At 70.4% G+C, this 202,593-nt stretch carries 195 protein-coding genes, 3 tRNA genes and 1 pseudogene; 79 read left to right on the top strand and 120 right to left on the bottom strand.

Annotation, left to right across the window (positions count from 1 at the left end; genetic code table 11):
• Positions 1–91: 91 nt before the first annotated feature.
• Together ACIA5C_RS36965 and ACIA5C_RS36960 are read right to left on the bottom strand one after the other, a co-directional pair.
• Positions 92–883: an alpha/beta hydrolase gene (locus ACIA5C_RS36965; protein ID WP_396063496.1), complete on the bottom strand. Its 792-nt coding sequence runs from the start codon at positions 881–883 to the stop codon at positions 92–94.
• Between the two features lie 10 nt (positions 884–893).
• Positions 894–1,175, bottom strand: a complete 282-nt coding sequence (locus tag ACIA5C_RS36960) for a hypothetical protein (RefSeq protein ID WP_396063522.1) — start codon at positions 1,173–1,175, stop codon at positions 894–896.
• Positions 1,176–1,281: 106 nt separating this feature from the next.
• On the opposite strand from ACIA5C_RS36960, the gene ACIA5C_RS36955 reads away from it, so the two are divergent.
• From ACIA5C_RS36955 to ACIA5C_RS36945, 3 genes are read left to right on the top strand one after another with little or no spacing between them, the layout of a single operon-like run.
• A complete protein-coding gene (locus ACIA5C_RS36955; RefSeq protein WP_396063494.1) occupies positions 1,282–2,775 on the top strand; it encodes an aldehyde dehydrogenase family protein in 1,494 nt (497 codons plus the stop codon).
• Between the two features lie 19 nt (positions 2,776–2,794).
• A complete protein-coding gene (locus tag ACIA5C_RS36950) occupies positions 2,795–3,436 on the top strand; it encodes an ATP-binding cassette domain-containing protein (protein ID WP_396063492.1) in 642 nt (213 codons plus the stop codon).
• Positions 3,433–4,941: a DUF6297 family protein gene (locus tag ACIA5C_RS36945; RefSeq protein WP_396063490.1), complete on the top strand. Its 1,509-nt coding sequence runs from the start codon at positions 3,433–3,435 to the stop codon at positions 4,939–4,941. Before ACIA5C_RS36950 ends, ACIA5C_RS36945 begins: the two co-directional genes overlap by 4 nt.
• Here the strand turns inward: ACIA5C_RS36945 and nucS are convergent.
• A complete protein-coding gene (gene nucS, locus ACIA5C_RS36940; RefSeq protein ID WP_396063488.1) occupies positions 4,938–5,597 on the bottom strand; it encodes an endonuclease NucS in 660 nt (219 codons plus the stop codon). The genes ACIA5C_RS36945 and nucS overlap by 4 nt on opposite strands.
• Before the next feature lie 52 nt (positions 5,598–5,649).
• On the opposite strand from nucS, the gene ACIA5C_RS36935 reads away from it, so the two are divergent.
• The 4 genes from ACIA5C_RS36935 to ACIA5C_RS36920 are packed head-to-tail and all read left to right on the top strand — an operon-like array spanning position 5,650 to position 11,145.
• Positions 5,650–6,276, top strand: coding sequence for a DUF4126 domain-containing protein (locus ACIA5C_RS36935; protein WP_396063486.1), 627 nt, complete (start codon positions 5,650–5,652; stop codon positions 6,274–6,276).
• Between the two features lie 8 nt (positions 6,277–6,284).
• Positions 6,285–7,727 carry a hypothetical protein gene (locus ACIA5C_RS36930; protein ID WP_396063484.1) on the top strand — a complete coding sequence of 481 codons (1,443 nt, stop codon included), beginning with the start codon at positions 6,285–6,287 and terminating at the stop codon, positions 7,725–7,727.
• A 57-nt stretch (positions 7,728–7,784) separates the two neighbouring features.
• A complete protein-coding gene (locus tag ACIA5C_RS36925) occupies positions 7,785–10,400 on the top strand; it encodes an FtsK/SpoIIIE domain-containing protein (RefSeq protein ID WP_396063482.1) in 2,616 nt (871 codons plus the stop codon).
• Entirely contained in the window at positions 10,393–11,145 is a 753-nt protein-coding gene (locus tag ACIA5C_RS36920; protein WP_396063480.1) for a hypothetical protein, read from the top strand. Before ACIA5C_RS36925 ends, ACIA5C_RS36920 begins: the two co-directional genes overlap by 8 nt.
• Positions 11,146–11,564: 419 nt before the next feature.
• On the opposite strand, the gene ACIA5C_RS36915 is transcribed toward ACIA5C_RS36920, so the two are convergent.
• Together ACIA5C_RS36915 and ACIA5C_RS36910 are read right to left on the bottom strand one after the other, a co-directional pair.
• Positions 11,565–11,891 carry a hypothetical protein gene (locus tag ACIA5C_RS36915; RefSeq protein WP_396063478.1) on the bottom strand — a complete coding sequence of 109 codons (327 nt, stop codon included), beginning with the start codon at positions 11,889–11,891 and terminating at the stop codon, positions 11,565–11,567.
• A 54-nt stretch (positions 11,892–11,945) separates the two neighbouring features.
• Positions 11,946–12,794, bottom strand: coding sequence for a 3-hydroxyacyl-CoA dehydrogenase family protein (locus ACIA5C_RS36910; RefSeq protein WP_396063476.1), 849 nt, complete (start codon positions 12,792–12,794; stop codon positions 11,946–11,948).
• A 125-nt stretch (positions 12,795–12,919) separates the two neighbouring features.
• Here ACIA5C_RS36910 and ACIA5C_RS36905 point away from each other — a divergent pair, with 125 nt between their 5' ends.
• A complete protein-coding gene (locus ACIA5C_RS36905) occupies positions 12,920–13,231 on the top strand; it encodes a hypothetical protein (RefSeq protein WP_396063474.1) in 312 nt (103 codons plus the stop codon).
• On the opposite strand, the gene murA is transcribed toward ACIA5C_RS36905, so the two are convergent.
• Entirely contained in the window at positions 13,228–14,514 is a 1,287-nt protein-coding gene (gene murA, locus ACIA5C_RS36900; protein WP_396063472.1) for a UDP-N-acetylglucosamine 1-carboxyvinyltransferase, read from the bottom strand. The two genes, ACIA5C_RS36905 and murA, sit on opposite strands and share 4 nt — an antisense overlap.
• A gap of 42 nt (positions 14,515–14,556) precedes the next feature.
• On the opposite strand from murA, the gene ACIA5C_RS36895 reads away from it, so the two are divergent.
• On the top strand, positions 14,557–15,129 hold the full coding sequence (locus tag ACIA5C_RS36895; protein ID WP_396063470.1) for a cob(I)yrinic acid a,c-diamide adenosyltransferase: 573 nt from the start codon (positions 14,557–14,559) through the stop codon (positions 15,127–15,129).
• An 85-nt stretch (positions 15,130–15,214) separates the two neighbouring features.
• Positions 15,215–15,604, top strand: a complete 390-nt coding sequence (locus ACIA5C_RS36890; protein ID WP_396063468.1) for a VOC family protein — start codon at positions 15,215–15,217, stop codon at positions 15,602–15,604.
• Here ACIA5C_RS36890 and ACIA5C_RS36885 read toward each other — a convergent pair.
• The 15 genes from ACIA5C_RS36885 to glyA form a co-directional block, all read right to left on the bottom strand.
• Positions 15,568–16,392, bottom strand: coding sequence for a PhzF family phenazine biosynthesis protein (locus tag ACIA5C_RS36885; protein WP_396063466.1), 825 nt, complete (start codon positions 16,390–16,392; stop codon positions 15,568–15,570). The two genes, ACIA5C_RS36890 and ACIA5C_RS36885, sit on opposite strands and share 37 nt — an antisense overlap.
• Before the next feature lie 10 nt (positions 16,393–16,402).
• Entirely contained in the window at positions 16,403–18,946 is a 2,544-nt protein-coding gene (locus ACIA5C_RS36880; RefSeq protein ID WP_396063464.1) for a tetratricopeptide repeat protein, read from the bottom strand.
• Positions 18,947–18,987: 41 nt separating this feature from the next.
• Positions 18,988–19,455 carry a DUF2550 domain-containing protein gene (locus tag ACIA5C_RS36875; RefSeq protein ID WP_396063462.1) on the bottom strand — a complete coding sequence of 156 codons (468 nt, stop codon included), beginning with the start codon at positions 19,453–19,455 and terminating at the stop codon, positions 18,988–18,990.
• Positions 19,456–19,464: 9 nt separating this feature from the next.
• On the bottom strand, positions 19,465–19,746 hold the full coding sequence (locus ACIA5C_RS36870; RefSeq protein WP_396063460.1) for a F0F1 ATP synthase subunit epsilon: 282 nt from the start codon (positions 19,744–19,746) through the stop codon (positions 19,465–19,467).
• A gap of 108 nt (positions 19,747–19,854) precedes the next feature.
• On the bottom strand, positions 19,855–20,901 hold the full coding sequence (locus tag ACIA5C_RS36865) for an LCP family protein (protein WP_396063520.1): 1,047 nt from the start codon (positions 20,899–20,901) through the stop codon (positions 19,855–19,857).
• A 244-nt stretch (positions 20,902–21,145) separates the two neighbouring features.
• Positions 21,146–22,588 (bottom strand): F0F1 ATP synthase subunit beta, encoded by a 1,443-nt coding sequence (gene atpD / locus ACIA5C_RS36860; RefSeq protein WP_396063458.1) that lies wholly within the window; start codon positions 22,586–22,588, stop codon positions 21,146–21,148.
• Positions 22,588–23,517 (bottom strand): F0F1 ATP synthase subunit gamma, encoded by a 930-nt coding sequence (locus ACIA5C_RS36855; RefSeq protein ID WP_396063456.1) that lies wholly within the window; start codon positions 23,515–23,517, stop codon positions 22,588–22,590. The genes atpD and ACIA5C_RS36855 overlap by 1 nt, the downstream gene beginning before the upstream one ends.
• A 2-nt stretch (positions 23,518–23,519) precedes the next feature.
• Positions 23,520–25,169 carry a F0F1 ATP synthase subunit alpha gene (gene atpA / locus ACIA5C_RS36850; RefSeq protein ID WP_396063454.1) on the bottom strand — a complete coding sequence of 550 codons (1,650 nt, stop codon included), beginning with the start codon at positions 25,167–25,169 and terminating at the stop codon, positions 23,520–23,522.
• A 92-nt stretch (positions 25,170–25,261) separates the two neighbouring features.
• Positions 25,262–26,080: a F0F1 ATP synthase subunit delta gene (locus ACIA5C_RS36845; protein ID WP_396063452.1), complete on the bottom strand. Its 819-nt coding sequence runs from the start codon at positions 26,078–26,080 to the stop codon at positions 25,262–25,264.
• Positions 26,080–26,634 carry a F0F1 ATP synthase subunit B gene (locus tag ACIA5C_RS36840; protein ID WP_396063450.1) on the bottom strand — a complete coding sequence of 185 codons (555 nt, stop codon included), beginning with the start codon at positions 26,632–26,634 and terminating at the stop codon, positions 26,080–26,082. The genes ACIA5C_RS36845 and ACIA5C_RS36840 overlap by 1 nt, the downstream gene beginning before the upstream one ends.
• 25 nt (positions 26,635–26,659) lie before the next feature.
• Entirely contained in the window at positions 26,660–26,890 is a 231-nt protein-coding gene (locus ACIA5C_RS36835) for a F0F1 ATP synthase subunit C (RefSeq protein WP_396063448.1), read from the bottom strand.
• Between the two features lie 74 nt (positions 26,891–26,964).
• Positions 26,965–27,765, bottom strand: coding sequence for a F0F1 ATP synthase subunit A (gene atpB, locus ACIA5C_RS36830; protein WP_396063446.1), 801 nt, complete (start codon positions 27,763–27,765; stop codon positions 26,965–26,967).
• A gap of 15 nt (positions 27,766–27,780) precedes the next feature.
• Positions 27,781–28,185 carry a hypothetical protein gene (locus tag ACIA5C_RS36825; RefSeq protein WP_396063444.1) on the bottom strand — a complete coding sequence of 135 codons (405 nt, stop codon included), beginning with the start codon at positions 28,183–28,185 and terminating at the stop codon, positions 27,781–27,783.
• Positions 28,186–28,227: 42 nt separating this feature from the next.
• A complete protein-coding gene (locus ACIA5C_RS36820; RefSeq protein ID WP_396063431.1) occupies positions 28,228–28,794 on the bottom strand; it encodes a hypothetical protein in 567 nt (188 codons plus the stop codon).
• On the bottom strand, positions 28,791–30,083 hold the full coding sequence (gene glyA, locus ACIA5C_RS36815; protein WP_396063429.1) for a serine hydroxymethyltransferase: 1,293 nt from the start codon (positions 30,081–30,083) through the stop codon (positions 28,791–28,793). Before glyA ends, ACIA5C_RS36820 begins: the two co-directional genes overlap by 4 nt.
• Before the next feature lie 83 nt (positions 30,084–30,166).
• Here glyA and ACIA5C_RS36810 point away from each other — a divergent pair, with 83 nt between their 5' ends.
• Positions 30,167–31,639 carry an SDR family oxidoreductase gene (locus ACIA5C_RS36810; protein ID WP_396063427.1) on the top strand — a complete coding sequence of 491 codons (1,473 nt, stop codon included), beginning with the start codon at positions 30,167–30,169 and terminating at the stop codon, positions 31,637–31,639.
• On the opposite strand, the gene ACIA5C_RS36805 is transcribed toward ACIA5C_RS36810, so the two are convergent.
• The 4 genes from ACIA5C_RS36805 to prmC are packed head-to-tail and all read right to left on the bottom strand — an operon-like array spanning position 31,617 to position 34,714.
• The gene (locus ACIA5C_RS36805) at positions 31,617–32,561 is read right to left on the bottom strand and encodes an L-threonylcarbamoyladenylate synthase (protein ID WP_396063425.1); all 945 of its coding nucleotides are present in this window, start codon (positions 32,559–32,561) and stop codon (positions 31,617–31,619) included. The genes ACIA5C_RS36810 and ACIA5C_RS36805 overlap by 23 nt on opposite strands.
• Positions 32,558–33,154 carry a phosphotyrosine protein phosphatase gene (locus tag ACIA5C_RS36800; protein ID WP_396063423.1) on the bottom strand — a complete coding sequence of 199 codons (597 nt, stop codon included), beginning with the start codon at positions 33,152–33,154 and terminating at the stop codon, positions 32,558–32,560. Before ACIA5C_RS36800 ends, ACIA5C_RS36805 begins: the two co-directional genes overlap by 4 nt.
• Positions 33,155–33,156: 2 nt before the next feature.
• Positions 33,157–33,801 (bottom strand): L-threonylcarbamoyladenylate synthase, encoded by a 645-nt coding sequence (locus tag ACIA5C_RS36795; RefSeq protein WP_396063518.1) that lies wholly within the window; start codon positions 33,799–33,801, stop codon positions 33,157–33,159.
• Between the two features lie 37 nt (positions 33,802–33,838).
• Positions 33,839–34,714, bottom strand: coding sequence for a peptide chain release factor N(5)-glutamine methyltransferase (prmC, locus tag ACIA5C_RS36790; RefSeq protein WP_396063421.1), 876 nt, complete (start codon positions 34,712–34,714; stop codon positions 33,839–33,841).
• A 59-nt stretch (positions 34,715–34,773) separates the two neighbouring features.
• On the opposite strand from prmC, the gene ACIA5C_RS36785 reads away from it, so the two are divergent.
• Complete coding sequence (locus tag ACIA5C_RS36785) at positions 34,774–36,279, top strand: diguanylate cyclase domain-containing protein (RefSeq protein WP_396063419.1); 1,506 nt, start codon at positions 34,774–34,776, stop codon at positions 36,277–36,279.
• Positions 36,276–37,607 (top strand): PQQ-binding-like beta-propeller repeat protein, encoded by a 1,332-nt coding sequence (locus ACIA5C_RS36780; protein ID WP_396063417.1) that lies wholly within the window; start codon positions 36,276–36,278, stop codon positions 37,605–37,607. Before ACIA5C_RS36785 ends, ACIA5C_RS36780 begins: the two co-directional genes overlap by 4 nt.
• Here ACIA5C_RS36780 and prfA read toward each other — a convergent pair.
• Both prfA and rpmE read right to left on the bottom strand, forming a co-directional pair.
• Complete coding sequence (prfA, locus tag ACIA5C_RS36775; protein WP_396063415.1) at positions 37,591–38,682, bottom strand: peptide chain release factor 1; 1,092 nt, start codon at positions 38,680–38,682, stop codon at positions 37,591–37,593. The two genes, ACIA5C_RS36780 and prfA, sit on opposite strands and share 17 nt — an antisense overlap.
• Positions 38,683–38,746: 64 nt before the next feature.
• The gene (rpmE, locus tag ACIA5C_RS36770) at positions 38,747–38,971 is read right to left on the bottom strand and encodes a 50S ribosomal protein L31 (protein ID WP_364096799.1); all 225 of its coding nucleotides are present in this window, start codon (positions 38,969–38,971) and stop codon (positions 38,747–38,749) included.
• 213 nt (positions 38,972–39,184) lie between these two features.
• Here rpmE and ACIA5C_RS36765 point away from each other — a divergent pair, with 213 nt between their 5' ends.
• Genes ACIA5C_RS36765 through ACIA5C_RS36755 form a run of 3 tightly spaced genes read left to right on the top strand, consistent with a single transcriptional unit; the run spans position 39,185 to position 41,424 of the window.
• Positions 39,185–40,075: an AAA family ATPase gene (locus tag ACIA5C_RS36765; RefSeq protein ID WP_396063413.1), complete on the top strand. Its 891-nt coding sequence runs from the start codon at positions 39,185–39,187 to the stop codon at positions 40,073–40,075.
• Positions 40,076–40,693, top strand: coding sequence for an RNA ligase family protein (locus ACIA5C_RS36760; protein WP_396063411.1), 618 nt, complete (start codon positions 40,076–40,078; stop codon positions 40,691–40,693).
• 11 nt (positions 40,694–40,704) lie between these two features.
• A complete protein-coding gene (locus ACIA5C_RS36755; RefSeq protein WP_396063409.1) occupies positions 40,705–41,424 on the top strand; it encodes a class I SAM-dependent methyltransferase in 720 nt (239 codons plus the stop codon).
• Here the strand turns inward: ACIA5C_RS36755 and ACIA5C_RS36750 are convergent.
• The 5 genes from ACIA5C_RS36750 to ACIA5C_RS36730 all read right to left on the bottom strand — a co-directional run bounded on the left by ACIA5C_RS36750 (position 41,413) and on the right by ACIA5C_RS36730 (position 51,315).
• Entirely contained in the window at positions 41,413–42,558 is a 1,146-nt protein-coding gene (locus tag ACIA5C_RS36750) for a nitric oxide synthase oxygenase (protein WP_396063407.1), read from the bottom strand. The genes ACIA5C_RS36755 and ACIA5C_RS36750 overlap by 12 nt on opposite strands.
• Before the next feature lie 127 nt (positions 42,559–42,685).
• Positions 42,686–44,821 carry a transcription termination factor Rho gene (rho, locus tag ACIA5C_RS36745; RefSeq protein WP_396063405.1) on the bottom strand — a complete coding sequence of 712 codons (2,136 nt, stop codon included), beginning with the start codon at positions 44,819–44,821 and terminating at the stop codon, positions 42,686–42,688.
• Positions 44,822–45,178: 357 nt separating this feature from the next.
• Entirely contained in the window at positions 45,179–46,090 is a 912-nt protein-coding gene (thrB, locus tag ACIA5C_RS36740) for a homoserine kinase (RefSeq protein ID WP_396063403.1), read from the bottom strand.
• Between the two features lie 515 nt (positions 46,091–46,605).
• Positions 46,606–47,979 (bottom strand): MFS transporter, encoded by a 1,374-nt coding sequence (locus ACIA5C_RS36735; RefSeq protein WP_396063401.1) that lies wholly within the window; start codon positions 47,977–47,979, stop codon positions 46,606–46,608.
• 57 nt (positions 47,980–48,036) lie between these two features.
• Complete coding sequence (locus ACIA5C_RS36730) at positions 48,037–51,315, bottom strand: efflux RND transporter permease subunit (RefSeq protein WP_396063399.1); 3,279 nt, start codon at positions 51,313–51,315, stop codon at positions 48,037–48,039.
• Positions 51,316–51,432: 117 nt separating this feature from the next.
• Between ACIA5C_RS36730 and ACIA5C_RS36725 the strand changes: the two genes are divergently transcribed.
• Positions 51,433–52,008 carry a MarR family transcriptional regulator gene (locus ACIA5C_RS36725; RefSeq protein WP_396063397.1) on the top strand — a complete coding sequence of 192 codons (576 nt, stop codon included), beginning with the start codon at positions 51,433–51,435 and terminating at the stop codon, positions 52,006–52,008.
• On the opposite strand, the gene thrC is transcribed toward ACIA5C_RS36725, so the two are convergent.
• The 5 genes from thrC to argS all read right to left on the bottom strand — a co-directional run bounded on the left by thrC (position 51,994) and on the right by argS (position 57,868).
• Positions 51,994–53,043, bottom strand: coding sequence for a threonine synthase (gene thrC, locus ACIA5C_RS36720; protein WP_396063395.1), 1,050 nt, complete (start codon positions 53,041–53,043; stop codon positions 51,994–51,996). The two genes, ACIA5C_RS36725 and thrC, sit on opposite strands and share 15 nt — an antisense overlap.
• Before the next feature lie 76 nt (positions 53,044–53,119).
• Entirely contained in the window at positions 53,120–53,488 is a 369-nt protein-coding gene (locus ACIA5C_RS36715) for a VOC family protein (protein ID WP_396063393.1), read from the bottom strand.
• Between the two features lie 2 nt (positions 53,489–53,490).
• Positions 53,491–54,813 (bottom strand): homoserine dehydrogenase, encoded by a 1,323-nt coding sequence (locus tag ACIA5C_RS36710; RefSeq protein ID WP_396063391.1) that lies wholly within the window; start codon positions 54,811–54,813, stop codon positions 53,491–53,493.
• A complete protein-coding gene (gene lysA / locus ACIA5C_RS36705) occupies positions 54,810–56,195 on the bottom strand; it encodes a diaminopimelate decarboxylase (protein WP_396063389.1) in 1,386 nt (461 codons plus the stop codon). Before lysA ends, ACIA5C_RS36710 begins: the two co-directional genes overlap by 4 nt.
• 2 nt (positions 56,196–56,197) lie before the next feature.
• Entirely contained in the window at positions 56,198–57,868 is a 1,671-nt protein-coding gene (gene argS / locus ACIA5C_RS36700; RefSeq protein ID WP_396063387.1) for an arginine--tRNA ligase, read from the bottom strand.
• Positions 57,869–57,954: 86 nt separating this feature from the next.
• Here argS and ACIA5C_RS36695 point away from each other — a divergent pair, with 86 nt between their 5' ends.
• From ACIA5C_RS36695 to ACIA5C_RS36685, 3 genes are all read left to right on the top strand, one after another.
• Positions 57,955–58,785 carry a DUF3105 domain-containing protein gene (locus ACIA5C_RS36695; RefSeq protein ID WP_396063385.1) on the top strand — a complete coding sequence of 277 codons (831 nt, stop codon included), beginning with the start codon at positions 57,955–57,957 and terminating at the stop codon, positions 58,783–58,785.
• On the top strand, positions 58,785–59,450 hold the full coding sequence (locus ACIA5C_RS36690; protein WP_396063383.1) for a DUF305 domain-containing protein: 666 nt from the start codon (positions 58,785–58,787) through the stop codon (positions 59,448–59,450). Before ACIA5C_RS36695 ends, ACIA5C_RS36690 begins: the two co-directional genes overlap by 1 nt.
• 73 nt (positions 59,451–59,523) lie before the next feature.
• Positions 59,524–59,598, top strand: a tRNA-Arg gene (locus tag ACIA5C_RS36685).
• A gap of 838 nt (positions 59,599–60,436) precedes the next feature.
• Here the strand turns inward: ACIA5C_RS36685 and ACIA5C_RS36680 are convergent.
• From ACIA5C_RS36680 to ACIA5C_RS36665, 4 genes are all read right to left on the bottom strand, one after another.
• Positions 60,437–61,081, bottom strand: coding sequence for a hypothetical protein (locus tag ACIA5C_RS36680; RefSeq protein WP_396063381.1), 645 nt, complete (start codon positions 61,079–61,081; stop codon positions 60,437–60,439).
• Between the two features lie 24 nt (positions 61,082–61,105).
• On the bottom strand, positions 61,106–61,405 hold the full coding sequence (locus tag ACIA5C_RS36675; protein WP_396063379.1) for a hypothetical protein: 300 nt from the start codon (positions 61,403–61,405) through the stop codon (positions 61,106–61,108).
• A gap of 3 nt (positions 61,406–61,408) precedes the next feature.
• The gene (locus ACIA5C_RS36670; RefSeq protein ID WP_396063377.1) at positions 61,409–63,793 is read right to left on the bottom strand and encodes a glycoside hydrolase domain-containing protein; all 2,385 of its coding nucleotides are present in this window, start codon (positions 63,791–63,793) and stop codon (positions 61,409–61,411) included.
• A gap of 110 nt (positions 63,794–63,903) precedes the next feature.
• Positions 63,904–64,353: a MarR family winged helix-turn-helix transcriptional regulator gene (locus ACIA5C_RS36665; RefSeq protein ID WP_396063375.1), complete on the bottom strand. Its 450-nt coding sequence runs from the start codon at positions 64,351–64,353 to the stop codon at positions 63,904–63,906.
• A 254-nt stretch (positions 64,354–64,607) separates the two neighbouring features.
• Between ACIA5C_RS36665 and ACIA5C_RS36660 the strand changes: the two genes are divergently transcribed.
• Positions 64,608–65,423, top strand: a complete 816-nt coding sequence (locus tag ACIA5C_RS36660) for a rhamnogalacturonan acetylesterase (RefSeq protein ID WP_396063373.1) — start codon at positions 64,608–64,610, stop codon at positions 65,421–65,423.
• A gap of 101 nt (positions 65,424–65,524) precedes the next feature.
• Positions 65,525–65,836, top strand: coding sequence for a hypothetical protein (locus tag ACIA5C_RS36655; protein ID WP_396063371.1), 312 nt, complete (start codon positions 65,525–65,527; stop codon positions 65,834–65,836).
• Positions 65,837–65,875: 39 nt separating this feature from the next.
• Here ACIA5C_RS36655 and ACIA5C_RS36650 read toward each other — a convergent pair whose 3' ends face one another.
• Positions 65,876–66,649, bottom strand: coding sequence for an isocitrate lyase/phosphoenolpyruvate mutase family protein (locus tag ACIA5C_RS36650; RefSeq protein WP_396063369.1), 774 nt, complete (start codon positions 66,647–66,649; stop codon positions 65,876–65,878).
• 73 nt (positions 66,650–66,722) lie between these two features.
• Here ACIA5C_RS36650 and ACIA5C_RS36645 point away from each other — a divergent pair, with 73 nt between their 5' ends.
• The gene (locus ACIA5C_RS36645; RefSeq protein ID WP_396063367.1) at positions 66,723–67,733 is read left to right on the top strand and encodes a DUF5937 family protein; all 1,011 of its coding nucleotides are present in this window, start codon (positions 66,723–66,725) and stop codon (positions 67,731–67,733) included.
• Here ACIA5C_RS36645 and ACIA5C_RS36640 read toward each other — a convergent pair.
• Entirely contained in the window at positions 67,673–70,174 is a 2,502-nt protein-coding gene (locus ACIA5C_RS36640) for a serine/threonine-protein kinase (RefSeq protein WP_396063365.1), read from the bottom strand. The genes ACIA5C_RS36645 and ACIA5C_RS36640 overlap by 61 nt on opposite strands.
• A 123-nt stretch (positions 70,175–70,297) precedes the next feature.
• Between ACIA5C_RS36640 and ACIA5C_RS36635 the strand changes: the two genes are divergently transcribed.
• Positions 70,298–72,001 carry a CocE/NonD family hydrolase gene (locus ACIA5C_RS36635; RefSeq protein ID WP_396063363.1) on the top strand — a complete coding sequence of 568 codons (1,704 nt, stop codon included), beginning with the start codon at positions 70,298–70,300 and terminating at the stop codon, positions 71,999–72,001.
• Between the two features lie 14 nt (positions 72,002–72,015).
• Here the strand turns inward: ACIA5C_RS36635 and ACIA5C_RS36630 are convergent, their stop codons facing one another.
• Positions 72,016–72,381, bottom strand: coding sequence for a YybH family protein (locus tag ACIA5C_RS36630; RefSeq protein WP_396063361.1), 366 nt, complete (start codon positions 72,379–72,381; stop codon positions 72,016–72,018).
• 43 nt (positions 72,382–72,424) lie between these two features.
• The gene (locus tag ACIA5C_RS36625) at positions 72,425–73,597 is read right to left on the bottom strand and encodes a serine hydrolase domain-containing protein (protein ID WP_396063359.1); all 1,173 of its coding nucleotides are present in this window, start codon (positions 73,595–73,597) and stop codon (positions 72,425–72,427) included.
• A gap of 103 nt (positions 73,598–73,700) precedes the next feature.
• Between ACIA5C_RS36625 and ACIA5C_RS36620 the strand changes: the two genes are divergently transcribed.
• The 4 genes and pseudogenes from ACIA5C_RS36620 to ACIA5C_RS36605 all read left to right on the top strand — a co-directional run bounded on the left by ACIA5C_RS36620 (position 73,701) and on the right by ACIA5C_RS36605 (position 75,643).
• Complete coding sequence (locus tag ACIA5C_RS36620; RefSeq protein ID WP_396063357.1) at positions 73,701–74,171, top strand: hypothetical protein; 471 nt, start codon at positions 73,701–73,703, stop codon at positions 74,169–74,171.
• Between the two features lie 227 nt (positions 74,172–74,398).
• Positions 74,399–74,686 (top strand): annotated as a pseudogene (locus ACIA5C_RS36615) (hypothetical protein); the annotation flags it as partial.
• Positions 74,687–74,798: 112 nt separating this feature from the next.
• On the top strand, positions 74,799–75,335 hold the full coding sequence (locus ACIA5C_RS36610; protein ID WP_396063526.1) for a hypothetical protein: 537 nt from the start codon (positions 74,799–74,801) through the stop codon (positions 75,333–75,335).
• The gene (locus ACIA5C_RS36605; RefSeq protein WP_396063524.1) at positions 75,260–75,643 is read left to right on the top strand and encodes a hypothetical protein; all 384 of its coding nucleotides are present in this window, start codon (positions 75,260–75,262) and stop codon (positions 75,641–75,643) included. The genes ACIA5C_RS36610 and ACIA5C_RS36605 overlap by 76 nt, the downstream gene beginning before the upstream one ends.
• Before the next feature lie 109 nt (positions 75,644–75,752).
• Here the strand turns inward: ACIA5C_RS36605 and ACIA5C_RS36600 are convergent, their stop codons facing one another.
• Positions 75,753–76,109 carry an STAS domain-containing protein gene (locus tag ACIA5C_RS36600; protein WP_396063355.1) on the bottom strand — a complete coding sequence of 119 codons (357 nt, stop codon included), beginning with the start codon at positions 76,107–76,109 and terminating at the stop codon, positions 75,753–75,755.
• Positions 76,110–76,416: 307 nt separating this feature from the next.
• Between ACIA5C_RS36600 and ACIA5C_RS36595 the strand changes: the two genes are divergently transcribed.
• Positions 76,417–77,421, top strand: coding sequence for an AraC family transcriptional regulator (locus ACIA5C_RS36595; RefSeq protein ID WP_396063353.1), 1,005 nt, complete (start codon positions 76,417–76,419; stop codon positions 77,419–77,421).
• 2 nt (positions 77,422–77,423) lie between these two features.
• Here the strand turns inward: ACIA5C_RS36595 and ACIA5C_RS36590 are convergent, their stop codons facing one another.
• Positions 77,424–77,789 (bottom strand): hypothetical protein, encoded by a 366-nt coding sequence (locus ACIA5C_RS36590; protein ID WP_396063351.1) that lies wholly within the window; start codon positions 77,787–77,789, stop codon positions 77,424–77,426.
• Between the two features lie 234 nt (positions 77,790–78,023).
• On the opposite strand from ACIA5C_RS36590, the gene ACIA5C_RS36585 reads away from it, so the two are divergent.
• Positions 78,024–78,311, top strand: coding sequence for a hypothetical protein (locus ACIA5C_RS36585; protein WP_396063349.1), 288 nt, complete (start codon positions 78,024–78,026; stop codon positions 78,309–78,311).
• Positions 78,312–78,336: 25 nt separating this feature from the next.
• On the opposite strand, the gene ACIA5C_RS36580 is transcribed toward ACIA5C_RS36585, so the two are convergent.
• The gene (locus ACIA5C_RS36580; RefSeq protein ID WP_396063347.1) at positions 78,337–79,230 is read right to left on the bottom strand and encodes a Gfo/Idh/MocA family protein; all 894 of its coding nucleotides are present in this window, start codon (positions 79,228–79,230) and stop codon (positions 78,337–78,339) included.
• A 69-nt stretch (positions 79,231–79,299) separates the two neighbouring features.
• Here ACIA5C_RS36580 and ACIA5C_RS36575 point away from each other — a divergent pair, with 69 nt between their 5' ends.
• Together ACIA5C_RS36575 and ACIA5C_RS36570 are read left to right on the top strand one after the other, a co-directional pair.
• Positions 79,300–79,668: a hypothetical protein gene (locus ACIA5C_RS36575; protein ID WP_396063345.1), complete on the top strand. Its 369-nt coding sequence runs from the start codon at positions 79,300–79,302 to the stop codon at positions 79,666–79,668.
• On the top strand, positions 79,658–80,089 hold the full coding sequence (locus ACIA5C_RS36570) for a hypothetical protein (protein ID WP_396063343.1): 432 nt from the start codon (positions 79,658–79,660) through the stop codon (positions 80,087–80,089). The genes ACIA5C_RS36575 and ACIA5C_RS36570 overlap by 11 nt, the downstream gene beginning before the upstream one ends.
• A gap of 126 nt (positions 80,090–80,215) precedes the next feature.
• Here ACIA5C_RS36570 and ACIA5C_RS36565 read toward each other — a convergent pair whose 3' ends face one another.
• The gene (locus ACIA5C_RS36565; protein ID WP_396063341.1) at positions 80,216–80,554 is read right to left on the bottom strand and encodes a TraR/DksA family transcriptional regulator; all 339 of its coding nucleotides are present in this window, start codon (positions 80,552–80,554) and stop codon (positions 80,216–80,218) included.
• Positions 80,554–80,991 carry a winged helix-turn-helix transcriptional regulator gene (locus ACIA5C_RS36560; protein ID WP_396063339.1) on the bottom strand — a complete coding sequence of 146 codons (438 nt, stop codon included), beginning with the start codon at positions 80,989–80,991 and terminating at the stop codon, positions 80,554–80,556. The genes ACIA5C_RS36565 and ACIA5C_RS36560 overlap by 1 nt, the downstream gene beginning before the upstream one ends.
• Positions 80,992–81,100: 109 nt before the next feature.
• On the opposite strand from ACIA5C_RS36560, the gene ACIA5C_RS36555 reads away from it, so the two are divergent.
• Positions 81,101–81,466 (top strand): DoxX family protein, encoded by a 366-nt coding sequence (locus tag ACIA5C_RS36555; RefSeq protein WP_396063337.1) that lies wholly within the window; start codon positions 81,101–81,103, stop codon positions 81,464–81,466.
• Here ACIA5C_RS36555 and ACIA5C_RS36550 read toward each other — a convergent pair.
• The 11 genes from ACIA5C_RS36550 to ACIA5C_RS36500 all read right to left on the bottom strand — a co-directional run bounded on the left by ACIA5C_RS36550 (position 81,461) and on the right by ACIA5C_RS36500 (position 92,545).
• Positions 81,461–82,915 (bottom strand): glutathionylspermidine synthase family protein, encoded by a 1,455-nt coding sequence (locus tag ACIA5C_RS36550; protein ID WP_396063335.1) that lies wholly within the window; start codon positions 82,913–82,915, stop codon positions 81,461–81,463. The genes ACIA5C_RS36555 and ACIA5C_RS36550 overlap by 6 nt on opposite strands.
• A 4-nt stretch (positions 82,916–82,919) precedes the next feature.
• Complete coding sequence (locus ACIA5C_RS36545; protein ID WP_396063333.1) at positions 82,920–83,327, bottom strand: hypothetical protein; 408 nt, start codon at positions 83,325–83,327, stop codon at positions 82,920–82,922.
• Between the two features lie 30 nt (positions 83,328–83,357).
• Positions 83,358–84,122, bottom strand: coding sequence for a 3-oxoacyl-ACP reductase FabG (fabG, locus tag ACIA5C_RS36540; RefSeq protein WP_396063331.1), 765 nt, complete (start codon positions 84,120–84,122; stop codon positions 83,358–83,360).
• A 47-nt stretch (positions 84,123–84,169) separates the two neighbouring features.
• Positions 84,170–85,816, bottom strand: a complete 1,647-nt coding sequence (locus tag ACIA5C_RS36535) for an alpha-amylase family protein (RefSeq protein ID WP_396063329.1) — start codon at positions 85,814–85,816, stop codon at positions 84,170–84,172.
• A gap of 44 nt (positions 85,817–85,860) precedes the next feature.
• Positions 85,861–86,991: a hypothetical protein gene (locus ACIA5C_RS36530; protein ID WP_396063327.1), complete on the bottom strand. Its 1,131-nt coding sequence runs from the start codon at positions 86,989–86,991 to the stop codon at positions 85,861–85,863.
• On the bottom strand, positions 86,988–87,335 hold the full coding sequence (locus ACIA5C_RS36525) for a PadR family transcriptional regulator (protein WP_396063325.1): 348 nt from the start codon (positions 87,333–87,335) through the stop codon (positions 86,988–86,990). Before ACIA5C_RS36525 ends, ACIA5C_RS36530 begins: the two co-directional genes overlap by 4 nt.
• Before the next feature lie 168 nt (positions 87,336–87,503).
• The gene (locus ACIA5C_RS36520; RefSeq protein WP_396063323.1) at positions 87,504–88,691 is read right to left on the bottom strand and encodes a chitinase; all 1,188 of its coding nucleotides are present in this window, start codon (positions 88,689–88,691) and stop codon (positions 87,504–87,506) included.
• A gap of 21 nt (positions 88,692–88,712) precedes the next feature.
• Positions 88,713–89,984, bottom strand: a complete 1,272-nt coding sequence (locus ACIA5C_RS36515; protein WP_396063321.1) for a chitinase — start codon at positions 89,982–89,984, stop codon at positions 88,713–88,715.
• A 150-nt stretch (positions 89,985–90,134) separates the two neighbouring features.
• Positions 90,135–91,508 carry a carbohydrate-binding protein gene (locus tag ACIA5C_RS36510; RefSeq protein WP_396063319.1) on the bottom strand — a complete coding sequence of 458 codons (1,374 nt, stop codon included), beginning with the start codon at positions 91,506–91,508 and terminating at the stop codon, positions 90,135–90,137.
• Positions 91,509–91,603: 95 nt separating this feature from the next.
• Positions 91,604–92,239 (bottom strand): YidC/Oxa1 family membrane protein insertase, encoded by a 636-nt coding sequence (locus ACIA5C_RS36505; RefSeq protein ID WP_396063317.1) that lies wholly within the window; start codon positions 92,237–92,239, stop codon positions 91,604–91,606.
• 51 nt (positions 92,240–92,290) lie between these two features.
• Positions 92,291–92,545 (bottom strand): DUF6412 domain-containing protein, encoded by a 255-nt coding sequence (locus ACIA5C_RS36500; protein WP_396063315.1) that lies wholly within the window; start codon positions 92,543–92,545, stop codon positions 92,291–92,293.
• A gap of 69 nt (positions 92,546–92,614) precedes the next feature.
• On the opposite strand from ACIA5C_RS36500, the gene ACIA5C_RS36495 reads away from it, so the two are divergent.
• The 3 genes from ACIA5C_RS36495 (at position 92,615) to ACIA5C_RS36485 (ending at position 96,742) form a co-directional block, all read left to right on the top strand.
• A complete protein-coding gene (locus ACIA5C_RS36495; protein WP_396063313.1) occupies positions 92,615–93,775 on the top strand; it encodes a glutamate--cysteine ligase in 1,161 nt (386 codons plus the stop codon).
• A gap of 10 nt (positions 93,776–93,785) precedes the next feature.
• On the top strand, positions 93,786–95,156 hold the full coding sequence (locus tag ACIA5C_RS36490) for an FAD-dependent oxidoreductase (RefSeq protein ID WP_396063311.1): 1,371 nt from the start codon (positions 93,786–93,788) through the stop codon (positions 95,154–95,156).
• 128 nt (positions 95,157–95,284) lie between these two features.
• Complete coding sequence (locus tag ACIA5C_RS36485; RefSeq protein ID WP_396063309.1) at positions 95,285–96,742, top strand: polysaccharide deacetylase family protein; 1,458 nt, start codon at positions 95,285–95,287, stop codon at positions 96,740–96,742.
• Positions 96,743–96,827: 85 nt separating this feature from the next.
• Here the strand turns inward: ACIA5C_RS36485 and ACIA5C_RS36480 are convergent, their stop codons facing one another.
• Complete coding sequence (locus tag ACIA5C_RS36480) at positions 96,828–97,634, bottom strand: Fpg/Nei family DNA glycosylase (RefSeq protein ID WP_396063307.1); 807 nt, start codon at positions 97,632–97,634, stop codon at positions 96,828–96,830.
• 158 nt (positions 97,635–97,792) lie between these two features.
• Here ACIA5C_RS36480 and ACIA5C_RS36475 point away from each other — a divergent pair, with 158 nt between their 5' ends.
• The 4 genes from ACIA5C_RS36475 to rocD all read left to right on the top strand — a co-directional run bounded on the left by ACIA5C_RS36475 (position 97,793) and on the right by rocD (position 101,463).
• Positions 97,793–98,401, top strand: a complete 609-nt coding sequence (locus tag ACIA5C_RS36475) for an ATP-dependent Clp protease proteolytic subunit (protein ID WP_396063305.1) — start codon at positions 97,793–97,795, stop codon at positions 98,399–98,401.
• A 120-nt stretch (positions 98,402–98,521) separates the two neighbouring features.
• Entirely contained in the window at positions 98,522–99,202 is a 681-nt protein-coding gene (locus tag ACIA5C_RS36470) for a hypothetical protein (RefSeq protein ID WP_396063303.1), read from the top strand.
• 243 nt (positions 99,203–99,445) lie between these two features.
• Positions 99,446–100,252, top strand: coding sequence for a dimethylargininase (ddaH, locus tag ACIA5C_RS36465; protein ID WP_396063301.1), 807 nt, complete (start codon positions 99,446–99,448; stop codon positions 100,250–100,252).
• Complete coding sequence (gene rocD, locus ACIA5C_RS36460) at positions 100,249–101,463, top strand: ornithine--oxo-acid transaminase (RefSeq protein WP_396063299.1); 1,215 nt, start codon at positions 100,249–100,251, stop codon at positions 101,461–101,463. Before ddaH ends, rocD begins: the two co-directional genes overlap by 4 nt.
• Here rocD and ACIA5C_RS36455 read toward each other — a convergent pair.
• Together ACIA5C_RS36455 and ACIA5C_RS36450 are read right to left on the bottom strand one after the other, a co-directional pair.
• Positions 101,453–102,607 (bottom strand): FHA domain-containing protein, encoded by a 1,155-nt coding sequence (locus tag ACIA5C_RS36455; RefSeq protein ID WP_396063297.1) that lies wholly within the window; start codon positions 102,605–102,607, stop codon positions 101,453–101,455. The two genes, rocD and ACIA5C_RS36455, sit on opposite strands and share 11 nt — an antisense overlap.
• A gap of 35 nt (positions 102,608–102,642) precedes the next feature.
• Entirely contained in the window at positions 102,643–102,939 is a 297-nt protein-coding gene (locus tag ACIA5C_RS36450) for a 4a-hydroxytetrahydrobiopterin dehydratase (protein ID WP_396063295.1), read from the bottom strand.
• A 107-nt stretch (positions 102,940–103,046) separates the two neighbouring features.
• Between ACIA5C_RS36450 and ACIA5C_RS36445 the strand changes: the two genes are divergently transcribed.
• Positions 103,047–103,853, top strand: coding sequence for a hypothetical protein (locus ACIA5C_RS36445; RefSeq protein ID WP_396063293.1), 807 nt, complete (start codon positions 103,047–103,049; stop codon positions 103,851–103,853).
• Here ACIA5C_RS36445 and ACIA5C_RS36440 read toward each other — a convergent pair.
• Positions 103,850–104,905: a 1-acyl-sn-glycerol-3-phosphate acyltransferase gene (locus ACIA5C_RS36440; RefSeq protein ID WP_396063291.1), complete on the bottom strand. Its 1,056-nt coding sequence runs from the start codon at positions 104,903–104,905 to the stop codon at positions 103,850–103,852. The two genes, ACIA5C_RS36445 and ACIA5C_RS36440, sit on opposite strands and share 4 nt — an antisense overlap.
• The gene (locus ACIA5C_RS36435) at positions 104,905–105,747 is read right to left on the bottom strand and encodes a patatin-like phospholipase family protein (RefSeq protein ID WP_396063289.1); all 843 of its coding nucleotides are present in this window, start codon (positions 105,745–105,747) and stop codon (positions 104,905–104,907) included. The genes ACIA5C_RS36440 and ACIA5C_RS36435 overlap by 1 nt, the downstream gene beginning before the upstream one ends.
• Positions 105,748–105,971: 224 nt before the next feature.
• Between ACIA5C_RS36435 and ACIA5C_RS36430 the strand changes: the two genes are divergently transcribed.
• Positions 105,972–106,346, top strand: coding sequence for a VOC family protein (locus ACIA5C_RS36430; protein ID WP_396063287.1), 375 nt, complete (start codon positions 105,972–105,974; stop codon positions 106,344–106,346).
• 87 nt (positions 106,347–106,433) lie between these two features.
• Here ACIA5C_RS36430 and ACIA5C_RS36425 read toward each other — a convergent pair whose 3' ends face one another.
• The 8 genes from ACIA5C_RS36425 to ACIA5C_RS36390 form a co-directional block, all read right to left on the bottom strand.
• Positions 106,434–107,837, bottom strand: coding sequence for a chitinase (locus ACIA5C_RS36425; protein ID WP_396063285.1), 1,404 nt, complete (start codon positions 107,835–107,837; stop codon positions 106,434–106,436).
• Between the two features lie 49 nt (positions 107,838–107,886).
• Positions 107,887–108,102, bottom strand: coding sequence for a hypothetical protein (locus ACIA5C_RS36420; RefSeq protein ID WP_396063283.1), 216 nt, complete (start codon positions 108,100–108,102; stop codon positions 107,887–107,889).
• 6 nt (positions 108,103–108,108) lie between these two features.
• On the bottom strand, positions 108,109–111,222 hold the full coding sequence (locus tag ACIA5C_RS36415) for a cyclic nucleotide-binding protein (protein ID WP_396063281.1): 3,114 nt from the start codon (positions 111,220–111,222) through the stop codon (positions 108,109–108,111).
• Between the two features lie 219 nt (positions 111,223–111,441).
• A complete protein-coding gene (locus tag ACIA5C_RS36410) occupies positions 111,442–113,013 on the bottom strand; it encodes a S1C family serine protease (protein WP_396063279.1) in 1,572 nt (523 codons plus the stop codon).
• 39 nt (positions 113,014–113,052) lie between these two features.
• Entirely contained in the window at positions 113,053–114,639 is a 1,587-nt protein-coding gene (locus ACIA5C_RS36405) for a sensor histidine kinase (RefSeq protein ID WP_396063277.1), read from the bottom strand.
• Positions 114,640–114,650: 11 nt separating this feature from the next.
• Positions 114,651–115,364 carry a response regulator transcription factor gene (locus tag ACIA5C_RS36400; protein ID WP_396063275.1) on the bottom strand — a complete coding sequence of 238 codons (714 nt, stop codon included), beginning with the start codon at positions 115,362–115,364 and terminating at the stop codon, positions 114,651–114,653.
• A gap of 67 nt (positions 115,365–115,431) precedes the next feature.
• A complete protein-coding gene (locus ACIA5C_RS36395; RefSeq protein ID WP_396063273.1) occupies positions 115,432–116,139 on the bottom strand; it encodes a lysophospholipid acyltransferase family protein in 708 nt (235 codons plus the stop codon).
• Between the two features lie 50 nt (positions 116,140–116,189).
• The gene (locus ACIA5C_RS36390; protein ID WP_396063271.1) at positions 116,190–116,951 is read right to left on the bottom strand and encodes a GNAT family N-acetyltransferase; all 762 of its coding nucleotides are present in this window, start codon (positions 116,949–116,951) and stop codon (positions 116,190–116,192) included.
• A 129-nt stretch (positions 116,952–117,080) separates the two neighbouring features.
• Here ACIA5C_RS36390 and ACIA5C_RS36385 point away from each other — a divergent pair, with 129 nt between their 5' ends.
• From ACIA5C_RS36385 to ACIA5C_RS36365, 5 genes are all read left to right on the top strand, one after another.
• The gene (locus tag ACIA5C_RS36385; protein ID WP_396063269.1) at positions 117,081–117,998 is read left to right on the top strand and encodes an ABC transporter ATP-binding protein; all 918 of its coding nucleotides are present in this window, start codon (positions 117,081–117,083) and stop codon (positions 117,996–117,998) included.
• Positions 117,995–118,801: an ABC transporter permease gene (locus ACIA5C_RS36380; protein WP_396063267.1), complete on the top strand. Its 807-nt coding sequence runs from the start codon at positions 117,995–117,997 to the stop codon at positions 118,799–118,801. Before ACIA5C_RS36385 ends, ACIA5C_RS36380 begins: the two co-directional genes overlap by 4 nt.
• 84 nt (positions 118,802–118,885) lie before the next feature.
• The gene (locus ACIA5C_RS36375) at positions 118,886–122,659 is read left to right on the top strand and encodes a multifunctional oxoglutarate decarboxylase/oxoglutarate dehydrogenase thiamine pyrophosphate-binding subunit/dihydrolipoyllysine-residue succinyltransferase subunit (RefSeq protein ID WP_396063265.1); all 3,774 of its coding nucleotides are present in this window, start codon (positions 118,886–118,888) and stop codon (positions 122,657–122,659) included.
• A 50-nt stretch (positions 122,660–122,709) separates the two neighbouring features.
• Positions 122,710–122,889 carry a DUF6104 family protein gene (locus ACIA5C_RS36370; RefSeq protein ID WP_396063263.1) on the top strand — a complete coding sequence of 60 codons (180 nt, stop codon included), beginning with the start codon at positions 122,710–122,712 and terminating at the stop codon, positions 122,887–122,889.
• Positions 122,879–123,607, top strand: coding sequence for an AAA family ATPase (locus ACIA5C_RS36365; RefSeq protein ID WP_396063261.1), 729 nt, complete (start codon positions 122,879–122,881; stop codon positions 123,605–123,607). Before ACIA5C_RS36370 ends, ACIA5C_RS36365 begins: the two co-directional genes overlap by 11 nt.
• A 36-nt stretch (positions 123,608–123,643) precedes the next feature.
• On the opposite strand, the gene ACIA5C_RS36360 is transcribed toward ACIA5C_RS36365, so the two are convergent.
• Positions 123,644–124,180, bottom strand: coding sequence for a hypothetical protein (locus ACIA5C_RS36360; RefSeq protein WP_396063259.1), 537 nt, complete (start codon positions 124,178–124,180; stop codon positions 123,644–123,646).
• Positions 124,181–124,347: 167 nt separating this feature from the next.
• Here ACIA5C_RS36360 and pta point away from each other — a divergent pair, with 167 nt between their 5' ends.
• Complete coding sequence (pta, locus tag ACIA5C_RS36355; protein WP_396063257.1) at positions 124,348–126,405, top strand: phosphate acetyltransferase; 2,058 nt, start codon at positions 124,348–124,350, stop codon at positions 126,403–126,405.
• Positions 126,402–127,511 carry an acetate/propionate family kinase gene (locus ACIA5C_RS36350; protein ID WP_396063255.1) on the top strand — a complete coding sequence of 370 codons (1,110 nt, stop codon included), beginning with the start codon at positions 126,402–126,404 and terminating at the stop codon, positions 127,509–127,511. Before pta ends, ACIA5C_RS36350 begins: the two co-directional genes overlap by 4 nt.
• Before the next feature lies 1 nt (position 127,512).
• On the opposite strand, the gene ACIA5C_RS36345 is transcribed toward ACIA5C_RS36350, so the two are convergent.
• Positions 127,513–127,677 carry a hypothetical protein gene (locus ACIA5C_RS36345; protein ID WP_396063253.1) on the bottom strand — a complete coding sequence of 55 codons (165 nt, stop codon included), beginning with the start codon at positions 127,675–127,677 and terminating at the stop codon, positions 127,513–127,515.
• 122 nt (positions 127,678–127,799) lie between these two features.
• Between ACIA5C_RS36345 and ACIA5C_RS36340 the strand changes: the two genes are divergently transcribed.
• Positions 127,800–128,693: an alpha/beta hydrolase family protein gene (locus ACIA5C_RS36340; RefSeq protein WP_396063251.1), complete on the top strand. Its 894-nt coding sequence runs from the start codon at positions 127,800–127,802 to the stop codon at positions 128,691–128,693.
• A gap of 769 nt (positions 128,694–129,462) precedes the next feature.
• On the opposite strand, the gene ACIA5C_RS36335 is transcribed toward ACIA5C_RS36340, so the two are convergent.
• From ACIA5C_RS36335 to ACIA5C_RS36325, 3 genes are all read right to left on the bottom strand, one after another.
• Entirely contained in the window at positions 129,463–130,413 is a 951-nt protein-coding gene (locus ACIA5C_RS36335; protein ID WP_396063249.1) for a zinc-binding dehydrogenase, read from the bottom strand.
• 111 nt (positions 130,414–130,524) lie between these two features.
• Positions 130,525–131,760, bottom strand: a complete 1,236-nt coding sequence (locus ACIA5C_RS36330) for an NADP-dependent malic enzyme (RefSeq protein WP_396063247.1) — start codon at positions 131,758–131,760, stop codon at positions 130,525–130,527.
• A 121-nt stretch (positions 131,761–131,881) separates the two neighbouring features.
• On the bottom strand, positions 131,882–132,178 hold the full coding sequence (locus tag ACIA5C_RS36325) for a S26 family signal peptidase (RefSeq protein WP_396063245.1): 297 nt from the start codon (positions 132,176–132,178) through the stop codon (positions 131,882–131,884).
• Between the two features lie 86 nt (positions 132,179–132,264).
• Between ACIA5C_RS36325 and sodN the strand changes: the two genes are divergently transcribed.
• Together sodN and ACIA5C_RS36315 are read left to right on the top strand one after the other, a co-directional pair.
• Positions 132,265–132,669 (top strand): superoxide dismutase, Ni, encoded by a 405-nt coding sequence (gene sodN / locus ACIA5C_RS36320; RefSeq protein WP_396063243.1) that lies wholly within the window; start codon positions 132,265–132,267, stop codon positions 132,667–132,669.
• Positions 132,670–132,742: 73 nt separating this feature from the next.
• Complete coding sequence (locus ACIA5C_RS36315) at positions 132,743–133,135, top strand: anti-sigma regulatory factor (RefSeq protein WP_396063241.1); 393 nt, start codon at positions 132,743–132,745, stop codon at positions 133,133–133,135.
• Here the strand turns inward: ACIA5C_RS36315 and ACIA5C_RS36310 are convergent.
• Together ACIA5C_RS36310 and ACIA5C_RS36305 are read right to left on the bottom strand one after the other, a co-directional pair.
• Entirely contained in the window at positions 133,132–133,827 is a 696-nt protein-coding gene (locus tag ACIA5C_RS36310) for a FadR/GntR family transcriptional regulator (protein WP_396063239.1), read from the bottom strand. The two genes, ACIA5C_RS36315 and ACIA5C_RS36310, sit on opposite strands and share 4 nt — an antisense overlap.
• 16 nt (positions 133,828–133,843) lie before the next feature.
• Complete coding sequence (locus ACIA5C_RS36305; RefSeq protein WP_396063237.1) at positions 133,844–134,239, bottom strand: hypothetical protein; 396 nt, start codon at positions 134,237–134,239, stop codon at positions 133,844–133,846.
• A 52-nt stretch (positions 134,240–134,291) separates the two neighbouring features.
• Here ACIA5C_RS36305 and ACIA5C_RS36300 point away from each other — a divergent pair, with 52 nt between their 5' ends.
• Positions 134,292–135,239: a diacylglycerol/lipid kinase family protein gene (locus tag ACIA5C_RS36300; RefSeq protein ID WP_396063235.1), complete on the top strand. Its 948-nt coding sequence runs from the start codon at positions 134,292–134,294 to the stop codon at positions 135,237–135,239.
• Between the two features lie 414 nt (positions 135,240–135,653).
• Positions 135,654–135,908 carry a WhiB family transcriptional regulator gene (locus tag ACIA5C_RS36295; protein WP_364104384.1) on the top strand — a complete coding sequence of 85 codons (255 nt, stop codon included), beginning with the start codon at positions 135,654–135,656 and terminating at the stop codon, positions 135,906–135,908.
• A 422-nt stretch (positions 135,909–136,330) separates the two neighbouring features.
• Here the strand turns inward: ACIA5C_RS36295 and ACIA5C_RS36290 are convergent, their stop codons facing one another.
• The 6 genes from ACIA5C_RS36290 to ACIA5C_RS36265 all read right to left on the bottom strand — a co-directional run bounded on the left by ACIA5C_RS36290 (position 136,331) and on the right by ACIA5C_RS36265 (position 142,536).
• A complete protein-coding gene (locus ACIA5C_RS36290) occupies positions 136,331–137,068 on the bottom strand; it encodes a sirohydrochlorin chelatase (protein ID WP_396063233.1) in 738 nt (245 codons plus the stop codon).
• Complete coding sequence (locus ACIA5C_RS36285; protein WP_396063231.1) at positions 137,050–137,787, bottom strand: phosphoadenylyl-sulfate reductase; 738 nt, start codon at positions 137,785–137,787, stop codon at positions 137,050–137,052. The genes ACIA5C_RS36290 and ACIA5C_RS36285 overlap by 19 nt, the downstream gene beginning before the upstream one ends.
• Positions 137,784–137,942 carry a hypothetical protein gene (locus ACIA5C_RS36280; RefSeq protein ID WP_396063229.1) on the bottom strand — a complete coding sequence of 53 codons (159 nt, stop codon included), beginning with the start codon at positions 137,940–137,942 and terminating at the stop codon, positions 137,784–137,786. The genes ACIA5C_RS36285 and ACIA5C_RS36280 overlap by 4 nt, the downstream gene beginning before the upstream one ends.
• Positions 137,939–139,633 carry a nitrite/sulfite reductase gene (locus ACIA5C_RS36275; protein ID WP_396063227.1) on the bottom strand — a complete coding sequence of 565 codons (1,695 nt, stop codon included), beginning with the start codon at positions 139,631–139,633 and terminating at the stop codon, positions 137,939–137,941. Before ACIA5C_RS36275 ends, ACIA5C_RS36280 begins: the two co-directional genes overlap by 4 nt.
• 302 nt (positions 139,634–139,935) lie before the next feature.
• Complete coding sequence (locus ACIA5C_RS36270) at positions 139,936–141,489, bottom strand: sensor histidine kinase (RefSeq protein WP_396063225.1); 1,554 nt, start codon at positions 141,487–141,489, stop codon at positions 139,936–139,938.
• A gap of 9 nt (positions 141,490–141,498) precedes the next feature.
• A complete protein-coding gene (locus ACIA5C_RS36265; RefSeq protein WP_396063223.1) occupies positions 141,499–142,536 on the bottom strand; it encodes an SIS domain-containing protein in 1,038 nt (345 codons plus the stop codon).
• Between the two features lie 164 nt (positions 142,537–142,700).
• Here ACIA5C_RS36265 and ACIA5C_RS36260 point away from each other — a divergent pair, with 164 nt between their 5' ends.
• Positions 142,701–144,242, top strand: a complete 1,542-nt coding sequence (locus tag ACIA5C_RS36260) for a tetratricopeptide repeat protein (protein ID WP_396063221.1) — start codon at positions 142,701–142,703, stop codon at positions 144,240–144,242.
• Positions 144,243–144,245: 3 nt separating this feature from the next.
• Here the strand turns inward: ACIA5C_RS36260 and ACIA5C_RS36255 are convergent, their stop codons facing one another.
• Positions 144,246–144,464 (bottom strand): biotin/lipoyl-binding carrier protein, encoded by a 219-nt coding sequence (locus ACIA5C_RS36255; RefSeq protein ID WP_396063219.1) that lies wholly within the window; start codon positions 144,462–144,464, stop codon positions 144,246–144,248.
• A 108-nt stretch (positions 144,465–144,572) separates the two neighbouring features.
• Between ACIA5C_RS36255 and ACIA5C_RS36250 the strand changes: the two genes are divergently transcribed.
• Positions 144,573–144,671 carry a 50S ribosomal protein bL37 gene (locus ACIA5C_RS36250; RefSeq protein ID WP_396063217.1) on the top strand — a complete coding sequence of 33 codons (99 nt, stop codon included), beginning with the start codon at positions 144,573–144,575 and terminating at the stop codon, positions 144,669–144,671.
• A 129-nt stretch (positions 144,672–144,800) separates the two neighbouring features.
• Here the strand turns inward: ACIA5C_RS36250 and rsrA are convergent, their stop codons facing one another.
• From rsrA to ACIA5C_RS36225, 5 genes are all read right to left on the bottom strand, one after another.
• Entirely contained in the window at positions 144,801–145,097 is a 297-nt protein-coding gene (gene rsrA, locus ACIA5C_RS36245; RefSeq protein WP_396063215.1) for a mycothiol system anti-sigma-R factor, read from the bottom strand.
• Positions 145,098–145,101: 4 nt separating this feature from the next.
• Positions 145,102–145,902: a sigma-70 family RNA polymerase sigma factor gene (locus ACIA5C_RS36240; protein ID WP_396063213.1), complete on the bottom strand. Its 801-nt coding sequence runs from the start codon at positions 145,900–145,902 to the stop codon at positions 145,102–145,104.
• 71 nt (positions 145,903–145,973) lie between these two features.
• Entirely contained in the window at positions 145,974–146,582 is a 609-nt protein-coding gene (locus tag ACIA5C_RS36235; RefSeq protein ID WP_396063211.1) for an alpha/beta family hydrolase, read from the bottom strand.
• Between the two features lie 13 nt (positions 146,583–146,595).
• The gene (locus ACIA5C_RS36230; protein ID WP_396063209.1) at positions 146,596–146,991 is read right to left on the bottom strand and encodes a WhiB family transcriptional regulator; all 396 of its coding nucleotides are present in this window, start codon (positions 146,989–146,991) and stop codon (positions 146,596–146,598) included.
• A 176-nt stretch (positions 146,992–147,167) separates the two neighbouring features.
• Positions 147,168–147,857, bottom strand: a complete 690-nt coding sequence (locus ACIA5C_RS36225; RefSeq protein WP_396063516.1) for an SOS response-associated peptidase — start codon at positions 147,855–147,857, stop codon at positions 147,168–147,170.
• A 50-nt stretch (positions 147,858–147,907) separates the two neighbouring features.
• Here ACIA5C_RS36225 and rsgA point away from each other — a divergent pair, with 50 nt between their 5' ends.
• From rsgA to ACIA5C_RS36200, 5 genes are all read left to right on the top strand, one after another.
• Positions 147,908–149,035 carry a ribosome small subunit-dependent GTPase A gene (gene rsgA / locus ACIA5C_RS36220; RefSeq protein ID WP_396063207.1) on the top strand — a complete coding sequence of 376 codons (1,128 nt, stop codon included), beginning with the start codon at positions 147,908–147,910 and terminating at the stop codon, positions 149,033–149,035.
• Positions 149,036–149,061: 26 nt separating this feature from the next.
• Positions 149,062–149,856 (top strand): histidinol-phosphatase, encoded by a 795-nt coding sequence (gene hisN / locus ACIA5C_RS36215; protein ID WP_396063205.1) that lies wholly within the window; start codon positions 149,062–149,064, stop codon positions 149,854–149,856.
• A 19-nt stretch (positions 149,857–149,875) separates the two neighbouring features.
• On the top strand, positions 149,876–150,772 hold the full coding sequence (locus ACIA5C_RS36210; protein WP_396063203.1) for a hypothetical protein: 897 nt from the start codon (positions 149,876–149,878) through the stop codon (positions 150,770–150,772).
• 261 nt (positions 150,773–151,033) lie between these two features.
• Positions 151,034–151,789, top strand: coding sequence for an STAS domain-containing protein (locus ACIA5C_RS36205; protein ID WP_396063201.1), 756 nt, complete (start codon positions 151,034–151,036; stop codon positions 151,787–151,789).
• A 9-nt stretch (positions 151,790–151,798) separates the two neighbouring features.
• A complete protein-coding gene (locus tag ACIA5C_RS36200; RefSeq protein ID WP_396063199.1) occupies positions 151,799–151,960 on the top strand; it encodes a hypothetical protein in 162 nt (53 codons plus the stop codon).
• A gap of 42 nt (positions 151,961–152,002) precedes the next feature.
• Here ACIA5C_RS36200 and ACIA5C_RS36195 read toward each other — a convergent pair whose 3' ends face one another.
• Positions 152,003–152,635, bottom strand: a complete 633-nt coding sequence (locus ACIA5C_RS36195; protein WP_396063514.1) for a response regulator — start codon at positions 152,633–152,635, stop codon at positions 152,003–152,005.
• Positions 152,636–152,660: 25 nt separating this feature from the next.
• Entirely contained in the window at positions 152,661–153,881 is a 1,221-nt protein-coding gene (gene macS, locus ACIA5C_RS36190) for a MacS family sensor histidine kinase (RefSeq protein ID WP_396063197.1), read from the bottom strand.
• Between macS and ACIA5C_RS36185 the strand changes: the two genes are divergently transcribed.
• Together ACIA5C_RS36185 and ACIA5C_RS36180 are read left to right on the top strand one after the other, a co-directional pair.
• Positions 153,807–154,244: an ATP-binding protein gene (locus tag ACIA5C_RS36185; RefSeq protein WP_396063512.1), complete on the top strand. Its 438-nt coding sequence runs from the start codon at positions 153,807–153,809 to the stop codon at positions 154,242–154,244. The genes macS and ACIA5C_RS36185 overlap by 75 nt on opposite strands.
• A 76-nt stretch (positions 154,245–154,320) precedes the next feature.
• Positions 154,321–155,250, top strand: a complete 930-nt coding sequence (locus ACIA5C_RS36180) for a carbohydrate-binding protein (RefSeq protein ID WP_396063195.1) — start codon at positions 154,321–154,323, stop codon at positions 155,248–155,250.
• Here the strand turns inward: ACIA5C_RS36180 and ACIA5C_RS36175 are convergent.
• On the bottom strand, positions 155,247–156,491 hold the full coding sequence (locus ACIA5C_RS36175) for a chitosanase (protein ID WP_396063193.1): 1,245 nt from the start codon (positions 156,489–156,491) through the stop codon (positions 155,247–155,249). The genes ACIA5C_RS36180 and ACIA5C_RS36175 overlap by 4 nt on opposite strands.
• Before the next feature lie 56 nt (positions 156,492–156,547).
• Positions 156,548–156,802, bottom strand: a complete 255-nt coding sequence (locus tag ACIA5C_RS36170) for a hypothetical protein (protein ID WP_396063191.1) — start codon at positions 156,800–156,802, stop codon at positions 156,548–156,550.
• A gap of 94 nt (positions 156,803–156,896) precedes the next feature.
• Between ACIA5C_RS36170 and malQ the strand changes: the two genes are divergently transcribed.
• Positions 156,897–158,819: a 4-alpha-glucanotransferase gene (gene malQ / locus ACIA5C_RS36165; protein WP_396063189.1), complete on the top strand. Its 1,923-nt coding sequence runs from the start codon at positions 156,897–156,899 to the stop codon at positions 158,817–158,819.
• Positions 158,816–158,992: an antitoxin gene (locus tag ACIA5C_RS36160; protein WP_396063187.1), complete on the top strand. Its 177-nt coding sequence runs from the start codon at positions 158,816–158,818 to the stop codon at positions 158,990–158,992. Before malQ ends, ACIA5C_RS36160 begins: the two co-directional genes overlap by 4 nt.
• Here the strand turns inward: ACIA5C_RS36160 and ACIA5C_RS36155 are convergent.
• Positions 158,989–159,363 (bottom strand): hypothetical protein, encoded by a 375-nt coding sequence (locus tag ACIA5C_RS36155; RefSeq protein WP_396063185.1) that lies wholly within the window; start codon positions 159,361–159,363, stop codon positions 158,989–158,991. The genes ACIA5C_RS36160 and ACIA5C_RS36155 overlap by 4 nt on opposite strands.
• A gap of 106 nt (positions 159,364–159,469) precedes the next feature.
• On the opposite strand from ACIA5C_RS36155, the gene ACIA5C_RS36150 reads away from it, so the two are divergent.
• Together ACIA5C_RS36150 and ACIA5C_RS36145 are read left to right on the top strand one after the other, a co-directional pair.
• Entirely contained in the window at positions 159,470–160,321 is an 852-nt protein-coding gene (locus ACIA5C_RS36150; RefSeq protein ID WP_396063184.1) for a spermidine synthase, read from the top strand.
• A gap of 164 nt (positions 160,322–160,485) precedes the next feature.
• Positions 160,486–162,132, top strand: a complete 1,647-nt coding sequence (locus ACIA5C_RS36145) for a hypothetical protein (RefSeq protein WP_396063182.1) — start codon at positions 160,486–160,488, stop codon at positions 162,130–162,132.
• Positions 162,133–162,137: 5 nt separating this feature from the next.
• On the opposite strand, the gene ACIA5C_RS36140 is transcribed toward ACIA5C_RS36145, so the two are convergent.
• Together ACIA5C_RS36140 and ACIA5C_RS36135 are read right to left on the bottom strand one after the other, a co-directional pair.
• The gene (locus tag ACIA5C_RS36140) at positions 162,138–163,439 is read right to left on the bottom strand and encodes a TerC family protein (protein WP_396063180.1); all 1,302 of its coding nucleotides are present in this window, start codon (positions 163,437–163,439) and stop codon (positions 162,138–162,140) included.
• Between the two features lie 41 nt (positions 163,440–163,480).
• Positions 163,481–164,218, bottom strand: coding sequence for a pentapeptide repeat-containing protein (locus tag ACIA5C_RS36135; RefSeq protein ID WP_396063178.1), 738 nt, complete (start codon positions 164,216–164,218; stop codon positions 163,481–163,483).
• A gap of 286 nt (positions 164,219–164,504) precedes the next feature.
• Here ACIA5C_RS36135 and ACIA5C_RS36130 point away from each other — a divergent pair, with 286 nt between their 5' ends.
• The 5 genes from ACIA5C_RS36130 (at position 164,505) to ACIA5C_RS36110 (ending at position 169,403) form a co-directional block, all read left to right on the top strand.
• Positions 164,505–164,945 (top strand): hypothetical protein, encoded by a 441-nt coding sequence (locus tag ACIA5C_RS36130; protein ID WP_396063176.1) that lies wholly within the window; start codon positions 164,505–164,507, stop codon positions 164,943–164,945.
• A 111-nt stretch (positions 164,946–165,056) separates the two neighbouring features.
• Entirely contained in the window at positions 165,057–166,604 is a 1,548-nt protein-coding gene (locus tag ACIA5C_RS36125) for a signal peptidase I (RefSeq protein WP_396063174.1), read from the top strand.
• A gap of 63 nt (positions 166,605–166,667) precedes the next feature.
• Positions 166,668–167,684 carry a lamin tail domain-containing protein gene (locus ACIA5C_RS36120; protein ID WP_396063172.1) on the top strand — a complete coding sequence of 339 codons (1,017 nt, stop codon included), beginning with the start codon at positions 166,668–166,670 and terminating at the stop codon, positions 167,682–167,684.
• A gap of 32 nt (positions 167,685–167,716) precedes the next feature.
• On the top strand, positions 167,717–168,211 hold the full coding sequence (locus ACIA5C_RS36115) for a DUF4231 domain-containing protein (protein WP_396063170.1): 495 nt from the start codon (positions 167,717–167,719) through the stop codon (positions 168,209–168,211).
• Between the two features lies 1 nt (position 168,212).
• On the top strand, positions 168,213–169,403 hold the full coding sequence (locus ACIA5C_RS36110; RefSeq protein WP_396063168.1) for an ROK family protein: 1,191 nt from the start codon (positions 168,213–168,215) through the stop codon (positions 169,401–169,403).
• 13 nt (positions 169,404–169,416) lie between these two features.
• On the opposite strand, the gene ACIA5C_RS36105 is transcribed toward ACIA5C_RS36110, so the two are convergent.
• Genes ACIA5C_RS36105 through ACIA5C_RS36080 form a run of 6 tightly spaced genes read right to left on the bottom strand, consistent with a single transcriptional unit; the run spans position 169,417 to position 175,277 of the window.
• Positions 169,417–170,385: a phosphotransferase gene (locus ACIA5C_RS36105; protein WP_396063166.1), complete on the bottom strand. Its 969-nt coding sequence runs from the start codon at positions 170,383–170,385 to the stop codon at positions 169,417–169,419.
• The gene (locus ACIA5C_RS36100) at positions 170,348–171,403 is read right to left on the bottom strand and encodes an ABC transporter substrate-binding protein (protein WP_396063164.1); all 1,056 of its coding nucleotides are present in this window, start codon (positions 171,401–171,403) and stop codon (positions 170,348–170,350) included. Before ACIA5C_RS36100 ends, ACIA5C_RS36105 begins: the two co-directional genes overlap by 38 nt.
• Positions 171,400–172,470, bottom strand: a complete 1,071-nt coding sequence (locus tag ACIA5C_RS36095; RefSeq protein ID WP_396063162.1) for an ABC transporter permease — start codon at positions 172,468–172,470, stop codon at positions 171,400–171,402. The genes ACIA5C_RS36100 and ACIA5C_RS36095 overlap by 4 nt, the downstream gene beginning before the upstream one ends.
• On the bottom strand, positions 172,467–173,234 hold the full coding sequence (locus ACIA5C_RS36090; RefSeq protein WP_396063160.1) for an ATP-binding cassette domain-containing protein: 768 nt from the start codon (positions 173,232–173,234) through the stop codon (positions 172,467–172,469). Before ACIA5C_RS36090 ends, ACIA5C_RS36095 begins: the two co-directional genes overlap by 4 nt.
• A gap of 13 nt (positions 173,235–173,247) precedes the next feature.
• Positions 173,248–174,276: a class I mannose-6-phosphate isomerase gene (locus tag ACIA5C_RS36085; protein ID WP_396063158.1), complete on the bottom strand. Its 1,029-nt coding sequence runs from the start codon at positions 174,274–174,276 to the stop codon at positions 173,248–173,250.
• A complete protein-coding gene (locus ACIA5C_RS36080; protein ID WP_396063156.1) occupies positions 174,261–175,277 on the bottom strand; it encodes a LacI family DNA-binding transcriptional regulator in 1,017 nt (338 codons plus the stop codon). Before ACIA5C_RS36080 ends, ACIA5C_RS36085 begins: the two co-directional genes overlap by 16 nt.
• A gap of 581 nt (positions 175,278–175,858) precedes the next feature.
• Between ACIA5C_RS36080 and ACIA5C_RS36075 the strand changes: the two genes are divergently transcribed.
• A tRNA-Met gene (locus ACIA5C_RS36075) sits at positions 175,859–175,935 on the top strand.
• Between the two features lie 804 nt (positions 175,936–176,739).
• The gene (locus ACIA5C_RS36070) at positions 176,740–176,976 is read left to right on the top strand and encodes a hypothetical protein (protein ID WP_396063510.1); all 237 of its coding nucleotides are present in this window, start codon (positions 176,740–176,742) and stop codon (positions 176,974–176,976) included.
• Between the two features lie 294 nt (positions 176,977–177,270).
• Here the strand turns inward: ACIA5C_RS36070 and ACIA5C_RS36065 are convergent, their stop codons facing one another.
• The 4 genes from ACIA5C_RS36065 to ACIA5C_RS36050 are packed head-to-tail and all read right to left on the bottom strand — an operon-like array spanning position 177,271 to position 187,153.
• Complete coding sequence (locus tag ACIA5C_RS36065) at positions 177,271–178,056, bottom strand: methyltransferase domain-containing protein (RefSeq protein ID WP_396063154.1); 786 nt, start codon at positions 178,054–178,056, stop codon at positions 177,271–177,273.
• On the bottom strand, positions 178,056–178,850 hold the full coding sequence (locus ACIA5C_RS36060) for an SAM-dependent methyltransferase (protein ID WP_396063152.1): 795 nt from the start codon (positions 178,848–178,850) through the stop codon (positions 178,056–178,058). The genes ACIA5C_RS36065 and ACIA5C_RS36060 overlap by 1 nt, the downstream gene beginning before the upstream one ends.
• Before the next feature lie 59 nt (positions 178,851–178,909).
• Positions 178,910–179,326, bottom strand: coding sequence for a hypothetical protein (locus ACIA5C_RS36055; protein WP_396063150.1), 417 nt, complete (start codon positions 179,324–179,326; stop codon positions 178,910–178,912).
• Positions 179,327–179,335: 9 nt separating this feature from the next.
• Positions 179,336–187,153: a polymorphic toxin-type HINT domain-containing protein gene (locus ACIA5C_RS36050; RefSeq protein WP_396063148.1), complete on the bottom strand. Its 7,818-nt coding sequence runs from the start codon at positions 187,151–187,153 to the stop codon at positions 179,336–179,338.
• 152 nt (positions 187,154–187,305) lie between these two features.
• On the opposite strand from ACIA5C_RS36050, the gene ACIA5C_RS36045 reads away from it, so the two are divergent.
• A complete protein-coding gene (locus ACIA5C_RS36045; protein ID WP_396063146.1) occupies positions 187,306–187,749 on the top strand; it encodes a helix-turn-helix domain-containing protein in 444 nt (147 codons plus the stop codon).
• Here ACIA5C_RS36045 and ACIA5C_RS36040 read toward each other — a convergent pair.
• The 4 genes from ACIA5C_RS36040 to ACIA5C_RS36025 all read right to left on the bottom strand — a co-directional run bounded on the left by ACIA5C_RS36040 (position 187,736) and on the right by ACIA5C_RS36025 (position 190,550).
• Positions 187,736–188,812, bottom strand: a complete 1,077-nt coding sequence (locus ACIA5C_RS36040) for a Dyp-type peroxidase (protein ID WP_396063144.1) — start codon at positions 188,810–188,812, stop codon at positions 187,736–187,738. The two genes, ACIA5C_RS36045 and ACIA5C_RS36040, sit on opposite strands and share 14 nt — an antisense overlap.
• Before the next feature lie 38 nt (positions 188,813–188,850).
• A complete protein-coding gene (locus ACIA5C_RS36035; protein WP_396063142.1) occupies positions 188,851–189,264 on the bottom strand; it encodes an RlpA-like double-psi beta-barrel domain-containing protein in 414 nt (137 codons plus the stop codon).
• A complete protein-coding gene (locus ACIA5C_RS36030) occupies positions 189,261–189,908 on the bottom strand; it encodes a vancomycin high temperature exclusion protein (protein WP_396063140.1) in 648 nt (215 codons plus the stop codon). Before ACIA5C_RS36030 ends, ACIA5C_RS36035 begins: the two co-directional genes overlap by 4 nt.
• 99 nt (positions 189,909–190,007) lie before the next feature.
• Positions 190,008–190,550, bottom strand: coding sequence for a GNAT family N-acetyltransferase (locus ACIA5C_RS36025; protein WP_396063138.1), 543 nt, complete (start codon positions 190,548–190,550; stop codon positions 190,008–190,010).
• A gap of 347 nt (positions 190,551–190,897) precedes the next feature.
• Here ACIA5C_RS36025 and ACIA5C_RS36020 point away from each other — a divergent pair, with 347 nt between their 5' ends.
• Complete coding sequence (locus tag ACIA5C_RS36020) at positions 190,898–192,319, top strand: diguanylate cyclase domain-containing protein (RefSeq protein ID WP_396063136.1); 1,422 nt, start codon at positions 190,898–190,900, stop codon at positions 192,317–192,319.
• On the opposite strand, the gene ACIA5C_RS36015 is transcribed toward ACIA5C_RS36020, so the two are convergent.
• The 4 genes from ACIA5C_RS36015 to ACIA5C_RS36000 all read right to left on the bottom strand — a co-directional run bounded on the left by ACIA5C_RS36015 (position 192,316) and on the right by ACIA5C_RS36000 (position 197,755).
• Entirely contained in the window at positions 192,316–193,146 is an 831-nt protein-coding gene (locus ACIA5C_RS36015) for an SAM-dependent methyltransferase (protein ID WP_396063134.1), read from the bottom strand. The two genes, ACIA5C_RS36020 and ACIA5C_RS36015, sit on opposite strands and share 4 nt — an antisense overlap.
• 275 nt (positions 193,147–193,421) lie before the next feature.
• Positions 193,422–193,495, bottom strand: a tRNA-Met gene (locus tag ACIA5C_RS36010).
• Positions 193,496–193,592: 97 nt separating this feature from the next.
• Positions 193,593–196,643 carry a UPF0182 family protein gene (locus ACIA5C_RS36005; RefSeq protein WP_396063132.1) on the bottom strand — a complete coding sequence of 1,017 codons (3,051 nt, stop codon included), beginning with the start codon at positions 196,641–196,643 and terminating at the stop codon, positions 193,593–193,595.
• Positions 196,644–196,723: 80 nt separating this feature from the next.
• Positions 196,724–197,755, bottom strand: a complete 1,032-nt coding sequence (locus ACIA5C_RS36000) for a PDZ domain-containing protein (RefSeq protein ID WP_396063130.1) — start codon at positions 197,753–197,755, stop codon at positions 196,724–196,726.
• Between the two features lie 90 nt (positions 197,756–197,845).
• On the opposite strand from ACIA5C_RS36000, the gene ACIA5C_RS35995 reads away from it, so the two are divergent.
• A complete protein-coding gene (locus ACIA5C_RS35995) occupies positions 197,846–199,108 on the top strand; it encodes a zinc-dependent metalloprotease (protein WP_396063128.1) in 1,263 nt (420 codons plus the stop codon).
• A 109-nt stretch (positions 199,109–199,217) separates the two neighbouring features.
• On the opposite strand, the gene ACIA5C_RS35990 is transcribed toward ACIA5C_RS35995, so the two are convergent.
• On the bottom strand, positions 199,218–199,814 hold the full coding sequence (locus ACIA5C_RS35990; RefSeq protein ID WP_396063126.1) for a hypothetical protein: 597 nt from the start codon (positions 199,812–199,814) through the stop codon (positions 199,218–199,220).
• 9 nt (positions 199,815–199,823) lie between these two features.
• Positions 199,824–200,357: a M48 family metallopeptidase gene (locus ACIA5C_RS35985; protein WP_396063124.1), complete on the bottom strand. Its 534-nt coding sequence runs from the start codon at positions 200,355–200,357 to the stop codon at positions 199,824–199,826.
• 461 nt (positions 200,358–200,818) lie between these two features.
• Between ACIA5C_RS35985 and ACIA5C_RS35980 the strand changes: the two genes are divergently transcribed.
• Positions 200,819–200,980: a DUF5679 domain-containing protein gene (locus ACIA5C_RS35980; protein WP_015625326.1), complete on the top strand. Its 162-nt coding sequence runs from the start codon at positions 200,819–200,821 to the stop codon at positions 200,978–200,980.
• Positions 200,981–201,173: 193 nt separating this feature from the next.
• Positions 201,174–202,385 carry a hypothetical protein gene (locus ACIA5C_RS35975; protein WP_396063122.1) on the top strand — a complete coding sequence of 404 codons (1,212 nt, stop codon included), beginning with the start codon at positions 201,174–201,176 and terminating at the stop codon, positions 202,383–202,385.
• Positions 202,386–202,593: the final 208 nt, after the last annotated feature.

The following is a 202,593-nucleotide window of genomic DNA, read 5'->3' as shown; positions in this document are numbered from 1 at the left end:
GCAGCCCACGCCCATTCATCTGGACCAAGACTGCCGAAGAGATCCTCGAATCACTCGCACGGTTTTGCCAACGAATTTACGGCGCACCACACTAGTCGAGCGCTTTCGGGACGGGCACGTCGGCGAACGCGGCGACGCTCCGGTCGGCGTACGCGTTCATGTCGCCGGTCTCCATCGGGCCGTCCCAGGTCCGCGGCAGCGGAACTTCGACGTCCGGCGCGACCCGCCGCACGACCTCGTCGAGCACCTTCTCGGCGTCGCCGACCCACAGATGCTTGGCCCCGGCCACCGGCACGACCTCGGCCTGCGGAATGGCGGCGAAACGTGCCAGCGCCTCGGGCGGCCGCAGGTAGTCGTCGAACTCCGGAATCAGCGCGGTCAGCCGTTTGCCGTCGGCCGCCCACGCGGCCAGGTGTGAGGCCTCGCTGAACCGCAGCGGCGGCGAGAGCAGGATTGCCCCCCGCACGGCCGGGTCGAGCCCGTGCATGAGCGTGAGGTCGGTGCCGAACGACCAGCCGAGCAACCAGATGTTCGGCAGGTCCGCGAACTCGGCGTACTCGATCGCGGCGGCCACGTCGTAGCGCTCGTCGACGCCGGACGAGAACGTGCCCTCGCTGGTGCCGCGGACGCTGCTCGTGCCCCGGGTGTTGAACCGCAGCACGGCCACCCCGGCCAGCGCGGGCAGGCGCCAGGCGGCCTTGCGGAAGACGTGGCTGTCCATCATGCCGCCGTGGGTCGGCAGCGGGTGCAGGCAGACCAGCGTGGCGACCGGGTCGCGGTCGAGCGGCGTGGCCAGCTCACCGACCAGCGTGAGCCCGTCGGCGGTCTGCAACTCGATGTCCTCCCGGTTCGCGGGGAGGATCGAGTTCGCGCGAATATTCATAAGGAGATCCTTACCCATAGCGCGGCGCGTTGCGCGACCGCTCCACGTTCGGGCCGCGCCGGTCACGCGCCTTCCAGCAGCCGGTGTGCCAGTGCCGCCGGTCGCTCTCGTCGCCCCGCCCGTCGATCGGCCAGGCCACCACGTGCGCCACGCCGGGCCGGATCTCCTGCATGCAGCCGGGGCACCGGTAGGTCTTGGCCGCCGCCCCGCCGAAGATCGAACGGACCATCCACTCGCCGTCCTGCCACTGCTGAACGCCCTCGATGCCCTTGCGGACACGCTCGTCGGTCAGCGCGGACGGCGGCGTCGCCGACGCGTCACGGCGGCGAGGATGGTTACGGCGGGGGCTCACGTTTCAAGGGTACGGGTGAGGCCGTACGCGATTTAGACTCACGTTCATGACCGCTACCCGTGTGCCAGGCGTGCCGGAGATCGAAGACGGCGTGCTCATCTCCACCAACCCGGCCACCGGCGAGGAGGCCGGCCGGGTGCCGGCCGCCGACGCCGACGCGGTCGCCGCCACGGTGGCCCGCGCCCGGCAGGCCGCCGCCTGGTGGCAGGGCCTCGGTTTCACCGGCCGCAAGGCGCGGCTGCTGCGCTGGCGCACCCTGCTCACCCAGCGGATCGAGGAACTGGCCCGGATCACCGGGCAGGAGACCGGCAAGCCGGAGGCCGACGCGATCGTCGAGGCGGTCGGCGCCATCGAGCACATCGACTGGGCCGCCCACCACGCCAAGGCGGTGCTCGGCCCACGCCGCACCCGCACCCGCCTGCTGACCGCCGAGCATGTCGGACACATCGAATACCTGCCGTACGGTGTGGTCGGCGTGATCGGCCCCTGGAACTATCCGATCCTCACGCCGATCGGCCCGATCAGCAGCGCACTGGCCGCCGGCAATGTGGTCGTCTTCAAGCCCAGCGAATACACCCCGATCGTCGGCCAATGGCTGGCCGACACGTTCGCCGAGGTGGTGGGAGAGCAGCCGGTGCTACAGGTCGTGCACGGCATGGGCGACGTGGGTGGCGCGCTGTGCCGCTCCGGGGTGGGCAAGGTCTCGTTCACCGGGTCGACCGCGACCGCCAAGAAGGTGATGGCCGCGTGCGCGGAAAACCTGGTCCCGGTCGTGATCGAGGCGGGCGGCAAGGACGCGCTGATCGTCGACGCCGACGCCGACATCCCGGCCGCCGCCGAGGCCGCGGTCTGGGGTTCGATGACCAACGCCGGCCAGACCTGCATCGGCATCGAGCGGGCGTACGTGGTGGCCCCGGTCTACGACCAGTTCGTGGCGGCCGTGGTCGAGAAGGCCGGCAAGCTGCGCACCGGCCACGAGATCGGCCCGATCACGATGCCCCGGCAGATCGACATCATCCGCGACCACATCGACGACGCCTTGGCCAAGGGCGGCCGGGCGGTGCTCGGCGGGGCCGGCGCGGTGCAGCCGCCCTACGTCGCGCCGACGGTGCTCGTCGACGTGCCCGCCGACTCGGCCGAGATCCGTGACGAGACGTTCGGCCCGACCCTGACGATCACCAAGGTCGCGGACACCGACGAGGCGGTCCGGCAGGCCAACGACACGCCGTACGGCTTGGGCGGCGCGGTCTTCGGCAAGGCCGACGCGGTGCGGATCGCCCGCCGGTTGCGGGCCGGCATGGTCGCGGTCAACTCGTCACTGACCTTCGTCGGCATGGGCAACCTGCCGTTCGGCGGGGTCGGCGACTCCGGCTTCGGCCGCATCCACGGCGAGGACGGGCTGCGCGAGTTCGCCCGGGCGAAGTCGATCACCGTACGCCGCGGCCCGTCGATGCTGCCCGCGATGACCTTCGAGCGCACCCCGGCCCAGGTCGCCCGGATCGTCAAAGCGGTGAAGCTCCTGTACGGGCGCAAACGGTAGGGCTGCTACCGTCCGTCACGTGGTAGATCAACCCGCCGTCGAGGTGGACGGGCTCTACGTCGCCTACGGCTCGACACCGGTGCTGGTCGACGTGTCGCTGCGCGTCCCGGCCGGCACCGGGGTCTGCGTGACCGGTGAGAACGGCATCGGCAAATCGACGCTGCTGCGCTGCGTGAGCAGCCTGCAGCGACCCGACCAGGGCAAGATCAAGATCTTCGGGAAGCCGGCCGGCTCGACTCCGGAGTTCTGGCGCCAGGTGGTGACCACCGTGGAGGCACCGACCTGGTACGCCGGTCTCACCGCGCGCGAGCACGCCGAACTGGTCTGCCGCGCCCACGGCGCCGATCCGGAGGAGGCCGGCGTCGACGAGGCGCTGGAGCGGCTGGGCCTGGCCGGGCACACCGACGCGATCCCGCCGTCGCTCTCGTCGGGGCAGAAGCAGCGGCTGACGCTCGCGCTCACCCTGCTGCGGCCCAGTTCGCTGCTCATCCTGGACGAACCGGAGCAGCGCCTCGACCCGGAGGGCCGGGCCACGGTCGCCGAAATGCTGGCCGAGTACGTGGCGAGCGGCGGCTCCCTGCTGATGGCCAGCCACGACGACGCCTTCGCCACGGCGAGCGGCGCCGCGATCACCGACATGGAGACGCTGGCCGCCTCATGACGCTCCAGCCGACCGATCTCCCCGCGCTGCGCAAGTGGATCCGGCAGCGCCAGACCGCCCACCGCGAGCGCGGCGCGACGGCCGGCAACATCTACTTCGTCGTCCTGTTCATCGCGATCGTCGGCGGCATGCTGCACAAGCAACTCGCCGTGATCTTCTGGCCCGCTCACCCGAACGCGTCCGAGCTGGCCGGCTTGGCCCTGCTCCTGACCGGGGTGGGCGCCATCTTCCTGGCCCTGCGCCGGCTCGGCCCGCTCGGTCTCAGCCGGCCGGCCGCGTCGTTCCTGCTCACCGCCCCGGTCAGCCGGCGGCGGCTGCTCGCACCCTCACTGCGCCTGGCCACCCTCGCGGCGGCGCTGGTCGGAGCACTCTTCGGGCTCGCGATCACCGGGCACGTCGCGTACCGGCCGATGCCCGGCGGCCTGGCCGCCGCCCTGCTCATCGGCAGTGCCCTGGCCGGCATCGTCCTCATGCTGCTCGCGCTGGCCACCCAGGCCGCTCGCACCTGGGCGCCGTGGGCCGACCGGCTGGCCGGCGTGGTGCTGGCGGCCGGCCTGGCCGGGTTCGTCGTCGACTCGGCCGTGCACGCACCGCGGGCCGGCACCGACTGGCCGATCAGGACCGCCGGGCTCGCGGCCGGTGCGCTGGCCGTGCTCGTGGTCGCGCTGATGACGGTCTCGGTGATCCGGCTCGGCCGCACCCCCAACGAGCGGATCCTCGAGTCCGCCCAGACCGCCGGCACGCTGCTGGACAGCGCGTTCGGGGTCGAGCCGTCGTTCGTGGCCGAGATGATCGAGCGGCGCTACTGGGCGAAGCGGGAGCTGCACTCGGTCCGGCTCTGGACGCGGGTGCCGGCGCTGGTCGCCCAGGACATCCTGCTCGCCCTGCGCCGCCCGCGCCGGCTGCTGTGGACGGTCGGGTCGGCCGCGCTGCCCGCCCTGCTCGCGCACTCCCAGGCCTGGGTGCTGGGGGCGGCGGTGCTGCTCGGCGGCATGTTCGCGGCCGGGGCCTCGACCGCCAACGTCCGCACCGACGCCGCCAACCCGGTGCTCCTGCGACTGCTCGGGCTCGACTCGCGGCAGGCGGTGTCGCAGCGGATCTGGGTGCCCGCCGTGCTGGCCACGATCTGGTCGACGCTCGCACTCGGCGTCCTGCAGGCGCTCGGCGACCTGCCGTCCGGCCAGTGGTGGGTGGTCGGGCTGGTGCTCGGCCCGGTCGGCGCGACGGCCGCGATCCGCAAGGCACGGGTCGGTTTCGTCCGCAACGACACGATGTCGTTCGACACCCAGATGGGCGTCTCGATCTCGCCCGGCCCGCTGTTCAAGGCCATCTTCGGGCCGGACGCGCTGCTGCTCGGCCTGCCGACGCTGCTGCAGATCGCCCAGGGCCACCCGATGACCTGGACTTTCGTGGTGGTGCAGGCGGTCGTCGGCGGGTTCGGCGCGCGGGCCTACATCGCCGGGACGACCGCGCACGACCGGGTCGAGCTGACCAACAACTATTAGAAGAGGGTCAGCTCGTTGCGCTCGGTGCCCCGCAGCTTGTCGTAGTTGACGACCACGCAGCGGATGCCCCGGTCGGTGGCCAGCACCCGGGCCTGCGGCTTGATCTCCTGGGCGGCGAAGATGCCGCTCACCGGGGTGAGCAGCGGGTCCCGGTTCATCAGCTCGAGGTAGCGGGTGAGCTGCTCGACCCCGTCGATCTCGCCCCGCCGTTTGACCTCGATCGCCACGGCCGCACCGGAAGCGTCCCGGCAGAGCAGGTCGACCGGGCCGATCGCGGTCATGAACTCGCGGCGTACGAGCGTGAAGCCCTCGCCGAAGGTCTCCGGGTGAGCCGCCAGCAGCTCTTGCAGGTGCGCCTCGACGCCGTCCTTCTGCAGGCCCGGGTCGATGCCCAGCTCGTACGAGGTGTCCTGGAAGATCTCCTCCAGGGTGATCCGCAGCTCCTCGCCCGCCTTGTTGACGACCTTCCACACCCCCGGCGCCTCCTGCAGCTTGCAGGGCGGACTCATCCAGTTGAGAGGCTTGTAGGCGCGGTCGTCGGCGTGGATCGACACCGACCCGTCCGCCTTCACCATGACCAGGCGCACTGCCGAGGGCAGGTGGGCCGAAAGTCGTCCGACGTAGTCCACGGAGCATTTCGCGATGACCAGACGCACCCGACGACAGTAGCGGAAGGCGTTCGTGGACTACGGATGCCATCCTGGTGTCGTGCTCGAAGCATTGACCGGAACCGGTCTGGCCGCATCCGCGGGCCTCAATGCCTATATCCCCCTGCTCGTGATGGGCCTGCTCGGCCGCTTCACCGACACGATCCAACTGCCGAACGGCTGGGCCTGGCTGTCCAACGGCTGGGTGCTGCTGATCCTGGCCGTCCTGCTGTCGATCGAGATGGTCGCCGACAAGGTTCCGGTGGTCGATCACGTCAACGACCTGGTGCAGACCGTGGTCCGGCCGACCGCGGGCGGTCTCGCCTTCGGGGCCGGCTCGGGCGCCAAGACGGTGACCGTCTCCGACCCGGGGTCGTTCTTCACCTCCCACCAGTGGGTTCCCGTCGTCGCCGGCGTGCTGATCGCGTTCTGCGTGCACGGCGTCAAGGCGGCCGCCCGCCCGGTGGTGAACGTCTCCACGGCCGGATTCGGCGCCCCGATCGTCAGCACCCTCGAGGATTTCGGCAGCGTCGCGATGTCGCTGCTGGCGGTGTTGCTGCCGGTCCTGGTGCTGGTCGGGCTGCTGCTGATGGTCTGGTTCGCGGTCTGGGTGGTGCGCCGGCGGCGGCGGAAGCGGGCCGGGAAGCAGCAGTTGTCGACTGTCGATACCCACCAGATCTTTGGTTGACTCTTCGCGTGCCCGCGATCGCCGTACCCGCCTTCGCCCTCACCTGGTGGCTCGCCTGCTATCTGGTCGGGCGTGACCCGGCCCGCGCGGCCGGGCGACGAGCCGCCGGGGCCCTGATCGCGTACGCGGCCGGCGTCATCGCCTGGACGCTCGCCCCGGGCAGCACCACCGCCGAGGTCCTCCTGGCCGTCCCGGCCCTGTTCTGGGCCGGTTCCGCGGTCGCCCTGCTGCCGTCGTTCGTGCCCGAGCGGCGCCAGATCGAGCGCGGCTGGCTGGTCGTGTCGGCGGCGTTCGTGGTGATCGCGGTGGTGCTGCCGCCGGCCGGGCGGCTGGTCGTGCTGGCTCCGCTGCTCGGCGGCCTGTCACTGCTCTGGCGGTTCCGCGACCAGGTCGAGCCGCGCCTGCTCCCGCTCGCGCTGAGCCTGGTCGCGGTGCTCTACGGCACCGCGCTCGCACTTCTGGTCGGCCCGGCCGACCTCGGCGCGCCCTGGCTGGCGATCGCCGCGATCGGGGTCGATGTGCTGATCCTGGGCTACCTGGTGGCGGTGGCCGAGGCGGTCGACGCGGGCGAGCGGCTGCGGCCCGACCTGAGCCGCTCGCTGGTCGCCGCGGTCGGCGGGCTGCTGCTGGTCGGCGGCCCGGTCATCCTGACCATGTTCGTGACCTCGTCACGGATGGTCGCGGTCTTCCAGTTCGCGGTGGTCGGCGTGGTGATGACGGCGATCGGGCTGGGCGGCCCGGTGCACCGCCTGCTCGACCGGGTCGCGTTCTGGTCCGACGAGCGGGTGCGAGCCGACCGGCACGCCTTGTTCCTGCTCGGCGAGGCACTGCCCCGGCGCCGCGAGCGCAGCCGGATGCTTGCGACCACCGAGGCCGACTTCCTGCAGTTCGTGCTCCAGGCTCTCGACAGCTACGGCGACCCGGGCCGGCTGCTGCGCAGCCCGCTGATCGACCTGCCCGCGGTCGATCGGCGCCTTCTCAAGATCCCGGTCGAGCAGCCGCTGGCCCGGGCCCACGGGTTGCGCCACGTGTTGGAGGAGGCGGTGGCCGGGCTGCGGCCGGCCGGAAAGTTCTCCACCGACGAGGAGTGGCGCCACTACAACGCGGTTTACTTCTGCTCCCTGCTCGGGCTTCAGCCATACTCCCGCCGCAAGAGCGAGAGCCTCTCGCGGCGCAAGAGCGAGAGCCTCTCGCGGCGCAAGAGCGAGAGCCTCTCGCGGCGCCAGAACGAGGGCCTCTCGCGGCGGCCGAGCGACGACCTCGACCTGGAGGCCCGTCGCACGATGGAGTGGATCCGGCAGTACGTTCCGCGCCATCTGCTGCGCCGCTGGCAGTCCGAGGGTGCGGCGCGGGTGGCCCGCGACCTGTGGGACGACATGGTCAGCACCGACCCCCGATGGCTGACCCGGCTGGCGGCCGGGAAGCGCCCGACCACGACACGCAGCACATAAGCCCACAGGAAGGGGCAAAATCCGTAAAATCCCCCTACGTGATTTCCGGGGGGTCGTGTGGGTAACCACCGCAACGCGCTCGTCGCCACCGTCCGCCAGGAACTGGCCGAGGCGCGCGGGGCCGCCCGGGCGGTACTGGCGGCCGCGGAGTCGGCCCGTGGCGAGGCACAGAATCGACGTCGGCTGGTGCGGGACGCGTACGCGACCTGCCTCAACCAGCTGGCCGACGCCCGCGATTCGGCCCGCCGCGACATCGAGCACCGCTACCAGCTGGAAACCGCCCGGCTCGCCGGGAACGTACGCCACCTGGCCGCGCTGAGCGCCTCCGGCGCGGCCGGCCTGCCCTGGCGGATGTGGTCGCCGACCGAACCCGAACCCGGCACCCGCCCCGGCCTGCTGCGCATCGGCACCTTCGGGCTCGACGACGCGGTCGCGCTGCCCGGCCTGGTCCCGCTGCTCGACGCCGCCCACCTCGAGCTGAGCGGCCCCCAGGCCACCGTCGACGGGATGATCACCGGCCTGCTGCTGCGCGCGCTCGGCAGCACCCGGCCGGGCGAGGTCCGGCTCACCGTCTACGACCCCGAGCACCTGGGTGGCACGCTCGCGTCGTTCGCGCCGCTCGGCATCTCGTTCGTCGGGCCGGGCGGGCTCGGCGGCATGCTCGACGGGCTGGTCGAGCACATCTGCCGGGTCAACGAGACGGTGCTGGCCGGCGAATACGTCTCGCTGGCCGATCTGAGCGCGGCCACGACCACCCGCACCGGGCCGCGAGCGGAACCCTGGCAGGTCGTGGTCCTGCTCGCCGACCGCGCCACCGCCGGCGAGCTGACCGCCGCACAGCGGGCGCAACTCGACCGCATCGTGCGCACGGGCGTGGCTTGCGGCGTACACCTGATCGTCCGGGGTTTAGAGCTCGCCGAGCACCCGACCGTGCGCCGCCTCGCCGTGCGTGACCAGACGGCGACCTGCGATCTGACCGGTGACCTGGAGATCCGCCTGGACCCGCCGCCCCCCGCCGATCAGGTGGCGGCGTTCTGCCGGGCGACCGCCGAACGCCTGCGCGCCGGGCCGCCACCGGCCCGGATGTCCGATCTGGAGCCGCCGAAGTTCTGGTCCGAGTCGTCGGCCCACGGCCTGATCGCGCCGATCGGCGACGGCACCGACGGCGGCGGCGGGCTCGTCGAGGTGCCGCTCGGCGACGATCCGCCGCATGCGCTCATCGGCGGCCCCTCCGGGTCCGGCAAGACCAACCTCCTGTACGCGTGGGTGGCCGCGCTCGCCACCCGCTACAGCCCGGAGGAACTGGCCCTCTACCTCCTCGACTTCAAGGAGGGTGTGTCGTTCGCCCGGTTCATGCCGGGGCCGCGCGACTCGAGCTGGCTTCCCCAGGTACGCCTGGCCGGGCTCAACGTCAACGGCGACCGCGAGTTCGGCCTGGCCATGCTGCGGCACCTGAGCGAGGAACTGCGCACCCGGGCCCAGGCGGCCAAGCGGCACGACGCGGCGAAGCTGTCCGAGCTGCGGGCCGAGGACCCGGCAGGTCATTGGCCGCGGATCGTCGCCGTGATCGACGAGTTCCAGGTGCTGCTGGCCGGCCGGGACGCGGTCGCCGACGAGGCGGTCACCCTGCTCGAGGATCTGGCCCGGCGCGGCCGCTCGCAGGGCATCCACCTGATCCTGGCCTCGCAGGACGTCTCCGGCATCGAGGCACTGTGGGGCCGCTCCGGCCTGATCGGACAGTTCACGCTGCGGATCGCTCTGCCCAAGGCCCGCCGCATCCTGGCCGACGAGAACCTGGCCGCCGCGGTGATCCCGCGCCACCACGCGGTCGTGAACGCCGAGTCGGGCGCCCCCGGCGCCAACCTGATCGTGCGGCTGCCGGACGCCGGCGACCGCACCGCCTGGCGCGGCCTGCAACGACGGCTCTGGCGAGCCCGCCCGGCCGGTTGCGAGCAGCCCCGGATCTTCGACGGCGACGCGGTGCCGCGGCTCCCTTCGTCGTGCCGGCCGTCCGGACCGGTGCCGCCCCTGGACGCGCCGGTGGGCTCCTCGCCCGGCGCGGTGCTCGGCGAGCGGATCGACGTGGCCGCCCGGCCGGCCCGGCTACGGCTGGGCCGGATGCCCGGGCGCAACCTGGCCGTCCTCGGCACCCGGGTCGAGGAGGCGTGCGACGTGCTCGCCGCGGCCGCGCTGTCGCTGGCCGCCCAGGGCCCGGCCCACTTCAGCGTGGTCTGCCTCGACCCGGACGCGGGCCGGGCGGCGGCCCGCCTGGTCGCCGAACTGCCGTCCGCCGACTGGTTCTCGGACCCGGCCGAGGTGCCGATCCTCGACCGCCCCCACTACGTGCTCGGCTACGCGCTCGACAACTGCAAGGACCCGGCCGCCCTGCGCCGGCTGCTGACCGAAGGCCCCGAGGAACGCACCCACGTGCTGGGCTGGTGGCGTTCGGTGGCCCGGCTGCGCGACAGCCTGGGCGGCCCGGGCGCGCGGCTCGACGCGATCGGGGCCTGGGTGGCACTCGACGTGCAGGGTGCCGACCTGGCCCCGCTGCACCCGCAGCCGGGCGGCCCGGTCTGGTACCCGCGCCACCGCCGGGGCCTGTTCTTCGACCGGTCGGTGCACCGCACCCCGGAAGTGATCATCCCGTACGAGGTGAACAGTGACCATGCGTGATCGCCGCCCGCCCGGCCACGACTACCAGCTGATGGTCAACGCGCTGGCCGAGGCCACCCGTAAACGCGACGACGAACTGACCGGCGCCGAACAGGCCTACCAGGCCAGTGCGGCCCAGGCCGCAGGCGAGCTGGCCCGCGCCGAGGGCGACGCCACGTCGGCCGACCGGTGGGCGGGCGCGGCCGCGGCCCAGGTGCTCGACATCGACCGCGAGGCGTCCCGGCTCTGGGATCAGCTGCGGCGGGCCCGCGGCTTGCGGGTGCGGGCGCTGGGCGAGGTCCCGGAGCCGGCGCCGGTCGAGTCACTGCCTCGGGTCGCGCTGCCGCGCAACCCTTCGGACCCGCTGACGTCGGTCGCGACCAACGGTCGCGAGTCTCCGCGTACGCTGCTGGCCCGCGCCGCCTCCCGCATCGACGACACGATCCGGCCGCTCGGCCGGCGCCCGCTGCCGCGCTGGGCCCTGGCCCTGCTGCCGCTGGCCGGCGCGGTGCTGGCGGCGATGGCGTCGCTGGTCGCGGCCGGACTGGTGACTTTCGGCAGCATCGGCATCTGGGGCGGCCCGGTCCTGCGTGGGCTCGGCTGGGCCACCTTCCTGGCCGCGCCGTCGGTCGGCGTGCCGATCGCGGCCCTGTTCGCCCGCCGCCGCCTGCGCGCCCGCCTCGACGTCGGCGGCGTCGGCCTGACCCTGCTCGGCGGCATGGTCGCCGCCACCCTGATCTCCCTGGCGTTCGCCGGCTCCCGCTAGCCGGGTGGCGGCGGCATGGTCGCCGTGACCCTGATCTCCCTGGCGTTCACCGGCTCCCGCTAGACGGGTGGCGGCGGCATGGTCGCCGCCACCCTGATCTCCCTGGCGTTCACCGGCTCCCGCTGACAGGCCCACCTCGGCCCGCGGGTCCCGGCGACCCAAAAAACACAAACCTCGTTCGCCCGGGTTGCTTTACGGACCCGCATCGAAACTCAACTCGCCGGACGAACTTTAGGACTGACACGTCTCTCGACGGCCGCCGGCGTACTCAGCGGCGAGTAGACGCCGGCCGCAACGTCCCCGACAACCTGGGCCCCGCCTCCCGGGCTGACCCTTGACTTCCCGGAGGCGGCCCCGGACCTCGGGCGCGGCCGAAGCCGGTCCCCCACCGTCCGCCCGGGGCGCAAACTATCGCCTGACTAGGCGGGCGGCTCGTCGCCGAACGCGACCTTCAGCACCGCGTGGGCGACCAGGATTGCCTGGTCCTTGGAGTCGTACGGCCCGAACCGCAGCTCGACCGCGTGGTTGCCGAACAGCGCCCGCACCGTCCAGCTGTCCGGGTGCCGGTCATCCTCGCGGCTGTGGTTGACGATGACCTGGGTGGCCGACCGCAGGTTCACGGCCGACCACTTCTCGCCGCCCTTGGGCCACGCCCGGAACCAGCCGGGCGCGACCGCCAGCGCCTCCTTGCGCGCCTCGGCCAGCGCCCACTGGGTGTCCTCCACCGCCGGTGCCTGCACCACCATGTCAGCCGCTCCCCCCGAGCCGAAATGTCGGAAAAAGGGTACAGCCGGTACTGCTCAGTAGGTGTAGAAACCCTTTCCGGTCTTGCGGCCCAGGTCACCGGCCGTCACCATGCGCTGCAGCAGCTCGGGCGGGAAGAACTTCTCGTCCTGGGTGTCGCGGTAGATGTTGCCGGCCGCGTTGAGCATCACGTCGAGGCCGGTGAGGTCGACGGTGGCGAGCGGGCCCATGGCGTGGCCGAAGCCGAGCTTCATCACCGTGTCGAGGTCGGCCGCGCTGACCACGCCCGACTCGACCAACTTGATCGCCTCGACCAGGATCGCCGAGAAGAGCCGGTTGGAGACGAAGCCGGCGACGTCCCGCTTGACCTCGACGCACGTCTTGCCGACCTCCTCGGCGAAGTTGCGTGCCGAGGCCAGCGTGTCGTCCGAGGTCTGGTAGCCGCGCACCAGCTCGACCAGCTTCATCATCGGCACCGGCGAGAAGAAGTGGATGCCGACCACCGACTCGGGGCGCTCGGTGACCGCGGCGATCTGGGTGATCGGAATGGCCGAGGTGTTGGTGCCGAGCACCGCGCCCGACTTGCAGATCTTGTCGAGAGCGCGGAAGACCTCGTGCTTGGCCTCGACCTTCTCGAAGATCGCCTCGACCACCACGTCGGCGTCGGCGGCCGAGTCCATGTCGGTGGTGGGGGTGATGCGCCCGAGCGTCGCCTCGACGTCCTGTTCGGCGATCTTTCCCTTGGCGGCGAACCGGTTCAACGAGTCGCGGATCGCCGTCATGCCGCGCTTGAGCGACGCGTCGTCAACGTCCCGCATGGTGACCTGCCAGCCGGCCTGCGCCGAGACCTGGGCGATGCCGGAACCCATCAGCCCGGAGCCGATGACCGCGAGTCGACCCGCCATGTGAACCCCTTCCAGAGCGATACCAGAACAGGACTCACCCTACTGAACGGAAACTCAGGAAGGGCACCTGCTCCGATCGGGGCAAATCCGGGGAAAAGGCGAACCCTCGGTGCCAGACTGTGCCCATGCCCACAGGCAACGGCTGGTACCTCGTCGGGCCGCTGATCGCCGTCGGTCTGGTCGTCGTTCTCGGCGCCGTTTTCCGGCGAATGGGGCTGGGCCTGCATTGGACAATCACCCGCGACCCGGAGGACGACTACGGCCTGCTCGGGCCGGCCGCGTTCGCCGAGACCCCGGAGATCGCCGAGGAGATCCGGCAGATGCTCGGCGACGCCGGCATCCGGGCCACCCGGGCGGTCGGCCCGGACGGGCGCACCGCCGTGCTGGTCTTCACCGAGCAGCTGGAAGAGGCCCGCCGCGTGGTGGGAGCCTATTAGAAGTCGAACGTCGGCTCGGGCACGTCGGCCCGCTCCACGTCGACCCCCAGCTTGGCCAGATCGGTGACGAAGTCGGGGTAGCCCCGGTCGATGTGGTGGACGTCACCGACCTCGGTTACCCCCTCGGCGCACAGGCCGGCGATGACCAGCCCGGCCCCGGCCCGGATGTCGGTCGCCCGCACCGGGGCGCCGGAGAGGCGTTCCCGCCCGTTGACCACCGCGTGGTGTCCGTCGGTGCGGATGTCGGCGCCGAGCCGGACCATCTCGTTCACGAACATGAACCGGCCGTCGAAGATGTTCTCGGTGATCAGCGAGGCGCCCTCGGCCACCGAGGCCAGGCCGATCGCCATCGGCAGCAGGTCGGTCGCGAAGCCCGGATAGGGCAGCGTCACGATGTCGACCGCGCGGGGACGCTCGTCCATGCGCACCCGGAACAGGTTGTCACCCGGCTCGATCATCGCGCCGGCGTTGACCAGCTTGTCGAGCGCGATGTCGAGGTATTCCGGCCGTACACCCCGGACGGTCACGTCGCCGCGGGTCATCGCGGTCGCGAAGGCCCAGGTGCCGCCCACGATGCGGTCGCCGACCGTGGTGTGCACGACCGGGCGCAGCTCGCTGACCCCCTCGATGGTCAGGGTCGACGTGCCGGCACCGTCGATGCGGGCGCCCATCGCGGTCAGCATCTCGCAGATGTCGACGATCTCGGGCTCGCGTGCCACGTTGTCGATCTCGGTGACGCCGCGTGCCAGCACGGCCGCCATCAAAATGTTCTCCGTCGCGCCGACGCTCGGGAAGTCGAGCCAGATCTTGCCGCCGCGCAGGCCCTTGGGCGCCGACGCGATCACGAATCCGTGCTCGCCGGAGATCTCGGCACCCAGCCTGGTCAGGCCGGAGATGTGCATGTCGAGGCCGCGCGAACCGATCATGTCGCCGCCGGGCAGCGCCACCCGCACGTAGCCGCGGCGGGCCAGCAGCGGCCCGAGCACGCAGATCGATGCGCGCAGCCGGCGCACCAGGTCGTAGTCGGCCTCGCTGCCCGGCTCGCCGGGCACGTCGATGGTGGCGCGGTTGCCCTCGAGGCCCACCTGGCAGCCCAGCCGCCGCAGCACCTCGGCCATGATCGCGATGTCGGTGATCCGGGGAACGTTCTCGACCACGCTGCGCCCCTCGGCCAGCAGCGTGACCGCCATCAGCTTGAGCGCCGAGTTCTTCGCGCCGCCGACCATCACGTCCCCGGCCAGGCGTGCGCCGCCCTTCACCCTGATCACATCCACGCGGGCCATGGTAGGAGGCTGCCCGCGGGCGAACGTCCGTAGGGTGGGGGCATGGCCGTGCATCTCACTCGCATCTACACCAGGACCGGCGACGGCGGACAGACCCGCCTGGGCAACAACGAGCAGGTCGCGAAGACCGATCCGCGAATCTCCGCCTACGCCGACGCGGACGAGTGCAACGCGGCCTTGGGGGTGGCGCTTGCGCTCGGTGCGCTTCCCGAGGACGTACGCGGTGTGCTGAGCACCGTGCAGAACGACCTCTTCGACGTCGGCGCCGATCTGTGCAATCCGATCGCCGACGACCCGCCCTATCCCCCGTTGCGGATCAGCGAGGACTACATCACCCGGCTCGAGGGCTGGTGCGACGAATACAACGAGAATCTTCCGGCGCTCAACAGCTTCGTCCTGCCGGGCGGCACACCGGGTGCGGCTCTGCTGCACGTGGCGCGTACGGTCGCACGCCGAGCGGAACGCTCGGCGTGGACGTTGATCGCAGCCGAGCCCGAGCGAACCTCCGAACTGCCGGCGAAATACCTCAACCGGCTCAGCGACCTGCTCTTCATCCTGTCCCGGGCGGCCAACCCGGGCGGCGACGTCACCTGGGTGCCCGGCGGCGGCGCCTGATGCCGCGCCGTCGAACTGTCGGCGACCAGCGGCGGCACCTGATGCCGCATCACGCCGAACTGTGGCCGACCGGCGGCAGCGCCTGATGCTGCACCATGTGGAGCTGTGGGTGCCCGACCTGCCGGGCGCGGTGGGTCCGTGGGGCTGGCTGCTGGGCGAGCTGGGCTGGGAGCACTTCCAGGACTGGCCGGCCGGGCGCTCGTGGCGGCACGGGGACGTCTATCTGGTGCTGGAGCAGTCGCCGGCGCTGACCGGCGATGTCCACGACCGCAAGGCGCCCGGCCTCAACCACCTGGCCTTCACGGCGGCCGGCCGGGACGAGGTCGACCGGCTCACCGCCGACGCACCCGGGCACGGCTGGTCGCTCCTCTTCGCCGACCGCCACCCGCACGCCGGCGGCCCCGACACCTATGCGGCCTATCTGGAGGACAACTGGGGTTACGAGGTCGAGATCCAGTCGGAGCCGCCCGGCTGAGCCCTGAGTTCCCCGTCGATCACGGTGACGGCGTGGCCGGTGAGCATGGTGCGGTCGCTCTTCAGCGCCACCCGCACCACGCCGCCCCGGGGGGAGGCCTGGTAGCCGACCATCTCGCTCCGGCCCGTCCGCGATGCCCAGAACGGGGTCAGGGCGGTGTGGGCGCTGCCGGTCACCGGGTCTTCGGGCACGCCGACGCCGACGCCGAAGAAGCGGGAGACGAAGTCGTAGTCGGCATCGGCCGCCGCCGTCACCACGATGCCGCGGTGCGAGAACCCACCCAGGCCGGCCAGGTCGGGTGTCAGCTCGCGGACCGCCTGCTCCGACTTGAGCTCGACCAGGTAGTCATCGGTGATCGGGCCGGTGTAGTGAAGCGAGACGATCTCGGCACCGAGGAGGTCGGCGAGCCGGGGGTCGGGTGGCAGCGGGCTGAGTGGAGCGGCCGGGAAGTCGAGCGTGTAGGCGCCGTCGCCGGCCGCGGTGGCGCTCAGCACCCCGCTCTGGCGGGTCGCGAAGCGGACGGTGCCCGGTCGGGCCAGCACGTGCGCGGTGGCCAGCGTGGCGTGCCCGCAGAGCGCGACCTCGACCGCGGGCGTGAACCAGCGCAGCGCGAAGCCGGCGTCTCCGCCCGGTGGCAGCGGGTGCACGAACGCGGTCTCGGAGAGGTTGACCTCGGCCGCCACCGACTGCATCCACGCGTCGTCCGGGTAGGAGTCGAGAACCACCACCCCGGCCGGGTTTCCGGCGAAGGGGCGATCGGTGAACGCGTCGACGATCCGAATTCGCATGCCTCGGACGCTAGCGGTCGAGGGCCGCCAGCGCCTCGGCGATTTCGGCCGCCCGTGGAGAACCGAGCTCTGTCCACAGGCCTTGCGCCACGAGGTAGTGCTCCCTCGCCTCGACGACCTTCCCGAGCTCCCGGGCGGCCTCGGCCAGCCCGGTGTGCGCGCGGGCCTGCTCGCTCCGGTCGTCGACCGCCGGGTCGTCGACGATCTCGAGCGCCCGCAGATGTTCGTCCCGGGCCTCCTCGAAGCGTCCACGGGCCCGGGCCGCCTCGCCGAGCCCGTTGTGCGAGCACGCCTCGCTGCCCCGGTCGCCGAGATCGTGATAGATCGCCAGCGACTGCCGGTGGTAGCCGACCGCCCGCTCGCCGTCGCCGCGCCGGGTGCTGAGCCGGCCCAGGTCGTCGAGTGCGTTCGCCTCGAGGTTCCGCCGCCGCAGCTCCCGGCTGAGCTCGCGCACCCGGCTCAGGTAGCCCTCGGTCGCGTCGTACCGCTGCCGCTTCAACTCGGCACCGCCCAGGTTGCCGAGCGCTACCGCCTCCCCGTTCCGGTCGCCGGTCTCCTGATAGGCCCGCAGCGCCTCGCGATAGTGCTCGACCGCGGCGTCCGGCTGCTCGCGGCGCGCGGCCAGGTTGCCCAGGTTGATCAGCGCCCGGGCCTGCCCGGTGCGGTCGCCGAGCGACTGGTAGAGGTCGAGGGACTGCTGCGAGAGGTCGATGGCCTCCTGGTAGCGGCCGAGCCGGGCCTGGGCGATGCCGAGGCTGTTGAGCACGCGGGCCGTGTCTGCCGGCCGGTCGTGGCGCCGGAAGATACGCAGCGCGTTCTCCAGGCTGCGGGCCGCCGCGTCGTGCCGTCCGAGGAAGATCTCGGCGTTGGCCGCACCGGCCAGCGCTCCGGCATAGCCGATCTCGTCGCCGACCTGCCGCGCCACCCGGGCCGCCGACTCGTGCACCAGCAGCGCCGCGGTGTTGTAGCGGCCCTGCAGATAGCGCGAGAGCACGACCGCCATCCGGGTGGCATGCTCGGTCCGGCCCTCGGCCGCCGCGAAGGTGACCGACGCGATGAGGTTGTGCCGCTCGGCTTCGAGCCAGGTCAGCGGCTCCTCTAGATCTTCAGGCGGCAGTTCCGGCGCTCCGATCGCGGGCCGGAGCGTCTTGCCGGCCGGGTCGAGCCGGTCCATCGCTGTCGCCGTGGTCGCCAGGTAGTGATCGAGCAGCCGGGTCATCGCGGCGTGCCGGTCGGAGCGGCGGTCCTCGTCCGCCGATCGGGCCGCCGCGTAGGCCCGCACCAGGTCGTGCAGTTGATAGCGGCCCGGCGACGCCGACGACAGCACGTTGTCGGACGCCAGTTCGCCCAGCCGTGCGTCGGCGGTCGCCAGATCGATGCCGCCCAGCGCGGCCGCCGCCCGCGCGTCGAAATCCGGACCCGGGTGGTGGGCGATCAGGCGGAGGAGCTTCCGCTCCCCGGGGGTCAGGTTCCGGTACGACACCTCGAGCGCGAGTTCGACCTCGGAGTCGAGCCGGCGGCTCGCATGGCGTTCGTCGAGCCAGTCCGCATGATCGGTCAGGGTCCAGCCCGGCTTGGTCCGCATGTGGCCGGCGACCAGCGCCAGCGCGAGGGGCAGCCGGCCGCACCGGCGGGCGATCCGGGCCGGCGCGCCGGGGTCGGGGCCGACCGGGATCTGCGGCACCTCGGCGGCCAGGAACTCGATCGCCTCGGCCTCGCTGAAGACGTCGAGCGCGAAGCGGGACACCGGGTCGAGCGCCGGCAGGTTGCGACGGCTGGTGACCAGCGTGACGCAGCCCGGCACGCCCGGCAGCAGCGGCTCGATCTGCTCCTCGTCGGAGGCGTTGTCGAGCACGACCAGGCTGCGCCGCCCGGACAGCTTTCGCCGGAACAGCTCCGTCCGGGCCTCGACCGGGTGCGGCACCTGATGCCCGGTCACGCCGAGTTGACGCAGGAACCCGTCGAGCACCGCGCCCGGATCGGCCGGCGGCTGCGTCGGATCGGGGTGGAACCCGCGCAGGTTGACGAAGAGGATCTGCTCGAACGGCTCCTGTTCGTGCAGGGCGTGCCCGACGTGGACGGCCAGCTGGGTCTTGCCGACTCCGGCCATGCCGGCCAGGGCCGAGATGACGAGGGCGTCGCCGGCGGACCGGCCGCGCCGCGCGAGATCGCAGAGCCGTTCCAGCTCGGCCTGGCGGCCGGTGAAGGTCTTCAGATCGCCGGGCAGGGCGTCGAGCACACGCACCTGGGAGGCCGCCTCGGTCTCGCCGCGGATCGCCCGGAGCGCCTGCCGCCATTGGGCGACGTAGTCCGGGTCGGGGTGCAGCGCCTCGACGACCGTGGCCACCAGGTCGGCGTCGATGCGGCGGCGACCGGGCCGGAAGCAGTCGACCACGGTGGTCTTGCCGACCCGCTCGCCCTTGGACCGCCGCCGGTTGACCCGGCCGGTGATCGTCTCGAACGACGGGTTACCGGCCCACGCCTTGAGGCCACGCAGGGTCTCGGCGAAGTCGTCCAGGGTGGACGCCCGCCCGGGGTCGGGAAGGTTGCTCATCGACAAGCAACCTACCCGCCGCGGTCATCGGCAGCGAGCGCTCAGTATTCGATGGGGCGCGGGTGGATTGCGGGACGCGGGGCCACCGAGCCCGGCGGCCCGGGTGGCCCCGCCTCGAGCCAGGACAGGAAACCGGTGACCGTGGACTCGGCCATCGCAATGTCGAACTGGTCGCCCCGGGTCGACAGCCGCAGCACGATCCAGTGGCCGGGCATGGTGAGCCGCTCCGGGCCCTCGGGCAGCCGCCGCTCGTCGATGACCAGGTCACCGCGGTCGAGGATGCGCTTGGGGCGGAAGGCGAGGCTGAACATGCGGTAGAACCGCAGCTCGTCGCCGTGGAACCGGCCGATGCCGGTGGACCAGCCGCGGCCCGGGACCAGCGTGCTGACCCGGACCTGCAGGCGGATGGTGCCGCCGCCCAGCATGAACAGCCGGGCGCGGAAGAAGATCGCAAAGAGGAGCGCGAGCAGCGCGACGACGCAGATTCCGAAGACTTCCAGAACCCGCATCGCGGGCCGTCAGTGGGTCTCGGGCTGAGCGGGCGTCGCACTCTCGGCGAGAACCGTGACCCCGTCGGCGTCGATCGAGAGGAATCCGCCGGCCACGTCGTAGGTCAGCTGCTCACCGCCGGCGAGCTTGACCCGAACCTGCGACGGCTCCTTGAGCAGACCCAGCAGCGGGGCGTGACCGGGGAGCACGCCGATCTCGCCCTCGGTCGTGCGGGCGACGAGCATCTCGGCATCGCCGGACCACACACGCTCCTCGACGGCTACGACGTTCACGTGCAGCTGGTTGGCCACGCTTTCTCCCTGGTTAGATCTCACGAAGGTGAGAGGGAACCGATGGGGTGAAGTCTAAACGGCGCCGCCGGGCGCCGTGGCGCCGGGTGGCGACCGCCACACCCCGGATCAGCTCGCCTTGTTGACGTATTCCGGATGGTCGAAGAGGAAATTGCCGATGTCGTCCCGGCCGACCGCACCGAAGAAGTCGGTCGCGCTCGGTTTCAAGCCCTCGCCCAGATAGGCGCCGCCGTCGAACAACGACTCGCCCGGCATCTTGATCAGCGTCATGTCCGGCGAGCGGATGCTCCTCAGCGCGAAGCCCCAGTCGACCACGCTGTGGCCCTTGCCGTCGAAGATCAGCGCGCTGCCGGCCGCCTTGAGCACCTTGTCGAGCTTGCCCGGGTCGGTGACGACGTCCTTGCTCAGCGCCTGCTGGGCCATCGCCTTGATGAACTGCTGCTGGTGCCGCTGGCGGTCGTAGTCGCTGTTGGGCAGGCCGTAGCGCTGCCGCACGTAGTCGAGGGCCTGCCAGCCCTGCAGGTGATAGGTGCCGGGCCGGTAGGTCGCCTGCGGGCCGTAATAGGGGTGCGCGCAGGTGTTGTCGGCGCACCGCTCATAGCGCGGCCGGGGACGACCGTCGGGCTGAAGGTGCTCGGACTTCACGTTCTGGTCGATCGTCATCGTCACGCCGCCCATCGCGTCGACGATCTTCTTGAAGCCGCCGAAGTTGACGATCGCGCCGGCGTCGAACGCGGGGATGCCGGTGAGCCGGGAGACCGTCTTGGCGAGCAGGTCGAAGCCCTGGGCGACGTCGTGCTTGCCGTTGGCGACCGAGCTGCCGTACGACATGGCGGCATTGATCTTGGCGCGCCCGCCGCGGAAGCCGGTCTTGTCGAAGGCCGGGATGTCGACCAGCAGGTCGCGCGGGATCGAGAAGAGGTACGCCTTCGCCATACCGGCCGGCACGTGCACCACGATGATCGAATCGGACAGCGGCGCGGTGTTCGCGTCGCGCGGGTCGATGCCGACCAGCAGAATGTTGAGCGGGCCCTGGATGTCGGACGGCCGGGCGGCGGCCGCGGTGTCGCCGAAGAGGTCCTGGTTGTGCACCGCATTCTCGTAGCGGGCGACCAGGAGCTTGCTCGCCACGATCGCGACGCCGCTGACCATCATGAGCACGCAGCCGAAAACCGCGCACAGGCGTGCCCACAGCGGCGTGCGATGTCTCGATGGCTCAGGCACTTGATCTCCGTGGGTAGACCGCTTGATCACTTAGCGTGCAGGAGGCCAGCCTAGCCAACGGCATATACTCCAAAAGGCGCACGTATTGGGTACAAACGGACGAAAACCACCAGGGAAACGGCAACGGGCCGCACCGATCCTGCGATCGGTGCGGCCCGTCAGTACGCCGTAAAGGTCAGCCCTTCATCAGCTCGTGCGCGTTCTTCTCGAGGTCCTCGAGGCCGCCGCACATGAAGAAGGCCTGCTCGGGGAAGTTGTCGTACTCCCCCTCGCTGATCTTCTTGAACGCCTCGATGGTCTCCTTCAGCGGGACCGTCGAGCCGGGGACGCCGGTGAACTGCTCGGCCGCGTACGTGTTCTGCGAGAGGAAGCGCTCGATGCGGCGAGCCCGCTGCACCGTGACCTTGTCCTCCTCGGAGAGCTCGTCCATACCGAGGATCGCGATGATGTCCTGCAGGTCCTTGTACTTCTGCAGGATCCGCTGCACCTCACGGGCGACCGCGTAGTGCTCGGCACCCACGTATTCCGGCGCCAGGATCCGCGAGCTGGAGGCCAGCGGGTCCACGGCCGGGTAGATGCCCTTGTCGGAGATCGACCGCTCGAGGTTGGTCGTCGCGTCCAGGTGGGCGAACGTGGTGGCGGGAGCCGGGTCGGTGTAGTCGTCGGCGGGCACGTAGATCGCCTGCATCGAGGTGATGGCCTTGCCCCGGACCGACGTGATCCGCTCCTGCAACTGGCCCATCTCGTCGGCCAGCGTGGGCTGGTAACCCACGGCCGACGGCATGCGGCCGAGCAGGGTGGAGACCTCGGAGCCGGCCTGGGTGAACCGGAAGATGTTGTCGATGAAGAGCAGCACCTCCTGGTTCTGGACGTCCCGGAAGTACTCCGCCATGGTCAGCGCGGTCAGGGCGACCCGCAGGCGGGTGCCCGGCGGCTCGTCCATCTGGCCGAAGACGAGGGCGGTCTTGTCGAGAACGCCACCCTCCTCCATCTCCAGGATGAGGTCGTTGCCCTCACGGGTGCGCTCGCCCACGCCGGCGAACACCGACGTACCGCCGAAGTTGCGGGCAACGCGGATGATCATCTCCTGGATGAGCACCGTCTTGCCCACGCCCGCGCCACCGAACAGGCCGATCTTGCCGCCGCGCACGTACGGCGCGAGCAGGTCGAGCACCTTGATGCCGGTCTCCAGCATCTCGGTCTTCGGCTCAAGGTCGGCGAACGGCGGCGGCGCGCGGTGGATCGCCCAGCGCTCCTGGATGTCCAGCGTCGACGGGTCGACGTTGAGCACCTCGCCGAGAGCGTTGAACACGTGGCCCTTGGTCACGTCGCCGACCGGCACCGAGATGCCGGCGCCGGTGTCGGTGACCTCGGCGCCGCGGACCATACCGTCGGTCGGCTGCATCGAGATCGCACGGACCAGGTTGTCGCCCAGGTGCTGTGCGACCTCCAGGGTCAGCGTCTTGGTGCCCTCGGAGAGGGTCACGTCGACGTGCAACGCGTTGTAGATGTTGGGCATGGCGTCGCGCGGGAATTCGGCGTCGACGACCGGGCCGATGACCCGGACGACGCGGCCGACGCCGGTCTCCGTCTTGGTGGGCTCAGCTACAGCAGTCATCACTCATCACTTCCCGACGCGGCCAGCGCGTTGGCGCCGCCGACGATCTCACTGATTTCCTGGGTGATCGCAGCCTGCCGCGCGGAGTTCATCTCGCGCGTGTACCGCTTGAGCAGGTCGTCCGCGTTGTCCGACGCGCTCTTCATCGCCCGCCGGCGCGATGCCGACTCGCTGGCCGCCGAGTCCAGCAACGCCGCGTAGATCCGCGTGTTCAGGTACTTCGGCAGCAACGCTTCGAGCAACTCGTCGGCGTCCGGCTCGAACTCGTACGCCGGGCGGAGACCCGGTTCGGCCTCCCGGTCCTCGACCTCCATCGGCGCCAGGAAGTGCGCCTCCGCCGACTGCGTCATCAGCGACTTGAACTGCGTGCTGACGATGTGCAGCTCGTCGACGCCCTGAATGCCGTCGGGGCCGTAGTGCGCGTCCGCATCGTCCGCTCCCGCGATGAACGCCTCGAGCAGCGCGTCCCCGATCCGCTTGGCGTCGGAGAAGGACGGACGCTCCGAGAACCCGGTCCAGCTGGTCTCGATCGGCCGGTTACGGAACCGGTAGTAGCCGACGCCCTTGCGGCCGACGACGTACAGCACCGGCTCCTTGCCGTCGCTGCGCAGCCGGGAGATCAGCTGCTCGGCGGTGCGGATGGCGTTGGCGTTGTAGGCGCCGGCCAGGCCGCGGTCGCTGGTGATCAGCAGGACGCCCGCCCGCCGGACCCGCTCACGGGCGACCAGCAGGGGGTTGTCGATCGAGGCGTTGGACGCCAGGGCGGTCAGGACCTGGGTGATCGCCTCCGCGTACGGCTTGGAGGCGGTGACCCGTTCCTGCGCCTTGGCGATGCGGCTGGTCGCGACCAGCTCCTGCGCCTTCGCGATCTTCTTGGTCGACCGGACGGTGCGGATGCGCCGCCGGAGGGCCTGTACCTGACCGGCCACGACTAGCTCTTGTCCGCGGGACGGGGAACCTCGCGGGTCACCGTCTCGCGAGTCTCGCGGCCGTCGGCCAGGGCGGCCGCCTCGGTCTCGTTGACCTTGATGCCGGTGTCGCCCGAGCGGAAGAGCTCCTTGAACTCGTCGATGCCGGACTTCAGGCCCTCGAGGTTGTCGTCGTTGAGCAGCCCCGACGACTCGATCGCGGTGTAGGTGTCGCTGCGGTGCCGCTTGATCCAGGGAAGGAACTCGGTCTCGAAGCGGCGCACGTCGCCGACCGGGACGTCGTCGAGCTGACCCGTGGTGCCGGCCCAGATCACGATGACCTCGTCGACCACCGAGTACGGCGAGTACTGAGGCTGCTTGAGCAGCTCGACCAGGCGTACGCCCTTGTCGAGCTGGGCCCGCGACGCCTTGTCCAAATCGGACGCGAAGGCCGAGAAGGCCTCCAGCTCACGGAACTGGGCCAGGTCGAGGCGGAGCCGGCCGGAGACCGAACGCATGGCCTTGACCTGCGCCGAACCGCCCACCCGGGACACCGAGGTGCCGACGTTGATCGCCGGGCGGACACCCGAGGCGAACAGGTCGGTCTCCAGGAAGATCTGGCCGTCGGTGATCGAGATGACGTTCGTCGGGATGTACGCCGAGATGTCGCTCGCCTTGGTCTCGATGATCGGCAGACCGGTCATCGAGCCGCCGCCCAGCTCGTCGGAGAGCTTGGCGCAGCGCTCCAGCAGCCGGGAGTGCAGGTAGAAGACGTCACCCGGGTAGGCCTCGCGGCCCGGCGGGCGGCGCAGCAGCAGCGACACCGCGCGGTAGGCCTCGGCCTGCTTGGTCAGGTCGTCGAAGACGATCAGGACGTGCTTGCCGTTGTACATCCAGTGCTGGCCGATGGACGAGCCGGTGTAAGGAGCGATGTACTTGAAGCCGGCCGGGTCGGACGCCGGAGCCGCGACGATGGTCGTGTATTCCATCGCCCCCTGCTCCTCGAGGGTGCCCCGGATCGACGCGATCGTGGTCGCCTTCTGGCCGATCGCGACGTAGATGCAGCGGACCTGCTTCTCCGGGTCGCCGGACTCCCAGTTGGCGCGCTGGTTGATGATCGTGTCGATCGCGACCGTGGTCTTACCGGTCTTGCGGTCGCCGATGATCAGCTGGCGCTGGCCGCGGCCGATCGGCGTCATGGCGTCGATCGCCTTGATGCCGGTCTGCAGCGGCTGCTTCACCGGCTGCCGGGCCATGACGTTCGGCGCCTGCAGCTCGAGCTCGCGGAAGCCCTCGTTGGCGATCTCGCCGCGGTCGTCGATCGGGTTGCCCAGCGGGTCGACGACCCGGCCGAGGAACCCGTCGCCGACCGGCACCGAGAGGACGCGGCCGGTCCGCTTGACCTGCTGGCCCTCGTCAATGCCGGTGAACTCACCGAGCACCACGACGCCGATGTCACGGACGTCGAGGTTCAGGGCGACACCCAGCGTGCCGTCTTCGAATTCGAGCAGTTCGTTGGCCATGGTCGAGGGCAGGCCCTCGACGTGCGCGATGCCGTCGCCCGCATCGGAGACGATGCCGACCTCCTCGCGGGAGACCTCGGGCGTGTAGGACGAGACGTAGCGCTCTAGCGCCCCCCGGATCTCGTCCGAGGAGATGGTCAGCTCGGCCATCCTCTGCCTTCTCTGTCTAGCTCGGGACGTCGCCGCCGCCGAGGGGCCTGGTCACCGGGGCGGTCAACGCCCCTGGTGTGAGGAATATCTATTTAGCGAAAGGCCTGCTTCGCCTCGTTGAGGCGCCGCAGGACCGTGCCGTCGTAGAGGTCGGAACCCACCTTGACGCTGACGCCCCCGATGATCTCGGGATCGACGTCGATCTTCAGCGACACCGGCCGGTTGTACAGATCGGACAGCTTGCTCGCCAACGCCTGCTCCTCACTGTCAGTGAGGGGCTTGGCCACCACGACGTACGCCACCTGGCGGTCGCGCTTCTCCGCGGTCATCTCGACCAGCCGGGTCAGTGAACCGTCGAAACCACGGCCCCCGAACCCTTCCAGCGCGACCTCGACCAGACGGAGCGTGGTCGGCTTGGCCTTGCCCTTGAGCAAGTCCTCCACCAGCTTAACCCGCCGCTCGGGAGCCGCACCGGGATCACTGAGCGTGACAGCCAGCTCTCCGCTGCCCAAGACGATCTGCCCGAAGCGGAACAGCTCGTCCTCGATGTCGGCGAGCTCGCCGGCCCGGTCACCCGAGTCGAGCAGCGCCTCGGCACCGAGGCGTTCGGTCGCGTCGAGCAGTTCCGACGGCGCACCGAACCGGCCGGCCACCAGGGTGGCCAGCGTGTCCACGGTGATCTGCGACAGCTTGCCGGACAGCAGCGAACGGAGCAGCTCGGCCCGGTTGTCGCCGGAGCGGGCCGGGTCGGTCAGCGCCCGCCGCAGGCGTGGCTGGGCCCGCAGCAGGCCGGCCACCGACAGGATCTCGTCGGCGACCGTGGCCAGCTGCGCGGCCGTGACCTTCGCGGTGTCCGCGGTGAGCTTCTCGGACGCCTTGGCGAGGGCATCCCGGCTGGCGCTCGACGCCATCAGCGCCGCCCGCCCGCCGAGCCGGTCGCACCGAGCTCGTTGATGAAGCGCTCGACCGTGCCCCGGCTACGAGCCTCGTCGGCGAGGGATTCTCCGACGATCTTGCCGGCCAGGTCGACCGCGAGCGACCCCACTTCGGACCGCAGCTCCCGGAGGATGCTCTCCCGCTGCTGACCGAGCTGGTCGTTGCCGGCCTGGATGATCCGCTCGGACTCCTCCCGCGCCTTGGCGAGAACGTCCTGGCGGATGCCCTCGGCGTCGGCCCGGGCCTCGTCGCGGATGCGAGCGGCCTCGGTGCGAGCCTCGGCCAGCTGGGCCTTGTACTGCTCGAGAGTCTTGTTGGCCTCAGCCTGGGCCTCTTCGGCCCGCTTGATGCCGCCCTCGATCGCGTCCACACGCGCCCGGAAGGTTTCCTCCATGCGCGGAAAAACAAACTTGATCAGCACCCACGCCACGATCGCGAACGCGACGGCGCCGAGCACCAGCTCCTGCCAGAGCGGAACGATCGGGTTGATCGCTTCTTCCGCGGCGGCCTGATAGGCGATGTGGATCATGTGCGCCTCCCTCGAGGGCAGGGGATCAGAGCTGGCCCTGCCAGATGAAGCCGAACGCGATACCGAGCAGGGCGAGAACCTCGACCACGGCGAAGCCGATCCACATGAACGGCTGAGTGATGCGAGCGGCCTCGGGCTGGCGAGCGGTGGACTGGATGTAAGCGGCGAAGATCAGGCCAACACCCACACCCGGGCCGATGGCGGCGAGACCGTAACCGATGGCGGCGGTGCTACCCACAACGTCGGCGGTGATCATTAGGAGTTCCTCCTGAAATCTCGCGTGACTATCACGCGGGACGACTACGGGGACTTACAAGAAACCTTGAGGGTTCAGTGGCCTTCGGCCAGCGATCCCTGGATGTAGCTGGCGGTCAGCACGGTGAAGACGTAAGCCTGCAACGCGATCACGGCGAAGTCGAGGAACGTCAAAGCAATCGTCATCACCCAGGACAGGACCGAGACCGGCGACAGCAGCGCGTTCGCGTTGATCATCGCGAAGCCGCCGAGCGTGAACACCAGCAGCAGCATGTGACCCGCGAACATGTTCGCGAACAACCGGACGGCCAGTGAGAACGGCCGCACGATGAACGTCGAGAAGAACTCGATCGGGATCAGGATCGGCTGGATGAACCACGGCGCGGGCAGGATCAGCGCGTGCTTCAGGTACGTGCCGCCGTGCCGCTTGAAGCCCTGATAGATGAAGATCACATAGCTCAGGATCGCGAGGACGACCGGGAACGCGATGTGCGAGTTCGGCGAGATCTGGAAGAAGGGGATGATGCCCCAGAGGTTCATCACGAAGATGAAGATGAAGACTGTTGCCAGGTAGGGCGCGAAACGCACGCCGTCCTTGGTGCCGAGCATGTCGACCGAGATGTTGTTCCGCACAAAGCCGTAGATCGACTCGGCGATCCACTGCTTCTTGGTCGGAACGAGCTTCGGCTTCCGGTACGACAGCAGGAAGTAAAGAATGATGACCGCGACCGAGAGCCACAGCATCACCGTGATCTTGGTGAACCACGGATTGTGGTAGCCGTCAGCGCCCCAGGGCGCGATCGCAGGCGCATAGAAGTCGTGAACCGACGGCGGCCAAGGCACGCCCCCCGCGAGTACAGTCGTCTGACCGGTCACGATAGCCCTTCCAGGTCAGGCGCCGAAGCGGCGCGCAACAAGGTAGACACCAGCCGCCGCCCCAACGACCGCCCCGATGCCGAACGCGATGCCGTGGGTGTGGAAGTGGTGATCCACCAGCCAGCCGATCCCACCCCATACGATCATGCCCCCGATGAGGTAACTGACCGCCGCCATGCCCGCCCCGGAATCGATGGGGGGTGGCGGAGTGTCGTCCTTGGGGGGTTCACCAGATGGGGGTAACTGACCGGCCATGACTGGGAGAAAGATATCAGCCGGAAACAGAAGGCTATGCAGCACCCCCCGGGCAACGCGATGTTGTCCGGGCGACGGGTGGCCGCGCCAATTGGCGAAACAGTACTCCCCTGCTGCAAGTTGAATCCACGCACGGCACGCAGCAGTCACCGGATCGGGCATCATCCCTCAAGTCGATCTTGCGCCTGTTCGCGCTGACCAGGACCGCTATTCGGGATCTTGGCCGGTGGGCGGCACGGTGGCCGCCCGCCGGTTGGCGAGCCGGGTGAGCCACCAGGCCTGGACGCCGGTCAGCAACACGGCGCCGATCGCCAGCCCCCACAACATGGGACGCGCGCCACTCCAGTCGCTGCCGACAACGGCGAACATCAGGAAGACGATCGCCGCGTATTTCACAAAGTAGACACTCATCCCGACCGGCAGGACCAGTTCCGGCCGAATGACGTCCGCCCAGGCGATCGCCAGGGTGGTCAGGCTTACGCCGATGGTCACGATCAGGATGCCGCCGGACACGCCCAGCGCAGCCGGCATGCCGCCGATCAGCAGGCCGGCCGAGAAGCCGAAGAGGACCAGCGCGAAGCCGATCGCCGTGATCAGCGGCAGGTGCTCGATGCGCCAGCGCGGGTCGGCCGGCAGGGGCGGCAGGTCGGGCAGCGGGCGGTCGTCGTCCTCGTCATCGCGGCCCAGGATCGTGCGCACGATGCCGGCGTGCGCCTGGGCTGGCACCTTGGTCACTGGCACCTCGGGGTCGTGCGTGACGTCGGGCTCGGTCATGCGAAGACATCCTGCCTGTCATATGCGGGGAAGCGATCGACCAGGGCACGCGACTCCTCCGCGAGCTCGCGGAGGACGCGAGCACCACCCTCGGTCTGCGGATCGGCGCGGACGGCCGCGCCTATCAACCCCGCGATCGTACGCATCTCGCCCTCGCCCATGCCCTGCGTGGTAACGGCCGGCGCACCCAGGCGCACACCGGAGGTCACCGCGGCCCGCTCCGGGTCGTACGGCAAAGCGTGCTTGTTGAGCGTGATCCCGGCCTGCTCGCAGCGCAGTTCCGCGTCGCATCCGGTCACCCCGAGCTCCCGCAGGTCGGCCAGGACCAGGTGGGTGTCGGTGCCACCGGTCACCGGCCGCATCCCCTCGGCGGCCAGACCGGTGGCGAGGGTCCGTGCGTTGTCGACGACCTGCCGCGCGTACCACTGGAAGCGTGACCTCCCCGCCTCGCGCAAGGCGACCGCCTTGGCCGCGATGGCATGCATCATCGGGCCGCCCTGGCTGAACGGGAAGACCGCCTTGTCGATCCGGCGGGCCAGTTCGGCGCGGCAGAGGATCATGCCGCCGCGCGGTCCCCGGAGCACCTTGTGGGTGGTGCACGTGACCACGTCCGCGTGCTCGACCGGCGACGGGATCGCCCCGCCGGCGACCAGGCCGATCACGTGCGCGGCGTCGACCAGCAGGTAGGCGCCGACCTCGTCGGCGATCTCGCGGAACAGCGCGTAGTCGATCAGCCGGGGGTACGCGGTGGCCCCGCAGATGATCAGCTTGGGCCGGTGAGCCAGCGCGAGGTCGCGCACCTCGTCGTAGTCGATCAGCTCGGTGCCGGGCGCGGTGCGGTAGCCCACCGGGTGGAACCACTTGCCGGAGAAGTTGACCCGGCTGCCATGCGTGAGGTGCCCGCCGTGCGGCAACTCCATGGCGAGCACGGTGTCGCCCGGCTCGGCGAGGGCGGCGAACGCGGCGAGGTTGGCCGAGGTGCCGGAGTGCGGCTGCACGTTGACGTGGTCGGCGCCGAACAGCAGTGTGGCCCGGTCGATCGCGAGCTGCTCGGCCCGGTCGACCTGGGCGCAGCCGCCGTAGTAGCGACGCCCCGGATAACCCTCGGCGTACTTGTTGGCCAGCGTCGAGCCGAGCGCGGCCAGCACCGCGGGCGAGGTGAAGTTCTCACTGGCGATCAGTTGCAGGCCGCCGCGCTGCCGGGCCAGTTCGTCGAGGAGCACCCGGGCGATCTCCGGATCGTCGCGCTCGAGTTCCGCGAAGTCGGGACCCCAGAAGGTCGTGTCCACGCGCCCTCCCCCAGCTGTGGCAACGCTGCCCTGCAGCTGAGCATATGGCTTAGAACCGCAGCTGACGGGCACAGTCTCCAGTTATGCGTTGCTTGGTCACCGGCGCGACCGGCTATATCGGCGGCCGTCTGGCACCCCGCCTCATCGAGGCGGGGTATGCCGTACGCTGCCTGTCCCGCAGTGCCGGCCGCCTGCGGGACATGCCGTGGGCCCACCGGGTCGAGATCGTCGAGGGCGATCTGGGCGACGCGGTGTCGCTGGTCCCGGCGTTCGAGGGCGTCGACGTCGCATACTTCCTGATGCACTCGCTCGGTCGCGCCGACTTCGAGTCGGCTGACCGGGTCGCGGCCCGCAACTTCGCCGCGGCGGCCCGGGCGGCCGGCGTCCGGCGCATCGTCTACCTCGGCGGACCCGAGCCGCCGCCCGGCGACCGGCCGTCACCGCACCTGCGCTCGCGGGCCGAGGTGGCCCGGATCCTGCTCGAGAGCGGGGTGCCGACGGCGGTGCTGCGCGCCCCGGTGATCATCGGATCCGGGTCGGCCTCGTTCGAGATGCTGCGCTACCTCACCGAGCGGCTGCCGGTCATGGTGACGCCGCGCTGGGTGAGCAACCGGATTCAGCCGATCGCGGTCCGGGACGTACTGCGCTACCTGGTCACCGCGGCCACGCTGCCGCCCGAGGTCAGCCGCGGCTTCGACATCGGCGGGCCGGACGTGCTCAGCTACGCCGACATGATGCGCCGGTACGCCCGGGTGGCCGACCTGCGGCCGCGCGGCATCGTGCCGTTGCGGCCGTTCAGCCCGTGGCTGTCCGCGCACTGGGTCGGACTGATCACGCCGGTGCCCAACGCGATCGCCCGGCCGCTGGTCGCGAGCCTGGTGCACGAGGCGATCGCGAAGGAACACGACCTCGACGCGTACGTCCATGACCGGACCCCGCTTCTCGGCTTCGACGAAGCGGTCCGGCTCGCGCTCGGCCGGGTCCGGGACGCCAACGTGGAGACCCGCTGGTCGACCGCCGCGGCCTGGGACGCCGCCGCCGAGCCGCTGCCCAGCGACCCGGACTGGTCCGGCGGCAGCATGTACGTCGACGAGCGCTGCCGCGAGGTGTCCGCCCCGGCGGCCGACCTGTGGCGGGTGATCGAGGGTGTGGGCGGCGACAACGGCTGGTACTCGTTCCCGCTCGCCTGGGCCGTACGCGGGTGGCTGGACCGACTGGTCGGTGGGGTCGGGCTGCGCCGCGGCCGGCGCGACCGGCAGCGTCTGCGGATCGGCGAGGCGCTCGACTGGTGGCGGGTCGAGGAACTGGTGCCCGGGAAGCTGCTCCGGCTGCGGGCCGAGATGCGGGTGCCCGGCCGGGCCTGGCTGGAGATGTCGGCCGAGCCGGACGGCGACCGGGCCAGCGTCTATCGCCAGCGGGCGGTGTTCCTGCCGCGCGGGCTGGCCGGGCACGCCTATTGGGCGTCGGTGGTGCCGTTCCACGGGATCGTGTTCAGCGGGATGGCCCGCAACATCGCCCGTGGAGCCGAGTCGCCTACCGAGCGGCGGCGCGCGTGAGCCGGTCGCGAACGGCCAGCCAGTCCTCGGTGTCGGGCGGTTCCTGCACCAGGATGGTCGCCACCCCGGCGTCGTCGAGCCGGTGGAGCGCGGCGTAGAGGTCGGCGGCGTACTCGCGCGGGTCGGCCGGGAGCAGCTCCCGGTTTTTCCCTTCCGGGCCCTCATACGCGAGCACTCCGGTTTCTTCGCCGGTCTCGCCGACCTCCGGCGCCAAGATCAACCGAGCTCGCGGTGCGTAATGCCGTCGGCTCATTCCCGGCGACGGGCGGGCGGTCCCGTCGGCCGGTCCGTTGCCGGGCAACGCGATCGCGCCCGTCACCGACCGGATCGCCCGCAGCCCGAGCGCACCCGGCCGCAGCAGCGTCGGCGTCGGCGTGGTCAGGTCGAGCACGGTCGACTCGATGCCCCACGAGCTCGGCCCGCCGTCCAGCACCAGCGGCACGTCGGGCAGGCTGCGCACGACGTGCTCGGCGGTCGTCGGCGAGATGCTCTCGGACCGGTTCGCGCTCGGCGCGGCCAGCGGCAGCCGGCACGCCTCGAGCAGGCGCAGCGCGACCGGATGGGCGGGCACCCGGATGGCGATCGTGTCGTTGTCGGCCCCGACCCCGGCCAGGTGCGGCGCCCGCCGGAACACCAGCGTCAGCGGTCCCGGCCAGAATCGGGCGGCCAGGTCGTCGGCCGCCGCCGGCCACTCCTCGACGAGGGAGCCCGCCGCCGCGACGTCCGCGACGTGCACGATCAGCGGGTTCCACGAGGGACGGTTCTTCAGACGGTAGATCTCGGCGACCGCCTTGACCGAGAAGGCGTCCGCGCCCAGGCCGTACACCGTCTCGGTGGGGAACGCGACCACCGACCCGGCCCGCAACAGCTCGACGGCCGCCCGGATGCCCGCGGCATCGGGGGCGACGACACGGCCGGTCATGGCAGCAGAAGCGCGGCGAACGGGACCGTCGTGTCCTCGATCTCGTCGCCGATGCGCTGGAAGGTCTGGTCGCCGCGGCCCCACGGGTCGTCGAGGTCGTCGCCCGGCCGCGGGCCGTCGCCGTCGCGCAGCCGGGCCGCCGCGGCGATGATCGCCTCGCCCCGGGCCTGTACGGCGTCGGCGTCGGTTCCGGCGGGCGGCAGCTCGGACGGGTCGATCGAGGCGATCAGCCGGCCGAACTCGCCGAGCACGAACGTGCGGGTGGCCGCCTCGGGCCGCAACGCGACCACGTAGTCGTATTGATCCGCGGTCGCGGTCAGGATCAGGTCGGCCTCGTCGAGGAAGTCGCCGCGCAGCTTGCGGGCCTCGAAGCCGTCGATCGAGCCGCCCCGGGCGCGCACCTGCCGGGCCGCGGGCGGGTTCATCTCCTCGCCCTCGTGCCAGCCGCCGGTGCCCGCGCTCACGCTACGCACCAGGTCGGCGCCGGACGAGCCACCGAGACGGTCACGGACCGCCCGGTCGAGCAGACGCTCAGCCATCGGCGAGCGGCAGATGTTGCCCATGCAGACGTGCAGGACGGTGAACGGCGCCACGCTCATTCCTCCGGGGCGAGGAGGTCGGGCACCACGTCGCGAAGCTTTTCCAGCGGGATGGCACCGGCCCGCAGCACCCGCGGAGCGTCGCCGGTGACGTCGATGACCGTGCTCGGCGCCGGGTCGGCGGCCGGCCCGGCCTCGAGGTAGATGCGCACCGCGTACTCGAGCTGGTCGCGGGCCTCTTCGGCGGTTTTGGGCGCGGGTTGCCCGACCTTGTTGGCGGTGGTGACCGCCATCGGGCCGACCTCGCGCAGCACCTCGAGCGCCACCGGGTGCAGCGGCATGCGCACCGCGACCTGGCCGCCGGTCTCGCCGAGGTCCCACTGCAGGCTCGGCGAGTGCTCGACCAGCAGCGTCAGCGCGCCCGGCCAGAACGCGTCGGCCAGCTCGCGCGCCGCCTTGGGCAGTGAGTAGACCAGTCCGTCCAGCGTGTGGCGGGAGCCGACGAGCACCGGCGGCGGCACCTGCCGGGTCGCGTTGCGCGCGGTGTGCAGCGCGGTGATCGCGTGCGGGGTGAACGCGTCGGCGCCGATGCCGTACACGGTGTCGGTGGGAAACACCGCAAGCTCGCCGCTCTTGACCGCCTCGACGGCGGCGGCGATGCCGCGATCGCGGTCCGCGGTGGTACGGCAGTCGTAGAGCATCACGAGATGCAGTCTGCCATGTGTCGCGCGGCACGCATCAGGTGCGGCGGGCGGTCGCGAACCGCGGCCGACCGGTGAGGTCCTGGTGGGCCGTCACCTCACCGAACCGTCCGTCGGCCCGCAAAAGCGAAGGAACCGCGTCGCCGTGCACGTCATCATGCTCGATACCGACGAATCCGCCCGACTTCAGCAGGGCCGCGGCCAGCGCGATCACCGGCCGGATCACCTCGAGCCCGTCGGCGCCGCCGAACACCGCCTCGGCCGGGTCGTGGTCGGCCACCTCGGGCGGCACCTCGGTGCCGTCCGGCACGTACGGCGGGTTGCACAGCAGCACGTCGACCACGCCGTGCTCGGCGGTCAGCAGCGCCGGGTCGGTGACGTCGCCCTCGACCACTTCGACCGACGGGAACGGGATCGCGTTGCGCCGCAGGTAGTCGAGGGCCACCGGGGAGCGCTCGACGGCGATCACCCGGGCGGCCTTGCTCTCGTCGGCCACCGACAGCGCGATCGCCCCCGTACCGCTGCAGAGGTCGACCACGACGCCGCCCGGCGGCGTTCGCTCGATGCCCCACCCGGCCAGCAGCTCGGTCTCGGGGCGCGGCACGAAGACGCCGTCGCCGACCGCCAGTTCGAGATGGCGGAAGGCGGCGGTGCCGAGCAGGTGCTGCAGCGGGATCCGGCGGGCCCGCTCGCCGACCAGCGCGGTGAACCGGCGCAGCTGGTCGGGACGCAGCGACTCGATCAGGGCGAGGCGGCCGCGCGACACCTCGAGAACATGTGCGGCGATCAATTCGGCATCGACCCGCGGTGAGGCGACGCCGGCTTCGGCCAGTTCGTCGGCGGCCGCCGCGACGATCGGGCTGAGCCGGATGCGTACCAAAGGTCGGGAGGTGTGTTCGCTGTCCGAGTCCACGGCATAATCATCAATCGTCGGTTGCGCCGACGACCGGCCGGGTCTTGGGAGGCGAGGCGTTGAGTTGGTTGGACCAGCTCGCGGAGCACGTCGAGGAGCTGCGGCAGGCCGGGCACCTGCAGCAAGACGGGCGTTCGGCCGAAGCCCTGCCGATCCTCGACGGGGTGCTCGCGGACGTCATCGACCCCACCACCCGGGCGTACGCGTTGGTCCAGCGCTTCGGGGCTCTGATCAACCTGGGCCGGGTCGCCGAGCTCTCCACCGCGATGTCGATCGCGTCCAATGCCGTCCGTGAGCTCCCCGATCCCTATCTGCGCGGCCAGATGCACGCGTTCGCCGCGCTCGGCGCCTATCTGCAGCGCAACCTCGACCGTGGTGTCACCCACCTCGTGCAGGCGTCCCGGGCGCTGGCCGCGGTGCCGGAGAGCGACTCGGAGACCGCCTGGGGCTGGCACGACCTCGCGATGGCCTACTCCTACCTGGGCTTTCACGGCCAGGCGCTGACCGCGATCGAGCAGGCCCGGCAGGTCGGGGCGGCGGTCGGTCTGTCGTCGGAGCTGTTCGCGGCCCCCGGCATCCGGCTGCGCAGCGCGGTCTGGCTCGACCACCAGGGCGACACCGACGGCTGCCTGCGGGTGCTGCGCGACATCGAGGCCGAGCTGATTCGCTACGTGGCCATCGGGGCCGACCGCATGCGGCCGAGCAGCCGCACGGCGTACGGCTATGCCCTGGCCCGCCGCGAGGCGCTGGGTGAGGAGACCGAGGCCGACGCGGCCGTCTGGCTGACCGGCGGGGGCGACAGCGTCCGCGCCCGCGACCTGCAGCACCTGGGCAACGTGTGCCGGGCGATCGCGGCCGGCAAGCCCGGCCGGGCGCTGTCGATGCTCGAGTCGGTGCCGGTCTCCCCGGAGGTGCTGGGTGCCGCCGAGCCGGCCCGATTACGCAGCATCTGTCACGCCGCGTCGGGCGATCACGCCGCCGCGCACGCCGCCGACCGCTACGCGTTCCGGTTGACCGCCCAGCGCATCGACCAGCTCCGGGACGGCTACCTCGACGGCGTGGCCGCCCGCCTGGACGCCCAGGAGACCCAGCGCGACGCCGACCGGTACGGCGACGAGACCCTCACCGACCCGCTCACCGGCCTGCCCAACCGCCGCCAGCTCGAGCGGTACGTCGGCGACATGCTCGACCGCGGCGAGCGGGCCGCGATCGGCGTCTGCGACCTGATCGGGTTCACCGCGGTCAACGCCCGGCACGGACGGCACTGCGGCGACCTGGTGCTGCAGCGCATCGCGGGCGTACTCAACCGGGTCATGCGCCGGGGCGACTTCGTGGCCCGGTTCGCCGGCGACGAGTTCGTGGTCCTGCTGCCCGGCGCCGGACCGGCCCAGGCCGCCGAGGTGTCGCGCCGCATCACCGCCGCCACGAACGCGGAAAACTGGCAGATCCTGGTTCCCGGCACGCCGATCGGGCTGGCCGCCGGCTGGTCCGAGATCGGCGTCAACGGCCGCACCCTGAGCGCCGCCCTGGCCGCCGCCGCAGCCAATCGCAGCCCCACGAGATGACCGTGATCGAGCTGGGTGAGCTCGCCCGGGACGGGGACACCCCGCCGCCGGCGACGCCCGTCCGGCTCGACCGGCGGATGATCCGCCAAGTCACGCTCGTCGTCGTCGCGGCACTCACGGTGCTCGGGGCGACCGGGTCGACGCCGTCGTTCCGGCACACCGTGCGGCCGCTGTGGAGCACCCACTACGGCGAGGGCGACTCGATGGCGATCGACGCCACCACCCTCTTCGCGGGCCAGCTGGAGGACGGGAGCGCCACGCTCTCGGCGTTCGACCTGGCGACCGGCCGGAAGCGGTGGACGGTGCCGGCCGGCGTCGACAGCGTCCCGCTGCGGCCGGTGGTCGACGGGGTGCTGGTCATGCCCGACACGGTCACCGACGCCCGCATCCCGCAGGACGACGGCACGTTCATGGTCCAGACGTTCACGAGCAGCACGATCGCGCGGGACACCCGCACCGGCCGGGCGCTGTGGACGCTTCCCGGCGACGCGATCGAGACCTATCCGGGTTCGGTGCTGCTCGGCGAGAGCAACCACAACGGCAGCCTGACCCGTCTGCGGATGATCGGCCTGCACGACGGCGTAACCCGCTGGAGCATGCCGGTGCGCGGCGTCGACGTCTGGGCCGTCGACGACCACGGCGGCAGGCCGGCCCACATCGTGCTCGGTGACGGGTCCGGGCTGCTGACCGTCCTCGACTACGCCGACGGTTCGGTCGTGCACACCGGCCGGGTGAGCGGACAGTGGCCGCGGATCGGGGGGGCCGGGGTCTACTCCAGCCTGCAGGTGATCGACAACCGGCTGGTGGTCTCCCGTGCCGACAACGAGAGCAACGAGTCCACGGTTTACCGGCTCGACAATTTCCAGGAGCTCTGGCACTCCGACGGCTTCGTGATCGACTGCGGTGCGGTGCTCTGCGCGATGGAGACGAGCGGCCTGATCGGGCGCGACCCGGTCACCGGGCGACCCCTCTGGAGCCGAGCCGACCTCAGCGGCATGTGGCCGCTGGCCAACGGCCGGTTCCTGGGCAACGGGTCGTCGTCGATCGGGCCCTATCAGCTGGTCGACTCGGCCACCGGCCGGGGCATCGGCGACGCGGTCCGGGGCGAGCCGACCTGGACCGGCGCTTCTCCGGTCGGCTCGGTGCTGCTGATCGGCATCGTGGCGAGCGACTACCGGCTGAGCTCGGTCATCCAGCTCGACCTCGACACCGGCCGGAGCTACCTGCTCGGCACGGTCAAAGAGGTCGAGCACTTCGGCTGCCAGAGCGCACCCGGCTATCTGATCTGTGCGCGCCGCGACGGCCTCGACGTCACTGCCGTCGGCTGAGCTCGGTCTCGCCGGACAGGCGGGCCTGCCGGTCGGCCTCGGCCAGCGCGTCGAGCACCGCGTCGAGTTCGCCGCCGAGCACGAGGTCGAGGTTGTACGCCGTGTAGCCGATGCGGTGGTCGGTGATCCGGTTCTGCGGGAAGTTGTAGGTGCGGATGCGCTCCGAGCGGTCGACCGTACGCACCTGGGCCTTGCGCGAGTCGGACGCCGCCGCGTCGGCCTCCTCCTGGGCGATGACCAGCAGCCGGGAGCGCAGGATGCGCAGCGCCGACTCCTTGTTCTGGAGCTGGCTCTTCTCGTTCTGGCAGCTGACGACCGTGCCGGTGGGCAGGTGCGTGATGCGCACCGCGGAGTCGGTGGTGTTGACCGACTGGCCGCCGGGCCCGCTCGACCGGAAGACGTCGACCCGCAGGTCGTTGGGGTCGATCTGCACGTCGACGTCCTCGGCCTCGGGCAGCACCAGCACGCCCGCCGCCGAGGTGTGGATGCGACCCTGGGACTCGGTCACCGGCACCCGCTGCACGCGGTGCACGCCGCCCTCCCACTTCATGCGGGACCAGACGCCGTGACCGCCCTGGGGCACGCCCTTGGTCTTGACCGCGATCGAGATGTCCTTGACCCCGCCCAGGTCCGACTCCTGCGAGTCGATCACCTCGACGACCCAGCCGTGCCGCTCGGCGTAGCGGGTGTACATGCGCAGCAGGTCGCCCGCGAACAGCGCCGACTCCTGGCCGCCCTCGCCCGCCTTGATCTCGACGATCACGTCTTTGGCGTCGCTCGGGTCGCGCGGGATCAGCATCTCGCCGAGCTTCTGCTCGAGCGGCGGCAGCGTGGCCGCGACCTCGTCGACCTCGGAGGCGAACCCGGGGTCCTCGGCGGCCAGTTCGCGGGCGGCGGCGAGGTCGGCCCGGGCCGCCTCGAGCTCGGCGTGGGCAGCATAGATCGGCGCCAGCTCGGCGAAGCGGCGCCCGACCCGGCGCACGAGGGCCTGGTCGGAGTGGATGGAGGGGTCCTCCATCCGCTTCTCCAGCTCCGAGTACTCCGCCAGAAGAGTGGTAAGCCGATCGTTACTCAAGGTGATCTCCCGATACGCGAACGGCGCCCGCCCCCAGTTTGCGGGGCGGGCGCCGTCGAGGCAGTTACTTCTTCTTGGCCGCGTTCACCTTCGCGTACTTGGCCTGGAACTTCGCGACCCGGCCGGCGGTGTCCAGAACCCGCTGCTTGCCGGTGTAGAACGGGTGGCAGGCGCTGCAGGTCTCGACGCGGATCTCGTCGCCCTTGGCGGTGCTCCGGGTGGTGAAGGTGCTGCCGCAGGAGCAGATGACCTCGGTCGAGGTGTACTCCGGGTGAATGCCGCTCTTCATGGTTTCTCGGTCCCTCTCAGTGATGTGGTCGCCGGGTCGCCGTCGACGCCGCGCCGCCCCGCCAGGGCGGTGGGCTCAGGCGTGAACCGGAACCTGGTGTCTGGCCGATGTACCAGTCTGCCATGTGACCGGCACCGACCGAAAATCGGTGGTGCATGGTCGTTAACGTGAGCTGCGCTCGCCGCATTCCCCACCTGCGTAAATCGGACTTCCATGACCAGACTGCTCATCACCCGCGGACTGCCCGCGTCGGGCAAGACCACCTTCGCCCGCAAGCTCCAGCCGCGGGTGCTCCGGGTCAACCGCGACGACCTGCGGCTGATGCTGCACGGGAGACGGCTGTTCACCGAGACGGCCGAGAACCAGGTCACCCACATCCAGCGCATGTCGGTGGAGGCGCTGCTGGCGCGGCGCGCCGACGTCATCGTCGACGACACCAACCTGCGGGGCTCGACCGTCCGGGAATGGGCGGTGCTCGCCGCGCGCTTTCGCGCAAGCTTCGAGGTGCACGACTTCACCGAGGTGCCGCTGGAGGAATGCCTGCGCCGCGATGCGGCACGGCCTTCTGACGTACGCGTCGGGGAGCGCAACATCCGTCGCATGCACGACCGGTACATCGCCGGGCGCAACCTGCCCCTGCCGGTGCCGTACGTCGACGCCGACTCGGTGCGGTACGAACCCGATCCCGAGTTGCCGCCGGCGGTGCTGGTCGACATCGACGGCACGGTCGCGCTGATGGGCGACCGCAGCCCGTACGCCTGGGACCAGGTCGGCTCCGACTCCCCCAACCCGGCCGTGATCGACGCGGTCCGGGCGATGCACGCGGCCGGCAACGCGATCGTCTTCTGCACCGGCCGCGACGACGAGGCGCGCGCCGAGACCGAGGCCTGGCTGGACCTTTTCGTGGGCGTGCCGTACGAAGGACTCTTCATGCGGCCACCCGGCGACAACCGCAAGGACGCGATCGTCAAACGGGAGCTCTTCGAGACCGGGATCCGCGAGCGCTGGCGGGTCGTCGGCGTTTTCGACGACCGCCGTCAGGTGGTACGCATGTGGCGTGAGCTCGGTCTGACCGTCTTCCAGGTCGCGGAGGGGGACTTCTAGGTGAAGTATCCGCGGACTTACCATCTGCCCGGCTCGCCGGGTGCGACGAAGGACGACCGCATCCAGGACGACCTGTCGTGGTTGGACGGTGAGCTGGTGGTGACCGAGAAACTCGACGGCGGCAACCTCACCTTCACCCGCGACGAGATGTACGCCCGCTCCCTCGACTCCGGCACCCACCCGTGGGACCGGCCGGCCAAGGCGCTCTGGGCGATGACCGCGCACCGGATCCCCGACGACTGGCGGGTGTGCGGCGAGTCGATGTGGGCGCGGCGCTCCATCGCCTACCACGACCTCCCCGGCGTCTTCATCGTCTTCGGCATCTGGGACGAGACCGACACGCTGCTCGGCTGGGACGACACGGTCGACTGGGCGCAGCGGCTGGAGTTGCCGGTGGTCCCGGTGCTCTATCGCGGTGGCAGCATCTCCGAGGCGCGCGCCGCCTGGTCCGGCCAGCGCGATCCCGAGGTGTCGGAGGGCTACGTCCTGCGGTCGACCGGTCGCATCCCGGCCGCCGAGTTCTCCCACAGGGTGCTCAAATGGGTGCGCGCGGGGCACGTACGCACCGAGGCGTCCTGGCGCCACCGCGACGATTTCGCCGTCAACGAGTTCGCGTGAAGGATGTCGTCATGGTCCGTCCCCGATATGGCTTCGACGCTCCGCCGTTCCTCATTGGACTGACCGTCGCCTCGCTCCTGATGCTGGCCGGCGGCATCATCGGCTTCGCGCTGGGCGGCTGGGTGGTCGGCCTGTGGCCGCTGTTCTTCGCCGCCTACTTCGCGGCCGCCGCCGCGCTCTACCTGCACGCCACCCGGTGGGGAAAGTTCGCGGTGTGGGCCGAGATCCTCGACGGGCTGGCCCTGCGCGGCGACGAGCGCGTCCTCGACCTGGGCTGCGGCCGCGGCGCGGTGCTGATCGCGGTCGCGCAGCGCCTCACCACCGGCACCGCGAGCGGCGCCGATCTGTGGCGCTCGGCCGACCAGTCGGGCAACGCCGAGAAGGTCACCCGGGCCAACGCGGAGGCCGCCGGCGTCTCCGACCGGGTCTCCCTCGACACCGCCGACATGACCGCGCTCCCGTACCCCGACGAGTCCTTCGATCTGGTCGTCAGCAGCCTCGCCATTCACAACATCCAGCCGGCGGCCGGCCGCCTGCGCGCCCTCGACGAGGCGCTGCGCGTGCTGCGGCCGGGCGGCCGGCTGGTCATCGCCGACATCAACGCGGCGCCGGCCTACCGCACCCATCTGGCCGAGCGCGGCCTGTCGCCGACGCTGCGGCCGCTGGGCTGGCGCATGTGGTACGGCGGCCCCTGGGTCGCGGCGACGCTGGTGACGGCCTCAAAGCCCTGACGCCGCCGCAGCCGCCTCGTCGTCGAGGTAGAACGCCGGCCGCAGGTCCATCTCCTCGTAGTAGCGGTGAAACAGCGGGCTGAGCCCACCCGAGATCGGCGGGACGATCCACGTCCAGTCGGCCGGCACCGGCCGCTCGGCCCTGGCCTCGCTGCGCATGTGGGCCAGGAACCGCTGCGACTCGGTGTGGTGGTCGCTGATCCTCACCCCGGCCTGCTCGTACGAGTGGAGCACCGCCCGGTTGAGTTCGACCAGCGCCCGGTCGCGCCACAGCGTCGACTCCCGGCTGGTGTCCAGTCCCATGCGGGCGGCGATCGTCGGCAGCATGTCGTACCGGTCGGCGTCGGCCAGGTTGCGGGCGCCGATCTCGGAACCCATGTACCAGCCGTTGAACGGCGCGAGCGGGTAGTGCACGCCGCCGATGGTCAGCCGCATGTTGCTGATCGCCGGTACGGCGTGCCACCGCAGCCCCAACTCGGTGAACCAGCCGTACTCGGGGTGCGTGATCGGCACCTCGCGGATCGCCCGCTCCGGCAGTTCGTAGAGCCGCAGGCCCTCCTCCGGCGTCTCGATGACCAGCGGGAGCACGTCGAACTGCTCACCCTTGCCGTGCCACCCGAGGCCCTGCACGGTCTCGGTGAAGCCGGCCTGCCGCGGATCGCCGACCGGGCAGCCGTTCTCGCCGCGATAACCGGCGTACCGGATGAGTTGCTCGTTCCGGACCCGGGCGAACGGCTGCCCGGGATGCGCCGGCGCGAAGATGCTGATCACCGGCCGGATCGGCCCGTCGCCGGCCGTCCGCAGGTGATGCACCAGCAGCGAGAAGATCTCGTCGGCGGTGCGGGCCCGGCGCCGGTCGAGCACGAGCAGGCTCTTCCAGTAGAGCCGCCCGATGCACCGGCTCGCGTTGCGCCAGGCCATCTTCGCGCCGTGGGCCAGTTCGTCGGTCGTGTGCACGTAGGTGCCGGTGGCCGCGATCTGCGCGCGCACGATGGCCAGTCGCGGCTCGACCGGCCCGAGCCGCGGATTTTCGGCGTAGCTGCGGCGGAGGAACTCCTCGGCCTCGGCCGGATCGGCCGGCGCGGCCCGATCCCACGGTTCGGATGGATGGTCACGGTAGCCCGGCACGTTCATCGAGAGCCCTCCCCAAGCGCGATGCTGACGAGGTTGGCACGAAGAAGTGCGACTTATCACACATTGAGTGCGACAAAAAGACGCGGCCTCAACCTTTCGGTGAGGCCGCGTCTGCCGTACGCGATGACTACTCGCCGGGCGTCGACTTCGCGATCTGCATCAGGAACTCGACGTTGGTGCGGGACTGCTTGAGCCGGTCGAGCAGCAGGTCGAGAGCGGCCTGCGAGTCGAGCGAGTGCAGCACCTTCCGCAGCTTGTGGACGATCGCCAGCTCCTCCTTGCCGAGCAGGATCTCCTCCTTACGCGTGCTGGAGGCGGGCACGTCCACGGCCGGGAACGTCCGCTTGTCGGCAATCTTGCGGTCGAGCTTGAGCTCGGCGTTACCCGTGCCCTTGAACTCCTCGAAGATCACCGTGTCCATCATCGAACCGGTCTCGACCAGCGCGGTCGCGAGAATGGTGAGCGAGCCACCGTTCTCGATGTTGCGCGCCGCGCCCAGGAACCGCTTGGGCGGGTAGAGCGCGGTCGAATCGATACCACCCGACATGATGCGGCCGGAGGCCGGCGCCGCCAGGTTGTAGGACCGGCCGAGCCGGGTCACCGAGTCGAGCAGCACGACCACGTCGTGGCCCAGCTCGACCAGCCGCTTGGCCCGCTCGATGGCGAGCTCGGCGACCGTGGTGTGGTCCTGCGGCGGCCGGTCGAACGTGGCCGCGACGACCTCGCCCTTGACCGTGCGCTGCATGTCGGTGACCTCTTCGGGCCGCTCGTCGACCAGCACGACCATCAGGTGGCACTCGGGATTGTTGTGGGTGATCGCGTTGGCGATCGCCTGCAACACCATCGTCTTACCGGCCTTGGGCGGCGACACGATCAGCGCGCGCTGCCCCTTGCCGATCGGCATGACGAGGTCGATGACCCGGGTGGTCAGGATGTGCGGCTCGGTCTCCAGCCGCAGGCGCTCCTGCGGATAGAGCGGCGTGAGCTTGTAGAACTCGGGACGCCGGCGGGCCTCCTCGGGCTCCATCCCGTTGATCGTGTCGAGCCGGACCAGCGGGTTGTACTTGTCGCGGCGCTGGTCGCCGCCGCTCTCGCGGGGAGTGGCCCGCACGGCGCCGGTGACCGCGTCGCCGCGGCGCAGCCCGTGCTTCTTGACCTGCGACATCGACACATAGACGTCGTTCGGCCCGGACAGGTAGCCGGTGGTGCGGACGAACGCGTAGTTGTCGAGCACGTCGAGGATGCCGGCCACCGGCACCAGGACGTCGTCCTCGCTGACGTGCGGCTCGCGACCGCCGTCGCGGCTGTCACGCTGTCCGCCGTCGTTGCCGTCGCGCTCGCCCCGGCCGCGGCGCCGGTCGCGGAACCGGCTGCGCCGGCTGCGGCGGCTGCCGTCGCCGTCGTTGTCGTCATCGTCGTGACCTTGGTCACTGTTACGCGGACCACGGTCGTCGCGCGGGGGCCGGTCGTCACGCGGGGGCCGGTCGTCGCGCGGGGGCCGATCGTCACGCGGGGGCCGGTCGTCACGCGGGCGGTCGTCACGCGGCCGATCCTCGCGCGGACGGTCGTCACGCTGGTTGTTCTGCCCGTCACGGCGACGGCTGTCGCGGTCACCGCGGTCGCGGTTGCGGTCGCCCCGCTCGCGCTCGGGCCGCTCGGTGCGCTGCTCGGTGCCCTCGGCCGGAGCGGTCGTGGTCTGGGCCGTCACACTCGGAGCCGTCCCGTTCTGGGCCGTCCCGTTCTGGGCCGTCCCGGTCTGGGCCGTCCCGTTCTGGGCGGGCGCAGCAGTCTGGGCCGCATCCACCACGGGGGCCGACTCGCGCGGGGCGTTGTTGCGCTCCCGGTTACGCCGGCTGCCGCCCTCGGCGACCGGAGCCGCCTCCGGCTGCACGGCAGCGGACTGCGGCGCCTCGACAGGGGCGGTGACCGGGGACGTTACGACCGGGGCCGACACGACCGGAGCGGCCGCCACCACGGGCTCGGCCGACCGGGCGGTGTCCCGGACCCGGGGACGGGGCGCGGACTCGGCGGCGGAAGAACCCTGGCCGCCGCTCTGGCGCTCCGTGATGGCGGTGATCAACTCGCCCTTACGCATCCGGGCGGTGCCGGAGATGCCGAGCGAAGCGGCAAGGCTCTGCAGCTCCGGCAGCAGCATCGCGGACAGCCCGGTGCCGCCTCGGCGGCGCTTCGTGGCAGTCGCGGTGGTGCCGGCGCCGTCAGCGACGTCAGAAACACCCGACGTCACGTCGGTGGTGTCGCTCAATGGATTCCTTCCGTCGGAAAAAGCCCGGGAGCCCCCGGTTTCTGCAGCCTGGTGGCCCGGGTGCCCTCGGAACCCGCCTCCGCCCAGCGGCGGCGGGAGTTTATGCAGCACGGCAGCTCGACGGTTGTCCTGTCCGTCAGACATTGACGGGTAGGTCTCGGCGAGTGCAGCAATCTTGAGAGTCCTGCTGCGCGGCGTGTGCCTTGATGAGATTGAGACGGCTCAAAGGAGCCTGTGAAGTCTCAGGGGGTGCGCGCCGAACCGCAGGGATCGCTCGCTTCGCGGCTGTGCTAGGTCTTGAGCGTAGTCAACTAATGCGACTAGTCAACTCATACGACCTGCGGCAACAGGATCCCGCTAGGCGAGTTCCACCATACTCCCTTTGACAAGAGCTCCGGTGGCATCCACGCCCAACGTCTCGGCGCGCCACTCTGTTCCCGGATGGAAATCGGCCGGCACCTCGGACAACGCCAGCACCGACGGCCCGGCACCGCTCACCACGGCCGCCACACCGACCGAGCGCAGGCCTGCTACCAGCGAGGCCGTCCCGGGCATCGCCTCGGCCCGATAGCCCTGGTGCAGACGGTCCTCGGTCGCCGCGAAGAGCAACCCCGGATCTTCGGTCAGGGCGTGCGTGAGCAGGGCCGCGCGACCGGCGTTGAAGGCGGCGTCGGCGTGCGGAACGTTCGACGGCAGAGCAGCCCGCGCCGAGGCGGTATATCCGAGTTCGGTCGGCACGAAGACCGTCGGGCGTACGCCGTCCGCCACCCTCAAACGCACGGCCCGCGCCCCCGGACCCTCGGCCCAGGCGATCGTGAACCCGCCGAGCAGACAGGGAGCGACGTTGTCGGGGTGGCCCTCGAGGCGGGCCGCCAGGCGCAGCGCGTCGTCGTCGTCGAGCCGGCCCAGGCCGCCCGCGACCAGGCCCCGGGCCAGCTGGATGCCGCCGACGATCGCCGCCGACGAGGAGCCCAGGCCACGCGCCTGCGGGATGCGGTTGTGGCACTCGACGACGACGCCGGGCGGCCGCTCGCCGAGCGCGTCGAACGCGGCCAGCATCGCGCGGACGACCAGATGATCCTCGTTTTCGGAAAGCTCACCGGCGCCCTCGCCGCGCACGCTCACCCGGAACGAGTCACCGGTGACGGTCGCGGTGAGGTCGTCGTGCAGGGTGAGCGCGAGGCCCAGGGCGTCGAAGCCGGGACCGAGGTTGGCGCTGGTGGCCGGCGTGCTCACGGACACCGGTTCGGTGACGAAGGTCAGGCCCATCGCCACATGTTAGGTCTAGATCATCTCAACGTGACGCCCTCCGGGTGGACACCGAAATGTCGTACCGCCCGGCTACGGTCGGCCGCGTGGGTCCCCTGATTACGCTGTTCAGCAACCTGGTGCTGTCGTTGCCGACGCTCGCGGTGCTGGTCGTCGGGCTGGTCCTGGTCTCGGGCCGGGGCCGGTTGCCGGCCCGCAGCGCCGTGCTCGCCCGCAGCGGCCTGCTGCTGATGGTGCTCCGTGAGGTGCTGTCACTGACCTGGTCGGTGCTGTTCCCGCACCTCCTGCTCCGGCGTGGCTACGGCGACGGCACGCTGAACATCCGCACGATCGGCTATCTCAACGCGGGCATCAGCTTCGCCCTCGGCGCCGTCTTCGCGGTCGGCCTCGCGCTGCTCATCGCCGGCCTGGTCACCGGCCGGCGTACGCCCGACCGGCCGGCCCACGACCACCCGGCGCCCAACGCTGCGCCCTACCCGGCGCCCGACGCTGCGCCCTACGGCGCGCCCGACCCCTCAGGAGTTTTCCCGGCCGTCCCGGTCCAGTCCGCCGACGTCCGCCCCTCGGGTGTCTTCCCGGCCGTCGCCGTCCAGCCCGCCGGCCTCCACCCCGGTGGCGTCGCCGCCGGGGAGACCGGCCGGATCATCCCCGACGCTCAAGACCCGTGGAGCGGCGACCACCGGGCTCAGTGAGAGCTTGCGGGTGGCCAGCCGCCAGACGACGGCGTAGGTGAGGGTGATCAGGCCGCACCCGCCCAGGATCGCGCGCTGGTCCACGTGGTCGACGACCGCCGTCGCCCCCAGCTGGCTCACGGCGATGGCGAGCGTCGCCAGCATCATGTCGACCGCGAAGACCCGGCCCCGCAGCCGGTCGGGCACCTCGCCCTGCAGGGCATAGTTGGAGAGCGTCCAGTTGGCGCCGCCCGCGAAGTGCGCCACGAAGACCAGCACGAGCACGACGGCGAACCAGGGGCTGAGCGCGACCCCGAGATAACCCACGCCGTAGAGCGCCATCGACAGGGCCAGGCTCAACATCAGCCAGGAGCGGTGGCGGAGCACCGGACGCAGGACGAACGGGCCGACCAGCGCGCCCGCCCCGCGTACGGCGAACAGCAGGCCGGCGCCGAGCACACCGGCCCCGTGGGCCGCCGCGATCAGCGGGAAGACCGTGAGCACACCGTTGCCGAGCCCGGCCGCCGACTTGACCGTGACCAGCGCACCGACCCGGGGCCGGGCGATGATGTAGCGCACCGCCTCGGCCAGCGCGTGCAGGGTCGCCGGTGCGGCCGCACCGGGCGCGCGCGGCGCCTGCAGCGGCCTGCGGATCAGGGCGGTCAGCAGGGCACCGGTGAGCAGGCACACCGCGGTGACGCCGAAACACGCGTACGGTCCGAAGGCGCTGCCCAGCACGCCGCCCAGCGACGCCCCGACGATCGTCATCGTGCCCCACGACGACCCGGCGACCGCGTTCGCCGCGGCCAGGTCCTCGGGCTCGACGACGTTGGGCAGGGCGGCCGACGCGGCCGGGCTGTAGAACGCCTTCGCAACCGCCATCGCGGCGACCGCGACCAGGGCGAGCGGCGCTGTCGCGGCCGAGCGGACGAGAAACAGCAGGAGCACCCCGGCGAACTCGGCCAGGTTGGCGACGATCAGGATGCGGCGCCGGTCGATCCGATCGGCGATGGTGCCGGTGAACGGGAGCAGCAAGGCGTTGGTGCCGGTGTCGACGGCCAGCACCAGCCCGCCCCAGACGCCGCTGCCGGTGAGCTGGGGCAGGAGGCTGAGCAGCGGCACCATGACGAACCAGTCAGCGCCGAAAACCACCAGTTCGGCCCCGAAGAGACGGCGGAAGTCACGGTTGCCGGTAACGACCGTAAGCGCTGATGCCACGTACCGAACAATACTGGCCGGACCGGCATCGCCGGTCCGGCCAGATCGATGGTGAGGTCAGGCGTTCGGCTTCCGATTCACTTTGAGCACCTCGAACTGATCGGTGTAGCCGCGTAGCGCGCCACTGGGCTGCGTGCTCTCCTGCGCCTCGTGGGCGCCACCGCTCGACGCGGGCACCGGCTCGCCCACCGCGGGCCCGTCGTTCTCCGCGGGCTCGTCTCCCTGGGGTCCGGCCGCGTGCTTCGGCAGTTCGGCCTCGCCGCCGCCCTTACGCGCCCGCTTGGCGGCCCGCTTGGCCCGCGACTTCTCCTTGCGGTTCTCGACCATCGTGTAGAGCGTCGGCACCAGCACCAGGGTCAGCAGTGTCGAACTGACCAGACCACCGATGACCACAATGGCCAGTGGCTGGGAGATGAAGCCGCCCTCGCCGGTGAGCCCGAGCGCCATCGGCAGCAGCGCGAAGACGGTCGCGATCGCGGTCATCAGGATCGGCCGCAGACGATGCCGGCCACCCTCGATCACCGCCTCCTGCACGCCCATGCCCTGCAGCCGGTAATGGTTGATCAGGTCCATCAGCACGATGGCGTTCGTGACCACGATGCCGACCAGCATCAGCACGCCGATCAGGGACGGGACGCCGAGCGGCGTGCCGGTGATCAGCAGCAGCGCGATCGCGCCGGTCGCCGCGAACGGGATCGAGACCAGCAGGATCACCGGCTGGATCAGGCTGCGGAACGTCGCCACCATGATGATGAAGACGATCGCGATCGCCGCCAGGACGGCGAGACCCAGCTGCTTGAACGCGTCGGCCTGGTCGGCACTCACGCCGCCGAGCGAGTACGACGCGCCGGCCGGCAGGGTCAGCGCGGTCAGCTTCTTCTTCAGGTCGGCGGTCGGCTTGCCGAGGTCCGAGCCGGTGACCGTGCCGTTGACCGTCGCGGTGCGGTTGCCGTCGACCCGGGTGACCTGTTCCGGGCCGTCGACCTGCTTGATGTCGGCGACCGCGTCGAGCCGCACCACGCCGCGCGGGGTGGTGATCGGCAGGGCCTTGAGCGCGTTCGGGTCGGCCGGGGCCGTGCCGAACGAGATGACCACGTCCTGAGTGGCACCGCCGACCGTGATCTGGCCGGCCGGCGCGGACCGGAAGGCGCCCGCCACACTCTGCCCGATCGACGCCTCGGTCAGCCCGTAGCCGGCGGCGACATCGCGCTTGACCTGCACGTCGAGCCGGGGAACGCTGGCCGCCAGGGTGGTGTCGACGTCGCTGACACCGGTGACCCCGGTCATCGCCTGGCGCACCTGATCGGTGGCCGTGGCGAGCACGGCCGGGTCGGCCGCCTGCACGTCGACCGAAAGCTTGCTGCCGCCGAGCCCGGAGTTGTCGTCGCCGAGCTTGACCTCGCCGACCCCGGTCATCGAGTCGAACTTGGTGCGCAGCTCGTCGCCGACCTTGGCCGCGTCGGCGCCCTCGTCGAGGGCGACCGAGAAGCTGGCCGTGCTCGCGCCGCTCGACCCGGCGAACGGGTTGAAGTCGCCGTTGCCGACCGTGACCTGGTAGGTCTTCACGTCGGACCGGCCCGCCAGCACCGCCTCGACCTGCTTGGCCGCGTCGTTGGTGGTGGCCAGGCTGGTGCCGACCGGAAGCGTCTGCGTGATCGACAGCGTGTCCTGGCCCGACTGGTCGAGGAAGTTGGTCTTCAGCTTGCTGGCCAGGCCCAGGGTGCCGACGAGCACGAAGACACCGATCAGCAGCGTGGACACGCGGCGACGGGTGGCGAACCGGATGACCGGAAGGTAGGCCCGCTGAAGCGGGCTGCGCCGCTCCTTCGCGTCCGCGGCCTGGCGGACCGCCTCGGTGTCGGCCCCGGCGGGCGGTGGCTTGAGGAACCAGTAGGCCAGCACCGGCACCACGGTCAGGGCCACGAACAGCGAGGCCAGCAGGGCGACCGTGACGGTGATGGCGAAGGACGCGAAGATCTGCCCGACCAGACCGCCGACCAGGGCGATCGGGGCGAAGACGGCGACCGTGGTCAGCGTCGAGGCGGTCACCGCACCGGCCACTTCGCGTACGGCCGTGGTGATCGCGTGGACCTTCGGCTCGCCGTACTCCAAATGTCGTTTGATGTTTTCCAGAACGACGATCGAGTCGTCGACCACGCGGCCGACCGCGATGGTCAGGGCCCCGAGGGTGAGGAGGTTGAGCGTGTAGTCGCCGGTCCACAGGGCGATCAGCGCGATGAGCACCGACAGCGGGATGGACACGGCCGTGACCAGGGTCGACCGGATCGACAGCAGGAAGATCAGGATCACGACCACGGCCATCACGAGACCGAGCAGGCCCTCGGTGGTCAGGCTCTTGATCGAGCGCTGCACGAACGGCGCCTGGTCGACGATGACGGTCAGCTTGGCGCCCGAGTCCTTCTGGAGCTTGTCGAGCTGGTCCCGCACCGCCACCGAGATCTGCACCGGGTTGCCGTCCGGCTTGGCGGTGACCGCGATGCCGAGGCTGTCGACGCCGTCGGTACGCGTGAACGACGTCGCGGTGGGCAGTTTGCTCTCCACCGCGGCGACGTCGCCGAGCTTGACCGGGCCGTGCGAGCCGGTCAGATAGACGCCCTTGAGCTGGTCGACCGAGGTGATCGGGGTGCCGATCTGCACGTTGAGCGACTGCTGGCCGTCGGTGACCGCACCGGCCGGGATGGAGACGCCGTTGGCCTGAAGGACCGTGGTCAGCGACTTGGGGTCGACCCCGTCGGCACCCATCCTGGCCAGGTCGGGAGTGATCATCACCTGCGCCTTACGCGCGCCGGTGACCTGCGTGTCCCGCACGCCGGCGATCCCGTTGAGCTCCGGGACGACGGTCTGGTTGACGCGGTTGAGCAGGTCGGTCTCGTCGCTGCCGCCCGAGGCGGCGAGGACGATGGCCGGGATGTCGTCGGTGCTGCCGGCGAAGATCGTCGGCGTGACCTTGTCGGGCAGCGTGGACTGGATCCGGTTGATCGACGTGGTCAGCTGGTTGACGGCCTGATCGATGTCGGTGCCGTAGGTGAAGGCGACGGTGACGGTGGCCGAGCCCTCCTTGGTGGTGGAGGTGACCGTGTCGATGCCGTCGGTCCCCTTGACCGCGTCCTCGATCGGTTTGGTGATCTGGTCTTCGATGATCTCCGGGCTGGCGCCCGGCAGCGACGCGCCGATGAACGCCGCCGGCAGCTCGATCGACGGGAACAGCTGCTGCTTGAGTGACGGGATCGCGACTGCGCCGAAGCCCACGATCACGACGGCGATCAGGGCAACGAGACCTCGGTTGGCGAGACTGAGCCGGGTCAGAAAGGACATGGGCGCTCCCCCGGTAAAGGTTCGTCCTGTGCTAATAGTTTGCCTGACACGAACAAATGGTTTTCCGCGGGGTCGCTGGTACGGTCCGATCAGCGCGGGGCAGAAGAGAGGCTTGCGGTGGCCGAGAACGAGCAGCTCATCGCCGACATTATGGTGGTGCAGCAGCAGCTCCGGAGCCTGTTTGCGGCCGACCGGTCCGATCCGCTGTTCAGCTCACACCTCACCCTTTCGCAGCTCAAAATTCTCATGCTGCTCTCCCGCCACGGCACCCTGTCCGGCGGCGAGCTCGCCCGCATGCTGGGAGTCGGGCTGGCCACCTCGAGCGGCATGATCGACCGGCTCGTGGTGCAGGATCTGGTGACGCGCAGCGAGGACCTGCAGGACCGGCGGGTGCGCCGGATCGGCCTCACCAGGGCGGGCTCCAGACTCATCGCGAGCATCGTCGACGCCGGGCAGGAAAAGATGCGTGCGCTACTCAGCCGGCTCTCAGCCGAGGAACTCGAGATCGTCTCGCAGGCGACGGCCCTTTTGGTAAGGGCCGCCCAGCAGGAATCCAGCGCGGGCCCGGCCAATCCCGGCCCGGCCAATCCCGGCCCGGCTGAGCCCCGCCCGGCTGAGCCCCGCCCGGCTGAGGCCAGTTCGCGCGAGCTGGGGCCGGCTCCGCGCAGGCCGGTCGGGTCAGGCGAGGCCTAGCTCGCGGGCCGCGATCAGCACGTCGTTCCTGATCGTGGTCGGCGAGGGCGCGGTCGAGATCGCCCACTCCGGGTCCTTGAGCCCGTGCCCGGTGACCGTGCAGACCACCGTCGAACCGGCCGGCACCCGGCCCGCCGCCGCCTGCTGGAGCAGACCGGCCACGCTGGCCGCGCTGGCCAGTTCGACGAAGACGCCGACCTCGCGGGCGAGCAGCCGATAGGCGGTGAGGATCTCGCGGTCGGTGACCGCCTCGATCAGGCCGCCCGACGAGTCCCGGGCGTCGAGCGCCTTGGTCCAGCTGGCCGGGTTGCCGATGCGGATCGCGGTGGCGATCGTGGACGGCTCCTCGACCACCTTGCCGTTCACGATCGGGGCGGCGCCGGAGGCCTGGAAGCCGTACATCTTCGGGAGGCGGGTGCTGTTGCCGGCCTCGTTGTCCTCCTGGTAGCCCATCCAGTAGGCGGAGATGTTGCCGGCGTTGCCGACCGGCAGGCAGTGGATGTCGGGGGCGTCACCGAGCGCCTCGACGATCTCGAACGAGGCCGTCTTCTGCCCGTGCAGCCGGAAGATGTTGACCGAGTTGACCAGCGACACCGGGAAGTCCTGGGAAAGCTTCGAGGCGAGCGCCAGGCAGTCGTCGAAGTTGCCGCTGACCTGCAGCAGCTTGGCCCCGTGGACGAGCGCCTGCGCCAGCTTGCCCAGCGCGATCTTGCCCTGCGGCACGAGCACGGCGCAGGTCAGGCCGGCCCGGGCGGCGTACGCCGCGGCCGACGCGCTGGTGTTGCCGGTGGAGGCGCAGATGATCGCCTTGGAGCCGTCCTCGACCGCTTTGGAGACCGCCATGGTCATGCCGCGGTCCTTGAACGAGCCGGTCGGGTTGGCCCCCTCGACCTTGAGGTAGACGTCGGCGCCGACGCGCTGCGACAACACCGGCGCCGGCACGAGCGGCGTATTGCCCTCGTGCAGGGTGACCACCGGGGTGGCCTCGGTGACCGGCAGACGATCCCGGTACGCCTCGATCAGTCCCCGCCACATGGCCGTCTCCTTCTTCAAGCTGGGCGAACTCGTCCCAGGGTGCCGCACGCCTGCCGAATCTTGGGACGAGTGTCCATTACTCGGGACGGTGGCACACCGCTTCGAGGTTGTTTCCATCCGGATCCCGTACGAATGCACCGTAGTAATGCTCGTGGTACTCGTCGTGGACCCGCGGCTCGTGCAGCACCTCGGCCCCGTGGGCGACCGCCGCGGCGAAGAACGCGTCCACACTGGCCCGGTCGGCCGCCGCGAAGGCGATGTGCGACTCGCGGAAGCCGTCACCTTCGGTCAGCGCGCTGATCCAGAAATCGGCGCGCTCGCTGCCGTACCCGATCGCGACCTGCAAATCCATCTGCCGGGTCACCCCGAGCGGGGCCAGCGCGGCGTCGTAGAACGCGGCGCTGGCGGCCAGGTCACCACACTGGAAACCCACGTGGTCGAGCACGGTCAGCTCCCTCCCTCGACGCGCAGCACGCTGGCGATCGACCGCACGATGTCGAGCCCGGACAGCTCCTCGACGGTGGCGGCCAGATGCGCGTCGGGCGCGCCGTGGGTCACGATCACCAGCTTGGCGTCCTCTTCCCGGCCCGACTGGCGGACCGTCGCGATCGACACCTCGTGCTGGGCGAAGACACCGGCCACCGTGGCCAGCACGCCCTGCCGGTCGGCCACGTCGAGGCTGATGTGATAGCGGGTGACCGCCTCGCCGATCGAACGGACGGGCAAGTGGGCGTAGTTGCTCTCGCTCGGCGCCCGGGTGCCGGACAGCCGGTTGCGGGCCGCCGCCACGATGTCGCCGAGCACCGCGCTCGCGGTCGGGGTGCCGCCCGCGCCGCGGCCGTAGAACATCAGCTGGCCGGCCGCCTCGGCCTCGACGAAGACCGCGTTGAACGCGTCCCCGACCCCGGCCAGCGGGTGGCTGCGCGGGATCATCGCCGGGTGCACCCGCACGCTGACCGACTCGTGCCCGGCCGAGTCGGGCCCGCGCTCGGCGATGCAGAGCAGCTTGATCGTGCAGCCCATCTCCTGGGCGCTGGCCATGTCGCCCGCGGTCACCCCGGTCATGCCCTCGCGGAACACGTCGGCGGCGGTCACCCGGGAATGGAAAGCCAGGGAGGCGAGGATCGCGGCCTTGGCGGCGGCGTCGAAACCTTCCACGTCGGCGGTCGGGTCGGCCTCCGCGTAGCCCAGCTCGGTGGCCTCGTCGAGGGCTTCGCTGAAGCCGGCGCCGGTGGCGTCCATCGAGGAGAGGATGTAGTTGGTGGTGCCGTTCACGATGCCGGTGACCCGGGTGACCCGGTCGCCGTGCAGCGACTCGCGCAGCGGGCGGAGCAGCGGGATCGCGCCCGCGACCGAGGCCTCGTAGTAGAGGTCGGCGCCACCCTCGGACGCCGCGTCGTGCAGGGCCGCGCCGTCCTCGGCCAGCAGCGCCTTGTTGGCGGTGACCACGCTCTTGCCGGCCCGCAGCGCCTCGACCAGCCAGCTCCGGGCAGGCTCGATGCCACCGACGACCTCGATCACCACGTCGACGTCGTCGCGCTTGATCAGGCTGAGCGCGTCGGTAGTGAACAGGGCCGGGTCGACGTCACCCCGGGACTTGTTCATCCTTCGCACGGCGATGCCGGCCAGCTCGAGTGGTGCCCCGATCCGGGCGGTCAGGTCGCCGGCCTGATCGTGGAGCAGGCGGACAACTTCGGAACCGACGGTCCCACACCCCAGTAGTGCCAGGCGGATCGCCGCTTTCGAGGCTGGCTCAGTTGCGTCGCTCATCCAACATCCAATGCGAGCAGGTCGGCCTCGGTCTCGCGGCGCACGATCACGCGCGAGGCGCCGTCACGCACCGCCACGACCGGTGGCCGAGGCACGTGGTTGTAGTTGCTCGCCATGCTCCGGCAATAGGCACCGGTGCCCGGCACGGCAAGAAGATCTCCGGGCTGCACGTCGGCGGGCAGGAATTCATCCTTCACGACGATGTCCCCGGACTCACAATGCTTTCCCACCACGCGGGCGAGCATCGGCTCGGCCTTCGACACCCGGCCGGCCAGCGTGGCGCTGTACGACGCGTCGTACAGCGCGGTGCGGATGTTGTCGCTCATGCCGCCGTCCACGCTCACGTACGTCCGGATGCCGTCGACGTCTTTGACCGTGCCGACCTCGTAGAGCGTGAACACCGACGGCCCGACGATCGCCCGGCCCGGCTCGATCGACAGCCGCGGCTTGCGCAGCGAAGCCACCTCGCACTCCGACTCGACGATCTTGTTGATGCGCTTGGACAGGTCGCCCGGCGTCGACGGGTCGTCCTGGGTGGTGTACGCGATGCCGAAGCCGCCGCCCAGATCGAGCTCGTCCAGCTCGACACCCCGCGCGTCCCGGATCTGCGCCTGCAGCTCCAGCACCCGGCGGGCCGCCACCTCGAAGCCGCTCGTGTCGAAGATCTGCGAGCCGATGTGCGAGTGCAGGCCCTTCAGCTCGAGCACGCCCTGGTCCAGGATGGTCACCGCGGCCTGGAACGCCGCCCCACCGGCCAGCGAGAAACCGAACTTCTGGTCCTCGTGCGCGGTGGCGATGAACTCGTGAGTGTGCGCCTCGACCCCGACCGTGACCCGGACCAGGACATTCGGCCGTTTGCCGGCCAGCCGGGCCAGGTAGGTCAGCCGGTCGATCTCGTCGAACGAGTCGACGACGATGCGTCCGACACCCGCCTCGAGCGCCCGCGACAGCTCGGACGCCGACTTGTTGTTGCCGTGGAAGCCGATGCGCCCGGCCGGGAAGCCCGCCGCCAGCGCCACCGCCAGCTCACCGCCCGAGCAGACGTCGAGAAACAGGCCCTCCTCCTCGACGACCCGGACGACCGCCTTGCACAGGAACGACTTGCCCGCGTAATAGACGTCGGCGTCGCCGAACGCGGCCGCGAACTCGCGGCACCGGGCCCGCAGGTCGTCCTCGTCGAGGAAATAGGCGGGAGTGCCGTGCTCGGCCGCCAGGTCGGCGACGCTGACGCCGCCGACCTGCAAAAATCCGGCCTCGGCGCGGGTCACGGTGCGTGGCCACAGTTGCGGCACGAGGGCGTTCACGTCCTCGGGCGTACGCAACCAGGCCGGCCCCCGGTTGCCCAGGTCGCCGTGCAGCGCCCCGGCCTCATGCGCTCGCATGCCTACATCCTTTCCGGAGCGGAGACGCCGAGCAGGCCCAAACCGTTGGCAATCACCGTACGGGTGGCGTCGTTGAGCCAGAGGCGGGCGCGGTTGCCGTCGCCGATCGGCTCGTCACCCTTGGGCAGCACCCGGCAGGCCGGCTCGTCGTAGAAGCGGTGATAGGCGCCGGCGATCTTCTCGAGCAGCCGGGCGACGTGGTGCGGCTCGCGCAGCTCAGCCGACCGGGCCACCGTCTCGGGGTATTCGCCGAGTGCCTTGAGCAGGTCGTTTTCCTTCTCGTTGACCAGCAGCTCGGCCTTGAAGGCGTCCGCCTCGCCACGGGTCAGACCGACCGCCTCGGCCTGCCGGGCCACGCTCGCGGTGCGGGCCGCGACGTACTGCACGTAGTAGACCGGGTTTTCCCGGCTGGCACTGGTCCACAGCTCGACGTCGAGGTCGATCGGCGAGTCGGAGGAGTAACGGGCCAACGCGTACCGGGTGGCGTCGACGCCGAGGGCGTCGACGAAGTCCTCCAGGGTGACCACCGTTCCGGCCCGCTTGCTCATCCGCACCGGCTCGCCGTCGCGGACCAGGTTGACCAACTGGCCGATGAGGATCTCGAGGTTGCGCGCCGGGTCGTCGCCGAAACACGCCGACATCGCCTTCATCCGGCCGATGTAGCCGTGGTGGTCGGCGCCCAGCATGATCACGACCCGGTCGAAGCCGCGCTTGCGCTTGTCGAGGTAGTAGGCGCAGTCGGCGGCGAAATAGGTCCAGTCGCCGTCCGACTTGCGCAGCACCCGGTCCTTGTCGTCGCCGAACTCGGTGGTGCGCAGCCACGTCGCGCCGTCGGCCTCGTAGATGTGGCCCTGCTCGCGCAGCCGGTCGAGCGCCTCCTGCAACTCGCCCCGGTCGTGCAGGTCCTTCTCGTTGAAATAGGTGTCGAACCGGACCCCGAACTCGGCCAGCGACTCCTTGATCTCGGCGAACATCAGCTGCACGCCGACCCGGCGGAACGTGTCGACCGCCGCGGTCTCGTCGAGCCGGAGCACGTCGGGCGCCTCGGCCTGCACCGCGGTCGCGATCTCGGCGATGTACGCCCCGCCGTAGCCGTCCTCCGGAGCCGGTTCACCCTTCGCACTCGCGTACAGGGAACGGGCGAAACGATCGATCTGCGACCCGGCGTCGTTGAAGTAGTACTCCGTGGCGACCTCCGCGCCGGCGGCGCGGAGGAGCCGAGCCAGAGCGTCACCGACCGCGGCCCAGCGCACGCCGCCGATGTGCACCGGACCGGTCGGGTTGGCCGAGACGAACTCCAGGTTGATGTGATCGCCCTGCAACGTGCCGGAATGGCCGTAGTCGGCGCCGGCGAGCACGATCTCGCGGGCCAGCACGCCCGCCGCGGCGGCGTCCAGCCGGATATTGAGGAAGCCCGGTCCGGCGATGTCGACCGACTTGATGCCGGGCTGCCGGCCCAGCTCCTCGGCCAGCGCCCCGGCCAGCTCACGGGGCGCCACACCGACCTTCTTGCCCAGCTGCAACGCCAGCGTCGAGGCGTAGTCACCGTGCTCGGGGTTGCGGGGCCGCTCGACCGTCGTGGCGTCCGGGAGGGCGGCGACATCGAGACCGCGGGTCTCGAACACGGCACGAGCAGCTGAGAGAACGGTGGAGGCAAGGTTGGCGGGAGTCACTCAGCCATGCTATCGGGGGTAGACTTCGGCACTCGGCGGCCACCCGAGCCCCGCCTTTCCGCTTGCACACGAATTGACGAGGCACGATGAGTATGAGCACGCCGGGTCCCGAGCGGATCCCGTCCAAGGTCAAGGTCGACAAGACCTCCGGCCAGGGCAAGCCGCCCGCCGGTGGCGCCAAGCCCGCCGGCGGCGCCAAGAAGGCCGCCGCCGGCCGACCCGGCGCTGCGCGCCCAGGCGGCAAGGGCCGCAAGCCGATCGCCCCGGTCAAGGTCTCCAACAGTACGAACTGGGGCCCCATCGCCATCGGCGGCGTCGTCGGCGTGGTCGTGCTGGCGATCATCGGCTACGCGGTGTTCGCGGTCGTCCGAGGCTCCCGCAGCTGGGAAGACAAGGTCGCCGACATCAAGGGCGTCGTCAACTACCGGGCCCAGAAGAACGCGGCGCTAGACGCCCGCAACCACAAAGACGGCACGCTGAGCTACCTGACGACCCCACCCGTCGGCGGCGACCACAACCCGCTCTGGCAGAACTGCATGGGTGACGTCTACAGCGCCGCGATCGCCAACGAGCACGCCGTGCACAGCCTCGAACACGGCGCCGTCTGGGTGACCTACAAGCCCGGCATCCCGCAGGCCCAGATCGACGAGCTGAAGAGCAAGGTCCAGGGCAAGGACTACATGCTCATGTCGCCCTACCCGGGCCTCGACCACAACATCTCGCTGCAGGTCTGGGGCTACCAGCTCAAACTCGACGACGCGTCCGACTCACGCATCGACGCGTTCATCAAGGACGCCCGGCTCAACGCCTCGATGGAGCCCGGCGCGGCCTGCTCCAGCGGCAACACGACCACCGGCCCGGTGACCGCCGCAACCGGCGCCCAGCCCGGCATGAGCCAGCCCTCCGCAGGCAACTAATGACCGTCTCCACCGACTCGGACGCGGCGGCCGAAGCCGCCGCGCCGGTCGACACCCCCGCACCCCGCTCCCGCCGCGGCCTGATCGTCACGGCCGCGGCCCTGGTGGTCGGACTGCTCCTGGGAACGGTCATAGGCCTGCTCTACCGCCCCCTCACCGAGCCGAAAGACAACTCGGTCGAGGCCGGCTTCCTCCGCGACATGTCGACCCACCACGCCCAGGCAGTCGAAATGTCGATGATCGCCCACGCCAACTCCACCAACCAGGCCGTAGTAACCCTGGCCGGCGACATCGCCCTGACCCAGCAAGGCCAGATCAACTACATGCAGGCCTGGCTCCGCAACTGGCACCTCAGCCCCACCAGCACCAAAACCCCGATGCAGTGGATGCCCGGCGGCACCGGCGAGGTCGTCAACGGCCTGATGCCCGGCATGGCCACCCCGCCGGAACTCGACAGCCTGCGCAAGGCCACCGGCAAACAGCTGGACATCCAGTTCCTGCAGCTGATGCGCCAGCACCACCTGGGCGGCATCCACATGGCCCAGGAAGCGATAGACCTCTCGAAGAACAAGGACGTCGACTGGCTGGCCGGCACGATGGTAGCCAGCCAGCAGGGCGAGATCACCGTAATCAACGACATGCTGAAGCAGCTCGGCGCCAGCTGACCAGCACCTTCACGGCTCGCCGGAACCGGTTGGCGTGGGCTCCGGCGGGCCTGCTAGGCTTTCGAATCACTGGGCCCCCGTAGCTCAGGGGATAGAGCGTCGCCCTCCGGAGGCGAAAGCGCAGGTTCGAATCCTGCCGGGGGCACCATTCAGGCTCAGGCTGCTCGCGCTACGCGCTTCGCCTGGTCATGGTGCATTCTTCCCTGGGGCCCGAGCCCCAGACCCCACGAAAAACCGAGCGTCGCGTCCGCCGTCCAGGTGGGTTTGCGCCATGGCCCGAACCAGGCACCACACGTGCGGCTGTTCCGTCGTTTGTGGCTCTGGTTGGGGCCAAATCGTCAAGTGACAGCTGAGTCAACGGCTGGCCTTGCCCTCGAGTCCGAGGCTTCTCGCTGGCGATGCACTGAAGACGCGTAGGCGTTAGGGGTTCGAAGAACGCGTGCGGTAGCTGGGTTGTCCGTCCGGTGTTCCTGTTGATGCGGAGCGCATGGCCCGTCCTCGCGAGTTGTCGGGCGGTCTTGCTCATGCCGGTGCACGCAGGTGGTGGTGGAGTTGGAGCAGGTCGTTGAGCTGAACCGACGACCCCGCCTTGCGCTCGCGCCTGGACGCCTGCTTCGACGCTGCGCGCGACTTGCGTCGTGATCGCGTCGGTGGCGCGGTGGGTGGAGGTCCACTGGTTGGCGGTGGCCGGCGGGAAGGCCGAGATCGCATGGGAGGTCGGGCATGGTGGGCCGTGTGTGGCATGCCCGATCCCGGTTCGCCGGCGTAGCCCGGTGGGCGAAATCAACGCTGGCTCTGCTCTGGGGAGCGTGCACAACGGCCTCGGCGATACGCAGCAGGCCCTCAGCTGATACCAGCACGCCCTGCCCATCGGAGTGAAGCCGGCGACCGGGTCGGCGACGCCACCTCCGGTACGACCTCGCCGCGATCTACCGCGGGCGCGGCGAATTTGATGGCGTCAGCGGCCCGGTGGCTGGAGACAAGACCTATCCGCGATGCTGGCGAGTTTCCAGCGTTCGCGCGCGGTTTCGGCGGGTCGTAGTCCAGACGTCGGGTGGGGTGCCCGGGGCGGCCAGCTGGGCCGCCGCCGAGGTCAGGCGGTGGTCGCCGGGTGGGACGTCGATCTGGAAGTGGCCTTCCTTCGGTTTCACCGGGTCGTCGCCGCCCCAGCGGACCACGCCGCCGCAGTCGGCCAGGATGTCGCGGATGATTAGTACCTGGCTGGCGAAGAAGTTGCCGGTTGAGCCGGCCGGGTATGCCGCCGGCTGGACGGCGAACGCCGTACCGGAAAGGTAGTTGGACTCCAAGGGTGCCGTGACCGCGCGGCTGGAGGTGTGGCCGGACACGCCGCCGGCCGCCAACGTTTCCACCTCGTAGTGGAAGCGCCGCAGGACGTGGACGAGCAGCGTGGTCACCGCGCCGGGGATCAGCGACAACCGGGCGTCGCTGCCCTCGACCGTGGCCGTCCTTACGGCGGCGCCGCTTACCACCGGCCAGCCGTTTTGTGTCTCGGAGCCGCGCCAGCTGGGCGGGGCGGCCAGTGCGGGCGAACCCACGGCCACCGCGGCGAGCGACGCGCCGGCGACGGCGCCGGTCAGGACAAGGACTTCGCGGCGGGAGAGACCGGTCATCGGGCAGTGCCTCCTGAAGGAAGATTACGGGCGGTTGGCGGCGCGCATCGCCAGCAGGATCAGCACGAGCGTGGCGGCCAGGCTGACGAAGAAGAGCGGGTTGACCCACGCCGGCACCAGTTCGCGGCTGGTGCCGTCGGTGAACGAACATTGATGGGTCAGCGGGATGAAGTGCCAGGAGAGGGCCTTTACGTGCTCGCCGCAGTACTCGTCGGCGGGCCGGAACGACAGCAGCTTCCCGCTCACCAGGCCGGCGACCCAGGCCACCACGGCCAGCAGGAACGTGCCGACGGCGCCGAGCAGGAGCTTGCGTACGGTAGGCATGGCTCAGATCTTGCCTGCCGCCCGCAGGGCGGCTGCCCGTTGCACCTCGACCGCCATTTTGGCCTGCAGCATGTCGGCGAAGCCCTGGCAGAAGTCGTCCATGCTGTCGTCGGGCAGCAGTTCGGGCGGCAGCACCGTGCCGGAGTAGCTCTCGAGCAGACCGGTCCGGTACGCCACGACGTTGGCCAGCGCGTCGGAGGTCAGCATGTCCTTCGCGGCCGCCTTCGCGTGCGGGATGGTGCCGAACCGCCCGTCGACGAACGTGCGGAACCGGGTGAGGTAGCCGCCGCCGAGGTAGTAGGAGCGCGCGGCGGCGCCGATGTTCGCGCCGCCCCGGACCAGCTTGTTGATGTTGTACGCGTCGACGTCCTCAATGAGGTCGCGCAGCTTGAACGTGCCGGCGCCGTCGACCTTCGCGAGGCGCGCCGCGCAGTATGCGCTGCCGGAGGCGTAGCTCTCGCTGGCGTTGCGCCAGTCGCCGTAGAAGGTGATCCAGTCGCCGCCCCAGCCGCCGATGTCGCTGCCGTTCGTGGTCGTCTCCGACGGCTCGGACAGCGCGTAGTAGCCGTTGCAGGCGGCACCGAAATGGGCCACGTGCAGGTCGATGCCGTAGAACGGGTCGGCGAGGTCGTTGATGCGGTCCACGCCGGCGTTGTCCACGAAGTCGACGAAGCCGTGGTCGATCGACCCCATGAGAGCGCTGAACGCGGCGGTGTCGTACGCGTTGGCCCGCAGGTATTCCATGACGAGCTGGTTCGCGAGATGGTACGGGTCGCTGTTGTTGTACTGCACCGCGAGGGCGTAGAGCCGCTCGATGTACGCGACGTACTTGTCGAGCGGCGAGCTGGCCTGGTTGACCGAGCCGACCGCCTTGTCGCCGCTCGACCGGTGGATGTCCTTGTCGACCTGGATCGCCCCGGAGCCGCTGCCCACGGTCAGCGTCTGCACCTGGTTGAACGCCCAGTTGTCGGGCAGCGGGAAGCCCATGTTGCCGGAGAAGCCGTACGACATGCCGGAGACGAACGACCAGCGCGCGGACGTCTGCCGGGTCACCTCGGCGCAGACGTTGCGGGACGCGTACACGCCGTGGATGTACTTCTTGCCCTTGTCGGCCAGGCCGGAGACCACACCACGGAAGTACGGGATGATGTTGGAGTCGATCTGGTCCTGGGTGGCGTCGTAGTCGACGGCGAAGTAGACGACCGTCCCGGTGGCGAATCCGTAGCCGACCGCCGCGTCGTGGGCGTCCTGCGCGTCCTTGAAGCCCTGGTCCCACGTGAAGTAGCCGACCTCGCCGCCGTAGTACTGCGACAGCGGGAAGACCCGCAGGCCGTTGCCGAAGATGGTGTCGAGTTCGCCGGGCTGGATCCGCTTGTTCAGCGGCTTGCTCGACGGCCGCTCGTCGAGATAACGGCCCACATAGCGGTAGCCGGCCGCGTAGAGCGCCTTGGCTCGCGCGTCGGTGACCGTGGTGATGCCGTCGCACCCGCTCGCCGGCCGGTCGGGGTCGCCGGTCGAGACCAGCGCCTGACACCAGGTGGCGAAGTCGGCGTTGCCGTTCACCGGGAGCTCGGAGAACTCCTGGAACTTGCGGACCGCGGCGGCCAGGTCGGCGTTGTAGCTGTCGGTGAAGCCGGAGTACACCGAGGTGTCGTCGGCGGCGTCCATGCGTACGCGGTTGAAGGTGATCGCGGCACTGAAGATCTTCACCCAGACGCCGGTGCTGCCGGGCGACAGCGGATGCGCTTTCAGCCCGGCCTGCGTGGCCGGCCCGAAGTTGCCGGTCGCCTGGTCGTCGGTCATGCCCAGCTCGAACTGGATGGCCAGGTACAACGCCCGCTGCACGTCGCGGGAGAAGATCCCGTCGCAAGGAATGTAGTAGAAGTCGCGCCGGCCGCCGTACCCGGCGTTCATGGTTCGCTGGATCAGGTTGATGTCCGCGGTGCCGCCGGACACCACCACGTACGCGTCCATCGACAGCAGCGCCTTGAACAGCTTCGGCGTGACCATCGGGTCGTAGATCGGGGTGATGCCGATGTTGCTCTGCATGTCGTAGAGCGCGTCGTTGAGCTGCTGGGTGACCCGGCCGTCGAGGTCACCGCCCGCGTAGCCCTTGCACCAGCACGCGGCCTTGACGATGTTGACCAGGTTCTGGTTGGTGGTCTGCTGGCTCACTCCGCCGCCGGGCAGGGCGCCGACCCGGGCCAGTGTGGTCGGGCCGAAGGTGTCGGACAGCGAGGTGATGCCGAGCTCGTGCTGCAGGGCCCGGGTCAGCGCGTACATGGTCTTCCAGCCGGTGACACCGTTCTCGGGGGCGGCGACGTAGCCGCTCACTCCGGCGTAGGTGGCGTTGACCCATTGCTGGGATTTGAGGACCCAGGCATCCATTGGCGTTGCTCCCCGTGATCGACCCGGCGACATGAGGCGGCCGGACGCAGGGAGAAAACTATCTGAGGATCATCAATGGAGATATCCCTCAATGGGTGACAGCCGTCACTTCAGGCGACCGTTGCCGTACGGATGGCGCGCAAGGTAGCCACCGTGGCCTGCAACTGATCGAAGCTGGCCTGATCGACCACGAACCGCTGGATCAGGTCGAGGTAGTCGGGCAGGGCCGCCCGCAGACGGTCCAGGCCCGCGCCCGTGGCGACGGTGTACCAGCTGCGGCGATCGTCGCCGCACGCCTCCCGCTGCACCAGGCCGCGCTGCTGCAGGCGATCGACGACGCGGGTCATGCCGCTCTGCGAGAAGCGGGTCAGCGCGGCCAGGTCGCTCATGCGCAACCGGTGGTCCGCCTCCCCGGCCAGGTGGCGCAGCACGTCGAACTCGATCGCGGTCAGCTCGTGGCGGTCGAAGAGTTCGGTGACGAGGCAGCTGAGGCCGTGGTAGGCCTCGCTCAACAGGTTCATGGTGGTCAGGCGGTCGTCGGTCAGGCCGAGCTTCGTCATGCGCGCCACTCCCTTTGCTCTATGTCAGATCAGACGGCCCACGGGCCGGAAAGTTCGCGCCGAATTTGATATACGGGCTGCGTCGAAGTTCGCTGACCGTCTTGAGTGAAGCCCCCATGAGCACCAGATCACTCCGTGTCGCCGTCGTCGGCGCCGGCATCGGGGGCCTGACCGCCGCGATCGCGTTACAGGCTCCGGCTGATCAGCAGGAAAGCGCTTGCCCGACATCGATGTCCGTTGATTGAATGGTGAGCATGACTGTGGATCGCAGAACGCTCCTCCGGGGTGCCGCCGCCGGCGCCCTCGGTCTGGCCGGGCCTTTCCCGGCCCGCAGGCGTCGGCGGACGATCTTCGTGGCCGGCGACTCGACCGCCGCGACCTATGCGACCGCCGACGTCCCGCAGGCGGGCTGGGGTCAGGCACTGCCGGTCTTCCTCCGGCCGGACGTCGCGGTGGTCAACGGCGCGTGGTCCGGTGCGAGTTCGAAGAGCTTCGCCGACCTCGGCCACCTCGACACGATCCTGGCCGCCATCGCACCCGGCGACACGCTGCTGGTCTCGTTCGGGCACAACGACGAGAAGTCCGAGGACCCGGCCCGCTACACCGAGCCGTGGACGACCTTCCAGGACTATCTGCGGCTCTACCTCGACGGCGCCCGGAACGCCCACGCGCAGCCGATCCTGGTCACGCCGGTCGAGCGGCGGCGATTCACGGCCGACGGCACGCCGTACCTGTCGCACGGCGACTACCCGGCGTCGATGCGAGCCCTGGCCGCTGCGACCCGCACCCCGCTGATCGACCTGACCGCGCTGAGCTTCGCGCTCTGGAGCGAACTCGGGCCGGAGAAGACGAAGGACTACTTCCTCTGGCTCGATCCGGGCGAATGGCCCAACTTCCCGGACGGCGACCAGGACAACACACACTTCCAGCCGCACGGCGCGATCGAACTGGCCCGCATCGTGGTCCGCGCCGGGCCGACGATTCCCGGCCGCGACGAGTGCGCCCTGCGCGATTCGTCGATCCCCGATGACGTGCTGACATGGCCGCCGACCCGCCCCGCCGGTTCTTGATCGCCGGAAACGGTGGTAGACCTGTCCTCGCGCCTGCCTTTCGCTCGTGGTTGCGAGCGGCCGAGGCGGGTAAGGGACCGTCTCACCGAGAGGAAGACGACATGGCGAGCGAAGACTTCACGACCGAGGCGGCCGAGGGGCAGCGGGACCGCCGGTTCCACGGTGGCACGCCGGCCCACCTCGACGACGACGAACTGGCCCGCCGCACGGAGGCGGAGCGCGCCGAGGCCGGAGTGAGCGACTACGACCCGGCCGACGTGCCGCCGGCCACCGACGACCCGGTGCCGTTCGACCCCGACTTCGACTCCGACGAGCAGGACATCGAGAGCGTCACCGCGCGCCAGGAGGCGGAGGGCGAGACGACGCCGCTCAGCGCGGACAACCCGTTCCCGCCGACCCGCTACGCCGAATAGTTCACCGGAAAGGCGGCCCCCGCCGGGCCGCCTTTCTTTTCACAGCAACGAATTCAGCTCACCGTAGGGAATTTCTTCGGTCAGCGACGCGTACGTCCCGGCCGAAAGCGTTTCGCGCGTCGCCTTCCGCACCACCGCATAGGCCGCGGAGGCCACCCCGGAACCCAGGCTGACCCGGGCCACGCCGAGGCGGGCAAGCTGCGGCACCGTCGGTGCCCCAGGTCCGACGAGTACGTTCAGCGGCGCCGGAATCTTGGCAACGAGTTCCTCGATCGTCGCCGGATCGACGACGCCCGGCACGAAGACGCCGTCGGCGCCCGCCTCCACGAACGCATTCGCCCGCGCGACGACCGCCCCGAGGTCGTGGCCGCCGCGCAGATATTCGTCGATCCGGGCGTTGATGAACAGCGCCTCGCCCGCGGCGCCCCGTGCCGCCGCGAGCCGGGCCGACTGCTCCTCGACCGAGCGGATGCCGTCCTCGATGTTGACGCCGACCGCCCCGGCCGCGACCACCCGGCGAATCGTCTCGGCGACCGCACCCGGATCGGCGCCGAACCCCGACTCGATGTCGGCCGTCACCGGCACCTGCACCGCGGCGACCACCCGCCGGATCGCGGCCACCGCCTCGTCGGCGTCGAGGACGTCGCCGTCCCGGGCGCCCAGGCTCCAGGCCACTCCGGCGCTGGTGGTGGCGACCGCCCGCGACCCGGCCTCCTCGGCTATCCGGGCGCTCGCCGCATCCCAGGCGTTGACCAGCACCAGCGGCGATCCGGGAACATGCAGGGAACGAAAGTACGCAGCTTGATCAGTCACCCGCTCAGTCTTCGCTCCGGGCGCGATCGGCCGTAAAGTTTCAGCTCCAGCTAAATGGTCGGAGGTGGCCGCGGTGGTGGCGATCGGCCTGTCGGCGCCCGCGGTGGCCCGCGTCCGCATCGGGGTGTCGTGCCTGTGGGAGGTGCTGGCCGGCGTGCGGATCCTGCGCGATCCGGGCGTCCCCGAGGTGCACCGCCGATGGGCGGCGCGGGTCCGGCTGGCGCCCGGCCTGCTCCGGCACCTGGTCGCGCCGACCGGCGGCTACACGCCGGATTTCCTCACCCCGCCGCCGACCGGCCTGACCGCCGACCTCGACCGCGACCTGGCCGGCCTGCGGGCGACACCGCCCGAGGTCGTGCGGGCGCACCTCGACCTGATGCCCGGCGGGCGGCCCGCACCCCTCCGCGACCTCTATGCCGACCCGCGGGCCGGGCTGGTTCGGCTGGCCGAGGAGGTCGCCGCCTTCTGGCGGTCGGCGATCGCACCGGACTGGCCCCGCATGCGGGCGTTGCTCGAGGCGGAGGTGCATCGCCGGGCCCGGCGGCTGGCCGAGGACGGCAGCGCGGCCGTCCTCAACGAACTCCACCCGGCCGTGACCTGGTCGGACGGCCGGCTGGTCGTCGATCAGCGGCATTGCACGGCGCCCGACGTGCCGGATGCGGCGGGCCTGGTGCTGGTGCCGTCGGTCTTCGTGTGGCCGTCGGTCATGACGGTCTGGGCGGGCGAGGTGCCTCAGCTCGCCTACCCGGCGCGGGGCGTCGCGACGCTCTGGGAACGTTCGTCGCAGCCGCCGCCCGACGCACTGGGCGCGGTGCTCGGCCGCGGCCGGGCGAGCCTGCTGGCCGAGCTGACCGCACCCCTGTCCACCACCGAACTGTCCCACCGCACCGGCATCTCGCCCGGCGGCGTCTCGCAACACCTGAGCGCCCTCCGGGCGGCCGGCCTGGTGGTCACCCACCGTCAGGGCCGGGCCGTGCTCAACTCCCGCACCGCGGTCGCCGAGGCGCTGCTCACCGCCGCCGGTCAGAGCGGCAGCACCAGCGGCGCCGGCGTGCCGGCCACGCAGGTGACGGTCATCCGGTAGCGGTTCGTGGCCCCCTTGAAGACGATCTCCGGGGCCAGCGCCGGCCCTTGGTTGACCTTCTGCACGGTGAAGCCGGGGTTGGGCTCCCAGCTGGTCAGCTGCCCTTTGCCCTGGGAGCAGACCGCGTAGACGACCCCGCCTTCGGAGCTCAGCCGAGTGCCGACGGGCCCGGCCGGCGCGAGCGCCGACGGCTCACCGCTCGGCTGCGCCGACCCGTCGGTCGACGTCGTGCTCGGCACCGCGCTGGTCCCGAGCGACACGGTCGACCCGGTAACACCGGCCACCGGACGGCCCGGCCCGGCCGTCCCGTTAGCCCACGTCGAAGACCCCCCGGTCACGCTGGGCGTCGGCCGCACCACATCGGACGGCGCCGACGACGGCAAAACCCCGGCCGCTCCGGAGGCAGCCCGCTCGGCCGGCTCCGGCCGATCCCCCAAAAGCCAAAAAACCAGCACGGCGACCAGCAGGGCCGCAACGCCGCCGCCGGCCAGGAGAACATTCCGCCGCCTTTTCCGTACGGCGTCCCCCGCCCCAACCGCACCAGCAAGTCCCGCATCCACCCATGACCCGGCCCGCCCCGCAGCCGCCCCGCCGGACCCTTTCCGCGCCGCTCCGAGCACAGTGGTGCCCGCCTCCGGCCCAGCCCCGCCGGTCCCACTACGCTCACCGGCCGCAACAACCCCGGCGTCGAACACGGCATCATCCCGCCCAAAACCCCGCCGCCGACCACCCGCGCCTCGACCCGGAAAGTCGCCGGACACCCCGTCCCGCAACTCCCCACCATCCGACCGCCGACCACCCGGATCCGGCCGCGCTGACTCACCCAGACCATCCGGCTCAGCGCGCCGCCGCCGGCCGCCCGCCCGAACGCCGGAGTCGTCGAGTCCAGCCGCCGCCCCAGCCGATCCGCCACCCGGCTGCGCCTGACTGCCCGACGTCTCCCAGTCCGCGCCCGGCAGCGGCGACCGCACGGCTCCTATCTCAGCTCCCGGCAGGAATGCGCCAGCCCCGGCACCCGGCCCCTCGCTGACGCCGCCCGAGGCACCACCGGCATCCACCCCCGAAGAATCGAATCCCCCCAGCCCGAACCTCTGACCGGAAGCAAAGTCGGCCTCGACCGGTTCGTCCTCCGCCCGGCCCGAGTAGCGCCCGGGCCCACCAAAGTCAGGCCCAACGCCACCCTCGCCGGCGGCCCGGCGACCGGCCGGGCCCACGGCACCGAAGCCGCCCGCAGCGTCTGCGGCACCGAAGCCCCCCGCCGGGACCGCCCCATCCGCCTCGCCGAAGTCGGCCGCCGAGGGTGCCGCATCCGCCGCGCCGAAGTCCGCCGCAGAGGCTGCCGCATCGAAGCGGCCCGCCGACTCCGCCGCGCCCCGTGCGCCACGGCCCACCCCCGCAGCGGCCGCGGCGCCCGTAGGCCCGCGGCCCGGGACCGATCGGCGCTGGCGGTCCGGGCGGCGCTGGCGGTCCGGGCGGCGCTGGCGGTCCGGGCGGTCCGGGCGGTCGGATGACGGTGGCTCGCGGTGGGCCGAGGCCGGAGTGAGCTCGTCGTACTCCTCGCCCTCCACGGCCCGCGGCGACGGGACGGTGGGCGGGTGGGTGGGCTCAGCGCGTACGGAAAGGGCTGCGGCCTCGGCCGCGTCGCCCAGCGTGGCTGACACCTCGGCCGCGGTCGGGCGTTCGGCTGGGTTTTTGCGGAGGCAGCGGTCGATCAGGTCGGCGACCTCGGGCGGTACCCCGGGCAGCTCCGGCAGCGGCGACGGCTCGACGTAGATGTGCGCGTTGAGCATCTGGGTGGTCGTCTCGACGGTCCACGGGGGCTCGTGCGCGAGCAGCCGGTATAGCAGGACGCCCAGCGCGTAGACGTCGGACGCTGCCTGCACCGCGTCGCCGGTCAGGCGTTCGGGTGCCAGGTAGGCCGGGGTGCCGACGAGCATCTCTTCCGGCGATGCCGGGCCGACGGCGGCCGCGATGCCGAAGTCGACGACTTTGGCCCCGGTCGCGGTGACCATGATGTTGGCCATCTTGATGTCGCGGTGGACCAGGCCGTCGGCGTGGGCCGCGGCCAGTGCGGCCGCGACCTCGCCGCAGATGCGGAAGACCGTGCGTGGGGGCAGCGGCGCGTTCGCCACCCGCTGCTGGAGGGTGGGGCCGTTGACCAGTTCCATCACGACGTACGGCCGGGGTGCGTCGCCGTCGGCCGACTCCCCGTAGTCGTAGACCTGGGCGATGTTCGGGTGGGACAGGGTGGCCGCGGCGCGTGCCTCGTCGCGGATGCGGGCGCGCGACTGCGGATCGCCGGCGAATCGGCCGGCGAGCACCTTGACCGCGACCGGGCGGCCGAGCACCTCGTCACGGGCCCGCCACACGACGGCCATCCCGCCGGTGCCGAGCTCGTCGAGCAATTTGTAACGCCCTCCGAGCGTCTCCTGAACCTCCACCCGTGGAAGTGTGCCGGTTCGGTCGCGAATTCGCACATCCGCCCACACTCGAATGGCATTCATATTCATTTTTGCGCGAGATCCACTTATTGTTCGACTTACTCGATCAAGGTGGTGGTCCCAGTGGCGATTTCCCGGCGGCAACGGGTCGCGGACGCGCTTGTCGGCCGCGTGCTGCGGCAGGCCCCGGCGCGTACCGAATATGTGGTGGAGCCGGAACGATGCCGGATGCGGGACGGCGTCGAACTCGCGGCGGACCACTACGGCCCGCGCGGCGGCCGGGCCCGGGGGACGGTGCTCATCCGCACGCCGTACGGCCGGGGTTTTCCCACGTCGGCGCTGAACGGGCGACTTCTCGCGGCCCGCGGCTACCACGTGCTGATCCAGAGCGTGCGCGGCACCTTCGGCTCCGGCGGGCAGATCGAGCCGATGGCGCAGGAGACCGAGGACGGCCTGGACACCGTTGCCTGGCTGCGTGACCAGGAGTGGTTCGACGGGCGGCTGGCCACCCTGGGCGGCTCTTATCTGGGCTGGACCCAGTGGACGATCCTGCAGGACCCGCCGCCCGAACTGCGCACCTCGGTGATCTACGTCGGGCCGCACGACTTCCGCGCCTCGACCTACGGAACCGGCGCTTTCACCCTCGGCGACTTCCTCGGATGGAGTTATCAGATCACCCGTCAGGAGGACAACGGCGGGTTGCGGCGACTGCTCGACACGGTCGCCGCCGGGCGGCGGCTGCGTCCGGTGTACGCCGGTCTGCCGCTCCCGGAAGCAGCCGAGACCGTCCTCTCGGGCCGGGCCCCGTGGTATCGCGAGTGGGCCACCCGCACCGACGCCGTCGACCCGTGGTGGGAAGCCCGTCGGGCCACCGCCGCCCTGGAGCGGGTCACCACGCCGATCCTGCTGGTCAGCGGCTGGCAGGACCTGTTCCTGGAGCAGACGCTGGAGCAGTATGCCGTGCTCACCGGCCGGGGCCTCGACGTCGGCCTGACCGTCGGCCCGTGGACCCACCTCGAGGTCGGCAGCCGCGCCGAGGGCCGGGTGAGCCGCGAGACGCTGGCCTGGCTCGACGAGTACATGGCCGGCGGCCCGCCCGCGCGGCGGCAACCGGTCAGCGTCTTCCGCACCGGTGAGCGCCGCTGGCACGATCTGCCGTCCTGGCCGCCGCCCTCCGCGCCCGCCGTATTTCGTCTCCACGCGACCGGAACATTGACTTTGATGCACCCGACGGCCGACGAATCGGAGAATCAGGAATCGGCCGAAGTCATCCATTCGCATGACACGATCAATGAGGCCGGAAATGACAGCGTCACTTTTCGCTATGACCCGGCCGATCCCACGCCGACCGTGGGTGGCCGCACGCTGAGCGGCTCGATGGGCGTGAAGGACAACCGGTCGCTCGAGGCCCGCCCCGACGTGCGGGCGTTCACCACCGATCCCCTGCCCACCGCGGTCGACGTGATCGGCGCCCCCGTGCTCGACCTGGTGATCTCGGCCGACAGCCGGTACGCCGACGTCTTCGTGCGCCTCTGCGACGTCGACGAGCGCGGCCACTCGCGGAACTTCAGCGACCTCATGCACCGGCTCGACCCGGCCGTGGCGCCGGGCGACGTGCACCATCTGCACCTGTCCCTCGACGCGTGCTTCCACCGGCTGCGGGCCGGCCACCGGCTGCGCCTGCTGGTGACCGGTGGCGCGTTTCCCCGCTATGCCCGGGCCGTCGACGAATCGGGCACGCTGACGCCGTCGCACCGCACCGTCCACTGTGATCCCTCCCGCCTGACCCTGCCGGTGGCGCCGCCACCGGAACCCGTCCTGCCCTGATCGACCGGTGCGGTTCAGCCGGTGGTGGCCGGATGCTGCATCCACCACTCGGTGAACTGCTGCGCCTGGCCCACCTGGTCGAGCCGTAGCACCCACAGATTGCTGTAGGTCTTGTCGGGATAGGTCGTGGTCGCCTGCACGACCGCCACCTCGTCGGTGATGATCACCGGGTGCCACTGGAAGGTCGTGGTGCCCGGCTCGTCGCGGATCGCGAGCCACCGGGCCACGATCTCGGTCCGCCCGAGCCACGGCGTGGCCCACGGCTCGGTGAAATAGGCCGCGTCGTCGGCGAACAGGCCGCCGATGTCCGCCGGATCGTTGGACTCCCACGCCCGCCGGTAGCTCTGCACCCACGCCGTGACCGCGTCAAGACTGCTCATCCGTTCCTCCCCAGGCCGGGCGCGACTGCTCGCGCTAGGTCACCTACGTCGGGCTTCCGTACGCCAAGCGATCGAACTCGGTCAGCGCCCCGCTCCACAGCAGATCGCTGACCTGGCCGAGCACGATTGAGATCAGCCCCTCGTGCGGATCGTTGAACCACGACGTGCCGTAGCCACCGGACCACCCGTACCGCCCGGGGCCGGACACCTCGTCGGCCGTGACCGTCACCGCCATGCCGTAGCCCCAGCCCTGCTGGAGCAGGAGCATGCCGCCGGTCTCGATCTGTTCGGGGCTCAGGTGGTTGGTCGTCATCGAGGCGACCGACTGCTCGGAGAGCAGCCGGGTGCCGCCGTGCACGCCACCGTTGAGCAGCAGCCGCGCGAACGCGAGGAAGTCGTCGGCGGTCGAGATCAGACCGGCCGAACCGGACGGGAAGGCCGGCGGCGCGCTCCACAGCTCGGGCGGGCTGGTGTCGTGCTCGGCCATCTTGCCGGTCGAGAAGTCGGTCATGTAATAACCCGGCAGCTCGGCCGCGCGCTCGGCGGGCAGCCAGAACCCGGTGTCGCGCATGCCGAGCGGCTCGAACAGCCGCTCCCGCAGCAGATCGCCCAGCGGCCGCCCGGCCGCCCGGGCCAGCAGCACGCCGAGGATCAGGGTGCCCCCGTTATACATCCATTTCTCGCCCGGCTGGTGGATCAGCGGGAGGGTGCCGAACCGCCGGATCCACTCGTCGGGGTCGTGCGGCGTGCGCGGATCGGGCTCGGCCATCACCAGCTGCTGCTCGCGCCACGCCCGCACGATCGGGTAGTCGGGGTTGAGCTGCTGCCCGGCGGCGATGATGCCGAAGCCGTTGGTGAAGGTCAGAAGGTCTTCCACCGTCACCGGCCGGACCGGCGCCACCGTCTCGTCGAGCGGCCCGTCCGGCCGGGCGAGCACCCGCTGGCCGGCCAGCTCGGGCAGCACCGTGGACACCGGTTCCTCGAGGTCGAGGACGTCGTCTTCGGCGAGCATCATCGCCAGCGTCGCGACCACCGGCTTGGTCATCGAGGCGATGCGGAACGGCGTTTCGCGTCTCATCGGCGTGTCACCGCCGACGTGGGTGAAGCCCAGCGCGTCGACGGCCACCTCGTCGCCTCGGGCGACGAGCGAGACCAGGCCGGGAAACTCGCCGCGCTCGACTCGGGCGGCCATCGCGTCATGCAGTTCGGCAGGCATGGGACACACCCTGCCAGGCGCCTACGACATTTTCGGATGGATCATTACCTGGCTTTCCGTCAACGGCGCGGTTCTGTCGGAGCGTCGGTCTAGGGTCCCCGGCATGGATCAGACCTGGCGTCATCTCCCCGCCCCGGCCCGTCCCGTCGCCGCGGCCGCCACGGCGGCGGTCGACGCGGCTCGCCGCCGCGAGCGCGAGGCGCTCGACGACGCAGTCGCCGACCTGGCCGGGCTCGATCCGGCGACGTCCGGCCTGATTTTGGGTACGACGGTGCGCCTGCTGCTGGAGGAGACCCATCCCGACGGGCTGGACGGCGAAGCCGTGCGCACGGTCCTCGAGCGCAGCGTGCGAGGCGCGATCGACTGGCAGCCCGACCTCGATCCGCACGTGGTGCTCCTGCTCCTGGCCGGCGCTCTGGGCGTCGCCGACGAGGACGGCACCCCACCGCCCCGGCCGGAGGTGCTCGCCCGGCACGCCGCACTGCTGATGGCCGACCTGGCCGGTCCACGCCCGATCGAGCCCGTCCTGACCGCCGCGCTCGGTGAGATCGCGCGCGTCCAGTTGAACGACTGACTGTTGCACAAAATAGAAGTTTGCAGAGCCTGCAAGTTCTGGCCGTAGGGTTCCGCCCGTGAGCGTTGACGTGCCCGGCCGGCGCGACCAAAAGAAGCAGCAGACGCGGGCGGCCCTGACCACGGCCCGCTACGCCTGGTGGACGAGCGCGGCCTCGACCGGGTGACCACCGGATCAACCCGAACCCGTCTCCGCGGCCACCGCTGTCGAGGCGACCATCGCGGAGGATGCGGTGGCCCTCGCGGAAGAGCCGGTCGCGGCCGAAGCCGTGGACGCCGTCGCGGAAGCAAACACCAGCACGACCGCAACCGAAGCCGTGGTCCGGTCTGATGCTCGGCATGTTCGTGGCCATCCTGGCGTCCACGATCGTCTCCAACGCGCTGCCCCGCATCATCGCCGACCTGGGCGGCAGCCAGTCGGTCTACACCTGGATCGTCACCACCGAGCTGCTGTCGATGACCGCGACGGTGCCGCTCTGGGGCAAGCCGGCCGACCTCTACAGCAAGAAGCTGCTGATCCAGGTCTCGCTGTCGCTGTTCGTGATCGGTTCGCTGATCGCCGGGTTCACCCCCAACGTGCGGCATTCTGATCCTGAGCCGGATCGCCCAGGGCGTCGGCGCGGGCAGCATGAGCGCGCTCGCGATGATCGTCATGGCGGCGATGATTCCGCCGTGCGAGCTGGGCCGTTACTCCGGCATGTTCGGGGCCGTCTTCGGCGTCGCGAGCACCGTCACGCTGGCGATCGTGGCCAGCGTCCTGGTCGGCGTCGCGATGTTCGGCGGCACGATTTTCCTGTCGCAGTACTTCCAGATCGCGCTCCGCAAGTCGCCGACCGTGGCCGGCCTGATGAGCCTTCCGATGATTTTCGGCCTGCTGGTCTCGTCGACGGTCGCCGGCCAGCTCATCACCAGGTACGGCCGGTGGAAGGCCTACCTGGTCTCCGGCGCGGTCGTCATGACCGCCGGTCTGCTGTTGCTCAGCCGCATCGACGCGCATACGAGCGTGCCGGTGGTGTCGGTCTACATGGCAGTTCTCGGCGTCGGCGTCGGCATGCTCATGCAAATCTGGTGCTGGCGGCGCAGAACGACGTGGCAGCCACCGAACTCGGCGCGGCCACCTCGTCGATCACGTTCTTCCGCAGCATGGGCGGCGCGATCGGGGTGAGCGCGCTCGGCGCGGTGCTGGCCGACCGGGTGACCTCGCTGTTCACCGACAAGTTCGGCGCGGCGGCGACCGCGGGCGGCGGCACCGCCAAGGTGCCCGACCTCAAGAGCCTGCCGCCCGAGGTCCTGCTGGTCGTCAAGGACATCTACGCGACCGCGACGTCCGATCTGTTCCTGGTCACGGCCCCGATCGCGTTCCTGGCCGTCATCGCGGTGGCGTTCATCAAGGAGAAGCCGCTCTCCACGCTCTCGGGCGACGAGCGGCGCGCGAACGAAGAGGCGGCCGCCACCGGCGTCCCGATGCACTGAGCGCGGCTCAGACCGCCCGGCTGTCAACGACGGCCGGGCAGCTGCTCAGCACGGTGCGAAATCGGTCGGCGGCGTCGCCCAGGTGGGTGACCAGACGGGGTCAGGACGCTCAGGACGGGCGCAGGCCGACCGAGGTGCGTGCGGTCGCCGGCTCGGCGCAGCCCAGCAGGCCGACCAGCCCGGACACCCAGAGCTGACGGTAGACCGTCGGGCTCGGGTGGCTGACCACCAGCTTGATCCCGCTCGCCGCGGCGGTGTGGAAGCAGGCGACGAGGATGCCGATGCCGATGCTGTCGATCAGCATTACCCGCTGAAGGTCGAGGCAGATCTTGCCCGGCGTGGAACTGGTCAGAACATCGTTGACCGCATCCCGCATCACATGGGCATTGTCAAGATCGATTTCTCCACTCGGGGCGATCTCAACGGTGCCGTCGGCCAATTGGCGCGTGGTGATCGGCAGATACACGGCTGCCCTCTTCCTGGCGTCGAGCCGAGCCGACGCCGACCTTTCCGTCGCGAAACGGCTGCCGGTCACACGATGCCCGAACGGGCATCCGACCTGGGCTGGGCCTGGCGTCGCGGCCACGACGCTCACCCTCCGACCGCGTTCCCTACAACAATCCGCTGGTCTGCAAGTTACGCCACGTAGGCGCGGAACGCCAGAGTAGTTCACATGGCCTGAATGTGCTGGAACGGTCAGCGGGCCACTGGGACGTTGACGTTCCGCACCGTCGGGCCGAATACTCACGGTATGCGATGGAGCGCGCTACGGCATGGTTGACGTTTCCCTCCGAACCGCGCCCATGCTCCCTGAAGGTCCCGACATCATCCACTTCAGCAGCGCGGACATCGATCAGGCCCGCATCCTGCTAAATCGTTTCTATTACCCGGTAGCGGTCGGAACCCCGGAAGGACCGGCGGGTTTCACGCTGGGCGCCGAAGTGATCCAACTCGGACCGCTGACCGTCGGCCAGTTCAGCTTTGCCACCTCGGTCACGTTCGATGTGGCCGAGTTGGACGCCTATCACGTCTGCATGCCCACGTCCGGGCGCATGCGCACGCGACATGCCGGTCATGAGGTGCTGGCGACCCCGGCAACGGCCGCGGTCTTCGGTCCCGGCAGCCCGGTCTTCACGCTGCACGATGCCGGGTCGGCCGAGCTCGCGATCAAGATCGAGCGGACCGCGCTGGAAGAGGAGCTCGCCGGCCTGCTGGGTCACCCGGTCGAGGGACCGATCGACCTGCCACCGGCCATCGCGCTCACCGCCGGGCCGAGCCAGAGCTGGAGCCGCCTGGTGCGCCTGCTGCGCGACGAACTCGACTACGAACAGAGCCTGCTCTATCAACCGCTGATCGCCGAGCAGCTGCGCAGTTGCGTGCTCAGCGGGCTGCTGCTCAGCGTGCCGCACAAATATCACGACGAGCTGATCGGCCCGGCCGCCGCCGGTCCGCCCCGGGCCATCCGCCGTGCGGTCGAGGCCATCCACGACGAGCCGGAGCGTTCGTTCAGCGTGACCGACCTGGCCCGGATCGCCAACATGAGCGTGCGCTCGCTGCAGGAGGGCTTCCGCCGGCACGTCGGCAGCGCGCCGATGACCTATCTCCAGTCGGTGCGTCTCGACCGGGCCCACGAGAGCCTGCGCCGGGCCGACCCGACCCGGCTCACGGTGTCGGCGGTCGCCCACCGCTGGGGCTTCGCTCACCTGGGCCGTTTCGCGTCGGCCTACCGCCTCCGCTTCGGCGAGTCACCGTCGGAGACGTTGCGCAAGAACGCCTGAGATCATTCGCCGGGGTCGCTGCGGCGCGGCTGCGGCACCTCGTCGGTGCGGCGGGCGCTCGCGGTCGCCCCGAAGAGCTGTCCGCGCGGCGGCATCCACTCGCGCCACTGGCCGAGCCGGGGCGGCACCGCCACCGCCTCGCCGTCGCCGGATCCGCGGAGCTCGCGCAAATAGGCCAGCACCCGGCCCGCCGCGACCCCGCCGTCCTCGGCGATACTCAGCAGCGTGCGGTGAGCCTCGGCCACCGCCGGGTCGTGCGGGTCGAGGCCGGGCAGGTCGCCGATCGGCCGGCGCAGCAGGGCGGCCAGCCCCGCCAGCGCCTGAACCACGTCACATGCATCCCGTTCGGCGTCGGACAGCCCGGTCACGTTTCCCCCTCACCACGCGCGCCTGGTCGGTTCGCCGCCGCCACAGCGGTACATCTCAAGCGCGCCAAGTCGGAAATGTATTCGTCCCACTACTAAGCGTCCATCCGTAACGCGCGGGTACTGTCCAGTTAGCGCTCAGTTTGACCGTCGACTGCTTCAACGTCCCTTTCGGCCCCATGGTCATCCGGCGTACGAGGGGGTAAGACGGGTAACGCAAAGGCCGGAGGAGGAGATATGACCGACGAGATTCATCCCTTGGAGGAGAGCGACGAGGTCGCCGACGCGGTGGAGGACGACGTCGCGGTCGACGCGTTCATCACGGGCGGCGGCACCGACCGCGACACCCCCGACTTCCTGCAGCCGGGCGAGGAGCCTCACCTGCGTACGGGCGCCGACCAGAAGTGGGATCCGGAGGATCTGGCCGTGGCCGAGGGCCGCGACCCGACGCCGGCGAACGTCGAGCGCGCCCGCAAGGAACTGGAAGAGGACGGCCCGGCCGCGATCGAGCGGACCGTCCCTTAAGACTGACGTCAGACCGGGCCTGACGTCAGACCGTGGTGGTGCGCCCGGTCCGGATCGCTTCCTGCGCCGCGGCCAGGATCGCCGTGATCCGGGCGCCGAACCGCACGTCGAGCTCGGGCTTCGGGCCACCGGCCGCGGCGGCCAGCAGCTGGTCGATGGCCCGGCCGAGCGCCTGCACCGGGTCCCACTCGGCGGAGGGCGCGGTAAGAACGGCGGCCTCACCGGCGATCGCGGCCTCTTCGCGGCCGGCGGCCGGCGGCGCGTCGACCGACATGGTGAGCGCGCTGATCGCCCCGTCGGCGTGCCGCGCGAGCACGTGCGTCATGTCGTGCGCGCCGGCCATCGCGGTCACTTCGGTGACCGGCCCGAGGATCGGCAGCAGCAGGGCGAGCGCGTGCGGGCCGACGTCCCACAGGCCGCCGCTCTCCTTGCGCCAGGCCGAGGCGCCGAACGGGTTGCCGTCGGTGAAGATCGAGCCGACGTGGTCGACCCGGCCCTCGAGCCAGCCGCCGGCCTGCCGCGCCGACGCCACGAACTCCTCGATCTCCGGCATCAGCCGCCGGGTGAAGAAGACCACGGACGCCAGGTCGCGCTCCTCGACCGCCGAAACGATCTCGTCGGCCTCGGCCCGGGTGAACGCGACCGGCTTGTCGAGCAGCAGATGCCTGCCGGCCCGGGCCGCCTGCAACGCGATCGGCGCCTGCACGTCGGGCGGCAGCGCGATCGCGACGGCGTCGACGTCGGCGATCAGGTCGGCGATCTCGGCGTACGGCCGGGCGTTGTGCAGCGCGGCCAGCTCGGCGGCTTTGTCGGGATTGCGCCCCCAGACCCCCACCAACTCGACCGAATCGTGGGCGGTCAGCGCCGGTGCGTGCGCCATGTGCGCCCACGGTCCCGTGCCGAATAGTCCGAAGCGCATGCACCCTCCCGGTGTTTCACGTCCCGGCCGCAAGTTACCAGCAATTCGGCGATCAGTACGCTGTGCCGGGTGAACGGTCCCCTGTCGCTGGTGACGATCATCGCCGCCCTCGTGCTGGCGGTGTGGTTCCTGCTGCGCGCGGCCCTCGACCGGGCCCCCAGCCGCTTCGATCTGATGGTCACGCTGGGCCTCGCGGTGCTGGTCGCGGTGCTCGTGGTCGTCGCGGTCGTCAACCTCTTCGACGGCACCCGCCCCGCCGAGACGGCCACGTTCCTCGGTTACCTGATCACCACGATCGCGTTCGCGCCGGTGGCCTTCTACCTGGCCCGGCTGGAACCGACCCGCTGGGGCAACCTCATTCTCGGCGTCGCCTGCCTGGTGCTGCCGGTTCTGGTGCTGCGGTTGCAGCAGATTGCGTCGGTGACCGGTGCCGCCTGAACCCACCGCCCAGCAGACCCGCCCGGCCGACGCCGCCCTCAACACCGGCCTCGGCCGCGTGCTGCTCTTCGTCTACGGCGTCTTCGCCCTCTCGGCCAGCGCCCGCGCGATCGTCCAGATCATCACGCACTTCTCCGAGGCCCCGCTGGCCTACCTGTTGTCCGGCCTGGCCGGCCTCGTCTACATCGCCGCGACCGTCGGCCTGGCGATCGGCGGCGAGCGCGGCCGCCGGCTGGCGCTGACCAGCTGCAGCATCGAGCTGCTGGGTGTGCTGATCGTCGGGACGCTGAGCGTCGCCGACAAGGTCGCCTTCCCCGACGACACGGTCTGGAGCCGCTACGGCAGCGGCTACGGTTACGTCCCGCTGGTGCTGCCGTTCATCGGCCTCTGGTGGATCTGGCGCCACCGCCCCAAAAACTGAGAGATGTCGCAGCGGGGTGGTGGGTGACGGACCGCAGCTCCCGCCGAGGGCCCGCCCGGGCCGAGCAGGGCGCTGGCGCGCCCAGAACGCTCACCCCGACCGGGCGACCTGCGTAAGCGGTTGCGCTCAAACCCTTCCGGCGCAGCTGACGCACGTGCGTGCGTCCGGGCGGATCTCGAGTCGCTCGGCCGGGATCGGGTTACCGCAGCGCTCGCAGATGCCGTAGGCGCCCTCGTCGTGCCGGGCCAGTGCGGCCCGCAACTCGGCCGCTCGCTGCCGGGTGGCGGCCAGGGTCGCCGTCAGCTGGGCGCGTTCGAAGGCGATCGTGGCACCCTCCGGGTCGTGCTCGTCATCGGCGTTGGAGGAGCGCGACGCCTCGAACACCGCCGCCAGGTCGGCCTCCAGCGCGTCGGCCTCTCCCTCGGCTCCGGCCAGCAGCCGCTCCAGCGCCTCTCGGGTCGTCATCAATCCACGCTAGCGGCTCCGGGCGAGGCAACCGTGCGGCGGTTCGCCGCGGTCGGCGCGGCGGTCCTGACCGCTTCGTAGGCGGCTCGGCTGGCTTCGATCGCGGGCACGTGCTCGATCGCCCAGCCGGCCAGCGCGAGCGCGGGCGGGATCAGGCTCTTTCCGGCCGCGGTCAGGGCGTATTCCACGCGGGGCGGCACCTCGGCGTGGACCGTACGGGAAACCAGGCCGTCGCGTTCGAGCTGGCGCAAGGTCAGCGTCAGCATCCGCTGGGAGATGCCGGGTACCTGCTGGTGCAGGTCGGTGAAGCGGAGCGTGGCCTGGTCGAGAGTCGCCACCACGAGCAACGTCCACTTGTTGCAGATGCGGTCGAGGATGGCCCGCAGCGTCCGCCCGCCGTCGCCGCGGATCAGGCAGGTGTGCTCGTACTCCGACATGACCACCCCTTGTGCCTCAGGCACACGCTTGTGCCTTTTGTAAGCCCCTCAATAGTGCCGCATCATGAGGCTGCTTCCCTTCAGTAACCGTCCTGGTAAGGGGTATTCCGTGCGCATCGCCTACTGGATCGTCGCCGGCCTGCTGGCGTTGTTCTACCTCTACGCCGGCGGCCGCAAGGTCGCCGAGTCGCGCGAGCGGCTGCTGCCGATGATGGGCTGGGTCGACCGGATGCCGATGCCGCTGGTCCGCACGATCGGCGCGCTGGAGATCCTCGGCGCGGTCGGCCTGATCGTGCCCCCGCTGACCGGCATCGCCGCCGCGCTCGCCTTCGCCGCGGCGATCGGGCTGGTCCTGGTCCAGGTCGGCGGCATCGTCACCCACCTGTCCCGTGGCGAGGCCAACCTGATCGGCCTCAACATCGGCCTGCTGATCGCCGCCGCGGCGGCCGCCTGGCTGGGGACGACCTGGCTATGAGGCCTCGATGGTGTGGGGCAGGAAATTGCACTGGTCCTTGGTGACCAGGCCGTCGACGCCGAGGCCCTCCCGGATGCCCAGGCCCGCCGGTTCGCCGTCGACGAGCCAGCACCCGAGCACCGGATGGACCGTCCCCTCGAGCCCGTCGAACGACGGCAACTCGCACAGTTCCTGGACGACGTAGAGCCCGTCCGCGCCGTACTCGGAAGGGTTTTCGGTGATCGTGACGCCGTCCCGCACCAGGGTGACCGAGCCGCCCTCCCGTCCCCAGACGGGTTTCTTGGCATAGCTGGTCAGCGAGGCCGCGGCCGACGACGAGGCGAAGTAGGCGGGTAGCAGGTATTTTCCCCGCTCCCGATCATCGCCGAAGAGTTTCCAGAGCACCGGCAGGATCGCCTTGTTGCCGAGCAGTGCGGCCTTGTAGGGCGGTTCGATCCAGACCGTGCCGTGCTTGGTCGGGTCGGCCATGTTGCGGAAGAAGGCTTTGCCGCCCTCCTCGTTCCAGAACCACTCCCACGGGTAGAGCATGAAGACGACGTCGATCGGCTCGGCCTTGCCGGAGCCGCCGGGTACGAACATGACCCGGTCGCCGGACACGTCCCAGCCGATCTGGCTCATCGCGATCAACTCGACCGGGAAGCCCGCCTCCTCGGCCGTCGACATCAGGTAGGCCACGTTCATGCGGTCCTCGCCCGAGGTCTCGGACGTCTCGTAGGCGAAGAAGATCTTGGGCTTCTCGGGCAGCCACGTGCGGGCCTCGCGCAGCTTGGCGATGTTGCGCCGCCACGCACCCGGGTCGGCCGGTTCGCCGTCGCCCGCCTCCCACCCGACCAGCCGGTCGTGGATCGAGTTCCACTGCCGCCACGGGTGCCGGGTGAGGTTGGTCTGGTCGGCCCAATGCCATTGGATCACCGCCGACTCGACCAGCGAGGTCGGCGTCTGCGCGTTGTATTCCAACAGTTTCGGCGTGCTGCCGGCGCCGTTGTACCAGAGGTCGAACCGGCCGTAGATGCTCGGCGAGAAGTCCGGCGTCTCCATCGGTAGCCGCATGTCGGGGTCTTTGTCGTAGTGCGTCCAGGTGTCGGCGTCACCGTCGAACCACGTGCGGATGATCTGCTCGTGCGCGAACTCGGGAATGCCGATCTTGGCGAGGAAGCAGCTCGACGGGTTGCACACCGAGGAGAAGTAGCCCGCGCGGCGGCCCTCGACGGTGTGCCGCGGGCACTGCCCGACCATCCAGTCGCCGGCCTCGATGCACATCGCCTGCAGGGTCGAGGTCGCCGTCTCCAGTTCCTCGATCTCTCCGGCGGTGAAGTCGTAGTACGGACCCTCCTGCCAGTACGAGATCATCGTCCCGTCGGGCAGTTCGGTGTCGTTGTAGGTCAGCCCGAGGCTGTAGTTGGTGAGCTTCCAGCCGTCACGAACCGGCCCGTACGGAATGCGGCGCACCGTGTCAGCCGCCCGACGTGTGCGACGTGTGGGAGCTGCTCTTGCTGGTGCCCTTGCCGCCCTTGCCGACCACGTTCGTCTTGATCGTCCCGTTGCCGATCTTCCCGGTGGCGGGCAGGCCGAACGACTTGCGCGAAGCCTGATCGTTGTAGGCGAAGCGGCTGCCGCCGGACGGCAGCCGCGCCCCGATCGGGTAGCCCGAGCGATAGCCCGACGAGTGCCAGATGTAGTAAGGCACGACGCCGCCGCCGTAATAGTGATTGGCGTCGCAATAACTCTCGTCCACGATCACGCCGTTGCCATCGGCGCAGTAGAAGCCCTCGTTGTGGTAGCGGCTGTTGTCGCAGGCCGCCGCCCCGCCCGCCGCCAGCAAGAGGAAGGTGCTGGTCAGCGAGACGCTACGAGAGCTCATTCGCCGATTCATGATTCCTTTGTACCAGCTTTAGTCGCGGGGCCCACCGGCCACATAAATCACCTGACCGGACACGAAACCGGCGCCCTCGCTGGCGAGGAACGACACCGTGTTGGCCACGTCCTCCGGGCGACCGGCCCGGCCGACCGGGATCTGGCTGACCGCCGCCTTCTCGAAGTCGGCGAAGTCGACGCCCACCCGGGCCGCCGTCGCCGCCGTCATGTCGGTGACGATGAAGCCGGGCGCGACCGCGTTGGCCGTGATGCCGAATCGGCCCAGCTCGATCGCCATGGTCTTGGTGAAGCCCTGGAGGCCGGCCTTGGCCGCCGCGTAGTTGGCCTGGCCGCGGTTGCCGAGCGCCGAGGTGCTGGAAAGACTGACGATGCGGCCCCATTTCGCGTCGACCATGTACTTCTGCACCGCGCGGGTGCACAGGAAGCTGCCGCGCAGGTGCACCCCCATCACGGTCTCCCAGTCGTCCTCGCTCATCTTGAAGATGAGGTTGTCGCGCAACACGCCGGCGTTGTTGACCAGCACGGTCGGCACGCCCAGTTCGGCGACGACCTTCTCGACCGCGGCCGTCACCTGCGCCGAGTCGGAGACGTCCGCCCCGACCGCGAGAGCGGTGCCGCCGGCGTCGTGGATCGCCGTCACCGTGTTGGCGCAGGCGCCCTCGTCAAGGTCGACGACCGCGACGGCGAGACCATCGGAGGCCAGTTTTCGGGCGGTCGCCTCGCCGATGCCGCGGGCGGCACCCGTGACGATCGCGACGCGGGGCGGAACGGATTGCGACATTGCGGCCTCCGGCTGTGATCTCGACGACGCGCCGACTCTAACTCGACTCACGAGTAACGGCGCAGGCGGATCCACCGATATCCGTAGCCTGCGACCTCGATCTCACGGAACTTCCCGAGGTCCGCGTATTCGCGGTCGGCGAGCACGTCGTTGGGCGACTCAGCCTCCGGATAAAGGGAGCTCAGGTCGACCGTGCCGTCGTCCGGACCGAGGTTGTGCACGAACAGCATCGTGCCGGTGGAGTCGTCGGCTCGGTGCACGAGCACGCCGGGCGGCACGGGCACATCAACGTGGGTACAGCTGCCGGCACCGACCTCCGGTGCCTCACGCAGCGTGCGGATCATGCGCTCGAACCACGACAGCAAGGACTTTCGGTCCAGGCGCTGCTGGGTGACGTTGACCTTCTCGTACGCGAAGTCGCCGTGATCAACCACAGGTCGGACGAGCTCGGCCTTGGATGCGGTCGAGAACCCGGCGTTGGGCAGAATCGACCACTGCATCGGGGTGCGGATCGCGTCTCGCCCCTCCAACGCGAGGTCGTCGCCCATCCCGATCTCCTCGCCGTACCGCAGGACCGGGGTGCCCCGCAGGCTGAACTGCAACGCGTAGGCCAGCTCCAGCCGCTTCCGGTCGTTGCCGAGCATCGGGGCCAGCCGCCGCCGGATGCCGCGCCCGTAGAGCTGCATCTCCGGCTCGGGCCCGAACTTGGCGAACACGTCGGCCCGCTGTTCGGCGGTGAGCCGCGAGAGGTCGACCTCGTCGTGGTTGCGCAGGAAGGTGGCCCACTGCCCGCCCCGGGGCAGCTTCGGCGTCTCGCGCAGCGCCTCGATGATCGCTTCCGGGTTTTCCCGGGCCAGCGCCAGCATCAGCCGCCCGTTGAGCATGAAGTCGAACAGCATGTGGATGCGGTTGCCCGAGCCGCCGCCGTCACCGAAGAACCCGACCAGCTGTTCGGGTTCCACATTGGCCTCGGCCAGCAGGACCGAGTCGCCCTTGCGCCACTGCACGTGTTCGCGCAGCTCGGTCAGGAACTCCATGTTCTTGGGCGGGTTGGGATGCCCCGGCTCGGTCTCCTCGATGATGAACGGCACCGCGTCCATCCGGAAGCCGGCCACCCCGAGCTGGAGCCAGAACGCGCAGATCTTCTTGATCTCCTCGCGGACCGCCGGGTTCTTGATGTTGAGGTCGGGCTGAAACTTGTAGAACCGGTGGTAGTACCACAGCTTGGCCGTGCGGTCGAAGCTCCACGTCTCGCCCTGCTCGCCCGGGAAGACCATGCCCTGGTGCCGGTCGGGCGGCGCACTCTCGGCCCAGACGTACCACTCGCGGAACGGCGATTCGGGATCCGACCGCGCCGACTGGAACCACGGGTGCTGGTCGGAGGTGTGGTTCACCACCAGGTCGATGATGACTTTGATGCCGAGGTTGTCGGCCTGGTGCAGCAGTTCGGCGAAGTCGCCGAGCGTGCCGAACCGCGGGTCCACGTTGTAGAAGTCGGCCACGTCGTAGCCGTCGTCCCGGTCGGGTGACGGGTGGATCGGGTTGAGCCACAGACAGGTGACGCCAAGCCGGGCCAGGTAGTCGAGCCGGCCGATCAGGCCGCGGATGTCGCCGATTCCGTCGCCGTTCGAGTCGGCGTACGTGTCGATGTCGAGGCAGTAGACAACGGCCTTCTGATACCACCGGTCGCTCATGCCCGTCCTCAGTTTCCGACACCCGGCTCCGCGAAACCGCCGTCCTACGTTTCCGGCCTCGAGTCACCCGGCACCGTCGCCCCGCTGCCGCCAATCGACCCGCCATTCTCGGCCGGCCCACCACTCGCGGCCAGCCCGCCGCTTCCGGCCGGCCCGCCGCTCCCGACCAGCCCACCGCTCCCGACCAGCCCGCCACTTCCGGCCGGCCCGCCGACCACGGTCATGGCCCGGCTCCGCTCGAGCCGCTGGTTGAGGCCGGCCGCGGTCCAGAAGGCGGCTGCCGGGACGACGATCAGAGCGGCCCACTGCACCGGGCCGAGCAACTGGATGTCGTCGGGGTGCCGCGAGTTGAACTCGAGGAACCCGCCGAACCCGTAGCTGACGAGCGGGAAGACGGCCGCCACCGGCACTGTGCAGGCAATCACCCGCCGCCGCACCGCGGGGTCGAGCCGGAACACACCGACCAGGGCGAGTCCCCCGGTGGTGAGCAGCAGGAACAGGGTGAACGCGAACCGAGACTGGTTGCCGTCCAGCGAAAGGGTGCCGAGGTAGTCGGGATAGGCGATTCGCGTGCTGAAACCGTTGGTGGCCAGGACGACGCCCGCCGCCACCACGAACAGCGAGCCGCGCGGCCGCGGACCGTGCACCGAGACGGTCGAGGCGATCAGCACCACGATCGCGCCCATGACGATCCAGAAGACGTTGAGCAGCATCACCGGGGAATCGGCGTAGAACCGGGACGGCGCCGCGATCTCGGCGATCACGCCGGCCAGTGCAGCAGTCACGCTCAGCCCGCGCCATCCGGCCAGCGTGGCCACCACGACCATGGCCCAGGGAACCGCTCGTGCCACGTCGAAGGGAGCGAACGGCGGCCGGTTGTAAGCCGGCTCGAAGAGGGCGACCGCGCCGACCATCGCGAAACGGCGCAGGGCGACCGCGCAGAGCAGGATCGCGCCGAACAACTGCACGGTGAAGGCCGCCCGCCGCCACTCCGGGCCCTCGAGGGTCGAGCGGAGCCGGGCCGTTACGGCGCCCGCCAGCAGGCTCGCCGCGTGCTTGCGGACCGGGCTCGGGTCGGCCATCAGTACGCCGATCATCTCGTCGGTGTATTCGCGCCGGAAGTCGGCCGGGTAGAGCTCCAGGAGGAGCCGGTAGCGGTTCTCTTTCGAGCTCATGCGGTGGCTCCTCCGAAGGTGATGCCCCGGGAGCGCAGGCGCTCCTCGGCGATGGCGGCCTGGGCACGCAGGCGGGCGGTCTCGGCGGCGAGGCTCTGCTCGCCGGCGGCGGTCAGCCGGTAGTAGCGCCGGAGCCGGGACTGCACGACCTCTTCGCGCTCGACCTCGATCAGTCCGTCGGACCGCAGCCGGTCGAGCGCCGCGTAGAGGGTGCCGGCTCGCAGGCGCACGCGGCCGCCGGTCATCGCGGCCACGTCCTCGATCACGGCGTAACCGTGGCGGGGTTCGCCGGCCAGCGCGGTGAGGACCAGGAAGGTCGGCTCACGCATGGGTCCGTCGCTCATGGCTCAGGAATATACCGATGATCGGCATATACGGCCACCCTCGTACCGCAAAAAGATCACCCCGAGGGCCGGAGCCCTCGGGGTGATGAGCGACGCGCGGCCGCGGGACGGGACGACCGCGCGTCTGTCAGGCGTCCTGAGAGCCCTCGATCACGGCCGGTTCGGAGATCAGAAACCAGCCGAGATCTTGGTGAAGGCCCAGTCCGCCTGAGCGATACCGGAGCAGTCGGAGACCACTCCGCCGCCGGCACAGCCCCGGTCCCGGTTCACTGCCCAGAAGGTGAACCGCGCGAAACCCTTGCTGGACGCATAGTCGCGGATCCGCGTCCACGTGTCGGTCGAGGTCGTCTCCTGCTGATCGCTGAGACCGTTCATGCCGGAGATGCCCATGTGCGAGTAGGCCTGCGCGTCGGTGTACCCGAACGTGCTCTTGAGCTGGTTCTTCAGACCCTCGGACGCGCCCACCGTCGCGGTGTACATGTCCGAGCCACCGCCGAAGTCGAACGGCATCTGGGTGAAGATGTCGATGTTCGAGCCCAGCGCCTTGGCCTGCTGCACGAGCCGGACGCCGTTGCTGTTCGGCCCGTTCGGCGTGGTGCCGAACGTGACGATCGTCTTGACCGAGGGGTTGTTCCTCTTGACGATCGCGAGCGCGCTGAGGATCTTGTCCTGCACCGCGGGGTTCTCGAATTCGTCGGTGTTCTCGATGTCGATGTCGATCGCCTTGAACGAGAAGGCGTTGATCACCTTCTGGTACGCCCCGGCCAGGTCGTTCGCCGTCGCGCAGTTCGGGCCGAGCTTGTTGCCGCTCCAGCCGCCGAGCGACGGGACGACGTCGGCGCCGGCCGCACGGGCCTGCGAGATGTAACTGCCGTGCACGCCACCGGTGAGGCCGGACTCGCTGTCCCACGCCGGGTTGCAACCGCCACTGGCGTTGACGAAGGCCATGGTGAACGCCTTGACGCCGGTCGCGCCGACCACGGTGGCCGGGGCGGGCGGGTTGCCCCAGCCCGGGTACACGTACGGCGCCGACGCCATCTTGCTGCCGGTGGTGGGAGGCGCCGTGGTGGGACCGGTGGTCGGCGGCGGCGTGGTGCCGCCACCACAGGCGCCGCTGTCGGCCCAGACGTCCCATTGACCGGAGTGGGTGGCCGGGGATTCGTTCTGGGTCCACCACTTGGCGCTGTAGTTGTGGCCGTTCTGCGAGGCGCTGTTGCCACCGACGTAGACCGCGGTGGAGCTCCAGGCGGGTGCACAGGCGGTGGCCGCGTTCGAGGCGACCATCGGGGCGATCGCGGCGGCCGATCCGGCCGCCAGGACCGATCCGAGGACGAGCAGCTTCCGACGGAGTTTCACGGGGGTTCTCCTAGAGGGGATTCAGGGGAGGCTGTTCAGGTGCGGCTTGACCGTGTTGGCGAAGCCGTTGCCGTTGCTGACGTCCCAGTTGATCGACCAGGTCATCGCGCCGCGCAGACCCGGGTACGTCGCCGGCGGCTTGAACGAACCGCAGTTCGTGCCGGCCGACAGGCAGTCGAGCGCCGAGTTGACCACCGACGGCGAGACGTAGCCGCTGCCCGCCGCGCTGGTGCTGGCCGGGAGGCCGAGCCCGACCTGGTCGGGACGCAGACCGCCCTGCAACTGGATGCAGGCGAGCGCGGTCAGGAAGTTCTCGTTGCCCTGCGAGTACGCCGCGTTCTGGTCGCACCCGAGCATCGAGCCCGAGTTGTAGAACTGGGTGTTGACGATCGTCAGGATGTCCTTAATGTTGAGCGCCAGCGCGAAGTACGACGAGCCGGTGCTCTGCATGTCGATCGTCTGCGGTGCCAGCGTGACGATCAGGTTGGCGCCGGCCTTGGTACGCAGGCTGTGCAGCGCCTGACCCATGTACGTCGCGTTGATCCCGTTCTCGAGGTCGATGTCGACGCCGTCGAAGCCGTACGTCTGCATCAGCGAGTAGACCGAGTTGGCGAAGTTGGTGGCCGAACCGGAGTCGCTGACGCTGATCGTGCCGTTCTGGCCGCCGACCGAGATGATGACCTTCTTGCCCCGCGAGTGCAGGGTCGCGATGTCGGCCTTGAAGTGAGCGTCGGTGTAGCCGCCGACCTGGGCCGACAGGCCCGAGTCAAGGGTGAAGGAGACCGCGCCCGGTGTCGACGTGGCGTCCGCGAAAGCGACAGCGATCAGGTCGTAGTTGGTCGGGACGGCGGCGAGCTTGAGGGCGGCCGCGCCGTTGTAGAAGTTCTGCCAGTAGCCGGTGAGCACGTGCTTGGGCAGCGTGCCGTTGGACGGCGGAACGGTCGTCGGCGGCGCGGTGGTGGGCGGTGCGGTGGTCGGCGGCGCGGTGGTGGGCTTCGTGGTCGGAGGGGTAGTGGTGGGCGCCGGGGTAGAGCCGCCTCCGCAGGCACCCGCGTCGGCCCATACGTCCCACTGTCCACTGTGGGTGGCCGGGGATTCGTTCTGGGTCCACCACTTGGCGCTGTAGTTGTGGCCGTTCTGCGAGGCACTGTTGCCACCCACGTAAACCTGGGTGGCGCTCCACGCGGGAGCACAAGCGGCGGCCGCCGACGCACTGCCGGCGAAGTAGGTCGCCGCGCCGGCGGCCACGAGCGCCACGGTCGTTGCGAGGATGACGGATCTGGAGCGCTTCATCGCCGTACCTCCCTGGGGGCAAGAGATGTATCAATGTTTAGGACTGTTAACTGTAAAAGTCCATAGCGACGACCTTAAACTTCCTTAAATCGCAAAAGAGGGCCGGAGGCGCTGGTCCTCGCCTCCGGCCCGGAAAACAGATAAGAATTCTTATCGACGGAACTGGATCCAGTTCACGTTGACGAAGTCGTTCGGCTGGCCGCTGGTGAAGGTCAGGTAGACCGTGTGCTTGCCCGAGACCCCGGAGGCGTTGCCCGGGATCGACGTCCAGTTCTGCCAGCCGCCGGTGCTGCCGACCGCGAAGCTGCCGATCGGAGCGTTGCTCCGGCTGTCCAGACGCACCTCGATCAGGCCGCTGACGCCCGAACCGGCGCCCGACGCAACCCGGGCCACGAAGTCCTTCACACCACCGGTGCCGAAGTCGACGTTGTTGTACTGCGCCCAGTCACCGTTGGCGATCGAGCCGATGTCCTGCCCACCTTCGGAGCAGGTCTCGGGCACCACGCCGGCCGAGGCGTCGAACGACTCGGCCTGAATCTGCGAGTACGCGTCCCGCGACGAACCACCGGTGGGCGGAGTCGTCGGCGGAGTCGTGGTGGTGCCACCCGAGGACTGGTAGACGGCCACATAGTCGACCAGCATCGGCACACCGGAAGCGGTCGAAGAGGTGGGCCCACCGCCGAACGCAGCCGGGAAGCCGCCGCCCATCGCCACGTTGAGAATCATGAACATGCCGTGGTGCGTGGCGTTGTTCCACGTCGTGGCGTCCAGCTGGGACGAGTTGAGCGTGAAGTAGTTGGCGCCGTCGAGGTAGAACCGCAGTTGTTCGGGCGACACGCTGCGGTCGTACTCCACCGCGTACGTGTGGAAGCTGGTCTGGCAACCGGAGCAGGCGTGCTCTCCCGAGCCCAGCCCGGTCGTCTCGTTGCAGGGACCGCCGGAGGCGGTGCCGCAGTGCAGCGTGGAGAAGACCGACGACCGGCCGTTGATGTCCTCCATGATGTCCCACTCGCCGATGCTCGGCCAGTTGGTCGCCGCGGCCGGGCGGGCCGCCGCGCCGAGGGCCCAGAACGCCGGCCAGTAACCGGCCGCCGCGGCGCCACTGACGTTCGGCTGCTGGATGCGCGCCTCCATGCGCAGCTTCCCGCCGGCCGGGGCGGCGAAGTCGGTCCGCTGGGTCTCGACCCGGCCCGACGTCCAGTGCCCGGACGCGTCCCGGATCGGCTTGATCACGAGGTTGCCGCCGCCGTCCTGGTAGACGTTGGCGGTCGAGTTCGTCATCGTCTCGACCTCGCCGGTACCCCAGTTGGCCGCGCCGCCCGGGTACGAGGTGCCGGTGTCGTAGAGCCAGTTCGCGGTGCTGAGGCCGGAGCCCGCCGCACCGGTGAAGTCGTCGCTGAAGACGGTCGTCATGCCGGACGGGGCGCCGGGAACGGCGGCGTCGGCCTGCATGGCGAAGACCGCCGTGGCGGCGACCGCGATCGTCGCGGTCGCCACGGCGAGAAGCCCACGGGTTCGTGCCATCGGGAAACGCCCTTTCTGCAGGAGGGCTGAAGGGGTTGTGAGAGCGCTCTCACGATATTTCACGCTTGTTACAACTTCGCTGTCAATATCGACCTTCAGCTATTGCCCGTTAATACCGGACGCCGCCAGAAAGCCTGCTCGAAAGCGGTCCAGGTGGTCGAGGTGACCAGGTAGAGGGCACCGGCGAGCGGCAGCCAGGCGACGGTCAGCACGGTAAGGAAGGGCAGGAAGCGCAGGAACGAAGTGAGCCGCCGCGACGACACCCACGCCACCACGGCGGCGATCACCACCAGGACGGCGAAGACCGGCAGCCCAGCGGCGAGATGGGCGGACAACGGCACGCCGAACAGGTCACCGGCCGGCGCCCGGTAGGCCACCCGGTACATGACCATGAAGAACGGCCACTGGATCAGCCCGGGAAGCAGGCCCGCGAACGGGCTGATGCCGTTCGCCCGGTGCAGCGCGAGCGTCTCGGTGGCCAGCGTCGACGGGTCGCCGGCGTGCTTCTCCCGCAGCGCGGCCAGCGAAACAGCGAGCGTCTCCCGCCGGCGACCGGAGCGGATCTGCAGATAGGTGAGAGGGCTGATCGACAGACGGACGAGCAGCGTGAACAGGACGATCGCCAGCGCGACGGAGAGGCTGCCGGCGAGCGGGCCGAGGAGCGACGCGAGCCCCTCGATAGCGGAGTGGGCAACGCCGACGACGGCGTTGAAGGCCGAAAAAATGGACATGGGTGTACCCCTGCGGTCCGAACGAGGAGATGGACGCGGAGCGGCTGAGACTCAAGCCGCGGGGCACACCGAGGGTGCTCGGGGACGCGGACGACCGGCGGCGTCCGGGTCGATCAGGCGGGGCGGGGCCGCGGTGCGCGCCCGGCGCGCAAAGGCGACGGCGCTCGAAGCGGCAGCCGGGGCCGGGGTCGGCAGGAGCAGAGCGACGAGCAGAAGAGCCGCCACCACCGCCAGGCCGACGACCAGCGGAGCGGGATGGGCAGGGTTCATCAAGGCGGCCAGCACCCAGAAACCCCAGAGAAGCATGCGGCCAAGATAACCCCGCCGCACAACGGTGGTCGTTTCCGGAAACGACCACCGGGGTACTCGCGGACCATGGATTCGGCTGCCGGCGGCACCACGATCACCGAAGAAATGGCCGAGAAGGCCGAGTCGTACGACCTGCTGACCCTGGGCGTCGAGGAGGAGTACCTCCTGGTCGACGCCGTCGAACCGCGGGCCGTCGAGGCGGTCGAGGAGGTCTTCGCCGAGATACCCGAGGACCTTCGCGACGTCGTGCAGCACGAGCTGCAGCGGACCCAGATCGAGGTGGCCAGCCCGCCTCAGCTGGAGCTGCCCGAGATGGCGGCCGCGCTGCGACGACTCCGTCACGAGCTGAGCGGGGCCGCACAACGGGCCGGCACCCGCCTGGTCGCGGCCGGCGTCAGCCCGGCGGCCGGCCCCAACGCCCGGATCGTCGACAACCCCCGCTACCGCATGATGCGCGAGCGCTTCGGCGACCTCTCCCCCGGTCAGGGCATGTGCGGCACTCACGTGCACGTCAGCATCCCGGACGGCGAGACCGGCGTGCAGATCCTCAACCACCTGCGCCCGTGGCTGCCGATCTTCCAGGCCGCCACGGCCAATTCACCGCTGCACGGCGGCCACGACACCGGCTACGCCAGCTGGCGCTCGGTCATGTGGGAACGCTGGCCGACCGTCGGCCCGGCGCCCTACCTGGAGTCGTTCGAGCAGTACGAGACGCTGATCAGCGACCTCCAGGCGAGCGGCGCGATGCTCGACGAGGGAATGCTCTACTGGTACGCCCGGCTCTCCGCGCGCTACCCCACGATCGAGATCCGGATGGGCGACGTCACCCCGACCGTCGACGACGTGCTCCTGCTCGCCGCGCTCGCGCGAGCTCTCGTCGCCACCCTGCTCAACGAGGTCCGCGACGGAGTGCCGGCGCCCAACGTGCCCCATCCGCTGCTGATGGCCGCACACTGGCGGGCCGCACACGACGGCCTCGAGGGCGACAACATCGACATGGCTACCCGCGAGCCCCGGCCGGCCTGGCGCCTGCTGCGCCAGCTGTTCGACTACGTACGCCCGGAGTTGCAACGCCACGGCGACCTCGACCGCGCGACCGTCCTGATGGATCGGCTGCGGACAAGGGGCACCGGCGCCGCCCGGCAGCGAGCGATACTGGCCCAGCGGGGGTCGGTGGCCGACGTGGTGGACTGGCTGGCCCGAGCGACCCGGGGCGACGAAGACTGAGGGGCCGAGCGTGAAACTGGTCGTGATCGGTGGGGACGCGGCCGGGATGTCGGTCGCCTCACAGGCCCGCAAGCGGATGGGCGAGCACGACCTGCAGATCGTGGTGTTCGAGCGCGGTCACTTCACCTCCTATTCGGCGTGCGGCATCCCGTACTGGATCGGCGGAAGTGTCTCCGACAAGGAGGAGCTGATCGCGCGATCGCCGGAGGCGCATCGCAAGAATGCGATCGACGTGCGCATGCGCCACGAGGTCGTGGGCATCGACTTCGACAGGCGCGAGGTGGTCGCGCACGACCTGGCCGGCGGCGGCGAGGTGCGCGAGAGCTTCGATCACCTGGTCTACGCGACCGGCGCCGTCCCGGTCACGCCGGACTGGGCGCAGGTGCGTGGCGAGGGCGTCTTCGGCGTGCAGACGCTCGACGACGGCGCCGCAATCCACGCCTGGCTCGACCGTAAGCCGCAGCCCCGGCGCGCGGTCGTGATCGGCAGCGGTTACGTCGGCGTCGAGATGGCCGAGGCGATGGTCCAGCGCGGACTCGAGGTCACGTTGCTCGAGAAGTCGAGCTACCCGATGGGCAAGACCATCGACCCCGACATCGGCGCGCTGGTCGGGAAGGCGATCCGCGGACAGGGCATCGAGATCCGCACCGACACCCACGTCGAGGGCCTCGACACCGGGGACGGCCGGGTCCGGGCGGTGGTCACGCCCGGCGGCTCGCTGCCGGCCGACATCGTGGTCCTGGGATTGGGCGTACGCCCGAACACCGCGCTCGCCGAGAAGGCCGGCCTGCCGCTGGGGAAAACCGGCGGGGTGATCACCGATCTCCGGATGCGGGTGCCCGGGCTCGATCGCGTCTGGGCGGCCGGCGACTGCGTCGAGTCCCGCCACCGGATCACCGGACAGCCGATCCACGTACCCCTCGGCACCCACGCCAACAAGCAGGGCCGGGTGGCCGGCATCAACATCGGCGGCGGCTACGCGACGTTCCCCGGCGTGATCGGCACCGCGGCGACGAAGGTGTGCGACCTGGAGGTGGCCCGGACCGGGCTGACCGAGCGCGAGGCCGAGCGCGCGGGTTACGCCTACGTCACGGCCTCGGTCGACTCGACCAGCCGGGCCGGTTACTACCCCGGCGCGGCCATGATGACGGTGAAGCTGATCGCCGAGCGGCGCACCGGCGTTCTGCTCGGCGCGCAGATCCTCGGACGGATCGAAGCGGCCAAGCGGATCGACGCGCTGGCCGTCGCGGTGTGGAACCGGATGACGGTCGAGGAGATGACCGGTCTCGATCTGAGCTATGCCCCGCCGTTCGCCCCGGTGTGGGACCCGGTGCTGATCGCTGCCCGCAAGGCCACCGACGCTGTGCACGCCGCGCTGTGATCTTGTTGGGGATGCCCGTAATTGTCCGACTGTGATGATGGCCATCTATTAGGCGTTACTACTCATCGTCAGGATGACATCACGTTTCTGGTCTCGCGAAAGATCTTGCAACACGGTACGCATGTCCAATGTCGCCGAGATCTCCCCGTTATCCGAGCCCGGCGTCCGGCGACGACGCTGCTCCTTCGGGCCGGCACCGCCGCCCGGAAACCCTCGCCGAGGTGGTCGCACCCCGCGCGGCGAAACCCGAGCCGGCCGACGACGAGCTCATGCTCACCCGGGCCGCTCTCACCGAACCCTCGGCGCTCTACCGCGCACTCTCCGAGCCGACGCCGTCGTCCCCGTTCCCGTCGCTGACGCCCCGGTCGAGGGCTGCCCGCTCCAAGCCGGCCTCATCGGATGAGACGCGCACCGATTCACGGTCGGCGGCGGCACGGCACGGCGGGGCCACCGGGCCGCGGCACTCCCGGCATTCCGGTGGCCGGTCGGAGACGCGCCGCCCATCGGCGACCGGCGCCCACCGGGCGCCCGGCACCCTGCCGATCGAGTCGTGGGTGCGGATCGGCAGGAAGCGCCAGCAGATCCTGCTCGCCTCGCTGGTCGCGGCGGCGCTGCTGGTGGTCGCGTACCCGATGCGCCAGCAGGGCATCGACGTGGTCGACGCGGCCGCCGCCCGCACGGTCGGCGTGCACATCGGCAAGAGCAAACCCAAGAACACCAAGGACACCAAGCCGGTCCACGGGACCGGTGCGGCCGATTCGCGTACGACGTCGCCGGCGCCCAAACCAAGCACCAGCGCCTCCGCCAAGGCGCCCGCCGCCGAGGTCAAGCTCCCGACCGGCGGCCTTGGACCGGGCCACTCGCTCCGGACGACCGGCAGCAAGGCGATCTCGCTGACCTTCGACGACGGCCCCGACCCGGTGCAGACCCCGAAGATCCTGGCGCTGCTGGCGAAATACCAGGTCAAGGCGACGTTCTGCCTGATCGGCTCCAACGTGCAGAAGCACCCCGAGATCGTCCGGGAGATCGTCGCGGCCGGGCACACGCTGTGCAACCACACCTGGGACCACAGCCTGACCATCGGCAAGGACAAGCCGGAAAAGATCCAGGCCGACCTCGAGCGCACCAACGCGGCGATCCGCGCCGCGGTCCCGGACGCGCCGATCCCGTTCTTCCGGGCGCCCGGCGGCAACTTCAGCGAGCGGCTGGTCGGCGTGGCCAAGGCGCAGGGCATGACCTCGCTCTACTGGCAGGTCGACCCGCGCGACTGGGACCACCCCAAGGGCGAGACCGACCCGGCGCACGTCACGCGGGTGGTGTCGGCGATCCGCAAGTCGGTGAAGCCGGGGTCGATCATCCTGTCCCACGACTTCAACCAGCCGGACACCATCGAGGCGTACTCGAAACTGCTGCCCTGGATCACGTCGAACTTCACGACGACGATCCCCCAGCAGACGTCCCCGCAGACGCCGCCGGCTCCCGCCACCGCCGCGCCCGGTTCCACCCCGACCGGTTCGGCCCCGCCCTCCACGCCGCCGGCCGGGGCTCCGCCGGCCGGAGCCGCCGACGCGGCGTCAGCCGGCTAACCGACGCCGGCGCGATCAGCGGGCCCAGCCACCTGACGTCGGCGCGCTGGCGCCCCAGCCAGCCAACGCCGGCGCGATCGGCGGTCTACGACTGGCAGGCCGGGCACCAGTAGAGGTTGCGACCGGCCAGCGGGCCCATGGCGACCGCGGTGCCGCAGATCAGGCACGGCTGGCCGGGGCGCCGATAGACGTACACCTCGCCGCCGTGCCGGTCGACGCGCGGCGCCCGGTGCATCGCCTCGGGGGTGTGCTCGGTGTGCACGGTGTCGATGCGCCCGCGGGCCACGCCCTCCTTCATCAGCGCGCGCAGGTCGGCCCAGAGCTCATCCCACTGCTCGGGGCCGATCAGCCGGCCCGGCGTCGTCGGGGCGAGCCCGGCCCGGAACAACACCTCGTTGGCGTAGATGAGGCCGCAGCCGGCCACGGTCGACTGGTCCAGCAGCAGCGCGAAGATCGGCTTGGTGCTGACCCGGATCTTGGCGCCGGACGGGCCCGGGTCGGCGTCATCGCGCAGCGGGTCGGCGCCGAGCCGCGAGCGCAGCCGGTCGATCTGCTCAGGGTCGAGGACTTCGCATGCGGTGGGGCCGCGCAGATCGAGCCAGTGCGTGTCGCCGGTCACCCGCATCCGCACCTGGCCCACCGGGTCGGGCACCGGCAGTTCACCGTCCGCGAACTTGCCGTAGAGCCCCAGGTGCACGTGCACGCTGAGATCGCCCTCGAAGTGGTGGAGCAGATGTTTCCCGTACGCCTCGGTGTCGCGCAGAAGGCGCCCGGTGACCGCCGACGCCCCGGCCGCGAAGCGGCCCTGAGGGCTCGCGACCGCGAGCCGTCGGCCGGCGAAGAGCTGGCGATGCCGCGAGGCGAGTCGATGGATGGTGTGTCCCTCTGGCACGGGGAGCAACGGTATCCGTCTTCTTCCACGTCTGGTTCTGCCGTCAGCGGATTCGCCCACAGGGGAATCACTGGGCGGAACGCAACGAGTCGGTAATGCTGGGGATCGAACGGCCGGTCGGATGTGTCTTTCCGCGGCGGATGCGAGAGGGTGAGCCCATGAGTGTTGACGAGTTGGCGATGCGGGGCGGCGGCGCGTCCTTCGACGATCAGGTCTTCGAGCGCCTCCTGCGCGAGCGGATCATCTTCCTCGGCAGCGAGGTGAACGACGAGGTCACCAACCGGATCTGCGCCCAGATGCTGCTGCTCGCGTCGGCCGACAGCGAGAAGGACATCGCGCTCTACATCAACTCCCCCGGCGGCTCGATCAGCGCCGGCATGGCGGTGTACGACACGATGCAGTACATCAAGAACGACGTCGCCACCTTCGCGATGGGCATGGCCGCGTCGATGGGTCAGTTCCTGCTCTGCGCGGGCGCGCCGGGCAAGCGTTACGCCCTGCCGCACGCGCGGGTCATGATGCACCAGCTCTCCGGTGGCATCGGCGGCACCGCGGCCGACATCGCCATCCAGGCCGAGAGCATGCTGCACATCAAGAACGTGATGAACGAGCGGATCGCCTTCCACTCCGGGCACACCCCGGAGGAGATCGAGCGGGACGCCGACCGCGACCGCTGGTTCACCGCGACCGAGGCCAAGGAGTACGGCCTGGTCGACCACGTGATCAGCAAGGCGACCCAGGTCGGCAAGCACGCGTCGCGCGTCTGACCTGGCTTTTTCCGGCACATCGCACGGGCACGCGGGTGAACCTGCGTGCCCGTTGTGTCGTTTGGCGACGTTCGGGGTAAGGGCTTGACATCCCCCGAATTCGTCAAGGAGGTGCTGGACGTGAGGATCCCGACGTTCTCCCGCCAGACCGATACTGCCGATGGCGCGGAGGCCGACCGTCCGGCCCCCCGCGGCTCGGCAACCACTCCCGTACGCCCGCGGCGCGAAAGCGACGCGACCACCGAGACCAATCTCCCGCCGACCGTGGCGCCTCCGCCGGCCAACCCGCCGACGATCGTTCCGCGACGCAGCGAGAGCGAGCGCGCGGCCAAGATCGACGACACCGCCGATCTGAAGCCGCCGGCCGCGCGTCCTCAGCCGGTCGGCCAGCGCGACTCTGACCAGCGCAGTTCCGACCAGCGGGATTCGGCCGATCTCCGGCCACCGGCAACCGAGCCGGTCGTTCCGGCCGGGCCGAAGCCCCGGTCCAGCATGCTGGCCACGCTCGGCCTGATCCTCGGTGTCGGGTCGGCCCTGCTGGTGCTCTCCGGCCCGCTGCTCGGTTACGGCATCGGCGTCGCCGTGGTGGCCCTGATCCTGTCGCTCAGCGGCATCCACGCCACCGGCAAACGGCACGTGGCCGGCAAGACCGACGCCCTCATCGGCATGGTGCTGGCGCTGGCCGCGATCGTGGTCGGCGTGCTCGCGCTGACCGGCTCGCTCAGCTGGCTCGGCACCGACATGCAGCCGGTAAACTCCGTCCGCCAGTGGCTTGATGCACAGTTTGTGAACCGCTTCTGAGGGTAGTTCATATTCGCGGGCGGCGATGCGCCAACCGCGATCTCGGAACCGGGACCCCGGCTGGCGGTTCCCGCCCCGAAACACTCCGGCGGTGCGCCGTCGTGGAGGGTGGCTCAATGAAGAGCCGCCCTCCACGTGTGTTTAACGAATCTTCGCCGCAACCGCCGATCACGCAATGATCGAACGCGGTGCGCAGCTTTTGAGCAGGGCATTCGTCGGCCCGTCCCGCATAGCGTTCTGGGCATGAAGGTCACCGCCTCGCCGCGCCGCTATCTGATGTGCCGGCCCACCTATTTCGCGGTCACATACCGGATCAACCCGTGGATGGATCCCACCGCGCCGTACGACAGCGCGCTCGCCGTCCGCCAGTGGGAGTCCCTGCGGCAGACCTACCTCGACCTCGGCCACACCGTCGACGAGATCGACCCGCTGCCCGGCCTGCCCGACATGGTGTTCGCCGCCAACGGTGCCACCACGGTCGACGGCCGCGTCCTGGGCGTACAGTTCCGCGACGCCGAGCGGGCCGACGAGGCCCCGGCGTACGCGTCCTGGTTCCGCGAGCGGGGCTTCGTCGTAACCATGCCCAAGCACACCAACGAGGGCGAGGGCGACATCCTGCTCGCCGGCGACGTGCTGCTGGCCGGCACCGGCTTCCGCACCTCGCACGCGTCGCACGCCGAGACCCAGGAAGTGCTCCGGCGCCCGGTGATCACGCTGCAGCTGGTCGACCCCAACTACTACCACCTCGACACGGCGCTCTGCGTGCTCGACGAGACCAACGTGGCCTACCTGCCGTCGGCGTTCTCGCCCGGCTCGCAGGCCGTACTCCAGCAGCTGTTTCCGCACGCGGTGATCGCCGACGCCCAGGACGCCGCGGTGTTGGGGCTCAACGCGGTCAGCGACGGCCGTACGGTGGTGCTGCCGGTCCAGGCCACCCATCTCGATGCCGAGTTGCGTAAGGCCGGTTACGAAACCGTCGGGGTCGACGTCTCCGAGCTGCGCAAGGCCGGCGGCGGCCCCAAGTGCTGCACGTTGGAGGTGCGCTCATGACCAGTGTCGACATGCGGACGCCCGGGGCACTCGAGGAAGCCGAGCGCTACACCGCCCACAACTACCACCCGCTGCCGGTCGTCATCGCCGAGGGCGACGGCGCCTGGGTGACCGACGTCGACGGAGGGCGCTACCTCGACTTCCTGGCCGGCTACTCGGCGCTCAACTTCGGCCACCGGCACCCGGAGCTGATCGCGGCCGCGCACGCCCAGCTCGATCGGGTCACGCTCACCAGCCGCGCCTTCGTGCACGACCAGTTCGCCGACTTCTGCCGTGGTCTGGCCGCACTCTGCGGCAAAGAGCTGGTGCTGCCGATGAACACCGGCGCCGAGGCGGTCGAGACCGCGATCAAGGTGGCCCGCAAGTGGGGCTACCGGGTCAAGGGCGTCGCCGACGAGCAGGCCGAGATCATCGTGGCGGCGGACAACTTCCACGGGCGTACGACGACGATCGTCAGCTTCTCCACCGATCCCGACGCGCGGGCCGACTTCGGGCCCTACACACCCGGGTTCACGGTCGTGCCGTACGGCGACCTCGAGGCCCTGGCCGACGCGATCACGCCCAACACGGTCGCCGTCCTGATGGAGCCGATCCAGGGCGAGGCGGGTGTGCTGGTGCCCCCGGCCGGGTTCTTCGCCGGGGTGCGCGAGTTGTGCACGGCCAACAACGTGCTGTTCATCGCCGACGAGATCCAGTCCGGGCTGGGCCGCACCGGCAAGACCTTCGCCATCGAACACGAGGGCGTCGTCCCCGACATGTACGTGCTCGGCAAGGCGCTCGGCGGCGGCATCGTGCCGGTCTCCGCGGTCGCGGCCGACCGGGAGGTGCTCGGCGTACTCAAGCCGGGTGAGCACGGCTCGACCTTCGGCGGCAACCCGCTGGCCTGCGCGGTCGGCGTCGAGGTGGTCAAGCTGCTGGAGACCGGCGAGTTCCAGCGCCGGTCGGCCGAACTGGGCGAACGCCTGCACACCTCGCTGGCCAAGCTGATCGGGCGGGGCGTGGTGGCGGTGCGCGGGCGCGGGCTGTGGGCCGGCGTCGACATCGACCCGGCGCTGATGACCGGGCGGGAGGCCTGCGAGCGGCTCGCCGAGCGCGGCGTGCTGGTCAAGGACACCCACGGCTCGACGATCCGGCTGGCCCCGCCGCTGGTCGTGACCGGCGGCGAGCTGGACCACGCGGTGGCCCAGCTCGAGGCGATTCTCAACCCGTGAATTTGCGCAGGGCCATCGTCGGAGCTTCGGCCATCACCGACTGGGGCTGGACGAGTCCGCCGGTGGCCCACATCTTGGACCGGCCGACGTTGACGCCGGCGTAGAGCTCGACGACGTCGGTCGCGCCGAGCGAGCGGGTCTCGCCGCGCTTCAGCGTGATCCGCTCGTCGTCGTCCGTCGAGCCGCCCGGGCGGATGCCGGAGCCGTTGGTGCTGACGTCCTGCGCCGTCAGCTCGCCGTTGCCGCGCAACTCGAACTGCACGTGCCCACGGCTGATCCACTTGCGGGCGTCCTCGGTCAGCCACTGGCCGAGCATGATGCCCTTGCCGCCCTCGGGCGCGCGGCCCACCACGACCGGCGCGTCGGCCGAGACGACGAAGCGCTGGCGGATCACGCCGTCGATGCGTACCGAGAGAACCTCGACCGGAGGTCGGGCCCCGGCGTCCTTGAGCTTGGACCCGTGCCGCGGGCAGGTCGGCACGCCGGAGCGAAGCGCCGGCGGCGGCTGAGCCACCGGGCTGGTGAAGGTGCGCATGTCGGAGAACGGGCTGTCCGGGTCGCCGCCCTGGCCGAAGCTCGAGCAGTTGGACTCGGGGCAGCGCCACACCCGGGCCAGCAGCCGCTCGCCGAGCTGGGAGCGCTCGGCCGGGCGGGGAGGCTCACCACGGCCGACCCGGGCCATCAGCACCGCGCCGCCGCCCTCACCGGCCACCGCGGCCAGCAGGCGGCCCGGCTCGTCGACCCACGGCCGCCGGTCGCGGACCTGGTCGCCGCGGGCCCGGGTGAGCACCGGCACGCCGAGCAGCTCGGCCACCTCGTAGACGCGGTCGTCGAGCTGGGGCACCACCTCGACCTTGCCGTCGTCGGCCCAGCGGCGGATCACCATGCGCTCGTTGGACGTCAGGTCGGTATCGGAGAGCAGGCCACGCGGGCAGACCACGTAGACCGGCGCATTCTCCTCCGCGACGTGGCGGCTGAGGGCGTCCACGACCAGGCCCAGCCGCACCGAGCTGGCCGGGCGTCCGCCGTCGAGATCGGCGTAGCGCACGATCTCCGACAGGTCGACCACCGCCCGGGCGAGAGCCGGGTCGATGGAAAGCCGGCCCTCGATGGCGTCGAGGACCTTGCTGACCTCGAATCTCAAGGTTGCTTCCTCCAGGTCAGGCGTCGGCGACGGCGTCAGGCCGAGGCGTCGGCGAGAATGCGGTCGATGCGGTTGGCCAGCGCGATGTCACGCGTGGTGACACCGCCGGCCGAGTGGGTCACGCAGCGGAAAGTCAGGGTACGCCAGCGAATGTCAATGTCCGGATGATGATCCATTTCCTCCGCGACCTCGGCGACCCGGTCGACGACCTGGATCGCTGCCGGAAAACTGCGAAGACCAATAGTGCGAACGATCGCCTCGGGACCGCCCTCCCAACCGTCGAGTACAGCGACGGCATCGCGCAGGGAATCGGCGTCGAGCAGCTCAGCCATGGTCCTGAGCTTAGTGCGGTCCACTTACCGTTTGCTGTGCGGCAGGTTCGGGCACATTCCCTCGCACGTTCGTCAATCCGGACGAACGGCGCGATGAAGGGATCTACATGCGCACACCACGGCTCGCCGGACTGGGCCTCGTGACGACGGCCGCGGTCGCTCTCGCGGTAGCCGGTTGCGACAACGCCTCCACCACCCCGAGTGGCGCGGCCAGCGCCCCCGCACCCACCGCGAGCTCGGCGGCGGCGTCGGCGGCCGACCCGGCCGCGGCTTCGCAGCTGGCGGCGGCCACGGCCAAGCTCGACCAGGAAAGTTTCAAGATCACGGTGACCTCGGGCGCCGGCTTCAAGCTGACCGGCGCGATCGACGCCCCGCACGGCGCCGGCACCGCCGACGTGACCGCCACCGGCCCGAACGCTTCGGTCAACATCAAGACGCTGCTGATCGACCAGGACCTGTACGTCCAGATCCCCGGAATCACCAAGAACAACAGCTGGACGCACGTCGACGGGTCACGCCTGCCGGCCGACGCGAGCATCGGGCTGCGGCCGGACCAGATCGACCCGGTCAACACGGCCAAGCTGCTCAGCTCGACCACGGACGTGCACTCGACCGGCTCCAACAGCTACGCCGGCACGCTCGACCTGACCAAGGCCGCCGGCCTCGCCGGCCTCAGCAAGGTCACGATCGACGGGTACGGCCAGGCTGCCTCGCAGGTGCCGTTCACCGCCGGGCTCGACGCGCAGGGGCAGCTGCAGGAGCTCAAAATCGACCTGCCCCCGGTCAACGGTCAGAAGACCGAGCCGATCGACGCGCTGTACAGCGGTTACGGCGCGCCGGTGACCGTTGAGCGGCCGGCGGCCTCGTCGGTCACCGAGGCGCCGGACAGCATCTACAAGGCGCTGGGCTCCTAGATCTTCAACCGGCGGGCGGCCCAGTCCGTGGTCAGCGGACGGGCCGCCGGCCGGTTCTCCTCGATCCAGCGGTCGATCCGGGCCCACCAGTCGTAGAGCCAGGCGACCCGCTCCTCCTCACCGGTCGGCACGTCCTGAGGGTCGACGCTCCAGAACCGCATCACCAGGCGCTTGTCCATCGGCAGCTCCCGCCAGACGTCCGCGACCGTCATCATCCGGTCGAGCCCGGTGTGCGCGACGAAAATCACTCCGGAGTCGGGCGCGGCGTCGATCGCCGCGAACAGTCCGGCGGGCTTCGGCGGCAGCACGTTCCGCAGGTTTTCCGCCTTTCGGGCGAGCACCGGCATGCCGTGCGACCGGAGCCACTGGATGGCCTTGATCCGCCGCCGCGGGGTGAAGTTGCCGCCCTCCGGGAAGATCACGAAGGCGTCGTTGTCGTCCAGCCCGACCGCCAGCTCGCCGACCTCCTCCTCGAGCGGGCGGGAACCGGTGCGACCTGGCGTGACGAAACGGTTGGGCAGCCGGTTGAGCAACACGTCGACCGTCGGATCCCACTGCAGGGTCGCCTTCAGCACGATGCGCGGCTCCCGGGCGAACCAGTTGACCAGCGCGTGGATCAGGATGAACGAGTCACCGGGCCCGGCGTGCCGGCTCACCACGATCTCGGGGCGGCCGGGCCGCGCGGTGTCCGGGTCGGTGCCGACGACGTCCACGACCAGGTGCAACGACCAGCGGGCGATCCAGAACAGGAACCCGAGGAACTTGCCGGTCACCACGTAGTGGGCGCGCTGGAAAGCCGGCGTACGGATCTTCCAGCCGAAGCCGGAGGCGACCCAGAGCGCGGCCAGCACGATCAGCGCCGAGGCGTCCCAGACCAGGTAGGCGATCGCCAGGAACATCAGCCGGGGCACCCGCAGATGGCCGGGCACCAGCGGCGACGCGATCAGGGCCAGCACCAGCCAGACCGGCAGCGAGACGAGCAGCGTCACGGCGAGCGCGACGACGAGGGGGCCGAGGAGGAGACGGCGGATCCACGAGGGGGGAGGCGGCATCAGTGCCCGCCGTGCACATTGGCGTGCAGGTAGCGGCGGGAAGCGGTGTAGGCCCGGCTGATCCGGCGGCCCACCCGCGCCATGTCGCGGTAGGCCCACGGGCTGTCGTCGCGGGACTCACCACCGCCACCGCTCGGCAGCACGTGCACCCGGACGTCGCCCGGCAGCGCCGACATCTCGCGGGCGAACCGATGCCGGCGGGCGATCTCGAACGCCACCTGAGCCACCTCCCACGGCCGGCGGGGCACGGTGAGAGGACGCTCGACCCGGCCCACCTGCAGCACGAAGATCAGCTTGGCGCCGACCCGCACCGCCTCCCCGATCGGGATCGAGTTGACGATCCCACCGTCCACATAGTGCTCTCCCTCGATCTCCATCGGGGGAAGCAGCCCGGGCACGGCCGACGAGGCGAGCACGGCGTCGACCAGCGGCCCGCTGTCGAACCAGTGCTCGGCCGCCCGCTCGATGCTGGCGGCGCAGCACCGGAACGGCACCTTCAGATCGGCGAACGTCGACTGCTCCCCCAGCTCACTCTGGAGAAGCCGGCGCAGCGGCAACGGCGAGTGCAGATGGGTGCGGGCCGCGAACCGCCGCAGCTGACGTCCGATCGAATCGCCGTAGACCTCGGCCGCCTCCGGCGACGTCCACAACCGCACCAGCCGATCGGTGATCGCCTCGCTGGGATCGAGCGCCACCAGCGCCCCGTTGACCGCGCCGATCGAAGTGCCGATCACCACATCGGGCCGGAACCCGGCCCGGAACAGCGCCCGCAGCATCCCGACCTCAACCGCGCCGAGCACCCCACCCCCGCCGAGCACGAACGCGACCGGACTGTTGACCATGCAACACATCGTGTCACGGCAACCCCGACGCGGCTCGGCTCACCGCCTCGCTTGCGGCTTTCTCCGGTACGCGGTGACCGCTAGTCTCGTGGTCGTGAACACCGGACCGGCGTCGAGCCATGCACAGACGGGCGATCCGGTGGACAGCTGACCGCCCGCGGCCCGCCGCCCACCCGTGCACCGACGAATCCGTCCGTGTCGAGTGTTTCGCGAGGTCAACCACCATGGCAGTCACGTTCAACCACACCATCATCGCGTCCAAGGACCGCACCGAGTCGGCCCGCTTCTTCCGCGAACTGCTGGAACTCCCCGAGGCGCCGTCCTGGGGCCTGTTCACCAACGTGCAGCTCACCGACGGCGTACTGCTCCAGTTCGCCGAGCCGCCGGTCGACATCCAGATGCAGCACTACGCCTTCCTGCTCGACGACGACCTGTTCGACCGCGCCTACGCCCGGCTGAAGTCCCAGGACGTCACGCACTGGGCCGACCCTCAGATGAAGCGGCCGGGCGAGATCAATGACGAGCACGGCGGCCGCGGCGTCTACTTCAAGGACCCGGCCGGCCACGCCATCGAGCTGATCACCCGGCCTTATCTGTAACAGCGCAGGTCGCCCGGTCGGGGCGAGCGTTCCGGGCGCGCCAACGCCCCGCTCGCCCCGGCCGGTGGTCAGGCATTTCCAGATCGGTCAGCCGATACTCTTGATGTACGCGCCGTTCTGGTTCTGGAACTCGTAGCCGTTGAAGTGGTCCCAGTTGATCGACCAGGTCATCAGGCCGCGGAGGTCGCTGTGTGCGCCGCCGCGGAGGGTGTAGCCGCCGCAGTTCGTGCCCTTGGCCAGGCAGCCGAACGCCTGCTGGACGGCCGCCGGGGCGACGTAGCCATTGCCGGCGTTGACCGTGGCCGGGGCGCCGAACGCGACCTGGTCGGGGCGCAGCGCCGGGAACATGCTGGCCGTGTTGCCGGCGACCGGGAAGCCGGCCACCAGCATGTCGGTCATGGCGATGTGGAAATCCGCGCCGCCCATGTTGTGGTACTGGTTGTCCAGGCCCATGATCGGGCCCGAGTTGTAGTCCTGGACGTGCAGGATCGTCAGGTCGTTGCGCATCGCGTAGATGACCGGCAGGAACGAGCCGGCCCTCGGGTCCTGGCCGCCGAACGGCCCCGAGCCGTAGAACTGGTAGCCCAGCTGGACGAAGAACGTCTCCGGGGCCATGGTCAGCACGAAGCCGGCGCCGTAGCGGGCCTTGAGCGACTTCAGCGCGCTGATCAGGTTGACGATGACCGGGGTGGTCGGGTTTTTGAAGTCGGTGTCGCCGGTGTTCAGCGACAGCGAGTGGCCCTCGAAGTCGACGTCGAGGCCGTTCAGGCCCCACCGGTCGATGATCGCGCTGACCGAGCTGACGAACTTGTCGCGGGCCGCGGTGGTGGTCAGCTGGACTTCACCGTTGGCGCCGCCGATCGAGAGCAGCACCTTCTTGCCCGCCGCCTGCTTGGCCTTGATCGCGGCCTGGAAGTCGGCGTCGGACTCGACGCCGGGGCATTCGCTCGCCGAGCACCGGGTGAAGTGGATGTCACCGGAGGTCGCGCTCGACGGCTCGCCGAACGCCAGGTCGATGATGTCCCAGTTGCTCGGTACGTCGGACATCTTCATGTAGCCGGAGCCGTTGGCGAACGTCTCGTGCAGGTAGCCGATCAGGGCGTGCTTGGGGATGCCCGTGTTAGGAGGAGGCGGCGGCGGAGTGGTGGGCGGAGCAGTCGTCGGCGGAGCAGTCGTCGGCGGGGCCGTGGTGGGTGGGGCAGTCGTCGGCGGGGCTGTAGTGGGCGGCGGCGTGGTGCCGCCCCCGCAGGCCCCGCCGTCGGCCCAGACGTCCCACTGGCCGGAGTGCGTGGCGGGGGACTCGTTCTGGGTCCACCACTTGGCGGAGTAGTTGTGTCCGTTCTGGGAGGCGGTGTTGCCACCCACGTAGACGGCGGTCGCGCTCCACGCCGGCGCGCACGCGGTCGCGGCGCTGGCGGACGACCCGAGGTACACGGTGGTGCCGGCCGCCGCGAGGACGGAGGCCACGGCGAAGATCATCGATCGGCGCATGGCCAATTATTAGGACTGTTAACTGAAGTTGTAAATAGATGAACGAGGATTAGTCGAGTTCGGGCATCGGCACCGGCTGCGGCCGGGGCCGGCACGTGCCGCACTGGACGGCGTCCTCGACCACCAGGCCCTCGGCCCGGTCCCGCTCCAGCGACCGGGTCACCTGCAGGAGGTAGGGGCCGAAACGGGCGTGGTCCGCGCAGACCGCGCGACCGCAGAAGCGGCACGTCGCGCGGGCCTGTTCGGAGCAGAACCAGCAGAGCACGGAGTCTTACTCCCCTTCGCTCGGAGGAGTCGTGGGGGCGGTCGTCGGCGGCGTCGTCGGCGCGGTGGTCGCCGGCGTCGTCGGCGCGGTCGTCGGCCTCGTGGTCGGCTTCGTGGTCGGCCTCGTCGGCGGCCGGACCGTGTGAGTCACCGCGGGCTTCGTGGTCTGTGTGGCCTCGACCGGCGGCGTGGTCCTCGGGGCAACCGTCGTCGGCTCCCCGGTCGGCGTCGGCAACGTCATGGTCACGCTCGGTGCCACCGACTGGACCGGCGCGACCGACGCCGAATCGGACGGCAGCGGCGCGTCGAGCGCCGGGTCCGGCGTCTCCGACGCGGGCGGGGTCACCGCCACCCCGTCACCGCAGCCGAGCGTCTTGTGCGTGGCCCTGGCCGGGGTCGTCCCGATGGTCACCTTGCCGGTCGACACGGAGTCGGCGGCCGGTTCGACCCAGAACCAGGCCGCCGTCGTCGCGCTCACGTCGTTGCGCGCGCGGGCCACGGTCAGCGCGAGCGGCTGGTATGCCCCGCTGGTGCCGGCCGTGTCGGCGAGCACGCGCCCGGACTGGAGCGTCAGCACGGCATGCACCGTGCGGGAACGCCCGCCGTCGACGTCGAGCTTGCCGATCTGGGCCTGCGCCCCGCCGCAGAACAGCGCCGCCGCTCCGCCCGGGAAGGTCAGCCGGCCGCGCGCGCCGACCGGAACACTGATCTGGGTGCCGTCGCCGACGTATCGCCGGTCGCCCGGGGCGAGCGTGACCGCGTCACCCGCGACCACGACCGTCATCACGCCGCTGTCGACGGTCAGCAGGCCCTTGTCGGACGGCATCTCGGCCCAGGCCGGCCCGGAACGCACGCTCAGGCCGGCCAGCACCAGCGCAACCACCAGGACGCCGGCCACCAGCCACCACAGCCGGCGCTCGAAACGGCGGTCGACCTCGGCGTCGTTCTCCTCGGGCGGCGGGCCGGGCGGCACGGCCAGCGGAGGGTACGAGTCGGGGCTGACGACGCTCGGTGCCAGTGCACCCCGCACGCTGACCACCGGGATCGACGAGCCCGGGCGGTGAGTGGCCCCGACCAGCGGGGGCAGGTCGGAGGCGTCCGGGACGACCCAGAGCCGCACCGGGGTGCGAGCCTGCGCGACCATGCCCGGGCTGCCGTCGCCGACCGGGCCGATCAGGGTGCCCCGGCGCAGTTCGATGTCGTCGGCCATGGCGATCACACCCGACTCGACGACCACGGCGTGGGTCGGGCCGGGCAGGATCACCGGCGCGCCGGCCTCCAGGTCGACCGGGTGGGCCGAGGCGATCAGGGCCAGCCGCTGATCGACGGCGAGCGCCGCGAGCGCCGGGGTGTCGGCGAACAGGGCCTCGGCCTCGAGCAGGTCGTCCGGCGGCGGGCCGGGCAGCGGGCCGACCACGGTCGCGACGGTGGCGGCCGGGATCGAGAGCGACGTGGTGCCGGCCGCGTACCAATCGAGCTGGGTCGCACGGCCGCCCAGTGCGTTGACCAGGCCGACCACGCCGCCCGGGCCGACCTGGTGGCGGATCGTGCCGGGCGGGTCGCCGGGCTTGCGCGCGTGCAGCGTGCCGTCGACCACGACGTGGACGGCCGACTGGGCACCGCCGGCCAGCACCAGCTGGCGACCGGCCGGGGCGTGCACCCAGCGGGCCCGCGAGGCCAGGCCGTGCAGCGCCGGCTCGGGCAGGCCGCCCAGATCGGAGGCGAGCAGGGCGGCCAGCCGGCGCGGGGTGTCGCCCTCGCGGTCGTTCTCGGCCGAGCGCTGCCGCGCTCCCCGCCAGGCCCGGGTGGCCCGGCCGAGCAGAAAGTAGATCGGCCGGGCGAACAGGCCGACCACGATCAGCAGGAGCAGCAGGACGCCGCCGAAGCCGGCGTGCCAGAGGCCGGTGACCAGACCGTCGACCCGGTCCGACCAGATCCGCACGGCCAGGATCGCGGCGACGGCCAGCCAGAGCACGGCGAGCATCCCGTACAGGCCGATGATCCGGCCCTCGCGGTCGAGCACCGACCAGCGCGGCGGTCGGCCACGCAGCCGGCCGCCGATCCACGAGAGCGCCCGGCCACGCAGCTGCGGGATCTCGAGCCAGTCGCTGAGCAGATAGTGGCCGTCGAGCGGAAGCAGGGGGCTGAGGTGCAGGAACGCGTTCAGGTACCACAGGAAGGCCAGCTTGAAGGCCAGCCCACCGAGCATCGGCAGCGCGTACCCGATCGTCTGCGCGAGCCCGGCCAGCATCAGCGAGCTGAGCGGCCCCACCGCGGAGACCAGCATGCGGGCGCGGCGGCCGGCCATCCAGGCGTCGGCGGTGTCGAGGAAGAACGACGGGATGCCGAAGTAGAGGACGAAGCCGCCGGCCGGTACGTCCCGGCCGACGTGCTTGGCGGCGAGCGCGTGGCTGAGCTGGTGACCGGCCACGACCAGCACGTTGAGCAGGATCAGCACGACCGCGCCCAGCAGGTATGACCCACCGGACAGGAACAGCGACTGGCCGCCGCGGATCCAGGTCAGCGCGAACAGGCCCAGCCCGGCCACGACCAGCAGGGCCTGCACGGCCGCGGCGACCTTGCCGAAGAAGAACCGGCCGCCGGCCCGGTAGAGCGAGGTGGCGAAACCGTCGGCGTCGAACACGAGCGTGCGGCGGCCGCGGGCGGTGCGCTCGGGGTCTTGGTGCTGCATCTCATCGAGCGGCCGGAACGCGTCCATCGGCAGTTCGTCGAGCATGCGGTGGCCGGCCAGGTCGGCGACCACCCGGCGGACCTCGTCGGGGGCGAGCCGGCCGGCGATGCGGGCGAACTCGGCGACCAGGAGGGTGACCGTGCTCGAGCCGTCCATCAGGAGCGCGAGCTGCCACTCTTCGGGGGTGAGCCGGAGGTAGCCGGGGCGGCTGCCGTCGTCGGGCGAGCGCAGCATGATGTAGTCACCGCCGCGCACGGCGGTCATCTGCATGGCTTCGATGCCGGCCCGCAGCACCGGGCGCGCCCGGGCCGGGTTGAGGCGGTCGACGACCGCACCCCAGAGACCGGGGTCGGTGGGGCCGGTGGGCTCGCCGGGCGCCCGCCCGGCCAGCGCCTCCCAGACATTCGTCCGGGTATCGACGTACGTCAACTCAGGGTGCCTCTCCGTGCGCCGAATCCGCGGTTGGCCTCAGCGGGATGGAGATTAGGCCGTCGCCCACGCGGAGGGCGAGTCCCCCGTGCCGAAAAATCATGGATTGCAAGATAAGTCCTGAATAGCGGCATACCGCGCGTCCTATACAGGCGTACGGCGGACGGTGTGACAACCCCCTTGTCACACCGCCCGCCGCATCGGGGAGGAGAAGCTTTCCTACTGGGCCTCGGCCAGCGTCACGCTGACCGTCTTCTTGGCGCCGTTACGGGTGTAGTCGATCGTCATCTTCTGCCCGACCGAGCCGCCCTGGATGGCCTGGACCAGATCGTCGGCGCCGTTGATCGCCTTGCCGTCGACCGCGGTGATCACGTCGCCCTGCTGCAGGCCGGCCTTCGAGGCGGCGCTGTTGGCGGTGACGCTGCTGACCAGGGCGCCGCCGTTCTCCGCGTCGGCCACGCTCACGCCGAGGGCCGGGTGGGCGGGCTGCTTGCCGGCCGCCAGCTGCTGCGCGATCGAGGCCGCCTTGTCGCTCGGGATGGCGAAGCCGAGGCCGATGTTGCCGCTGCCCTGTCCCTGGGTCGCGATCGCCGAGTTGATGCCGATGACCTCACCGTTGGTGTTGACCAGCGCGCCGCCGGAGTTGCCCGGGTTGATCGGGGCGTCGGTCTGCAGCAGGCCGGACATCGAGGTGGTGCTGCCCTGCTGCTGTTGCTGCTGGCCACCGCCGAACGGGTCGCCGCCCTGCTGCTGTTGCTGGTCCTCGCTGCTGGACTGGATCGTGCGGTCCTTGGCGCTGATGATGCCGGCGGTCACCGAGCCCTCGAGGCCGAGCGGGCTGCCGATGGCCAGAACCGTGTCACCGACCTCCATCTTGGCGCTGCTGCCGAACTTGGCCGCGTGCAGGCCGCTGACCCCGGAGGCCTTGACCACGGCCAGGTCGTCACGCTGGTCGGTGCCGATGATGTCGGCCGTGACCTTCTTACCGTCGGAGAAGATGACGGTGACCGTCTTACCCTGGGCGGTCGCCACCACGTGGTTGTTGGTGACGATGTAGCCGTCGGCGGAGAAGATCACGCCCGAACCCTCACCCGACTGGGTGGTGATCGAGACGACGCTGTCCTGCACCGACGAGGCGATCTGGGCCAGCGAGGAACGGTCGACCACCCGGGTCACCGACGAGTTGCTGGTCTGGATCGCCGGCGGGTTGCCGTCGTTGTCGATGGCCAGTGCCGTGGCGGCGCCGACCCCACCCGCGGCGAGAGCGATCAGCACGGCCGCGGCGCCGGCCGCGAAGATCTTGCGGCCCCGTCCGGGCGGCGACGGCGGCTGCTGCGAATCGGTGCCGACCGGGTGGGCCCAGGTCGCCGTGGTGCCCTCGGCACCCGGCTGCTGGCCGCCGGCGGCTGCCTGCTGCTGGGACCATGCGGCATAGGCCGAATGCTGCGCGTACGGCTGCTGGTAGCCGGGGTGCTGCTGGTAGCCGCTGTAGCCCGGGTGCTGCTGCCCATACGGCATCTGAACGGTCGGGTGCTGCTGCTCGTGAGCCTGCGGCTGCTGCCACGGCGACTGAGGTGGCGACTGGGGCGACTGGGGCGACTGGTTCCAGCTGCCGACCGGAAGAGGGGCGCCGGGCTGGGAGGCGGTCGGCTGCTCCGGCTCTGCCCGCTCCGGGTTGCCGCCCTCCGGGCCGGCACTGGCCGGTGCGGCGCTCTCCGGGCCGGTGCTCTCCGGAGCCTTGCTCTCTCCGGCGGCGTCCGCGGGTCGCGGGTCGGTCTCGTTCTCGTTCATGTCACCCACCTTGCCCCGCCGTTCTCGAATCGACCTGTGTTACCCCTGGACATTTTCTGTGAAGCCTTTATCGGGATTTAGCGTCGGCAAAGTAACCCGGAAGGTGGCGCCCTGCCCGGGCTCGCTCAGCACCTCGACGCTGCCCTCGTGGGCCCGCACGATGGCCGCCACGATGGCCAGGCCGAGCCCGGTTCCGGTGGCCTCCCGCTCGGTGTGCCGGGTGCGGGCCTCGTCGGCCCGATAGAACCGTTCGAAGACGCGCGCCCGCTGCTCATCGCTCAGGCCCGGCCCGTCGTCGCTGATCTCCACCACCGCGCGGTCACCCGGCGCGGCGTACAGGCGAAGGGTGATCGCCGCCTCCGGCGGCGTATGCACCAGGGCGTTCGTCATCAGATTGCCGATCACCTGGCGCAGGCGACCGTCATCGCCGTACGCCACCAGGCGCTCCGGCTGGTCGGAGATCTCCAGCGTGATCGTGCGGTCGGGCGCGGTCGCCTCGGCCGCCTGCACCGCGTCGATCGCGAGCACCGGCAGCTCGACCGGGCCGAGCGTGAGTGGGCGTTCCCGGTCGAGCCGGGCCAGCAGGAGCAGGTCCTCGACCAGCAGGCCCATGCGGGCCGCCTCGTCCTCGATGCGGCGCACCAGCCGGGCCACGTCGTCGGGATTTCTGACCGCGCCCTGGCGATAGAGCTCGGCGAAGCCGCGGATGGTGGTCAGCGGCGTGCGCAGCTCGTGCGACGCGTCGGCGACGAACTGCCGCATCTTGGCCTCGGACTGCACGGCGCGGCCTTCGGAGAGCTGGGCCGCCTCGGCCGCCTGCTTGGCCTCCGCCTCGGACCGGGCCCGGGCCATGAACGCGGTTTCGATCTGGGCCAGCATGGCGTTGAGCGCACGCGAGAGCCGGCCGAGCTCGGTGGTCGGTGCCCCGTTCGGCTCGTTCTCCGGGTCGATGACGCGCTGGGTGAGATCACCGTCGGCGATCCGGGCCGCCGTCCGCTCGATCTCGAGCAGCGGGATCAGGCTGGCCCGCACGATGGCGGCGCCCAGCGAGGCGAGCGCGATCAGCACGCCGACGCCGACCAGCACGTCGACCCAGATCAGCCGGGTGGTCGCGTCCTCGATGCCGGTCATCCGCTGGCCGACGTGCAGCACCGAGTCGTTGTCGAGGCGCTCGACGAGGATGCGCCACAGGTATTTGCCGTCCGTCGACCGCGCCGTGTAGGCGTGGCCGGCGTGCTCGTTTACCTGGTCGACGCCCTTGGCCAGGGTCGGGAGGTCGGCCAGCGTGAGCTTGCCGCTGCCGCCGTAGATCACCGGGGTGGCGCCGACGCCGCTGACCGAGCGCACGGTCAGGAAGTATTCCGGCGGGATGACCTCGGCCAGCAAGGAGAGCTGCAGGGTGCTTCCGGTCCAGCCGGCCGCCTGTTGCGCATAGGCCTGCAGCTGGGTGTCCATCCGGCCGATCAGGAAGCTGTGCAGCGCGTAGGTGCTGGCCGCGCTGATCAGCGACAGCGCGGCGAACACCAGCGCCAGCACGGCCGCGACCAGCTTGGTGCGCAGCGGTACCCGGCGCAGCTTGGGCTGCTGAGTCGCGACGACATGCCGGATCCGCTCGGTGACGGTCACCGAACGCCTGCTCAGACTGCGGGCTTGCGCAGCACGTAACCCACGCCCCGCAGGGTGTGGATCAGGCGGGGCTGGACATTGTCGACCTTGCGTCGGAGGTAGGAGATGTAGGACTCGACGATGTTGTCGTCGCCGCGGAAGTCGTACTTCCAGACGTGGTCGAGTATCTGCGCCTTGGACAGCACCCGGTTGGCGTTGAGCATCAGGTAGCGCAGAAGCTTGAACTCGGTCGGCGAGAGCTGCACCCGGTTGCCGGCCCGGTAGACCTCGTGCGTCTCCTCGTCGAGCTCGAGGTCGGCGAAGACCAGCCGCGACGGCTCCTCGTCGCCCTGGGTGGTGCGCCGGAGCACGGCCCGGATGCGGGCGGTCAGCTCCTCGAGGCTGAACGGCTTGGTGACGTAGTCGTCGCCGCCCAGGGTCAGGCCGCGGATCTTGTCGTCGGTGCCGTCGCGGGCGGTCAGGAAGACCACCGGGGTGCGCTGGCCGCCCTCGCGCATCAGCCGGATGACCTCGAAGCCGTCGAGGTCGGGGAGCATGACGTCGAGCACGACGAGGTCGGGCGACGCGTTCTTCGCCGCGCTGACCGCCGCGCTGCCGCTGGTCGCGGTGCTGACGTCGAAGCCGGCGAAACGCAGGCTGGCGGAGAGCAGCTCGAGGATGTTGGCGTCGTCCTCGACGACGAGCAGCTTCGCCTCGCTCTGCTTGGACTGGGTCTGGGCGGCCATGGCGCCATTCTTTATCAACGCACTGCAGGATCGCTGCACGCCGCCTGAAAGTTCTCTGAGAGAACTCTCAGGCAGCCAGGCGGTAACCGGCCACGCCCATCGAGGTCTGCGCCGCCCGGGCGAGGGCCCGGCGGTCGGCCTCGGGGGTCGGGCGCAGCGCGGGCGCGGTCACCAGGGTGACCGTGAGCGACCGTAGCGCGGCCACCCGGCGTACCGAATCCCAGAGGGTGTCGTCACCTATGAACGCCGCCGCGGTCGAGTCGTAGTTGATCGACGTGGGCACCACGGGAGCACCCGCGTCGATCGCGGCCTGGAACATCGCCGGACGGAAGCGGCCCTGGGTGATCCCGCAGAACGTCGTACCCTCCGGGAAGACCGCGACCGACCGGCCGGCCTTCAGCGATGCGGCGACCTCGCCGACCGTGTGCGGCAGCTGCTTGGGCCGCGCCCGGTTGAGGAAGATCGCGCCGGAGAAACCGGCCAGCGTGCCGATGCCCGGCCAGTTGCCGACCTCGCCCTTGGCCACCAGCCGCACCGGCGAGGCTGCCATCAGGACCAGGATGTCGAGCCACGAGACGTGGTTGGCGACGAGCAGGCTCCCGGGTTTCAGGGTGGGACCCCGACGTTCCACCCGCACGCCCATCACCGCGAGCATGCTGCGGGCCAGGGCCCGCAGCGCGGTGCCGCGGATCAGCGGCACCAGCAGCAAACCCCCGACGAGTACGCCGGCCAGAGCCAGCAACCGCAGCCCGGCGATCCCGGGAGCCGCGGGCACGTCGGCACCGTCGCGGCAGTGGGGCCCGCATCCGGAGACCGGCTGCCACATCATCGGGTCGCTCCCAGGAAGTGGCGCCGGTAGCGCGGGTCGAGCCGGTCCATCGAGAACAGCACGTAGAAGTCGACGCAGTCGAAGTCCGGGTCGTACGCGGGTTCGCCGCAGACCCAGCTGCCGAGTCGCAGATAGCCCTTGAGCAGCGCCGGCGGCTGCACCTTGGGGTCGCCGACCACGTCGGTGGTGGCCAGCCACGGGTTGCGCGGTTTCACCCGCAGCGCGGGCGGAGCCAGGTGCTTGCCCTGCACCCGGGCCCAGACGCCGGCTGCGGTCGTGCCGCCGTCGCCCAGCGGCACCGAGGCGCAGCCGCCGAGCCAGCGCACGTTGTTGAGGTGCAGGTAGCGGGCGATCCCCGCCCACATGAGGTTGACCACGGCACCCGAGCGGTGGTCCGGGTGCACGCAGGAGCGACCGGTCTCGACCAGTTGGTCGCGCAGCGGGCGCAGGCTGCTGAGGTCGAACTCGCCGTCGCCGTAGCGGCGCCCGGCCCGCTCGGCCGCCTTCGGCGAGAGCATCCGGTAGGTGCCGACCACCGTGCCGGTCGCGTCGTCGCGCACGATCAGGTGGTCGCAGAAGTCGTCGAACTCGTCCACGTCACGCCCGTCGACGGCGCCGGTCAGGCGCGCGCCGAGTTCGCCGGCGAAGACGTCGTGCCGCAGCCGTTGTGCGGCTTCGACCTGACCGGCGTCGTCGGCGATGAGCAGGGTGTAGCCACTGGTGCCGGTGGGGGCGGCGGCGGTCATGAGAACGGCCATGTGACCTGTGTAAGGGCGGCAACTTCCGATGGAATGTCAGCTCAGGTGGGTCTGTATGGCATCTGGATGAACGACTGTCTATACGGCCGGGTCAGGCCCGCCGGCCCCGTGCTAGTAGGTTGATCGCCCATGGACCGGCCCTACACCGACGAGATCGTCGTGGACCACCTCACCAAGCAATACAAAAAGCTGCGCGCGGTCGACGATCTGTCGTTCCGGGTCCGCACCGGCCGGGTGACCGGCTTCCTCGGTCCCAACGGCGCCGGCAAGACGACCACGCTGCGGATGCTTCTCGGCCTGGTCACACCGACCGCCGGGTCGGCGACCTTCGGTGGCAACAAGTACTCGGAGCTGGGCGATCCGATCCGCCGGGTGGGGGCCGTGCTCGAGGCGTCGAGCGCGCACCGCGGCCGCACCGGGCGCAACCACCTGCGCATGATCTGCCGCGCGGCCGGCCTTCCCGACGGCCGGGCCGACGAGATGCTGGCGCTGGTCGGTCTGACCCCGGCCGCCAACCGCCGGTTCAAGGGCTACTCGCTGGGCATGAAGCAGCGGCTGGGCATCGCGGCGGCCATGCTCGGCGACCCCGCTGTGCTGATTCTCGACGAGCCGGCCAACGGCCTCGACCCTGAGGGCATCCGCTGGATGCGCGACCTGCTCAAGGCGCTGGCGACCGAGGGCCGCACGGTTCTGGTCTCCAGCCATCTGCTGGGCGAGATGCAGCAGCTGGCCGACGACGTGGTGATCGTGGCGGCGGGCAAGCTGGTCCGGCAGGGCCCGGTCGAGGACGTGCTGGGCTCGATGGGCGCGGCCCAGGTGCGGGTGCGCACCCCGCAGCCGGACCGGCTGACCGCCGCGCTCGACGCCCTCGATGCCTCCGTCGCCCCGCAGCCCGACGGCTCGCTGCTGGTCACCGGCGCCGAACCGGCCGCGATCGGGCACGCCGCCTTCACCGCCTCGGTCGAGCTGCACCAGCTGACCGGCGAGCGCGGCGACCTGGAACAGGTCTTCCTGCAGCTGACGGCCGGAAAGGCGGGCATCCGATGAGGCTGGTTCAAGCCGAGCTGTTCAAGATCCGCACCACCTCACTGTGGTGGATCATGGGGATCGTCCTCGTCCCGCTCTACGCGGCGAGCATTCTGATCAACTGGCTGGCCGCCAACGTCAGCGCCGGCGCGGCCGACCAGAACGATCAGGTCCGGGTCTCGCTCGAGCCGATCAACGTCGCGACCAGCCTCTACACCAGTGGTCAATACTGCGGCGTCCTGATCGTGCTGCTGCTCTCGGCGATCGTGGTGACCAGTGAGTTCTTCCACCTCACGGCGACCACCACGTTCCTGGTCACGCCGCGCCGCGAGTCGGTGATCCTGGCCAAGTTCGGCGCCTCGATCATCATCGGACTCGTCGTCTGGGCGTTCACCACCGTGTTCAACCTGATCTTCGCCCCGCTGATCCTGAAGAACCTCGGCCTCGGCGCCCAGCTGGGCGAACCGGCGGTGTGGCGGGCGATCGGGCTGAACGCGCTGGCCTATGTGCTGTGGGCGGTGCTCGGCGTCGGCGCCGGGGTGCTGATCCGCAGCCAGATCGCGGCCACCCTGGTCCTGGCCATCACGTACGTGATCGGCACGCAGGCCATCGGGATCGTCTTCATCCTGCTCAGCAACAACGTGGCGAAGTGGTTCGACAAGCTCCAGGTGATCGTCCCGACCACCGCGTCGCAGCTGATGGTGTCCGGAACTGATCTGCCTGGTAACCCTCCGCGCTGGGTCGGCGCGGCGGTCCTGATCGCCTACGCGGTGGTCGGCGGAGCGGTCGGTACGATGATCACGAAATCCCGCGACATCAGCTGACCGGGAGTCGGCCTCACACCCGACGTGCGCACAATTCGACTGTGCGCACGGCGTAGCCTTGTCTGCGAATCGCGTGCTGACAACATGGTGAAAGAGGCGAACACGAAAGTGTCGACCCAGCAGACTTCGCATGACAACCCACTCGCGGACTTCGGTCCCAACGAGTGGATCGTCGACGAGATGTACCAGCGCTACCTGGCCGACCCCACGAGCGTCGACCCGGCCTGGCACGACTTTTTCGCCGACTACAAGCCGGCGATGGCCACGGGATCGATCGTAACTCCGGACGAGGCCACCGCCGCCAACGCGAAGGCCAGCGCGGAGCGGGCCGGCACCGACGCGCCCGCCGCCGCCACGGTCGCGCCGGTCAAGCCGACCGTCCCGGCCGCGCCGCCGAAGCCTGCTGCCGCCAAGCCCGCCCCGGCCGCACCGAGCTCATCCGGTTCGGCGGCCGCCTCCACCGCCGCCAAGCCCTCGTCGAACGGCAACGCCCCGGCGGCGACCGGCAACAAGATCACCACGCTGCGTGGGGTGGCCGCCAAGATCGTGCAGAACATGGACGCCTCACTCGAGGTGCCCACCGCCACCTCGGTGCGCGCGGTCCCGGCCAAGCTGATGGTCGACAACCGCATCGTCATCAACAACCACCTCGCCCGCGGGCGGGGCGGCAAGGTCAGCTTCACCCACCTCATCGGCTGGGCCCTGGTGCGCTCGGTCGTTGCCCACCCCGAGATGAACAACTCGTTCGCCGAGGTCGACGGCAAGCCGGCCCTGGTGCAGCCCGAGCACGTCAACCTCGGCATCGCGATCGACCTGGCCAAGAAGGACGGCTCCCGCAGCCTGGTCGTCCCGTCGATCAAAAACTGCGAGAAGATGGACTTCCGGCAGTTCTGGCAGGCCTACGAGGACGTCGTCCGGCGGGCCCGCCGCAACGAACTGACCATGGACGACTACGCCGGCACCACGATCTCGCTGACCAACCCGGGCGGCATCGGCACGGTCCACTCGATCCCGCGCCTGATGGCCGGGCAGAGCGCGATCATCGGCGTCGGCGCGATGGAATACCCGGCGCCCTACTCCGGGATGAGCGACGAGACGCTCTCCGACCTCGGCGTCAGCAAGGTCACCACGCTGACCAGCACGTACGACCACCGGGTCATCCAGGGTGCGCAGTCCGGCGAGTTCCTCAAGGCCGTGCACGAGTTCCTGCTCGGCGACCACGGCTTCTACGACGACATCTTCACCTCGCTGCGCATCCCGTACGAGCCGGTCCGCTGGGTGCGCGACGTCGCCCGCACCTCCGAGGGCCAGATCGACAAGGCCGCGCGGGTGGTCGAGCTGATCCACGCGTACCGCGTGCGCGGCCATCTGATGGCCGACACCGACCCGCTCGAGTTCGAGATCCGCCGGCACCCCGACCTTGACGTGCTCCAGCACGGCCTGACCCTGTGGGACCTCGACCGCACCTTCCCGGTCGGCGGGTTCGCCGCCAAGCAGCGGATGAAGTTGCGCGACGTGCTCGGCGTCCTGCGCGACACCTACTGCCGCCGGGTCGGCATCGAATACATGCACATCCAGGGCCCCGAGGAGCGGCGCTGGATCCAGGACCGCATCGAGATCAAGTACACCAAGCCGGACTCCGAGGAGCAGAAGCACATCCTCAACCGGCTCAACGCCGCCGAGGCGTTCGAGACCTTCCTGCAGACCAAGTTCGTCGGGCAGAAGCGGTTCTCGCTCGAAGGCGCCGAGTCGTTGATCCCGCTGCTCGACGAGGTGCTGAAGGCGTCCGCCGAGGGCGGGCTCGACGAGATGGTCATCGGCATGGCCCACCGCGGCCGGCTCAACGTGCTGGCCAACATCGTCGGCAAGCCGTACGAGAAGATCTTCAACGAGTTCGAGGGTCAGATGGACCCGAAGTCGGCCCACGGCTCCGGCGACGTCAAATACCACCTCGGCCAGACCGGCAAATACACCACACCGGACGGCGAGAGCTCGACGACGGTCAGCGTGGTCGCCAACCCGTCCCACCTGGAGGCGGTCGACCCCGTCCTCGAGGGCATCGTGCGGGCCAAGCAGGACCGCCTCGACCTCGGCCTGCACGGCTACACGGTGCTGCCGGTGCTCGTGCACGGCGACGCCGCGTTCGCCGGCCAGGGCGTGGTCGCCGAGACGCTCAACCTCTCCCAGCTGCGCGGCTACCGCACCGGCGGCACGATCCACGTGATCGTCAACAACCAGGTCGGCTTCACCACCGCGCCCGAATACAGCCGCTCCTCGATGTACTCGACCGACGTGGCCCGCATGATCCAGGCGCCGATCTTCCACGTCAACGGCGACGACCCCGAGGCCGTGGTCCGGGTCGCCAAGCTGGCGTTCGAATATCGGCAGGCGTTCAACAAGGACGTCGTGATCGACCTGGTCTGCTACCGCCGCCGCGGGCACAACGAGGGCGACGACCCGTCGATGACCAACCCCCGCATGTACGAGATCATCGACACCAAGCGCTCGGTCCGGAAGCTGTACACCGAGGAGCTGATCGGCCGCGGCGACATCACCGTCGACGACGCACAGGAGCAGCTGCGCGACTACCAGTCCCAACTGGAGCAGGTGTTCAAGGCGACCCGCGACTCGGCCGGCTCGGCGCCCCGCCGCATCACCATCACCGAGGAACCGGAGCCGCAGGTCGACACCGCGATCGAGACCTCGGTCGTGCGGGCGATCGGCCAGGCCCACATCGACCTGCCCGAGGGCTTCACCCCGCACAAGCGGGTCCAGCAGCTGCTCGAACGCCGGGCCAAGATGTCCAACGAGGGCGGCATCGACTGGGGCTTCGGCGAGCTGATCGCGTTCGGCTCGCTGCTCAACCAGGGCGTCACCGTCCGGCTCGCCGGCCAGGACTCGCGCCGCGGCACGTTCGTCTCCCGGCACGCCTCGGTGGTCGACGGCAAGACCGGCAAGGACTTCCTGCCGCTGAGCACCCTGGCCACCTCCAACGCGCGGTTCTTCGTCCACGACTCGCTGCTCAGCGAATACGCGGCGATGGGCTTCGAGTACGGCTACTCGGTCGAAAACCCGGACGCGCTGGTGCTGTGGGAGGCCCAGTTCGGCGACTTCGGCAACGGCGCTCAGACGGTGGTCGACGAGTTCATCTCGTCCGGCGAGGTCAAGTGGGGCCAGCAGTCGTCGCTGGTGCTGCTTCTCCCGCACGGCCAGGAAGGCCAGGGCCCCGACCACTCGTCCGGCCGGCCGGAGCGGTTCCTGCAGCTCTGCGCCCAGGACAACATGCGGGTGGCCAACCCGACCACCCCGGCCAACTACTTCCACCTGCTGCGCCGGCAGGCCCTGTCGACCAAACGCAAGCCGCTGGTGGTGTTCTCGCCCAAGTCGCTGCTGCGGCACAAGCTGGCCACCTCATCGGTCGCCGACTTCACCCAGGGCCGGTTCCAGCCGGTGATGGGCGACGCCGGCATCAAGGGCACGCCACTCGACGCGAAGGCGGTCAAGCGGGTGCTGCTCTGCTCGGGCAAGGTCTACTACGACCTGTTCCAGGCCCGGGCCGAGCGCGGCCTCACCGACACGGCGATCATCCGGATGGAGCAGATCTACCCGCTGCCGGTGGCCGAGCTCAAGGCGGTGCTGGCCCAGTTCCCCAACGCGGAAGACTTCGCCTGGGTGCAGGAGGAGCCGGCCAACCAGGGCGCCTGGTCGTTCGTCGCGCTCAACCTGCTCGAGCACCTCGAGGGCGTCCGGCTCCGGCGGATCTCCCGCCCGTCCGCCGCGGCCCCCGCGGTCGGCTCGGCCAAGATGCACGACGCCGAGCAGACCGCGCTGGTCGAGGCCGCACTGCCGCGGCCGTGACCAAAGGGGGCGCTCCGCCGGTGCGGAGCGCCCCCTTTTACTATCCGGGGATGTACTTCACCGATCGCGGCATCGAAGAACTGGTCGACCGGCGCGGCGAGGAGACCGTGACGCTGGAATGGCTGGGTTCGCAGCTGCGCACCTTCGTCGACCTCAACCCCGAGTTCGAGACCCCGATCGAGCGGTTCGCCACCTGGCTGGCCCGCGCCGACGAGGACGATGAGGAATAGCACGGATCGACCCATCCGCCGGGTCGATCTCGACCCGGCGGCGACGATCGACCGCTCGGCGTGGTGGTCACGCATTCCGGCCGTACGCGCGGTGCTCGACCACGGCCTCAACATCCCCGCCGGCGTAACTTTCCTCGTCGGCGAGAACGGTTCCGGCAAGTCCACCCTGATCGAGGGGTTGGCCGGCGCGATCGGCCTCAACCCGGAGGGCGGCTCCCGTGGCGCCCAATACTCGACCCGGCCCTCGGAGTCGCCGCTGGGCGAGGTCCTGCGGGTGTCCCGGAGCGTGGGCGGGCGCGGCCACTCCTACTTCCTGCGCGCCGAAACCATGCACGGCCTCTACACGTACCTCGAGGACCTGCCCGGCAGCCCCGACCGCGACCTGCACGACCGCAGCCACGGGGAAGGCTTCCTGGAGGTGCTGGACCGCAAGTTCGGCGGCCCCGGCTTCTACCTGATGGACGAGCCGGAAGCGCCCCTGTCCTTCGTCTCCACCCTGAGCCTGGTCGCCCGGCTGGCCGACCTGCGCGCCGCGGGCGCCCAGCTGGTGATAGCCACGCACTCACCGCTGCTGACCGCCCTGCCGGGCGCCACCATCCTCGAGCTGGGCGACTTCGGCCTCCGCAAGGCCCCCTGGGACCAGCTCACGATCGTCGCCAACTGGCGCCGCTTCCTGACCGACCCTCCGACCTACCTGGGCCCGTTGCTCAAACCCTGAGGGGACAGAAGCCGCCAGCCTCCTGCCCCCACCTTCTCAGGAGCCTTCGCTCGCCACCCGCGCGCTCGGCACCACGCCCCGATCACGCCCGCCGAGCAGCGTCAGCACGACGTCCATCTTCTCCTCGAGCCCGATGAACCTCCGTTCGAACTTCTCGTCCATCGCCGCGAACTTCGCGTCCATCGCGGCGAACCGCTCATCCATCCCATCGAACCTGGCATCCATCCCGACGAACTTCGCGTCAATGCCGGCGAACCGCTTATCCATCCCGTCGAGCCTGGCATCGATGCCCACCAGCTTCTGATCGATCGCCGTGACCTTTTCATCGACCACAGTGACCATCTCGTCCACGCCGGCGACCTTCTGATCGATCCGGTTGAGCGTCCGACTGTGCGAATCCAGGATCTGATCGTGACGTTCCAAAACCTTGGTGTGCGTCTCGAGCGTCCTCTGAATGCCTTTGGTCGTTTCGACAAGCTTGCTCAGATCGATGTCGACCACCTCGGCGAAGCCCTCCTGAAGCCTCGCCTTGTGCTCAACCCACGCAAGCCGTTCTTCCAGCGTCTTGCCCACAGAACCCTCCATGCCATCGACTCGATGACCGGAGCCGGCTGGCCCGGCCGCCGCCCCTACCGGCTACTCCCGCCTTCGGACGAGAGATTGTCTCGTGCCTAGTAGGCGTGCGTCAATTCCGCTTTACGGACCGGCGGCGTTCATCCGGGGTCGGTAGGTTGAGGGGCGTGGCACGAAGCGTCTACGTCGCCGGGCTCGGACCGAGCGTCGGCAAGGGCACGGTCGCGCTCGGTCTCGTCGAGCTGCTCTCCCGCCAGGTGGCCCGGATCGGGGTGTTCCGGCCGCTGGTCGCCGGGACCGGTGACGGCGATCCGCTACTCAGCCTGCTGACCTCCCGATACCCGGTGACCGGCGGCCACGGCGTGACCGTCGCCGAGGCGTCCGCCCTGGTCGCCGACGGCCGCTGGGAGGAGTTGATCGGACGCATCGTCGAGCGCTACCGCGAGCTCGAACGGCGATGCGGCTCGGTCGTGGTGATCGGCAGCGACTTCGCCGCCGGCCCGGCCGACGGCCACGACGAGATGCCACGTGAGCTCGGGTTCAACGCCCGGCTGGCGACCGAGTTCGGCAGCGTCGTGATCCCGGTCGTCAGCGGGGAGGGCCGCGGCGAAGAGTCGCTGACCGCGGCCGTCCGCAGCGCGTACCACTCGCTGGGCGACCTCAACGCCACCGTGCTGGCCGTCATCGCCAACCGGACCACCACCGAGGTGAACGACGCCGGCCTCCCGGTCCCGGTCTGGACGATCCCCGAGGTCGCCGCCGTGGCCGCGCCGACCGTCGCCGAGGTCGCGAAGGCACTCGACGCCACCGTGATCACCGGCGGCGACAACACCGACCGGGACGTGCTCGACTACGTGGTCGGCGCCGCCCACGTGCCCGCCGTTCTCGACCACCTGACCGACGGGGCGCTGCTGATCACCCCCGGCGACCGGGCCGACCTGCTGGTCGCGGCCAGCGCGGCTCACGCCGCCGGCCAGGTCACGCTGGCCGGCCTGGTGCTGACGCTGGGCGAGCGGCCGGACGAGCGGGCGGTCAAGCTGATCGAACGGCTCAACACGGGTCTGGCCATGCTGGTCGTGGAGTCCGACAGCTACCACACCATCGCGGCCGCCGGGCGGATCGAGGCGCGGCTGAGCACCGGCACCCCGCGCAAGGTCGAGGCGGCGCTCGGCGCGTTCGAGGACGGTGTCGACACCGCGGAGCTGACCCGGCTGCTCGACGTGACCCGGTCGGGCCGGGTGACGCCGCTGATGTTCGAGAACGACCTGATCGACCGGGCCCGGGCCGACCGGCGGCACCTGGTCCTGCCGGAGGGTTCCGAGGAGCGCATCCTGCGGGCCACCGAGACGCTGCTGCGCCGCGGTGTGGCCGACCTGACCCTGCTCGGCGACCCGGCCGAGATCACCCGGCGGGCACGCGAGCTCGGCGTCGAGATCGGCGGGGCCCGGCTGGTCGACCCGGAGCGCAGCCAGTGGCGCGACGACTTCGCCGAGCGCTACGCCGAGCTGCGTAAACATCGTGGCGTGACGCTCGACCTGGCGTACGACGTGGTCCGCGACGTCAACTACTTCGGCACCATGATGGTCGCCGAAGGGCTGGCCGACGGGATGGTGTCCGGGGCCGACCACACGACGGCGGCCACGATCCGGCCCGCCTTCGAGATCATCAAGACGGTCCCCGGGCTGTCGGTGGCGTCGAGCGTGTTCTTCATGCTGCTGGCCGACCGCGTGCTCGTCTACGGCGACTGCGCGGTCAACCCCGATCCGGACGCCGCCCAGCTGGCCGACATCGCGCTTTCTTCGGCCCGCACCGCGGCGGCGTTCGGGCTCGAACCCCGGGTGGCCATGCTGTCCTACTCGACCGGCAAGTCGGGGTCGGGCGCCGACGTCGAGAAGGTCGCGGCGGCCACCGCGCTGGTCCGGGAACGGCAGCCCGACCTGCCGGTCGACGGCCCGATCCAGTACGACGCGGCGATCGACCCGGCGGTCGCGGCGACCAAACTCCCGGAGAGCACCGTCGCCGGCAAGGCCACGGTCTTCGTGTTTCCCGACCTCAACACCGGCAACAACACCTACAAGGCGGTCCAGCGATCCGCCCACGCGGTTGCGGTCGGCCCGGTCATGCAGGGCCTGCGTCGGCCGGTCAACGACCTGTCCCGCGGCGCAACGGTGAAAGACATCGTCAACACGGTGGCGATCACGGCGATCCAGGCGGGAGCGAAATGAGCCGGGTTCTGGTCCTCAACTGTGGCTCGTCGTCGGTGAAGTACCGGCTGTTCGACGGCGCGGAGACGAGCGCCAAGGGTCTGATCGAGCGGATCGGCGAGGAGGGCGGCGACGCCACCGACCACCGGGCCGCCCTGCAGCACATCATGGAATCGGTCGACCTGGCCGGGCTGGCGGCGGTCGGCCACCGGGTGGTGCACGGCGGCCCCCGGTTCAGCGATCCCACGCTGATCGACGACGACGTGGTGGCCGACGTGGAGGCGCTGGTGCCGCTCGCCCCGCTGCACAACCCGGCCGCGCTCAGCGGCATCGCGGTGGCCCGCAAGCTGCTGCCCGACGTGCCGCAGGTGGCGGTCTTTGACACCGCTTTCCACGCGACGATCCCGCCCGAGGGCGTGACCTGGGCGATCGACAAGAGCTTGGCCGAGCGCTGGCAGATCCGGCGGTACGGCTTCCACGGCACTTCCCACGCGTACGTCTCCCGCCAGACGGCGAAAGTCCTGGCTAAACCCGTCGAAGAAACCAACGTGATCACCCTGCACCTGGGGAACGGGGCGAGCGCCTGCGCGGTCGAGGGCGGCCGCAGCGTGGCCACGTCGATGGGTTTGTCGCCGCAGGGCGGCCTGGTGATGGGCACCCGCAGCGGCGACATCGACCCGACCGTCGTCTTCCACCTGCACCGGGTCGCCGGCCTGCCGCTCGACGAGATAGAGACGTCACTGACCCGGCACGCCGGCCTCGTCGGCCTGACCGGCGACAACGATCTGCGGGCGGTGCTCGAGCGGCGGCAGGCCGGCGATCCGGAGGCGACGCTCGCGTTCGACGTCTACTGCCGGCGGATCCGTGAATATGTGGGCGCCTACCTGGCGGTGCTCGGCCGGGTCGACGCGATCACCTTCACCGCCGGTGTCGGCGAGAACTCCCCGGTCGTCCGAGCGGCGACGCTGGCCGGGCTGGAGAGTCTGGGCATCGCGGTCGACCCGGAACGCAACCGGCGGGCCGAGCGGATCATCTCGCCCGACGGCATGCCGATCGCGGTCTGCGTCGTGCCGACGGACGAGGAACTGGAGATCGCCGACCAGTCGCGGGCGGCGTTACAACCCTGACCTAACTGACCAGGAAGACGATCAGGCCGATCAGGACGACGGCCACCACGACGCCGCCGACGATCAGCGGGGTCTTGGACGGGGCCGGGGGTTCCGGCGAGGTGCTGTCGGTGAAGGCACGGAAGGCCTCGGTGTTGCTACTAGGGTCGGCGCGGTTGTCAGACATGGGCACGACCATAGCGAAGACATGCACGAAAGAGCACATCGGTGACTGCTTCTACCAGCGCAAACGCACTCGGTCCGGTGATTTCACTCCTTCGTGGGAGTGTTCGGCCGTAGCGTCGCATCATGGCGACGCGGCGGCGAATCGGTGCGGCACTGGCCATGCTCGTCGCGCTCGCCGCCTGCTCCGGCCCGCCGAAGCAGGCGCCGGCACCGGCGGAAAGGCCCGCGGCGCCGACCTCCTCGACCTTTCCGGTCGGCTTGCGCATCCTGCATCTTCACCGAGGTTCCGTACGCCCATTGCCCACGCTCGTGTTCTTCCCGGCCGCGCCGTGGACCCTGACCGGAGCCGGGTCGCCGGCCGACCGCCCCGCCCCCGGCCGCTTCCCGCTGGTGGTCTTCAGCCACGGGCTCAAGGGCTCTCCGGAGCGCTACCAGGCGGCGCTGACCGGCTGGGCCGCCGCCGGCTTCGTCGTGGTCGCCCCGACGTTCCCCCACACCAGCCTCTACGCAACCCGCTTCCAGCGCGCGGACATAGTCCGCCAGCCCGACGACGTACGCTACGTGCTCGCCGAGATCCGCCGCCTGGACACGACGCCGGGCAACCCACTGGCCGGGCACATCGACACCACCCGAATCGCGGCGATCGGCCACTCGGCCGGCGGCTACACCACAATGGGCCTCTTCACCGCCGGCCACGACCCGAGCCTGAAAGCAGGCGTGGTGATGGCAGGCTGGCTCGCTCCCGGGGCCTTCGCCGGCCCACCGGCCACGATGCTCTTCCTACAGGGCACCGCCGACCCAATCGTTCCGGCCGCCCGCAGCCGGTTAGCCTTCGACCGGGTCCCCTGGTCAAAGGCCTACCTCCTGCTGCGGCACAACTCGCACGCCACGTACCTCCAGCCGGGCCAGATAGGTTACAACTTGATGGAGTCCACAGTCATCAATTTCCTACGCTGGACCCTCAACGGCGACGAGACAGCCCGCGCCCGCCTCCCCCGAGGCACCACCGCCCGCTGAAGCCCACGCAGCTGAGCCCCACCCGCCGAAGCGCCGCCCGAGCCAGCCGCAATAGCAGCGCGCCGCACCGTGACCGCCAACATCGCCGCAGGCCGCGCAGAACGGCCGGCAACGCCATCGACCAGCGCCGACCATCGGACCGACCGCCGTATCAGTCGGACGCGCCCACCCACCCCGCATCTCAGGCCGACGAGCGAGCCGAGCGGGACCCCGCGCCGCCGCACGCGGCGCCGCGCCGCAAATCCGCGCACCGCCCGACCACACCGCCGAACCGCGCCGCATGACCCCGCGCATCGCCCGGCCAGATCGCCGAGGCATACGCACCGCGTAACCCGCGCATCTCCCCGCCGCAGCGCCAGAGCGCGCCACATCGCCGACGCGCCCAACCCTGCCACCAAGCCGCGCCGCATCGCGAGCCCGGCCGTCGCCAAGCCGCGCCACCAAGCCATGCCAAGCCGCGCGGCGCTGCACTGCGCCAAGCCGTCAAACCAAGCCGTCAAACCAAGCCGTCAAGCCGCACCGCGCCGCATGGCCAAGCGTCGCCGACGCCGCCAAGCCACACCGCGCGCCGCCAAGCCACACCGCGCGCCGCCAAGCCACACCGCGCGCCGCCAAGCCACACCGCGCGCCGCCAAGCCACACCGCGCGCCGCCAAGCCGCGCCGCGCCGCGCCGCGCCGCGCCCGAGCGTCCAAGCCGCATCGTCACGCCGGCGCCGCGCTGCCCGCGCGACTCCGGGTTGTGCCGCGTGGCGGCCCGGCGGGGGCGGGTCAATGTAGGAAGTCGATTGCTACCTTGCCGAAGATGTTGCCTGACTCGAGCTTCGCGAACGCGTCGGCCACTGCGGTGAAGCCGTAGGTTGTGTCGATCGTTGGGCGCACGTCCTTGGTCACCATCAGGTCGAGCAGGGCTACCAGGTCGTCGGGGGTGCCCATGCTGCTGCCGAGCAGGTCGAGCCGCATCGCGAACAGGCGGCGCAGGTCGACCGTGGCCAGGTGGCCGCCGGTTGCGCCGCAGACGACTATGCGGGCTCCCGGTGCGCTGCACTTCATCGAGTGGTCGATCGTTGGGGCGCCGACCGACTCGATGACCACGTCGACGCGCTCGGGCAGCCGGGCGCCCGGCTCGACCGCGGTGGCGCCCAGCACTGCGATGCGTTCGCGCTTGGCTGCGTCGCGGCTGGTTGCGTAGACCCGCTTGCCCATGGCGGCAGCCAGGGCGACCGCGGCGGTCGCCACCCCGCCGCCCGCGCCCTGCACGAGCACCGCCGACGCCTCGTCGACGCGGCCCCGCGTGGTCAGCATGTGGTAGGCGGTGAGCCAGGCCGTCGGCAGGCAGGCCGCGTCGACGAACGACACCCCGGCCGGCTTGGGCACCAGGTTTTCTCTCGGGACGGCAACCCGGTCGGCCAGCGTGCCCGGGTAGTGCTCGGAGAGCAGTGAGAGGCCGCGCGGGTCGTCCGGGTCGGCGACGACCGGGTAGATCACGACCTCGTTGCCCTCCTCGTCGACGCCGGCCGCGTCGCAGCCGAGGACCATCGGCAGGCGGTCGGCGCGCAGGCCGACGCCGCGCAGCGACCACAGGTCGTGCTGGTTGAGCGAGGCGGCCCGGACATCGACGAGCACCCACTCGTCGGGCGGCGTGGGGTCGGGGAACTCCCCGACGGTGAGGGCCTGGAGGGGATGGTCGGGGTCGGCCTTGGCGGCGTAGGCGGCGCGCATAGGACGACCTTAGTGGCGATTCTGACGGGCGGCGGGCGACTGTGGACAACTCTCACGGCGTACGGGAAACGCCGCCGGCAGCAAGCCGGCGGCGTCTCGCCCGAAGTTCTTCTACCGTGGGATCGGCGTGGTCGCCGGAGCCGTGACCGGCGACCGGCGGCGGGCCACGCCGTCGCGGATCGCGGCCGCGATGACCGCCTCGGCGACCGCCGGAGCCACCCGCGGGTCGAGCGGCGACGGCACGATCGCGGTGGGCTTCAGGTCGTCGGCGACCACCGCGGCGATCGCCTCGGCCGCGGCCACCTTCATGCCCTCGGTGACCGTGCTCGCGCCGCAGTCGAGTGCCCCGCGGAAGATGCCGGGGAAGGCCAGCACGTTGTTGATCTGGTTGGGGAAGTCGCTACGCCCGGTGGCCACGACGGCCGCGTATTTGTGGGCGATCGACGGCGCGACCTCGGGTGTCGGGTTGGCCAGGGCGAAGATCACGCCGCCGGGGGCCATCTGGGCGAGCGCACTCTCCTCGATCGCACCGCCGGACACCCCGATCAGCACGTCGGCGCCGATCAGCGCCTCGGCGACAGCCCCGGTACGGCCCGAGAAGTTGGTCGCCGCCGCCAGTTCCGCCTTGATCGGGCTGAGGTCGCCGCGCTCCGCGTGGATGATGCCGCGCGAGTCGCAGACGATGACGTTGGCGCCCTCGACCCCGGCCGCGATCAGCGCCTGGGTGATCGCCACCCCGGCCGCACCGGCCCCGCTGATCACCACCCGCAGTTCGCCGAACCGGCGGCCGAGCAGCTTGGCCGCGTTGCGGAGGGCGGCCAGCGTGACCACCGCGGTGCCGTGCTGGTCGTCGTGGAACACCGGGATGTCGAGCGCGGCGTCGAGCCGGCGTTCGATCTCGAAGCAGCGGGGCGCGCTGATGTCCTCGAGGTTGATGCCGCCGAACGAGGGTGCCACCGCCTTGACCGCCGCGATGATGCCCTCGGTGTCCTGGGTGTCCAGGCAGATCGGGATCGAGTCGACCCCGCCGAACTGCTTGAACAGGATCGACTTGCCTTCCATGACCGGCATGGCGGCTTTCGGCCCGATGTTGCCGAGGCCGAGCACGGCCGAGCCGTCGGTGATCACGGCGACCGTGTTGGCGGTCCAGGTGTAGTCGGCGTAGAGGGCCGGGTCTTCGGCGATGGCCTCGCAGACGCGGGCCACGCCTGGGGTGTACGCCAGGGACAGGTCGTCGCGGCTGGCCAGTGGGACCGTCGGCGCGATCGCCATCTTGCCGTGTTTGTGCAGCTCGAAGACGGGATCGGCGGCCAGGGCGGGATCGAGTTCAAAACTGAAGAAAGACATGGTGACTCCACGGGGCATCGGTCGTCGGCATTGACTGGAGCACCGGTCCCGGTTCGGATCGCGAGTTGGCGCCGAGCGGGTGGTGCGATGCGGGGATCACCCGAAGAAGTGGTACGGGACATTAACTTAGCCGACCTGGCTTCGGGTAGTAGCGAATTAACACTCGCCCGATGACATCGGCCACCCCGTACCGCCGGGAGTCGTCCTCGATCAGCGTGTTGTCGCCCTGGATCCACCAGCCGCCGTCCTGGGGTCGTACGGCCCGCTTGACCACCAGCAGGTCGGGGCGGGTACGGAAGCGCGCAACCACGATGTCACCGCTCCTTACCCGCGCTCCCCGCCGTACCAGCAGCGCATCTCCGGACCGCAACGTGGGCACCATGGACGGCCCCTGCACCAGGACCAGTTGCCACCTCACCGCATCAGTCCTCCTCCGCGTTACGTCCGGGATGTAAGGGGTAGTGTCAACCGCGGATCATCGCAAACTCTTATGGAGGAGTCCTGATGCGACTTCCGCGTTTCCTCACTCCGCGCACCGTGGTCAGCGCACACTGCGACCTGCCCTGCGGTGTGTACGACCCGGCCCAGGCCCGGATCGAGGCCGAGTCGGTTAAGGCCATCCAGGAGAAGTACCAGGCGAACCAGGACCCCGAGTTCCGCACCCGGGCCGTCCTGATCAAGGAGCAGCGGGCCGAGCTGGTCAAGCACCACCTGTGGGTGCTGTGGACCGACTACTTCAAGGCCCCGCACTTCGAGAAGTACCCCAATCTGCACCAGCTGTTCAACGAGGCCACCAAGCTGGCTGGTGCGGCAGGCGCCAAGGGTTCGATGGACCCGGCCGTCGGCGACCAGCTCCTCGCCAAGATCGAGGAGATCTCCAAGATCTTCTGGGAGACCAAGCAGGCCTGACGGACTTGTAACGGCCGGTGTCTTCGGGCGCCGGCCGTTGTCGTACGCTGCTCCTCGTTGGGAGGATGGCTACGTGACTCAGCTGACGCATTCGGACGACGTCGTGCTCCTCACGGTGCCCGCCGACGGTGGCTACCTCGGCGTCCTGCGCACGGCCACCGCCGGGCTCGCGGCCCGGCTGCACTTCGCGCTCGACGAGATCGAGGATCTCCGCATCGCGGTCGACGAGGCGTGCGCGATGCTGCTGGCGATCGCCACTCCGCGGGCCGAGCTCGAGTGCCGCTTCGCGGTCACCGACGACGCGCTGACCGTCGAGGTCTCGGTCGCGACCGTACGCGGCGCCCGCCTGCCGTCCGAGTCGTCGTTCGCGTGGAAGGTGCTGACCGCGCTGACTACTTCCGCGGCGGCCGACGCGACCGGTCGCTCCGCCACGATCCGGCTGCTGACCCGCCGGACCGGGAGCTAGCGCCGGTTGACCTCGGCGACATAGTCGAGGTGCCGGCTCGACAGCGAGGTCGCGGCCTCGGCGTCGCCCACGCACAGGCAGTCGAGCAGCCGCCGGTGATCGGCGTCGATCCGCTGCCAGTAGTCGGCGGGCAGGCTGTCGGTGACCGCCTCGCCGTACGCCGCGTGATAGACCGGCCGCCCCACCAGCTCGAACAGCGGGTTGCCGCACGCCTTGACCACCGCCAGGTGGAAGGCGGCGTGGGCGACCATCATCGTGTCGAGGTCATCGGTCAGCGGGTCGAAGAGCGCCCCGCGGATCTCCAGCAGGTGCTCCTCGGTGCGGCGCGCCGCGGCCAGCCCGGCCGCCGGCACCTCGAGGGCCCGGCGCAGCTCGAGCAGATCAGCCATGCCGACGCTGGGCGTGTTGGTGAGCAGCGTGAAGCCGGTGGCCAGGCCGTCGCCGAGCTGCTCGGCGTCGGGATGGGAGACGAAGCTGCCGCCGGTCACTCCACGCGTGGTGACGATCAGGTGCTGACTCGCCAGCAGGCGCAGAGCCTCCCGCACGGTGCTGCGGCTGACCCCGGTCTTGATGCAGAGTTCGGGTTCGGGTGGGAGACGTTCCCCCGGCTGCAGGCGGCCCGACGTGATGTCGGCCCGAAGCTCATCAGCCAGCAGTTGGTACGCAGGTGGACGCACCGTAGATCCGGTCACGTCAACAGGGTAGGCCTTAATCGACCCCGAGGGCTCTGGTACTTGAAGGAAGAACGATCAGCAGCCCGGTCAATACGCCCAGCACCATCATCAGGACGCCCAGCCACAGCGGATGCACCTGGATCAGGAAGCCGCCGGCCGCGATGACGAACAGCTGGACGACGATGGCCGGTCCGCGGGCACCTGACCGGAGCCGCCCGAGCGCCCGGGCCACGAAGAAGACGGAGACCGAGGCGAGCGCGGTCAGCACGGTGAGCGCCGCCGCCACCCCGATCTGCACGTCGCCGCTGGTCAGATCGAGGACCAGCAGGTAGATCGTGAGCCCGGCCAGCCCGGCGCACTGCAGGTAGAGCAGCCGCACCGCCCACAACAGCGTCGCGGGTTTGTCAACGACTGACTTCTCACCGGTCACCGCTGCACCTTACCGACAGACCTGAGACGCCCAGCCGGGTACAGTGCCGCCCATGCGAGCGTTACTGGTGGTTAACCCCAGAGCCACCACCACCAGCGAGCGCAGCCGTGACGTGCTGGTCCGGGCCCTGCGCTCCGCGGTCGATCTGACGGTGGAATACACCACCCGGCGCGGCCATGCGGCGAGTCTCGCGCGCGCGGCGGCGGAGAGCGGCGTCGATGTGGTGGTGACTCTGGGCGGCGACGGCACGGTCAACGAGGCGGTCAACGGGCTGATGACCGCGCCGACCGCGCTGGCACCCCTGCCCGGGCCGCGATCGCAGCGGCTGCCCGCGCTCGCCGTGGTGCCGGGCGGCTCGACCAACGTCTTCGCCCGCGCGCTCGGCCTGCCCCGCGACTGGGCCGACGGCACCAGCGTGATTCTGGACGGGCTACGCGACGGCCGGCACCGGGTGATCGGGCTGGGCCGGGCCGACGATCGCTACTTCACTTTCGCCGCCGGGGTCGGGCTCGACGCCGCCGTCGTGCGCCGGGTCGAGCAGGCCCGGCTCCGCGGCCGCACGTCGACCCCCGCGCTCTATTTCCGCTCGATCGCCGGCCATTTCCTCACCGGCGACGACCGCAAGACGCCGCCCCTGTCGATCGAGCGGCCGGGCGAGCCCGCGGAGGCCGAGCTGGGCACGGTCATCGTGCAGAACACCGCGCCCTGGACCTATCTCGGCGACCGTGCGATCAACCCCAGCCCGCTGGCCTCCTTCGACCGCGGCCTCGACGTGCTGGCGCTGCGCAAGCTCGCGATGATCAACACCAGCCGCACGATGGCCCAGCTGGCCGCCGGCCGCACCCCGCAGGGCAAGCAGATCCTGCAGTTGCACGATCAGCCCGAGTTCACCGTGGTGGCCAGCCGGCCGCAGGCGTTCCAGCTCGACGGCGACTACCTCGGAGAGCGACAGAAGGTGCACTTTGTGTCCGTCCCCGAAGCGCTGCGTGTGATCTGCTGATTACGGGGTAGATGGTTTCAGTCGTCGCTCACGATCCGTTACAGAAAGACGGGCAAAAGGGCGGCGAAGGGACCGAGACCGTACTACATTGATGGGTGCGTTCGTCGACCGGCTCTGGTTACCCACTCAGATCCGGACAAAGGGGTCGTGACCCAGCTCACCCGCCCGGAGAAACTTCCGGCGCTACCCTTGACATCGCGAGAGTTCGTGAAAGCATTCACAAGCGATAAGAAGTAACCCGTTGCTGCTTGCGCGCGTTCCTAAAACAGAAGCGCCGAACAGCATCGGAGCAACATAAAAAGCTTGCTACGCACCGGCGAGCCGGCGGGCCCTCCCCGCCCGGCCACCACGCGCATGCATAGGTAAACAGCACCGCAATTCATTACCCCATCCGAAACAAGGAGTGTTGCCGCCATGGACTGGCGCCACGATGCGATCTGCCGCGACGAGGACCCGGAGCTGTTCTTCCCGATCGGGACGTCCGGCCCCGCGCTCCTGCAGGTCGAGCAGGCCAAGGCCGTGTGCCGGCGGTGCCCCGTGACCTCCGATTGCCTCGCGTGGGCACTCGAGTCCGGGCAGGACGCCGGCGTATGGGGCGGGATGAGCGAAGACGAACGGCGCGCCGTGAAGCGTCGTGGCGGCCTCCGGGTCGGCGCTCCTACCGCCTGAATCAATCCCCTCACAGTATTTGCGCCCCGGGCCGATCGGCACCGGGGCGTCTTGCTGTTTCGACACGATTACCCAGCGCTCCGATTCCGGTCCGCGCGAATACGATCACGTTCGGTGCTTCCCGTTTCCCGAAATGATCTCGAAATCGCGCTCGCCGAACCATTAGTCCCCAATCCCTCACCCTCCGCAGTGGATCGCCGCTCCGGTATACGACCGTCGATTGCGCGATAACTCTCCGCAACTGCCGCCGAGGGCCGAGCGGGGTGCCGTCGGTCAAGCGGCTGCGGGGGCGCGGCGGATCCGCGCGGTGGCGGTGGCGGCGCAGCCGAACGTGGCAGTGAGCGTCGTGGCGAGCAGAAGCAGTGACATGGCGGTGCTGGACGATGCGGGCGGCCGGTTCGCCGGCCGGGCTGACGCCGCGATCAGGCAGCCGGCGCCAGCGGGTGGCGAACGGCCGCCTCGACGCGGGCGGCCACCAGCCGTACCAGGTCGGGCGCGTCGCCCAGCGGCGGAGCGACGGCGACCGCCCCCGCCGAGCGCGCTGAGCGCGCCGCGTTGTCGTAGAGCAGCCCCGGCGCCAGGAAGTAGGCGGCCATGCCCACCCGGCGAGCCCCCGCAGCCCTCAGACGCTCCACAGCCTCCCCCGCGGTGGGCGGGGCGGCCGAGGCATAGGCCACGGTGCAGGGGAGGCGCAAACGGGCGCTCAGGGCGTTTGCCGCGTCTTCCACGGTTGAGCGGGCGGCCGCGTCCCGGGTGCCGGCCGCCGCGAGCACGACGGCGTCCAGTTCCGCGGCGGGCAGGCGGCGCACGAGCGCCTCGACCAGACGGGGAGCGACCACCGGCGAGGGGCCGAGAACCTCGGCCAGCGACACCGACACCGGAAGCGCACCGGCCGAGGCCAGCACGGCCGGAATGTCGACCCGACCGTGATAGGCCGACGTCAACAGCAACGGCACCACGACCGCATCCCGCACCGGCAGCGACTCCAGCGCCTCGATCGGCCGCGGACCGGCGTGGTCGAGGTACGCCGCCCGGACGGCCCACGACGGATGCGCCCGCCCGACCGCCCGCGCCAGCGCTGACGTGGCGACGGCCGCCCGCGGGTCGCGGCTGCCGTGCGCCACCAGCACTACGCCGAGGTTCAGACGTGCAGGCCGCATTCGGTCTTCTCGAACATCGCCCAGCGACCGGCGCGCGGGTCCTCGCCGGCCTTGGTGCGCCGGGTGCACGGCCAGCAGCCGATCGAACCGTAGCCCTTCTTGAACAGTTCGTTGACCGGCACGTTCCAGCGCGAGACGTACCGGTCGACGTCCGCCTGCGTCCACGCCGCGATCGGGTTGACCTTGACCTTGCCCTTCTTGGCGTCGTAGGTCACCACCGGCGTGTTGGCGCGGGTCGGGGACTCGTCGCGGCGCAGGCCGGTGGCCCATGCGTCGTAGTCGACCAGGGCGCGCTCGAGCGGCTCGACCTTGCGCATGAAGCAGCACTCGTCGGGGCTGCGGGCGAACAGCCGGGGGCCGTACTCGCCGTCCTGCTGGCCGACCGTCATCCGCGGGCGGATCGATCGGACGTTGACGTTCATGGTGGCGGCGACCGTGTCGCGCACCTTCAGGGTCTCCGGGAAGTGCAGGCCGGTGTCGAGGAAGACCACGTCGACGCCGGGCGAGACGCGCGAGAAGAGGTGGGCGACGACGGCGTCGGCCATGGAACTGGTCACGCAGAAGCGCGCGCCGAAGGTGTCGGTCGCCCATTTGGCGATCTCTTCGGCCGGAGCACCTTCCAGGGCCGCGGCGGCATCGCGCGCGAGCTTTTCAAAAACCGGGGCGGCCGGAGCACCTAGGGAAACCAGTCCCAGGTTGGCGGCGGTCACGATAGTCATCGGTTCACTCCCTCGGACAGCAACCCGTTGAACTTGACCGTGAAAACTCGGGCGCAGGAGTGGCACTCCCAGGCCCCGTGCGATGCGTCGTTGGGGTAGAGGTCCTCTTCCCCGCAGTAGGGGCAGTAGAGCGGCGTGGACCGGGCGTCACTCATTTCAGTAGCTCTTCGTCGGCCCGCAGCACCCAGGTCGCGAACGTCTCGTCCCGCGACGACCGTCCGTCCAGGTAGTGCCGGGCGAGGCGCTCGACGTACCCCGGAAGCTCTTCCGCGGTGGCCTTGAGCCCGCGCAGCTTGCGTCCGAAGCCGGCGGTCTGGCCCTGGGCCATGCCCAGGCCCCCGCCGAGGTGTACCTGGAAGCCTTCGACCTGCTCGCCATGAGCATTCATGACCAGCTGGCCTTTGAGCCCGATGTCGGCGACCTGTGTGCGGGCGCAGGCGTTGGGGCAGCCGTTGAGGTGGATCGAGATGTCGGCGTCGAAGTCGCGCATGCGTTCTTCGAGCCGGGCCACCAGTTCCTCGCCGCGGGCCTTGGTCTCGACGATGGCGAGCTTGCAGTATTCGATGCCGGTGCAGGCCATGGTGCCGCGTCGCCAGGCCGAGGGCCGGGCTTCCAGCCCGATGCCGCGGAGAGCTTCGACGAACGGCTCGACGCGAGCGTCCTCGACATCAAGGACCAGGAGCTTCTGGTACGGCGTGAGCCGCACCCGCTGCGACCCCACCGACTCGACGAGGTCCGCCAGTTGGCCCAGCTGCGTCCCGCTCGTACGCCCGACGATCGGCGCCGCGCCGACGTAGTTGCGGCCGTCGGTCTGCTTGTGCACCCCGATGTGGTCGATCGGCTTGGACGGCAGGTCGGGCGCCGGACCGTCGATCATGGCCCGTCCGAGGTATTCCTTCTCGAGCACCTCGCGGAACTTGGCCACGCCCCAGTCGGCGAGCAGGAACTTCAGCCGGGCGCGGTTGCGCAGGCGCCGGTAGCCGTAGTCGCGGAAGATCCCGACGACGCCTTCCCAGACCTCGGGGATCTCGTCCAGGGGCACCCACACGCCGAGCCGCTCGGCCAGCCGCGGGTTGGTCGACAGGCCGCCGCCGACCCAGAGGTCGAAGCCGGGGCCGTGGGTGGGGTGCACGACGCCGATGAGCGCGATGTCGTTCGCCTCGTACGGCACGTCAGCCAGCCAGGCGATCGAGGTCTTGAACTTGCGCGGCAGGTTGGAGTAGCGCGGGTCGCCGATGTAGCGCTTGAGGATCTCGTGCATGGCCGGGGTCGGGTCGATCACCTCGTCCGGCGAGACCCCGGCGACCGGGCTGCCGAGCACGACGCGGGGGCAGTCACCGCACGCTTCGGTGGTCTGCAGGCCGACCGCCTCGAGCCGGCGCCAGATCTCCGGCACGTCTTCGACCCGGATCCAGTGCAGCTGGATGTTCTGCCGGTCGGTGATGTCGGCCGAGTCGCGGCCGAACTCGCGGGAGATGTCGGCGATGACTCGCAGCTGGGCCAGGCTGAGCTCGCCGCCGTCGACGCGGACCCGCAGCATGAAGTATTCGTCTTCGAGCTCGTGCGGCTCGAGGATCGCGGTGCGGCCGCCGTCGATGCCCGCGCGCCGCTGGGTGTAGAGCCCCCACCAGCGGAAACGGCCACGCAGGTCGGCCGGGTCGATCGAGGCGAACCCGCCGTGGGCGTAGATGTTCTCGATGCGCGAGCGGACGTTGAGGGGGTTGTCGTCCTTTTTGCTGCGCTCGTTGGGGTTGAGCGGCTCGCGGTGTCCGAGCGCCCACTGGCCTTCGCCGCGCGCCTTGCGGGGGCGAGCGGCCGGCGTTGCTGGAGTGCTGCTGGGCGCCATAACGGCGGTCCTCCGGGTTTCGTGGGCGCGTTCCGACGCTCACGGCTTCTGGGAGGCTCGTGACTTCAATGTCAGGAGAGGCCGGCGCGTCATCCGCGCCCGAAAAGGAATCGGGCGTCGTCAGGAAGCCGGACACATGGCGCTGCGGACACGGCCGTAGTCGACGTGGCGACGGGCCACGAAGCGGCGGTCAACTGCAGCGGTCATGCGGCCAGCCTCTCACGCGATGCCCTTCTAGGCCAGTGCGGTCCAGATTCCGGGAGTGTGCTAGCCGTCACCACCGGTTCACAACCGCGCAACAACTAGCGCTTGCCGAGCGGCACCACGAGCACCGCCTCGGTGCCGCCGCCCGCCCGGTTGCGCAGCTCGATGGTGCCGCGGAGCTCACCGGTGGCCAGCGCCCGCACGATCTGCAGACCGAGCCGGCCGTTCGAGTCGGCCACGAAGCCCTCGGGCAGCCCCTGCCCGTTGTCGGCCACCGTGACGTGCAGCTGCTTGCGGAACCGGTGCGCCGAGACGACGACCTCGCCGACCTCGGCCCGCGGGGCGTCCAGGGAAACCGAATCCTCGTCGTCGGGGGCGGGGAAGCCGTGCTCGACCGCGTTGATCAGCAGCTCGTTGAGCACCATCACCAGCGAGGTGGCGATCTCGGCCGGCAACACCCCGAAAGTGCCCTCGCGCCGCATCTTCACGGTGAAGTTGGTCGCCGCGACCTCGGTGGCCGCCGAGGCGACACGGTCGACGATGCCGTCGAACTCGACCGCCTCCTCGTTCGACATCGAGAGCGTCTCGTGCACCAGCGCGATCGAGGCGACCCGGCGCACCGACTCCTGCAGCGCCATCCGCGCCTCGGGCAGGTCGACCCGGCGGGCCTGCAGGCGCAGCAGGGCGGCCACGGTCTGCAGGTTGTTCTTGACCCGGTGGTGGATCTCGCGGATCGTCGCGTCCTTCGTCATCAGGGCGCGGTCGCGCCGGCGTACCTCGGTGACGTCGCGCACCAGCACCAGCGCACCGATCGGCACGCCGGCCGGCATCAGCGGCAGCGCCCGGGTCAGCACGGTCGCGCCACGGGCGTCGACCTCCTGCCGGGGCGGCGATTCGCCGCGGAGCGAGGCCAGGATGCGCTCGGCCGCGTCGGTGCCCTCCAGCGGGTCGGCGGCCAGCCGGCTGGTCAGCCCGGACAGCTCCTCGCCGACCAGGTGGGCGTTGAACCCGAGCCGGCGGTAGGCCGACTGGGCGTTCGGACTCGCGTACGTCACCTTGCCGCTGCCGTCGAGCCGGATCAGCCCGTCGCCGACCCGCGGCGCCGAGGTGGTCTCGCCCGGGTGCCGGGGCGGCGGGAACGTGCCGTCGGCGACCATCTGCGCCAGGTCGTCGGCGGTCGTGAGGTAGTTGAGCTCGAGCTGGCTCGGGGTGCGCGCGGTGGACAGGTTGGTGTCCCGACCGATCACCGCGATCACCTCGGTCGGGCACTCGTCGCGGTCGGTCTCGTCGCGCAGCCGCACCGGGATCGCCTCGTGCCGGGCCGGGGTGTCGCCGTACCAGACCGGGTCGCCCTCCCGCCAGATGCGCTCCTGGGTGAAGGCGATGTCGAGGTGGGCCACCTCCGGCCCGCCGACGATCTTGCCGACCTGGTCGTCCTGGTAGGCCGTCGGTGCGGTCGTCGGCCGCACCTGGGCCACGCACAGGAACCGCCGCGGCTGCCCGTCCTCGCCCCGCACCGGCACCCACATCAGCAGGTCGGCGAAGGAGAGGTCGGACAGCAGTTGCCAGTCACCGGCCAGGCGGTGCAGGTGGTCGATGTCGGCTTCGCCGAGGCCGGTGTGCTCCTCGACGAGATCGCGCAGGGTAGACACCCCACCAGACTAGAGAGTGGTCGTCACCTTCTTGAGGCCTCGCGGCGCGTCGGGGTCCTCGCCGCGGGCCAGCGCCAGGGCGAGGGCGAGCCGCTGGAGCGGCAGAATGTCGAGCAGCGGGCCGTACCGCTCGTCGACGCCGGGCACCGCGAGCCGCCCGGACGCGCCCGGTACGTCGGTGGCGCCGATCGTGACCACGTCGGCCCGGCGCTCGGTGCCGAGACGGTCGACCACGTCGCGCATCGACCGGCCGCCCGGGCCGTCGCCGACCACGGCGAGCACCGGCACGTCGGGGTCGGTCATGGCCAGCGGGCCGTGCAGCAGGTCGGCCCCGCTGAACGAGAGCGCCGGCAGGTACGACGTCTCCATCAGCTTCAGCGCCGTCTCCCGCGCGGTCGGGTACGCGTACCCCCGCCCGGTCGTGACCATCCGGGAGGCGAACCGGTACCGCTGGGCCAGGTCGTCGGCCGACGTGTCGCGCAGCGTGTCCTCGGCCAGCTGGGGCAGCTTGTCGAGCGCGGCCCGCTCGTCGGCCGGCAGCTGCCCGTCGCCCGCGCGCACACCCTCGATCAGCATCAGCAGCGCGAGCAGCTCGGCCGTGTACGTCTTGGTGGCCGCGACCGCCCGCTCGTGCCCGGCCGCCACGTCGATCGACAGCTCGGCCGCCCGGGCCAGGGGTGACGACGGGTTGTTGGTCACCGCGAGGGTGAGCCCGCCCTGTTCGCGTGCCACCTGGAGGACCCCGGTGAGGTCCGGCGAGCCGCCGCTCTGGCTGACCCCGATGACGAGCGTGCCGGTGAAGTCGGGCCGGGCGCCGTAGAGCGTGATCGCGCTCGGTGAGGCGCTGGCCACCGGCAGCCCGAGCCGGATCTCGCTGAGGTAGGCGCCGTAGAGGGCGGCGTGATCGGAGGTGCCGCGCGCCACGAACATGACGTTGCGCGGCTTCCGGCGAGCGACCTCGGCCGCCACCTCGGCGATCGCGGTGCTGCCGGCGGGGGCGAGCAGCCGGGCGAATCCGCCCGGTTGTTCCGCGATGTCCGCCGCCATTCCCTGACCTCGCTGCGTCACGTCTTCCTCCCGAGTTGACCTGTTGTCCGCGCAATCCGTGCGCAGTCTTGCAAGAAACAGTTTATAGAAGCAAGGTTTCGCGCACTATTGCGCATCCCTACGGTACTGACAGAAGTGGTCTTTTTCCCCTACTGTTCTCCCTCGTGGAAGCACGCCGTGCCGCCGACCGCGCTCTTGAGCAGGCCAGATCAGCCCTGCTCAGCGGAGAGCTGCAGCATGCCGCAGATCACCTGGCCGGAGCACTCGCCCACGCACCCACCCTGCCCGAAACCCACGAGCTGCTCAGCCGTCTCGCCGCACAGGCCGACGGTGGCCTCGAGCTCTTCCCGCTCGCCCAGCACTCGTCGGTCGGCCGGCTGGTCGCCCGCGCCCACCTGCTCGCCGCCGCCGGCCGCCCGGAGGACGGCCTGCCCCTGCTCGCCGCGGCCAGCGGGCACTCGCCGGCCGCCGACTGGGCCGGCGTGCCGTGGGTCGGCGAGCCCGCCCTCGGCGTCCGCATCGAGCCGGGCGTGCTGGTCCACGTCGTGATGCGCCTGTGCACCTCGGTCGGCGACCCGGCCCCCGCGCCCGTGATCGCCGCCTTGCAGCCCTACCTCACCGTGGTCCGCCACGCGATCGCCGCCCACCCCGAGCACGCGATGCTGCTCGGCGCCGGCTCCGCCCTGGCCCGCCGGTTGGGCGAGAGCGCGCTCGCCGTCGACTGGGCGTCCCGCGGCGCGCGAGCCCGGCCGACCAAGCTGGCCGAGATCTGGCTGGGCTACGCGTTCCGCAGCGCCGGTCGGCTGCCCGAGGCGCTCGCCGCCCTGCGCCGGGCGGTCGCGCACGACCCGGACGACCTCTCGGTCTACGCCGACATCGCGGGCACCCTGGCCGACCACGGCCGCCTCGACGACGCGCTGGCCTGGGTCGACCGTGCCCTGGCCCGCGACCCCGGCTACGACTGCGTGGTGCACACCGGCGCCCGCCTGCGGTTCAAGTCCGACGGCGACATCACCCACCTGGTCGAACTGGCCGACTTCATCCGCGACCACCCCGACGAGTCGCACGAGCACACCGACCTCGCCGACTGCTGCCGCGACATCCCCTGGCTCGGCGGAGCGCCCGCGGCGGCGCCCCTGCCGAAAGGCACCGTCACCCCGGCCACGGCCGGGGATCCGACCCCCGACGCCGTACGCCGTCTGCGTCGCGTCGCCACGCTGAGCTGGGGTCATCCGCCGGCGGCCTACGACGCGGCCGTGCACCTCATGCTGCTCAAGCCCCTCGACCTGCTGTCGCTGCTGGCACAACCCCCAGCCGACGTGGCGGCGGCCGAGATCTGGGCCTGCCTGGGCCTGCTGCACCACGGCGTGGAGGAGCCCTGGCTCGACTCGACACGCCGCCGGCTGCTGCTCGACCTGCTCGCGGGCGGCCTCGATCGGGTGACCGAGGCCGCGCTCTTCGCCCTGATCGTCTCGGCCTGGATCGACCCGTCGGCCCGCGACGACGTGGCCACGGTGGTGCGGGCCCGGCTGTCCGAGGTCGCGTCCCGGCCCGGCGCGCGCTCGGTCGCCGAACTGGCGCTGGCCACCCCCGGCCTCGACGCCGAGACCCGCGCGACCGCGCTGGCGATGACCAGGGTGCCGGCCATCCCGCGCCAGCGGGGCCGCACCCGGACGCGGCTGCTCCTGCGCTGGCGGAGAGGCTGAAAACTAGCCGTCGATGACGGCGATCAGGTCGCCCTCCTGGACGACGTCGCCCTCGTTGACCGCCAGCTGCGAGACCGTGCCGTCGCTCTCGGCCACCACCGGGATCTCCATCTTCATCGACTCCAGGATCACCAGGGTGTCGCCCTCGGCCACGGTGTCGCCGGTCGACGCCACGACCTTCCAGACATTGGCCACCATCTCGGCCCGGATCTCGTCGGACATCCCGGACGCCTCCTTGAGTCGCGGTCACGCACGTCGGTCGACGCCATCAAATCATGGATCCGTCGCGGGCGACCCGCGCCCGGCCGTCTACCATCGGCGTTCGGAAACGTGCCAGGAACAGGAGCCCACGACATGGCGAAGAAGTCGCGCAAGAAGAAGGCCCGCAAGAAGAACGCCGCCAACCACGGCAAGCGCCCCAACAGCTGAGCTAACTGGCTTCGCTGTCGCTCGCTAGGCGTTGCGCCCCTGGAGGCTGAACGCGACCTTGGTTGCGCAGCGAAAAAGCCCCGGTCACCCGAGAAGGGTGGCCGGGGCTTCGTCGTGAGAAGGCAGAGGTCAGGGGAGGTACTCGCGGGTTTCGACCTGCACCTCTAGCTGGTCGAGCTTGACGCGCAGGCGCTCGCGCAGCTCGACCGGCGCGGTCTCGTCGCCGCAGCAGCGGGCGACCAGCGCCTTCACCTCGTGCTCGATGCCGTACTCACCCAGGCAGCCGGAGCAGTCGTCCAGGTGCTTCTTGATCAGCGCTCGCCGCTCCTCGCTGCACTCCAGGTCGAGGTAGAGGTAGACCTCACTGAGCACCACGCTGCAATCGGTGTCGTGCTCGTGTTCAGGTTCGTCGCCGTTGGTTCCCACTTTTTCAGGCCTCCTGCGGTTCCGACGCGGTGCGGGTGATCCCGCGGTCGGCGGCGTACTGCTCGAGCATGTTGCGAAGGTTGCGCCGCCCCCGGTGCAGGCGCGACATGACAGTGCCGATAGGCGTGCCCATGATGTCGGCGATCTCCTTGTAGGAGAAGCCCTCGACATCGGCGAGGTAGACGGCCAGGCGGAAGTCCTCCGGCAAGGACTGCAGGGCTTCCTTGATGTCGCTGTCGGGAAGCCGGTCGAGCGCTTCGGTCTCGGCCGAACGCAGGCCGACCGACGTGTGCGACTCCGACGAGGCCAGCTGCCAGTCGGTGATCTCCTCGGTGGGCGCCTGGACGGGCTGCCGCTGCTTCTTACGGTACGAGTTGATGTACGTGTTCGTCAGGATGCGGTAGAGCCACGCCTTGAGGTTCGTACCCTCCTCGAACTGGTGAAAAGCGGAGTACGCCTTCAGGAACGTCTCCTGCACCAGATCTTCGGCATCGGCCGGGTTGCGCGTCATGCGCAGGCCCGCCGCATACAACTGATCCACGAACGGCAACGCGTCGCGCTCGAAACGCGCTCGGCGTTCCTCCGTCCGTTCTGTCTGGGCCACCCTGTGTTCTCCCCTCGACCGACCCGCCGAGGATACGGGTAGTGCCCCTCCTGCTGCGTCGAAAACCGCGGGTGTGCTGACACTCACCGATGTGATGGTGGGTCCGGGCTGCACCGCGGGCCACTCGGGGGCGCTCAACAGGTCACGCACCCGGGTCACCTTCCGGCCGTCGCGTTCGACGCTCTCGGTTCCGGCGCGCACCACACCAACCCCTTCCCAGGGACAAAAACTCTCCGGGTGGTGTAACCGAGAAGGCGCAAGTTGCATTCCGATCAGGTGGCCCAGTCGTGCCTCCGCAGCCACTCCACCGCGAGCGCGGCCGTACCTTTCACGTCTTTCCGCAGGTCGTGCGCGGCGCCGGGCCGGACAGCCACGTCCCGCAGCGGCCCGGGCGCGGGCACGCCGAAGGGATCACGGTCACCGTTGAGGACCAGCGTGGGCCGGTCGTCGGGCAACTCGCCGGCCCGGCTCTTCTCCGGCTTGCCCGGCGGGTGCAGCGGAAAAGCCAGGCAGAGAACCCCCGCGGCGCCGAGGGCGGCCGCGGTGCGGCAGGCGACCCGGGCTCCGCTCGACCGCCCTCCGACGATCAAAGGCCGATCGCGTACGCCGAGAGCCGCGACGATCGCCATCCACGCCTCGTCCAGCTGAGCGGCCGGGGCGGGGGCCTTGCGGCCGGCCACGCGGTAGGGCTGGGTCGCGAGCACGACGCGTACGCCGGAAGCCGTCGCCGCATCTCGCAGAGCGAGGATGTCGGGGGCGTCCACGCCCCCGCCCGCGCCGTGACCGACGACCAGCACGCTGACGGCGGGGCCGGCGGGATCCGTCACCCGGATCCACGCCGGCCCGCGCGGTGTCGCTATCTCCTGATCAGAGCTGTCCACAGCCCCTATGTAATCAGCGCGTCAGTGGCATCAGTGTCAGCAGACGGCGTTCTTCCTCGTCCGAGTCGTCGTCGACCGCCTCGCCGTTCGGCTTGACGCGTTCGCGCCAGGCCACCAGCATCGCGCGGCGTTCGCGGGGCGTCGTGCCGCCCCAGACCCCGTGACAGTCGCCCACCTGCAACGCCCAGGCCAGGCACGGCCCCTTGACGTCGCAGGTGCCGCAGAGCGCGACCGCGCCCTCGGACGGCTCGTTGGGAGCCGGGAAGAATGTCTCCGGGTCGACGCTGCGGCAGGCGCCGCGGGTCCGCCAGGCTTCGTCGCTCCGGCGTTCCTCGATTGCTGCTAGCAGACGCGAGTCCGAGCGCGCGATGGCTACCTCATGTGGACGCGGCATGCGAGCACGTGTCATCAGCCCACCTCCCCCGTGGGACCGGTGTTGCGCGTGGTAGCCGTCCGCACCGTGCAGGACCGGCACCACTCCGGCGCTGGTTTCTATCGCACGGTACAAGATCAGAACAAGGGGCTTATCAATCTAGAAATAAAGTTGGTTGTTCAGAAGCCCACATAGTTAGACAAACGTCACCATTAGAAAAGGGTCGTCTCGGAAACCTTTTCGATCGGCGGATCGAGCAGGTGCGGGCCGTTGTTGCGGACGTTGCCGACATCGGGACGGACCGCTCGCACATCGATCGCGTCGAGCCCGGTCGCGCCCATCGGGCGCAACTGCTCGGCCGGGTCGCCGCCGCCGGCCAGCCAGCCCGCCCATCGCTCGCGGGGCAGGATCAGCGGCATGCGGTCGTGCACCCGGGCCAGCCCACCGGCCGCCGCCGTGGTGATGATGGTGCAGGTCAGGACCGACTCGGGGCCCCAGGCCGACCAGAGCCCGGCGAAGGCGAGCGGGGCGCCGTCGAGCGGGGTCATGTAGAAGGCCTGCCGCTGCTTGCCGTCGCGCACCCACTCGAACCAGCCGTCGGCCGGGACCAGGCAGCGGCGCCGGGCGAACGACTTCGCGAACGCGGGCGAGGTGGCGACGGTCTCGGCGCGCGCGTTGATCATGCGGGCGCCGGCGCGCAGATCTTTCGCCCACGGTGGCACCAGGCCCCAGCGCGCGGAGTCGACCACCCGGGCGGCGTAACTTTCCGAAATTCGGATCACCGGGACCGGGTCGGTGGGCGCGACGTTCCAGCTCGGCCCCGGGGTCTCGGCGACGCTCACGGCATCGAACAGGAGACTGAGGTCGGCATCGTTTCGCGTCGTCGCGTACCGGCCGCACATGGTGGGCAACGGTACGCCCTGCCGGGCGATCCCGTGGGGCAGCACGTAGCGTGTACCAGGGACAGACGAGAAGCGAGGAGCGGGCGCTGCCAGGTCGCAAGCGGGAGTACGACGAGGACGACGTACGGATCCGGCCGGGCCGTTCGTCGCGCCCACGCACCCGGACCCGGCCCAGGCACGACGACGCCGTGGAAGCACTGGTGATCACGGTCGACCGCGGGCGGTACGGCTGCGTGTTCGCCGACGCCACCGCCGACAGCCCGGTGACCATCGCGATGCGGGCCCGCGAGCTCGGCCGCAAGTCGGTCGTGGTGGGTGACCGGGTCGCCCTGGTCGGTGACGTCTCGGGGGCCGACGGCGCGCTGGCCCGCATCGTGCGGATCGCCGAGCGCACGTCGGTGCTGCGCCGCACGGCCGACGACGACGACACCACACCCGAGGGCCGGCTCGAACGGGTGGTGGTCGCCAACGCCGACCAGCTGGTGATCGTGAGCGCGCTGGCCGACCCGCCGCCGCGCACCGGCTTCATCGACCGGTGCCTGGTCGCCGCGTACGACGCCGGCATCGAGCCGCTGCTCTGCCTGACCAAGGCCGACCTGGCCGGTCCCGAGACGGTGCTCGGCTACTACGCCGAGCTCGACCTGCCGTACGTGTTGATCCGGCCCGGCAGCGACCTCGCCGAGCTGCGCAAACGTCTCGCCGGCCAGATCTCGGTGCTCGTCGGGCACTCCGGGGTCGGCAAGTCCACCCTGGTCAACCGCCTGGTGCCGGACGCGCTACGGGCGGTCGGGGTGGTGAGCGCGATCGGCAAGGGACGACACACCTCGACCAGTGCGGTCGCCCTGCGGCTGCCCCCGGTCGGCCGTTCCCGCAAGGACCCGGGCTGGATCATCGACACGCCCGGCATCCGCAGCTTCGGACTGGCCCACGTGAGCGCCGAGAGCCTGCTGCACGGCTTCCCCGACCTGGTCGAGGGCACGCTCGAAGATCGGCCCAACTGCGGGCACGCCGCCGGCGACGTCGACTGCCGCCTCGACGCGTGGGTCGCCGAGGGCAACGCCGACCCGCGCCGCCTCGCGTCCTACCGCCGCCTGCTGGCCTCCCGCGCCGGCGATCTGGACCACCACGGCCACACCGAGGACGGCGACGAACTGGTGGCCCCGCCGCCACCTTCCTGACACCACCGATCAGCTAGCGTGCGGGCATGGCTGGCTATTCGGACGATCTCGCCCTTGCTCATCTGCTCGCCGACACGGCCGACTCGATCTCGATGGCCCGCTTCCGCGCCGGCGATCTGAAGGTCGAGTCCAAGCCCGACCTCACCCCGGTCTCCGACGCCGACACGGCGGTCGAGCAGGCGATACGCGCGACGCTCGCGCGGGCCCGGCCGCGCGACTCGGTGCTCGGCGAGGAGTTCGGGCGGTCCGAGGCGGCGGCCGGTCCGGGCAGCCGGCACTGGGTGATCGACCCGATCGACGGCACGAAGAACTTCGTCCGCGGGGTGCCGATCTGGGGCACGCTGATCGCCCTGCTCGAGGGCGACACCCCGGTCGCCGGGCTGGTCTCCGCGCCCGCGCTCGGCCGGCGGTGGTGGGGCGCGAGCGGGCTCGGGGCGTATGCCGGCAAGCATCAGCATGCGGCGAGCCGCATCGGGGTCTCCGGGGTGCGTCGGCTCGCCGACGCCAGCTTCTGCTATTCGAGCCTGAGCGGGTGGGCCGAGATCGGGAAGACGCAGGCGGTGGTCGATCTCTCGCTGGCCGCGTGGCGCAGCCGGGGCTACGGCGACTTCTACGGCTACATGCTGCTCGCCGAGGGTGCGCTCGACGTGATGATCGAGGCCGAGTTGTCACTGTGGGACGTGGCCGCGCTGATTCCGATCATCCAGGAGGCGGGCGGAAAGATCACCGACCTCGGCGGGCGACCGGCCGGTGACAAGACGTCGTCGATCGCGACCAACGGCCTACTCCACGAGACGGTCTTGACCGCGCTCTCCCGCTGACAGGTCTATCGTGCGTTCCGTGGTGTCATCCGGCTGGTTCTCTCTCGCCGCCATGATCATGGCGTACAGGGTTGCCAACCTGCTTCAGTCCCGGGCGGCGACCCGCACGACGATGCACCACACGTTCGATCCCGGCCTGCTGCTGCGCCTGGCCGGCCAGCGTTGCTATCTGGCCGGCATCGGCTGCCAGACGCTCGGGTTCGTCTTCGCGTTCCTGGCCCGGCGCGACCTTCCGCTGTTCCTGGTGCAGGCCAGCGTCGCGGCCGGGCTCGGTGTCACCGCGCTGCTCGGCGTAATCGTGCTGAAGTGGAGCCTGCCGGCCGCCGAGCTGGTGCTGCTGGCGCTTCTGCTCGCCGGCATCGGCGCCCTCGTGCTGTCGGCTCAACCGGCGCATTCACGCCGGGTCGGGGCTGGGATGGTGGTCGCGCTCGCCGTGTCGGTCCTGGTCATCGCCGGGCTGGGCTATTTTTCCGTACGCCTGCGCGGCGCTCTCGGCTCGGTCGTGCTCGGCTCGCTGGCCGGCATCGACTTCTCGGCTGCCGCGATCGCCGCCCGGCCGCTGACCAACACGCACACCGTGACCGGCTTCCTCACCAACCCGCTGCTCTACCTGGTGCTGGTGCACTCGCTGGTCGGCCAGCTGCTGCTCGGCCTGGCCATGCAGCGCGGCTCGACGACCGCCGCGGTCGCCGCGATGGACGCCGCCGGCGCGGTGCCGGCCGCGATCGTTGGCCTGGTGGTGCTCGGCGACCGCATCGAGCCGGGGCTCGGCTGGCTGGCCGCGCTCGGCTTCGTCGTCACGCTCGGTGCGGTGATCGGCCTGACGCGGTACGCGGAGCCGCAGCACCACCACGCGACCCTGCCCGCCGCCCGGCGGCCCGACCCACGCCTGCGCACCGCGACGACCGGCCGCTGAGGCGGTCTGACGTTCCCGCGCATGGGAATGCCCGTTCGGGGTACATCCAGGCAATGCTCATCATGCGCTTATGTCCCGATTAGCGCAGTCGGTGACGTGAGGTAGCCCTCAGGGTCTGTCCCGCGGATCACCAGGGCTGCGGCGTGGCCCCGTCGGCTCCTTGATGTCTTCGCTCCCGCGTGATCCACGGGACAGGCCCAGGCCCGGCTTCCGCCTCGCCGAAATGCGAACGGGGGACGCGTTATGCACAATGGAGCGATCATGCCTAGCGAGGTACGGCACCGTGTCGCCACCGACCAGGCATTTCCGCTGGTCCAGCTGGCCGGGGTGCTCGACCGGGAGACCGCGCCCGAGATGCGGTCGGCGCTGCTCGACGTCCTCGCCGGGCAGCCCGAGGCGGTCGTCGTCGACGTCACCGACCTCAGTCTGGCCGACCCCGCAGCCGTCGGTGCGCTGCGCGATCTGCGCGAGGAGACCGCCGACTGGCCGGCCGCCCGGCTCGCGCTGGCCGACCAGCATGAACCCGACCGCTGGCGGAGCACCGGCTGGCCGGTCTGGCCGAGCACCTCGGAGGCGTTCGGCGCACTCGGCCGGCCCTATCACGACCACCGGCTGGCCCTGACCCTTCAGCCGGCGGTGGGTGCCGCCCGCCGCTCACGCGAGACGATCACCGAGGCGTGCGAGCGCTGGGAGCGGTCCGAGCTGGCCGGGTCGGCCTGCATCGTGGTCACCGAAATGGTCAACAACGTGGTCGCCCACGCCCGGACCCCCATGGTCGTGCTTCTGGCGGCACGCAGCGAAGGCCTGGCTGTGGCGGTGCGGGACGAGTCGGCGGTGGTGCCCTCGTTCACCGGGGCGCCCGCGCCGACCGCGTACGGCGGACGGGGCATGCTGCTGATCGACTCGGTGGCGACCCGCTGGGGCAGCCTGCCGCTGGCGCACGGCAAGGTCGTGTGGGCGCTGCTCGGCGCGGGCAAGGACGCCGAAGACGCGATGGCCGCCCCAAATACGAGGTAATTTCCGGTCATGGACGATGGCGCTCCGCACGCGTTCGACGCGGATGTGTGGGGAGCCAGCCCGAGCTGGGAGCCGGAGGCCGAGCGCTCGGCCTACGAAGACGACCTCGACAACGACGAACTGGTGCCGCTGGCCCACTCGGTCGTCACCGCCGAAGCGGGCCTCGATTAGCGTCCGTGCCGCCGCAGCCCCACGTGATCGGGTGGGCCGACCCTAGTCGCCGAGGCCCTGCTCGATCGCGTAGCGGGTGAGCTCGACCCGGTTGTGCAACTGGAGCTTGCCGAGCGTGTTCTGCACGTGGTTTTGCACCGTGCGGTGGCTGAGCACCAGACGCTCGGCGATCTGCCGGTAGGACAAGCCCTTGGCGACCAGCCGCAGCACCTCGGTCTCGCGCTCGGTCAGCTTCGGGGCGATCGCGTCCGGCCCGGACGGCTCGACCGCCAACCGGCGGAACTCCCCCAGCACCAGCCCGGCCAGGCCGGAGGTGAAGACGGTGTCGCCGGCCGCGGTGCGGGCCACCGCGTCGAGGAATTCGGTGAGGCCGGCCGACTTGAGCAGGTAGCCGGTCGCGCCCGCCTTCATCGCGTCGAGCACGTCGCGCTGCTCGCCGCTGGCCGAAAGCATCAGGATGCGGACCTCGCCGAGCGCCTCGCGCAGCCCGTTGATCACCTCGACGCCGGAGACGTCGGGCAGCTGGAGGTCGAGCACGACCACGTCGGGTCGGGCGGCCGCGGCGATCCGGACGGCCTGCCGGCCCTCGCCGGTGCTGGCGACCACGTCGTAGCCGGCCGCGGCCAGGTCACGGCTCACGCCCTCACGCCACATCGGGTGGTCGTCGACCACCATCACCCGCATCGGTGTCGTCACGCCGTCACGATATCGGGACGACCATCTCGACCTCGGCCCCATCGCCCGGCGCCGAGGTGAAGTGGACCCGGCCGCCCAGGTCGGCGATGCGGCCGCGGATCGACTGGGCGACGCCGAGCCGTCCCTGGGCCGCGGCCTGCTCGAGCCGGTCGGCCGGGATGCCGTCGCCCTCGTCCCGCACGGTCACCGTGACCGCCCCGGGCTCCAGCTCGACCAGAACGTAGGCCTTCGTGCCGGACGCGCAGTGCCGGGTCACGTTGTCCAGGGCGGCGGCGACCGCGGCCGCCAGTTCGCGGGCCGTGCGCTCGGGGAGGCGTACGGGATCAGCCGGACCCGCCACCGAGACCTCGGCCGACGCCCTCGGCTGGAGCAGGGCCATCAGGTCGGCCTCGCCGGCCTGATCGGCCGCCACGGAGGCGTGCGCGACCAGGTTGCGCAGCGCCGCCTCCTGCTCGCCGGCCAGCCGGGCCAGCTCACCGGCCTCACCGTCGAGGCCGGCGCCCCGGCGCCGGACCAGGGCGAGCACCTGCAGCACCGAGTCGTGGATGTCGCGGGCCAGGCGCTCGCGCTCCCTGGTCGACGCCTCCAACTCGATCGCCCGTTGCAGCCGCCGGTGCGACGACTCGACGACGCGCACCAGGTAGCCGACCGCGATGGCGGCCAGCAGCATCAGCACCGAACCCGTGAACGCGGCCTGGTCGTAGTGCGCCCGCACGACGAGGTCGGTGGCACCCATCGCGACCGCCGCCGCGATGCCACCGCGTCGCCCGCCGTAGACGGCCCAGGCCAGCACCGGCGTCACGTGCCAGGCGACGGCGAGGGTGGGCGTGCCCTGTTCGAGCGCCCGCCGCCCGACGATGCCGATGCTGCTGGCCAGCGCCGCCATGGTGATCAGCTGATCGGCGATCAGCAGCAGCGGCCGGCGGCGGCCCGGATAGGCATAGGCGTAGGTGGTGGTGATGGTCCAGGCGGCCATCAGCGCGAGGACCGCCCAGGCCGGCATCGGCCGCTCGTAGTGCCCGAAATTGCGGACGATCAGAATCGTGGCGTAGATCAGGGCGGCGATGCGGTAGACCGCGATCGCTCGCCACAGCGGGGCCTGCGCCATGCACCGAGGCTCCCACAGCCGATCACCCGGCGCGGCCCCGCTCTGCGGGAAGATCGCCCGTCGCCTACCGTCGAAGGCATCGGCGACGACGTTCTCCTCCACGAAGCGTTCGACCACAGCACGATCACCGCGCTGCGGCACGCCGTCGCGTCCTGCGCCGCCGGGGCCGGGCTGGCCGCCGACCGGCTGGACGACTTCGTGGTGGCGGTCAACGAACTGCTCACCAACGCGGTGCGGCACGGCGGCGGCCGTGGCCGGCTGACCCTGCTGCACGTGGCCGATCGGGTGGTCTGCGAGGTCAGCGACGACGGACCGGGCCTGCCCGCCCCGCTCGGCGAGCCGAGACGACCGTCTTCCGATCAACCGGGCGGCTGGGGCCTCTGGCTCGCCGAGGAATTGACCGACACTTTTGACCTGGTCACCGGGGCCGGCGGGACGACGGTCCGGGTCAGCAGGCGGACTACCTTAAGAGAGCCTTAAGACAGGTCCTCCCGCCTTGCAACGTGAGCGGCGCTCGTGAATGGTGTGGCTGCTGTGAACTAGCTAGGAGGTAGGGGTGCACGAGGCACGTCATCGGACGGGCGGGTCGAAGTGGTCGATCCGGCCACGCTCGCTGGCCGCGCTCGCCGTCGCCACCGCGGGTCTCGCCGCCTCGATCTGGCTGCCCGGACGCAACGACGCCGCGTCCGCCGCGGTCGCCCACCCGGCCTTCGCCGACGACTTCGCCGGCGCACCGGGCAGCCCCCTCGACCCCGCCAAGTGGAGCCTCGACGGCGACCCCGGCAACGGCGTACAGGACGGCGACGGAAACCTCGTGGTCACCCGGCTGCTGCGCACCCGGGAGGCGTTCAGCCAGAAGTACGGCCACGCCGAGGCCCGCATCGAGGCGAACCGCGACACCGGCGCGTGGCGGGCGTTCAGCGTGCTCGACCGCTACGGGCGCCTCATCCCGGGCCGGCTGCAGACGCTGCGCGGCGGCATCGACCCGACCGAGGGCGACGGCTTCCACACGTACACGATCGACTGGTCCCCCAAGGCGATCGTCTGGTCGGTCGACGGGCACCCCTCGTTGCGGCTGCTGCCGAACCGGGCGCCGGCCGGCATCGTGCTGGTGCTCAACCTGGCCACCGACGGCACCGACCCGGTCCGCATGATCGTCGACTTCGTGCACGTCTCGGTCTTCGGCCACCCGGGCTCTCTCCCCAGCCCCTCGGACACCACGGCGTCTCCCAGCCCCTCCGGCTCGGTCTCGCCCTCCGCCTCGGCATCGGCCTCCGCCTCACCGACGGCCTCCTCGACGGCCTCCTCGACGGCATCGCCGACGCCCACCAAGGCCCCGGCGGCGTCGCCGTGGAAGCCTTACACCAACTACAAGGCGGGTGACCTGGTCACCTACAAGGGCGCGACCTACAAGGTCAAGGAAGCGCACACCTCGCTGCCCGGCTGGGAGCCCACGGCTCTGCCCAACCTCTTCCAGAAGGTCTAGGACGCGATCCGGTAGGCGTCGCCGTAGACCTTCCAGGACAGCGGCGCCACCAGGTCGAGGTTGCTCGCGGCGAGAAACCTCCGCTGTGCCGTGTCGACCCGCGTGGTGTCGCTGTGCGCCTCCTCGGTGCGCATCTCGGCGACCCGGGCGTTCAGGAACGCCCCCAGATAGGTGATCTCGTCGCCGCCCTGAGCCGGCAGGGACGCCCTGCGCATCGCGGCGGCCCGGATCCCGCGCAGCCCCGAGACACCGTGCATGACCGCGGCGTCGTAGTAGGCGAACTGGCCGAGCGCGCGCAATCCGTCCTGGATGGCCAGCCGCACCGCCGGCTGGAAGTACATCTGGTCGCGCTCGTCCTCCTGCACCTTCCGGAAGACCGGGTCGGTGCCCGCCGCCTTCCAGGCGACGGGGAATCCCGGGTCGAGCCCGGCGTGCGAGTCCGAGCCGTCCACCTTGCGCAGGGCCGGGAGGTACGCCGCGAGCACGTTGCGTGGTTCGCGACGGGTGTACTCCTCGACGACCGCGAGCATGTCCGACGTACCGGAGCAGAAACCGATGATCCCGCCGGTGTAGCCGCGGCCGTCGTGGATGTCCTGAAGGTAGCCGAACTCCCGGCGCCAGTTGAGGGTCGAGTTCTCGGCGCTCGCGACCAGTTCGAGCGCGGTCTCCTTCTTGCCCGCGTTCTCCAGGCCGGCGGCGAGGACGGCGGCGTCCGGCCGGCTCTCGGCCCGGCTCGGCGTCGGCCCGGCCGGCCCGTAGACCTCGAGGTCCCTGAGCGAGTAACCGCCGGTGGCGCGGCCGCGCTGGGTGGCCAGCACCCGCACGTACCGCCCGTGGTGGTCGAGTTTCTCCAGGTCGTCGGTGCCACCGTCGCCCGAACGGGTGGTGAACAGGGTGGTCCAGTTCGCGCCGTCGTCGGAGGCCTGCACGCGATAGGTCCTCCCGTACGCCCGGCCCCAGCGCAGCCGCACCCGGTCGACCGTACGCACGACGCCCAGGTCGACACGCAGCCACTGCGTGCCCGCCCCGTCCGCACTGGCCCACCGCGTGTCGCCGGTGGCGTCGGTCGCGTCGTCCGCCATCCATCGCGGGCTGAACACCGACGAAGCAACCGCCGGGCGGCCGCGCGACAGCAGCACCTCGTCGCTGGCGCCGGCGGCGGTAGCGGCCGAGACGGCCAGCGGGACGCAGAGCAGCACGGCCACCCCGCCACCCAACGCGATCCTGTCCCCACGGTGCATTCCCTCACGCTAGGGCGCGAGAGACCGGGGCCGTGGGGCGTTCCGGGGAGAAAAATTTACTTCGGGCGGCGGCTGCGGCGCACCAGGAGGAACACCAGAACGATCGCGCCGACCACGAACAGGCAGCACAGACCGCCCACGATCCCGACGAAACCGAAGCCGGTGCGACGCCGCCGGTAGCGCACCGCCTCGGTCGCCACGTCGGCAACGCCGTTGCTCGTTGCCCAGGCATGCACCGGGACGACCAGCGTGAGCGTCGCGCCGAACACGGCCGCGGAGAGCCGCGACCACCACTTCGCTACTGCAGACATGAGTCCATCCTGAATCGGCGGGGCAAGGCGTTACTTCGGAGTGCCCTCGATTTGGCAGGGTATGAGCAGCAGAGTCGAGACGAAAGGGGTGCGGATGAACGCCGATCTGGTGGCATTGGCCGAGGCCTGCGGGGTGGCCACCTGGTACGAGGACTGGCACCGCGAGCGCAAGGACGTCGCGCCCGAGTCGGTGGTCGCGGTCCTGGGCCTGCTCGGCGTGGACGCCACGTCCCCGGCGGCGATCGCGTCGGCGCTGGCCCAGCGCGGGCAACACGAGCAGCCGGGCACCGTGGTCGTGCGCGAAGGCTCCGGCCGCCGGCTGCCCCGCCCGGGCACCATCACGCTCGAGGACGGGTCGTCACTCGAGGTCGACGCGGTGCCGGACGACCTTCCGCTCGGCTATCACACGCTGCGCGTCGACGGCCGCGACAGCACCCTGATCGTGGTGCCCGAGTCGCTGCCCGAAGCCCCGCCGAGCTGGGGCTGGATGCTTCAGCTCTACGCGCTTCACTCCGATCAGTCGTGGGGCATGGGCGACCTCGGAGACCTGAAGGCGTTCCTGCCGGCGGCCGGGTCGCCGGGACTGATCCTGCTCAACCCGCTGCACGCGGTCACGCCGACGCTGCCGGTGGCCGCTTCGCCGTACTCGCCGTCCAGCCGGCGGTTCGCCAATCCGCTCTACCTGCGCATCTCCGACACCCCGGAGTACCGGCGGGCCGATCCGGCTCTCCGCGAGCAGGTCGACGCGCTGCGGCCGGAACTCGGCGAGCTGATCGACTACAGCGCGGTCTGGCAGGCCAAGCGGGCGGCCCTGGAGCTGCTCTGGCCGCTCGCCGGGGACGTCGACCTGGCATCGGACCCCGGGCTGGCGGACTTCGCACGGTTCTGCGCGCTCGCCGAGAGGTTCGGCCCGAACTGGACCGAGTGGCCGGAGGACTACCGCCGCCCCGACTCGGCGGCCGTCCGGGCGTACGAAAATGACCGCGTCGCCTTCCACGCCTGGCTGCAGCGTCTGCTGACCGAGCAGCTCGCCGCCGCGAATGCGGCGGCGAAGGAGGCCGGCATGCCGGTCGGCATCGTGCACGACCTGGCCGTCGGCATCGACCCGAACGGGGCCGACGGCTGGCTGCTGCAGGACGTGCTGGCCGCCGGGGTGCACACCGGCGCCCCGCCGGACGCGTTCAACCAGCTCGGCCAGGACTGGGGGCTCGCCGCCTGGCGTCCCGACCAGCTGATCGAGACCGGGTACGCGGCCTACCGCGACATGCTCCGGCGCATCTTCCAGCGGGCCGGCGGCCTGCGGGTCGACCACGTGGCCGGCCTGTGGCGGCTGTGGTGGGTACCGCCGGGCATGGGCCCGGCCGACGGGACCTACGTGCACTACGACCCCGAGGCGATGCTCGGCATCCTGGCCCTGGAGGCGGCCCGGGCCGGCGCGGTGGTCGTCGGCGAGGACCTCGGCACGGTCGAGAAGGTCGTGACCGAGACGCTGGAACGAATGAACATGCTGGGCTCGGCGGTTCTCTGGTTCACCCGGTCCTGGGACGCTGAGGGGCAGCCGTTCATCGCCGCCGACGACTATCCGCGCAACGCACTGGCCAGCATCTCGACCCACGACCTGCCGACCGCGGCCGGCTTCCTGACCGGGGAGCAGGTGCGGGTGCGGGCCCGGCTCGACCAGCTGGCCGGGACGGTCGAGGAGGAGACGGCGTCGGCCGACAAGGATCGGGCCGCCCTGCTCGCGCTGCTACGGAAGAACGGCCTGATCACCGACGACAGCAGCACCGACGACATCATCCTGGCGATGCACGAGTTCCTGGCCCGCACGCCGTGCCGGTTCGTCACCGCCTCGCTGTACGACGTGCTCGGCGAGACCGACCAGCCCAACCTGCCCGGAACGACCGACCAATACCCGAACTGGCGCCTGCCGCTGCGGGCCGGCCTGGCGGAGATCTCTTCGGATCCCCGCATAGCCTCCACGGCGGCGGTGCTCTCCAATCGGAAGGAAACCCGATGAGCTTCCTCAACAAGGCCAAGGACTTCATCGACAAGCACGAGGAGCAGGTCGACAAGGCCCTCGACAAGGTCGGCGACGTGGTCGACGACAAGACCGACCACAAATACTCGTCGCAGATCGACAAGGCCGTCGGCGAGGCCCAGAAGCGAACAGGGGAGGAGCGGGCCGGCTAATTGGGCTGGGGTCCGGCGTCTTCGTCTACCGCGAAGAGCATCGGGTGCAAGGGCAGGAAGGCGTCCCGCTGACGGCACAGCGCCGGGGGCAGCAGGGACGAGCGGTGTCCCGGGTGCTCGGCGCAGTGCCGCATGGCGCGGGTGATCGCGTCGGCGTGGTGGCGGCCACCGCCGTACTCGCCGCAGTGCGCGCAGTCCCACCGCCAGAACGCCGGGCCGTCCTCGGCCTCGAAGCGCCGGATCCGCAGCGGCGGCCCGGCCTCCTGCTGGGCGGCGGCCAGGATCGCGGGCATCTGGCCGACCGGCGGCGGTTCCAGGGCGCGACGCGGCTGCTCGCCGATGATGTGCGCCAGCACGTTGCTCGTCGACACGGCCGACTCCTCTCCGTTTTTGCGTGGCCAGTGTGACCCGGCGTGACCTGCCCATATGGGCGTTTCGCGAAAAATATCCCCGATACTGCTACGGCATACTTGTCGCGTGGCACAGCGCAGGCGGGCGGACCGCATCGTCGAGACGGTCGCCTCCGGTGTCGCCGAACTGGTCCCCGACCCCGACCGCGACACCGCCTTCACGCTGCTGCTCGACGGCGCCCCGCAGTCCCACGTCGACCTGGCCGATCCGACATACCTCGAATTCGAGTACGTCCGCCGGATCGCCGCCGCGATCGACCTGAGCGCACCGCCCGGCGAGCCGCTGCGGGTGCTCCACCTGGGCGGCGGCGCGCTCACCCTGCCCCGCTACGTCGCCGCCACCCGGCCCGGCTCGGTCCAGCGGGTGGTCGAAATCGACGGCCCGCTGGTCGAACTGGTGCGACGGTCGCTTCCGCTCCCGGCCAAAGCGGCAATTCGCGTACGCGTCGCCGACGCGCGAGCGGCCGTCGAGGGCATGCGCGAAGGCGGGTACGACCTGGTCGTCGTCGACGTCTTCGCCGGCGCCCGCACCCCGGCCCACCTCGCGTCGGCCGAATTCATCCAGGCCGTCGCGCGAGTGCTCGACCCGGCCGGCCGGCTGATCGCCAACATCGCCGACGGGCCGCCGCTGAAACACGCCCGGGCCCAGGTCGCCACCATCCGTTCGGTGCTGCCCGAGGCGTGCCTGGTCGCCGACGCGGCCGTGCTGCGCGGCCGCCGCTTCGGCAACCTGGTCGTGTTCGCCGGCCGCACCCCGCTCCCGATCGCCGAGCTGTCCCGGCGGGCGGCCGGCGACTGGTTCCCCGGCCGCGTCGAGGCCGACCTCGACCGCTTCGCGGGCGGAGCCGCCGTTGTGACCGACAGGGTCGCGGTCGCTTCACCCCAACCACCCAAGGGTTTATTCAGTAACCGTCGGTAATCAGAATCAACCCAAAAGTTCAAGTAACTTGGCCCTGTCGTGTACTCGTCAGGAAATCCGGTGTGATTACGCCGCGCCGACTTGTCGCCGTCAATGACGCGCGGTTGTAATCGACGGGAGGTCGCGCGTCTGGGGCGCGACCCAACTGGGGGAGAAGGCGCGCCGTGCCCGACATGTTCTTCCTGTCCGCTTCGGGCCCCGAGCCGGTCCGAAGCCTGCAGGAATCGCTCGGCACCGAGCGCATCCTCTGGACCGGCCGATGCGCGGTCGCCGAATACGCGTTCGACGAGCCCGCCTCACTCCCCCGCTGGACCCTCCCCGAAGAGACCGGCGTCGTCGTCACCGAGACCCGGGTGGTCTTCGTCGACCCGGACGGGCAGGCCGGCGGGGAACTGCACTGGCTGTGGCCACAGCACCTGCGGGTGCAGCCGGGCAACCGCGACACCGGGCGCTCGGCCACGGTCACCCAGATCCAGCTGGTGTGCAACGGACCCGGGGGCACGTTCCCGGCGCTGGTCGTCGCGGGCGGCGACCTGGCCACGGTGGGCGACGCCGACCGGCTGGCCAATGCGCTGCGCCAGTCGATCGCCCGGTTCCGCGTCGAACACTCGGGTGAACTGGGCCTGGCGGCGCCGCAGACCCGCATGCTGTCCCGGCTGGTGATCGGGCCGGAGTTCAACAACTACCAGGGCGGCGAGGGGCAGACGGTCTCACTGCTCGGCTCGATGGAGGTCGAGGGGCCGATCCGCACCGGGCCGGCGCTCGAGGTCGACTCACTCTCGCCCGGGGCCGGGTGGGGGCAGGAACCCTTCCTCGACGAATACCTGCCAGAAGGACGTCCCGGCTACGACGCCTACGCGGCTTACGCCGGCGAGCCGCAGGCGGCCGGCGGCTACCCGAGCGAGCAGGGCAGCACGGGTTTCGCGGCCGTTGAGGGCGGCTTCCCTATGAGCCCGCAAGGTGGCGCCCAACCCGGTTACCCGGACTACGCGGGCGGGCAGGGCGACTACGCAGGCGCCGGTGGCCACGCGAACGGGCCCGGCGACTACCCGGGCGGGCAAGCGGCCTACCCGGCCGAACAGCGTGGTTACGCAGACGCGCAGGGCCGCAACCCGGGCCAGCCGGACGGGCACCCGATCGAGCAAGGCGGCTACCCGTCTGAGCAAAACGGCTATCCAGCCGAACGGGGCGGATACGGGGCAGGGCAAAGCGGCTACCCGGCCGAGCACGGCGAGCACCCGGGCGGGCAAAGCGGCTACCCGGCCGAGCACGGCGAGCACCCGGGCGGGCAAGGCGGCTACCCGGCCGAGCACGGCCAGCACCCGGGCGGGCTGGACGGATACGCGGCTGAGCACGGCGGGCAGGCGGGCGGGCAAGGCGATTACCCGGGCGATCGCGGCGGTTACGCTGCCGGGCAGCGGCCGGCCGCCTATGAGCCGCACCCGTACGCGGACTACCAGCCCGCGCCGCAGCCGATACCGGCACCTCATCCGCTCCCGGCGGCGCGGCCGGTCCGGGCGCCCGAGCCCGAATACACCGACCTTGCATCGAGGGCCGCCGACCTGGCCGCCCGGGTGGCCAGCCTGGTCTCGGCCAACGCGGGCGCCGAGCAGTCGCTCGAACGCTACGAGACGCAGACCACCAACCTGTCGTCGTTCCTGGCCGAGGGCGACAACGGTCCGGCGGCCGACGACCGGGCGGAGGCGGCGCGGCGTACGGCGGCGCGCTTCGCCGGGAATTCGGCCCGGACCCGCGCCACCGGTCAGCGGCCGGTCGGCGACGACCAGGGCACGCGGCCGCGTAACGCCTGACCAGGTCAGCCTTCGGAGGGACGGGGCCGTTTCTCCGGCGTACGCCCGCGGGCGTCTCCCACCACCTGGGGTGCGGTGCCCACCGGGCGCCGTCGCGACCGGCCCTTCGCCGGGACCGCCACGCCGGGGGCGAAACACGTGCCCTCGGCCACCCGCTGCTCGTGGAGCGTGTGGGCGCGGCCGATGAGGTCCATCAGCTCGTCCTCCGAGCGCACCTTCTCGCGGTAGCGCTCGGGCAGCGACTTGAGGTGCGCCTCCTCGGTCAGCAGCCGGTGGAAGATCTCGTCGCAGTAGGCCGGGTCGGTCTCGATGCCGAGGAACTCGAGGGCGTGCCGGCGGGCGGCCGCCGTGTACATCTGGGCGCGGCCCTTCGCGCTCAGCAGCGACACCACGACGGTGATGAGCAGCACCGACACGATGATCGCCAGGGACAGCCCGGTCGAGATCTCGAAGACCTCGACCGGGTGGCCGCCGTTGATGAACGGCACGTTGTTTTCGTGCATGGAGTGCAGGATCAGCTTGACGCCGATCAGGGCCAGGATCGCGGCCAGGCCGTAGGACAGATAGACCAGGCGGTCTAGCAGCCCGTCGATCAGGAAGTACAGCTGGCGGAGGCCGAGCAGGGAGAACGCGGTCGCGGTGAAGACCAGGTAGACGTTCTGTGTGAGGCCGAAGATCGCCGGGATCGAGTCGAGCGCGAACAGGATGTCGGTGCCGCCGATCGCCACCATGACCAGCAGCATCGGCGTCATCACCCGCCGACCGCCCTGCTGGCTGAACAGCTTGTCACCGTCGTAGGTGTCGGAGGTGCGCAGCACCCGGCGCGCCACCCGGATGATGATGTTGTCGGGCGCCTCTTCCTCCGTGCCCTGCTGGCGCAGCAGGTTGCCGGCGGTGACCAGCAGGATCAGCCCGAACACGTAGAACACCCAGGCGAACGAGTCGATCAGGGCGGCGCCGAGAAGAATGAACCCGGTGCGCGCGACCAGCGACACGGCGATGCCGACGAGCAGCACCTTCTGCTGGTCGGCGCGCGGCACCTTGAAGCTGCCGAGCAGCAGCAGGAAGACGAAAAGGTTGTCGACCGAGAGCGCTTCCTCGGTGACGTAACCGGCGAAGTATTGCGTGCCCATGTCGCCGCCGCCGAAGACCGTGACTCCCAGCCCGAACAGGACCGCGATCGACATGTAGATCGCCGTCCACCGGGCCGCCTCGCCGATGCTCGGCACGTGCGCGCGCCGGACATGGAAGAAGTAGTCGAAAAGCAGCAGACCGACGATGCCGAGAACGGTCAGCAGCCAAACCATTCTCACATCCTAGGGGTGGCGGGCCTGGCTGACGCTGTCCGTCACACCACGGCGGCGCGCAACTGGGCCGCGGTGAGGAACAAAGCCCCGGTCAGATCGGCCCCCCGCAGGTCGGCCCCGCGCAGATCGGCACCGGTAAAGTCGGCCCGCCGCAGGTCAGCGTCCCGCAGATCGGCGCCGATGAGCAGCGCCCCACGCAGGCTCGCCCCGCGAAGATCGGCACCGCGCATCCGCCGCCCGATCAGATTGGCACCCCCGTGATCTTTCCGGGGCGTGCCGCCCCGGGCCAGACGGCTCGCTTGCTGCAGGAGGGGGTTGAGCTTCCTGCGGTACGTGTCGAGCTCGAGCCGTTTGAGCTCCGGCGCTTCCTGGCCGGCCAGCCGATCGGTCTCGTCCAGAGCCGTCTGCAATCGGGCGTGCAACTTCCGGGCCTCGTCGAGCTTCAGGGCCTCGGCGAGCAGCCACATCAGCTCGTGCAGCTGACGCACAACCGGCAGCACGGCCAGCATGTCCGGCTCGTCGCGCCGGCCCCGCCCGCCGAAGATCTCCTGGGTGATCCGCTGCCCGGCCCCGAAACAGTCGAAGACGACGCAGCCGTGAAAGCCGCGCTCGTCCAGCCGCTCGTGAATCGTGCACCGCGAGCTTCCCTGCTCGAGGTTGGGACACGGTCGACCGGCCGGCTTGTCGATGGCAAAGTCCGACGATTTGGCGAACGCCGGGGCCACGCAACAGAGGCCGGCGCAGCTGCCGCAGTCGGCTTCGAGTACCCGTTCGCCCATTTGAGCCACTCTCTCAGACGCCTTCACGGCAGGTGTCCGGGGTGGGCGTACCGGGGCTGAGGGTGCCCCGGCGGACCCAGGGCAACGCCTGTGCCGAACCCACAGCAAGTTGTCAGAAAAACACCCGCCAAACGTTCACCCTGATCGCCCTCTCGGCCGATTCATCAGTTGTCCGAGGCGGGCACGGAAGTTCGCCTACACCAGCAAGGACCCGGCGGAGCCGGGTTTCAGCCAGGGGCCGACCGGCCGGTGGCTACCGAACAGGGAGAACGATCCTATGCGCAGCATGAGCATGCTTCAGCTTCTTGGCGGTGTCGCCGTCGCCGGTGCCGTCGCCGCCGGCACGACCGCCTTCACCGCCGGCGGCCTGTCCACCAACCTCGTCAACTCCGACGCCCGGGACAACGGCTGGCTCGGCGGTTCCCAGAGCGTCACTGTTCTGGGAGCCACCCTGGACAAGCTGGACTTCACCCCGGGCAGCACCGGCACCGGTGTGTCTCTCGCGACGCTGACCTTCGACACGACGAGCTTGCCGACCACCGCCACGGTCACCATCTCCACCGGCACGACTCTCCACTCTGCCAGTGCGGCCAACGGCTTCTACTGCAGCTCGATCAACACGGGCACCGGCGTTGCGACCTGCGCGGTCAGCAGCGCAAGCACCACTGTCGCGGAAGCGGGCTCCTACTACCCCAACCCCACGAGCGTGACCATCACGGTCTCCTGATCAGTTTTCCTCGGGGACCGGGCCCGGCCGTGTCTAATGGATGCGGCAGTCGGCGCCACCAGGCGCTGCTCAACGGGAGGCACCATCCGCCCCGGGGTTAAACCACTCGCCTTGGCCGCCATCATCCTGATGGCGGCCATTGGCGCTTGGGCCGTCGTCACGGGCCAGGTCTCCTATGTCGCCACCTACGGCGTGAGCATGCACCCGCTCTATTACCAGGGCGATCTGGTCTTCGTGGTTAAGGAAGATTCGTACCAAGTCGGCCAGATCGTTGCATATCATGGCACTCAGCCGGGTCAGAAGGTGCTCCACCGGATCATCGGCGGGGACGCCGCCACCGGTTTCGTCTTCAAGGGGGACAACAACCAATCCGTCGACCCGGTGCATCCGAAGGCCGACCGGCTGATCGGCCGCGCGTTCCTGCACCTGCCCAAGGGCGAGCTCTGGCTGCACCCGCTGCTCAGTCCGAGCGGCCTCGGGATGCTCAGCTTCCTGTTCGTGAGCGGCAGCGGGGGGCCCCGCAGCCGACGGGAGATTCCGCGTGGGCGCAGGAAGAAGAAGGTGAAAGCGATGTCCCAGGGCAGCAGCCCGCAAGCCATGCTGCTCGCGCTCGCGCGCGGGGCCATGCGTCTGCCGCCGGCGTGGCGGGCCGCCGCCGCAATGTCGGCCCTCACTGCTGTTCTCGGCGTCGCCTTCGCCGTGCTGGGCTGGATCAAGCCCGTCACCGTCACCCGCACGACCGGCAGTGCGCAATCGCTGAACTTCTCGTACTCCGCCCAGGTCCCGCGCTCCCCCGCCTATGACGGCACGGTCGTGAACGGGCCGGACCCGATCTTTCGTAAGCTAGCCCACCAGGTCGCCGTCCAGATGCGCTACGCCGGCCCGCCGGGCTCGTTCGCGGTCCGGACAACGCTGTCCGCGACCAGCGGCTGGCACACCACGCTGCCGGGCGAACCGGCGACGACGTTCTCGGGCACGGTCTTCGATAGGACCGTCGGCCTCGATCTGACCGCCATTCAGCGGCGGGTCGAGGCAGCCGCCAAAGCCATCGAGCTCGATCCCGGCACTGTGACCGTCGGCCTATATCCCGTGGTCAAGACGCCCGACGGGGGCACCTACTCCGCGTCACTGGGCCTCGCCCTCAACCCGATGACCCTTACGCTAAGCGAGGGCAGTCTCAAGAACGTGTCGACCCCGTCGAAAGAGACCCTGCTGCGCACCATCGGATTCTTCGGCCATCCCTTCATGACCGCCGGACGCGCGCGCGCCATGGGATCGCTGCTGTTGCTGCTCGGAGCCGCGGGCGGCATCATCATCGCGCTCTTCGCCCGTCGCGCCGGCCCGGTCCGGACCCGGGAAGAAATCGAACGCCGCTATCCCACCCTGCTAGTCCCGGTGGAGCCAATGATGTCGCCGCCGGGGAAGCCGGTGGTCAACGTGGGCAACTTCCCCGCGCTGGTGAAGCTGGCCGAGCGCTACGGGCAAATGATTTTGACCTGGCGGCGGCCGGACGCCGATGACTTCGTGGTGCGGGACGAGGGGATCACCTATCGGTACCGGGTGCCGCTCGACGAGCCGACCCTCCAGAACGTCGAGCTGATCGATCGGCCGCCCGGAGCCGGCAGCCACCGCCGAAAGGCCACTTTTGAGGTGTCCTGACGGCTTCCAAAACCGACCTACCAGCTATCACTACGGACAGTTAGCAATACCTATGCTGCCGGAATGATTAAGAAGCTGGTAGTTACGGCTGTTTCGGCCGGGGCTGCGGCGGCGCTGGTGATCGCCGGGCCGTCCTATGCCGCTACTACTCCCACGCTTGCCGGGCCCGGTGTGCGGGTGGGTTACGGGTCGGTTGAGTTGAGCGGCACCGCGGGGCCCGGCGCGACCGTGGAGTTGTATGAGACCGCGATCGTGTTCGACGACCTGGAGCCGGCCGACGACTGGGCCAACGGGGGCGGGCCGGTCACCGCCACCGCCGACAGCAGCGGGCACTGGCGGCTGCAGCGGATTCTCGACTCCGGCTTCTACTTTCAGGTGGTCGCAAACGGCGTACGGTCCAACAAGCTGACCGTCCGCATCCAGCAGGACCCGGCCCTGACCTTGAGCTCGAGCAGCGCCAACACCGTCGACGCGCGCGTGGAGGCCTCGCCCGGCCAGCCGACGCTGACCGCCCAGCTGCAGGTGAACCTGTCCGGCAGCACGTGGACGACGATCGCGAACGGCGAGACCGGCGACGGCGGCGTTTTCACGGCCACCGCCCGCAACGTTCCGGGAGGCACGCACGCCTTCCGGGCCTATGTGGGAGCCGACCCGTCGAACGGGGTGCTCGCCGGCTACTCGGCCGGCCGCAACCTGACCGTTCTGGGCGCCCCGGCCACCCGGCTGCCGGCCCCGAGCGGCGGCGTCGAGTTCACCAAGGTCCAGTACCGGGCGAAGAGCCTGAACGGCGAGTGGGTGGTCGTCACCAACCGCAGCGACGCGACCGTCGACCTCCGGGGCTGGACCATCCGCGACGCCGCCGGGCACGTCTACACCTTCTCGTCGACCTTCCGGCTCAACCGGGCCGGGTCGGCCTACGTGCACACCGGCAAGGGCACCAACAGCGTCGCCCACCGCTACTGGGGCCGCACCGGCTACATCTGGAACGACGGCGGTGACACAGCCGTCCTTCGGAACAGCCGGGGAGCGACCGTCGACGCCTGCAAGTGGGGTGCCGGAAGCGGTGCAGCCACCTGCTGACTCGGTGCCCACGCAACCGGCACACTGTTTCGATGAAGTTGCGTGGTGCCGGGGGCCGCGGTCCCGACCCGGCCGAGCTCGATCGACGGATGACCGAAGCCGACATGGAGGACCGCGCCCTGGTGCACGCGGCCGCGCAGATCGCGTACTACCTGAGCCGGATGCGCCGCAACCGCTACCGCTACACCTTGCTGGAGGGCGGATCGCTGCTGCTGGGAAGCGCGGCGACCGTCCTCGCCGCACTGTCCGCACCGGCCTGGGTGACCGCCGTCGTGGCCGCGACGGTCACCTTCCTCGCCGGCATGCGGCGGGTCTTCAACTGGCACGCCGACTGGCTCGCCAACTCGGAGGCGTGGTCGCGTTCGTCGGCCCTGCTCACGCAGTATCGGCTGCTGCCGCCGGAGGAGCGCACGCCGGAACGTCAGCGCGAGCTGGTACGCGACATCGACGAGCTCGTCGTCGAGGAGACCCGTGGCTGGGGGAAGCGGCGCCGCGAGCTGCTCAGCCACGAGTCCTCGAGGGATTGACGTGCACCGCGTCCGCACGAGCCCGGGTACGCTGCTCCGGCTCGTACACCTGCAGGGCCCGCTGTCGCGCGCGGCGCTCGCCGCGCGGATGGGGGTCAACCGCAGCACGATTCTGGCCCTGACCGCCGAGCTGACCCAGGCCGGCCTGGTGACCGAGGAGCACCCGACCGGAAGCACCGGTGCGGGCCGGCCGTCGCTGGTGGTGCGGCCGCTGACCGACCGCGCTTTCGTGCTGGCGTTCGACGTGGCGGTGGACCGTCTGGTCGCGGCCCGGGTCGGGCTCGGTGGTCGCGTCCTCGATCGGCGCCAGGCGCCGCGGCCGCGGGCCGGGGCCGATCTGGAGACCGTGGTCGACGTGCTGGCCGGGTTCGGGCGCGAGCTGGCCGCGGCCGCCCCGGGCAGCGCGACCTGTGTCGGGGCCGGCGCTTCCTATTGCGGCCTGATCCGTCCCGGCGACGGCACCGTCCGGTACGGACCCGAGATCGGCTGGGTCGATCAGGCGTTCGGCGCCGAGCTGGAGCGGGCGCTCGGCCTGGGCCGTCCGGTCGCGGTCGGCAACGAGGCCCACCTGGGTGCGCGGGCCGAGTTCGAGCGGGGCGCGGGCATCGGGTCGCCGAACCTGATCTATCTGCACGGCGATGTCGGGGTGGGCGGCGGCATCCTGGTCGGCGGCGAGTTGCTGGGCGGCGACGGCGGCTACGGCTGCGAAGTCGGGCACATGTTGGTCAACCCGTACGCCGGAAGGCCGTGCCTCTGCGGCTCGCGCGGTTGTCTCGAGGCCGAGACCGGCGAGCGTGCCCTGCTCGAGGCGGCCGGTCGCGGCGCGCAGGCCGGCTGGGAGGCCGTACGCGAGGTGCTGGTCGACGCCGCCGCCGGCCGGCCCATGGCCCGGAAGGCGCTGGCGGAGATCGGCGACTGGCTGGGAATCGGCGTGGCCAGCCTGATCAACCTGTTCAACCCCGGCGTGGTGATCTTCGGGGGCACGCTGCGCGAGGTGTACGCCGCGGCGGCCGGCCCGATCGCCGACCGGATCGCCCGGCACGTGCTGCCGGTTTCCCGGGAGCGCACCCGGCTGCGGGTGGCCGCCCTGGCCGCCGACACGACCCTGCTCGGCGCGGCCGAACTGGCCTTCGCCGACCTGCTCAGCGATCCGTTGCGGGTCGCCGGTCGAACGACTCCGGTGCCGCGGTAGGCGTGCCGGCCGCCTACTCCAGCGCCTCGTCGAACTCGTCCCGATGGCCGGTCCACCAGCGGCGCAACGCGGCCGACCGGGGCAGGATGTGGTCGCAGCCCGGGTCGCCGCGGTCATAGTGCAGCCGCAGAATCCACGTCTCGGTCACCAGGTCCCACCAGCGCCGGTGTGCGGCATCGCGAAGGGCGCCGTCCCCGATCGGGAAGCGCCCCCGGTAACCCGCCGCGAAGGCCGCGATGCGGCCCAGGTCACCCACATCGAACATCAGGGTCGCGGTCCGCACGACCTCCAGACCGTACGCGCGGACGCCGAGCCGGTCCCAGTCGAGCACCCCACTGACCTCGTCGCCCTCGAACAGCAGGTTGAGGTCGTTGAGGTCGCCGTGCGTCCACCCGACCGGCCGCAGATCCGGCTCGTCGGCCGGCCGCGGGTGGCCGACCTCGTCGAGCAGCCGCAGCCGTTCGCCGATGTCGGCCGCCGCGGCCCGGTCGAAGTCGTCGCGCCCGGCCGACGCGGCCCGGCCGAACCGCTCGAGTTCGGCCCCTGCGTCGTGGACGGTCCGCGGTTCGTCGGTCACCACCGGCGGCTCCGGAAGGATCGCGGCGAGTCCGCGGTGGATCCGGCCGACCAGGTCCCCGAGGGCCCGGCACGCGTCCGGGGACAGTGAGCTTCCGGTTCGGTGGATGCCGGGCATCCACGGGGCGACCAGGTAGAAGTGGCCGCCGACCTGGTCCCCGATCACCTCGGGAACCGGCAGCCCCTGGGCGGCCAGCAGCGGCAGCACCGACTGCTGCCGACGACCGGCCGGGGGGTCCGCGTCGCGCAACTGCTTGATCGCGTACACCCCGCTGGTCGTCGACAGCTGCCAGTTCGGGTTCATCAGGCCCTCGGTGATCCGCCGTACGCCGATCACCGAGCCCAGTCCGAAGTGGCCGGCGACCCGCTCAGCAGGAGGACTTGTAGAGCGCGTCCTTCTGGTCACCGTTCATATTCTGCGCGGTCACGATCGAGAAGCCGGTCTGCACCGTCTTGGTGATCTGGCCGCCGTCGAGTGCCGCCACGGCCTCGCCCAGGCCGACCGTGCCGATGTAGCCCGGCTGCTGCGCGATGATCGCCTGCACGGTTCCGTTCTGCAGGGCCTTGACCTGGTCCGGGCCGGCGTCGAAGCCGACCACGTTGACCTTGCCCTTCTTGCCCGCCTGCTGGATGCCGGTGGCCGAGCCCTGGGCCGAGAAGATGTTGGCCGCGAAGACCCCGACGATGTCCGGGTCCTTCTGCAGGGCGGCGGTCACCAGCTGGGCCGCGGTCGCCGGGTCGTTGTGCGAGTACTGCACGCCGACGTACTTGTATTTGCTGTCCGCCCCGGCCGCGTCGGCGAAGCCTTTGACCCGGGCGTCGGTCGTCGAGACGCCGGGGTCGACCGAGATCGCGAGCACCTTGCCGCCCTGCGGGGCCAGCTGCTTGATCGCGTCGAAGGCCGCCTTGCCGCCGCCCACGTTGTCCGATGCGATCGCCGACACCGCGTACGACGGGTCCTGGGTCGTGGTGTCGACCAGCACGATCTTCGTACCGGCCGCGGCAGCCGCGGCCAGCGGCGCCTGCATCGCCTTGACGTCCGTCGGCGCGATCAGGATCGCGTCGGGTTTGGCGTTGACCGCCGAATCGAAGATCGGCTTCTGCAGGGCCGGGTCGAACTTCTGCGGTCCCTGGGTGTTGACCGTGACGCCGAGCTTCTGCGCCTCGGCCGCGATCCCGCACTGCATGGTGATGTAGAACGGGTCGCCCTCGACGCCCTGGATGAAGGTGACCTTGTAGTTCTTCTTCGCCTTGTCGGGCAGCGGAACGGTCGCGGTGGACGAGGCGGAGGGCTGGCCGCTGACCACGACCTGACCGCCACCGCCCGCGTTCGAGTCGGTGGGTTTGGTCGAGGAGCATCCGGTCGCGACGACCGCGACCGCGGTGCCGAGCGAAACGATGCCGAGAAGGTTGCGCCGGTTCATACCTGGTTACTTCCTTCCATCTGCCGAGGGGACTCCCGGGGTGTTTCCTTGGGGCGGGAAGATCTGCGGGCGCCGCGCTGGGCCGCGGCGCGCCGGGACTGGTCGACGTAGACGGCGGCGATCAGCACCGCGCCGACCGCCACGCCCTGCCAGAACGGGTCGACGCCGATGATCACGAAGCCGGACTGCAGGACGGCCGGGATGAAGAGGCCGACGATCGTGCCGAACATCGAGCCGTAGCCGCCGAAGATCGAGGTGCCGCCGATGACGACCGCGGCGATGACGTTGAGGTTGGTGAGTGACTGGCCGCCGATCGTCGTGGTGCCGAACTGGGCCAGGTACATGACCGCGCCGACCCCGCCGAGGATGCCGGTCAGCAGGTAGATGAACATGAGATGCCGGTCGACCCGGATGCCGACCCGGCGGGCCGCCTCCTGGTTGCTGCCGATGGCGTACGTGTGACGGCCGAACCGGGTGCGGTGCAGCGCGATCCCGCCGACGACCACGATGACCAGGGCCAGCAGCGGTAGCGCGGGCAGGCCGAGCAATCTCGTGTAGATGCCGAAGTCGGTAAGCGAGGTCGCGTCGACGCTGATGTTGACGCCCTTGCTCAGCACGTACGCGAGTCCGAGCGCGGCCGACAGCGTGCCGAGCGTGACGATCAGGGCGGGAATCTTGGCGTACGCGATCAGGAAGCCGTTGAGCCAGCCCCAGACCGCGCCGGCCACCATCGCCGAGACGATCCCGACGATCACCACCCCGGCGCCGCCGCCGCCCATGGCCGCCATCAGCTTGGCCGAGATGACCGAGGCGAAGACCAGCACCGAGCCGATCGACAGGTCGATGCCCGAGGTGATGATCACGAAGGTCATGCCGACGCCGAGCACCGCCAGCACGGCCAGGTTCTGGCTGATCAGGGAGAAGTTGTCGCCGGACAGGAAGCGGTTGCCGCCGGCGATCGCGAAGAAGGCGACGATCACCACCAGGACGGCGAGGATCCACACCGCCTGGGTCTCTCCGAGGCGCCGCCAGACGGACGGCGACTCGTCCACGAAATCCGTGCTCATGCTGCACTCTCCGACTTGAAGTCGAGCGCCCCGGTCATCGCCCCGACCAGCTGTTCCACGTTGGTCTCGCCGCTCCGGTAGGTCGCGACCCGCTTGCCGAGCCGCATCACCTGGATGCGGTCGGCGATCTGGAGCACCTCGGGCATCGAGTGCGAGATGAACACCACCGCGATGCCACGGTCACGCACCCGCTTGATCGAATCGAGGACGTTGCGGGTCTGCACCACGCCCAGCGCGGCGGTCGGCTCGTCGAGGAAGACCACTTTGCTGGCCCAGGCGATCGCCCGCGCGATCGCGATCTGCTGCCGCTGCCCGCCGGACATCGAACCGACCGGTGCGTTCAACGCCCGGACCGTACCGCCGAGATCGGCCAGACCGTCCCGGGTCTGGTCCCGCATGGCCTTGTTGTCCATGAAGCCGAGGCGGCCGAGCAGGCCGCGAGCCGGGATCTCCCGGCCGAGGAACATGTTCTGCGCCGGATTGAGATGAGGTGCCAGGGCGAGATCCTGGTGAACCACCTCGATGCCGAGCCGGCTCGCCGCGGCAGGCGAATCGAGCACCACCTGCTTGCCCTCGAACTCGATCGTGCCCGCGTCGAGGACCAGGTTTCCGGAGAGCGCCTTGACCAGCGTGGACTTCCCGGCACCGTTGTCGCCGATCAGGGCGACGACCTCACCGGAATCGATATCGAAGTCGGCGCCGCCGAGCGCCATCACATGACCGAATGACCGGTACAGGCCCTCGGCTCTGAGAACTGCTGCCATTCTGTCTCCACTTCTACGAGATTTCGGGCCAGTCGTCGCTGGGGCGGCACAGGGCTACGCGTACGGAACCTCGGAGGGACCAATCCCCCAGGCCGTCCGGAATCGCATAGACCTCGCCGCGCCGAAGCGTTTGCTCTTCCTGGCTCTGCCAGCACAGAACGCCGGTTCCGGAAAGGACGATCGCGACGGCGAAGCCGTGCGGCACGGCGACCGGCACGGCGCCGGCCGGTGCCGCGAGATCGAAGCGGAAGTACGCGCCGGACGCCGCGGGAAGCGCCCTTTGCAGGTGGCTGCTCGTGGCCGCCGGATCGACGTGGTGCTTCAGAGCCGCCAACTCCTCGGGACCGGTCGCACGATGGTTGACCCCGCGCAGCACGGTGTCGAAGCCCAGCCCGAGGTGCGACTCCTCCCGGCCGGCGGTGGTGACCGACCACTCGAGCAGGATCGAGAAATCGGTCGGCTCCTGCACCTCGACCAGGAAGACGCCGGCCCCGGTGGCGTGCGCCTCGCCGGCCGGCACCAGAATGCCGTCGCCCGGGCGCACCGACATCTTGTTCATGTGGTCGAGCAGCCAGGCCGAATCCTGGGCGTCGACGCGTTTCCGCAGTTCATCCGGGTCGACGTCGGCACGGAAACCGACCCAGACCGACGGGTCGTCGCCCTGCGTCTCGAGGATGTGCCAGGCCTCGGTCTTGCCGTAGCAGGAGTGCAGGTGTTCGCGGGCGAACGGCCGGGTGGGGTGGACGTGAACCGGGAGCCGCTGACCGGCGTCGAGCAGTTTGACCAGCAGGCCGACATCGCTCTGGCGGTCCGATGCCCCAGTCCAGCCCGCGGGGTCCGCCGCGACCAGGTCGGCGAAGAGCGTCCCGTCGGCCAGCCGGCTCGGCCCGTCGCCGGGCCTCCCGGCCACATGGACGGTCGCCGCGAGCCACTCCTCGGGACTGTGCGCGGACGGCGCCGCCACGGAACGGAAGGCGGCAATCCGCTCCCCGCCCCGATAGAAGTGGTCGATGATGTTCGGCGGCATCAGGACTGGACGCATGGCAACTCTCCGGATCCACGTAGCACAAGTTCGGTCGGCAGAAGAATGTCGGCCTTGTCCAGTGGTGCTCCTCGGATGCGGGTGAGCAGGCGGTCGACGGCGGCCGCCGCGATCCGGGCCGGGTCGTGATCGACCACGGTCACCCCCGGCTGCAGCGTGTCGGAAAGTTCGAAGTCGCCGAAGCTGATCAGGGCGACGTCGGTGCGGCCGGCTCGGTGGAGCGCCCGGACGGCACCCAGGCTGGTGCGGGCGTTGGACGAGAAGATCGCGGTCGGGCGGTCGGGCCGGGCGAGGAGCTCGGCGACCGTCGCCTCGCTGTTCTTCAGCGTCGACCGCACCAACTCCGGCACTCCGGCGACTTTCATGGCATCGGAGTAGCCGGCACGCCGGTTCAGCGTCGTCGGAAGCTCGGAGTAGTCGCCGAGAAAGGCGATTCGGCGATGCCCGTACGCCAGCAGGTGCTCGATCGCCGCTTTCGTGTCGGCACGGTCGTTGACACCGACGGTGTCGAGGCCCGAGTCGGGCCATCCGCGGTCGACGAGCACTACCGGGATGTCGCCGAGGGCGCCCTTCAGGTAGTCGTGGTCGCCCGCGGTCGGCGCGAGGAGCAGGCCGCGCACGTTCTCCCGGCTCATGCGGAGTACCTGCTCGCGCTCCCGCAGCGGGTCCCGCCAGGTCGACGCGACCTGGGTGCTGAAGCCGGCCGCCATCGCGTCGACCTCGACGACCGAGACGAGCGAGGCGAAGAACGGGTCGGCGATCGAGTCGACGATCACCCCGATGGTGGTGGAGTTGCCGGTGACCAGGGAGCGGGCGGCGGCGTTCACGACGTAGCCAAGATCCTGGATCGCGTCGGCGACCAGGCGGCGGGTCTTGGCGGAGACGAGCGGCGACTGATTGACGACCCGGGACACGGTTTTGATCGAGACCCCGGCGACCCGGGCCACGTCGTACACGGTCGGCCGGCTGGTGCCGGCGGCGCCTTCGGGTACGTCGTTCATCTCGTGCTCTTCTCGTAAAGAGCTGGAAACAACACCGTTCCCGGGGAGTTTGCGCTCGGACTGACAGCGCTGTCAACGATCAGTCCATCTCGATCTTGAATTAGCCTTCGCCCTGCTCGCCGTCTGTTGACAACGTTGTCGTTTTCGCGCCGTTCCGGCCCTTCGCCGCCTTCCTCCAGACGCCGGCGCGACACGGCCCGACGCGGCACGGGCCGCCGACCGGCATCCGGGGGTGGTCGTCGGTGCCGGGGGTGGTCGTCGGTGCCGGGGGTCGCCCGCCCGGTCCACGCGTCCTTCACCGGCGTCGAACGACCGACATCCAGCCCGTGGAGCCTGCGCCCTGGTTCGACACCGCGGCCGTCGGTGGCCTACCCCCGTCGACGCCGTGCGGGAACGAAGGTCGCCGCCCGTTGCATCGCGTGGTCGACGGACAGCGGGTCGAGACCCTTGACGCCTTCACCCACGCCGGAGGCAGCGAGACTCCCCGGAACCGGCCCCGGCCTGCGGCGGAGGCCTCCGCTTCCGACTCACCCTCCCCGGCGCGACCCCCGACAACCGGCAAGGTAAGCTTCAGAAGCCGACGCGGGGTGGAGCAGCTCGGTAGCTCGCTGGGCTCATAACCCAGAGGTCGCAGGTTCAAATCCTGTCCCCGCTACCACAGAAGTGCAGGTCAAAGGCCGTTCATCCGGGTGGGTGAGCGGCCTTTGCGTACTCCGTGGTCGCATGGTGGTCGCAGACGAAAAGTCAGCAACCGGTGACCCAGGCCATGCCATGGATAGCTGCCGATTTTGCCCTGATCGGGCTCGCCGATGTGCTGAGGCGTCGGTCACGGGCGTTCGCCTGGGTTCGCCCGAACTGGGTCACCACCTAGGTGCACGCCTGGACGGCCATCGGAGGCGACGAGCGCCCGTGGTGTCATCTTCGTGCTTCAAGTAACGAGAACAGTTACTTGGCACACAGCCTTGACACTGCAGGCGTCGCCATCTGTTTCACGATCGGGTATGGCTCTGGCTCAGTAGCGACATCGGCATGCATTGGCCCCAGGCCGGCAGGTGTTTCCGACGCGCCGCCACCTCGATTACCTCGGCCGGGAAGCGGAACCCTCGACGCCGCAGCCGCAAGTCGCTGAACGGCGACGTTCGCGGCAATTAGGCACGCCGCCGTTCTGCAGTGCGTGACCGTTCCTGACGGACACCTTCGCTGGCCGGGGAATCAGCCCGCACTCAGTTGAATAGGGGGCTTCCAGCACTCGGCAGAATCCGATTCAGATCCTGCGCGAGCGGACCTTCCGGGGCTGCAGGCCCGCTGCTATACATATAGACAAGTTTCGTAGTGCCGATGTTCGCGGGGGCTCCGGCGTGACTGGCGTTCGCGGCAGACTAAGGAGGATACAGTGGCAATCCGTATCAGCAGGGCAGCTCGAAAGACAGCGGTCGGCGGCGCTTTGATCATCGCATCGGTAATGATTCCCTGGGCGCCTGCCGCCCAAGCTGCATCAGGGCTGCCCGCCTGCGTCACCTTGTCCAAGAACTCGGGTGCCACGATACTCACCGTTACCAATTCTTGCTCGACCACAGTTCGCGTTAAGGTCGTTATATCGGCTACCACCGCGACTTCCTGCACGTCCTACATCCCCGGACAAGTGCGAGTAATCAACGTTCCGGGTGGCGCACCAAGCGCTCGGCTGGAAGCCTGCTGAAGACTGAGTTTGCGAAAACTCGCATCGCCTCAAGGCCGCGCCGGCCCAGCTTTTCTTCGCCCGGCGACAGCGTGGCCGCCGGTTCCCTTCGCGGTGAGGTCTCACTGCGGATGTTCAGGGCTCGACCGTGCCAGTCGTCGATTGTGGTTGGGGTGTGGTGCAGATAATGCCGGCGGTGAGGGTCGCGGGGCCGACGCGGCGGTGGCGGATGGCGCGTCGGTCACCGCGGCCGTCGTGGGGCTCGGCCTTGTGGCTGGCATGCCGCAGCCGTCCGTGGCCGGAGACGGGTGCTCGTCATTTCTTGCGGCCCCAGGCGGTGACCATGGCTGAGGTGGCGAACTGGCCCGGGTCGGTCGCGATGTAGCGCAAGTGGGCGTCGATCTCGTCGGCGGTGGCGAGGTTGTCGGTGATGAGGTCGTTGCGGATCAGGCGGATGGTTGCGGCCTCCAGGGCCGCGCAGTCGGGGGAAGACAGCGGGAAGTAGGCCTCCGCCTGGACGTCGGTCAGCCCGGCCTCGTTCAGTCGCCGCGGGATGGTGCGGCCGTACGCCACGTCGGCGCCGCGGTGGGTGAGCAAAGTGCGAAAGCCCTGCCGCAGCCGGTTCGCCCGCCGGTGTTCCGGGGTTTGTTCGTCGGGGCAGCTCAGTGGCTGCAGGCCCGGGTCGACGTCCTCCAGGACGAGCCAGCCGCCGGGGCGCAGCGCCGCGATCATCGTCGACAGCGCCTGGTCGCGGCCGGGTACGTGGGTCAGCACGGCGCGGGCGTGCACCAGGTCGAAGCCCGCGCCGGGCGCCGGATCGGCGGCGACGTCGTGGTGCCGCACCTGGAAGCCGTCGCCGGACAGCCAGCGGACGTCGATGTCGGTTGCCAGCACCTCGCCGTCCGGGCCGACTTGTTGGGCCAGCCACGACGGGATGCTCGATCCGCCGGCGCCGACCTCCCAGCAGCGCCAGCCCGCCGTGATGCCGAGAGACTCGATGCGGCGGAAGGTGCCGGAGTTGAACATTCGAGCGAGCAGATCGAACCGCTCGCCGGCCTCCGGCTGCTGGTTGTCGAGCAGGTAGTCCGAAGTGGACCGCATCAGGGCTTCCGGCCGACACCGCAGTAGACGACCAGGGGTTCGGGGGTGGTGCCCGCGGCGGGGCGCCAGGTGGGCGTGGAGACGACGCCCGGTGGAACGAGTTCGAGGCCGTTGAAGAAGCTGTTCATCTGGTCGATAGTGCGCAGGTGGTAGTCGGCGCCGCTGGTCCGTGCGGTGCGAACGGCCTCGGCGGTCTCGGCGGTCGCGACGCTGTCGTTGATGACCAGGTAGCTGCCGGACGGTACGGCGGCGAGGAACTCGGCGACGATCTCGGCCGGGCCGGGGACGTCGTCGTCGGCGACGTTGCCGAGGATGCCCAGCATCATGAGGGCGACCGGGCGGGTGAAGTCGAGCGTTTGCGCCGCGCCCCGCAGGATCGCGGCGGGGTCGTGCACGTCGGCATCGATGTAGTCGGTGACGCCGGCGCCGGTCAGCAGCGCGCGGGCGTGGACCAGGACGAGCGGGTCGTTGTCGACGTAGACGACCTTGGCGTCGGCAGCGACCGACTGGGCCACCTCGTGGGTGTTGTCGGCCGTGGGCAGGCCGGTGCCGACGTCGAGGAACTGCCGGATGCCGGCCTCCTCGGTGAGGAACCGCACGACCCGGCCGAGGAAGGCGCGGGAGGCGCGAGCCACCTCCACCACTTCGGGATAGACCGCTTTCACCTGGTCACCGACCGCGCGGTCGGCCGCGAAGTTGTCCTTCCCGCCGAGCCAGTAGTTCCAGATGCGGGCGCTGTGCGGTTCCTCGACCCGGAGCCGGGCCTGCAGGTCAGGGTCGAAGCTGCCGGTCATCGCTCGTCTGCCTTCCTCGTCAGGTCAACGGGAGCATAGTGTCCACAATGGGCGTGGCCCTAGTCACCGTCGATTTCCAGCAGACGGGGGCGGAACTCGGGACGGCCGCACGTCAGCACGCGGGTGAGCTGGCGGCGGACCTCGGGCAGGTCGGCGTCGCCGTCCTGCAGGTGCAGCTCCCACTCCGGCTCGGGCAGGCGCAGGGCAGCCACCGTGCGGTCGTCGAACAGGACCCGGAGTACGTCGCCGCGGAACTCGGCCTCGAGCACACCGCCGAAGCTGGTGCGGCCGTCCGCGTCGGTCACGCAGTATGTCTCGCCCTGCGGCCAGTTGCTCTGCTCCGGATAGTCGTTGACCCGCAGGTCGCACTGGAAGACGAAGTCTCGCCCCTCCGCCCCGTGCGACTCTCCGAAGCCGACGAGCAGCAACGGATCCATGTCTTCGATACCGACCGCTCGCGCGACCATGGTGTTCATCGACTCACCTCAACTAGCCGCTCCACGCCACCAGAACTGCTGAACGCCGTCTTCCATCCAGGTGTAGACCCAGTTGGCCCCGGTATTCTCCGCGGCGTCCTGCATCGCGACCTGGCACCAGCTGCACGGCGGCAGCTCACCTTCCAGCAGGACGGTGTCGCCGGGCTCGACCAGGTTACGCCCGAGGATCGGGTCGTCACCGGTGACCCAGTACGGGTACGGGGAGCCGGCCTCGCGGGTCGCCCGGGCCTCGGTGTGCGACGCCTGCGAGCCCTTCCATTTGCCCTGCGCCTGCTCTTCCGGCAGCTGGCGTCCGGCGTAGTAGGTCTGGTCCTGCCCCGGCCGGATGTTGCCGTTCGAATCGAAACGGGTGTGGTCGGCGATGTGTTTCGGACGTGGGCAGGCCTTGCTGTCGTCGTCGTTGTCGTTGTGGACCAGGACCGTCGAGGAGCCGGCCAGCACGAAGTAGGTGTGCATGTCGGCGACGGTCAGGTTGTAGACGCGGGCGTTCTGCTCGAGCGAGTGCGTGCCGGCGACCCGGACCAGCCGGCCGTCCGAGGTTTTGAGCCAGTCCCCCCGGCGCAGGTCGGCCGCGTCGACCCAATGGCCACCCGGGTGCTGGGCCGTCTGCGGGTTGGCGACCCAGAAGGGGTGGCCGTCGGTGGCGGTGATGACGGCGGTCGAACCGTGCGCACCGGCCACGGTGATTTCGACGAGTTGCTTGTCGCCGCTGCCGACGATCGTCGCGGTGACCTTCTCGGGGCGGCTCCGCCCGCTGGTCCCGTCTCCGGCCAGCACCTTGTCGCCGACGCGGATCTGCTCGATCGGCTTGGCGCTGCCGTCGGCCATCCGCACCTGCGTGCCCGGGATGAAGCTGTTCGACTCGCAACCGGGGTCGTCACTGCTCGGCGCCGGTGGCCGGGTACCCATCGGGTCGACCAGGCCGGTCGGCTGGTTGAAGGTATAGGCGTACGCGTTGGGGTCGCCCGAGGACAGCCCGATCGGATCCCGGCTGACGAACCGCCCCGCGCCCGTCGAGTAGTAACGGGACCGGTAGTAGTAGAGGCCGTCGCCGTCGTCCTCGCGTCCGGTGAACCGGGTGGCGTTGCCGGCGTCGTCGCCGGTCACCGTGGTCCCGCCGAACGGGTCGTAGGAGTACTCGGCGCCGATCCCGTTGTTGTCGGCCAGCGCGACCGTGCTGCCGAGGCGATCGCTCAGCAGCGACTGGGTGCCGCCCGCGGTCGAGCGGCTGAACTGCTCGTCCAGGCCGCCGGTGAGCATCGTTGCGACGACCGAGCCGCCGCTCTTCTCCTGCACGGTGTTGAGGCCGTCGTAGAGGTAGTCGGTGGTCGTGCCGGCCTCGGTCCGGCTGGCCCGCCGGCCCACGCCGTCGTAGCCGTAGGTCACCGACAGGCCGGGTGCCGTACGCCCGGTGAGCTGACCACGGACGTTCCACGAGTACGTGTCGGTGCCGTCCGAGGTCAGGTTGCCGTCGTCGTCGTAGGTGTTGCTCGCCGTTCCGGCGGTGGTCAGCTGGTCGGCCGCGTCGTACTGGGCCGGGCCGTACGCCTCGGGCAGGTCGACGCGCGCATAGCTGCCGTCGACGTGGACGACCCGGCCGTTGGCGTCCGGTGTGTAGGCGATCGCACCGAGGTCGGTGCCGCCCTGGCGGTAGGTCAGGCTCGTCACGTTGCCCACCGCGTCGTACCCGTAGGTCTGACTGACCCCGGCCGGCAGCGTCAGGCTGCCCCGGCGACCGGCGTTGTCGTATCCGATCGACGTGGTCTGGCTGCCGCGCGTGACCGAGGTGAGCTGGTCGGCGTCGTTGTAGCCGTAGACGGTGTCCGGCTGCCCGGCGATCGTCATGCTCGTGCGCCGGTCGGCGTCGTCGTACGCGTACCCGATATCTCCGTCCGGACCGGAGACCGACACCACCCGGTCGAATCCGTCCGGGGTGAACGTGGTCGTGCCGTCGGAGGAGTCGGCCACCGTACGACGGCGGTTGCCGGCGTCGTAGGTGTAGGTCAGCTGACTCTGCTGCACCTGGGCCGCCGTGTCGTAGCGGGCCGTCTTCAACCGGTCGAGCTCGTCGTAGTCGTAGTGCACGACCTCGCCGGCCGGGCTGGTGACGGTGGCCCGGTTGCCGTTGCCGTCGTAGGTGTAGGACGTGAGGCGCTGCAGCGGATCGGTGATGCTCTGCAGCCGGTCCGAGGTGTCCCACTCGTAGGTCGTGGTGTGCTGTCGCCCGTCGACGGTCTGGTGCAGGTTGCCGTCGGCGTCGTAGCGGAACGCCGTGGTGCGGCCGATCGGGTCGACGACCGAGGTGACGTGACCGGCGTCGTCGTACGCCTGGGTGGCGAACGCGCCCGTCGCGTCGGTCGCGCGCAGCGTGCGGCCGGCGGCGTCCTCGAACGTACGGCTGGAATTGCCCGCCGCATCGGTGACCGTGACCAGGTCGCCCAGGGCGTACGTGAGGATCTGCGGTTTGTTGTCGTTGTTGGTGATCTTGATGGCCTGACCGGCCTCGTTCGTGTCGACCGTGGCCACGCGGTTCATCGGATCGGTGACCGTATGCAGGGCACCGTCGGCCTGGTAGCCGTAGACGGTGCTGTGGTCCAGTCCGTCGGTGATCTTGCTGACCTGCGCGAACGGCCCGTCGCGGGCAATGTGGACGGTGCGCTCGTCGGCGGTGCCGGCCAGCTGGGTCTCCGAGGTGACCTGGCCGTAGGCGTCGTAGCCGAGTTCGGTGCGCCGGCCGAGCGCGTCCACGTAGGCGGTCGGGAGATTGCCGGTCGGGTTCCGGGTGATCGACGTGGTCTGGGCCAGATCGGTGCCGTAGGCCGAGGTTTCGCCGGTCGCGTAGCCGGCCGCGTTGAACGTCACCCGGCGGACGTGGCCCCGCGGGTCGGTGACCCGGGTCTCGGTGACGTTTCCGGACGTGTCGGTGACGTAGGCGAACTGGTAGACCGCGTTCCCGGGCAGGGTCTGCTGCCGGATGCGGCCGTTGCCGTCGTAGTCGTTGGTCAGGTAGACGGTCCCGCGCGGGTCCTGGATGGTCTTGAGCCGCCCGGCATCGTACGTATAGGTGGTGACGCCGTGATCGGCGTCGGTGACCGTGTGCAGGTGCCCGTCGCTGTCGTAGGTGTAGCCGACCGAGCGGCCGAGCACATCCTCGGCCTTGGTGACCCGGTTCTGACTGTCGTAGCCGAGCTTGATCCACTTGCCGTTGGGCGAGGTGATCTGCGTGATCGGCCCGTTGGCCCGGGTGACACCGTCGGTCCACGGCCCGGCCGGGGCCCGGGTGATGGTGACGGTGTTGCCGAACTTGTCGCGGATCGCCTGCAGCGGCGACTCGTCGCCGAACACGTACGTCGTGCCGTCGGCGGTCCGCAGATCCCAGCCGTCGTGGTTCCAGATCAGGGTGGCGCCGGCGAACTCGGTCGGCGTCGGGTCGGCCGCGAAGGCGGCGTTGATGTAACCGGTGGACGGGTTGCCGCCGGGGCTGGTGCGGTGGAACCGGATGCGGCCACCGTCCGGCAGCACGAGCCAGCACTCGTAGAAGCGGTTCTCCGAGTAGAGGTCGAGGCCGTAGTTGAAGTTGGCGCCGAGGCCGAACGCTCGCTTACCGGTGTCCGACGGCTGGTAGGTGCGGGTCAGCGACACCGGCATCACGTCGTCGACGCTCAGGTCGGTGGTCGTGTCGACCAGCAGGCCGGTGCTCAGATCGACCGGGTCGCCGCCGGTGTTGGGCGGGCCCGCCGGTGGCGCGGCGGTCGGCGGTGGGTCCGCTCCGGGCGTGATGAGCATGGCCCCGGTGAACTGGTAGACCTCGGTGCCCTTGTCGGGCTCGACGCTACGGCCGTTCGGGGTGACGTGGCCCTTGCCGTAGACGTACCAGCCTTTGCCGGCCGGGTCGTAATGCCAGAAGTCCATCGACGCGCCGGGCTTGGCGTGGGTGAAGTTCGGGTAGATCACGCGGGCGCCGGCCGGGAAGAGGTACGCGCTGCCCGGTTGCACGGTGAAGTAGCTCGGCACCTGCGACGGCGGCAGCGGGAACGGCGGCCGGTCCACCGGGATCGCGGTGATGCCGAGCTGGGTCACCACCTTGCCGTTGACGTCGCGGACCACCGTGCCCGCCGGCAATTTGACCTCGAGGCCGGGCACGGCCGGCGTCTTGACGGTCACTTCGGACCGGGTCGGCGACGGGAAGCTGACCACGTGCGCGGTGTCGAGTTTGGACAGCCAGATCGTGTACGGCAGGACGGTGGTCTGCCCGGCGGCGAGGTCGACCCCGATGTCGTGCAGACCGAACGTGCGCGTCGGGGTGTTCGCGGTGGAGCCGTCGACCCGCAGGACCCGGTGCCCGGGCCGCAGGTCCTTCACCAGGAACAGCCCGTGTGCGTCGGTCAGCTCGCGCTCGCCGTCGACGATGACGGTGACGTTGGGCAACGGCTGGTCGTCCAGCGTACGGACGCGGCCGCTGAGCGCGGTGACACCGGACAGCGCATGCAACGGACCGGGTACCGGTTTCGGCGTTCCGCGTCCGGTCGTCCAACCGGCACCGGACAGGTTGGCCGCGCTCGGCACCCAGCTCTCGCCGGGTTTCCCGTTGCCCGGTAGCGCGGCCGGCCGGGCAGCCGGCGTCCGGGCGGCATCCGGTAGTGCCTTCGCGGCCGGCCGGGTGTCCGGATGGGCCCGGCGCGGCACCGCCGCGGCCGGCACCGGCCGAGGACCGGCCGATCGTTCGGCCGGTGGGGCGGCCAGTGGGGCGGCCAGTGGGGCGGCCAGCGAGGTGCGGGTCTTCAGCGTGGCGACCGCTGTCCCGGTGGCCGAGTTCGGGCCGATCAGGATCTCGTACGTGCCGGTGGTCGGCAGCGACGGAATGTTGACCGTTGCGGTGCCCGGCAGGTAGGCCAGCTCGGTGCCGTCCGGCCGGCGCACCCAGACGTACGGGTAGTAGGGCATCGTCACCGACGTGAACGCGACCGACAGCAGCTTGCCGGCCGTGCCCGCGTACGTGAACCAGGTGGCCTGCCCGAGCCGGCTCGCGGTGACCGTCTTGCCGGTGTTGAGGGCCAGCGCTCCCCCGCTGATCTGGGCCGAGACGGTCACGCTGACCGAACCGGCGGCGTGGTCGGAGGCCATCACCGACAACCGGTACGTGCCGGCCGTCAACTGATAGGTGTCGAGGCTGGCGAGCTTGGGGATGGCCTCACCGAAAATCACCGTGCCGGTCGGCCCGGCCAGCCGGACGTAGATCGTCGACGCGGCGAACGTCCAGCTGCCGAACCCGAACGAGAGCCGTTGGTTGGCGGTCACCGCGATCGTGGTGTCGACGTAGCGGCCGGCCGTCGCGGTGAGCGCCTTGGCCGCGCCACCGACCGCGGTCGTGCCGGCATCGACGGCCTGGACCAGGGCGAATCCGAGCGAGCCCCCGGTCGAGGCGTGCGGCTGCACCTCGAGCCGGTAGGTGCCGGCCACGGTCAGCGGATCGATGGCCAGCCACAGGTCGTCCAGCCAGCCGGAGTAGACCGTGGACCCGTCCGGCCGGGTCACGTTCACCCAGATCACGTACGTGTAGCCGTAGTTGCTGATGTACATGCTGAGGCGCTGGGCGACCGCACCGGTGAAGGTCATCCGGGTCGGCTGGCCCAGACGCGGCGAGGAGATCGTCTTGTTGGTGCCGACGGTCAGTGCGCCGCCCTCGATCGTCGGCGACGCGGTGACCGTGAGGCCGCCCGAGCCGCCCTCCGCCCGCAGCACGAGGCGGTAGGTGCCGGTGGTCGCGGTGGGGAACGTGAAGGCGCTCGTCGAGTCGATGTAGACGTCGTCGAGGAATTCCCCGTCCGGGCCGGTGACCGTCATCATGGCGTCGGCCGACGCGGGAATCGTCCAGTTGCTCATCGCGGTCGTGACTTCCTGGCCGGCCGTACTCGCCACGGTCAGCGTCACGGCCCGCCCGGCCGACAGGGTGACCGCGGTGCCCGCGCCGGTGAGGCTGAGCGTGCCCCCGCTCTGCGGCTGGACCACCGTGACGGTATAGCTGCCGGTCTCCGAGCCGCTGGTCAGCAGCAACGAGTAGGTGCCCGTGGCGGGCAGCGTAGGCAGGTCGGTCCAGCTGCCCGGCGTGCCGATCTGGGCCAGCGTGCTGCCGTCGGGCGCGAAGATGGTGACCGTCGGGTAGTGCAGCATCGTCACGTCGGCGAGGTCGAGCCCGAGGTTCTGCCCGGCGGTGCCGGCGAGGGTGAGCAGCGTGTCCTGGCCCCGCCGGGCGACCGAGACGGTCTTGGCCGTGCCGATGGCCAGGGCCCCGCCGGCCGCGGCGGCCGACGCGGTGACGGTCAGCGACCCGGTTCCCTGCTCATAGCTGCGCAGCAGCACCGTGTAGCGGCCCGCGCCGATGGTGGTGAAGTCGGTATCGCCGTAGGGCAGATCCTCCAGCTGCCGGGAGTATTCGTAACCGTTGGTCCAGACCACCGGCGTACCCGCCGGATCCTGGACCTCGGCCACCACCGTGCCGGTCAGGCTGCCGGTGAAGCCGAGCCCGATGTGCTGACCGGCCTGGGCGTCGACGGTGAGCTCGGCCTGCTGGCCCGGCCGGCTGAAGGTGAGCGCGGTGTTGGCGCCGCCCAGCGCCAGCGTGCCGACGAGCTTGCTGGACAGCGTCGCGACGACCGTGCCGGTCGCGGTCGAGGAGGTCGGCTTCAGCACGATCTGGTACGTGCCGGTGGTCGGCAGCGCGGGCATGGCCAGGCCGCCGTCGAAGGTGGACACCTGCCAGGGCTGGTCGTACTCGTCGCGGGCGAAGGTCGCCCCGTACGGCGTGTAGGCGTAGACGGCGATGTCACCGGCCGTCGAACCGGTCAGGCCCAGGCTGAGCTTCTGACCCTTGACCCCGGCGAAGCGCAGGACCGCCACCTTGCCCGCGGTCGCGAAACTGGCCGTGGTGGCCGTGCCGTCCGCGGTCAGGAGCCCGTTGGAGCCGATGTCGCCGGCCGCGAACGGCTGTGTCACGGCGACGAAGTCGGACGCGGCGGTGGCCGTGCCGGCGGCGGTCCGCACGCTGATCCGCCCCGAAACGGCGGCGTCCGGCACGGTGACGGTGAGGGTGGCGGCGGTCGCCGCGGTGACCCGGGCCCGGGTGCGGCCGAACGACACGTTGTTCTCGGCCGGGGTGGCCGAGAAGCCCGTGCCGGTCACGGTCACCGTGGTGCCGGCGGCGCCGTTGGCCGGGCTGAAGCCGCTGATCGCCGGTGCGGGCAGGGACGGGGTCACCGTGAACGTCTGCGCGCTGGTCGCGGTGGCCGAGCCGGTCGTGACGGCGACTGTCCCGCTGGTCGCACCGGACGGCACCGTGACCACCAGCCGGGCGGCCGACGCCGACGTGACGGTCGCCGTCGTCCCGTTGAAGCGGACCGTGTTACCGCCGGTCGTGGTAGCGAAGCCGGTGCCGCTGACGGTCACCGTGGCGCCGGCGGGTGCCCGGCTCGGGGCGATCGCGGTCACGGTCAGCGCACCCGCCGCCGAGCGCTCGACCGAGGTCAGGTTGCCGGAGTCGTCGTAGGCGTAGCGAGCGCCCTCGCCGTCGGCCGAGTGGCTGACGCCGCGCAGTTGACCGGCCGCGTCGTACGCGTAGTCGGCCGGTCGCGGGGTCGTCGCCGCGACCACCGTCGGACGCGCCGGGCCCTCGGCTCGCGGCCGGGCCGGCGCCTTCGCCGCCACCGGCGCAGGCGCCGCGGCGGCCGGGTCCCGCTGGGACGAATAGGTGAGCTGGCCCGCGAGTACGACCCCGACCGCGAGCAGGACCGCCGAACGACGCACGAACATAGCCGGCCTCCTCAGAGCGCTGAGCCGCTCCAGTGTGGAGGCCCGGCCTCACCCGCCGCGATGGCTCCGACACACATCGGGACGAGGGCGGGACAGATCGCAATCGATGGCTCTAAGCTGCTGCCAATGCCTTGGAACACGGGGGAGGCACGATGGACGACACTGCCCAGCGCGGGGAATTCGCGGCCCGGCTTCGTGATCTGCGCGCGCGATCCGGTCTGACGCTACGAGAGCTGCAGGCCGTCACCTTCGCCAGCGACTCGGCACTGTCCCGCTATCTGACCGGCCGGGCGGTGCCGCCGTGGACCGTGGTGGCAACGCTCTGCGAGCAGGTCGGCGTCGACGCCGGCGAGCTGCGGCCGTCCTGGCAACGAGCCCGCGCCGGACGGCGCACCCGGGTCGCGCCGCCGCCGCTGGCCGAGTTGAGCGCGGTCGAGGCACACCTGATCAGCATCTCGGACGAGGTCATGGTGGCGATCGAGGAGACGCGGGCCCGCGGCGACCAGGTGCCCAGGCACCTGCTGGCGGTGCAGCGCTCGGGTGCCGACGCGGTGGTGCGGCTGCGGGCGGCCCGGAGGCTGATCAGCCCTTCGTGAGCACCGTCGCGTGCAGCGCCGCCACCGATGGCGGCACGAAGTAGTAGCCACCACCGAACGGCAGCACGTACCGCTGCAACGTCTCACCGTCGAGGCGGCGCTGCACGGTCGCGAAACCCGCCTCGATGTCGCGCTGGAAACAGATGAAGATCAACCCCTGGTCGGCCCCCGCGCCGTACGAGTAACCGCGCCGCAGAATGCGGTGCTCCCGGCTGTCGGCAGTGCGGGGGTTGGCCCGGCGTATGTGCGCGTCCAGCGGCGTGACCTGCCCGTCCGGGTCGCCGGCGTAGGAGAAGTCGGCGTCCTCGGCCCCACCGGCCAGGGGCGTGCCGTCGGCCCGGTGCCGGCCGATCATCTCCTCCTGCCGGGTCACCGGGTCGCGATTCCACAACCCGACCGCAAACCTGATCAGCCGGACGACCTGGTAGGTGCCCCCGCCCGCCCACACCAACCGCTCCATCAGTGCATCGTCGCCGGGGTCGGGGTTGCCGGCCCCCTCGCGGAACCCGAACAGGTTGCGCGTGCTGGGCCGGCCGGCCGGCGTCACCGTGTTCTCGGCCCGGAAACCGTTGGTGCGCCAGCGGATACGTACCGCCCCGGCGGCCGCGGCGACCAGGTCGTCGGCGACGGTCGTGGCCTCCTCGGCCCGGTCCGCGCACACCTGCAGCAACAGGTCACCGTGACAGCGGCCGGCATCGAGCACGTCGCTGGGAAAGGACGGCATGGCCGCGAGACCCGCGGGACGCAGGCCGGACAGGCCGAACCGCTCGTCGAACAGGGACGCACCCACCGCGAGCGTGACCGTGGCCGCCCCCGCGCCGTGCACGCGCGAGATCCGGTCGGTCAGTGACGCCAGCGGGGCGGCCGGACCAGCCGCGGTCACGTCCAGGGCGACCAGTGCCAGGAACCCGGGTGGTGGCGTCACGATCCCGGGCTGCCGTTCCGGCCGTGCCGGGGCCGGCGGGTGGGCCGGCGGGTGGGCCGGCGGGTGGGCCGGCGCGGCAGTGCAGCCGCCGACGGTCATGCCCGCCGCCGCAGCCGCCAGCATGGTCCGTCGGCGCATGGCGCAACCATAGACGAAGGTCACGCCCTGCGGTCCGGTCAGGCGGGGACGTTCCACTTCTGGCTGGCGGCTCCGGTGCAGGCCCACAGCTGGACCGTGGTGAAGTCCGCGGAGCTGTTCCCGGTGAGGTCGAGGCACTTGCCGGACTGCGGGTTCACCAACTCGCGCGCGGCCGAGTTGATCGGCCCGGTCCGGTTCGCCGGCGGCGTGGTGCCGCCGCCATTGTTGCTGACGAACTGCCAGGTCACGTTCAGCACGCCGGGCGTCGTGGCCGGATCGGTGGAGGCGAACTGGCCGAAGGCCGCCTGGCTGAGGTCGATGTGCGTGGCGTCGCAGGACGGGCACTTGTCCTTGACCGGCACCGTGATCGTCCTGCCGTTGTAGGTCACCTGCACCGAGACGCCGGTGCACAGCGGGTCGTTGTTCGGGTTGGATGTCTGATGTCCGGTCAATGTGGACGGTTTCGGCGAACCGCCAGGCCGGCCGGCGAGGTCACCGCGGGCGGCCGCTTCCGCACCAGGTCCCAGACCGCCTTGCCGGCCGCGAAGAAATCCCGGACGTGCTCGCGGGCCAGCGTCGCCGACGAGCAGCCGTCACAGGCGGCATAGACGCCCTCGGCGTCCACGCCCAGATGCCGGCACAGCGTCACCGCCCGCGCCAGGTGGTACGGCTGGGTGACGATCAGCGCGCGATCGATGCCGTACACCTGATGGGCCCGCGCGCACGAGTCGTACGTATCGAGCCCGTACGGGTCGGCGGTCACCGCCGACCGGTCGACGCCCCGGGCGACCAGGTAGTCGGTCATCGCGGCGGGCTCGTCGCCGGACAGGCCGTGGCCGTCGCCGGACACCAGCACCCGGTGGGCGCGGCCGTCGCGGACCAGCGCGGCCGCGGTCTGCAGCCGCCCGGCCAGCCGGTCGCCCGGCTGCCCGGACACCACCTGGGTGCCGAGAACGATCACGACGTCGGCCTCCGGCGCGTCGCCGGGTTGGTGCACGTGCCCGTGGGCGGCCACCTCGACGGCCACCCACGGCGCGCTGACCAGCGCGGCCAGCAGCACGATGACCCCAACCACCACGAACCTTCGCCGATGCACGACACCCTGCCTATGTCTGGATCATCGGATGGTATTCGCCGGCGTCCAGGCCGAAGGTCCAGGCGACGCCCGCGGGTCTCCCGCTCGTCGGCCCCGAAATCAAACCCCGCCGACGAGTTCGGCGGCGTCCGGCCAGACCATGCGGAGCTTGTACGGAGCGCCGTTCGTCGCAATGCCCGGCGGCCGGCAGGGGCAACGCTCCGCCGGAGTCGCTCCCCGCCTGCGGTAGAAGGCCTGGGCCGCCGTGTTCTGCTCCAGCACCCACAGATAGACGGCTTCGCGGTCGGTTCCGGCCAGCACGGCCCGGCCGCCCTCGCGGACCAGCGTGGTCCCGAGGCCGGTGCGGTGAAGGTCGGCCCGCACGTGCAGATTGTCGATCAGGCTGCCCCAGCGGGGGTCGTCGTCCAACACGACGTGGATGAAGCCGGCCAGACCCCGGTCGTCCTCGGCGAGCAGGGTTGCGCTGCGGCCGGGACCGGCCAGCCGGGCCACCCAGACCTTCCGCCGGTCGGCCTCGAGATCGCCGTCGAGGAACGAGTCGGCGTAGGCGCCCCGATAGTGCCGGCGCCAGCTGTCGGCGTGCAGAAGCGCGACCGCCTCGGCGTCCTCAGCTCGTGCCGCCCGCACCGCATATGTCGTCATCGGTCCAGCCTTCCGGGCGCCGCTCTGCCTTGTCGCGACAAATCCCAGATGGCGGGGATCAGGGACCGGGAAAACTGTTATCACCAAAGGCGCTTCAGGACCTTCTTAAGGGCTTAGGAGTACGAACGGAAACACGCCTACGCTGCTCGCCGACCGGTTCTCATTCGTCGGAGTAGGAGCAATCCGTGCCCGAATCACCACCCCCGCGCCCGAAGCGGGGCCGCGCGTACGTGTAAAGATCCACCCCGGCCTCCTCGAGCGGTTCGGCATCGTCCGGCCGTTGCGCTTCGGGTGCTTTTCGGTTGCCGGGTGCAGGGACGCGGCTGTCCGTCCGATGGGAACCGACCGTGACGGTAGATGTGGGCCGGAGAAGGTTGCTGCTGAGTGTCTACGTGCTCGTGGCGACCGTCGGCGCGATCGTCGCGGTCCAGCTCCCGCACACGCTGCGCCCGTTCGGATATCTGCTGGTCGGCGCCAGTTCCCTGATCCCGTCGTGGCGAGGGCTGCGTACGGTTCCGGGACGGGACCGGCTGGCGCCGATTCTCGTCTTCGCCGGCCTACTCGCGATCAACATGGGCAGCCTGTTCGAGGCGGTCCAGCTCGCCTTCACCACCAGCGCAAGCCAGGCCAGCGTGCTGTTCATCGTCGGCGGGGCGCTGCTGTTGCTGCTGGCCGCGCTGCGACTGGTGTGGCTGCGAGGCCGCGGAGACATCGGCGGTGTGCTGGACGCCGCGATCATCGGCATCGGCCTGGTCGGTGTCCTCTGGACGCTGCTGCTGCACCCCCTGCTCGTGGCGATCCGGTTTCCGACCGGCCAGCAGGCGGCGGCGCTGTTCATGCTGCTGTCCCTCGCCGGCTCGCTCGGTGCGCTGATCCGGGTCGAGATGATCAGCGACCGGCCGATCGTCGCGCTGCGCGCGTTCATCGGCATCCTCGTGCTGTCGCTGATCGCCAACCTGGGCCAGGCCGTGGCCCACACCACCTCCGTGCTGGCCCGGCCGGCGTGGTCGGATGCGGTCTACCTGATCGCGTACGCGGTGACCGGCGCCGCGGTCGCCGACCCGTCGATCGACATCGCCCTGCGGGCCGGACCACCGGTCCGCGACCGGCTCACCACCGCACGCCTCATCTTCCTCGGCGCCGCCATCGGGATCACGCCGATCGCCGCCGCCGTCGACCAGCTGACCGGCCGCACCGTCGACATGGTCATGCTGGCGGTCGGCACGTCGGTGATCCTGCCGCTGGTCATGGTCCGGATCGGCGCCTTGTCGGCCCAGCGGGAACGGGCCGAGCGGGCGTTTGCGCACCAGGCCGGCCACGACGCGCTGACCGGACTGCCCAACCGGACGCGGCTGCTGGACCGGTTGGAGAGCACGCTGGCCGAGCCCGGCGCCGCCCCGACGGTCCTGTTCTGCGATCTGGACGGCTTCAAGGCCGTCAACGACCGGCTCGGCCACCTAGCCGGCGACGACCTGCTGCAGCAGGTGTCGGCGCGGATGCTGGCCTGTGTCCGCGAGGGCGACCTGCTGGCCCGTTACGGCGGCGACGAGTTCGTCGTCCTCTGCCCCGGCGACGCCGACGGCCTGCCCGGCCGCATCGAGCACGCCTTCGACAAACCGTTCGTCGTGGCTGGCGAGGCGGCCGCGGTCGGCGTCAGCGTCGGCGTGGTGCGGGCAACCCCGGACATGGATGCGGACACCGTCCTGCGCGGCGCCGACGACGCGATGTACGCGACCAAGTTCGCCCGCAGGACCGCGACCCGCTCCTAGGGCTTGCGGCCGACGGCACCCCAGTTGTTGATCTCCTTGGCCGCCCGCGGGGTCGCGTCCGGCCGGGGCCGCCACTCGTGCACCTGCACCACGCCGGGCTCGACCAGTTCGAGGCCGGCGAACAGCTCGCGGAACTCGGCCTCGGTGCGCGGCCAGATGTCGGACTTGCCGGCGTGGAACATCTCCCAGTACTTGCTCGCCACCTCGGGGTCGAGCGTGTCGAAGGTGGCGTGCGAGAGCACCAGATAGCTGCCCGAGGGCAGAGCGTCGAGCAGGGTCCGCACGATCGGCCCGGCCACGTTGTCACCGGCCACGAACGGCAGGACCGACAACAGGACCAGGCCGACCGGCTGCGTGAGGTCGAGGATCTCCCGCAGAGCCGGATCGCCGAGAATCTTCGCCGGTTCGCGCACGTCGGCCTCAAGGTAGGCGGTGCGCCCTTCAGCAGTGCTGGTCAGCAACGCCCGGGCGTGCACCAGCACGAGCGGATCGTTGTCGACATAAACGATGCGCGCCTCGGGCGCGACCCGCTGCGCGACCTCATGCGTGTTGTCCGCGGTGGGCAGCCCCGTGCCGATGTCGACGAACTGCCGAACACCCTGCTCGGCCAGGAACCCCACGGCCCGCTGCAGAAACGCCCGGTTCTCCAGCGCCGCAACCTTGATCGCCGGATTGAGCCGCGCCAGCTCATCTCCCGACTCCCGGTCAGCCTGAAAGTTGTCTTTGCCGCCGAGCAGATAGTTATATCGCCGAGCCGGATGCGCCGTAGTCGTGTCAATCCCCGCTGCACTCCGACGCTCCACGACCGCGACCTCCACTGTAGGCACCACCCCGCAGCGTATCCCCCACCTGCCCAACAGCGACAAACCCACACCCCCGAGGGACGGCCCACCCCACCAACCACAACCACCGAAGCGAGGGCTAACCGCAACCACCCCACCAACCGCAACCGCAAGCGCCCCACCAACCGCAAGCGCCCCACCAACCGCAAGCGCCCCACCAACCGCAACCACCGCAACGCGGGGTCTGGGGGCTCGGCCCCCAGGGGAAATGCGAAAAGTCCCCGTCCGCGCATTCCGCGGACAGGGACTTCCCAACTTTGTAGCGGGGACAGGATTTGAACCTGCGACCTCTGGGTTATGAGCCCAGCGAGCTACCGAGCTGCTCCACCCCGCGTCGGCCTGTTAACACTAGCGCAAGGCGCCCGATACCTGCAAAGCGACCCCCGTACGGCCGGTGGCCCGCCGTCGGCGGGCCACCTGACCTGGGGTTTCTAGCCGCTGGGGGTGGGTGACGGGCTTCCGGAGGCCGGCGCCGCGGGGGTCGCCGGCGTGCTTGCGGAGGGGGTGACCGTCGGTCCGGTCGTGGACTGGCCGGCGGCCTTCTGCGCGTTCTGGAAGTTGGTCATGGCCTGGTCGAGGTCCTGTAACGCCTGCCCATATTTCGTGAAGTTGCCCGATTTCTGGGCGCTGCGCACGTTCTCGATGGCCGTTTGCAGTTTGGCGGCCGCGTCGGCGAGCTGGCCGCTGACGTTGGCCGGTGGTGTGGTCGGCTGGGTCGGCGGTGGGCTGGTCCCGCCGCTCGGGTTGGTGCCCGCCTGTTTACCGAGGGCGACCAGACCGTCCTGCAGGTTGTTGGCGAGCACCACGTACGTGCCGCCGTCGCCGTACGACATCAGGACCTTCTGGAGCAGCGGAGCCGCCGTCTCCTGATTGCCGGATTTCACGTAGACGGGTTCGACGTACAGGATGCCGTTGTCGACCGGCAGCGTGATGAGGTTGCCGTAGAGCACCTGCAGCTGGGATTGGCTGCTGTTGGACAGCAACCCGAGTAGGTCGGTCCGCACCGCCGTGTTGTTGTTCATTTTCTGATGAACCTGGACCGGGCCGGGTGTGACCGTCTGGTCGGGCACTTCGGTTATCTGTAGGTGCGGATCGTCCTTGTCGTCGTAGTAACCGCTGACCAATGCGGCCAGATTTTCCCGGTTGTACGGCGTGACGGCCGCCGTGAGCTGGAACGTCGGCCCGCTCTGCTCGGGCAGCTGGACGTTCAGGTAATAGGGGGGTTGCCGCACGTTGCTCTGCGGGTTGTCCGGCGCGTTCGGCACCTGCCAGAAGTCCTGGCCGGAGAAGAACGCGTGCGGGTCGGTGACGTGGAACTTGGTAAGCAGGTTCCGCTGCACCTTGAACATGTCCTGCGGGTAGCGGAAGTGCTGGGCCAGGTCGGTCGGGATCTGGGCCTTCGGGATGATCAGGTGCCCGCCGAACGCCTTGTTCCAGGCCTTGAGCACCGGGTCCTGCTCGTCGAACTGGTAGAGCTTGACCGTGCCGTCATAGGCGTCGACGGTCGCCTTCACCGAGTTGCGCATGTAGTTGACGTCGTCGCGGTCGAGGGCGAACTGCCCCTGCCCGGTGAGTTCGTCGCGCGTCTCGGTGGCCAGGTTGATCTTCTGGGAGTACGGGTACGTCGACGCGGTCGTGTAGCCGTCGAGGATCCACACGATGCGGTGGTTGACGACCGCCGGGTAGGGGTCGCCGTCGATGGTGAGGAACGGCGCCACCTTTTCCACCCGGGAACGCGGGTCCCGGATGTACATCAGCTTGGAGTCCTTGTTGATCGCGTCGGAGAGCAGGAAGTTGCTGTCCGCGTTCTTGACCGAGAAGACCAGCCGGCGGAAGAACGAGCCGATCGGCACGCCGCCCTTGCCTTCGTAGGTCGAGTACTCTCCGGCCTCCGATTTGTTACTGCTGTTGCCGCCCGCCGGGCTGGTCGAGTCGGTGGCCGGCCGGTCGAACTCGACCCGCTTGTTGGAGTCGGTCTGACCGACGACCGCGTACTCGGCGGATTCCTCGCCGAAGTAGATCTGCGGGTGGTCGACCGGGATCTCGTCGGTCGGTGACGAGCAGCCCTGCTGGGTGTCGCCGGGCGTCGGCGTGCTGGCCGACGGCTGGTTGTTGGTCAGGAAGCCGGAGACGAAGTACGGCAGGCCGTTGCAGACCACCTTGTTGGCCGGCGCCGCGACCAGGCCGTAGCCGTGGGTGTAGACCGTGTGCCGGTTGATCCAGTTGCGCTGTTGGGTGGTCAGCTTGTCGTCGTTCATCTCCCGCACGCCGACGACGTAGTCGCTGGGCGTCTGGGCCCCGGCGAGGGTGTAGCGGTCGACGTCCAGTTTCTTGCCGAAGTCGTAGAAGCCCCGGTACTGCTGGGCCTGGGTGAAGGCCTGCGAGACCAGTTGCGGGTCGACGATGCGTACGTTCTGGGCGCTCGCGTTCGTCGCGAGCGTGGGTTTCGGGGTGAAGTTGTTGGTTTTGGCCTGCACCGGGGGTGACGACGTCCCGAGGTTGAAGGCGGCCCGGGTGGCGTCGATCGACTTCTGGATGTACGGCGCCTCTTTGTCGGCCAGGCTGGGCTTGACCTCGAAGTTCTGCACCGCGAGCGGGTAGATGCCGCCGATCGCGACCGCCGAGATGGCCAAGAGCGCGAGGGAGACCCCCGGCCAGACCAGGTTGCGCATGCCGGCGTTGGAGAACACGATGATCGCCACCGCGACCACGATCGAGATGTAGGCCAGGATCTCCTTGGCCGGCAGCAGCGCGTTGACGTCGGTGTAGCCGGCGCCGTAGAGGCCGGGCGACACGTGCTGGGCGAGCAGGAGCGCACGTCGGTCGAGCACGTACGCCACGGCCTTGAGTAGCACGAAGACCGCGACCAGCGTGGTCAGGTGGGCCCGGGCGGCCGTGGTCATGCGGTCGCCGACGCCCTGCAGCCGCACACCGCCGAAGAGGTAGTGGACGGCCAGCGAACCGATCACCGACAGGACGATCGCGGTGAATCCGACCCCTAGCAGGTAGCGCCAGACCGGGTAGTCGAAGACGTAGAACGAGATGTCCACATGGAATTGCGGGTCCTTGACACCGAACGGCACCGCGTTGCGGAACAGCATCCAGTCTTTCCACCGGCCCTGCCCGGAAAGGCCGGCGAAGAACCCGATGATCACCGTGAGGACGGTGATCCAGGTGCCGAGCCGGGGGCCGATGACCATGCGGTAGCGCTCGAGAGTGGCCTGTTCCGCGGAGTGCGGGCGCAGCAGCGGCCGCAGGCGGTAGGCCAGGTAAAGATTCGCGGCGATGATCAGCGCAACGGCCACGCCGATCACGACGAACAGAAGCAGCCGGGTCAGCAGAACACCGGAGAAGACATTCGTGAAATGGACTTCGTTGAACCAGAGATAGTCGGTGTACGCGTCGATGCCCCAGCCGAGCAGCGTGAATAAGAGGAAGACCCCGACCAGGACGCCGACGGTGACGCGACCGCGGCGGCTCATCCTCGGCAGAGGACTGTTACGCATGACCAACGTTGGCTCCACACTTCAGTCGGGCCGAAGTTCTCACACTACGACACCTGTCACGACGCCGAGCACGGCTTGGGAGTGCCGCCGCCGGTGAAGGTCTTGAGCGCGGTGAGAGCGTCGTCCACGTTTGCCACCTCGGCCATCGGCAGACCGGGAACCGCGTTCTGCAATGCCTCGGCGCAATTGTCTTTGGGCACCAGGAAAATTTGTGCGCCGGCGCTCTTCGCCCCGACCAGTTTCTGCGGAATACCGCCGATCGGGCCGACATTGCCCCCGTCGTCGATCGTGCCCGTTCCAGCGATGATCTTGCCGCCGGTGAGATCCGCCGGCTCAAGCTTGTCCAGAATGCCGAGCGTGAACATCAGCCCCGCGCTCGGCCCACCGATCTTGTCGAGATCGATGTGGATCTCGTACGGGCTGGGCTGTTTCGTGGTGATCTGAACCCCCAGCCGGGGCGTCTTGCCGTCCTTGGTGTCGGCTTTCGTGGTGACCTGGGTCGTGCCGGGCCGGCCGGCCCGGGTGTAGCCCACGGTCAGCGCGGTGCCGGCCGGCTTGGCCGTCACCAGCTGGGTGAGCTTGTTGGGGTCGGTCACCTTGCTGCCGTCGATCGTGGTGATCACGTCGTCCTTTTGGAGCCGGTCGGTCGCCGCCCCGCCCCCGGTGACGCTCTGCACGATCGTCTGCACCGGGTAGCCGAGCTTGGTCAGCGCGACCGTGACCGCGCTGAGCTGCGACGCGGTCCACTCCTGGGCGTTCTCCTGCTCGACCTGTTTCTCGGTCTGGTTGGGCGGGTAGATCAGCTCACGCGGGACGACCGCGTCCTTCTTGCTGAACCAGCTGCCGATCGCCCACACCAGCTCCACCTGCGACTGCACGTTGACCGTGGTCAGCCGCAGTTGTCCGGTGGAGGTGGAGGTCTCGCCCTTCTTGACCTGGATGACGTCCTTACCGTCGGCGGTGCCAAGCGTGTTGACCGTCGGCCCGGGCTTGAGCACCACGTAGGGCAGGGGTGCGGCCATGACACCGACTGCCAGCAGAGCGGTGAGCAGGGCGCCGAGGATTACCGTGACACCGCGACGTCTCATGCGCAGGAGACTATCGCCCCTGCCTGAGTTCACTCTGAGCTGACACCGCCATCGGTCCGGAGCTCGCCTTTCGCGCGTACGGTTGGGTACGTGCCCGATATCCCGTTCGGCTTCTCGTTGCCGGGCGCTCAGCCGCCCGATCCCTCCGACCCGCAGCAGATGCAGCAGTTCATGAATCAGCTGCAGCAGATGTTCGCCGCGCCCGGCAGCGGCCCGGTCAACTGGGACCTCGCCCGCCAGGTGGCGGCGAGCCAGCTGTCCGGCTCCGGTGACCCCGCGGTCAACATGTTCGAGCGGCATCAGGTCGAGGAGTCTCTGAGACTCGCCGACCTGTGGCTCGACCCCGTCGCCGCGCTCCCGAGCGGCATCAAACTCGCCGCGGCCTGGAACCGCAACGAGTGGATCTACAACACGCTCGACGTGTGGAAGAAGCTCTGCGACCCGATCGCCGGCCGGATGGTCGGCGCGATGGGCGACCTCGTTCCCGACGAGGCCAAGGCGCAGCTCGGCCCGATGCAGTCGATGGTCGCCACCCTCGGCGGCGCACTCTTCGGCGGCCAGCTCGGCCAGGCGCTCGGCCAGCTCGCGGCCGAGGTGCTCTCGGCCGGCGACATCGGCCTCCCGCTCGGTCCGGGCGGCACGGCCGCCCTCGTCCCGGCCAACATCAAGGCGTACGGCGAGGGCCTCGAGATCCCCGAAGATCAGGTACGCCTGTACGTGGCTCTCCGCGAAGCGGCCCACCAGCGGCTGTTCGGGCACGTCCCGTGGCTTCGGGCCCACGTGCTCACGGCGGTCGAGACGTACGCGAACGGCATCACCGTCAACCGCGAGGCGATCGAGGAGGCGATGAGCCGGGTCGACCCGAACGACCCCGAGTCGATGCAGGCGATGGCACTCGAGGGCATCTTCACCCCCGAGGACACCCCGCAGCAGAAGGCGAGCCTGGCCCGCCTCGAGACGGCGCTCGCGCTGATCGAGGGCTGGGTCGGCCACGTGGTCGACGCGGCGGCCGGCGACCGGCTGCCGTCGGTGGTGCAGCTCGGCGAGGCGTTCCGGCGCCGCCGGGCGGCCGGCGGACCGGCCGAGCAGACGTTCGCGGCGCTGGTCGGCCTCGAGCTGCGGCCACGGCGGCTGCGCGAGGCGGGCGCCCTCTGGGCGGCGGTCACCGAGAGCCGCGGCATCCAGGGACGGGACGCCCTGTGGGGCCACCCCGACCTGCTGCCGACCGACGACGACTTCGCCAACCCGCAGGCGTTCGCTCAGACGAGCAACGACTGGGACATCAGTGAGCTTGACAACCTGGGCGAGGCCCCGAAGGAAAAGGGCGAGGAGCCCGGCCCCGACGCTGAGTAACGCCAGGGCCTGTGGACAGCCCCCGGAGGGTTGTCCACAGGCACCCCCGGGATCTTCATTTTTTCGAGAGAATTGAGCCGGGGGGCGCCCCCGCGAGCCAGCGTGAAGATCAGCCGCCGAGCACCGCTCGCGTGTTGTCCCAGCCCTCCAGCCCCATGTCGAGCGACGCCAGCTCCTGCGCGCCCCTCAACCGCCGCCAAGCGGCCGTAGTAGTCACCTCAGCAGGCTGCGGCGCCCCGCGCCGCAGCGCCTGAGCGGACGCCTCGTCGAGCCCCACGTCGCTCACCCACGGCTCGAGCGGCAACCGCGCAGCCACCCCGAGCGCCCCGCCGTCGGCCCCACCCGGCGCAACCGCGAGCGTCTTCGCATCCAACGGCTGCAGCAGCTTCCCCAGCACCATGCCCGGCACGTCCGGTGCATCTGCCGCCACGATCGCCGCCTGATCGAACCCGTCGGCGGCGGCCGCGGCGAAGACCGGCCGGATCGTGGCGGACGACACCTCCCACACCGGCATGCCGGGCCAGGCGATCTCTTCGGCGAGCTCCCGGTCGGCCGGGACGCAGGCGATCGCCGGCGAGGCGGCGGACAGGCGCGCGAGCAGGTCGACCACGTCTTCGGCCAGGGCGGCACGCCACTTGTCGAGCGCCACGCCGGGCGGACTCCACGTCACCGGAACGAGCAGAGCAACAACGACCCGTCGGACCACGCCCGAACTCTAGTCGTCGGCGAGGACGAGCCCGGTCGCCGCGCTGATGCCCTCGAGGTATCCCCGGGCGCGCTCGGACTTCGGATAGCGGCCGACGAGGTCCCAGAACCGGGCGTTGTGGCTGGGCACGATCAGGTGGGTCAGTTCGTGCAGGAGCACGTAGTCGATGACCCAGTCGGGCATCTCCTGGATGCGGTGCGAGATGCGGATCGTGCCGTCGTCGGGCGTGCAGGAGCCCCAGCGGCCGTTCTGGTTGGTGACCCAGCGGACGCTGGTCGGCACTATGCGCACCGCGTAGTCGGGAAGGTAGCGGCTGGTCAGGCGGCGCGCCCGGGCCAGCAGTTCCTCGTCGGTGCGCCGGATGCGTTCCTCGCGGGCGGCGAGCCGGGCGAGCATGCGCTCGACCCACTCGGTCTCCTCGGCCCGGGAGAACCGATCCGGGATGAGCACGACCACGCGCTCACCGTCGCGGTACGCGGACACCGTCCGACGCCGGCGCTGGCTGCGCCGCACTTCCACGACAGGCTTGCGCGTCCGTGCCATTACCGGCTCGCGCAGCCCAGGTTCGGGTTCACGTTGAGACGCTAATCCGTGAGACCCATGTCACCGCAAGAGTACGGCCGATGACACGTGCCAGATTTGGGCTTTTCGTCACGGAATAACCGAAAAAAATTTCCAGCCGCGCAACACCGACCATCGCTCGACGCCCCGTCGCCGCGCAAGTTCCTGCCTGAAACAGGGAAAAGATCCTTTTTGAAGGCAATCGTCGGCGTGTTTCGGGCTAATTGGACGAAAAGGCCCTTTTCTCCCGGCACACTCAGCGTCGTCGGCGACACCGCCGACGCTGCGCTGACATGGAACTGGCCTGACCTGGGTAGTGACCGCCGAGCGGCGGCCACATCCACGTGGTCGCGGAGCGGTCCAGCGCCGAACAGAAGATCGCGGCCCATCGCCGCGAGCAGGGACCGGGCCGATCCGGCCGCCGACATGACATAGGAGGAACCGTGGCCGACAACACGTACAACGGCTACTGCGTCAAGTGCAAGGAGAAGCGCGACTTCCAGGGCACGGTGGAGGTCTCGAAGACCGGCATGAACATGGCCAAGGGCAAGTGCCCGGTCTGCGGCACCACCGTCAACCGGATCCTGGGCAAGGCCAAGGCCTGATCCGCGTTCCCCGGGGCGGGTGACCGCCCCGGGGGAACCCGTATCCGTGTCGACTCGGACACGTTGAGTAATTGCCAGCCCGCCGCAGCCTGTGGATAACTCCACCAAGCCTGTGGACAGCAGGCGTCATCGGCACCGTCGCCCTGTGGACAACCGATCCGCTCCGCACCGCTGCCGTGACAACCTGTCACCCGTGAACCGTCCCGTAGTCATCCCCGGCCTCCCCCGCACCTGGCGCGGCCCCCGCGACATCCAGTTCGGCTCCGACCCGTCCCGGGCGCTGTCGATCGAGCTGGCCGACCCCCGGGCGGCCCAGATCCTCGACCTGCTCGACGGCACCCGATCCGAGCGAGCGGCGCTGCAGCGAGCCGCTGAGCTGGACGTTCCGGCCGATCAGGCGCGGGCTCTCCTCGAAGCGCTGCAGGCTGCCGGGCTGGTCATCCCGGCCTCCGACCTGCTACCGACCGGTCTCCCGCCCGAGTCGCGGCGCCGCCTGGTCGGGGAGGCGGCCGCCCTCGCGATGGCCCGCAAGCGCCCGGCCGACATCCTGGGCCGCCGCGCCGCCTGCCGGGTCGTCGTCACGGGCCATGGGCGGCTGGGCGCGCCGATCGCGGTCGCTCTCGCGGAGGCCAGCGTCGGCCAGGTCGAGGCCGACATTCCGGGCACGGTCGGCCCGGGCGAGCTGGCCGGCGGCCCGCTACGCGGGACCGACCTCGGACGGCCCCGGCGCAAGGCAATCTCCGACGCCGTCCTACGCGCCGCACCAGGCTTACGCTCCCATTCCGTACGCGCGGCCACCGCGCCCCACGAGCACCCCCACCCCGAACCCGCCACGCACCCCCAACCCGAATTCGCCCCGCACCCACAACTCGAACCGGACTCCGCCGCCCCCGCCGCGCCGACAGGCGATCGTGCCGACCTGCGCTCGCCTCTACGTGACTCAGCCGCACGCCGCCCCAGCTCGCCCGAGCACAGCCTCGCCACGACCGTCGTCGTGCAGCTGGACCACTACGGCAGGCCGGGCGTGCCTCACCTGGCCGTAACCATCCGCGACGGCACACCGGTGATCGGCCCGTTCGTCCCGGCCACCGGCGGCCCCTGCCTGAGCTGTCTCGACCTTCACCGCAAGGACCGTGACCCGGCCTGGCCCGGCCCACCGCGCCGACCGCTCTTCGAGGCCGTCGAGCCCTGCGCAGTAGCCACCCTCCTGGCCGCCACCGCATTCGCGACCGCCGAGGTCCTGACCCACCTCGACGGCGGCCATCCGCAGACCCTGGCTGCCGCGGTCGAGATCATCGCCCCCGGCCGCACCCGCCGACGCCGCTGGCCACCGCACCCCGCCTGCCGATGCGCCCCCGAGACACACCCCAGCGCCAACCAGCCCGGACCGCCTTCCCAGCACTGAGCAGATCCGGGCCGCCTACCTGCCGCCGAGCAGACCGGGCCGCGTTGGCGGCGGTGACCAGACGCGGGCGCACGGTGACGGCGCTGATCAGATCCGGCCATGCGGTGACGGTGCCGTCAGCGATGCGGAGGTCGGCAGCCCGGATCATCGGCCGCCGGGGCTCGTGGAGGGCATAGTGGCCAGGATCGCGGTGGCAATGATTGGACTT

Source organism: Actinoplanes sp. NPDC051343 (genome assembly GCF_044455125.1).
Lineage (GTDB): Bacteria > Actinomycetota > Actinomycetes > Mycobacteriales > Micromonosporaceae > Actinoplanes.
The sequence above is the reverse complement of the archived record's forward strand: the minus strand, read 5'-3'. Positions and strand labels throughout refer to the sequence as shown.

Coding starts and splice junctions, on each gene's coding strand:
- ACIA5C_RS36965 (WP_396063496.1), bottom strand. CDS start 883: ATGAATATTCGCGCGAACTCGATCCTCCCCGCGAACCGGGAGGACATC.
- ACIA5C_RS36955 (WP_396063494.1), top strand. CDS start 1,282: ATGACCGCTACCCGTGTGCCAGGCGTGCCGGAGATCGAAGACGGCGTG.
- ACIA5C_RS36945 (WP_396063490.1), top strand. CDS start 3,433: ATGACGCTCCAGCCGACCGATCTCCCCGCGCTGCGCAAGTGGATCCGG.
- ACIA5C_RS36920 (WP_396063480.1), top strand. CDS start 10,393: ATGCGTGATCGCCGCCCGCCCGGCCACGACTACCAGCTGATGGTCAAC.
- ACIA5C_RS36915 (WP_396063478.1), bottom strand. CDS start 11,891: ATGGTGGTGCAGGCACCGGCGGTGGAGGACACCCAGTGGGCGCTGGCC.
- ACIA5C_RS36910 (WP_396063476.1), bottom strand. CDS start 12,794: ATGGCGGGTCGACTCGCGGTCATCGGCTCCGGGCTGATGGGTTCCGGC.
- ACIA5C_RS36905 (WP_396063474.1), top strand. CDS start 12,920: ATGCCCACAGGCAACGGCTGGTACCTCGTCGGGCCGCTGATCGCCGTC.
- murA (WP_396063472.1), bottom strand. CDS start 14,514: ATGGCCCGCGTGGATGTGATCAGGGTGAAGGGCGGCGCACGCCTGGCC.
- ACIA5C_RS36895 (WP_396063470.1), top strand. CDS start 14,557: ATGGCCGTGCATCTCACTCGCATCTACACCAGGACCGGCGACGGCGGA.
- ACIA5C_RS36890 (WP_396063468.1), top strand. CDS start 15,215: ATGCTGCACCATGTGGAGCTGTGGGTGCCCGACCTGCCGGGCGCGGTG.
- ACIA5C_RS36885 (WP_396063466.1), bottom strand. CDS start 16,392: ATGCGAATTCGGATCGTCGACGCGTTCACCGATCGCCCCTTCGCCGGA.
- ACIA5C_RS36880 (WP_396063464.1), bottom strand. CDS start 18,946: ATGAGCAACCTTCCCGACCCCGGGCGGGCGTCCACCCTGGACGACTTC.
- ACIA5C_RS36875 (WP_396063462.1), bottom strand. CDS start 19,455: ATGCGGGTTCTGGAAGTCTTCGGAATCTGCGTCGTCGCGCTGCTCGCG.
- ACIA5C_RS36865 (WP_396063520.1), bottom strand. CDS start 20,901: ATGATGGTCAGCGGCGTCGCGATCGTGGCGAGCAAGCTCCTGGTCGCC.
- atpD (WP_396063458.1), bottom strand. CDS start 22,588: ATGACTGCTGTAGCTGAGCCCACCAAGACGGAGACCGGCGTCGGCCGC.
- atpA (WP_396063454.1), bottom strand. CDS start 25,169: ATGGCCGAGCTGACCATCTCCTCGGACGAGATCCGGGGGGCGCTAGAG.
- ACIA5C_RS36845 (WP_396063452.1), bottom strand. CDS start 26,080: ATGGCGTCGAGCGCCAGCCGGGATGCCCTCGCCAAGGCGTCCGAGAAG.
- ACIA5C_RS36840 (WP_396063450.1), bottom strand. CDS start 26,634: ATGATCCACATCGCCTATCAGGCCGCCGCGGAAGAAGCGATCAACCCG.
- ACIA5C_RS36835 (WP_396063448.1), bottom strand. CDS start 26,890: ATGATCACCGCCGACGTTGTGGGTAGCACCGCCGCCATCGGTTACGGT.
- ACIA5C_RS36825 (WP_396063444.1), bottom strand. CDS start 28,185: ATGATGCCCGATCCGGTGACTGCTGCGTGCCGTGCGTGGATTCAACTT.
- ACIA5C_RS36820 (WP_396063431.1), bottom strand. CDS start 28,794: ATGACCGAGCCCGACGTCACGCACGACCCCGAGGTGCCAGTGACCAAG.
- ACIA5C_RS36810 (WP_396063427.1), top strand. CDS start 30,167: ATGCGTTGCTTGGTCACCGGCGCGACCGGCTATATCGGCGGCCGTCTG.
- ACIA5C_RS36805 (WP_396063425.1), bottom strand. CDS start 32,561: ATGACCGGCCGTGTCGTCGCCCCCGATGCCGCGGGCATCCGGGCGGCC.
- ACIA5C_RS36795 (WP_396063518.1), bottom strand. CDS start 33,801: ATGCTCTACGACTGCCGTACCACCGCGGACCGCGATCGCGGCATCGCC.
- ACIA5C_RS36780 (WP_396063417.1), top strand. CDS start 36,276: ATGACCGTGATCGAGCTGGGTGAGCTCGCCCGGGACGGGGACACCCCG.
- rpmE (WP_364096799.1), bottom strand. CDS start 38,971: ATGAAGAGCGGCATTCACCCGGAGTACACCTCGACCGAGGTCATCTGC.
- ACIA5C_RS36765 (WP_396063413.1), top strand. CDS start 39,185: ATGACCAGACTGCTCATCACCCGCGGACTGCCCGCGTCGGGCAAGACC.
- ACIA5C_RS36755 (WP_396063409.1), top strand. CDS start 40,705: ATGGTCCGTCCCCGATATGGCTTCGACGCTCCGCCGTTCCTCATTGGA.
- ACIA5C_RS36750 (WP_396063407.1), bottom strand. CDS start 42,558: ATGAACGTGCCGGGCTACCGTGACCATCCATCCGAACCGTGGGATCGG.
- thrB (WP_396063403.1), bottom strand. CDS start 46,090: ATGGGCCTGACCTTCGTCACCGAACCGGTGTCCGTGAGCACGCCGGCC.
- ACIA5C_RS36730 (WP_396063399.1), bottom strand. CDS start 51,315: ATGTCCTTTCTGACCCGGCTCAGTCTCGCCAACCGAGGTCTCGTTGCC.
- thrC (WP_396063395.1), bottom strand. CDS start 53,043: ATGTGGCGGGGACTGATCGAGGCGTACCGGGATCGTCTGCCGGTCACC.
- ACIA5C_RS36710 (WP_396063391.1), bottom strand. CDS start 54,813: ATGAGCGACGCAACTGAGCCAGCCTCGAAAGCGGCGATCCGCCTGGCA.
- lysA (WP_396063389.1), bottom strand. CDS start 56,195: ATGCGAGCGCATGAGGCCGGGGCGCTGCACGGCGACCTGGGCAACCGG.
- ACIA5C_RS36695 (WP_396063385.1), top strand. CDS start 57,955: ATGAGTATGAGCACGCCGGGTCCCGAGCGGATCCCGTCCAAGGTCAAG.
- ACIA5C_RS36690 (WP_396063383.1), top strand. CDS start 58,785: ATGACCGTCTCCACCGACTCGGACGCGGCGGCCGAAGCCGCCGCGCCG.
- ACIA5C_RS36680 (WP_396063381.1), bottom strand. CDS start 61,081: ATGACCGGTCTCTCCCGCCGCGAAGTCCTTGTCCTGACCGGCGCCGTC.
- ACIA5C_RS36675 (WP_396063379.1), bottom strand. CDS start 61,405: ATGCCTACCGTACGCAAGCTCCTGCTCGGCGCCGTCGGCACGTTCCTG.
- ACIA5C_RS36670 (WP_396063377.1), bottom strand. CDS start 63,793: ATGGATGCCTGGGTCCTCAAATCCCAGCAATGGGTCAACGCCACCTAC.
- ACIA5C_RS36665 (WP_396063375.1), bottom strand. CDS start 64,353: ATGACGAAGCTCGGCCTGACCGACGACCGCCTGACCACCATGAACCTG.
- ACIA5C_RS36660 (WP_396063373.1), top strand. CDS start 64,608: ATGACTGTGGATCGCAGAACGCTCCTCCGGGGTGCCGCCGCCGGCGCC.
- ACIA5C_RS36655 (WP_396063371.1), top strand. CDS start 65,525: ATGGCGAGCGAAGACTTCACGACCGAGGCGGCCGAGGGGCAGCGGGAC.
- ACIA5C_RS36630 (WP_396063361.1), bottom strand. CDS start 72,381: ATGAGCAGTCTTGACGCGGTCACGGCGTGGGTGCAGAGCTACCGGCGG.
- ACIA5C_RS36625 (WP_396063359.1), bottom strand. CDS start 73,597: ATGCCTGCCGAACTGCATGACGCGATGGCCGCCCGAGTCGAGCGCGGC.
- ACIA5C_RS36620 (WP_396063357.1), top strand. CDS start 73,701: ATGGATCAGACCTGGCGTCATCTCCCCGCCCCGGCCCGTCCCGTCGCC.
- ACIA5C_RS36610 (WP_396063526.1), top strand. CDS start 74,799: ATGAGCGCGCTCGCGATGATCGTCATGGCGGCGATGATTCCGCCGTGC.
- ACIA5C_RS36595 (WP_396063353.1), top strand. CDS start 76,417: ATGGTTGACGTTTCCCTCCGAACCGCGCCCATGCTCCCTGAAGGTCCC.
- ACIA5C_RS36585 (WP_396063349.1), top strand. CDS start 78,024: ATGACCGACGAGATTCATCCCTTGGAGGAGAGCGACGAGGTCGCCGAC.
- ACIA5C_RS36580 (WP_396063347.1), bottom strand. CDS start 79,230: ATGCGCTTCGGACTATTCGGCACGGGACCGTGGGCGCACATGGCGCAC.
- ACIA5C_RS36565 (WP_396063341.1), bottom strand. CDS start 80,554: ATGACGACCCGAGAGGCGCTGGAGCGGCTGCTGGCCGGAGCCGAGGGA.
- ACIA5C_RS36560 (WP_396063339.1), bottom strand. CDS start 80,991: ATGTCGGAGTACGAGCACACCTGCCTGATCCGCGGCGACGGCGGGCGG.
- ACIA5C_RS36545 (WP_396063333.1), bottom strand. CDS start 83,327: ATGAGCTCTCGTAGCGTCTCGCTGACCAGCACCTTCCTCTTGCTGGCG.
- fabG (WP_396063331.1), bottom strand. CDS start 84,122: ATGTCGCAATCCGTTCCGCCCCGCGTCGCGATCGTCACGGGTGCCGCC.
- ACIA5C_RS36535 (WP_396063329.1), bottom strand. CDS start 85,816: ATGAGCGACCGGTGGTATCAGAAGGCCGTTGTCTACTGCCTCGACATC.
- ACIA5C_RS36530 (WP_396063327.1), bottom strand. CDS start 86,991: ATGAGCTCGAAAGAGAACCGCTACCGGCTCCTCCTGGAGCTCTACCCG.
- ACIA5C_RS36525 (WP_396063325.1), bottom strand. CDS start 87,335: ATGAGCGACGGACCCATGCGTGAGCCGACCTTCCTGGTCCTCACCGCG.
- ACIA5C_RS36515 (WP_396063321.1), bottom strand. CDS start 89,984: ATGAAGCGCTCCAGATCCGTCATCCTCGCAACGACCGTGGCGCTCGTG.
- ACIA5C_RS36510 (WP_396063319.1), bottom strand. CDS start 91,508: ATGGCACGAACCCGTGGGCTTCTCGCCGTGGCGACCGCGACGATCGCG.
- ACIA5C_RS36505 (WP_396063317.1), bottom strand. CDS start 92,239: ATGTCCATTTTTTCGGCCTTCAACGCCGTCGTCGGCGTTGCCCACTCC.
- ACIA5C_RS36500 (WP_396063315.1), bottom strand. CDS start 92,545: ATGCTTCTCTGGGGTTTCTGGGTGCTGGCCGCCTTGATGAACCCTGCC.
- ACIA5C_RS36495 (WP_396063313.1), top strand. CDS start 92,615: ATGGATTCGGCTGCCGGCGGCACCACGATCACCGAAGAAATGGCCGAG.
- ACIA5C_RS36485 (WP_396063309.1), top strand. CDS start 95,285: ATGTCGCCGAGATCTCCCCGTTATCCGAGCCCGGCGTCCGGCGACGAC.
- ACIA5C_RS36475 (WP_396063305.1), top strand. CDS start 97,793: ATGAGTGTTGACGAGTTGGCGATGCGGGGCGGCGGCGCGTCCTTCGAC.
- ddaH (WP_396063301.1), top strand. CDS start 99,446: ATGAAGGTCACCGCCTCGCCGCGCCGCTATCTGATGTGCCGGCCCACC.
- rocD (WP_396063299.1), top strand. CDS start 100,249: ATGACCAGTGTCGACATGCGGACGCCCGGGGCACTCGAGGAAGCCGAG.
- ACIA5C_RS36450 (WP_396063295.1), bottom strand. CDS start 102,939: ATGGCTGAGCTGCTCGACGCCGATTCCCTGCGCGATGCCGTCGCTGTA.
- ACIA5C_RS36445 (WP_396063293.1), top strand. CDS start 103,047: ATGCGCACACCACGGCTCGCCGGACTGGGCCTCGTGACGACGGCCGCG.
- ACIA5C_RS36440 (WP_396063291.1), bottom strand. CDS start 104,905: ATGCCGCCTCCCCCCTCGTGGATCCGCCGTCTCCTCCTCGGCCCCCTC.
- ACIA5C_RS36435 (WP_396063289.1), bottom strand. CDS start 105,747: ATGGTCAACAGTCCGGTCGCGTTCGTGCTCGGCGGGGGTGGGGTGCTC.
- ACIA5C_RS36430 (WP_396063287.1), top strand. CDS start 105,972: ATGGCAGTCACGTTCAACCACACCATCATCGCGTCCAAGGACCGCACC.
- ACIA5C_RS36425 (WP_396063285.1), bottom strand. CDS start 107,837: ATGCGCCGATCGATGATCTTCGCCGTGGCCTCCGTCCTCGCGGCGGCC.
- ACIA5C_RS36410 (WP_396063279.1), bottom strand. CDS start 113,013: ATGAACGAGAACGAGACCGACCCGCGACCCGCGGACGCCGCCGGAGAG.
- ACIA5C_RS36400 (WP_396063275.1), bottom strand. CDS start 115,364: ATGGCCGCCCAGACCCAGTCCAAGCAGAGCGAGGCGAAGCTGCTCGTC.
- ACIA5C_RS36390 (WP_396063271.1), bottom strand. CDS start 116,951: ATGGCCGTTCTCATGACCGCCGCCGCCCCCACCGGCACCAGTGGCTAC.
- ACIA5C_RS36385 (WP_396063269.1), top strand. CDS start 117,081: ATGGACCGGCCCTACACCGACGAGATCGTCGTGGACCACCTCACCAAG.
- ACIA5C_RS36380 (WP_396063267.1), top strand. CDS start 117,995: ATGAGGCTGGTTCAAGCCGAGCTGTTCAAGATCCGCACCACCTCACTG.
- ACIA5C_RS36375 (WP_396063265.1), top strand. CDS start 118,886: ATGGTGAAAGAGGCGAACACGAAAGTGTCGACCCAGCAGACTTCGCAT.
- ACIA5C_RS36370 (WP_396063263.1), top strand. CDS start 122,710: ATGTACTTCACCGATCGCGGCATCGAAGAACTGGTCGACCGGCGCGGC.
- ACIA5C_RS36365 (WP_396063261.1), top strand. CDS start 122,879: ATGAGGAATAGCACGGATCGACCCATCCGCCGGGTCGATCTCGACCCG.
- ACIA5C_RS36350 (WP_396063255.1), top strand. CDS start 126,402: ATGAGCCGGGTTCTGGTCCTCAACTGTGGCTCGTCGTCGGTGAAGTAC.
- ACIA5C_RS36345 (WP_396063253.1), bottom strand. CDS start 127,677: ATGTCTGACAACCGCGCCGACCCTAGTAGCAACACCGAGGCCTTCCGT.
- ACIA5C_RS36340 (WP_396063251.1), top strand. CDS start 127,800: ATGGCGACGCGGCGGCGAATCGGTGCGGCACTGGCCATGCTCGTCGCG.
- ACIA5C_RS36335 (WP_396063249.1), bottom strand. CDS start 130,413: ATGCGCGCCGCCTACGCCGCCAAGGCCGACCCCGACCATCCCCTCCAG.
- ACIA5C_RS36330 (WP_396063247.1), bottom strand. CDS start 131,760: ATGTCTTTCTTCAGTTTTGAACTCGATCCCGCCCTGGCCGCCGATCCC.
- sodN (WP_396063243.1), top strand. CDS start 132,265: ATGCGACTTCCGCGTTTCCTCACTCCGCGCACCGTGGTCAGCGCACAC.
- ACIA5C_RS36300 (WP_396063235.1), top strand. CDS start 134,292: ATGCGAGCGTTACTGGTGGTTAACCCCAGAGCCACCACCACCAGCGAG.
- ACIA5C_RS36295 (WP_364104384.1), top strand. CDS start 135,654: ATGGACTGGCGCCACGATGCGATCTGCCGCGACGAGGACCCGGAGCTG.
- ACIA5C_RS36290 (WP_396063233.1), bottom strand. CDS start 137,068: ATGCGGCCTGCACGTCTGAACCTCGGCGTAGTGCTGGTGGCGCACGGC.
- ACIA5C_RS36285 (WP_396063231.1), bottom strand. CDS start 137,787: ATGACTATCGTGACCGCCGCCAACCTGGGACTGGTTTCCCTAGGTGCT.
- ACIA5C_RS36280 (WP_396063229.1), bottom strand. CDS start 137,942: ATGAGTGACGCCCGGTCCACGCCGCTCTACTGCCCCTACTGCGGGGAA.
- ACIA5C_RS36275 (WP_396063227.1), bottom strand. CDS start 139,633: ATGGCGCCCAGCAGCACTCCAGCAACGCCGGCCGCTCGCCCCCGCAAG.
- ACIA5C_RS36265 (WP_396063223.1), bottom strand. CDS start 142,536: ATGGCGGCGGACATCGCGGAACAACCGGGCGGATTCGCCCGGCTGCTC.
- ACIA5C_RS36255 (WP_396063219.1), bottom strand. CDS start 144,464: ATGTCCGACGAGATCCGGGCCGAGATGGTGGCCAATGTCTGGAAGGTC.
- ACIA5C_RS36230 (WP_396063209.1), bottom strand. CDS start 146,991: ATGACACGTGCTCGCATGCCGCGTCCACATGAGGTAGCCATCGCGCGC.
- ACIA5C_RS36225 (WP_396063516.1), bottom strand. CDS start 147,857: ATGTGCGGCCGGTACGCGACGACGCGAAACGATGCCGACCTCAGTCTC.
- hisN (WP_396063205.1), top strand. CDS start 149,062: ATGGCTGGCTATTCGGACGATCTCGCCCTTGCTCATCTGCTCGCCGAC.
- ACIA5C_RS36205 (WP_396063201.1), top strand. CDS start 151,034: ATGCCTAGCGAGGTACGGCACCGTGTCGCCACCGACCAGGCATTTCCG.
- ACIA5C_RS36200 (WP_396063199.1), top strand. CDS start 151,799: ATGGACGATGGCGCTCCGCACGCGTTCGACGCGGATGTGTGGGGAGCC.
- ACIA5C_RS36195 (WP_396063514.1), bottom strand. CDS start 152,635: ATGGTGGTCGACGACCACCCGATGTGGCGTGAGGGCGTGAGCCGTGAC.
- ACIA5C_RS36175 (WP_396063193.1), bottom strand. CDS start 156,491: ATGCACCGTGGGGACAGGATCGCGTTGGGTGGCGGGGTGGCCGTGCTG.
- ACIA5C_RS36170 (WP_396063191.1), bottom strand. CDS start 156,802: ATGTCTGCAGTAGCGAAGTGGTGGTCGCGGCTCTCCGCGGCCGTGTTC.
- malQ (WP_396063189.1), top strand. CDS start 156,897: ATGAACGCCGATCTGGTGGCATTGGCCGAGGCCTGCGGGGTGGCCACC.
- ACIA5C_RS36160 (WP_396063187.1), top strand. CDS start 158,816: ATGAGCTTCCTCAACAAGGCCAAGGACTTCATCGACAAGCACGAGGAG.
- ACIA5C_RS36140 (WP_396063180.1), bottom strand. CDS start 163,439: ATGGTTTGGCTGCTGACCGTTCTCGGCATCGTCGGTCTGCTGCTTTTC.
- ACIA5C_RS36135 (WP_396063178.1), bottom strand. CDS start 164,218: ATGGGCGAACGGGTACTCGAAGCCGACTGCGGCAGCTGCGCCGGCCTC.
- ACIA5C_RS36130 (WP_396063176.1), top strand. CDS start 164,505: ATGAGCATGCTTCAGCTTCTTGGCGGTGTCGCCGTCGCCGGTGCCGTC.
- ACIA5C_RS36120 (WP_396063172.1), top strand. CDS start 166,668: ATGATTAAGAAGCTGGTAGTTACGGCTGTTTCGGCCGGGGCTGCGGCG.
- ACIA5C_RS36115 (WP_396063170.1), top strand. CDS start 167,717: ATGAAGTTGCGTGGTGCCGGGGGCCGCGGTCCCGACCCGGCCGAGCTC.
- ACIA5C_RS36100 (WP_396063164.1), bottom strand. CDS start 171,403: ATGAACCGGCGCAACCTTCTCGGCATCGTTTCGCTCGGCACCGCGGTC.
- ACIA5C_RS36095 (WP_396063162.1), bottom strand. CDS start 172,470: ATGAGCACGGATTTCGTGGACGAGTCGCCGTCCGTCTGGCGGCGCCTC.
- ACIA5C_RS36090 (WP_396063160.1), bottom strand. CDS start 173,234: ATGGCAGCAGTTCTCAGAGCCGAGGGCCTGTACCGGTCATTCGGTCAT.
- ACIA5C_RS36085 (WP_396063158.1), bottom strand. CDS start 174,276: ATGCGTCCAGTCCTGATGCCGCCGAACATCATCGACCACTTCTATCGG.
- ACIA5C_RS36080 (WP_396063156.1), bottom strand. CDS start 175,277: ATGAACGACGTACCCGAAGGCGCCGCCGGCACCAGCCGGCCGACCGTG.
- ACIA5C_RS36070 (WP_396063510.1), top strand. CDS start 176,740: ATGATTCCCTGGGCGCCTGCCGCCCAAGCTGCATCAGGGCTGCCCGCC.
- ACIA5C_RS36065 (WP_396063154.1), bottom strand. CDS start 178,056: ATGCGGTCCACTTCGGACTACCTGCTCGACAACCAGCAGCCGGAGGCC.
- ACIA5C_RS36060 (WP_396063152.1), bottom strand. CDS start 178,850: ATGACCGGCAGCTTCGACCCTGACCTGCAGGCCCGGCTCCGGGTCGAG.
- ACIA5C_RS36055 (WP_396063150.1), bottom strand. CDS start 179,326: ATGAACACCATGGTCGCGCGAGCGGTCGGTATCGAAGACATGGATCCG.
- ACIA5C_RS36050 (WP_396063148.1), bottom strand. CDS start 187,153: ATGTTCGTGCGTCGTTCGGCGGTCCTGCTCGCGGTCGGGGTCGTACTC.
- ACIA5C_RS36045 (WP_396063146.1), top strand. CDS start 187,306: ATGGACGACACTGCCCAGCGCGGGGAATTCGCGGCCCGGCTTCGTGAT.
- ACIA5C_RS36040 (WP_396063144.1), bottom strand. CDS start 188,812: ATGCGCCGACGGACCATGCTGGCGGCTGCGGCGGCGGGCATGACCGTC.
- ACIA5C_RS36025 (WP_396063138.1), bottom strand. CDS start 190,550: ATGACGACATATGCGGTGCGGGCGGCACGAGCTGAGGACGCCGAGGCG.
- ACIA5C_RS36005 (WP_396063132.1), bottom strand. CDS start 196,643: ATGAGCCGCCGCGGTCGCGTCACCGTCGGCGTCCTGGTCGGGGTCTTC.
- ACIA5C_RS36000 (WP_396063130.1), bottom strand. CDS start 197,755: ATGAGACGTCGCGGTGTCACGGTAATCCTCGGCGCCCTGCTCACCGCT.
- ACIA5C_RS35985 (WP_396063124.1), bottom strand. CDS start 200,357: ATGGCACGGACGCGCAAGCCTGTCGTGGAAGTGCGGCGCAGCCAGCGC.